Here is a 199,955-nt window from a genome sequence, read left to right as displayed (position 1 = left end):
CGGAGGCCAACCACCCATCACCCGACTGACCAACCTCCCCGAACACCACAACTAAAACTGGGAATTCCCGGGCCGCGCGCACCAGAACCACCCGTGCTCGGGGCGGGTGCTCCGGGGCCGGGATGAACGTGAGACACAATCACGACCATGACCAGCGCAACCGTGGCACTCCGCCGGACGCCCACGTTGGACATCGCGATGCTCGTGCTCGCGGTGTTCTCGCTCGCGCTCCTCTGCTACGCCACCTTCTTCGACACCTCGCACGAGACGGCGCACACCGTGTTCATCATCGACACGGTGATCTGCGGCGTCTTCTTCGTCGAGTTCCTGTGGCGGTGGCGGGAGACGGGCTGGACACGGCGGTTCCCGCTGCAGAGCTGGTACGAGATCCTCGGCATGATCCCGGTGGCCCACCCCGCACTGCGCGGGTTCCGGCTGCTGCGGGTCGTCGTGCTGCTGATGCGGCTCGCCCGCACCGCCGACCGGGCCTTCGGCGAACGCATCTCGCAGCGGATCATCGAGCGCTTCTCGCGGCCGATCGTGCTCGCCATCAAGAAGCCGATCACCGTGGCCGTCCTCGACGAGGTCGTCAAGGTCGTCGAAACCGGCCACTACCCGGAGAACGTCGCGCGCTCGCTCGGCGAGCACCGGGAGGTGCTGCGCGAGATCGTCACCGAGAAGCTCAAGAACGACCAGCAGGTGGGCCGGATCAAGCACCTGCCGTTCCACGACGAGATCGTCAAGTCCATCGTGGACACCACGATCCGGGTCATCCTCGACGTGCTCAACGACGAGCGCACCGACCGGTTCTTCACCGAGGTCGTGCGCGAGAACCGCGATCAGATCCGCCGCTCGGTGCAGATGGGGCTCCACGAGTCCGAGTCCGAGTACGAGCCCGAGCCGCCCGCCGAACCCAGCGCCTACAGAGCTGAATACCAGCGCAAATGAGCGTTGGACCAGCTGGCTCGTGCGGCCAAGACTGGGAGCATGACCAGCGGTCGTGAATACCTCGGAGAGGTGCGTCCCTCGCCGGTGCCCGACGTGACGCGTGTGCTGCGCGTGCTCGGCCTGCACGCCCTGGCCTTCGCGGGCGTCGCCGCGCTCATCGGCTGGTCCGCGCTCGCGATCTGCCTGGCGCTGGCCGGTTTCGCGCTGGTGCTCGCACCGAGCCGCTGGTGAGGCGTTCGCTGGTGAGATGCTCCAGCAGCGCCCGGGCTGCCGGGTTGGACAGGTCGGGGCCGCGTCCGGCCAGGTAGAGCGTCCGCTCGAAGTCGGCCTTCTGAATCTGCGCGAAGGGCAGTCCCGCCCGTTCGGCCACCGACCGCGGCACGATCGTCACCCCCAGCCCGGCCGACACCAGGTCGAGCAGCAGCGGCAGGTGCGTGGCCTCGCAGACCGGGGTGTGCCGCAGGCCGGCATCGGCGAAGCGGTTGCCGACCAGGTCCCGGATGGAACTCCCGGCGAAGTCCACGAACGGCTCGCCCGCGACGTCGTCGAGCCGGACCCGCTGCCGACCGGCGAGCCGGTGCCCGGGGTAGGTGACCAGCACGAGCCGCTGCGTCCACCGCGCGTAGCAGGTCAGGTCCTTGGGCGGGTTCCCGTTGGTCGCCAGGTAGGCGAGGTCGAGTTCGCCCGCATCGATGGCCGCCAGCAGGTCGGGCGCCTTGCCGTCGCGCACGTGGATCCGCACGCCCGGGTGCTGAGCCTGGAACGCACCCAGCTCCCGAGGCAGGTCCACCACCGAGAGCGCCTGGATGGTGCCGATCGACACCCGTCCCCGGTCCATCCCGGCGACCGCGGCGACCTCACCTCGGGCCGCCGCGACGTCGTCCACCAGCCGGTTCGCGACCGGGAGCAGCGCGCGTCCGGCCTCGGTCAGCACCACCCGCCGGGTGGTCCGCTCGAACAGCGCGGCCCCGAGCTCGTCCTCCAGCCGGCGAACCGAGGCGCTCAGCGCCGACTGCACGATGTGCACCTGCTGCGCCGCCGCCGTGAAGCTCCCGCTCCGCGCCACCGCCAGGAAGTGCTCGACCTGCCTCAACTCCACTCATCGACGGTATCGCTGAATCACCGCCGCGGGATCGCCCGGATGAGTTGAGGTCAGGGGTGACGCGGACCGTACTCGGGGTCGTCGCGCTCGGGGAAGTCGAGCTCGCCCGACAGCCGCGCCGACAGCGATGACGAGAGCTCGGAATCCTCTTGCGACTGCTGCTGCTTCTGCTGCGGGGCGAAGGGGCCCATGCCGAAACCGCCTGCGCCCGAGGGCGCTCCCCCACCGATTCCCGCGCTCGCTCCGGCCGACTGGGTCGCGCCCGGTATCGGCCCGACGGAGGCCACGCCGCCGGCGCTCGGAATCCCCGGCGCACCTCCCGTCGCGGACACCGATGCCGCGCTGGTCAGGCCCGGGGACGTCGAGGGCCCGCCCGCCGAGAGCGCGGGACCCGCTGCGGACACCGCGGAAGCAGCGCCGGGACCGCCCGGTGCCGTCGAACCGGCGGTGACCTGCTCGGCCTGATCGGCGATCTTCGAGACCACTCCGCCGACCGCGCTGAGCACCTTCGTGATCTCGTCCACGTGCCCGAGCAGACCCTGAGCGCTGGCGAGCAGGTTGCCCATGTGCCCCGAGATCCGGGCGCCGTACTCGGCGGCGACCTGCACCACCTGCGGGATCGCAGCGGCGATGCTCGCGCCGAACGTCGCCTGCGCAGCGGCCAGCGCCTGGTTCATGATGAGCACGATCCGGCCGACGGCCTCGTTGACCAGGATCGTCACCTCGTTCGCCGTCTTCGCCAGCGCCTCCCCCATACCCGCCAGCGCTTCGCCCAGCCCGGTGCTGGCCTCACCGATCCCCCGGAGCCCGCCGACGAGCTCCGCCGCGGTCTTGAGGTACTCGGTGGCCGCCGACCCGGACCAGCCGCTGGTCTCCGGACCGGCCGCCTGGCCGTAGGAGTCGGAGATCGAGGCGACCCCGCTGCCGACGTCCTGCAGGCTCTGCGCGCTGGAGGTGATCGAACCCGGGTCGCCCGCGAGCTGCTGCAGCGGTTCGCCCAGGAACGGCACGAGATCGGCGAGGAACCCGAAACCCGAGCCCACCAGCGCCGACAGCGGATACCCGGTCGCACCACCGGACGCGTCGGCGGAGCCGTAGCTCCCGGAGTCCCACCCGCCGCCGCGGACCGCGTCGTTGGTGGACCGCACGTCGGCGACCAGGCTCATGGTCCCGGCCGAACCCAGCGGGATGCTCATCTCGGCGCTCACCGGCTCTCCCCCTCGCGCAGCAGCGCGACGCCGTCGTCGTCGGCGCGCTGGTAGTCCTCGGCGCTGCCGGTGAGCCCGCGGCTCACGCTGTCCAGCACGCCCGATGCGCCCGAGACCGACTGCGCCGCTTGGGAAATGGCGTCACCGAGCCCCGCTGTGGCGAACTCCAGGAAGGTGCCCAGCGCGTTGGCCCCGGGCCCGCCGGTCATCGCACCGGCCGTAGCCGACAGCACGTCGGACAGGCCCGCCACGGTTCCCGCGTGGGTGCGGATCTGCTCGTGGTCGACGCGGAAGTCTCCGGATGGTGCGCTCATCAGACGATCACCCTCGGGTTGTCGAAGAAGTCGTCGTCGTCCTGCGGGCCCGGCTCATCGGTGTCGACGGGCATGTTCTCCCGGACGAACTCCAGCGCGGGCCCATCACCGAGATAATCGGTCATGATCTCCACGACCTGCGTGCCGACCATCCGCTGCGCCTGCTGGGTCGTGGCGAGGATGAGCTGGGCGAGCTTCTCGGCCTCCAGAGCGCGGGCGGCCGGGGTCAACCGGATGTCCACCAGCGCACCGCTGGGCCCGACCTGCACGGAGATCTCACCGCGCGGCGACGACGCCGTGCCGTTGACGTGCTTGAGCCCCTCGCCGGCCGCCTTCGCGTCGGCGGCCGCGCGCGCGAGCGTCGCGTCGTAGTCCGCGAGCCACTGCTGTGCAGAGTTCACCTCAGGTCCTTTCGGGGAGTTCGGGTCAGCGCTGCTCGCGCGCGATCGCGACCAGGTCCGCCAGAGCCGCCCGCACGACGGCAGGCCGGAGCGGGTTGATGCTCACCCAGCCGGCTTCGGTCCTGCTCACCCGGAGCCGCCCGTGCGGTCCGTCCAACCAGGACAGTTCCATCCCCTGGCGCCGATCGCCGGCGCAGGTGTGCCGGGTAGCACCGAGCTGGCCGCGACCGAGGAGCGTGGGAAGCGCGCTCACCAGCCGGTCCAGCGCCCCCGGATCGCCGCCGGAGTCCCGGACGAGCTCGCGGAAGCGCCGCTGCTTGGTGCGGTCGTCGGCGATCGCGTTGAGCTCGGCGACGTCGTCCACGACGCGACGCGGGAGGTTGATCGGCATCGATTTCACCGGAGCGCGCTCCGGGACCAGCGCCACCATCTCGTCGACCAGCGCGTTCGAGGCGATCCGGCGAATCCGCACCGTTCCGGCGGGATCGCCGTCGAGCGGCTGCTCGAAGATCAGCGCCGAGGACCGGTAGATCATCGCCAGGAGACCGGTCGTCCCGGACTCGTCGACGAGCACCAGGTCGAGCGTCCCGCGGTACTGCCGGAGCGCGGCGACCAGCTCGGCCGCGGCACCGGCCGGACCGTCCTCGTCGGCGAGACCGCGCATCCGCAAGGTCTGCCCGGCGGCCGCGAACAGCACGTCCCGTTCCCCGTCGATGCGCCCGAAGGACGGGATGCTCAGCGGGAAGGGCCACGGCACTCCCGCGTGGGTGGCCAGCAGGTCGAGCTCGACCTGTCCGAAGTGGATTCCCTCGCCCTGCGGGCGGGCGATCGCGGTCGTCATGTGACCCGCCCGTCCGCGTCGCGCAGCGCGTCGGCGGCTGCGGTGTCGCTGTGCTCGTAGCCGTCGGCGGTATCGCGCAGAGCGGTGTGGAAGTGGGAGATCTCGGCGTGCGCGGCGGTGATCTCCCGCGTCAGCCCGGACTCACCCGCGCTCTCCCGCAGCCGCATCGCCAGGTGCAGCGCGGGTGGCGCGGTGCCCAGCATCGGCATCCGCTCGGCCAGCTGCCGCGCGGAGGTCACCAGCCCGTCGGCCTGCTCGCCGACCTTGGAGAGCTCCTTGACCTGCGCGGCCAGATCGTCGGTCGTGACGCGGTATCCACTGCTCAACGGTCCGCTCCCCTCTCAGCCGATGACCGGCGCGCTCGCCGGTCGGTCGTCGTCGAACAGTCCCTGGTCGATGGTGGGCAGCTTGTTCTCGTGCACCTGCTCGTCGTCGTCACCACCTGCCGACGCGCCCCGTCCCGGGGCCATGCCGTTCGACCCGGCGGCGCCACCCGCGCCGAACAGCCCACGAGCAGCGCCGAGAGCCCCCAGTCCGGCACCGACGCGTCCCGCTCCTCCCAGCGGATCGGGACCACCGACCAACTTCCCCCACGGCGCACCGCCGGTGGGCGCTCCGACCGACGTCCCGGACCCGGAGAACCCGGCCGCGCTGGTCGCGGCGGGCGCCGACCCCCAGGCGGCGCCCGCCGCGTCCGGAGCGATCGCGGTGCTGCTGCGGCGCAGGGTCGCCTCGTACTGCGACATGACGTGCACCGCCTCCGCCTTCTTCTCAGCGGCGTTGGCGGAGGCCAGGAACATGCTGGTGCCCCCGGCCGCGGCCGCTCCCACAGCGGCGCCGATCATCGCGCCGGGAACGGCTCCCACACCGCCCGCGGCAGCCCCGACGACGCCGCCGATCACCGCACCCGCGCCCGCTCCGGCGACACCGGTACCGGCCACAGCGCCGGTCGCGTCCCCGGGTGGCGGTGGCATCGCGTTGCGCGCGGAGGACAGGGCGTCGCCCGCGTTCTGAGCGGCGTGCGAGACCGTGCTCGCACGCTGCCCCACCCCGGACGTCCGGTCACCGATCAGCCCCAGCCTGCCGCCCGCCGCCTCGGCGGACTCGCTGTTCCAGTGGCCCTGCATCGCAGAACGGTTGCGCTGCAAGGAATCGGCGTGCCCGGCGAGCTCGGTGCTGTGCCTGCCCCACTCGTCGGCGACACCGGTGACGTCGGCGACGTCGGCGTTCTCCCACACCATCGCGTACAGCTGCTCGTGGGTGTAGGCGTTCCAGTTGGTGCCCTCCGGCGGGATCGGGGCGCCGAAGTAGCCCTCCCAGACGTTCGTCAGGGTGTGCACGACGGGCGCGCCCACCTCGCCCACCGGTCCGGCGCCTTCGAGCACGGAGGTGGTCGCCCTCACCAGGTCGTGCACGCCGGCCGACGCCACGGCGACGACGTCCGCCTGTCCGGATTCGGTCATGTCCGGTCTGCCTTCCTCTGATCGGCCGGTGCGACGGCCGAAATGTGCAGGGCACGGGGTCCGAACGTGCTACGGCCCCCGTGCCGACCGCGCCCCCCAGCGCAACACCTACAGATCATCAGAAGGCCGGTGCCGAAACATCAGCAATGTTGCTGATCTTTGCGCGGGCGGGCGCCGGCGAGGCGCACATCGGCCCAGTGCAAGGACCTGCTGGTGTTCGCGGAACGGGGGGAAGTTTTCATGAAAACTTCCCCCACCCACACACCTACGCCCTGTCGCGGAACTTGACGGCCAGCTCCAGCCGGGTCGAGCAGTCCAGCTTCCGCAGGACGCGCGAAACGTGCGAGTCGACGGTGCGCACCGAGAGGATCAGCCGCTCGGCGACCTCCCGGTTCGTCAGTCCCCGCGCGACCAGTTCCACCACCCGCAGTTCGGCGCCGGTGAGGCTCTCCCAGCCGTGCTTGGGCCGTCCGCGCGGGCCGGAGGCACCGAACTGCACGCCGTAGGAGCGGAGGTTGGCGGCGGTCCGGTCGATCTCCCGGTGGGCGGCCATCGCCGCGTACTTGTCGATCGCGCTCTGGTAGGCGGCTTTCGCAGCCGCCGACCTGCCGGAGGCGGCCAGCGCCACCGCCGCGTCCTGCGCGGCCTGCGCGGCGACGAGCGGCGTGCTGTTCTCCGTGAAGTCCTGCGCGGCGGCGAGCAGCCGGTCCACGTCCCCGTCGACCAGGCTCACGCAGTAGTTCACCTTGGCGTCGTCCTCGTCGCTCCACTCCCGCATCCGGTCGATCAGCCGGAGCGCGAGCTCCTTCTCCCCGCCCGCGACGGCGATGCGCACCAGCGGAACGCACACCGGCGCGATCGAGCGGTCGTGCCGCATGCCGACGTTGCGCTCGACGACGTCGCGCACGATCTCCATCGCGCGCCCGAGGTCTCCGTCCACACCGGCCAGCACCGCGCGGGTCACCATCATCAGCGACTCGTAGAACATCGCGACCCCGTAGATCGGGGCCTGATCGGCGAGCTCGGCGTGGGCGCGGGCCGCCGGGAGGTCCCCGCGGTTGAGCAGGATCGTGGCCGCCACCGCGTGCAGCGGTCCCGCCATGCCGTGCTGGTGCGGGAGCGCGAGCGCGTCCTCGACCTCGGTGAGCGCCCGGTCCCACTCGCCGAAGTTCAGCGCGGCCACGGCGGCGATCGTGTGCAGCCACGGCAGGAAGCCCAGTCCCAGGTCGCGGGCGGTCGGCCTCGCCTGCTCGATGGTCTCCAGCACGTCCGGATCGTGCTCCAGGTTCTGCAGCAACGCCCGCAGCATCCGGGAGATCAGCCACTGGGCCCGATCGTAGGCCGAGATCTCCAGCAGCACCGCGCCCCGGTCCAGCTGTTCGCGCGCGCCGGTGTAGTCGCGCAGCAGGCACAGCCCGATGGTCCGGACGTTGCACAGGTAGACCTCGACGAGGGGATCGTCGGCCGCCGCGGGGCTGGCCGCCGCGACCGCGCGCTGCGTGGCCTCCATGTCCCCGGACAGCAGTTGGGCGTAGGCGTCGAGGACCGCGAGCCGGGGCGGCAGATCCCCTTCTCCCCGAACGGTTTCCAGCACCTGGAGGACGGGTTCTGGCGTGAACTCGCCGCTGGCGATGATGCCCAGCACGGCGAGGAGCCGGTACCGGATCGACTGGTCCGGCTGCGCCAGCAGACCTTCGGTGGCGGCGCGCCGGGCCCGGTCCGTCCGCCCGCTCCACAGCAGCGCCTCCACCCACGCCGCGCGCAGCGGAGGCAGTCTCGGGTCGCCGGGTTGCAGCGCGGCCACTCCCCGTTCCAGCAGCAACACCACCGACGGCGTGGCCCGCGCGGTCAGCGCCTCGGCGCGTTGGGTGAGCCAGTCGACGGTCCAGGAATCGGCGGTGCCGTGCACGAGGTGCTCGGCGACGCGCTCGACGCGGGCACCGCGCCCGGCGAGCACCTTGGCCACCGATCCCCGCAGACCGGTGGAGGTCGAGACGATGTCCTTGCGCAGCAACGGATATCGCAACCGCACCTCGCCGGCCGATTCCTCGGCCAGCCCCTGCGCGGTCAGCCTCGCGACCCCGGAGAGCACCTCGCTCGGCGTCGCACCGGTCACCGCCGCGAGCTCGTCGACGGAAGCGGCCTCGCCCAGCAGCGCGGCGCAGCGCAGCAGGTGGGTGTCGGTCCCGGCGAGGTCCGCGGCCCACGCCGTCACCTGCGCGGGCCGGTCGGCGGCGTGGATCCGGCTCAGCAGCCACGGGTTGCCGCAGGCGTCCGCGGCGCGCGGCGAGGGTTCGCCGAGCATCGCGTTGACGGCGTCGGTGTCGAGCGGTTCGAGGTCGTGCACGATGGCGAACCTGTCGAGCGCGGCGAACCGCTGGGCCGCGACGCGGCGATGCCTGCCCGCCACGATCAGCAGCGGCCTGCTGTAGACGTCTTCGGCGAGGGCGTGCAGCGCGAGCAGCGTCCCGTCATCGGCCTGGTGCAGCTCGTCGATCACGACCATCGCGGGCTCGTCCAGCTCGGGCACCCGCTCCGACAGCGACGTGCGACCACCCGGCCGCAGCACCGGGATCCGGTAGAGGCGCAAGCCTGAATCGCGCATGGCCGACATGTGCGCTTCGAGCAGGCTCGTGACACCGAGCCCGGGATCGGCTCGCACCATGACCAGTGCGCCCTGCCCGACCTTCGCGGCCGAGGCGGCCTCCGCGAGGACGCGCAACGAATCGTGCCGCCCCACGAACGTCACGCCACCCCCAGCTGTTCAGCGACAATCCGGCCCGCTCGTCACCCTACGGACGAACACCCCTGCCACACGCCGGTTTTGCCAGAACGACCGTCGTTCAGCGCAGCCGGCGAGCAACTATCTACTCACGAGTAGGTAGTGCTGACCTTACCCGCGCCGCACCTCCGCGCGAGCACCGAACGAGTGAGATCACACCGGGCGCGAGCCGAAGTCCCGTCCGAGGGACGGTCGTGACCTCGCGAACGACGGGTCAGGCCAGATCGTCCAGAAGAGGCGGGGGCGCATGGCGGTCGACGGCGCGGAAGAGCACCGCGTGCTCCACGCCGAGCAGTTTTCCGTTGATGGCCAACATCTTCGGGATGAAATCCGCCGGAGCGGGGTGGTCCGGGAGCGCCGCCAGGTACGCGGCGTGGGATTCCAGCGAGGCGACCCCGAGCTGGACCGGCCTGCCGGTGACGTCCACCCCGTGCGTCGCGTCCCCCGCCCCGGGCATCCCCGGGATGAGCAACCACCGAGGGCTCCAGGTCTCCAGGCCCTCGTCGTCGATCTGCTCGGGGAAGATCCACCGGGTGCCCGCGTCGTTGATCGCGTCGACGGTCGCCAGCCCGGCGGCGCGGTGATCGGGCTGGTTGAACCCCATCGGCGTCTCGATCTCGAAGGGCATGCCGATCACGGCGTCCGGCTTGAACCGGCGGATCTCCCGGCAGATGTCCCGCCGCAGCTCCGGGCCGTGGACCAGCACGCCGTCGGGATGCTGGAGGACGGCGAGGTGCTCGACGCCGACCGTCCCGCACGCGGTCCGCTGCTCCTGCAGCCGCAACCGCGCGGTCTCCTCCGGAGGATTCGGCATCCCCGCCTCACCCCGCGTGAGCAGCAGGTATCCGACGTCCACACCCCGCGCCGTCCACCGCGCGACAGCAGCGGACGTGCCGTACTCCATGTCGTCCGGGTGAGCGACCACGCAGAGCACGCGCTGGAAGGTCTCCTCGGGCAGAGCGGGCAGCAACTCGGTCATCGCGCACGAGCCCCCTTCCTCGGCGATGCCTCGATTCTGCACCCGCGCCCGCCGCTCCGCTGCAGGCCAGAAGTACTTCGAACAGCAGTTTTCCGGCCTGGTGTCACTGGACTCCGGCGATCACGGCGACGCTGACGGCGGCGCTCGACGCCGCGATGGCCGCGGCCGTCCGGGTGACGGCCGCGTTCACGGCCGAGGCTCCCCAGCTGCCCTGCTCGATCTCCTTCGCGCGGGTGGCGACTCGGCTCGACCACTTCGGGGTGGGGTGCAGCGTCGGCAGCGCGCCGCTGGACGACAGCAGTGCGATCACCGCCGCCGTGCGGGGATCGGGCTCCGCGCCGTCTTCCAGGACCGAGCGCACGTTCTCCAGCAGGTCGGCTTCGTGCTGGGAGTCCTCGGCGGGCCACCGGGTGCTGCGGAAGATCCCCAGCACGCGCTTCTCCTCGCGCCGCACCAGACCCCGCTCAACGAGCCGGTCGGTCACCGCCTCCCGCAGGCCACTGCCGATCTGGAGCAGGAGCGGCTGCATGCGCTGGGTCTTCTCCGCGACGACGTCGTAAGCGGACCGGAGCAACGGGTCCTCGATCGGCACGTCCCCGACCGCACGAACCTCGGGGCCGTTCAGGCTCGCCCGGCCTTCGTCGGCGTCGGCAGCCCCGCCCAACGCGAGCTCCACGAGCATCGCCCCGCCGAGGGTGTGGTGGAGGGTGCCCTCCCCGGCGATGGTCCCGTGCTCGTCGTGGAGCAGCAGCAGCATCAGGTCTTCGACGATCAACGTGTCGTGGTGCATGGTCTCCCTCTCGGAATCGTGCCGCGAGGGAGACCATGCACCATGCCGCAGCGGCATGCTCAAGCCGCGGACCAGTCCGCCGCGTGGATGCGGGCGAACTCCTCGAGCGTGCGCGGCGGGCGGCCGGTCAGGTCGAGGACCGCGGTGCTGACCTGGTCGTCCCGTCCCGCCCTGATGCCGTCCTCCACGGCGGCGAGGCTGGCGGCGAACTCGTCGGACACCCCGCTCGCCCGGTAGTGGGCCGCTTGCTCGTCCGTGCTGATCGGGACCACCCGGACGGGACGCCCGGTGCTCGCGGCGATGATCTCCGCGGCGTCCCCGTAGCTCAGGGCCTTCGGGCCGGTGAGCAGGTAGTCGCGCTGATCGCCTGCCTCCGTCCCGGGGCGCAGCAGGGCGAAGGCCGCAGCGGCGATGTCGTGCGCGTCGATCCAGCCGACCCGCCCGTCCCCCGCTGCGGTCCGGATCTCCCCGTGCCGCCGGATCCGCTCGCCCACCGGGTGCGGACTCAGCAGGTTCTGCATGAACGCCGACGGGCGCAGCACGACCCATCCCGGCTGAGCCTTCACCTCGTCGGCCATCTCCAGCGCGCTGGGGGCGTGGGGCAGCACGATCGCGGAGCCGAGCAGGACCACGCGGCGGATCCCGAGACGCCGCGACTCGGCCAGGAACGGACCGACCAGCGGCATCGGGTCCACCGTGTTCACCGGGGCCACGAGGAACACGGCGTCCACGCCGCGCAGCGCCGCCGCGTGGGTGGCGGGGTCGTGCCAGTCGAACCGGACCGAATCGGGATCACCGATCACCGGGTTGCGGCTGGCGACCCTGACCGGCACGCCGTCGCGGCGCAGCAGCTCCACCAGCGCGCTCCCGGTCTTGCCGGTACCTCCGGTCACCAGGACCCGGGTCATCGGAGTGCCTCCGGGCTCAGCGAGTCGATCAGCTCGGGCAGCGTTCCCGAGGCCGTGGCCGCGGCGAGCGGGCTCCAGTAGTCGCGGAACCGGGTGATCAGCCCGTCCTGGACGGTGATGACCACGACGTAGTCCATCCGGTAGGACTTCCCGGTGCGCAGCGAGAGCCCGGTCGCGTGGTACTCGACGATCGCGGTGTCCGGCCGCTGGGTCTGGTGCACGGTGATCGCCGGGACCTCGCGCATGTCGTAGACCTGCGGGAAATCGGCGAGGTAGCGGCGGACTTCGTCCCGGCCCACCAGCTCGCGCGGCGAATCCCCGGCGGCGAAGGGGAATTCGGCGGTGCCGTCCTCCGCCCACAACTCGGCCACGGCGTCGGTGTCCCCGGCCAACATCAGGTCCAGCAGTGTGCGCATCACTTCTTCAGGAGTGCGCGGCATTGTTCCCTCCAGTGCTCGACAGGTGGTGACATCGAGCGTGGACGCCGCGCTGCTGCCCGGGAACTGCCTGCTAAGCCCCGGACTGCCGGTCCGTGCCCAGGAGAGCGGAGCCGTGCCATCCTGATCGGGTGAGCAGAGCCGATCTGGCCGATTTCCTGCGCAGGCGACGGGAGGCGCTGCGCCCGGACCGGATGCCGCCGAGCGCCGTCAACCCGCCGGGGCGCCGTGCCCGGCGCACTCCCGGGCTGCGCCGCGAAGAGGTCGCCGCGCGAGCGGGCGTCTCGGTCAGCGGAGCCGGCCGAGCCTGCGCAAGCACCTGCACCACCCGCGGCTGGGCAAGCTGGAGCTGACCCTCCAGACCTTGCTGCTGCCCGGCAGCAACCTCCAGCTGATCCTGTACACGGCCGACCCCGGAACCTCCAGCGCCGAAGCCCTCACCCGGCTCTGAACCGGGCCGGCCGCGCAGCGGGGCCGCGGGCGCGGTGCCCGCGGCCCCGTCGCGTCAGGGCTGTTCCGGCAGGGTGTCGCAGTTGCTGGACGCCGGGGCTCCGGAGAGCCGGTCGGTGATCCAGGAGATCGCGTTGCCCTGGTCGGCGAGCAGCGGCGTGACGTGGTTGGTGATCAGCCCCTTGCCGAGGTCCGGGAGCTCGACCGGGGTGTAGGTCACGTCACCGCCTGCCGAGCACCAGTCCACCGCCAGCTGGCGGGCCTGGTCGTGCGGCACGATGTCGTCCTTCACGCCGGTGGTGACGCGGACGGGCGTGGCCGGCTTCGTCGTTCCGAGGAGCTGGCGGTCGAGGATCTCGCGGACCGCCGGTTCGGCCTCCACGACCTCGCCGAGGCTCTCGCCGTCGTTGGTCCAGGCGGAGGTCTTGCCGAAGGCGTAGCGCGCGATGCCGTCGCCGATGCACCGCGAGGACAGGTCTTCCAGCGCGGCCTTGCCGTCGTCGTTGATGTGCTCGTCGGCGATGGGCTTCAACTCGGGGTTGGCCTGGATGAACCCGTTGAGCGACCACCCGATGGCACCGACCAGCGCACTGCCGTCGATGCCTTCGATGACCTCGGTCAGGTTCGCCGGGGGCGCGCCGACGTAGGCACCCGCGAGCTCCACGTCCGGGGCGTAGGTGGGCTGCAGCTCGGAAGCGGAGGCCGTCGCCCCACCGCCCTGGCTGTAGCCGTAGAGCGCGACGCGCGACTCGTCGGTGATCGAAGTCTCGGGCAGCGAGCGGGCCGCCCGCACGGCGTCGAGCACCGCGTGACCACCGTCGATCCGGTTCACGTAGGTGTGCAGGCGGTCGGTGGTGCCCAGGCCCACGTAGTCGGTGACCACCACCGCGTTGCCCTCGGCCAGCAGCCGGTAGATCGCGATGTCCTCGTAGCCCACCGACACGTGGTCGCCGTTGAAGGCGATCGGGCGCTCCAAGCCCTGGGAGGCCGAGCAGGAGTCGCCCTGACCCATGGTTCCCGGCGCGACGGCCACGACCGGGCGCGGACCCTCACCCTTCCACGGCGCCGACGGTTCGATGTAGGCGCCCGTCACCGCCGCGGGCTTCCCGTTGGAGTCGGTGGTCTTGTACATCAGGCGGGTCGCCGTGCCGGGCAGCTGCTTCCCGCCGACGCTCGGCAGGCTCAGCGCCAGCGGCAGCGGTTCGGTGCGCACCAGGGCCCCGTCCGCCTCGGGAAGCTCGGCCGGCGGGTCGTAGAAGCCCGCGCTGACCATGCCCGGCGTGGCCGGCGTGTCGTCGGCCGCGGTGGCCGGTGCGGCATGCACGCCACCGACCGCCAGCGACAACGCGGTCACGGTGATCAGTCCGCGCGCGCGTCTGCGCGCTGCGGAAGGCGAGCGGTGAACGGAACGGGACATGCGGTCGCTCCCTGCGTCATCGGATGGTGCGAACTGCGCAAGTCGATCGGTTCGCGGTCCGAGCAGGTGAGGTCACCCGCCCCGGCACGGCGTACCGGGGCGCGCGGTGTCGAGCCGCACCCCCGGCTTGTCGTCGACTCCGAAGTGAACAACGACACAACACTCGCGAAGTTGCGCGGCGCAACGATGCGGGCGTCGCCAGTGGACCGCGGCAGCGCTGTTCGAGCAGATCAGCGGAAGGCCGCACTGTTGACCGGGAAGTCGAAGTACTCGTCCGGGAACGGTTCCTGCGGCAGGTTGAAGTGCCACCACTCGTTCGCGTAGCCCTCCAGGCCGGCCGAGGTGAGCACGTCGCGCAGCAGATCCCGGTTGGCGCGGGCCTCTCCGGTCACGCCCGGGGCATCGGTGTGCGCCCGGTCGTCGAAGCAGTCGAAGCCGGTCCCCATGTCGACGCTGTTGTCCGGGAACCGCTGTCCGACCGGGGCGGTGCAGGAGGCCAGCGGTTCCCCCGGCGTGTAAGGCCGCTGGGGCGGCGCGGGCAGCCGCACCAGGGTCAGGTCCACCGAGCTCCCCCGGCTGTGCCCGGAGTCCTCGGCGATGTAGCCGCCGGAGTACAGCTGCGACTTGTCCATGCCCGGGTAGAACTCGTCCTTCATCCGCTGGTCGGGGACGTCCTTCGCCCACTCGACGAAGCGATCGTCGGCCTGCTGCGGCCGGTAGCAGTCGTAGACCTTGAGCGTGTAGCCCTGGGCCGTGACCTGCTGCTGCGCCCTGCGCAAGGCCTCGGCGAGCGGGCGGGTCACCACGCACATCGGCTCGTCGTAGCCGGGCACGGGATCACCGGTGAAGTTGTGCGGGGTCGCGTAGCGGATCTCCTCGACGATCGACGGGTCGACGTCGTGCAACCGCACGAACCCCTCCGGAGCCTGCTTCACCTGCACCGCAGGAGCCGGCGGAGGGCCGGGGCTCGGGGCGGGAGCACTGGGCGCGGGCGGCGCCGGAGCAGGCCCGGGCGGCGCTCCTCCACCGCACGCCGCCACCGCCAACACGACCGGCACCACGAGTGCGAACAACCGAAAACCCCAGCTCATGCAGGTCACGATAACCCGGTCCGAGGATTCGCGAAGTGCGGCGACAACCCCATCGCGGCGACCGGCCCGGTCCCGTCAGCCGTGCCCGCCGAACATCAAAACCAACGCGAGGCCCACCAGCACCAGCACCAGCACTGCGCGCAGGTACGACGTTCCGCCGACGATCCGGTTGCGGCTCGTCCGGCCGAAGAAGACCGGGATCTCAACGCCCGACCAGATCACCTGGTTGCTCCGGAAGACCGGGTACAGGGCGTGCATCAGCCGATTCCGCATGCGCCGGAAACTCAGCCGGACCGCGACCCGCCCGAGGTGCAGCTGCAGCATCGCGTGGGGGCGGAACGGGACGAAGTGCGGCGTCCAGTCGCGGTCGAAGTGGACCAACCCGTAGACGGGCTCCTTCCCCCAGGTCGAGCTCTTGCGCGGGTCCGCGGGAAGCCCGGCCGGGAAGTACGCCTCGGTGAGCTCCCGGAACCGCGCGTACTGAGCGCGGTTGAGCGGGACGAAGACGACCAGCCGCTCCGGCAGCACGTTCGCCGTCGCCTGCGCGAACTCCCACCTCAGCCCGTCGCTGTAACCCGCCGAGATCAGCACCAGCGCGGAACCTCGCAGGAGGCCGAGCACTTCGGCCTGCCACCGCTGGAGATCCTGGCCGGGACGCGTGGAATCCGGCTCGACGTAGATCTGCGCAGGGCCCAAGCCGGGCAACCGCGACCCCGGATCTCCGATCGCCACGAGAGTCCCGAAGTTGCGGACGGCCCGGGCGATCTCCTCGATGTAGGAGGACCGCGAGCCCAGCGCGGTCATCAGCGACCGGAACGGCGAGGTCCCTTCGAGCAGCGCGTCGTGGGCGAACGAGCGGAGGTAGAGCACCGGCGGCCGTTGACCGCTCCGCAGCGCCTCCCGCCCCTCGACCGCGAGGTGCTTCCGCCCGCGCGTCGCCAAGCCGGCGCCGACCAGGCAGCAACCGACGAACAGCGCGATCGCGCCCCAGCCGAATTCCACGACCCAGAACACCAGCAGCGCCGCCACGGCGCAGAGCGCGCCGAGCGCTCGGAGAAGCCACCCGACGCGGCGGTCGGGGCCGGTTTTCCGCGCGGGGAGCAGGGAACCGAGCGGGCGGCGCGATGCGGAATCCCAGTGCTCGGCTCGTTCGGCCAGGTATCCCATCCACCCCATGAAGGGCACGATCCCCGGCGCGGAGCCGATCCATCCGGGAGACAGGTTCCACTCCCCGGCGCGCTCGGAGACCGCCTCCCGCAGCTGCTGGACCTTCTTCCGATCCGGGACCTTCTCGCTCCTCATCTGCTTTTCCCCGGTCTGATGCTTGCGCACCAGCGATCCGATCTCCCGCTTCGTCCGCTGGCCCGAGCGGGTGCGCGTCAAGGTCAACGAGTGCTCGCACCACAACCAGACGATCGCGGACACCAGGACCTCGATGTTGAGGAGCATGATGGTCGCGTTCGTCCCGACCCCGCCCCCGAGCTGCACGAGAACCATCGTGAGCAGGACGAGCGGGATGAGCATCCGGCCCATCAGCCTGAGCCGCAGGTGGTTCGGGAAGTCGAGGAGGTATCCCCCGGATTCCAGCCGTCGCCGCAGGTGCGCACCGGTGTCGGTGCGGGCGAACTTCCGGGCGAGGCTCTGGGCCGTCGTCTCCTTGGTCAGCAGGTCCAGCACCTGCCGCTGCACGCCGTCGACCACCGGCTGATCCGCGCGGGGACCTCTTGCGTAGGTCGAGAACTGGCTGTGGCTCACGAGGACCGCGCCCGCATCCGCCAAGCACGCGAGCGCCGTCTCGACAACGCGGGTCGCACGACCGGTCAGCAGCGCAACCTCGTAGGGGCCGAGCGAGATCGGTTCTCGTACAACCGATTTGGACTGAGCCCAGAAGTACGCCCCTGCTCTGGCGACCACCGCGAGGAGCAGAAGCGCTCCGAAGGCGATCAGGTACGGCCCGGCCACGTTCATGTTCACGTTCATGTTCGTCTCGGACGTGAAACTCATGAGACCTCCGAGGCCTACTCGCCGTGGGAGGAGCGCCAGGTGCTGTGCTCGCGGCTGATGGCCGCTTCCGCGTCCGCGACCGCCGCGGCCCACCCGGCTTCGTCCGAGTGGTGGCGGAGGTGTTCCCGGACGAGCCCGAGGTCGTGGGTCGCCACGACGTAGGCGTGCGCGGTGGTCGAGTGCTGCCGGGCGCTGGTCCAGGCGGCCAGGCCGGACACGGTCGCGGCGACGATCCCGGCGAGGTCGAAGTCGACCACGCCGAAGGCCCTCGCGAGCGCGGCGGCGATGCCGACGAGCTCGCACACGAGCATGAGCCGCTGGTAGATGTCCGCTTGCCGCTGGTGGAACTTGGCCTTGTCGGCGTACCAGGTCTGCTGGTCATCGATGCGGTCGGACAGGTAGGCCTGCTGGCGTTCGGCCAAGCCCGCGTCGCGCAGGGACCGCATGCGGCCGCTGATCGCGCTCGCGCGGCTCGGCAGGAGCGGGACCGAGCCGAAATCCGTGCGCAGCTTGGCGAGCCGGTCCACGAACACGCGGTCGGCATCGGCCTCCGGCAGACCGGTCTGGAACGGTGCCCCGCCGACGGCGTAGCGCCAGGCGAGGGTCTTGGTCGATTCGGCGAGCGCCCTGCCCTGGTACCAGGCCTGGTTGGAGTGGCTGCGCAGCACGAGGATGTCGACGCTGAGCGCCCCGACGAAGAACAGCGCGGTACCGATCGCAGCGACGTCGGCGGACCCGGCGGGGATCGTGAACGCAGCGGAGATCGCGGCGAGGACCGAGAGCAGCAAACGCCCCCGCACGGCCCGCAAGTACCGGCGCTGACCGACGACGGAGACCTCGTCAGCGGCCTGGAAGAGCCCGGGTAAGTCACCGTGGTCGAGAACCGGCGCCGCCTTCTCGCTGGTCGTCATACCGGCCGCTCTCCCTCTCGCCGTCGCACAATCTCACCGGCGAAACCACCGACCTTCCGCTCCACCACGCGAAGTCCCGATGATCACGCCAGGCACGCATGGTAGCGACACGAGCCCCCAGAGCGACCGCAAAACCCCAACCAGAACCACTTCGGCCCAACGACAGCCCGCCCACCCCAGCGACACCGCACGTGCTAGGCAGGTCCCAGTTTTAGTCCAAACTGAGCCGACATTTCGGGCACGAATGCCCCTCGGTTTGGACTAAAACTGGGACCTGGTGAGGCGATGGACGCCGAGCGAACCGGGTGAAGGTCGGGTCAGCCTCGGGCTGTGCCTCCTGGGGCGTCTCCTTCGGGTTCTTGGGGGACGGCGTCGAGGACCTGGTCCTTGTTGGCGTACTGGCCCGCGGGCAGCGACCGGAGTGCGGCGAGGGTTTCGGCGTCGGCTTCGCGGTCGGTGGCGAAATCGACCATCCGTTCGCGGTCGACCGGGAACTCGAGGCCCTGCAGCGCCTTGTCCACCCGCATTTCGTCGCGCTTGGTCATGGTCCCTCCATTCGTGTGGCGCTCGATGACAGCGCACCGACCGCAGGAGTACCCACTCAGCCCGATCCTTATCACCGCGCCGGCCGCACATCACCGGAGTCGGTGACGGGCCGCGGAGTGGACCAGCTATCGCTTGACTTCGAGCTAACTGGAACTCCTAGCGTCGTCCGCAGGAACGACGAACAGGAGGACACGATGAAGCAGATCCGGCCCGACCTCTGGGAGACCGAAGCCGAGCACCCGTTCCCCGGCCTGAACACGCACGCCTACCTCTGGACGGCACCCGGCGGGAACGTGCTGTTCTACAACACCACGCTGGAGTCGGAGTTCGACGAGATCGCCGAGCTCGGCGGTGTCGCGCGCCAGTACCTCAGCCACCAGGACGAGATCGCGCCGTCACTGAGCACCGTCAAGCAGCGGTTCGGCTCGACGCTTCACAGCACCGCCGTCGAGGCGCCGATCGTGGCCGAGACCTGCGCCGTGGACGGCACTTTCGACCGCCGCAGCACCGAACCACCCGGTTTCGAGGTGATTCCCACTCCCGGCCACACCCCGGGCAGCGCCTGCTTCCTGGTGCCGGGCGCGAACGGCGAGAGCTACCTGTTCACCGGCGACACCCTCGTCCGCGGCGAGGACGGCGCCTGGTTCGCCGGCTACATCCCAGGTCACAGCGACCGCGACTCGCTGGCGGACACCCTCCGGGCGCTTGCCGACCTCAACCCCACCACGGTGATCTCCAGCGCCTTCGTCGGCGATTCCGGCGTCACCGACCTCGGCGATCGCCGCTGGGCCGACTGCGTCGACGAAGCGCTGCGAGGCCTCACCCAGCCGGCGACCTGAAACACCACTCCATCAGCCGATCCTCACGCAGGTCAGGATCTCGTGGCCTGGGCGAAGGATCGGGTGATCCAGGACGGATCGGTGATGGCGGTCCCGACGACGACCGCCATCGCACCGCCTTCCAGGGCCTCGGCGACCGACGACGGCGAGTGGTAGCGCCCCTCGGCCACGATCGCGTGGTCGGGGAGCGCACCGCGCAGGCCCGCCACGAGCGCGAGATCGGGACCCGGCCCGGTGCGGCCCGCGGTGTCCTCGGTGTAGCCGGACAGCGTGCTGGCCACGACGTCGGCACCGGCGGCCGCCGCGAGCTCGCCGTCGGGCAGCGTCGCGACATCCGCCATGACCAGCGCTCCCTCGTCGTGCACGGCCTTGATCACCGTCGCCAGGTCGACGCCGTCGGGGCGCGGACGGCTGGTCCCGTCCAGCGCGACGATCTCGGCACCGAGGCGGGCGACGGCGACCGCATCCTCGACCGTGGGAGTGATGAAAACACCGGTTCGATCGTGCTTCGTCAGACCGATCACCGGCACGTCGACGGCCTCGCGCACGGCGGCGACGTCGTCGAGACCACCGACTCCGCCGCAGCGGATCGCGCGGGCGCCGCCGTCGACCGCGGCACGCGCCATCCGCGCGATCGTGGCGGAATCGCGCAGCGCGTGCCCTTCCCCGGCCTGGCAGGACACGATCAGACCGCCGTCGAGCTGCTGGATCACGCGGTCACGACTCATGGACGACCTCCGGGCTGTGGTGTGCGGCGACCAGTGCTGCGCCGAGCACGGGCGTGTCGGGCGTAGCGGGACGCAGGACGGGTGTCGTCCTCGCGGGTGGCCGTGATTCGGCGTCGAGCGCCTCAGCGAGCGGGCCGAGCAGCGGGTCGCCGAGGCCGGTCGCTCCGCCCGCGACCACGACGGCGTCGAGGTCGAGCGCGGTGACCAGGCCGGACAAGGTCCTGCCGAGGAGACGTCCGGCGCGATCGACGACGGCCGCGGCGCGCTGGTCACCGTCGCGGAGCCGGAAGGCGACCTCGGGCAACGTGAGCGCGGGAGCGTCGTCCCTCGCGGCGGTGTAGGCGGCGGCGATCGCCGGTCCCGCCGCGATGGCTTCGAGGTGGTCGTGACGCCCGCAGCCGCAGGGCAGGTGGCCGGGCTCGGGCGTGATCAGGTGGGCGATCTCCCCGTGGGTGCCGAACCGCCCCCGCAGCACCTGTCCGTCGACGATCAACGCCCCACCGACGCCGGTTCCCAAAGACACGTACAGGACTCGGCCGAACCCGCGGACCTGCTCGTCGAGCGCCACGGCGGCCGCGGCGGCCCGGACGTCGTTGTCGACCGCGACCGGCAACCCGGACCGCTCCGACAGCGGACCGGCGATCTCGGTGCCCAGCCAGCCCGGCACGGTGTCGGTGCAGGAGGTCACGCGCCCGCTGACCGGGTCGATCGTGCCCGGAGCACCGACCCCTACGGCGCGAACCGGCTCCGGACTCTCCCGCAGCAGGCCGCTGACCAGCTCGTTCGCCCGCTCGACGATGTCGCGGCCCCCGGTGCGCGGTGTGGGGCGGCTGCGGCGGGCGCTGACCCGGCCGCCGTCGTGGACGAGTCCGGCGACGATCTCGGTGCCGCCGATGTCCACGCCGATGAGGACGTCGCTCACAGCAGTCCCGCCTGGTCGAGCAGGATCCGGATGGTGGCGACCTCCTGCTCGGTGAGCGGGAGCTGAGGCGGCATGGCGGCCGGGCAGTCGATGATGCCGCGCAGGTGCAGGGCGGCCTTGAACGAGCCGAGTCCTGCGGAGCTGGGGCCGATCCGCGCGGGGTCTCCGGCCTCGACCATGCGGAACAGCTCCGCGAGGCGGTCCTGCTCGGCGGCCGCGGCCTTCAGATCACCGTCGCGCACGTGCCGGGCGAGCGCGAGGTAGCCGTGCGGGTCGACGTTGCCCAGACCGGGCACGACTCCGTCGGCGCCGTTGACCAGCGCGTTGTCGACGGTCAGCTCCGATCCGGTGAGCACGACGGGCCTGCGCTCACCGCGCATCTGCAGCAGCCTCCGCAGTCCGGCGTCGTCACCGCTGGAGTCCTTGACGCCGGTGATGACGCCATCCTCGGCGAGCCGCAGCAGGAGCTGCGCGGAGAGCTTGGTGTGCACCGACACGGGCAGGTCGTAGGCGTAGAGGGGGACGTCGACGCCCGCGGCCACGGTCCGGAAGTGGTGCTCGACCTCGGCCGGGTGCGTGCGCGTGTAGAACGGCGCGGTCGCCACCACCGCGTCGACCCCGGCGCGCGCGGCCGCGCGGGCGTGGGCGAGCACTCGCGGCGCCGTCATGTCGATGGCTCCGGCGATGACCGGGACCTGTCCGGCGGCGACCGAGGTGGCGACGTCGATGACGGTCGCGCGCTGCTGGTCGTCGAGGTAGGCGGTCTCACCGCTGGATCCGAGCACGAACAGCCCGTCCACCCCGGCCTCGATGAGGAAGTTCAGCAACCTTTCGAGCGAGGTGGTGTCGACGTCGAGCTCGGGGGTAAGCGGGGTGCAGACGGGCGGGACGACGCCCGTGATCGCGGCGGTGGTCATCTGATGTCCTCGTGGATCTCGTTGTGGGGTCAGGACGTTCGGGCTGAGGCGCCGTCGAGGGCGTCGGCGGCGTCGGGCCTCAGGAGTCGTTGCAGGCGAGCGGGAGCGTCGATCCCGATCAGCACCAGCACGACGGTGGTCAGGGAGAAGGAGAGCACGGCCAGCGCGGTGCCGAGGCTCATCGACGCCCCGAGGGTCGCGCCCAGGGTCGGGGCCACCGCTCCGCCGAGCGCGCCCACGTTGTAGAGAAATCCGAGGGCGGCGACTCGCTGCTTGATGGAGAAGTAGCCGCCGATCCACTTCGGGAGCAGGCCGGAGATGCCCTGCCCGAAGACCTGCTGCACGAACAGCAGCACGCCCAGGAGCACGAGGCTCGATCCGCCCACGGCGAAGACCGGGAAGATCACGATCTGCGAGATCAGCAGGCTGCCCCAGTAGGCGCGGCGCGTGCCGAAGCGGTCACCGGTGAACCCGGCGACGATGCAGCCCACGGCGGCACCGAGCCCGGAGAAGGACAGGACCTGGCTGGCCTCGGCCGGGGAGTAGCCCAGGTCGGTCTTGAGGTAGGTCGGCAGCAGCGACTGGATCGGCCACGAGTAGAGGAACGCGCAGAACACGATGACCATGACGGCCAGGCCGGTGGGCCAGCGCGGGCCGGAGAACTGGACGACGTAGGACACGAAGACAGCGGCCACGAGCAGCCCGAGTACCGCGACGAGCCAGGTGGGGACGCCGCCGGCGGTGAAGATCACGACGAGCGCGACGGTCGCGAGGACACCGGTGGTGATGTTCACCGGTGTGCGCCGACCGCCGAAGAGCGTGTCGGTGACCGGCGGGGCGTCGGTGTCCTTGCCCTGCTGCTCCTTCCAGTCCCGCGACTCGGGGAGGCTGCGGCGCAGCCACACGGCGACGGCGATCGGCAGGAGCCCGATGATGAACAGCGCCCGCCACCCGAAGGCCGGGACGACCAGGCTGTAGACGCCGGCCGCGAGCACGGTGCCGATCGAGTAGCCGGAGATGAGGAAGCCGCTGGCCTTGTTCCGCATCCGGGTGGGCCAGGACTCGATGACGTAGGTCGAGCTGGCCCCGTACTCACCGGCCATGCCCAGTCCGATGACGAGCCGTGCCGCGAACAGGACCCCGTAGCTGGGTGCGAACCCGCAGGCCAGGGTGCCGAGCGAGAACAGCGCGATGCTGAGCACCATCCCCGACCGCCGTCCGAAGCGGTCGGAGTAGGCGCCGATCGCGAGGCCACCGATCCAGCGCGAGATGAACGCGGCGGACACCAGGGTGGCAGCCTGCACGTCGGTGAGGCCGAACTCGGCGCTGATCTCGGTCAGGACCAGGGTGATGAGGACGAAGTCGAAGCCGTCGAGCAGGTACCCGATCCACGCCGCGACGAACGCCTTCCACTGACTCCGTTCGAGCTGCCGGTACCAGGGCAGGGAAACGTCCCCTGCGGCCTCCGCCTTCTCACCGTCCATGTGCTGCACCTCTGCTCCCTTGCAGGCCATGCTCCGCGACGTAGGATGTCTGATGTCTAACGTCTGCAGCACGGTAGATCCCGGAACGGGGTGCTGTAAAGCCTGATCGGACGAAAGGTCTGATGTCCTACGTCGGGTAGGGTCCGGACGCGGAGGACTAGGAGTGGATCAGATGCGCACTGCGAACCGCCGGTCGAGCGGACGCCCCGCCGGCGCGAAGACGGGCGGGCGGTCCGCCGCGCGCCAGGAGACGACGGCCGACCGGATCAAGGACTACATCCTCGCGGAAGGCCTGCGGCCGGGAGACCTGCTGCCCACCGAGGCCGAGCTGTGCGACCACCTCGGGGTCTCGCGCTCCAACGTCCGCGAAGCGGTCCGCCAGCTGTCCACGTTGGACATCGTCGAGGTGCGGCACGGCCACGGCACGTTCGTGGGCAACATGTCGCTCGACGCGCTGGTCGAATCACTGGTCTTCCGAGGCGTTCTCGTCCCCGGCGACGACCTCCGCGCCCTGCGCGAGGTGATCGACCTGCGCCTGACCCTGGACCTCGCCATGTCCGAGCGCATCGTGGACGCCTTCCGCGGCACCACCAACCCGGAGCTGCACGCACTGGTCACGGAGATGGTCACCAAGGCCACCGGCGGTTCGCCGTTCCCGAACGAGGACCGCGCCTTCCACACCGGCCTCCTGGCCCGCCTCGACAACTCCCTGGTCGGACAACTCGTCGGCGCGTTCTGGGACGTGCACACAGCGGTGGTCCCCAAGCTCGGCGTCTCCGTCGCGATGGACCTCGAACGAACCGCACGAGCCCACGGCGAGATGCTGGAAGCCGCGGAAGCAGGGGACGCCGAACGCTTCCGCCATGCGGTGACCACCCACTACGAACCCATCAAGCGCTCCCTGGACCAACGATCCGACTGAACCGGCGCGGGGAGAGGCGCAGTTGCCCTGAGCCCCCGGCAGTCCGCGTTGCGAGCCGACCGGGGAGCTGCTGATTCATCGCCGGTCCGTCTCGCCGAATGCCACGCTCTGGGAACCGTCCCTGGAATCCGCCCGACAGAGGTGAAACCGCGCCTGGCGCCAATTCGCCGCGCTAGACGAGCAGATAGACAGGCACACACGAACCAGGGCCGATGCTCGGGAGCATCGGCCCTGGTCAATGGGGTGGAGCTGAGGGGATTCGAACCCCTGACCCCTTGACTGCCAGTTCGTACGGGAAAGCTGACCTGCGAAAACAGCGAACTGCGCGAGCCTCTTTGGCTGCTGGCGTCCTCCTACTTCGCATCCTCTTCTGCGCCCTCGGTCCACGGATGGTCCACAAGCAGGGGGGGCTGGAACAGAGGGGGGCTCGCCCCCGAGCGGGCAGTGTCACCCTCCTGTCACCGAGTCTGTCACCTTCGTTTTTGCTGCTCAAAGCAATTTGGTGACAGAAGTGACAGTGGTGACAGCTTCGTGCGTCTCGAATGAGCCCTATATGGGCCTACGAAGTGGGCCGAGCGTCCGTCAGTGGCGGCCTCAAGGCCCGATGACAGCGGCGCTCTGCCGACGACCGGGCGCGGGCAATCCCGGCCAACGGCCCACCCGAGGACGGCCCAGCAGGGATCTCAGCGCCCCCTCTGTTCCAGCAATCAAGGTCGACCCAATGCCGATAGGGCGGCATGATCGTGAGGCGACTATTCACGCAACGAGGAGGGACTTGAGCCTGTGACGGCGCAGAAGGGCATGGACAGTCACCTGAAGGCCGGGGGCTGGGAGCCAACGGACATCCTTGCGGACTGTCCTGATGGAGCCGACGTCGCCGAGTTCATGAGTTCCCGAGGGTGGGAGGAGTTCCTATCGCTCGGCGAGGAGGCTGGCGAGTTGAGCCTGCAGTCGTGGCGGCGGAAGTTCGAGGGCAGGTGGCAGTACCTTCTTCAGGTGCACGATGCCAGTGTCTTGTCCCCATACGTGCTGGTAGACAGCTTCCCCGAGCTGATGGACCTAATCTCCCGGTGGGCACCTGCTGTCCAGGCTGCGAACATCGCAGCCACAGCCTCCGAACTATTCGGCCAGCACATCGACGACCACGGGATTGTGGAGCGCGTCGCCGCTCGCGCCGCTTACGGAGCAAGGGACCTACCAGATCGCTTGGAGGAAGAGAAGCGGCGTATGGAGCGCGAACGACGAGCTCATCGACAGCGGCAAGCGGGCCAAAAGTCCTGATCTAGGATCTCCGCTTCGCTGACCGCGTCGGCACCCGGATCTCGCCTCGCGGGTGGAAGACTGGCGGCACGGACGTGCAGCGCGATGAGGTCGAGGGAGAGGGCCGTACCAGTGAGCGAGGAAGAGTCCAAGTGGCAGGTCTACGGCGAACGCACCGTCTACGAGAGCAAATGGGTCCGCGTCGGGTTGGCGGACATCTCGCAGCCGTCCGGGGAGCGGTTCGAGCACCACACGGTGTGGTTCCCAGCTCCGGCCATGACGGTGTTGGTCGACGATGAGCGTCAGAACGTACTCATGTCCTGGCGGCACCGGTTCGCGCCTGACATCTGGAACTGGGAGCTGCCGGGCGGAATCATCGACGCTGGCGAGGAGCCTCGTGACACTGCGCTGCGAGAGCTGGTCGAGGAAACCGGCTACCGCCCTCGCAGCCTCGAACCCATCATCAAGTTCGAACCCGCGGTTGGGATGCTGCGCAACCCGAACCATGTCTTTCTCGGTCTCGGTGCCGAACGGATTGCCGACGCCACGGAGTTGAATGAGGGAAAGTTCGAGTGGGTTCCGCTTGCGAAACTGCCTGAAATCATCCAGAAAGGACAGGTACAAAACTCCGGAGCACTGGTAGGACTCCTGCACATCCTCGCTTTTCCACCGAAACTCGGCTAGTCCGTCAGCAGTTCGGTGATCCGGGTCCGTTGGCGAACGGACCCGGTTTTTCCTGCCAGGTCCAGTGCCCGCTGTGCGTGCTCCTTCGCTTCGGCAACATCGCCGCGTTGCCGAAGAGCCAGCGCCAGGTCTGTGCGCAGGCTCGTTTCAGCGCGTTGCGAGTTGAGTGCCTGATCTCCGTCGAGGGCTGACGTGAGGTCGTCGACAGCCTCAGACGCGCCGAGACGAGCGAGGCAATGCCCACGCCACCGAGCGAGATGCGTCTGGTTGAGCATCAGATATGGCAGCTCCGGGTCGACGTCGCCGTTTGGCAGGATCTCGGCAGCGTCGTCGAGAAGGCGTCTCGACCGGTCCCCCTCCCCCGCCGCCGCAAGGAACTCCGCTTCGACGGCGGTGAGCCAAGCCCTCAGTCTCGGCGGAACCTTGCCGAGCGAACCTGGCGTGTTGATGTACTGCACGAGCTCAACGGCGTCGCTCGCTCTGCCCGCATCGAGCAGCGCGTACGCCTGCTGCGCAGTCACGTGCGCAAGCGAGGCCGGATCATCACCCTGCCTAGCGGCTGTACGCGCAATGTCGTGCAGGTTCCACGCCTCCGTAACCTTGCCAGCATCGAGCGATTGCCAGCCCGCGAGTGCTGCACCTTCGGCCAGAGCGACCGCTGCTGAGGAGAAATGCCTTCCTGGCAAGGCATTCCGCAACATCTGCTGCATGTATTCGACGTGGGCAACGGTCTGCGGAATGATCGCCGCGCCGACCTTCCGGTCCATGAGTCGAAAGTGGTCGGTCTGCGCTTCCAGCATCCCGATGAGATCCGGATCAATTCGCGAGACTTCGAGCGTCGGCCCAGTGTCGAGGGACATCGGCGGAGGCTCGACCTCGACCAACCCGAGGGCCGAGACGGGCAGCTGGAACACCTCGGCAAGCTCGTCCCGCCACTCGACAGGATCGACGCGTCCCCGCTCCCAATCGACGTACATCCGCTTCAGGCTGCTGTCCTTCGGCGGCATCTGGCCGCGCCGCTTGCGGATCGCTCGGAGTTTCGCGACGACCTCGGTCTGACTCATGCCGGCAGTCGCCCGCGCCCGCGCTAGCGGCGTCGTATCGGTGTCACTCACTCGCAAGCCCCTCAGCGTTTCCCCAGTTCAGGGCCTGGTGAGTCGGGTCGCCTCACCCCTGACTCACCAGCGACTCATCTACTCAACGCGCTGTTTCGCCCCGATTCTTGAAGCAAGACAGCGAAACAAGCAAACACCACGAACTGGGAGGTTGTCATGGGAAAGAGCTCGATGCCGATGATGAAGACCGGCGGCGGAGCCGGGAAGAAACTGCTCGGAGCGGCGGTCACGCTGGCATTGCTCGTGATGGTGGTCCAGCACCCGACCGAAGCCGCCCAGTGGGCGAAGAACGGTGCGGCCTTCGTCGGCCACCTGGCGGACGCACTCGGCTTGTTCTTCGGAGAGGTGCTGGGGTGACCCCGGCCTCACTCGCGAGCCACCCGCCGCTCAAGCGCTTCGAGCCGTTCGGTGACGTTCGCCAGTTGGGTCCGGAGGTCCTCGATCGCCGCCTCGGAATCGGCAGGCTGGTCGCTCACCGACGGCGTTCGTCCCTTGAGGACAGCACCGAGGTGGCCGCGCGGCAGTTCGAGGGCGACGGACATCGCTTCGAGCGTCCTGGCCGTGCGGTTGCGCTGGATGAGGTTGTGCTGAAGTTCGCGGACGGTCTGCAGTGCCACGCCAGCTCGGTTGGCGACCTCCTGCTGCGTCAGCTCCAGCTCGTCCATTCGGGCGTTAATCGCCCCGGCTACGGCGTCCCAGTCCTTCGCCATCGGCACCCCTCGTGAGCTGCGGATATCACCGCCAACACTAGCCCTAATCCTGAACGATCTTCCAGCCCTTGGGCACGATCGTGCTTGACATGACTAGTTTTAGTTGTTGTATTAGTACTCGCATTGGTTGTCAGGTTTCGCAGAGATCGCAGACAACCGGGGCAACGAAGTAAAGACCCGCCACCAGGCGGGGCACAGATCGAGAGCAGGGAGCACTAAAGATGCAGTTCAACGGCACTTCCACGCAGATGTTCCGGGTGAAGGCAGTCGCTGAGGTTCTGGACGTGCACATCTCGACCGTCTACCGGCTGATCGAGTCCAACCACCTCGGGTCTGTGCGGATCGGCTTCGGCAAGGGCGCGATCCGCATTCCGGCACAAGCGCTGAACGAGTACCTCACGAGCCTGGGAATGGCCCCGCTGCCCGAGCACAACGTCGCCGAGGAGGCGGTCGCATGAGCACGCAGGCGGGGACCGACGCCCGGGGAGCCCTGTACCGGGTACTGACCAACCTGCCGGGCGCTGAGTTCGGTTCGGCTCCGGAGTGTGCGGAGACCGACCCGGAGGTCTTTTTCCCGGAAACGGGCCGGGTGGACCTGGCCCGGCAAGCGATCGAGATCTGCGATCGCTGCCCGGTGCGGGACGCCTGCCTGGAGCTGGCGGTGCGCGACGGCGAGTGGGGCATCTGGGGCGGCACGACCGAGAAGCGGCGCCGCAAGATCCGCGCCGAGCGTCGCCGACCCCAGCAGGGCGGGGAGGTGGCGGCGTGATGGCACAGCACGCCACCGACCTGACCGAGGGCTAATCGCTCTCGCTGCACAGCTGACCAGACAACGAACGGAGAAACCGCAATGAGCAAGCGCGACCAGCAGCCCTGGCACCGGATCGTCAAAAAGTCCTGGTGGGACGGATCGATGTTCACCCTGTGCGGCATGAAGATCCCGGGAAACAGGGCCGTGAGCGACACCTGGTTCCTGCCCCGCACCGGCCCCGACTGCCCGGCCTGCGAAGCCCTGAACAAGCAGGGCAGGTAGCCCCGCCCCGGCCCAGCAGTCACTCCGCCAAGAACGCCTGCTGGGCCGGGTTCCCCACCCGATTCGAAGCAACCCGGAAGGGAACTTCTGATGCTAGAGAACCTGCTCAACCTCGGTGCGCGTGGCGTGCTGCTGCTGGCCGCTGCGGCCGGTGTGCTCGCCGTCGCTGCCCTGGTTGTCACCTGGCGGGCCGTGTTGCCCGCCCTGCTGATCGGCCTGCTGGCCATCGGGAGCGGCCTGGTCCGCACGGTGGCGCTGGCCGGATTCCTGCTGATCGTCGTGCTGCGCGGACTGATGCTCGCCCTGGACTCGGCTGGGGCGTCGGTGCCTGCGCCTCGGATCCGGAAGGGGGTGCCGGCATGAGCACCGAGGTCGCCCAGATCGAGGACTACCGGCCACACCGCTCGGGCATCTACCTGCCCGCCACCGCCGCCGAGCAGGGCGCGGTGACCGAGCCGATTCCGGCCATCACCCCCGAGAACACCACCGACCAGATGGAGGCGGACGTGCCCGCCACGAACGCCGACGAACTGGGCCGCACCCAGCGCGTGCAGGCCCTCGAGGAGGAGGTTGCCGAGCGGGAGCACCTGGCGGCGTTGCAGGCCCAGCACGCCGAGACGCACGTTGAATCGGAGACGACCCGCAAGCTGCGGCAGGACTCCCGCGACGCGGAGGACAAGCGCCGCGAGCTGGCCAACCCCGCCCGCATCGCCCTGCGCGATGCCCGCGCCCAGCGGTGGGCCAACATCGTGGGCTTCCTCGCCGCCTTGATCGCCCTGGGCTGGTCGACGGCCAACGTCCAGCACACCGCCGCCCTCGGAGTCCCGCACGGCACCGCGGGTTGGTGGCTGGCGTGGGGTGTGGAGCCGCTGATCTCCGCCGCATTGCTGACGGTCATGGGTTCCAAGGCCTACCTGGCCACCCGCGGCGCGGCCATCGAGGGCCGGTGGGTCACCGCCGCGCAGGTCGTGCCGCTGGCCTACACCGTCACCCTCAACTGCTGGACCAGCCTCCCCGCCGGGTTCGTCGGCCACCCGTTCATGGAGTTCGTGCGCGGCCTGCTCGTGCACTCGGTCGGCCCGGCGATGGTCGTGCTGCTGGTCCACACCCTGCCGGTGATCTGGGCGGCCTACATCGGCCTGCACCACACCGAGACCGACAACCAGGCCGGGTTTCAGAACCGCTCTGAACAGCCCGAATCGACTTTGTCCACTGTTGACCTCGACCGCGCCCGCCAGCTGCTGCCCGCCGTGCGCGAGGCCTACGAGGCCGGGCAGATCACCAGCGGCGTGAAGTCGATCCGCCAGTACCTCAGGAACCACGGTCACCGCGTCGGTGCCCCGATCGGCATGTGGCTGCGCGACGCCCTCAAGCACGAGCAGGAGGTGAGTGCGTGATGAGCACCCCCAACGAACAGCACCTCGACCACTCCGCTGAGATCATCACCTTCCCCGGCACCACCGAGCAGCCCGAGTCCGAAGCCGTGCACGCGACCGCGGAACGCCTCACCGACGACTCGGTTTCCGCTGGCGGAACCGTGTTGGAGGGCGAAGTCCTCGACTCCGAGGGCGCTCCGGCTGGTGAGTTGGTGCGACGTGGCCCGGTCATCCCTCCGGCCCTGGCGGGCAAGGCCAAGCAGGCCGCTGCGACCGCTGGTCAGGAGGCGCTGCGTCACGGTCTCTACGCCGTGGGCGGGGCGTGGGTGCTGAGCGGCCGGGCGGTGGGGCGGTTGATGCACCGCGACATCACCGCCGCGATCCGCCAGGCCCGCGCGGCCGGTGACTACGGCACCGTCGCCACTCTTGAACAGCAGAAACGCGAGTCCAGCAACGCCCGCTGGCAGCGCATCTTGCTCCAGCTCAAGGTCGCCGGAATCACCGCCGTCGCCCTGCCGGGCGCGGTGCTGGCAATCAGCCTGGCGGTGCTGGTGTTCGCGATCGGCGCGTGGATGGTGCCCGGCGGCGGGGACTTCAACAGCGTGTGGACCGATGGCTGGTGGGCGTTCTTGCAGGACGCGGCCTCGGTGTTCGTCTGGGCCGCGACCTGGGCACCGGCCGCCCTCGGGCTTGGTGGCCTGGCGCTGGGCTACACGGCGTGGAAGACCGGCCGCGAGGCCGAAACGCTGCCCCAGTGGATGGGCCCCACTGAGGGCGAGGCCCGCGACGTGGTGCCGGATGAGGGCGCGATCCTCTCGGCTCTGCGCAACCTCGGGATTCCTGCTCTGAACAGGGCTTTCAAGGAGGGGTGGGTGCCGCGCTGGGTGCAGGGCACCGCCCTGGACGGCCGCGGCTACCGCACCCAGGTCGAGCTGCCGCAGGGCGTGACGGTGGAGATGATCGCCGACAAGAAGAACGTCCTCGCCCACAACCTCGTGCGGTTGCCGGTGGAGGTGTGGCCGACCGAGCCGAAGAACAAGCCCGGCGTGCTGGACCTGTGGGTGGCTCACCAGGGCATCCTGCACGGGCCGGTCGATCCCTGGCCGCTGCTGGACGACGGGACCACCGACTACTTCAAGGGCGTGCCGGTCGGCATCGACCAGCGCGGCGACGTCATCGCGGGCAAGTTGATGGCCGCCAACTACGGCATCGCCGGAATCATGGGCTCGGGCAAGACCTCCATCGTCGTCAACATGCTGCTGGGCGCGATGCTCGATCCGCTGGTCGAGCTGGACGTGTTCGTGATGGCGTTCAACGCCGACTACGACCCGATGGAGCCCCGTCTGAACAGGCTCGTGAAGGGTGACGAGGACGAGCAGATCGGCAAGGCGATGGAGGCCCTGCGGGCGCTGCGTTCCGAGGTCACCGAGCGCGGCAAGATCCTCTCCGAGCTCGGGGGCGATGAGGTCAAGCTGACCCGCGACATCGCCGAGCGCGACCCGCGCATGCGGCCGCGTGTGGTGGTCTTCGACGAGTGCCAGGAGCTGTTCCGCCACGAGAAGTACGGGGAAGAGGCCAAGCAGCTGGCTATCAAGGTCATGTCCAAGGCCCGTAAGTGCGGCATCACGCTGGTGTTCGTGACCCCGGCTCCGTCGGCGGAGTCGCTGCCGCGTGATCTGGCCAAGACCACCAGCCACCGGGTGTGCTTCGCGATCGGTGACCACCAGGCCAACGACGCGATCCTGGGCACCGGCTCGCACAAGCAGGGGATCACCGCCACCAGCCTCGTGCCTGGCGAGGACGTCGGCACCGCCATGGCCAGTGGCTTTGCCTCTCGGCCCGGCCTGCTGCGCGCGTTCTACGTCAAGCGGGAAAAGGGCGTCGACCAGGTCACACCGGTCGTTGAGCGTGCCCTGGCCCTGCGCGAGGGGCAGCAGCCCGCCGACACCGCCGCCCAGCCCACCGACGACGGCGAGCAGCTGGACCCGCTGGCCGACATCGCCACGGTGATCGGTGACAAGGCCCGGATGCGCACCCAGGAGGTCCTGCAGCGGCTGGCCGAGCTCAACCCGCACGCCTACCGGGACTGGACCTTCACGGCCCTGCGTGAAGTCCTCGCCGACGCCGACGCCGAGCCCTACAAGTCCGGTGGCGTCATGCAGGTCTCCGCCGACGCCGTCCGGCAAGCCATCACCGAGCGTCACGAAACCAGCGACGGCGACGAAACCGCGAACTAGAGGGAGGCACCGGGGATCCGGGGAGTTCTCCCCATCCGACTCCCCGGCCCATCCTCCCCGTCACCACCAGCAATGAACCTCCGCAGGGAGGCCGGGGACCCGTGCGCCCAAAACAGGCCCAGAAACCACGAAAACAGGGTCACCGGCCCGGCCACACCCCCCTCCCTCCCCGACCCGACCGCCCACCAGAGAAGACACCCACAGTAATCAACCAACTAGCAGGAGGACGTCGCCATGAACGAGTCGGCTCTGACGGAAGCTGCTCTGTGGGCTGCCAAGCGCGGCTGGCCGGTGTTCCCGGTTGTTCCGGGTGGGCGTTGGCCCGCGCTTCACGGTGCAGCGAACTGCCCGAGCGCCGGGCCGTGCACTTCGGGGCACCGAACGCCAGAGCAGCGGGCGACCGTCGACTCTGACCGGATCCGGCGGTGCTGGGCGTACTCGGACTACAACGTCGGCATTGCCACCGGTCCGGCTGGCCTCGTGGTGATCGACCTCGATGTGCCCAAGCCGGGCAAGCCAGTGCCGCCGCATTGGGCGGATCAGGGCGCGGAGACCGGCATGGACATCTTCCTCATCGTCTGCGCCGACGCCCAGCAGCAGCCACCGCTCGAAACGTTCACTGCCGAGACCCACTCCGGTGGAACGCACCTGTACTTCACCGCGCCCGAGGGCATTGAGCTGCGCAACACCCAGGGCGAGCGCGGCAGCGGCCTCGGATGGGGAATCGACACCCGAGCGCACGGCGGCTACGTCATCGGCCCGGGCTCGATTCGGGCCGGTGGCCGGTACCGCGTGACCTCTGACGTCCCGCCCGCGCCGTTGCCTGCCTGGCTGGTCGCTCGGCTCACTCCGCCCCCGATGCCTGAACAGCGGCCGGTGGTCGTCGCAGCAGACCCGAATCGACACGGCCAGTACGTCGCCGCAGCGATCAGGGGCGAGCTGGACCGGATCGCCAACGCGACGGCTGGGGAACGCAACTTCGCGCTCTACTGCGCCGCCGCCGCGCTTGGTCAGCTCGTAGCCGGTGGCGCGCTGACCGACCACGAGGTGACCGCGGTCCTCACCGGCGCCGCCCGGCTGCACGTCGATGCGCGTGCCTACGGCTGGCAGCAAGCACACCGCACCATCGCCTCAGGCTTGCGGGCCGGGGCCAAACGCCCCCGAAAGGTCGCCGCATGAGCACTCAGCCCGACAATGTGCGGCCGCTGCAACGGCACCCGGCCGAGGCCCTCGCCGGGGCCTGGACCGCCGACAGCCTTATGGCGGCCGAGTTTCCCGAACCGCGCTGGGCCGTTCCCGGCATCGTCGCCGAAGGCCTGAACGTGCTGGCCGGGCCGCCCAAGGTCGGCAAGTCCTGGATGTCACTCGGGCTCGCCCTCGCAGTCGCCTCGGGTGGCCGAGCGTTCGACATGCTTGACGTCGAACCCGGCCCGGTGCTCTATCTCGCTCTAGAGGACACCCCTCGCCGGTTGCAGACCCGCATGGGCAAGCTGTTGGGCGGCGAACCGGCCCCTGCTGGGCTCACCCTCGCGACGACGTGCCCGACACTGCCGGCAGGGGGAGATCAGGCCATCGCCGCATGGCTCGACCAGCATCCCGATGCCCGCATGGTCGTGCTGGACGTGTTCGCCAAGATGCGAGGACCAACGCCCCAAGGAATGGCCGCCTACGACGCGGACTACGCCGCCGTGTCGCGCGCCAAACGGATTGCCGACGACTACGGCGTCGCCCTGGTTCTTGTTCACCACGTTCGCAAGATGGCCTCAGAAGACTTCCTAGCCGAGGTCTCGGGAACGAACGGCATTGCCGGTGCTGCAGACGCAGTGCTCGTGCTCAAGCGCGGGCGGAACCAGGCTGACGGCGTTCTCAACGTCACCGGCCGCGATGTCGACGAGTCCGAATACGGGCTGGCTTTCCACTCCGGGTCCGGTGCGTGGCAATTGCTGGAAGGCCCTGCGAGCGACCACACGCTGCACGACACGCGCGCCACGATCCTGCGCTGCCTCCGCGAAAGTCCCGGCATGGGACCAACTGCGATCTCGACAAGCACCGGGATCGACCTCGCTTCAGTGAAGCAGACCTGCCGACGAATGGCGGCCGACGGTCAGCTGCACAGCGCCAACGGGAAATACCGACCGACCGATGTCGGTGACGCCCGCTCCGCGTCCGACCTGTCACCCCTGTCACCACCGTCACCGAACGCCTCTGACCAGTGCGAATAGCGGTGACACCCGACCGCGCACCTGTCACCAAATCCGACCGAAGGGAACCCCCGTGGCCAGCTTGAAGCGCGCACCGATCGGCATCGACCTCAAAGGCGACATTGAGCACCTGGCGAATCGGCGTTCGCCATACCGCGCCCGAGTTCGGTGGACCGATCCGGCGACGGGCAAGCGCACTTCAATGTCCGAGTCGTGCCAAACCGTTGACCAAGCAGAGGAATGGATCGACGGAATGCGGCAGGCAGCCGCCGCTGGAATCGACCCAAGGGCAGCGACCCAGAGCCTCGCAGAATACGGGGAGGCCAACATGGAACTCGCTCTGCGCGGCCTTGAAGCCAAGACCCGAGACCCATATCTGGCCGGGTGGCGAAAGCGTGTGGTGCCGACGCTCGGGCACATCCCCGTTCGGATGGTCACCAATGGCGCGGTAGATCGCGCGCTTCACAGCTGGATTGCGGACGGGCAGAGCATGTCCACCATCAAGAACAGTTCGGCCGTTCTGGTCCGCATCATGGAGCAGGCCATGCGGGACGGGCTGATCGACCGCAACCCCGCGCGGGTGACCGGATGGCAACACGAGTTCAAGCAGGCCGAGGACGAACTCGATGACCCGCGCTCGCTCGCGCTCCCGAACTGGGACATTCTGACGCGCCTCGCCGCCGCCCTCGTAGAGCGCTCGCACCGCGAGTACCGCGGATGGGGCGACGTAGTGGTCTTCGCGGCCTGCACTGCAGCCCGCATCGGCGAGGTGTCCGGGTGCCGGGTCCGCGACATCGACACCACGACATGGGAATGGACGATCCGCCGCCAGACCACCACCGCACCCGGCGGCCTCGTGGACAAGCGCACCAAGGGCAAGCGGGCACGCGTCGTACCGATCATCGAGGAGGTTCGTGAGCTCGTCGCCCGGCGCATCGCCGAGACCGATGGCGACCCGGATGCCCGGCTGTTCACCGGACCGCGCGGCGGGCGGATCGTCACGGCCGTCCTGCGCGAGGCGACGCATTGGGACGAGGTCGTGCCGCGGTTCGGCTACGAGCACCTGCGTCGGCACGACCTCCGCCACACAGGGCTCACATGGATGGCCGACGCCGGGGTGCCCGTGCACCATCTGCGGAAGATCGCGGGGCACGCCTCGCTGACCACGACCCAGCGCTACATCCACCCGGACCGCCGCTCGGTCACGGACGCGGGCAATCTGCTCTCGCTTCACTTGCGTCGCACGGACCACGGTCCGCAGGCCGAGGCCAGCTGATCTAGGGCTGTTTGGTCCACGGATGGTCCACAAACAGGCAGGGCATGATCGAGGCGGACTGACCACAATGGAACAACAAGAAGGCCGGTTACCTGGGATTTCTCCGCAGTAACCGGCCTTCTTAGTGGGTGGAGCTGAGGGGATTCGAACCCCTGACCCCTTGACTGCCAGTCAAGTGCGCTACCAGCTGCGCCACAGCCCCTTGTTCTTTTGTCCCGAGGTGTTCGGTTTGTTTCCGCCCCGCTCATCTCGTGTGCCAATACAGTACAACAGCCGTTCGGGGATGATTTCAGGGGGGTCCCCGGAACGCGCGTGGCGCCGACGGATGCGCCTTGACCTGCGGATAAGGGGTCTCGCTTCGTCGTTGACGGTACCCGTCCTCACGGAGGCGTCCGGGCTCCGTGAGGACGGTCACTTCGATCAGCCTGCTGCTGTCGTACCCCTGGGTTTGGGCAGGCCTCGGGTGTTGGCGGCCTTGACGAACTCCGCTCTCGGGTCGTGGAGTTCGCCCAGGGCCACGACCTGGCGGCGGAACGGGAGTTCCAGCAGCCAGTCGCCGAGGATCCTGGCCTTGCGGGACGTCGTGGGCATCTTCATCAGGTGGTAGGCGCGGTGCAGCAGCCAGGCCGGGAGGCCCTTGAGCTTGATGCCGTAGACCTCCGCCGCACCCCGGAACAGACCCAGGCCGGCGACCGAGCCCGCGTGCTTGTGGCGGTACTCCTGCAGCGGTTCGCCGCGCAGCTGGGCGACGATGTTGTCCGCCAGCAGCTTCGCCTGGCGGACCGCGTGCTGGGCCGACGGGCTGGTCAGCGCCTCCGGATCACTGCTGGTCAGGTCCTGGACCGCGGCGCAGTCGCCTGCCGAGAACACGTTGTCGGCGCCCTTGACCTGCAGCCTCGTCGTGCACTCCAGGCGCCCCTTGGAATCCCTGGGCAGGTCGCTGTCCTCCAGCATCGGGTGCGGTTTGACGCCGGCGGTCCAAACGATCGTGTCGGCGTCGAAGGTCTCACCGTCACCCAGTTCCACATGTCCGTCCACAAGGGACTTCGCCGTGGTGTTCAGCAGGACCTCGATACCCAGGTTCTCCAGCTGCTGCTTGGTGTACTCGCCCATGTGCGGGCTGACCTCGGGCATGATCCGGCCCATCGCCTCCACCAGCACCCAGCGCATGTCGTGCTCGGAGAGCTGGGGATAGCTGCGGATCGCGTAGCGGGCCATGCTCTGCAACTCCGCCAGCGCCTCGATCCCCGCGTAACCACCACCGATGAACAGGAACGTCAGCAGCCTGCGGCGCAAGTGCTCGTCCTCCGTGCTCGCCGCGATGTCCAACCTGGACAGAACGTGGTTGCGCAGGAAGATCGCCTCGCCGATCGTCTTGAAACCGACGCCCTCCTCCGCCAAGCCGGGGATCGGGAGCGCCCGCGAGATCGAACCCGGAACGGGAACGAGGATGTCGAAGTCGATCGTCTCCGCCTGCCCGTCGCCCAACGTCGCGGTCAAGCACCCGTTGGCGTGGTCGATGCGGTTGACCTGCGCGGTCAGCACCTCGCACCGGCGCAACGCCTCCCGCAGCGGCACCACCACGTGACGCGGTTCCAGCGAGCCTGCGGCGGCCTCCGGCAGGAACGGCTGGTAGGTCATGTGCGGCTGGGTGTCGATGACGGTCACCCTGGCCTCGCCGTCGTCCAGCTTCTTCTGCAGGCGGAGGGCGAGCGTGAGCCCGACGTGCCCGCCACCGATGATCACCACGCGAGGTTCACGCATGCTGCGACTCCCCCCGTGCCCCGGAGCGCGTGCGACGCGGGTCGACCGCTCGCTCGGGGTGTCGGCGCAAGTACTCCTGCTCCAGTTCGAACGTGCGCGCGGTGTGCTCGCGCAACGCGTCGGGCGAGCCGTGCAGGAACGTCTCGTTGCGCGTCTGGTGCAGGTTCCCGAGCTCCTGCAGCAGCACGTCCTCCGTCAGTTCATGCCCCGGAATACCGGTGATGTTCATGTCGTCCTCCCACATCGGGCAGGGCCAACCGCAACGCCGGTGGCGTTGCCCCACGGGTACCCGCAACGAGGACGATCGACACCTCAGGCCGCCGCGCGCACCTGCGCCTCACCCGAACCCGGCAGCGGACGCGTCTCCGGAGCGCGCACCCACGCGAGCAGCCCGAGCGCCGCCGTGGCACCGGTGACCAGGAACGCGGCCTGGTAGGAGACGGTGTCGGCCAGGGCTCCGGCGATCAGCGGGCCCAGGATGGCGCCGAGGTCGGCGGCCTGCTGGAACGTCGCGAGCACCGTCCCGCCCCGCCGGTTGCCGCCGATGATGTCGGCGACCGCCGCGTTCTGCGCCGGGTTGAGCACGCCCGCGCCCATCCCCGCGATCAGCGACGCCGCCAGGAACATCGGAACCGATGTGGTGAAGCCCAGCGACGCCGTGGCCACGCCCGACACGGCCAGGCCGATCAGCACCATCGGCTTGCGGCCGTGCCGGTCGGTCATCCGGCCCGACAGCAGCAGCACACCCGCGTTGCCGACGGCGAACACCGACAGGGCGATTCCGGACATCGACTGCGGCGCCTTCAACGCCTCCACCACGAACAGCGGGACCAGCGCGATCCGGACGCCGAAGACCGCCCAGCCGTTGCCGAAGTTCGACAGCAGCGCCGCCACGTAGGAGCGGGTGCGCATCGCCTCGCCGAGCGGCATCGACGGTGTCGCGTCATCGCCCAGCGGAGCGGCGAGGGTGGACTTGCGCAGCAGGAACCAGCCGAGGAAGGCCGCGACGAACAGCGCGAGGCCGTAGGTGACGAACGGCAGCCGCAGCGAGTAGCCGACCATCACGCCGCCCACGATCGGGCCCGAGACGTTGCCCAGCAGGAAGCTGGTCGCCCACACGCCGGAGGCGCGTCCGCGCAGGTGCGGTGGGGAGAGCCGGATCAGCAGGCCCACGCCGGCGACGGTGAACATCGTCGACCCGATGCCGCCGAGCGCGCGGAAGACCAGCAGCTGCCAGTAGGAGTCGGCGAACGCGCACGCGGTGCTGCTGATGCCGACGATCGTGATGCCGATGACGTAGATCGTGCGTTCGCCCGCCGCCGAGACCAGGCGACCGCTCAGCGGTGCGAACAGCAGCCGCATCATCGCGAACGCGCTGACGATGAACCCGGCCGCGGTCACCCCGACGTCGAAACTCGTGGCGAACGCGGGTAACGCGGGAGCGACGATGCCCATGCCGACGGCGACGATGAAACTGCCCGCGCCGAGGATCCAGATCTCACGGGGAAGCGAGGTGACGCCCGGGCTCTTGGTGGTCTTCTCTGACGCTGAGCCGCTGGACACAGGCTTCCTCCCGGAATTTTCGACAGTGCGAGCCACGAACACCAACGCCGCCCCGCACCGCCGAAATTCCTCCTGCGCGCTTTCGTGGCGCGCACCTCACCCGACCGGCCGCTGTCCGGATCGTGGGACGGGGAAGTTTTCATGAAAACTTCCCCACCACCCACGCGCGACAGGCACGCGAAGCTCCCGCAGAGCGCGTGGGACGCGGATCAGAGCAAGTCGTCGATCCTGCGCGCGTAGGCCGTGACGCCGTAGGCGACGTCGAAGCCGACCGCTTCGGCGAAGCGCTGAGCGGTGCCGCCCTCCTCCGCGTGGCCCGCCACCAGCATCGCGCCCATGCGCCGCAGCTCCTCCGACGCCTCGGTGACCAGCTCGTGGCCATACCCCCGGCGACGGCGACCCGGCCGCACGACGACCTGTTCGACCAGCCCGACGCCCCGTTCGACGAATCCCTGGACGAAACCCGCGATCCGGTCGACACCCGGATCGTCGACGACGAGCAGCACGCCGCGTCCTTCGTCCGCGCGGTGCCCCAGGTGCCGGGCCAGCCGCTGCTCGCCCTCCTCGGACAGGCCGGTCTCGTCGGCGTAGAGCTCGGCGATCCCCTCGATGTCGCGGTCCTCGGCAGGCCGCGTGAGGCCGCGGCTGAACCCCCGGCTGCGGTGCAGCAGCACCACCTGCTCCTCGACCGCGCGCCACGCCGCGTCGTCGGCGATGCCCTCGATCTCGCCGACCGTGGTCGGCGAGGCGTACACGACGGCCTCGGAGCGCCCTGCCTCGGCGAACACCTGCTCCAACTCCATCAGGGTGCCCGCGACCTGGGCGCCGGTCCCCCACAGGGCGCACGCGTGGTTGGCCACCGGCAGCGGGTTGTCCTGGTTGAGCACCACCGACGCGACGCCGACCCGGGTGCGCACGCCGTAGCGGACCACGGCCGAGGCCAGACGTGCGGTTTCGATCAGCCCGGCGAGGTCGCGGGCCTGCCTGGGGTCGAGGAGGGTTTCGTCGTCCGGATCGTGCAGCGGGTCCACTGCTCCATTGTCCCCTCGCCCGGGCTCCGAACGCGCCACCCTGCCGGATGTCGGTCCGAAGGGGCACGATTGTCGCGTGACGACGCCGGACCAGCTCGCCGAAGAGCTCCTGGACCTCGAACTGGATTCCGACCCGATCGGGGCCTCGCTCTACGGTCTGCCCGGCCGCGACCACCTGCTGCCGGACATCTCGTCCGCGGCGGAGTTCGCCCAGCGGGAGCACGCCGAGGACATCCGGGTGCGGACGATGGCCGTCGACACCACCCACGCCGACCTGGAGACGCGGCTGACCGTCGCGGTCGTGGTGCAGCACGCGCAGGCCACGGTCGACCGGCTCGACGCCCGCTCGCCGGAGTACACCGTGATCGGCAACCTGTTCGCACCGGTGGCCGGTCTGCTGTTCAACCTCGGGCAGGTTCCGGTGAGCGGAGATCAGCAGGCCGAGGACTACCTGCGGCGCATCGCCCGCATCCCAGATTTCACCGCCGCTGCCGCGCAACGCCACCGCGACGGGGTCCGCGCCGGTCGGGTGCCGGTGCGGCCGCTGCTGGACGACGCGATCGCGCACCTCGACGGCCACCTGGCCCGCCCCGAGCTGGATCCGCTGCTGACCCAGCACCTTCCGGACACCCACGCCGACCAGCGCGAGCGCCTGATCCGCGACGTCGTGAACCCCGCCCTGGCCGAGTACCGGGAGGCGCTGGCGGGCGAGATCGCACCGCACGCGCGCCCGGCCGACCGCCCGGGCCTGTGCTGGATGCCCGAGGGCCACGAGATCTACCAGCGACTCATCCACGCCCACACCACCACCGAGCACACCCCTGGCGAGCTGCACGAGATCGGCAGCGCACAGCTGGCGTCGCTGCGGGCGGAGATCTCCGAACTCGGCGAACGGCTCTGGGGCGAGGGCGATCCCGAGGCGGTGCTGCGGCGGATGCAGACCGACCGGTCGCTGTGCTGGAACGACGGGGAGGAGATGCTGGCCGCCGCGCGCGAGGCAGTCGAGCGGGCGACGGCGGCCTCGCCCGGCTGGTTCGGGAGACTGCCGCAGCAGCCGTGCGAGGTGCGACCGGTTCCCGGAACCCCGTCGGAGAGCACGCCGATGGGCTTCTACATGTCCCCGGCGCTGGACGGTTCGCGTCCCGGCGTGTACTTCGCGAACACGGTGCGCGCCGACCAGCGGCCCCGGTTCGCCTCCGAGGTGATCGCCTTCCACGAGGTCGTTCCCGGGCACCACCTGCAGATCAGCCTCGCCCAGGAGCTCACCGACCTGCCGCTGCTGCGCAGGCTCACCGGGTTCAACGCCTACACCGAGGGCTGGGGGCTCTACACCGAGCGGCTGGCCGACGAGATGGGGTTGTACTCCGGAGATCTGATGCGGCTGGGCATGGTCGTGCAGGACCTGCTGCGGGCGGCGCGGCTGGTGGTGGACACGGGTCTGCACGAGTTCGGCTGGAGCAGGCAGCGCGCCCTGGAGACGATGATCTCCAGCACCACGTTGTCGGACCTGGAGGCCGCCTCCGAGGTCGACCGCTACATCGTCTACCCCGGCCAGGCCTTGTCGTACCTGGTGGGGCGGTTGGAGATCGAGCGGATCCGGGACGCCGCGCGCCGCCGGCTGGGCGCGGACTTCGACATCAGCCGGTTCCACGACACCGTCCTCGGGCACGGTGCGCTGCCGATCTCCACATTGGAGTTCCTGGTCGAGGATCAGCCGCCTGCTACATCCAGGTGACGCGACCTCAACACGCTCGAATTCGCCACGCAACGCATTAATCTCGATACCGAGCGTGTCCACTTCTGCGCGCGATCAGGCTTGGAGGAACTGGTCAGGAGGCACCGTGACCGGGAGTTTCCACCACCGCCAGGAGTTGCTCCGGCGCGAAGCGGAGATGCAGCTGCGGGACCGGCCGCTGCCGTCGTGGCAGAAGCGGGTGCTGCAGCGCTTCGCGGTCGAACGGGACAACGGCTGGTACCCGCTGCTCAACCAGTTCGCCCCGCACACCCCGCGGCAGCGCCCGGATCTGGTGCTGGTCGGCAGGATCGGCGTGCTGGTGGTGCTGCTGCGCGAGACCGAACCGGATTGGGAGGACTCGCGCGCGGCGTTCGTGTGGACCGCGGAGCTGCTGGCGGGCGCGTCGATCGGTTCCGGGATGCTCAGCGAGTCGGTGCTGCGCACCGTCGTGGTGCACCCCGTCGAGCACACCGGCCGCAAGGGCCGCAGCACGGACCACCTGGCGATCACCGAGGACGAGCTGGACCGGCTGCTCCACCGCGGCGAGCGGATCCTGACCCCGGACGAGGCGCTGGCGCTGGCCAAGCACCTCGACAGCCGCACCTTCGACCTGACGCCGATCATGTGGAACTCCCAGCGCATCCCCAAGCAGCGCGGCACCGTTCCACAGGTGTTGCAGGAGCAGGTCGCGGCATCGGCCCGGCAACCCTTCCGGGATTGGCGGTACTTCCTCGACGACGCCCAGCTGGGTGCCGTGCGGCGCAGCTTCTCCGGTCCGGCGCAGATCAGCGGCCCTGCCGGGACCGGCAAGACCACGCTCGCGCTGCACCGGCTGGCGTTCCTGGCCCGGCGCGGCCACGGCAAGCTCCTCTACACCGCGCCGCTGGCGCAGGTTCCGGAGCGGGCGGCCGGCCGGTTCGGGCAGATGGCTCCGGAGCTGTCCGGGCAGATCGAGTTCTGCTCGCTGCACTCGTGGGCTCGCGACTTCCTGGCCGGGCGCGGACGTCCGGCGGAGGTCGACGAGAAGGAAGTGCGGCGGGCCTTCGACGCGGTGTGGTCGCGCGAGGAGGTGCTGCCCGGCATCCGGAACTCGCCGGAGTACTGGAAGGACGAGATCGACCGGGTCATCAAGGGTCGCGGCGTCTCGTCCTTCGACGCCTACCGGACCGCGTCCCGCAAGGGCCGAGGTGGTTCGCTGCCAACGGATTTCCGCTCCCACGCCTGGCGCTTCTACTGCGATTACGAGCGGGAGCTCTCCGAGCGCGGCGTGTTCGACCACAGCGACGTGCTCAGACGCGCTCTGGCTGAGCTGGAACGACGCCCGCTGCCCCGGCAGTACACCGCGGTGGTGGTCGACGAGGCGCAGGAGCTGACGCTGGTCGGGCTTCGGCTGGCGCACGCGATCAGCGGCGACGAACCGGACCAGCTGCTGCTGGTCGGGGACGGGCAGCAGCAGGCGTCGACGGGCGGATGGCGCTTGTCGGAGGCCGGGATCTCGCTGCACGGCCGGGGCGAGGTCCTGCGCCACGACTACCGCAACCGGGGTTCGGTGCTGGAGCGGGCCGGCCAGGTGGAGGCGGTCAACCGCTACGACGACGGGCCGTCGCTGCCGTTGAGCGGCGCGCTCGCGGTCCGCAGCGGCGGCCGGGTCGTCGAATGGCACGGCCACGACCAGGAACGGGCGCTGCTGGGCGCACTCCTCACGCTCGACGACGAGTCGTCGGCGGCGATCATCACCGAGACCGAGGCCGCGACGGAGCACTGGCTCGACGTGCTGCGCGAGGCGGGTGTCAAGGCGTTACCCCTGGCGGGCTGGGACGGTCGCGACACCTCCGACACCCTCGTCGGAACCGTCCTGCAAGCCAAGGGAACCGAGTTCCGCACGGTGTTCCTCCCCGCGGAACCCGCTCCGCCGGAGGGCACCCGGGAGGACCGGGAGGCGCACGAGCGACGTCGGCTCGTGGCGATGACCCGGGCCCAGGACCACCTCTGGCTCTCCCACCTGACCCGCACGAGCTGACGTTCCACGCGTCACGGCCCGCGCGTCCCCGGCAAGGTCCCAGTTTTAGGGGTCGTTGCAGAATCACCTTGCTTGGCGGTGCGGGTAGCGGAACCTCACACGCCGCCTGGACTCCGTGCGCCACTCCTGATGTATGCCAATACACGGCGTCGCGGCGTACTCGCCAGACGACGTGTGAGAACCCGCGGCGGTGCCAGCTGAGTCCCACACCTGAAACAACGGCTCCGCCGCATCCTGAAACGACCCCTTAGTCCAAACTGAGCCGACATTTCGGACATGATCATGGCTCGGTTTGGACTCGTCAGGGCGCCGGGCGGAACTCGGGTTGGTCGAGGAGCCGGAGCCAGCTGCCGTCGGGCTGCCTTCGGGCCACCTGGGCTCGCGCGCCGGTCCCGTCCGAGGGCGGGGTCGAGGTGAGCGCGATGTCCCCGCTGATCAACGTCGGCAACGGCGGTTCCGGTTCGAACCGGGGGCGGTGGGCGAGGACCTCCGCCCAGAGCTCGCGGATGGCCTCGCGGCCGACCGTCGTCTTCCCGGGCGGGTAGGCCATGACGGCGTCCTCCTCGTAGAGCTCGGCGACCCCCTCGGCATCACCCGCGTTGCTGCGCTCGACGAACAGCCTGGTCAGGTCTTCCGGTTCGCGGGCCTTCTCACGCATCTGCGCTCTCCTCTCGGTCTGCGACCAGCCTGCGGCTACCGCCGCTAGAAGTCCAACAGCTGGTTCTGCTGGAAGCTAGAATCTGGGGTCATGGACTTGCGGCAGCTGGAGTACTTCGTGGCCGTGGCGGAGGAGCGCAACTTCACCCGCGCCGCGCAGCGCGTGCACATCAGCCAGTCCGGGGTGAGCGCGCAGATCAGGCGGCTGGAGAAGGAGCTCGGCGCGGAGCTCTTCGACCGCTCGGCGAGGTCGGCGGAGCTGACCGTCGCGGGCGAGGCGGCGCTGGCGCACGCGCGCACCGCCCTGGCCGCCGCCGCGTCCGTGGGGCAGGCGGTCGGCGAGATCACCGGGCTGCTGCGCGGGAACCTGAGCATCGGGATGGTCATCGGCTGCACGGTCACGCCGCTGTTCGACGCGCTCGCCGCGTTCCACCGCGCCCACCCGGGGGTGAAGCTCTCGCTGCGGGAGGACAACTCCGACCGGCTCGTCGACGACGTCCGGAGCGGAACGCTGGACCTCGCGCTGATCGGCACCGGGACCGAGCCCGACGACCTCGAATTCCTCACCGTCATCAGCGAACCGCTGGTCGCGGCCGTGCCGTCCGGTCACGAGCTCACCGGCCCGGTGACGCTGCACGACCTGGCGGCGCACCCCGTGATCTGCATGCCGCCCGGCACGGGGTTGCGCGCGGTGTTCGACCGGGCCTGCGCCGCGCGGGGTGTGGAACCGGTGATCGCGTTGCAGGCCAGCGCGGCTGAGGCGATCGCCGATCTGTCCCTGCGCGGGCTGGGAATCGCGATCCTCAGCGAGTCGATGGTCGCCGAACATCCCGGACTCACCGCGCTGCCCCTCGCCGACGCGACCGGGCCGGCGCTGCTGGCGCTCGCCTGGCGGCCGGGCACCAACTCAGCGGCCCGGGAGCTGATCACCTACTGCCGCACGGCTTTCCGGATCTCCGCCGACCACTCCTCCAGCACCGAGCCGACAACGCGGTGAGCCTGAGCGACGTCGGGGAACCGGGTGCGCAGGTGGATTCCGTCCTCGGTGCGGGACAGCCACAGCTGCACGTCATCGGCCGGACTCGTGCCCGAAACGTGTTGAGCCGAACCGCTTCCCGGAAGTCGCCGGTAGTCGACGTAGGAGACCATGAACACGTCGCGCCTGGCCGATTCCAGCGGTCTCGGCAGCGCCGCCAGCACCTGGTCCAGCGGCAGTCCCGCGCGCTCGCGGGCGTCACCCAGGTGCTCGCCCATGCGGGCGAGGTCGGGGTCGGCCCAGACGGGAACGGTCGTGGTGAACCACCCGACGGCGGCGGCGTCCTCGGGCCGGCGGGTCTGCACGGGCGCCAGCACGGGGAGCGTTCCGTCACCCAGCGCTGAGGCCAGCGTGGACAGCAGCGCGCCGTAGGTCGAGGTCCCGGCGCGTTCGGCGGCCTCGCTCAGCTCCGCCGCCGTCCGGGCGTCGGCGAGGCATCGGCGATCGGTGGCCTGATCAGCGGTTTCGCCCGGAGGGAGCCCGACGTCCAGCGGGAACACCGGCAGCCGGTAGTCGATGGCGTCGAGGAAACCGCGCCAGCTCACCATCGCCGGGTCCTGCTCCACCGGATCGCCCGACCACTCCGCGACCCTGGCGACGAAGCTGGTCGCGATCGGCAGCTCCTGCCCGGTGTAGAGCGCGTGGAGGTCCCGCGCCACCAGGGCGATCGAGTAGGCGTCGACGTGGGCGTGGTCGAACCCGCACACCACCGTCGACCGTCCCGGCCGGGACACCGAGGCCAGCGCGAACGCCGGGTAGGGGAACGGCGTGCACTCGCGGTCCAGCAGCGATCGCAACCGGGCGGACGTGGTGCCCCCACCGACCGGCCGCTCGCGGAAGACCAGCCGCTCCGGGTCGTGCCGGACCGCCCCGGTCCCGCACGGCAGGAACTCGCACTGCAACGCGGTGTGCCGCGCCAGCAGCGCGCGGAACGCCGGGAGCAGCGCGTCGGCGTCGATCAGACCGTCGACCTCGAAGCACGCCGCCAGCCACACGGTCCGCTCCCCCGCTGCCGCGCCGGCGAGGTGGTTTCGCTGGTTGACCGACAGGCCGACGGGCTCGGGCGTCGCGGCGGCGTCCTGGACCGCGGTCCAGGCCATCACCTCACCGGGCTCGACCTCCCAGAGGTCGGCAGACGTGACCTGCACTAGCTCGCTGCGTCCTGGAGGACCTTCCGCAGGTTGCGGTGGTAGTCGTCGACGGTGTCGCGGGCCTTCTCGGTGTCCGGGACCTGGGCGAGCAGGTAGAGCCGGTCGGCGTCGCGGTTGATCCAGGTCGAGGCGTTGGACGTCCGCCCGGTGCCGGTGAAGTGCACGCCCCGCGCGTCCGCGGCGCGACCTGCGCCCGGGAACCACCGCAGGTCCAAGTAGGAAAGCAGCTGCGGGCTCCCGAGGTCGGCCGGAGTGCACGTCCCGCTGCGCAGCAGGGTGTCGACGACCAGGCTGATCGGTGCCGCCGAGAGCTCCTTGGCCCTGCGCAGCGCCTGCTGGGCGCGTTCCGCGAGCTCGCCGAAACCGGCGTCGCCGACGTCGAACTCGACCGGGGCGAACGTGCAGAACCACCCCTGCGACCGCGCGTAGGGACCGCGGTCGCGGGTGCTGAGCACCGTCATGCCGAAGTAGCGGTCCCGCCCTGCCAGCAACCGCTCGGTGGCGGCGACCGCAGCGAACACCCCGCCGCTCATGCGCGCGCCCGCGGCCTTGCACGCCTTGTCGAAGGCGGCCAACTCCTCGCCTTCGAGGCAGGTCAGGGTCCGGATGTGCACCGGCGCCTTCTCGCCGTCGGCGAGGCCGAGCGGCAGCGGGAAGCGCGGCAGCTGGTTCCCGTTCGCCGACACCATCCGCACCCACTCGCGGACCTCCGGCGATTCCGGAGTGAAATGGGCTGCGGCACTGCGCTGTTCGGCCACGTAGTCGCGGAAGTCACCGCGCTCGTCCGGTTCGGGCAGCGCGCCGGAGTCGACCTCCGGTCCGCCCGGCTCGGCGAGCTCGGCGGCGTAGAGGTCGGCGATCTCCGATCCGAGTAGGATCTGCGAGGCACCGTCGGTGAAGGCGTGGTCGCAGCCCCAGAACACGCCGAAACCACCGGGGCGTTCGACGACGCCGAGCGCGAAACCGGGCCAGGCGTCGGGCGTGCACTCCTCGTCGAACCGGCTCGCCAGGTGCTCTTGCAGGGCGGTGTCCCAGTCCTCCTGCGGCACCGGGACCTCATCGACCTCGAAGTCGACGTCCTCGGCGGGCACCAGGTGGCGGACGGGTTCGGGGTCGGAGAGGTCGAACCAGGTGCGGAAACCGCCGTGCGTGCGCACCAGGCGCCGCAGCGCGCGGGTCATCGCCGCGCGGTCGAGGTCGCCGTCGACGTCGGTGGCCACGCCCGTCCAGGCGCGGTTGCGGCCCCGCGCCCGGAACGCGGCGAGGTGATCGGCCTGCAGGTCCGACGGCGGGCCGGGATCCACGGGCGCGGCCTCCGCCGCCGCGCGGGCGGCCGCGGTCGGCACCCAGCGCAGGACCCGGCCGGGCGGGGTGCGCCAGTCGGCCATGTCGGCGAGGATCACGCGCCCACCTCCAGCGCCTCGGGGGCGCTCAGCACGTCGGTGAACTTCTCCCGGAAACCGGCGATCAGCCCCTCGACCGCCTCCAGCGCGCCGTCCGAACGCCCGCAGCGGGCCGAGACGCTGATGCCCTCGTCGGACTGGATCACCCACAGGTAGGCCTCGTCGCGGCTGGCCTCCGGGCTGCGCAGCGCCCGCGCACCCCAGTCCGGCCAGTGCTCTGCACCCGGCACCTTGCGAACGTCCACGTAGGACATGACGAAGCGCGGTTCGGCGTCGAGCTCCAGGATGTCGGCGACGCGGGCGAACGAGGTCTTCACGCAGCCGCGACCGGCGGAGACACCGGCGCGGGTGTGCGCGACGACTTCGCGGAAGTCGGTGGCACCTCGCAGGTCGATGTCCACCGGGCACAACCCGACGTACCAGCCGACGGCTCCGGCGTGCCGCCGGTCGTGCCGGGTGTGCATGGGGAGCACGAACCGCAGCTGCTCCGAACCGGTCCGCTCGCGCATCGCGAGCGCGACCGCGGCGAAGACACCGGACTGCGCGCCGGTGCCCAGGTTCGCGCACACCCGCTCCATGCTCTCGGCGTCGCCGGACGGGATCACCCATCGCGACAGCGAGTGCTGCACAGCCCCTTCCGGAGCCGGGTCCTGCGACGAAACACCGCCCATGGCGGGGAATTCGCCGTCCTTCAGGAACTCGGCCCAGTGCCGCACGACCGGGTGCTCGGCGTCGACGACCTCCGACAGCGAGCGGGCCGCCGCGCTGTGGTCGACGTGGCTGCCGACGTCCAGGGTGCCCAGCTCCTCGTCCGGGACGCCGCTCAGGGCGCGCTCGTAGAGCTCGACGATCTCGCCGAAGAACAGCAACTGCGAGTAGGCGTCCATGACGCTGTGGTCGGCGCCGAAGGCGAGCACGAAGCCCTCGGGCAGCGCGATCGTCGCGAACAGGCAGTGCGGCCAGCGATCCGGCGTCACGCCCGCGAAGTGCTCGGAGATCGTGTCGTGGGCATCGGAGCCGCTCAGCTCGCCGTGCGAGTGCTCGGTGACGTCGACGGCGTCCGCGGCGATCAGGTGCCGGCGCCAGCCGGTCTCGCCTGGGCTGACGGTGGTGCGGAGCGCTTCGTGCCGGGCGATCCAGGCGCGCAGGGCGCGGCGCAGCACCTCGGCGTCGTAGCGCATCGGCACCCGCAGCACCGAGCCGATCCAGGAGCCCGGCAGGGCCGAAGCCAGGTGCGCCTCGTGGTCGTGGGTGAGCTTGCGGTCGTCGTCGGACCAGGAATCGGGTTCGCACACCGGCGCCCACGTGCTGACCGCGCCGTCCGGCAGCGGGTAGTCGGCTAATTCGGTGTATTCCACTTAGCGAATCTCCCGGAATTTCGTGGTGGGAAAGGCAATCGGCGTTGACCGCGGAGCAAGCAGGGTATCGCTCGCGCACACGCCTAATCGAGTGTGTCGATGGTCACCGCAATGTCGGCTTCAAGCTTCCGGCGGATGGTGGCCACAATCGGTACCACCTCGTAGCGCGATGTTTCAAGCTGGTAAAACGCTTGTGCAACCGTCCTTTTCCACCCACTGGAGGCGTCATTTCCGGCACAGCACGACTCGAATTCGCCGATGACCTGTTCATGCGGCGTCATCGCGGTCTGGGAACGCCCGCGATAAACCAGTTCGGCTGGCTATTCCACACGGCGCCCGATGTGTCCAGAGTGCGAAATCTTCATGAAGGAATAGCCGCCGGAGCGCTTTCTCGCAGGGTGGAACGCGCGTGGTTTCCCACTGCGCGGGACAGGTGGTCGCGCTCGGCGGACGCCGCGCCGCTGCACGTCGAACCGGAACCGGTCGCCGACGTGCTCGGCTGGCTCGACGGCCGGGTGTCGGCGGACTTCGACCCGGCGACCGGACGCGCGTGGCAGCTGTCGTTCGCCCGCACCACCGATGGTGGCGCCGTGCTGTCCCTGGTCGCGGCGCACGCGATCGCCGACGGCGCGGCCCTGATCGACGCCGTGGTCCGCGCCGACGCCGGTGAGCCCGCGCCGGTCCCGGAGCGCGCCCCGCTGCTGTCCGCAGTATTCGACGACATCGGCGACGGCCTCGACCAGATCAGGTCCGTGGCGCGCTGGGCGATCACGCGCGAGCGCAGCAAGGGCGGAGCCGCCCCCGCGAAGGCGAAGCCCGAAGCCCCCGAGGACTGGCGGACGCCGCACGTGGTCGTGGAGTGCGACAGCGCCGCGCTCGCCGAAACCGCAGCGGCGCACGGCGGTTCGGTCAACTCGCTGTTCGTGGCGGCGCTCGCCCGGATCGCGGCCGCCGCCGGCTGCGCGGACGAGGTGGTGCCCACCGCGCTGCCGGTCAGCGGCAGGCAACCCGGTGATGTGCGGGCGAATTCGACGCGCATCGCGGTGGCGGCGCTGGACCGGGCCGTGCTCGACGCCCGGGACCTGTCCGAGGTGAAGGCGGAGTGCAAACGCGCCTACCAGCGGCTCGCGGCGAACTCCTCGACGGCGCAGCCGCTCGCGCTGGTGCAGATGCTGCCGGACGCGGTGGTGCGGCGACTCCCGCCGCCGCCCGCGGCGACCGTGCTGGCCTCCAACCTCGGTGAGATCCCACGCGAGCTGTGCGGTGTTCCGATCCGCAGCACCTCCGCCACCGCCCACTACCCCGGTGCAGGCCCGGCCGAGGTCGCCACCATCGGCGACGGCGTCACCGGATGGCTCAGCGACAGCGGCACCCGCACCACCTTCTCGGTGTGCGGACTCGCGCCGGGGCGGATCGACGGTGTCGCGGCCTTGCGCGAGCTGGTGACCTCGGAGCTGTCCGGGTGGGGGATCGAGGTGCGGGAGTGGTGAACCGGCTGACCACCGACGACGACCTGTTCCTGCGCGCCGAGCGCGTGCTGGGCATCCCGGTCACCAACCAGAGCGTCTGGCACTTCGATCGCGAGATCCCGGTGTCCGAACTCGACGAGCTCGCGCGACGGCTGAGCCAGGGGCGCCTCGGCAGGCTCGTGGTGCGCAGCGCCGTTCCGGGGGCCCGGGCGCGCTGGGTGCGATCGGCCTCGATCGAGCCGGTCGCGGTGCACCCGGTCGCGCTCGCGCCGGACGAGGTGCTGAGCTGGGCCGACGACGAGTCCGCGAAACCGCTCGATCCCGTGCGCGGGCCCGGCTGGCGGCTGGCCTGCGCGCCCACCCGCGCGGGTGGATCCGTGCTCTCCCTGGCGGTCTCGCACGTCGTCGGCGACGGCGGGGCGCACGTGAGGGCGGTGATCGAGGCGGTGCGCGGCGTCGAGGCCGGGCGACCTGCCTCCACCCGGACCGGTCTGCGGGACGAGGTCGGCGACGCGGCGGGCCAGCTGATCCGGGCGGGACTCGGCGTTCTCCGCGCGCTGCGCGTTCCGAAAAGCGTTGCGCTGCCGCCGAATACCCAGGTGTCTCAGACCCGTCCGCGCGAGGGCGACAACACGCCCACGCGTCCCCCGCAGGTGGTCTTCGACTGCGACGCGGCGGCTTGGGACGAGGCCGCCGCTGCCCGAGGCGGTTCGGCGAACGCCCTGTTCATCGCGATCCTCACCGAGGTCCTGCTGGCATCCGGGCGGGTCGGTCCGGACGCGCCGGTCAAGGTCTCGCTGCCGGTGAGCCTCCGAGAGGAGGACGACGACCGCGCCAACGCCACCACCGGCGTCTCGATCGCCGTCACGCCCACCGGGGGCAGGGTCGACGACCTCGCCCCGATCCGCGCCGCGAGCAAGCGTGCCTTCGCCGCAGTCGGATCACCGACCCCGGCCAAGCTCCTGGAACCGCTCGTCCAGCTGCTGCCGGACGCGTTGGTGGCCAGAACCGCCGAGAAATCCCCGGTTCCGCTGTGCCTGTGCTCCAACCTCGGCGAGATGCCACCGGATTTCGCCGCACCGACGGGCTTTCCGGCCACCTCCATCGTGATGCGCTCGATCACCGGTGGCACCAGCCCAGCGCTGCTTCGCTCGCGCGGTGGTGGTCTCACGGCATGGCTCACCCGCACGGGCGCAACGCTCAACCTGACGGTGCTGGCCCTCGACCCGGACCACTTCCCGGACACCGCCACCCTGCACGCCCACACCGCGAAAGCGCTCGCGACCCGGGCCGTGCCCGCCACGCCCTGGCACTCGGACCTCCCCCAGGACCGCGCCTGAGACCCGTTCAGGACGCGGCGGAGTCGCCGTTCGGCGCCTTCACACCGCGGCTGAAGACGAAGTGCAGGTACCAGGCCCGGAACCGCGGATCGACGAACAGCTCGGCGACCCGGTCGAGGTCGCTCCGGGGACATCCCCGCTCGGCGAGCGCGGGCGAGAGCTGCTGGAAGAGGTTGCCGACGTACCTGCCCAGCGTCGAACCACCGACCAGCGGTTCTCCGAACAGTTCGCTGCGCACCTCCTGAAGACCGGCCGCGGCCAGGTGCCCGTCCACCTCCAGACCCCAGTCCAGAGCCATCCCGTTCGGACCGGTGAAGGCCTCCCTCGCCATGCCCAGCACTCGGTGGAAGAGCTCGGCGTCACCCGGCTCCGGGATCGCCAGCAGGCGCAAGGGATCGTGCAGGCACACCTCGCCGAGCGCCAGCATCCCGCCGGGTGCCAGCGCTGCGACCAGCTCGGCGAGGACCTGCTCCCGCCGCTGGAGGTGCATCAGCACGGTGCGGGCGTGGATGAGGTCGAACGGACCACCCGGCGGGACGCCCTCGTTGATGTCGTGCCGCAGGACCGCCACATCGCGCAGGTCGGTGAGCTGCTCGGTGTCGAGGTCCACGGCGACCACGGACGCTCCCCGCCCGGCCAGCCAGCGGGCGACCGAACCGCTGCCGGCACCGATCTCCAGGCAGCGGGCACCGGGCCGCACGGCCGGCTCGATGAGCTTCCTGGTCCGCTCGTCGAGCATTTCCTGCAGCAGTTCCGTCTGCTCCCGACCCAGGTCAGTGGTGGTGCGGAAGTGGTATTCGCGTGTCATCGAGCCAGCGTGAGCAGCCGGTCTTTCACCGCGCTTGCAGCCAGGCGAGTACGCCGTCTTCTAATACCACCACCGGCTGCGGGCGTGCGCCGGCCCGTGGCGACGTGCCCTGACGCCCGCCGGGCTGAACGCACCACGCCACGGCGTTCGGCCTCGTCATCGAGGAGACCGGAAGGACCCGATGAGTTCGCGGCTCGCGGCCGGTCAAAGCTCGTGACACCTGAGGAAAGGGAATCGCCATGTCAGAGCTTCTCGTCGACTTCATCACCTCCCTCGACGGCAACGCATCGGGAGAGGGCTGGCCCGGCTGGTGGGGGCTGGAGGGCCCGGAATACCTCGCTTGGGACGGCAAACGGCCCGAGGTCACCTACCTCATGGGAGCGAACACCTACCGCCAGATGTCAGGCTTCGCCGCCGGCGAGGTCCCGGAGGGCCTGGACGAGTTCAGGGCCGAAGAAGAGGCGTCCGTCGACGAGCTCACGCAAGCGTCGAAGGTGGTGTTCTCCTCCTCGCTGGAGGAGCCGCTGACGTGGGCCAACACCACGCTCGTCCGCGACGACGCCGTCGAGACGGTCCGCGCCATGAAGGAGAACGGCTCGGGGCTCCTCAGCACGATCGGCAGTCTCAGCCTGTGCCGGTCCCTGCTGCGGGCCGGGCTCGTCGACCGCTTCCGAGTCGTGATGTTCCCGGTGATCACCGGGGCCACGGGCGCAGAACGCATCTACGACGGCTACCCGGACGTCGCCCTCGAGATGATCGAGCACCGGACCTTCGACAACCGCATCCAGCTGGTCGAGTACAAGCCACGCGTGCTCGACAACCCGCCGCTCGGCGCCCCTGCGTGACGACGCCGCGTCCAGGACGTGCTCGCGAGCGTTGGCGGGTTCAGCAGTCCTCGGGCACCGCTCCGGTGGCCAGGGCCTTGAGGCGGTCGGCGTCGTCGAGGTAGCGGCTCTCCCCCGACAGGTATCCGTGCAGCATCTGGAACAGGGTGGTGACCAGGTCGCTCATCCCCGAGCTGGCGGCGGCCTCGGCCGCGCACATGAGGTTGGGGCGTTCGGTCTCCAGCCACTTCACCGCCGACTCCTGGTTCGACAGGTTCGGCATCACCACCGGAGCGGGCAGCCCTCCCGCGTCCGGGTCGCGGCCGGGCTGCAGGATCCGCATCGCCTGGTCGGCGGTGTGCAGGTAGAACCCGAGCAGCCGGGCCACGATCGCCGGCTTGTCCTGCTCCAGCACGGCGAGCTCCGCCGCGTAGTCGCCGAGCAGCGCGTGCATCTCGTACCGGCCGTAGGTGACCTCGGTGAGCAGGTGGGCGCGGACCAGCACGTCGAGCAGCCGCCGCGTCGTCTGCACGTCCTCGGCGCCCAGCAGCGCGGTGAGCGCGAAGACGCCGATGCGGTGACCGGCGTGCCTGCAGGTGAAGCCGTAGAGGCGGAACAGGCGGGCCGCGTCCTCCGGCAGGTTGCGGTAGGACCAGGAGAACACCGCGCGCACGGAGGTGTGCTCGTCGCCGGTGTCCAGCGCGTCCAGGCCGCGCTGCTCGTCGGTGAGGGCTTCCAGCAGCTCGCCCGCGTCGCGGCTGGTGCTCTGGTGGATGCGCTCGGCCGCGACCCGCAGGGCCAGCGGCAACCGGGCGCACCGCTCGATCAGCGGCCGGGCCGCCTCGGCGCTCATCACCTGCTCGCCGAGCCGGTCGGTGAGCAGCGCGTGCGCCTCGTCGGCGTGCATCCGGTCCAGCACCAGCCGGTAGGCGCCGTCGCGGGCGCTGAGGCCGGACAGCGAGTCACGGCTGGTGACCACCACGAAGCTCGTGGGGGTGCCGGGAAGCAGCGGCCGGACCTGCCCCGGGTCGGCGGCGTTGTCCAGCACGATCAGCATCCGGCGCTGGTCGACCACGGTGCGGAAGCGGGCGGCGCGCTCGGTGGCGTCGGCGGGGATCGCGTCGCCGGGGATGCCGAGGGAGCGCAGGAAACCGGCCAGCACCTCGGTGGTGCTCAACGGCTGGTCCGGGCCGTAGCCGCGCAGGTCGACGTAGAGCTGGCCGTCCGGGAAGCGTTCGCGCGCCGCGTGGGCCCAGTGCGTCACCAGCGCGGACTTGCCCACGCCCGCAGTGCCCGCGATCACGGCGATGGGCACCTCGGGCTTCTCGCCGAGCCTGTCGAGCTCGGCCAGAGCGGCGTCGCGGCCGACGAAACCCGGGACGTCGTGCGGGAGTTGTGCCGGTCGCGTCGGCGGGCGGGCGGTCGGCGGCTCGAACTCGATGTGCTCCCCGGCGAGGATGCGCTGCTCCAGCTCCCGCAGCGCCTGGCCCGGTTCCAGTCCCAGCTCCTCGACGACGGTGCGGCGGGCGCGGCGGTACACCGCGAGCGCGTCCGCCTGCCTTCCGGAGCGGTACAGGGCCGTCATGAGCAGGGCGTGGAGGCGTTCCCGCAGCGGGTTCTCGCGCACCAGCTCGGTGAGCTCGGCGATGATGAAAGCGTGCCTGCCGCAGTCGAGTTCGGCGGCGTGCAGCTGTTCCAGCGCGACCAGGCGGCGTTCTTCGATGCGCTGCGCCTCGCCTGCCAGCTCGGTGAGGTCGAGGTCCTGGTACGGGCAGCCGCGCCACAACCGCAGCGCTTGGCGCAGCATGTCGACCCGGCGCTGCGGGTCGAAGTTGCGTTCGGCGAGGTTCAGGAGGGTTTCGAAGCGCTCGACGTCGAGCTCGTCGGGTTCGACCTGCAGCCAGTAACCGCCCGCGTCCGAGACCAGGCGCTCAGGTTCTCCGAGGGTCTTGCGCAATCGGTGAACCAGCAGGTGCAACTTGCTGCCGCCGCGCCGTTCCGGCTCGCCTCCCCACAGCGCCACCGAAAGCCACTCCGCCGAGACGGGCGTGTTGGCGTGCGCGAGGAGCAACGCGAGCAGGCGTTGCCGCAACAAACCTGGAACCGGTACGTCCACGGTGCCGTGCCGCACCCGAACCGGCCCCAGCACGTCGAACCGCACCGGATTCCACCCCCATTAACAAGGTCAAACGGATGGACCGAGTTTCCTAGTGTTCGGGGTTTGCGCGCAAGAAATTCGAGCGGCATTTCTCGGTAATCGACCCGAAAATCCCGCCGGGTTATTCCAAAAGCGTGAATTCCACACTAGTCGAGGGCGCGCTGCGGCAGTCCCGCCAACCGCGACAGGGCCGCGAACCCCTCGTCGGTACCGGGCCAGTGCCGGTGCACGGCCTCGGCCCCCGCCCGGCGGACCACCGAGCGCAGCACCGCGACGACCACGATCGCGTCGTCGGCGTAGCCCAGGACCGGCACGAAGTCCGGGACGAGGTCGAAGGGCAGCGCCAGGTAGGCCAGCAGGCCGCCGAGCCGGATCCGCACGCCGCGCGGCATCCCGGGATCGGCGGCGAGCCTGTGCAGCAGCCGCAGGGTGTCCGGCAGCAGCCGCAGCGCTTCGCTGAGCATCCCCTTGCGCGGGCACATCACCAGCAGGACCACCACGAGCGCCAGCCAGATCAGCAGCAGACCCGCGGCAACGCCCAGCAGGGTGGTCACGATCGTCATGCTGCAAGTGTAACGGCGGTTAGACTCCGCAGGTAGTGCTCGTGAGCGACACCATCCTTCAGCGTGCCGCTCAGGTGTTCGCCTCCGCTGCGTAGACGCGCTCGGCGAAGGCGTCGAGAGCGCGGGCGCACTTGTCCACGGCGTCGACGGTCTCCTCGCCCAGCGGGGCGCCGAGGGTGTCGCGGGCGCGGATCTTGTCCAGCCAGCGGCGGAGCTTGGCCAGGTCCTCCTCGTTCTCCTCCAGCTCGGCGTAGGTGAACTTGCCCGCGCTGGTCTCCTTGTCGATCTCGGCCTGGAAGTCCGAGCACCGCGACAGAACCTCCTGGTACTCGGCGTCACGAGCACCGTTGAACGCGGCGACGACCTCGTCCTGACCCGCCAGCGCCTCGGCCCGCAGCAGCTGCCCGGTTCCGCCCATGCCCTCGATCTCCGCGCGCAGCTTGCGCAGGGCTCGCTCCGCCGCGGCCGACTCCGGGAGCACCGCCACCGAGTTCGCCAGGTACACCGCCCCGGCCGCCTTCAACCTGCGCCACACCGTCGCCCGCAGCCGCGTAGGCTCGCCCGGAACCCGGTACACCAGCATCAACCACGCTCCACCAGTCACGCCCACAGTCTCCCGCACCGCCGCAACGCCCGACCGCCGGTTGCGTTCGCGCACCCGTTCGTTGCGGAAGAGATCGCGCCCGTCGAGCAACGGGTTGCCACTCGACGGCGGCGACGCGATGGTGTTTCGAACAGCGAGCGATACCAGCGCCCGCCCGACACTTCGAGGCGCCATGGAGTCAATTCTGATCTTCGCCGCCGGAGCGGCATTGTTGATCTACAGTGCCGAGAAGCTCGTCGGCTATCTGGTCGGAATGGCTGCCGGGCTGAGAATTTCGCTATTCCTCCTCGCGATCATCTTCACCGGCATCGAGTTCGACGACATCTTCCTCGGCGTCGCGCTGAACATGGAAGACCTCGACGGCGTCGCGCTGGGCATCGTGTTCGGGACCGCGCTCTCGCTACCCGGCGTCGTGCTCGCGCTCGCGGCGATCCTCACCCCCACGAAGGTGAACATCCCGCGCGACTACCTCGTGCTGTTCGCCGCCGCTCCCCTGGTGCTGGTCGGTTTCGTCGCGCTGGCGCCGATGAACGTGCTCACCGGTGTCGTGCTGCTGGCGCTGTTCGCGGGATTCCTCGGTTACGTCGTGTACCGCGAATCCCGCGGCTCGCGCCCGGTGTTCCGCGACGCCGAGCTCTACGAGGCGTTCGCGACCACCCGCGAGGGCGGCGGGACGACCGCAGTGGCCGAACTCCCGCCCCAGGGACCGGAAACGCCGGGGAACCAGAACTTCGCCGAGCGGATGCCGTTCGCCAAGATGCGCGAGATGCCCGGCTGGGCCGGCGCCGCGCTCGCGCTGCTGGCGCTGGTCGGGCTGATCGCGGGCGCGTGGGCCACCGGCGTGGGCACCGAGGGGATCCTGGAGGAGTTCGGACTCGAAGGAACGCTGTTCGGCGCCACCATCGCCACCCTCGTGCTGACCATCGAGGACATCTTCCTCACCGTCGAGCCCACCCGGCGCGGCGCTCCGGAGATCGGCGTCGGCAACGTCATCGGTAGCGTCGTGTTCTCGGTGACCGGCAAGCTCGGCATCATCCTGCTCGCCGGTGGTCTCGTGGTGGACTCCACCGTGCTCAGCTGGCACCTGCCCGCGCTCGTGGTGCTCACGGCCCTGGCCGCCTACTTCCTGTCGACCGGGCGACTGCGCCGCTGGCACGGCTACGTCCTGCTCGCGGGCTACGTCCTGTACTGGGCGGTGAGCTACGGGGTGCTGGGCATCGCGCCCATCGAACTCGACTGACGGAAGTCGCTGTCCACCAGGCGAAGTGATCGCGGACGTCCTCTTCGAACAGAAGAACTGCGCGCCCGGTTGCAACCTGCGATGTTCCCCGGACGTCTGCAGGATGACGGACGTGACGACTCACTGGGGAGTGGACATGCGACGAGCACTGGGGATCGCAGGAGCGCTGGCGGCAGCGCTGACCGTCGGGGGAACGGGCCTCGCGAGCGCGCAAGAAGCGCCCGTGCCGATCGGACCCGACTGCTACAAGACGTTGTGCCTGGGTCAGTCGGAGCAGGACGCGCTCGCGACCGGCCTGGTCGTCGACCAGACGCCGGGGGAGCCCAACGAGCACTGCAACGTCCTGGACTTCCGGCCCGAGGAGGGGCAGGGCCACCCGGGCAACGGGGTGTTCGTCCACCCCACCCAGGGCGTGGTCGAGATCCAGGGAACCGACGCGATGCAGACGCCCGAGGGCGTCGGGTTCGGGCAGACCCTCGACCAGGTCAAGGCGACCTACCCGGACCTGTACCAGTACCCGCCGATGGACTTCACCTACGCGCACGACATCCCGGACCGCCCGGGGCAGCGCTACATCTTCGCGTTCAAGGACGACGGGTACCTCGCCGACTTCGGGCTGGAGAACGTGGAGGGCATGAACGCCTGCTCACCCTGATCTTTCCTCGCGAAACCGCAGTTCAGGGCCATCGGGGTCGGATCTCGGGGTTGGGCTCGCCCAGGGGTGTCGCTAGCGTTCGGGCAACGTCCGCACGCACCCCTGGGGAGACCCGACCGATGACCCGGCCAACCCGCGAAGAGCAGGCCCGCGACCTCGCCGCCGAGACCGGCCGCAGCTACGACGACGCGCTGCGCCTCGTCGAGATCGAGCACAAGACCCGGCTCACCGTCGACGATGCCGCGTTCGCGCTCGGCCATCCGCTCGCGGTGCTGGCCGACGAGCCGACCGCGCCCGAGGTCGTGGGCACCTCCGGGCTCGGTCCGCTGCTGCGGGACGTGCGCGTGGCCTACGGCTCCGGGCACTTCCCGGACTTCGTGGTGATCACCAGCGTTCCGATGCGCGGCGAGGAGGTCGAGGAGGGGTTGCTGACCGAGGTGCTGCACAACTTCCTGCGGTTCCGGGACAAGTCCCACGAGGAGCTGCGGAGGACCAGCCCGAGGGAGAGCTGGGAGCGGGCCCGCGCCGCCGTCGCCGAACCGGTCGAGGTCACCTTCGGAGGGATCCGCACGACCGGCACCCGCATCACCGTGGACGGACTCAGCGCGGTGCGCGTGCCCTACCTGCACGGCCAGGTCGTGGTGGGCACCAGCAGCACCGAAATCCCAGACCTCGTCCTGACCGACTGAGGATCACCGGGCCGCGCGCACTTCACTGCCGGGAGCAGCCCAGTTTTAGTCCAAACTGAGCCGACATTTCGGGCACGAAGGGTCCTCGGTTTGGACTAAAACTGGGACCTGGTGACGCTTTCACGCGAACGGGGCCCCGACCGCTGTGGTCCGGGCCCCGTTGGTGGGGTTCGTCAGAGGGCTCGCCAGTCGAGGTAGTCGTCCGCGAGAGCCGTGATCGTGGCCAGCAGTCCGAGGCGGGCCTCGCGGAGAGCGGGGTCCTCGGCCATGACCATGACCTCGTCGAAGAACCTGTTCACCGGCGCCACCAGCGGCGCGGCGATCGAGGTGAACTCCGCGAGGGTCGCGGTCCCCGACAACCGGCCCGAGACCGCCTCGACCTCGGAGTGCAGATCGCGTTCGGCCTGGTCGGTGAGCACGTCCGCGGCGTAGGCGGGCGCAGTGCCCTCCGGGACGATGCGGCGGGCGCGCTGGATCACCGCGACCAGCGCGGCGAAGTCCTCGTCGTCGATCCGCTTCTCCAGCTCGGCCAGCGTCGCGTCGGCGACGGCCGGAGCATCGGCCAGCGGCAGGACGGCCTGCACGAGCCGGTGCTCGTGGCCGGCGTCGAGCAGCTGCTGCTCGTAGCGGCGGATGACGAAGTCGTACGCCTCCGCCAGGGCCTCGTCGCTGAGCGTCGAGCCCTGCACGGCGACCTCGGCACTGGCGGCCTTCAGCCCGGCCCGCAGGGTGACGGCACCCGCGGCCGGGGTGGCGCGCAGGATCGTCACCACACCGCCGGCGGCGCGGCGGAGGCCGAACGGGTCGGAGCTGCCGGTCGGGTTGGCGCCGATCGCGAACAGGCTCGCGAGCAGGTCGAAGCGGTCGGCGAGCGCCAGAACCGCGCCCGGCGTGCTCTCCGGGAGCGCGTCACCGGCTCCGCGCGGCTGCTCCATCTCGACCAGAGCCGTTGCCACGGCGGGAGTTTCACCCGAGCGCAGCGCGTACTCGCGGGCCATCGTCCCGGCGAGACCGGAGAGCTCCACGACCATCTGCGAGGCGAGGTCGAACTTGGCGAGCTCACCGGCGCGGGCGACCGTCTTCTGGTCCTCCCCGGACAGGCCGGTGGTGGCGCCGAGGGAGACCGCGACCCGGGCGATGCGGTCGGCGCGGTCGGCCATCGAGCCCAGCCGCTCCTCGAAGGTCAGCTTGTGCAGGCCCTCGCGCAGCTCCTCGGGCTTGCGCTTGAGGTCGGCGCGCCAGAAGAACGCGGCGTCCTCGTAGCGGGCCCGCAGCACCGACTCGTTGCCCTCCCGGACCAGATCGGTGTCGCAGTCGCCGTTGGCCACGGCCACGAAGTGCGGCAGCAGCCCGTTCTCGCCGCGCACCGGCAGGTACCGCTGGTGCTTGCGCATCACGGTGGTGAGGATCTGCTCGGGCAGCTCCAGGTAGCGCTCGGCGAAACCGCCGAGGATGGCGTTGGGCTGCTCGACCAGGTTGGTGACCTCGTCGACGAGACCCGCTTCCCCGGCGAGGTCGACGGTGCCGCCGATTCCGGCAGCGAGCTCGGTGGCGGCGCCGACGATCGTGCGGCGGCGGTCGGCCGCGTCGGCGACGATGCCGTGCCCGGCCAGGAACGCCAGGTAGCCGTCAGCGGAGGGCACCTGCACCTCCGGCTCGGCAGCGGTGCGGTGGACGCGGGTGGTGGTGCCGCTGCGCAGCGAGGACACCGCGACCGGCAGCGGGGTGTCGCCGAGCAGCGCCAGCAGCCAGCGGACCGGGCGGCTGAACGACAGCTTCGGGTCGCGCCAGCGCATGTTCTTGTCGGCGCGCAGTTCGCCCACCAGCTGGGCCAGCAGTTCGGCCAGCACGACCGGGGCCGTGCGGCCCTGCTCGGTGCGCACGACGGCGACGTGCTCGGTGCCGTCGACCTCGACGCGGCTCAGCTCCTCCGGCGAGACGCCGTGCTTGCCCGCGAAGCCCTGGGCGGCCTTGGTGGGCGTGCCGTCCTCGCCGAAGGCGGCCGCGGTCTTCGGTCCGCGGACGGTCCGCTCGGCGTCCGGCTCGGCCGGGGCGACGTTCGCGACCTGCACGATGATCCGGCGCGGCGTGGCGCAGGCGTTGATCTCGCCGTGCTCCAGGCGGGTTCCGGCGAGCTTGGACTCCAGCGAGTCGCGCACGGAATCGGCCATCGTGGACACGTCCGCGTGCGGGAGCTCTTCGAGCCCGATCTCGAACAGCAGCGTCGCCGGTTCGCTCACCGCCGGGAAGTCGACGACGTCGTCGGCGGGCGCGGCGGCCTCGACGACGCCGAGCGGGTGGCCGAGCTCCTCGCGGCGCTCCGCCCACAGCTGGGCGACGCGGCGGGTGAGACCGCGCATCTGCCCGAACGCCTTGGCCCGCTCGGTGGTGCTGATGGCGCCCCGCGCGTCGAGCACGTTGAACATGTGGCTGCACTTGAGCACGTGCACGTAGGCCGGCGAGGGCAGGCGCAGGTCCAGCAGCCGGTCCGCTTCGGCGGCGCTGGTGTCGAACATGCGGTGGGTGGCCTCGATGTCGGCGTCGTCGAGGTAGTAGCGGCTCATCTCGTACTCGGACTGGCCGAAGATCTCGCCGTAGGTGACGCCGTCGGAGTACTGGATGTCCTTGAAGTGCTCGACGCCCTGCAACGCCATGATGATGCGCTCGATGCCGTAGGTGATCTCCACCGACACCGGGTCGAGCACCAGGCCGCCTGCCTGCTGGAAGTAGGTGAACTGCGAGATCTCCAGCCCGTCGAGCCAGACCTCCCAGCCCAGACCCCAGGCGCCGAGCGCCGGGGAGGCCCAGTTGTCCTCCACGAAGCGGATGTCGTGGGCATCGGTGTCGACGCCGAGCGCTTCCAGACTGCCCAGGTAGAGCTCCTGCGGGTTGCCCGGGTCGGGCTTGAGGATGACCTGGAACTGGGTGTGGGTCTGCAGCCGGTTCGGGTTCTCGCCGTAGCGGGCGTCATCGGGCCGGACGCTGGGTTCGACGTACCCGACGTGCCACGGCTCCGGACCCAGCACCCGCAGCATGGTGGCGGGGTTGGCGGTACCGGCTCCGACCTCGGTGTTGAACGGCTGCATGATCATGCAACCTCGTTCGGTCCAGTAGCGTTGCAGCGCCAGCAGCGCGTCCTGCATCGTCGGTGTGCTGCTCTCGGTCACCGGATTCCGAACCCTTCATCGCCCGTGGTGGTGTGGATACTCTGGGTTTTTCGAACACGCGCATTCTGCCACGCACGATTTTCGCAGCTGTTCGCCGTCATCCCCCGAGCGCGTCCAGCACCTGCCGGGCGGTCTCCGCGGCGCTCCGCTCCTCGACGTCGTCGGTGGCCGGACTGGTGCGGGCGCGGACCCGGTGGTCGGCCTCGGCGGCCGCGCGGACCCAGCTCGTCACGTCCCGACCGCCCCAGCCGATCGCGTCGAGCCGCTCCCGCAGCACCGCCAGCAGCGAGTGGAGGTTGCCGGAACGGCCGCGGGCGCGCGGGCGCAGGCCCTCGGCGAGCAGCGGCAACGCCGAGCCGAGGGCGTCGAGCGCCATCAGGTCCGGTGGTCGCGGCGCGGCGGCGGCCGCGGGCGAGGCGTCCAGGACGTGCGGCAGGTCGTGGACGCGGGCGAGCACGGTGTTGACGCCGAAGGCGCTCTCCACGGCCAGCGGGGTGCCGTCGTCGCGCTCGATGCAGATGATGTTGCAGATGTCGGCGAGCCCGTCGCGGGTGCGCAGCGCGAGGTTGAGGTTGCGCCCGCGCACCCCCTCGACGCCGAACACGTGCCGGTAGCGGTGCTGCGGGCATCCGTCGATCTCCCGCTGCCCTGCCGCGTCCGCCGCGGCGGCGAGCAGGTCGTCGTCGGCGCTGGAGACCCGCGCGACGATGCGGGACTCGGCGACACCGGCCGTCTCGGTGAACCAGGTCAGCACGGACTTGTGGATACGGTGCAGCGATCCCGGCGGGCTCAGGGTGCCCAGGGCGACGAAGTAGCACCCGAACCCGGACACCTCGCCGGTGCGCCGCCAGTGCGCGAGGTTGCGCAGCCGCAGCGCGGGCTGAACCAGCATCAGGTCCTCGGTGCAGCCGTCGAGCAGGTCGGCCTTGAGGACGCTGATGGTGGAGTTGGTGAACCGGATGCTCGGGTCGTGCCGCGACACCAGGGCCCGGCGCCGGCGCTCGACGTGACCGAAACCGGTGAAGTGGCGCCGGAAACCGTCGATGAGCTCGGTCGAGGAGGTGGCGGGGTCGAACATCAGGAGTCCTCGCGCATCACCGCGAGCACGGCGTCCGAGAAGCTGCCGTCGCGGTTCTCCAGGTGGTCGGACAGCATCCGGACCGGTGTGAAGCCGATGCGCTTGGCGAGCCTCAGCGAGGTCGGCCGCTTCAACGCCGCCTCGCTCTAGCCCCCAGGGAGTCACCATGCGCACCAGACGTGCGTTCATCGCCACTGCTCTCGCCCTCTCCGCTGCGGCCTGCGGCACGACCGAGGCACCGTCCGGTCCGGCGCCGGAGGCGAGCGGCCCGCCGGTGAGCGTCGTGGACTCGCGCGGCAAGGAGGTCCGGCTCGACCACCCGGCGGCGCGGGTCGCCGCGACCGAGTGGAACGCCGCCGAGTACCTGGTCTCGCTCGGCGTCATGCCCGCCGCGATCTCGGACGTGCGGGGCTACGGCGAGTACTCGAGCGCCGCCCCGCTGGACGCGTCGGTCGCCGACATCGGGACGCGCGGCGAGCCGAGCATCGACGCGCTCGGTTCGCTCGACCTGGACCTCGTGGTGGTCACCGGCACTCTCCCGGAGGGCGCGCTCGAGCAGATCGAGGCGAAGGTGCCGGTCGTCGTCATCCCCGGTGGCAACGCCCAGGACCCGATCGGCTCGATGTTCGGCAACGTCGACCTGATCGCCCGGGCCACCGGCACGCAGGACGCGGCAGCGCGGTTGAAGTCCGAGTTCGACGCCAAGATCGAGGCGGGCAGGGCGGCGGTCGAGCAGGCGGGCATGTCGGGCAGGCCGGTGGCCTTCGCCGACGGCTACGCCACCGCGGGCGCGGTCACCATCCGCCCCTACACGCGGGGTTCCCTGGTGGGCGCGGTGTTCGACCGGATCGGCCTGCCGACGGCCTGGGACATGCCGGGCGACCCCGCCTACGGTCTCGCCCAGACCGACGTCGAAGGCCTGACGAAGCTGGGCGACGTCCCGTTCTGGTACAACGCCACGTCCGGCGATCCGTTCGCCGAGCACCTCGCCGGGAACCCGATCTGGACCAGCCTCCCGTTCGTGCAGAAGGGCGAGGTCCGGCACTTGCCCGGTCCGCTGTGGACGTTCGGCGGGCCGAAGTCGATGGAGCGGTTCGTCGACGCGGCCATCGCCGCGGTCCAGGCGTGAAGACCAGGCTGCTGCTGGTCGTCGTCGCGCTCGGCGCGCTCATCGCCGTCGGCTCGCTGGTCCACCTGACGCAGGGGACGGCCGATGTCGACGTCCTGGCACCGGACGCCCACGCGGCGGTGATTCTCCAGTCCCGCGTGCCCCGGTTGCTGGCCGCGGTGCTGGTGGGTACGGCACTGGGCGTGGCGGGCGCGGTGCTGCAGTCGGTGTCGCGCAACATCATGGCCGCCCCCGACACGCTGGCGGTGTCGGCGGGCGCGCACCTGGCGATCGTCGCCGTCGCGGCCTTCGGCGTCTCCGTCCCGCTGCTGGGCACGGCAGGTGTCGCGTTCGCGGGCGGGTTGTGCGCAGCTCTGGTCGTTCTGGGCCTCTCGGGCAAGGGCGGTACCGGGATCGTGCGGTTGGTGCTGGCGGGGACGGCGCTCGCGCTGGCGATGAGCTCGGTGACGCAGATGTTGCTGCTGCTGTTCTCGGAGGAGACCGAGGGCTTGTTCGCCTGGGGCGCGGGGTCGCTGAGCCAGAACGGCGTGGACGGGGTCCGCACGCTCGCGCCGGTGGTGCTGATCGCCCTGGTCTGGCTCCTGCTGCTGGCGCGCAAGCTCGACCTGATCCACCTCGGCGACGACCACGCGCGCGCACTCGGCGTCCACGTCGGACGGATCCGCCTGGGGGCGATCGCGCTGGCCGTGCTGATGGCCGCCTCGGCGGTCACCCTCGCCGGGCCGATCGGATTCGTGGGCCTGGCCGCCCCGGCGCTGGTGCGGTTGGGCGCGAACGTCGTGCCCGGACTGCACCGGCACGCGGCGCTGATCCCGGTCTCGGCGGCGATGAGCGTGGTGCTGCTGCTCGGCGCGGACGTCCTGCTGCGCGCGGTGATCGGCGCTCAAGGCGCCCTGGAAGTGCCTGCGGGCGTGGTGACGACGCTGCTCGGCGTGCTGTTCCTGATCGTGCTCGCGCGCGGGGTCCGGGTGTCGGGCGCGGTGTCCGAGTCGCCGGCGGCGGGCGTGCGCGGGTCGGTGAGCGCGCTGCGGTTCCGGCTGGTGCTGGCGGGTCTGCTGGTCCTGACCGCGCTGGTCGTGGTGGTGTCGGTGCTGCTCGGCGACCGGATGCTGCTGCTGGGCGACGTCGGCAACTGGGTGACCGGGCAGGCGGGACCGATCGTGTCGAACGTGATGGGCAACCGCTTCCCGCGCGTCCTGGCGGCTCTGCTGGCCGGTGCCGCGCTCGCCCTTGCGGGCGCGGCGATCCAGGCGGTGGCCCGAAACCCCTTGGCGGAACCAGGAATCCTCGGAACGTCCGGTGGTGCGGGGATCGGCGCGATCGCGGTGATCACCTTCGCACCCGGGGTCGGTTTGTGGGCGCAGGCGAGCGCGGCGGGCCTCGCCGCGGCTCTGGCCGCGGCGGTGGTGTTCGCGGTGGCGGCACGCGGCGGGTTCTCCAGCGAACGCCTGGTGCTCATCGGGTTCGGCATGCAGGCGGGCACCCAGGCGCTGATCACGCTGCTGATCACCCTGACCGATCCGTGGAACGAGACCAAGGCGCTGACCTGGCTGGGCGGCTCGACCTACGGGCGGCTGCCGGAGCACCTGGTTCCGGTCGCCCTGGCCATCGCCCTCGCGATCCCGCTGCTCGTCGGGGCACGGGCCGAGCTGGACCTGCTCTCGCTCGACGACGAGACGCCCCGCGTCCTGGGCGTTGCGGTGCCCCGGGCACGGCTGGTGCTGCTGCTGTGCGCGGTGGTTCTGACCGGAGCGGCGGTCGCGGCGATCGGCGTCATCGCCTTCGTCGGCCTCGTCGCGCCCCACGCGGCGCGGGCGCTCGTGGGACGCAAGCACGCCCGGTCCCTGCCGGTCGCGGCCTTGCTGGGCGCGATCCTCGTCTGCGCGGCGGATGCCTTGGGGCGCACCGCGATCGCACCGGATCAGCTCCCGGCAGGGCTGATCACGGCGCTCATCGGCACGCCGTACTTCCTGCACCTGCTGCACCGCACGAGCAACGCCCCGAGACCCGCGTGATCACTCCAGCCCGAGGTGCGCTCCGGGGATGGTCAGCGTGCCGCCGACGAGGTCGGTGTTGCGGACGATCGCGTCGGTGAAGGTCAGCTCGGGCAGCTGCAGGAATCCCAGGTCGAGGTCCGGCATCAGGAGCGAGTCGGCCGTGAGCGTGGTGCGGGCGATGGCCAGCGTCCCGGTCAGCTCCTGGGTGTAGAGCTCGATCGGGCCGTTGACCACGGTCGACACGCTTCCCTGGCGCGCGGCGGTGCGCAGGGTCATGCCGTTGCCCAGAGCCCCGCGTTGCACGAGGTCGGTGATCTCCAGGCGGTCGACGGTGAAGTGCAGCGTCCGCACCCCGTCGCGTTCCTCGACGCCCCGGTACCGGGAGCCCACGAGCTTCAGCGTGCTGGCCGTCAGCGTCCAGGACCGGCCGGGGCCGGGCTGGACGTCGCCGGACGACGAAGCCGGCGGCAGCGCACCCGGTTTCGGGGCGGGAGCGGGCAGGGGCGCCGGGAGCGGAGCGGAGGTGGGAGCCGGAACCGGCGCGGTCGGCGCCGGTTCCGGAGCTGAACTCGACTCGGGCACCGGAGTCGACGTCGGAGCCGGGGTCGGTGTCGGAGCAGGAGCCGGCGCTTCGGTAGTCGTCGGAGCGGCGTCCGGCGACAGACCGAGCAGGTCCGAGATCGGACCGCCGCCGGATTCCTGGGCCGCCGCGGCGGGGCCGAGCATCCCCAGCGCCAGCGTCGAACCGAGCACGCCCGCCACCAGGCGAAGCCTCGATGACCTCACGCACGTCCTCCGGCAAGACCGGTCGGAACCTCGACGGGTTGCGTTGCGGGTTCCGCGGCGGGCTTGCGCTGACGCGCCTTGGGCGTCCACGCGATGCCCAGTGCCGCTCCCACCACTCCGAACAGGGTCCCGAGCAGGAACGATCCGAGGTTGGCGGTCACGATCGCGGCCACCGACAGCAGCAGCGCCACGATCCCGGCGGGCATCCGGAACTCCTGGCGGGTCCAGAACGACAGCCCGCAGCACACCAGCAGGACCCCGATGACCATCGCCGAGATCCCGGTCATCGTGTTCAGCGAGACGATGATGTCGCCGAACTTCAGCGAGGCGTAGGGCGGGAACAGGATCAGCAGCCCGGACACCAGGGTGCAGAACCCGGCCCAGAACGGCCGAGTACGTCGCCACTGGCGGAACTTGGTCCGAGTCTCGTTCTTCGCAGCCATGCGATCACCCCCGGTCAGAAGCACTCGTTGCGGCCGGCGCTGGCCTTGATCTGCACCTGGTTGAGCTTCAGCGTCGATGCGGTGGTCGACCAGGCGACCTGGCGCAGACCCTCGATCTGCGTGCTGTCGGCTTGGATGCCGAAGTTGCCCGTCCCGCCGGTCACGCCGTTGGGCCCCTTGTCGAAGGTTCCGGCGTCGCGGCCGATCTCGACGTTGTTCAGGGTGAGGTCACCGGTGACCTCCTCGACACCGAGCACCAGGTTGTCCGCGTTCATCCCGCCGGGCGCCGCGATCTTCACGGTGATGTCACCGATCCCCGGCAGCTCCGGGACGACGATGGACTGGCAGAAGTTGTCCAGCTTCGCCTTCCGGAATCCGTTGACCAGCACGGGGTGAGCCTGATCGGCGCTGCGATCGACCGATCCGTACTGCACGACGCCCTGCGCGTCGAGCTTGTCGGCCGAAGCCTTGTAGCTGGTGCCCGCCACCGCGAACGATGCCGCGATCGCACCTTGGGACAGACCGGTGAACATCAGCCCGACCCCGAAGATCCCGACCAGCAGCACCAGCCCGAACACGCGCCAGCGGGTCCGGCCTCCCGTTTTCTCGCCCACATCGGCTCCCATCACTCGGCGTGTCCGTAGCGTGATCCGCGCTACTCCGAATGGGGGTAAACGTAAGCCAAACAACACACATCGCGCTGTGACTGCAGTCACTATTCGTGAATAAATGATAGTTGATCTTTCGTTTAATTATCGCGCGCCCCACTCGCCACAGCGAGCACGCCGGCCACCCCCGGCCGAGCAGCCTCCCGGTGGCAGGCGAGCCCGCCGTCAGCGTTCGACGTGCAAGCTCTTGATCACATGCGCGAGGACTACCGCGACCAGGGTCCGGGCGGGAACCGTCGCGCGTCACCGGCGCACCGGCGCGCGTACTGCCGTCCACCTCACCGTCGCGAGCGGATCACATGGACGGCGGCGGCAGCGGTTCGGACCTCGGCGTGACCGACCGATGGGACGGATCGCCCGTGACGCCGGCACCCACCGCGACAGCGAGGATGTTGCGGAACTGGGCGTTGATGTCGCGGCGGCTCGCCTCGAACGCCGGGTCCGTGATCTCGGTGGTGTTACCGGGACCGAATTCCAGGATCGGCGTGTGCACGTGCCCGCCGGGGATCTCGGCGCCCACCGCGTCGCGCAGCAGCGTCGTCCGATAAGCGACCTCGTTGGACAGGTAGCTGCCGCCACCGCCCTGCCGGGCCTGCGAACCTGGTGTCGGCCCGTCCGGCCGGACCACCGGCTCGGTCTCGCCGCTCGGGATCTCGGTCACCTGGGTGTTGTCGAAGACCGGGAAGCGGCCGGTGTCAGCGGCGACGATCTCGGCGTAGGGCTGGGTCGTGGGCACGAACTCGGGCTGGGGGTCGATCGTCGGCAGATCCGGCGGCACGGTGATCACACCGCCGGCGCGCACCTCGCGGTCGTTGTCGGCGCCTTGGTGCCAGCGACCGTTCCAGCGCTCGACGTCGAATCGCTCCGGCCGGCCCTGGCTGATCGTGGCGAACAGGTCGACCTGTTCCGGACCTGGCCGCACGTGCGGCAGGAAGGCCCGTTCGACGATGCCCTGCTCGAACGGCTCCCACAGCACGGGGAACATCACCGCCTCGACGCGGGCCGGGCCCGAAGGCGTGTCGAGCACGGTGCCGTCGAGCGCGAGGGCCACCGCGCCGGAGGGGTTGCTGCGGCGGATGTCGTCGTCGAGCTGGAACGGGTCGAAGCCGCTGACCAGCACTCGCTTGAAACCTGCCTGCGCTTCGACGCTGCTGTGGCCGCGCGATTCGCGCTCGAAGGACCCCACCAGCTCCGCCCGCTCGGCTGGGCCGAGTTCGAACCCCGGCTGCCAGCGGGCCAGCGACCTGGTCATGTGCAGCCGCGCCCAGTAGAGGGGGCGGTCGTCTTCCGCGGGAAGATCACCCGCTGCGGGTTCGCGGCCCTGCGCGCGGGCGACGGCGGCCTCCCACAACCGTCCGCCCTCGGACCGCACGAACCGCTTCGCGTCCTCGATCGTGTCGACGCCGCACAGCTCCTGCTCGAATTCCCCAGCGCGCCGGTCGAAACCGCTTCGCCGCAGGATCTCGACCGCTACGTCGTCATCCAGCCGCCCCTGTTCGACGGTCGTCGGCGCGCCCGAATCGAAGCACGGGCCGACGGCACCGGCGGTAGCCGGGAACCCGCTGGCGAACAGGGTGAACACCGCAGCGGCGCACACGCCGCGCACACCGACGTGCAAGTCGAACCTCCAGGAACGGCGGACCCAGGAGGACTCTATGCCGTGTCGGGCGCGCGCGGAGTGCTCAGCAGTGGCGAGTTCACGACACCCGGGCAGTCAGACGCTCCGCGGCTTCGTCCGTGCTCGGGCGCACGAGGAGTCGGGCGCTCACCTCCTCGACAGAGGACGACCGGAATGTCACCCGAGGACCGCTTCGACGGCGCGGGACGCCGGCGGAACTCAGTCGATCGTCTTGATCACCCGCGCAGGATTTCCGGCGACCAGGGTGCGGGCAGGGACGTCGCGCGACACCACCGCACCGGCGGCCACCACGGCACCGGCCCCGATGGTCACGCCCTGCAGGATCGTGGCCGCCGCACCGATCCAGACGTCGTCTTCGACGGAAATCGGGGCGAAGGCGATGTATTCGCGACGCTCGGCCAGGGGCAGCGGATGTCCGCCGGTGATCAGGTTGACCTTCGGGGCGATCATGACGCCGTTGCCGATGCGGATGCCGCCCTTGTCCATGAAGGTGCATCCCTGGTTGACGAAGACGTTCTCGCCGAAGGTCGTGTGCAGCCCGCATTCCGTGAAGAACGGCGGGTAGATCGTCACCGACTCCGGGAGCGGGCCGCCGAACACAACGGACAGTAGTTCGGCACGGCCTTCGTCGTCGCTGAACGGCAGCACGTTCAACCGGGACGTCGCATCGGTCACCTCCGCGATCCGCTCCGCGTGGCGCGCGAATTCTGGGGTCCGAACGTGGAGGACGTGGTCTGCGCTGATCGGGGGTGGGGAAGTTTTCATGAAAACTTCCCCCCGGGCTTCGGAATCATCATGAGGCGATACCACCACCCCGGAGAACGCGCGATCAAACAACCGTGCAGCTCATCAGCCACAACTGCTCGTTGTGGCCCTAGCCTGGGGCTGTGGATGTGGAAGCGCTGCGGACGTTCGTGGCCGTCGCCCGGTCCGGCCAGTTCCAGGCGGCGGCGGACGATCTCGGGATCAGCCAGCAAGCGGTCTCCAAGCGGATCGCGGCTCTGGAGAGACACCTCCAAGTCGCCCTCCTGGTGCGCACCCCACGCGGGTCCCGGCCGAGCCTGGACGGGCAGGCCTTTCTGCCGCACGCCAAGGAAGTCCTGGCAGCCGTCGAGCGGAGCGAGCAGGCCGTGCGCCCCGGCAGCCGCCCGCTGCGCGTCGACGTCCTCAACCGGCGGATCGCTCCGGCCCAGGCCGTGTACCGGTTCTACCGCTCGCATCCCGAGATGGACTTGGACGCGGTCGCGCTCGCCGACGAGAACGCGGCCGGAGCAGCCCAGGCCGTGCGCGACGGCACCGTCGACGCGTCATTCCGCGCCCTGGCGCCGGACCAGGTGCCGGACGGGATCAGGGCGGAACGTCTCCTGGACACTCCCCTGGAACTCCTGGTCGGGCCTGGACATCCCTTGGCGGACGCACCGCGCGCCAGGCCCGCGGATCTGGTCGGCCACCGGATCTGGGTCCCCGGGATCCAGCCGGGAACCGAGTGGTCGGCGTTCTACCGGGCGGTGTCCGAGGCCTTCGGCCTGAGCATCGACGCGCTCGGCCCCCACTTCGGCGACGAGGCCCTGATGGACGAGCTGGCCGACTCGCCTTCGCTGTCCACCCTCGTCGGCCGAGGAGATCGGTACCTGTGGCCCCAAACCCATGACCTGCGGCGCATCCCGCTGCACGACCCGACCCCGGTCTACCCCCACGTGCTGCTGTCCCGCGTGGGAGATCGACACCCCGTGCTGACCGCGCTCCGCGACCACCTGCGCACCTCGACGCCGCGCATCCCCGACGACGCGTGGGCGCCGAGTTGGGCGCCCGGTGATCAACCCATGTGAGCAGCCATCGCGCGTCGTGCGTGCGTCTTCGGTCGGTGGACGGCGTGCGGTCGCTGGGTGCGCCGGTGTCGCCGGGCTCAGGCGATCGCGTCCTCGTCCGGGACGACCAGTGCGTACATGACCAGGATCGCCAGTGCGATCGAGGCGAGCTCCCAGAGCGGGAAGGCCGCCAAGAAGGCGAGATGGCCGATCGCCGACAGGCCGGCGAGCCCGATCCCGGTGATCCGCGCCCACCGCTGCCCGGAGAGGCAGCCCGCACCGGCGAGGACCTGCAGCGCTCCGAAGGCCAGCCAGATGATCCCCCACGCCCCGAAGCCGAACACCAGCAGCTCACCGCCACCCACCACGAAGTAGTCGGGGCGCAGCAGCGCCGTCAGCCCGGCGATGATGTTGAAGGCGCCGGCCAGCACCAGCATCCAGCCGCCGAAGGCGAGCCACCTCGACCTGCCAGCAGCCGGGCGAGCGCTGGACATCGCCCATTCCTGCCGCTGCTCCGGAGCCTGCCGCTGCTCGGGCGCTTGCGTCTGCTCGGCGCGCTGCTCGCGACTCGTCTGCTGCCCCGTGTCCGGATTGGACATCTCAACCGCCTCCCCCTCGTAGAGGACGTGTCCGGACAGCATCGCGCCGACGACGCAAAAATGCAGCCTGACCAGGACTTTCGTCCCGGTTCGCGAGATTATCGCACTGACCGCGCGGCGAACGTCCGATGAGGATCGCCTGGAAACGAGAAAGGCGAGTGCACTCCACGAGGACGAAATGCTGGTCCGAGAGCAGGCCCGGGAGAAAACACGGAGCGGGGAGCACGCAAGAACGTGCTCCCCGCTCCGTGGGGGTCTACGGGGGCTCGGCCCCCGTACGGACATCACGATCCCGGGAAGATGCCCGAAGGGCATCGACCAGGATCATCGTGGAGGTGCCGGGAATCGAACCCGGGTCCTCCGTCGCTTCACCAAGGCTTCTCCGTGCGCAGTCCGCTATGCCTCTACTCGGCTCCACCGGTCTCGCGAACTAGCCGGTGTGACGAGCCCAGTCGCTGTTTGATGTCCCACGAGGTCCCGCGACCGAACCTCGTGGTCGAGCCTCCTAGCTGATGCCGGATTCCGGGACGGAGGCGTTCCCGGTCCGACAGAGTCGCTCCTCGCTCAGGCGGCGAGGGCGAACTCGCGCTGACTCTTGTCGGCGCTTATTTGTTTGCGGCGACGCTCACGGTGGTCTCCCGCCTGCACCGGCACGCTTCCCAAGGATCAACGTACGGAGTCGAAACCGTTCACCCCCATGTCTTCACTCCACTGCTCCCGGCTTTCGAACCGGTGTCCAACAGGATAACGCGTCCCGTCCCGGCGATCATTCCCATATCCCTCAAACGCTCAAGCCCAGCAGCGCAGCCGGTGTGTCGTGCAGCACCGCGCGCAGGAAATCCGGGCCGAGGCGCTGGTCGCGGTGGGCCCAGTCCGCGATGACCGCGAGCTGGTCCGCGTACCGGTACGGGATGTTCGGGTAGTCCGTGCCCAGCACGATCCGGTCGGAGTGGACCGCGATCCGGGCGGACCAGTCCTTGGGCAGCGGGGCGAACTTCTCGCTGAACGCCACGCCGACCATCGTCGTGTCCAGGTGGACCCGCTGGTAGCGCTCCACGAGGGCCAACGCGGCGAGGTAGTCGGGCATTCCCGCGTGCGCCAGCACGGCCGTCAGGCCGGGATGCCTGCGCAGCACGCCTTCGAACACGTCCAGCCCGGTGTAGGAACCGGGGATCGGACCGTGCCCGCAGTGCACGACGACCGGCACGCCGGTCTCGCTGAGCAGGCCCCACGCCTGGTCCAGCAGCGGGTCGCGCGGATCGAACCCACCCACCTGGACGTGCATCTTCACGCAGCGGGCGCCCCCGTCCAGCGCGCGGGCGAGGTACTCGCCGACGCCGGGCTCCGGGTAGATCGTGGCGGTGGGCACGGCGTCCGGCGTGCGCTCGGCGAAGTCGCGGACCCAGTCGTTGAGCCACTCGGCCATCGCCGGTTTGTGCGCGTAGACAAGCGGGGCGTACGCGCGCAGACCGAACTCGCGCAGCAGCCGCACCCGGGTGGCCTCGTCGTGCCGGTAGAAGATGTCCCACCGCATCCCGTAGTGCTCGGAGGCGTTGTCGAAGTACTCCCACACCTTGTCCAGCACGTTGGGCGGCAGGAAGTGGGTGTGGATGTCGACCAGACCCGGCAAGCCGAGCTCGTCCAGCCAAGCGGGGATTCGGTTGTCGTCGAGCGGTGCCGTCAAATCAGCGCTTGCCCTTTCGCGCACGCCCGATGGCGCGCTGGATCTCACGTTCCATGTCGCGCTTGGCGATGTCCTGGCGCTTGTCGTGCGCCTTCTTGCCGCGTGCCAGAGCGAGCTCGACCTTGGCCTTGCCGTCGCTGAAGTACAGCGACATCGGCACCAGGCTCAGCCCGGTCTCCTTGATCTTGCCGACCAGCCGCTCGATCTCGTGCCGGTGCAGCAGGAGCTTGCGCGAACGACGCGGCTCGTGGTTGGTCCAGGTCCCCTCGGTGTACTCGGGGATGTGCACGTTGCGCAGCCAGACCTCGCCGTCGTCCACAGTGGCGAAGCCGTCGACCAGCTGCGCCTTGCCCTGGCGCAGGCTCTTGACCTCGGTACCGGTCAGCGCGATGCCGGCCTCGTAGACGTCGAGCACCGACCAGTCATGCCGCGCCTTGCGGTTCTGCGAGATGACCTTGCGGCCGCGTTCCTTCACCATGCGAACAACTCTAGTCCTCGTGTCACCCGGATAAGCCGAACTCGGCGGCCCCCCTCCAGCGGGGACCGCCGAGCATCAGGCTACAGCCGCACGTACAGGCGGAGCGTGACGTAACCGGTGATCGAGGAGATCGCTGCCGCGACCAGCAGCAGGATCGGCGAGATCAGCGCGATGTCGCCCCATTCGACCGCGGGGATGATGCCGGTGCCCAGCACCGGTCCCATGACCCTGTCGATGAAAGCCGCCTTCGCGACGAGCAGGCCGAGGATCGCCAGCACCGCACCGATCAGACCGGACACCATCGCTTCCAGCAAGAACGGGAGCTGGGTGTACCACCGCGTCGCGCCCACCAGGCGCATGATGCCCGTCTCCGTGCGGCGGGTGAACGCCGAGAGCTGAATGGTGTTGGAGATCAGCAGCAGCGCTGCCAGCGCCTGCACCAGCGCGATCGAGAACACCGCGTTGCGCACGCCGTTGAGGATGTCGAACAGCCGGTCCAGGTACTCGGCCTGGTCGACGACGCTGTCCACACCCGGCTTGCTGGCGAACTCGGCCTGGATCTGCGGGAAGCGCTCCGGGTCGTCGAGCTTCACCCGCAGCGAGGCAGGCATCGCCTCGGCGCGGGCGACGTCCTTGAGCTCCGGCTGCGACTCGAAGACCTTGTTGAAGCTGGCGAACGCCTCTTCCCGGTTCTCGTACTTGACCGAGTTGACTCCGTCGGTGCCGCTGAGCGCCGACTTAACCGAGGCGCAGGGCTGCTGGCTGCAGTCGGAGTCATTGGCGCTGACGTCGTCGGTCATGAACACCACGACCTCGACGCGGTCCTGGTAGGTCTCCTGCATCTTGTCGATGAGCCGGACCACCAGCAGACCACCGCCGAGCAGACCCACCGAGATGGCGGTCGTCAGGATCATCGCGATGGTCATCGTCACGTTGCGCCGAAGGCCGTTGACGACCTCGCTGAATACGAAGCTCGCACGCATCTTGGGTCAGCTTTCCTGCCGTTCGGGGGTGTGTGTCCTCGGGTGCCCGGCGATCGGGTCGCGCCGCTTCAGCGACCGACGCCGTACACGCCGCGGGCGTCGTCTCGGATGACCCGGCCGAGGCTGAGCTCCACGACGCGACGGCGCATCGAGTCGACGATGCCGTGGTCGTGCGTGGCCATCACGACGGTGGTGCCGGTGCGGTTGATCCGCTCCAGCAGCAGCATGATGTCCTGGCTCGTGTCGGGGTCCAGGTTTCCGGTCGGCTCATCGCACAGCAGCACCAGCGGCCGGTTGACGAAGGCGCGCGCGATGGCGACGCGCTGCTGCTCACCACCGGAGAGCTCGTTCGGCATCCGGTCGGCCTTGCCGTCGAGGCCCACCAGCTGCAGCACCTGCGGGACGACGCGCTGGATGTCCTGCCGGGGCTTGCCGATGACCTCCAGCGCGAACGCGACGTTCTCCGCGACGGTCTTGTTGTTCAGCAGCCGGAAGTCCTGGAAGACGCAGCCGATGCGCTGGCGCAGCCGGGGAACCCGACGGCGCGGCAACTTCGCGACGTTCCAGTCGGCGACGAACGCCCGGCCGCGGCTGGGCACATCCTCGCGCAGGAGGAGTCGCATGAACGTCGACTTCCCGGAGCCCGATGGCCCGATGAGGAACACGAACTCGCCCTTGTCGATGCTCACCGAGACATCGTCGAGAGCGGGCCGGGTCGACGTCTTGTACGTCTTGGACACGTGCTCAAGGCGGATCACGGGCGGGAGTTTACCCCCGCCCGATAGGGCGATCCGCACTCACCCACAGAGGTGGTCGCACTAGCCGTGACCAGCACTTTCGATGGGAGCGCTGGGGGTCGATCAGGCCACGCTCTGCTGCTGCCGGCGCCAGCGGATGCCGGCTTCCAGGAAACCGTCGATCTCGCCGTCGAGCACGGCCTCGGGATTGCCGACCTCGTGCTCGGTCCGCAGGTCCTTGACCATCTGGTACGGGTGCAGCACGTAGGAGCGCATCTGGTTGCCCCAGCTGGAACCGCTCTCCTTGAGGGCGTCCAGCTCGGCGCGCTCCTCCTCCTTCTTGCGGGCCAGCAGCTTGGACTGCAGCACGCGCATCGCGGCGGCCTTGTTCTGCAGCTGCGACTTCTCGTTCTGGCAGGAGACGACCACGCCGGTCGGGATGTGGGTGATGCGCACCGCGGAGTCGGTGGTGTTCACGCTCTGCCCACCGGGGCCGGAGGAGCGGAAGACGTCGACCCGGATGTCCTTCTCCGGGATCTCGACGTGGTCGGTCTCCTCGACGACCGGCAGCACCTCGACACCGGCGAAGGACGTCTGCCGACGGCCCTGGTTGTCGAACGGCGAGATGCGCACGAGGCGGTGCGTGCCCTGCTCGACGGAGAGGGTGCCGTAGGCGTAGGGCGCGTTGACGCGGAAGGTCGCGGACTTCAGCCCGGCCTCCTCGGCGTAGGAGGTGTCGTAGACCTCGGTCGTGTAGGAGTGCCGCTCGGCCCAGCGCAGGTACATCCGCATCAGCGTCTCGGCGAAGTCCGCGGCGTCGACGCCACCGGCCTCGGCGCGGATCGTGACCATCGCTTCGCGCTGGTCGTACTCGCCGGAGAGCAGGGTGCGGACCTCGAGGGTCTCGAGGTCCTTGGCGAGGCGCTGGCGCTCCTCGTCGGCCTCGGCGAGACCCGAGTCATCGCCCTCGTCCTCGCTGAGCTCGTAGAGGACTTCGAGGTCTTCGACGCGCTGGCGGAGCTCGGTGACGCGACGCAGGTCGGCCTGCCGGTACACCAGGCGACTGCTGACCCGCTGCGCGTTCTCGACGTCGTCCCAGAGATCGGGCTTGGCCGCCTCTTCCTCCAGCTCCGCGATCTCCGCGCGGAGCGCGTCGAGATCCATCACGCTCTCGATGCCTTCGAGCGTGTTGGACAGTTCCTTGAGGGAGGCTGCGACGTCGGCATTCACAGAGCTCAGGGTACTTCACCGATAACGGGTCGCCCACGAGGACGGCACGTTGCCGCCAGATCGGCTTCCCCAGCCCCCGCGCACGAACAACGGCTGCGCCGATCGAGCGGCGCAGCCGTTGTTCGCGAGCGGACCCCGGGTCAGTCGGGGATCGAGTCGAGCAGCTTGATGATCGCCCGGTTGTAGGCGACGGTGAAGTCGGCGGCGGCCTTCTCGTAGGGGTCGCCCGCCGTCTTGGCGGCGTTGCGGGCTTCATCCATCTTCACCGCGGTCTGCGCGCGAGCGGACTCGACGAGGCCGGCGCGCTGGCGCGGGGTGAGGGTGCCGGAGTAGACCAGCCGGAGGATCAGCGGGCTGCGGACGTTGTCCGGACCGGGCGCGGTGTTCAGCCACGACTTGAACGCCTTCTTGCCGGCGGCCGTGATCGCGTACTGCTGGCTGGAGCGCGGCCCCTGCTTGCCGAGGCGCAGCAGGCCGTCCTCGGTCAGCGCGGGCAGCTCCCGGTAGACCTGGCTGCGGGTGACGCTGAAGAACCCGGCGAAGCGCTCGGTGGCCGCGGCGACCAGCTGGCCACCGGTCTTCGGCCCTTCGTGCAGTAGTCCCAACAGGGCAGCGGATGTCGCATTCAGCTCGCTCACGACACCAACGGTGCCACGTCCCGCCGGAGCTGTCCACAGTGGTCGGCGCTTCTGTCCACAGTGGTTGCACCCGACTGGTCCAAGTGGACGAACCGTTCCGCCATTGGTTCCAGGTCGGGATTACCGGTTTTTCGACGCTGGGGACCAAGACGATCACAGATCCCACCCGAATGCAGCCCTGGTAGATGCACGCATTGCAACCAAGCTCCCGATCGTTCGCCTGGATGGGGGTTCTTGGGCGCGCAATGAGGTGCTATCACGTTCTGAAACTGCACAACTACGTGTGGTTACCCTCACGCTGCTGGTGACCGCCGGGCCTCCGGCGGGGGCACGGCATGGGAAGCAGGAGGTTCGGGCGTGCATCGCAGTTGGTTGCGTACCAAGGTCAACGAGAGCAAGGAGAAGGTGACCCAGCGGGTCACTGAACGAGCCAAGTCCATGGTCCCGGCGCAGCGCGGCGCCGAGACGGACTCCTGCATGGTCTGCGGCCGCACCATGCGTCAAACGGCCGTGGTTCGAGGCGAGGGCAGGGTGTGCTCCCCCGGCTGCGCTCGCAAGTGGGCCGAAGGCCTGAAGGACTGAACGTGAAAGAAGAAAAGTGCCTCCGGATCACCGGAGGCACTTTCTCTAGTAGCGGGGACAGGATTTGAACCTGCGACCTCTGGGTTATGAGCCCAGCGAGCTACCGAACTGCTCCACCCCGCGCCATCGGCCGAATTTCCGGCCGCGTCGTTCTGTTGTGAATAGAACTCTACACGGCCCGGAAAGCGACCGAACACCGGGGTGGCGAAAGCGGAAATCCCAGCTCACAGGCTCCACTGGTACCGACTCGTCGGAACCACGTCGAGCCCGTCACCGCCGCCGAACTCGGCGACGCTGGCCATCAACTCCGTGAAACGACGCTTCAGCTCGGCCTCATCCCCGCCGCTTCCGTGGAACGCGTGCGGATCGGTCATCCCCTCCATCGGGAAATGCTCCTCGACGATGGCGGCGACATCCGGGGAATTCGGCGTCAGCACCTCTTCCACGACGTTCTGGACGTACCCCGACGTGTTCTGGGTCCGAATCGCGATCGGCGTGTGGTGCACCAGCCAGTAGCCCAGGTAGTCCTCCCGCGACATGCTCTCGGGCCGCCGCAGCAAGGCCACCTGCGCGTAGACGTCCGCGCGCTGCCCGTCCGCCACCGGCAGCGGATCCAGCCGGACCTTCTCGGTCACCCGGTACGCGTGCACCCCCGGGTCCCCTGCCGCCTCGGCGACCGCCGCGACCAGCGGGTCCGCGTCCCCGTCGGTCCACACCGACACCAGCCCGGTCACCGGCTCCCCCGGCCCGAACCGCATCGCGGGCGCCACGTCGGCGTCATCGACGTTCACCTGGAGCGCGACGGCTCCCGCGGCCCGCAACCGCTCGCGGAGCTCAGCTCCCCGGAGCACCGCGCCGAGATCACCACCGCGCACGCACAGCACCAGCTTCATCACACCGCGAGCAGACCACACCGCACCCCCGGCCTGAAGCCCCGTTCAGCCCATCCCCGCGAGCCGGCCTCACAGCCCTCGCTTCCAGCAGATCTCCTCCTGCAGGAAACGGCTTCGCCAGCCGTCCGGGGTTCGGGTGAAGGTGTGGTGGTAGATGCCGCCGAACTCCACCAGCAGTTCCGGCTCGCCGTCGCCCCGGGGCAGGATCATCGGGTTGTGGAAGTAGGCGGCGACCTGGGCGCGGTCGGGGCCCTCGTGGTCGATGGCGATCTGGTGCAGGGAGTGCATGCGCCGCGTGAAGATCGGCAGGTTCTCGGCCAGCCACGGCTTGATGGTGGCGAAGTCGCCCTCGATGCCACCCGAGGCCGTGTAGTCGATCCGGGCGTCCGGGGTGAACACGGTGTCGAGCCGGTCCCAGTCACCGGAGTCGATCGCGCGGGTGTAGCGGATGAGGGCTTCTTCGATGTCGAAGCGATCCAGGATCTGCTGAGTCATCACGACATCACCAACGACGAAGGCGCCTCCCGGATGTCTCCGGAAGGCGCCTGTCGATCAGTAGCGGGGACAGGATTTGAACCTGCGACCTCTGGGTTATGAGCCCAGCGAGCTACCGAACTGCTCCACCCCGCGCCGTCGGCCGAATCGGCCGCTCTGTTGTGGACCCAAGTCTACGGGGCGGGTAACGGCCGTTCAAACCGGGGGTGACCAAAGCCCGCCCACCACCTGTGACCTGGTCCGGAAATGCGTCGGCGGGGTGGGGACCGCGCCGGTCCCCACCCCGCCGACTTCCACACGGACGGCTCAGCCTCCGGTGCCCTGGGTCTGCTCGAAGCGCTTGATGGCTTCGTCGAGCTGCTGGTAGGCCTGACCCATCTCGGCGAAGTTCCCGGACTGCTGGGCCTTGCGAACGCGCTCGAGCGCGTCGCGGATGGCGCTGACGGACTGGTCGGTCTGCGGCGTGCCCGGAGTGGGCGGCTGCTCCGGCTGCCCCGGTTGCTGGTCGGGCGTCCCCGGCTGGGTCGCCGAACCCGCTCCGGATCCGAAGACCTGGTCGAGGGCGCCCTGCAACGTCTCGGAGAACCCGACCTTCCCGCCGAAGGACACCAGCACCCTGGCGAGCTGCGGGTACGACTCCTGCTCGTTGCGCTGGATGTAGATGGGCTCGACGTAGAGCAGCCCACCGGCCACCGGGAGCGTGAGCAGGTTGCCGAAGATCGCCGTGACGTTGGGGTTGTTGAACAGCGTCCGGTTCTCAGTGACCTCGGGAGTCGACTCCATCTGGTTCTGGACCTGGTTCGGCCCCGGGGTCAGCGTGTTGGTGGGCAGCCGCAGCACGGTCATCTGCCCGTAGTTCTTCGGGTCCGAGGACACCGACACCCACGCGGACAGGTTCTGCCTGCGCAGCGCGGTCAGAGCGCTGGTCAGCTGGAAGTTCGGCTGCTGCTGGCCCTCGACCTGGGCGAGCACGTAGTAGGGCGGCTGCTGGCCTTCGCTGCTACCGACGGTGCCCCGAGCCGTCGGGTCGTTGGGCACCTCCCAGAACGTCTGGGTGGAGAAGAAGTCACCCGGGTTGTCCACGTGGTACTCGGTGAGCAGCTTGCGCTGCACCTTGAACATGTCCTCCGGGTAGCGGAAGTGCTCGCGCAGCTGCGGGCTGATCTCGCTGGCCGGCTTGACGACGCCGGGGAACACGCCTTCCCAGGTCTTGAGGACCGGGTCGTTCTGGTCGGTGGCGTAGAGGTCGACGGTGCCGTCGTAGGCGTCGACCGTGGCCTTGACCGAGTTGCGGATGTAGTTGATCTGCTGGTTCGGCTGGCGCTCGACGCCGGTGAGGGTGTCGTTGGTGGCCTCGCCCAGCTCGGTCAGCTTGGAGTACGGGTAGTTGTTGAGCGTGGTGTAACCGTCGACGATCCACTTGATGCGGCCGTCGACCACCGCGGGGTACGGGTCGCCGTCGAGCTTGAGCCACGGGGCGACCTTCTGGACGCGGTCGCGCGGGTTGCGCTCGTAGATGAGCTTGGAGTTGTCCCCGATCACGCCGCTGAACAGGAAGTTCCGCTCGCCGTAGTAGGCGGCGAACGCCAGTCGCTTGAACGGGTTGGCGATCGGCACGCCGCCGCGGCCGTCGTAGGTGAACTGCTGGGTGTCGGTGTCGTACTCGCGCGGAGCATCACCGGGGTTGCCGCCGACGATGGCGTAGTCGTCGGGACCGACCAGCTCGCCGTAGTAGACCCGCGGCTGCTCGACCGGGATGCCGCCCTGGCCCTTGTTGGCGACGTCGCTGATCTGGAAGACCGGGTAGCCGCCCTGGGTGGCGCCCTCGTTGAAGGTCGAGTCGACGCGGTCGGCGGGGGCGGCGATGAAGCCGTTGCCGTGGGTGTAGACGGTGTGCCGGTTGATCCAGTTCTGCTGGTTGACCGCCAGGCCGTCGGTGTTGATCTCGCGCAGCGCGACGAGGTAGTCCTGCAGCTGCCCGTTGGCGTCCCTGTAGCGGTCGACGTCGAGCTTGTCGGGGAAGCCGTAGAAGTTGTACTGCTGCGTGAGCTGCGTGAACGTCGCCGACAGCACGTTGGGGTCGAGCAGCCGGATGTTGGGGATGGTGCCGGCGTCGTCGGCGACCTCGCTGGGCTGCAGCTGGGTCTTGCCCGGGTAGTCGACGAACTTGACCTTGTCGTCCCCGATGCCGAACGCGGACTTGGTGGCCGCGAGGTTGCGCTCGATGGAGACGGCTTCGCGCTGGTTGGCGTTCGGGCGGACCGAGAACTGCTCCAGCAGGGCCGGCCACACCGCGCCGACCACGACGCTCGACAGCAGCAGCAGCACGGTGGCCAGCGCCGGGATCTGCAGGTTCTTCAGGAAGATCACCGAGAAGAACGCCAGGGCGCAGAACACCGCGATGCACATCAGGATCAGCTTCGCCGGCATCACCGCGTTGAGGTCGGTGTAGCTGGCGCCGGTGAACAGGTTGTTGCGCTGGGACAACAGCAGGTCGTACCGGTCGAGGAAGTAGTCGACGGCCTTGAGCAGCACGAACAGGCCCGCCAGCACGCCGAGCTGGACCCGCGCGGGCATCGACAGCTGGCCGCTGCGGCCGGTCAGCCGGATGCCGCCGAAGATGTAGTGGGTGACCAGCGCGCCGAGGAACGACACGGTCACGGCGATGAACGCCCAGGACAGCAGCATCCGCCAGAACGGCAGCTGGAAGACGTAGAAGCTGATGTCCTTGCCGAACTCGGGGTCGGTCTGGCCGAACGGGACGCTGTGCAGGAACAGCTGCAAGGTCTGCCAGTCGGCCTGCGCCGCCAGCCCGGCGATCACCGCGATCACGATCGGCACGCCCAGGCCGAACAGCCTGGAGCGCTCGGTGATGACCGTGCGGTAGCGGGTCAGCGGGTCATCAGGACCGCTGACCGGCACGAACACCGGGCGGTTGCGGTAGGCCATCCAGAGGTTGAGCAGCAGCACGCCGCCCAAGAAGGCCGCGGCCACCACCCCGAGGCCGAGCCGCGAGGTGACCTGGGTGGTGAAGACCTGCCGGTATCCGACCTCGCCGAACCACAACCAGTCGACATAAGCGCCCAGCAGACGCGACCCGAGGATCAGGGCGAGCAGGACGACCCCGCCCAGAATCAGCAGGATTCTGCTTCGCCGGGATAGTTTCGGCATTCCTACCGGGGGCCGCATGGCCACAGCGCACGCTCCTGGGGACGATCAGCTGAACTTGGCAATCGCGCTTTCTCGGGAACACGATTCCCTCGTGATGTTCAACTCTACGACCCTGGTGTGAAGTTCCTGGAAGGCCCCGCGCGAACGGTATTTTTCGGACACAGATCGGTATCGATCGCCGCCGCTCGGCGCGCCTCGTCGAGCGGATCCCCGCTCTGGGACGATGGCGACCATGCCTTCCGTTGAGGAATTGGGGTTCGCCCTGCCCGCCACGACCCGCGAGGTCGAGGAGTTCGTCGCGTCCGGCGGCTGGGACCAGCCGACCCAGATCTTCGCCCTGGTCTCGACCGAGACCATGCTCGCCGCGGCCCCCGACATGGCCGACCAGCTCGACCCCGCGGCCTCTCCCCTGACCCCGCTCGCGCAGGAGTCGCTGCCGGCCCAGGACCTGGGAGAGGCGCTGGCCCGCATCGAGTGGCCGGAGCAGGTCATCGGCTGCGCCCTGGTCCAGGAGATCATCGTGCTCCCGCCGGAAGCCGAAGCCGAGCTGCCGGACGACGAGGACGGCGCGGGCAAGATGGCCGCCGAACACCCCGACCGCCGCGAAGCGCGGCTGGTGGCGGCGGTGCTGCGCGACGACGTCGCTCACTCCTGCGTGATGCGGCTCCGCGGCGAGGAAGAGGACGAGGTCTTCAACGACCCGTCGCTGGCCCCCAACCTCCTGAAGGCCCTGCAGGCCACCTTCGCCTGACCGGCCTCAGCAGGGAGCCGGGGCCTGGTTGCCGCGCACCGCTTCCAACGCCTTGGTGGCGTCGAGGAGGGTGCCGACGCGGGCGAGCTGCAGGCCCTCCGGGGCCTGCGACTTGGCCTCGGCGCAGTTCTCCGCCGGGACCAGGAACGTCGTGGCGCCCGCTTCCCTCGCCTTGATCATCTTGAACGGGATGCCGCCGATCGGGCCGACCTTGCCCGCAGGGTCGATCTCACCGGTTCCCGCGACGAACTTGCCGCCGTTGAGCTCGCCCGGCGTCAGCTTGTCGATGATCGCGAGCGTGAACATCAGACCGGCCGAAGGACCGCCGACGTCGGCGAGGCTGATCTTGATCTCGAACGGCACGTCCGGGCGCTCGGTCGCGGCCACGCCGAGAAAGCCCTGCGACTGGTCTCCGCCCGGCTGGTCGTTGCGGCCCAGCTGCACGTTGGCGACCTGCTCGGGCTGGTCACCCCGCTGGTAGCGGATCTCCACCCGGTCTCCGGGCTTGGTGCCGCCCAGCGCGGTCTTCAGCGACGCCGCGTCGGTGACCGGCTTGCCGTGGGCGCTGAGCAGCCGGTCGCCGGGCTCCAGCGAGCCGTCGGCCGGGCTGCCCTTGACGATCTGGCCGATCAGCACCTTGTTCGGATACCCGAGGAAGCCCAGCGCCGCGGACTCCGCGGTCGTCTGCGAGTCGTTGAACGCCTCGGTGTTCTCCTGCTCGATCTGCTGCTCGCTCTTGTCCGGCGGGAAGTAGACGTCGCGCGGAGCCAGCGCGTAGCGACCGGAGACCCACAGGCCCAGCGCACCGAACAGCGACAACTGGTCGGTCACCGATACCGTGGTCATGTTGAGGTGACCGGCTGTCGGGTACGTTTCGTGCCCCTCGACGCTGATCACCGGGTGGTCGCCATCCAAGCCGAGCGTGTCGTACGTCGGACCGGGGCCCAGCGCCACGAACGGCACCCGCGCGAACGCGCCGAGCAGACCGAAGGCGACAACCAGCACGACACTCGTCAGCAGCGTCCAGGTACGGCGGTTCACGAGGCGACAGCGTACGTGTTCGCTGTTGGCGATGTGCCCGGTGTTCGCACCGACCAGACAGACGACTTCTTCTTAGGGGCGGCCCAGGCCGCGTACGGTGGAACTATGACCAACATGCCGTTCGGGTTCAGCTCGCAGGACCCCGACGACCCTGACAAGGGCGACTCGTCGCAAGGCCGCTCTGAGGGCGGGTCCGGCAACCCGGGGGACAATCCCTTCGGTTTCGCCGGCATGCCCGGACCGGGCGGCAACTTCGACATCGGGCAGCTCGGCCAGATGCTGACCCAGCTCGGCCAGGCGCTGAGCCACTCCGGTGGTGGCGGCGGCCAGTCCGGGCCGGTCAACTACGACCTCGCCAAGCAACTCGCCGTGCAGCAGCTGCACAACAACCAGCGCACCGAGCGACCCAGCCAGGAGCAGGTCAAGGCGATCGAGGACGCGGTCCGCCTCGCCGAGCTCTGGCTGGACGCCAGCACCTCGCTGCCCGCGGGCGTGCGCTCGGTGCAGACCTGGTCCTCGGTCGACTGGGTCGAGAAGACGCTGCCGGTGTGGCAGCGGCTGTGCGACCCGATCGCGCAGCGCATGTCCGCGGCGTGGCTGGAAGCCCTGCCGGAGGAGGCCAAGCAGGCCGCCGGACCGCTGCTGAACATGCTCGGCCAGATGGGCGGGATGACCTTCGGTTCGCAGCTCGGCAGCGGACTCGCCCAGCTCGGCGGCGACGTGCTGACCTCCACCGAGGTCGGGCTTCCGCTCGGTCCCTCGGGGACCGCGGCGCTGCTGCCCGCCAACATCGACCGGTTCGTCGAAGGACTGGACCGGCCGACGAGCGAGGCCACCCTGTTCCTGGCCGCGCGGGAAGCCGCGCACCACCGGCTGTTCGGGCACGTCCCGTGGTTGGCGCAGCGGTTGCTGGCCACCGTCGAGGAGTACGCGCGCGGCATCCACATCGACACCTCCGCGCTGGAGGACCTGGCCGGCAAGGTCGATCCGTCCAACCCGGCGGCGATGCAGGAGATGATGAGCTCGGGAATGCTCGAGCCGAAGACCACCCCGGAGCAGCAGGCCGCGCTGACCCGGCTCGAAACGCTGCTGGCGCTGGTCGAGGGTTGGGTCGACGTGGTCGTCGCCGATGCGCTGGGCGAGCGGTTGCCCTCCGCCGAGGCGCTGGGCGAGCTGATCCGCAGGCGTCGTGCCAGCGGCGGACCCGCCGAGCAGACCTTCGCGACGCTGATCGGGCTGGAGCTGCGCCCGCGCCGGATGCGCGACGCGGCCAACCTCTGGCGGCTGATGGCCGAACGCCACGGCACCGAGGCCCGCGATCAGGTCTGGGACCACCCCGACCTGCTGCCCGACAGCACCGACCTCGACGAGCCGCTCGACTTCGCCGACCGCTGGGGCTCGGGCTCCGACCTCGACGACCCGATCGCGGCCATCCGCCGGGCCGAAGAAGCCGAGAAGTCCGACGACACCACCGAGTCCCAGAGCTCCGACAGCACCGAGGGCGAAAACCCCGACGGCTCGGACGACGAAGGACCGGAAGGCCCCAAGAACACCGAAGGCCCCAACGGAGACACCAAGTCCTGACCTGCTCAGGACCGCTGCACCACATCAGCCCATCGCGACCTCGCGGTGGGCTGATGCGCGTCCAATCCCAGTTTTAGTCCAAACCGAGCCATGATCATGTCCGAAATGTCGGCTCAGTTTGGACTAAAACTGGGAACTGCCGCGCGCGGAATCCAGACGGCACCCCCAGGAACGGTTGCCGGGGTGGTGTCAGGAGGCTTCGGGTTCTTCGGTCTCGTCGTCGGTGAGGCCGATCTCGAGCTGGGCCGCCGCGACCAGGCCCTCCAGGTATCCGATGGCCCGCTCCGTCTTCGGGTACCGCTGGACCCACTTCCAGAAGTCGGCGCCGTGACCGGGCACCAGCAGGTGCGCGAGCTCGTGGACGAGCACGTAATCGAGCACCCATCCGGGTACATCTCGCAGTCGTTGACTCACCCGAATGGTGCCCTCGCTAGGCGTGCACGAGGCCCAGCGGGTCCGCATCGGCGGCACCCATCGAACACTGCTCGGATCGGTCCGGCCGTCCAGGTATTTCACGGACAGCTCACGGCAGCGCTGCACCAGCGCCTCGTCCGAGTTGCGCGCGGGGGATCGGCGTCGCGTCTCGCTGCGCTGAAGACGGCTCAGCATGTCCGCCACCCAGCGTTTTTCCTCCGCACGGCTCATCCGAGCCGGGAGCAGCACCACGATCTTGTCGCCGTCGCGATAAGCGCTCACCGTCTGCCGGCGGCGCTTGCTGCGGCGGACCTCGACCTGCGGTTCAGCCACGGAAGTGGACCCTAGCGATTGGCTCCGACAAACGGGTCCCCCTGTGAGCTGCACCTCAACTCCGGGAGGGCATCAATGGCCGAATGATTACTCCATCGAGTCGAACATGCCCTACGCGTAATGCATGCATCTCAATTACTCCGCCTGTACGGTTCCCCCAGCCGCCCGCAGGGGGGCGACGGCGATCCAGCTGTGGCGCTGGATCAATGACCAGAAGGAGGGGAGCCGTGGCCGAGACGTACAACGGCTACTGCGTGAAGTGCCGGGAGAAGCGCGACTTTTCCGGTGAGGTCTCGGAGACCAACGGACGCCGGATGGCCAAGGGCACATGCCCCGTGTGCGGAACGAAGATGACCCGCATCCTCGGCAAGGCGTGACAGGGCACGGGTGGGCCCTCAGCGGCCCACCCTGCGCCAGTCCTCGGGCGCATCGCGAAGCGCCGAATCCGTTCCCGCCGACCTGTCCGGTTAGGCCGGGGGAACGAACCTCACTCCTCCAGAATGCCGATCACAGCCCACGACGTGCTCTTGAACGACTAGCATGTTGATGGGCTTCTCGGTTTCCGAATGACGAACTCACGGCTTTCGGTCTTCGAGAGGGTTTTCCTGCGCGCACCTAGGAGAATTCGTGGCCGACATTCCCCGCCAAGCCGCACATCGCACCGCCAAGCTCGCCAGCCTCCCCTTGGGCGTCGCCGGACGAGTCGCCGCGGGCTGGGGTCGTCGCCTGACCGGTCAGGACGCGGCCGAGATCAACGCCGATGTGGCCGCCAAGACCGCTGAGCAGCTGTTCGCGGTGCTCGGGCAGCTCAAGGGCGGGGCCATGAAGTTCGGTCAGGCGTTGAGCGTCTTCGAAGCCGCCGTCCCCGACGCGATGGCAGGCCCCTACCGCGAGGCGCTGACCAAGCTGCAGTCGGCGGCGCCACCGATGCCGATCAGCAGCGTGCACCGCGTGCTCAGCGAGCAGTTGGGTGCCTCGTGGCGCCAGCGGTTCGAGTCCTTCGACGACGAGCCCGCCGCCTCGGCGAGCATCGGCCAGGTGCACCGGGCGGTGTGGCACGACGGCCGCGAGGTGGCGGTCAAGGTCCAGTACCCGGGCGCCGACGAGGCGTTGCGCTCCGACCTGCGGCAGCTGATGCGTTTCTCCCGGCTGTTCCAGTCGCTGGCCCCGGGCGCCGAGGTCAAACCGCTCCTGGAGGAGCTGCAGGAGCGCATGGTCGAGGAGCTCGACTACCGCATCGAGGCCGAGAACCAGCGCACCTTCGCCAAGGTCTTCTCCGATGACGAGCGCGTCGTGGTGCCTGCGGTGATCGCGAGCGCGCCGAAGGTCGTGGTCACGGAGTGGGTCACGGGCAAGCCGTTCTCCAAGATCATCACCGACGGCGACCAGGCCGAGCGCAACCGGGCCGGTCGGCTGCTGGCCGAGTTCCACTTCTCCACACCGGCGAAGGTCGGGTTGCTGCACGCCGACCCGCATCCGGGCAACTTCATGCTGCTGCCGGACGACAAGCTGTGCGTGATCGACTTCGGCGCGGTCTCCCGGGTGCCGGACGGACTCCCGCCGACCTTCGGCAAGATGATCCGGCTGGCGCTGGAGGACCGCTCGACCGAGCTGCTGGAGCTGCTGCGCTCGGAGCGGTTCGTGCAGCCGGACCAGGAGCTGCCCGCGGAGGACGTGCTCGCCTACCTGGCGCCGTTCGTCGACCCGGCCCGCGAGGAGACGTTCCACTTCAGCCGCAGCTGGTTGCAGCAGCAGGCCGAACGCGTCTCCGACCTGCGCGGACCGGACTTCCGGACCGGCAGGTCGCTGAACCTGCCGCCGGACTACCTGCTGATCCACCGGGTCACGCTCGGCGCCACGGGCATCCTGTGCCAGCTGGACGCCGAGGTCGCCACCCGCGACATCATCGCCGAGTGGCAACCCGGCTTCGCGGAAGCCGAGGCCTGAGCCCGGATTCCGCGTCGCTCGACGCGTCAGGTCCCGCCGACCTGGGTGCTGCTGACGAACGCGGCAGAGCCGCTGCGCTTTCCCCTCGCGGTTCCTGCTGCTGGCACCGCCACCCCTCACCAAGCTCCTAAGCGGGCTTGGTGCCGATGTGCACTGTGTTGGCGCTGAGGTAGTGCAGGTCGTCCCGGTTACCGGCGAAGTGCTCGCCTTCGGGGTCCAGGAGCTGGTCGAGCGCGGTGACGTCCTCGGGGTCGAGGAGTTCGTCGGCATCGCGGCGGAGCATGTGGAGCTGCCGCAGCGCAGCGGCGCGGCCCGATGCGTCCAGCGGTGCGGCCCGGTCGACGAGGTAGCTGAACGAGGTCGCCCCCGTCAGTCCCGCCTCTGCCATCGCCTTCGGCCAGCCGACCGGGAGCCGGACAGCGCCGTCCATCTCGGCGCGCATCCGCTGGAACCACTGCTCGCTCGCCCCCAGCAGCCTGGCTTCCAGGCCCGGTGCGCCGACCCCGACGTCGGCGGGCAGCACCCGGGTCTGCAGGCCGAACTCCACGACCGCCAACCGCCCACCGGGTTTCGCCAGGCCCGCGAGCCTGCGCAGGCCCGCCAGCTGGTCGGGCAGGTGGTGCACCACGAACGCCGCGTAGACCAGGTCGGCCTGCGCCGGAGCGCCCGCCTGGTGGACCTCATCGGCGAGCGTGTCGGCAGCGGCGTCCGCTCGAACGGTCCGGACGGTGACGCCCTCGGCGGCATCCGACGCCCGCTCCCCCGCCGCCGCGAGCAGCTGCTCGGCGGTGTCGACGATGGTCAGCTGCGGTTGTCCACCGTTGCCGGCGAGGGACTTCGCGAAGATCGCGGCCGTTCCGCCTGCCCCGGCGCCGATCTCGATCACCGATCGATCCTCCGGCAGCAGCAGCCGCCCGACGACCTCGACGAGGTCCTGCTCGATGAAGTCGTCAGCTGCGCGCAACCGCTGCAGGTGCGCGTCCCAGTCGATGTTGTCGTGCGAATGCGTATGTGCTCCCACGAGCCGAAACCCTAGACCGGGCAACGCGAATCACGCACGCCGATTTGCCATGTCGGCAAGAGTGCGTCGGCCGTCGCGGGAAAGCGACGGCCGACGCGGCACCCGCGAGCGCGCGATCACAGGGTTCAGCGCCGCTCAGCGGCTTCGGCTCTTCTCATCGCGTAGCGGGCGATCGCCCGCCATCTCCTGCCTGCCGAGTGCGCGCGCACCGCGCGTTGTCGCTCGGCTTCGGCCAATCTCTCCTTCCGATGTATCCGGATCAGATCCTCGGTCGGCTGCATGCGCAGCTCCGCGGTGTTCGGGTGGATCAGAGTGGTCGCGTTGTCGTTGCTCATGCTGCTCGCTCCTGCTTGCGTGGTTCGGCTTCTTCCGGACGTGGGTGCTTGCGCGGACGACCGCGCCTGCGCTTGCGGGCGACGACCTCGCCGCGCTCGAAGATCTCGCCTCCCCAGACCCCCCAGGGTTCGCAGCGGTCCATCGCGCCGGCCAGGCACGCGGTCTTGATCGGGCAGTCGCTGCACAGGACCTTCGCCTGCTCCAGGTCGGACGGGTTCTCGGCGAACCACAGGTCCGGGTCGCGTCGGCAGGGCAAGCGGCGTTGCAGCGAGGAGCCCGGGGGTTGCTCGGGCTCGAACTGCGAGTCCACGGCCGACTCGGGTATCGGCACACTCGCGGTGAACATACGACTTCCTCCAGTAGTCGATGGCAGACAACGTGTGGTTGTGGATGGATGTGGTTGTGGGTGTGGATCAACCCAGCACAAAAAAGGCCGCGGACCCGTGTGCAGGTCCGCGGCCTTCTGAGAAGCCTGGGGCTTTCCTAGATCAGCGGATCCAGGAAGTGCCAACGGACCGACGTGCTCGGGCGCTGCGCAGTCGCCGGGACAAAGCCATAGACGCGCGGCTTGGCGACGCGCAGATCAGCAATGGCGGCGAAGGACACGGAGGTGCCCGCGAGCAGCGAAACGACCCCGGCCATGAGGGAGCGCGGGGCATTCGTGATCGTCTCGAAGATCTTCACTGCTGCCCACCTCCTCATCGGTCTCGTCCGGCGAATGCGCGCCGAATCGGCGCGCGCGTGTTTACGAGGTTATGGGTTGCGGGGTACAGCCCGCAACATATTTTTGACCTGCGATTTCTCTAGTTCACCCGGTTGATCAAGGCGAGCACGTCGGTGCCGAACTTCTGGATCTTGCTGGCGCCGATACCGGAGATCCCCACCAACGCGGATTCGTCCTCCGGCCGCTGCTCCGCGATCGCCGTCAGCGTCGCATCGGTGAACACCACGTAGGCCGGGACCTTGAGCTGCTTGGCCCGCACGCTGCGCCACGCCTTGAGCTGTTCGAGGAGGTTCTCGTCGACATCGGACGGGCAGTCCGAGCACCGCCCCAGCTTGATGTCGATCGTGCTGACCAGCGTGCACGAGCACACCCGGCACTTCGGCTTGATCGTCGCGGCCTGCCGCGCGGGCGGCTGCGGCTGCTTGACCTTGCTCGGCAACGCGGCCGGGTGCCCGTCGGGCACGAGGCTGTAGACGAACCGGCTGCGACGCCGGAAGCGACGCCCACCGGCACGGGCCAGCGCCCAGGACAGGTGCAGGTGCTCACGCGCTCGGGTGACACCGACGTAGAACAGGCGCCGCTCCTCCTCCACCGCCGCGTCGGTGTCGGCGTGCTGGATCGGCAAGGTCCCGTCGACCAGTCCCGCCAGGAACACCGCGTCCCACTCCAGGCCCTTGGCCGCGTGCAGCGACGCGAGCGTGACGCCCTCGACGGTCGGCGGGTGCTGGGCCTCGGCGCGGGCGTCGAGCTCGGCGACGTAGCGGGGCAGGTCGGCGTCGGGGTTGGTGGCGACCAGCCCCTCGGCGAGTTCGACCAGCGCGATCAGCGATTCCCAGCGCTCGCGGGCCGAGCCACCGGCCGGCGGCTCATCGGTCAGACCGACCTCGACGAGCAGCTCGCGCACCGTTGCGGGCAGGTCCTCGGCGTCGGTGTCGCGGGCGATCGCGGTGCGCAGGGTGGCCATCGCCTGGCGGATCTCGGCGCGCGCGAAGAACCGCTCGCCACCCCGCACCTGGTACGGGATCTCGGCGTCGGAAAGCGCCTTCTCGTAGACCTCGGACTGGGCGTTGACGCGGAACAGGATCGCGATCTCCGAGAGCGCGACGCCGCGCTTGGCCAGCTGGGCGACCTTGCGCGCGATCGCATCGGCCTCGTCGGTCTCGTCGTCGTACTCGGCGAAGTCCGGCCGCGGCCCGTCCGGGCGCTGCCCGACCAGCTTCAGCCGCGTGCCCGCGGGACGTTCGCGCGCGGCACCGATGACCTGGTTGGCCAGGTCCACGACCTGCGGGGTCGACCGGTAGTCGCGTTCGAGCCGCACCACGGTCGCTTCCGGGTACTTGCGCGGGAAGTTGATCAACCACTTCGGGGAGGCGCCCGCGAAGGAGTAGATGGTCTGGTTGGCGTCCCCGACCACGGTGAGGTCGTCGCGGTTGCCGACCCAGGCGTCGAGCACGCGGGCCTGCAGCGGGTTGACGTCCTGGTACTCGTCGACCACGAAGGACCGGTACTGGCTCCGGAACTCCTCCGCGACGTCGTCGCGGTCCTCCAGGATCGCCGCGATGTGCAGCAGCAGGTCGTCGAAGTCGAGCAGCTGCGCGCCGCTCTTGAGCTTCTCGTAACCGGCGAAGGCCTTCGCGATCAATTCCGGCAGGATCGGCGTCTCGCGCCCAGCCTGCTGCGCGGCCGCCGGGTACTGCTCCGGGCTGATCAGCGAGGACTTCGACCACTCGATCTCGCTGGCGAGGTCGCGCACGTCCTCCCGCTCGGTGGACAGCCCCAGCCGGTTCGCGGCCTGCATGACCAGGCGGAACTTGTTGTCGGTGAGCTGCCACATGTGGGTGTCGTGCACCCGCGGCCAGAAGTACCGGAGCTGCCGGAAAGCGGCCGCGTGGAAGGTCTGCGCCTGCACCCCCGCGGCCCCGAGCTCCCGCAGCCGGGTGCGCATCTCGCCCGCCGCCCGCGCCGTGAAGGTCACGGCCAGGACCTGCCGCGGCGTGACGAGACCGCGCTGGACGAGGTGGGCGATGCGGTGGGTGATGGTCCGGGTCTTGCCCGTTCCCGCACCCGCCAGGACGCACACCGGCCCGCGCGGTGCGATGACGGCCTGCCGCTGCTCCGGATCCAAACCTTCCAGGAGACGCGGTTGATCGGCCATGCAGGCATCCTCGCAGACCCCCGACACCGATCAGGCGATACCCACCACCGTGTGTCGCCCAGATCGCGTCCCCACGATCTTGACCAGCGCGGACACGCCCACGCGAGGGATCAGGATTCGAATCTCGCGCGAAGTTCGAGCCGGAAGGCCCGGGCTCAAATTTCGCGCGAGGTTCGAATCCCCCTGGGTGTGGCGGGGTGTCAGGACCGGGAAGTGGCCCAGCCCTTGATCATTCGGTAGGCGATCGAGACGTTCGGCGGCATGCGGATCCCGTCCACCGGTTCGCCCTCGGCTTCCAGGGCCGCGAGGATCGTGTCGCGGTGCACCCATCGGGCTTCCTCGATCTCACCGTCCGCCGGGACCAACGGGGCGTTGCGGTCGGCGATGGCGGCGAAACCGAGCATCAGCGAACGCGGGAACGGCCACGGCTGGCTGCCGAGGTAGCGGACGTCGGTGACCTTGACCCCGACCTCCTCCTCGATCTCGCGGGCGGCGCAGGCCTCCAGCGACTCCCCGACCTCGACGAACCCGGCGAGCACCGAGAAGCGGTACTGCGGCCAGATCGGCTGCCGGGCCAGCAGCACGTGGTCCTCGCCGTCGCTGACCAGGCAGATCACCGCCGGATCGGTGCGCGGGTACTCCTCGCGGTCGCACCCCGAGCAACGACGGGCCCACCCGGCGCGGACGCGGGTGGTCGCCGCACCGCAGACCGCGCAGTAGCGGGCGTTGTCGTGCCAGCTCAGCAGGCCGACGGCGGTGGTGAGCAGCCCGGCATCGGTGTCGTTGAGCAGCGCACCACCGGAGCGCAGGTCCCGCCAGCCATCCTGGGTGCCGTCGTGATCCGTGCGCAACGCCCAGTAGCTGACGTCGTCCTCGACGCCGAGCAGCACCGCGTTCGGCGACGGCCGGTCACCGAAGTCGACGGCCGGTTGCACCACCAGCCGCGAGTCCTCGCCGATCTGCGAGCGGCCCTTGGCGTCGACGAGCACGACCTTGCCGGTGTGCCACAGCTTCGCGCCGCCGTCGAGGGATTCCCGCCACTCCTCCCGGCGGTCCACAGTGGACCGCGAGAGGAGCGGAGCGGAATCCAGCTGGAAACCCCCGCCGACGAACACTTCGCGGGTCATTCTCGCGCTCCATCCGGTAACCGGCTCATGGCAGCTCCACGCCGCCGAGCAGTTGCAGCTGGTCGGCCAGCTTGTCGGCGTCACCGACGACGATGCCGGTGAACGAACCGGGCGCGAACAGCTTCGCCGCGTCCGCGACCTGCTCGACCGTGACAGCGCGCAGCCTCTCGGGGTGCGCGCTCAGCCAGTCCTGGTCCAGGCCCGCCGCGGCCAGCCCCGACAGCGTCGATGCCAGGCCGGACTGCGAGGCCGTCGAGGTCAGCAGCCCGCCGATCGCGTACTGCCGAGCCGACTCGACCTCGGACTCCGACGGCGGCACCAAAGCCATCTTCGCCAGCTCGTAGCGGGTCTCCAGCAGCGCGGCCGCCGTGACCTCGCTGGCGGTGTCGGCGTCGACCAGCAGCGTGCCGTTGCCCTTGGTGAACTCGAACGACGAGTGCGCGCCGTAGGTGTAGCCCTTGTCCTCGCGGATGTTCTCCACCAGGCGCGAGGAGAAGTAGCCGCCGAAGACCAGGTTCGCGATCTGCAGCGCCGGGTAGCGCTCGTCGGTGCGGGCCAGCGCCTGCGCGGAGAACCGCAGCTGCGACTGGACGGCACCCGGCCGGTGCACCAGCCGCACGTCGCCGCCGGTGACCGGTGGCAGTGCGGGCAGTTCGCGGGCCGAGGCCTCGGACTTCCAGCCGGCCAGGGCCTTCTCGACCTCGCCGACCACGGTGTTCGGGTCGATGTCGCCGACCAGCACCAGGACCGCGCCGCGCGGCAGGACGGCCGCGCTGTGCAGCGCCCGGACCTGCTCGGCGGTCACCTCGGCCACGTCCTCGGCCTGCGGGACCTCGCGGACGTAGGGGTGGTCGCCGTAGCGGTGGCGCTGCAGCTCCTCGCGGGCGATCACCCGGGGCTGCGAACGGGCCACGCTGATCCGCTCGACCAGCCGAGCGCGTTCGGCGTTGATCTCGTCCTCGGCGTAGGTGGCTCCGGTCAGCGCGTCGGCGAGCACGTCCAGCAGCGTGTCCAGGCCGCTGGCCAGCGCGTCACCGGCGATGCTCAGCCGCTCGGGATCGACCACCGCGTGCAGGTCTCCGCCGACGGCGGCCAGGTCGGTGTCCATCTTGACCCGGTCGCGGCGGGCGGTGCCGGTCAGCAGCGTTTCGGCCAGGACCTCGGCCTGCGCCGGGTGTTCCCGGGCGTCGCCGGCGAACGGGATGCGCAGGCGCATCTCGACCATCGGCACCTGGCCGTGGCGGACGGCGATGACGCGAAGTCCGTTGGGCAGCACGGTGTCCACGCCCACCGGCTGAACCCCGGTGCGGGGTTCGGCCAGCGGCGGCAGCGGACGCGGACCTGCCTCGGTGCGGCCGATCTCCTCGGCGCTGCGGTGCGTTGCGCGGGTCATGCCGCACCTCCGTTCTCGTCACCAGCGGGTTCGATCTCCAGCACGGCGCGGGCGTCGGAGCGCAGGGCCTTGGCGGCCGCGGCGACGTCCTGGGACCGGACCTGGCCGATGCGGGAGGGCAGTTCCGAGATCAGCTCGGCGCGGCCGTGCAGCAGCTCGGTGCTGCCCAGGTCGAGGGTCCGCGAGATGACCCTGTCATGCTCCCGGTAGAGGCTCGCCGCCCACCGCGCGGTGACGCGGTGCAGCTCCTCCTCGCTCGGGCCCTCGGAGGCGATCTTGTCGAGCTCCTCGTCGATCGCGCCGATCACGCGGTCCACCCCGACGTCGGGCGTGTGGATCGCGGTGAAGGTGAAGGTGTCCGGGTCGCGCGCGTCCAGGGGAGCGCCCATCAGGCCGGTTCCGGCGCTCACGTCGACGACCAGCGCCTCGGAGTGCACGAGCCGCTGCTGAAGCCGGGACGCGTCGCCGTCGGAGAGGATCGCCGAGAGGACCACGTTGGCCAGGTAGGCGTCGAGCTCGCCGACCGGGTCAGGCAGCCGGTAGCCCAGCGCGACGGCGGGCAGCGGTGCGTGCGGGTCGGTGTGCTTGCCGCGCACCTCGCTGGTCGGGAACGGCTCGCCGAACGACGGCCGCTGCGGGACCTCGCGGGCCGGGACGTCGCCGAAGTGCTTCTCGATCAGCTTGATCGTCCGGTCCACGTCGAGGTCACCGGCCACGGTGAGCACGGCGTTGCCCGGCGAGTAGAAGGTGTCGAAGAAGGCCGCGCAGTCGTCGACCGTGGCCTGCTCCAGGTCGGTGAAGTCGCCGTACCCGTTGTGCGCGTTGGCGAACGTCGAGTACAGCACCGGCGGCAGCAGGATCCAGGGGAAACCGCCGTAGGGGCGGTTGAGGACGTTGAGCCGGATCTCCTCCTTGACCACGTCCACCTGGTTGCGCAGGTTCTCCTCGGTGATCTTCGGGGCGCGCATCCGGTCGGCTTCCAGGAACAGCGCGCGCTCCAGGGCGGCCGAGGGCAGCACCTGGTAGTAGTCGGTGTAGTCCTGGTGCGTCGAACCGTTGAAGACGCCGCCGGATCCCTGGACGTGGCGGAAGTGCGCGAGCTTCTCGAGGCTTTCGCTGCCCTGGAACATCAAGTGCTCGAACAGGTGCGCGAATCCGGTGCGCCCTTCCGGTTCGGAGCGGAAGCCCACGTCGTAGTGCACGCTGACACCGACCACAGGGGCCTGCCCTGATGACGCTTGGCCCGCTGCCGAGTCCGGTGCCAACACCACGCGCAGCCCATTGGGCAGAGTGACGCGATGCAGCTGGGGTTCGACCATGCCACGCAGCCTACGTGCGAGCTGTCAACCCGCGCGTGCCCCCTTCTAGATCTTTCGGCGTGTCGGCACGCCGAGGCCAAGTCCCGCCAGGGCATTCGGAGCAGCCCCACGCAGGGCGCTGACCTGCTCCGATTCGGCATGCCGACCGGCCGGAAGGCGATCAAGCCTGGCGGATCTGGTTGATCAACGAGTTGATCTCGTTCCCGATCAACCGGGCGTCCGCGGGCAACAGCCCGTAGACCGGTTCGCCGGTGCCGCCGCGTTCCACGCTTTCGAGGTAGCGCCCGTCGGGCTCGACGTTGTCGAACCACGACAGGACCTGGGTCCGGCGACGCCTGCCGTGCTGGTCGCGCTTGTTCGCCGCGATCTGCCCGAGCCGCGCGTGCGGTGCCTTGCCGATCTTCTCGTAGAGCTCGACCTGCTGGTCACCGCTGCTGCCGCGCTGCCGCGTGGCGGTCTGCATCATGCTGGAGGTGTCGTAGTCCTCGACCTTCTCGCCCTGCAGCGAGCTGTGCGGAACGCGGATCGGACCGCTCGTGCCCGGCTTGGCGGGCGGCAGCGTGCCGAGAACGACGCTGGGAAGCGGGACGTTCTGGTGCACCTCGACCGTCAGCAGTCCGCCGCGCTGAGGATCTTCACTGGGCGCTTGCACGCCGAGCACGACCCGGTTGCCCTCGGTGAACACCGCCAGCGCCCGCCAGCAGTGATCGCTGCCCGGCTCCGGGAACCACATCGAGTCGACCCAGAGGTACGGCGTGGACAGGGTTTTCAGCGCATCGATCAGCGGCGGCACGACTTCGTCGTCCGCGACGAGACCGTTCGCCTCCATCGCGGGCAGTTCCGCTTTGCCGATGGCGGAGAACTGATCGGCCGTGCGACCGAAGGACCGGGTGCTGATCGGGAGCGTGAGCCCGTCGATCCGCAGGTACTTGAGAACGATGTCCAGGTGCACCGGCGGCAGCTGCCACCGCCCCAACACACTCACTTGAGCTTTCTCCCACTCGTGGAAGCAAAAGGATTTCTGGTTTGGGGAAGTTCTCATGAAAACTTCCCTCGGACCCGGGGGTGAGGGAAGAGTCAGTTGACACGTTCCTCGGTTTTCGTGGGTGGGGAAGTTTTCATGAAAACTTCCCCACCCACGACCGGGTCAGGTGAAGAGCCCGCTCACTCGCCGAGAACCGGCGGTGCCGTCTTGGGCATGTCGTTCATCCACACGTCGTCCTGCTCTTCGAGCCAGGACGGACGCTCGTGCTCGTCGTCCTCGGAACCTTCGCCGCGTCGGCCGGCTCCAGCACCCATGCCGCCCATACCGGCACGACCCGCGGCACCACGACCACCGGCTCCGGCTCCAGCTCCACCGGCACCCGCGCCACCGCCGAGAGCACCTGTCCCGGCCCGGCCACCAGCGCCCATCCCGGCACCCTTGGCTCCGGCACCCATGCCGCCGCCCACGCCACCGGCACGGCCTCCGGCACCAGCACCCGCTGCGCCGCCCGCGCCCATGCCCATGCCGGCCGCGAGACCCATTCCGCCTGCGCCACCACCGGCTCCGCCCGCTCCCGGGCCACCGGGCATGCCACCGCCGGGAATGCCGCCCCCGCCAGGCGGATTCGCCCATGCGGTGCCGGTTCCCGCCGGGTTGGTCCCGCCCGGGTAGGCGCCACCGGAGTAACCGCCGCCGGGGATCCCGCCACCGCCGACACCGGAACCGGAACCACCGATCCCGCCGCCACCAGCGCCGGAGCCCGCACCCGAGCCGCCGGGGACGTTGCCCCCGTCGCCCATGCCGCCACCCCAGTCGGTACCGCCCGGAGGCGCGACCGGCGGAGGATTCGCGGTGGAACCGTCAGGAGCGGTGTACTGCGGCATCTTCGCGTCGACCTGCGTCAACGTCGGGCTGTAGACGCGACCCATCGTCTCCTGAGCAGCCTTCTCAGCCTGCTCCTGCTCCTCCATCTGGGAAAGAGCGTTGACGCCGCCACCCGCGAGGCCGAACGGAACGGCACTCGCAGCAGCCTCACCCCAGCTGAAGCCCTCGGGCTCGGGAACGAGCTTTTTCGACTGACCGGCAGCATCTCCAGCTCCTTGGAGGTTGTTGCCGGTCATCTCGAAAGCATCAGCACTGGCCTTCATCCAGTCAGAAGCGGGCTTTCCGACTTGAGATGCGGCATCTGCAGCCTCGCCCTGCCAACCGCCTTGGACGATGTTGGCGAGATCGGTGTGGTAGTTCTCGCCGCGTTCACGAAGAGCCTTCGCGAACTTGATCCAAGCGTCCGCGGACTCACCTACGGAGTCAGGCTTGATCGACTCCTGGTTCGTTTTGTAGATGTCGGCGTGGCTGAAACCGCCCCAGTTCACGCACTGGCTGATGCCAGGCGAGTCATATGAGCCAACCTGGAGACCAGAGTTCTCACTCGCGAGCCTGCTCTGCTGCTGCTGGGCGATCCGCTGTGCTTCAGCGGTGTGCTCCTTGCGGTTCTCCTCAGCCTCGGTCTCCCAACCGAAGACACGACCGCCAGCATTGTCCAGCGCACTGAATAGCCCCATCACTCCCCCTGAATCATTGAGGCAGTCTCGGCGAGATCTGCTCAGCCACCCTGCGCGATTCGCCACAAGGTTCAACGGGCTCGGTAGTACCTGCGGTCACAGTGACGATGATCGTGCCGCCAGCGGAATCCAAGAACGACGAGCAAACGCCCTGCCCTTCGGAACCCGCGGTGACACCGATCGCGGCCTTGCGACCTCCGGCGTCGAAAGGCTGAACATTTCCGAAATTGCCACCGGACATGTACTTGTCGAAGGACGTTCCCGGAACCTTGTAAAGCGCCAAATCCATCGTATCGCCGGTGAAGTTGCAGCCCGGCTCTGCAGAAAGGTCGCTGTCCGGCTCGCCGGGTCCCGCAACACCCGAAGCAGCGAGCTCTTCAGGCGTGTAGAAGTTGCACGGGTCGAAGCTCTCCAGTGCAGAAGGCTCCGGAGCATTCGATTCCCCGCTTCCGCCCGTCGTGCCGCCGGTCGGCCCACCGGCACAAGCGGTAAGCCCGAGAAGGGCTGAGCCTGCCACAGCAGCGATCACGACTCGGGAGAAAGAGCTCACTGAATACCTCGCCTCAGGTCGTCGGCGTTCTGTTCGTCGGTGGCACGGTAGTCCTTGGCAGCCGCCCGGAAAGCGTCAGCCTGCTTCTGCAGCTCCTCCATCAACTGACGGATCAGGGCTACAGCTCCTGCACTGCTATCCCCTGCCTTGTCCGAGAAACGTTGCGCGAGCTGCTGGCCATCCGGATAGTTGCCAAGCCCTTGGACACGAACCATCCGGTCCGTCCTACGCTGCAGGGACCGAAGCTCTCGGATCTCTTCCTCGCAGCGCTTGGCAGCCTTCTCGGCCGCCTCCGGGTTCAACGCAAGCTTGCCCGCGCCAACCTGCGAGCTGATCCACTGTGTCTGACCGCCGATCGCCTTCAGGCCCTCTTTCGCTGCGGCGAACCCGCCCTCTGCGCCTGCCATCTCAGATCCTCCGGACCCTGTGATCCCCCATGAACCTTGATTACTTTAGCTTGACGCGCCCGCGCGCGTAACGGTTCCGGGGAATCTGGACAAACTTGACCTGCAACACACCCCGCCCCAGGTCACGGGATCACGATCACCTACTTGGCCGAGCGGAAGCGCCCGTCCTTGAGGCCGTTCAGGAAGGTTCCCCACTCGGATGGCCCGACCCGAAGCTGGCCACCGTCCGGATTCTTGGAGTCACGCACCGCGATCTCGTCGGCGACGTGCGCGACCTCCACGCAGTTGGTCGAAGAACCGCTCCTGCTGCTCTTCCGCCAGACAAGGTCAGTCATCGATCAGCCCTTCCGCCAGCGCGTCGATCAGCTCGACCGACTCTTCTTCTCCAAGCGCTGCTTCCCACAGCACGTCGCGAGATTCAACATACTGTTGCGTCGCGTTGCCGTCAGTAACGAAGATCCCGCCCTTCCTGTTCTCCAGGTAGACGTAGGTCTCCAGGGCGGCGAACTCGTAGATGGCGAAGGTCCCGTCCAAGCCAGGATGGGCTCCGGCTGACGCTGGAATCACGCGCACGCGAACATTCGGCCATTCGGACTCGTCCGCGATCTTTCGAAGCTGACTGCGCATGGCCTTCCTGCCGCCGATCAGACGTCGAAGCACGAACTCGTCGAGCAGGAATCTCAGTTCTGGACCATTCGGGCGTGAGAGCACGGCCTGACGTCCGATCCTCGTGGCAACCCGGCGCTCGATCTCGACCTGAGCCCGATCAATGGTCGAAATCATCTGTCGCGCATACTCCGCTGTCTGCAACAAGCCCGGCACCAACGCGATTTCACAGGTCGTCACGCGCCTCGCTTCGGTTTCGAGCAGCATGATGTTCGCCAGCTGATCGGTGTACTTGTCCCCCGATGGCAGGTGCAGCACTGTGCCGTCGTTGGACTCCGCCTTGGCCGTCAGGAGGTCGCACATCTCGCTGGTGGCGCCGTAGAGGTGGCAGAGCGCGCCGACTTCCTCCGGGGTCGGGTAGCGGGCTCCGGTTTCGGTTCTGCTCACCCATGCCGGGCTGGTGCCCAGGCGGGCGGCCACCGTTCGGGTGGACATCTTGGTGCGCTCGCGGAGGGTTCGGAGCTCGGCTCCCAGGTTGACGCGAAACAGGCGGGATCTCGCCGGCACCCTGACCTCCGGGTAGTTCGTGACGGGCTCCCCTGCTTCGAATTCCGCTTCACTGCTTCGGTTCTCGGGGAAACGTTTCACTGGTGGATGAACTGCTGAAGCGAACTTAACTTCCCATCCCATTCCGGTTCCACGGCATTTCGAGTAAAGGACTCAATGGGATGGTTTTCGACGTGTTCCGGCGCGACCGCGCTGATGTGTTCTGGATCGTCGGCTCAGGTTTCAAGATTCGTCATGCCATGACGACGCTCCCCGGTTCGGTATATACCGGCGCTTGGGTTCCCGCCCTCTGCGAAACATGGCTCCTCATCCCCACGGCCACCCCCTGGCCGCAAGAACCCCCGAGCCGAACCATCACCGAACGCTGCTCCGAATGCACCACCATCGCCAACCACCACACCCACCACGAACACACGTGGGACTACTGAGATAGGGCCGCGAGGCTGATAAGCCACAACCCCTACGTCCGGCCAGCAGGCCCCGCCAAGATGTCCGAATCCTCACAAGATCCCCTGATCCGCCGATGTGCGCGCTCAGAGATTGCGAGAATCTCTGGCCGCGACGGACGCACTGGGGAGGGAGTCGCATTCATGACCGGGTTCAACCTGACGCCCGACGAGGTCCGGAACGCCTCGCGCGAGATCAGCACGCTGGCGACGGACCTGCGCTCGATCCGCTCCGCGTGGGACGGCGCCTCGTCCGAAGGCGGTCGGGTCTTCGCCACGACGACCTGCGGGGAAGCGTTCAGCGCTTTTCAGCAATTGCTCTTCGACAACCTCACGAAACGGCTGGAGGCTTACGACCGGACCGCGCAGGACGTCCACGACAGCGCCACCACGTACGGCGCCGCGGACGAGTCCGGCATGGGACAGATCGGCGGCGTCCTGTGAACCAGACGACCACGGACGACCTTGCACGTCGAGCCGCGGATCTTGAGCGGATCGCGAGTTCTCTGCGCCCGGAGAACCTCGCCGCGGCGATCACCGATGCCCGGCACGCGCTGGGGGAACCGCTGGGAGAACCGGGTGGAATCGACGATCTGCTCCACGCGTTCACACGAGCAGGTCAGGGCCTGGACGGAGCGCAGCAGGATTCCGCCGCCATGGCAGTCGAACGGCTCCCGGCCATCTGGTCCGGCCAGGCCGCCGACGCGGCGAGCGGAGCGCTGATGTCCGCGACGAAGGAGTTGGAGACCGACAGCACCTTCTTCGTCGCAGCGAGCAAGCTGCTGACCTCGGTCGCCGACTCCCTCCGATCCGCGCACCAGGAGCACACCGCCCTCCAGCAATACCTTCTCGACCTCCAGCACAGGGCCGATGCGCTCCCATCCGGCGCGGCGACCTCACCTGCTGCCACCGATCTCGCGGACCAAGCGCGAACGGCCGTTGCCGACGCGGCGAGGCTCGTGACCAAGCTTCGCACCGAAGACGAAGAGACGGCGAAGACCTTCGCGTCCGCCTCCGGTCCGCTCGGCCCGATCGTTTTCCTCGCCGCCGCGTCCGGTGACCAGCGGAAACCGATCGAGGAGATCCTGCGCGAATACCAAGTCACACCCGACCCGGAGGGCATGGTCACGTTCCCGGACGGAGCGATGGGCTGGATCGCAGAACAGTTCGGGTTCGAACCGAAGCCGATGACAGCCGGTGAAGCTTCTCTGCTCACTGATCTCGGTGCAGCCGGCATCAAAGACGCTTACGACATCTACGAGCGCGCTCAGGCATCCGGTTTCGAAGCGTTCGGAGGTCAGGGCAGCACCGATGGCCACGGGGATGCTTTCCGGCACACCTACTGGAACGCCCTTCTCGCGCAACGCTTCGGTGCGGAATGGACCGAGAGCTACACCACCGCGCACGAACGGCTCCCCCAAGATCAGGCGAACGCGTCCACGGTCGAAGCGATGGACCTGTACAACAACGAGGTCGGCAGGGGCATCGCCGAGGCACACCCCGACGCGAGCCCGGAGGAACTGGCTCGACACGTCGAAGAGGCTGTGCGCAACGGCGACGTGCTCGTGCACGACAGACAAGGAAACCTCAACTACAGCGATCGGGTTGAGATCGGTCAATCCGGCAATGCCCAAGCCGCGCCAGATCCTGGCGGGCACGCTCCGAAGGAGCCCGACCGGCATTGGTCTGGCGGTTACAACCCCGGCGACGATGCGGACAGCTATGGAACGACGGATGGGAACTACTGACGTGCTGAAGCGTTTCGCGGCGAGTTCGCTGCTCGTGCTGTCACTGGCCGGGTGCGCTACCGGAGGTGCTGAACCCGAACGCGACCAGGCTCTCTACGACCAGGTCAACAGTCTCACCCAGCCTGGTCGGGAACGGGCGATGCGAGAGATGCAGCCCGGCTTGTGGGACACCGTGCACGTCTTCGAGGAGTACACCAGCAAAAAAGAGGTGCAAGCCAAGGTTCACAGCGAGGTCGATATCGAGGACTACTACGCCGGACCCGGCCAACTGCTCTTCTTCATGCACAACGGCGAGATCTTCCGGGCCGTTGAGCTCAACGCCTCCCGAATTCCCGGCGGAACGTACAGCTCGAACCTCGTCCTTCGAGGCAGCTCAACACCAGGAGGAGTCCGCCTCGAAGCCGTCGATTCTTGAGACATTTCGACCTGGTCGAGCGTCGTCTAGGGGCCCAGCAGGTCAGATATCGACGGCCCCTCGTCTCCCCTGCTGCGACCTCGGCACGAGCGGCTCAAGCCTGAAATGGCCGGAATGCGCGTGAAGAGTTCTCGCCCGTGAACGTGAGTGGCGCTCGGCAAAGCCCAGTTTTAGCCCAAACTGAGCCGACATTTCGGGCACGAGGCCTCCTCGGTTTGGACTAAAACTGGGAGATGGCGAGGTCACGTCCACGACGGGGGCCACTGCTGGACCTCGTGCACCTGGGAGTTGGTTCGGGCGTTCTCGGGTTGAGGCCGGGTTCGTGGGGTTAGGGTTTGGCGTTGGTCTTGTTGTTGGGTGGGAAGTCGGTGGGATGAGGGCTTTGTCGTCGGGCGGGGTGGCTGCGGCCTGCTGCGGGCGGAGGACGGGGTTCTGCGGATGACCCAGCCTCCGATGCCTCCGCAGTGGCAACCTCCGCAGTGGCAGCCCCAGCAGTGGCAGCAGCCTCCGCCGCCTGGGCAGGTGCCGGCTTCGTGGATTCCGTTCGAGGAGCGGCCGACCGGACCGATCCCCCGGATCCCGCAGCACGCACCGCCGCCTCCGCAGCGGAGCAACACCGGGCTCGTCGTCGCCCTCGTGCTGGCAGCGGTGGCCCTGTTCGGGTTCGGGACCGTCGGAGCGGTCGCCCTCTCCGAGTCGTCCCACCAGGCCGAGGAGCCGGTCGCGCCCAGCGGACCGCCGATCTCGACGAGCACGAGCGCGAGCGAAACCACCTCCGAGACCTCCACTTCAGCGCCCACCTCGACCTCCAGCTCCACCTCGGAGGCGTCCACGAACGCGGTGCCGGTGCTCAAGCTCGGGGACAACCCGCTCAACGTCGACGGGAACGGGGCCGTCACCACCTCCTGCTCGCTCCCGGCGTTCTCCACCGACGTGGCCTCGCAGGACGCCTTCTACCAAGCCGTGCTGCCGTGCCTGGTGCGAGCGTGGGAACCGGCGCTGCAGGAGGCCGGGCTGCCCACCGACACGCCGCGCGTCGTCACCACCGGCGACGACATCAACACGCCCTGCGGGTTGCGGACCTGGGACCAGACCGCGCTGTACTGCCCGCAGGACAACACCATCTACATGACCGCGCGCTACTACTCCGAAGTCGAGGGCCGATCCGACGCCGGGGTGTTCCTCGGGCAGCTCGCGCACGAGTTCGGCCATGCGCTGCAACGGCTCTCGGGCATCAACGGCGCCTACGGCAACGCCTCCGCGAGCGTCGGCGGCACGTCCCCGGCCGGGCTCGAACTCACCCGCCGCTCCGAGCTCCAGGCGACCTGCTTCGAGGGCATGTCGCTGGCCGCCTTCCAGAACGGCGGGGTGAGCAACGACCTCATCTTCCCCGCGCTCCGGGACTCGGCCGGTCGCGGTGACGAGAACAGCAACACCCAGGACCACGGCAGCATCGAGACCAACTCGCGCTGGGTCGAGCAGGGGTTCACGAAGAACCGGATCACCGAGTGCAACACCTGGCTCTCGTCCCCGAGCGACGTGGACTAGGAGCTGTTGATGAATTGCTTTGCGTGGCGGTGCGGGTAGCGGAACCTGAGCGCCTTCGTGGACTCCGTGCGCCGCTCCTGATGTATGCCAATACAGGGCGTCGGCGGCGTACTCGCCACGAAGGCGCTGGCGAACCCGCGGCGGTGCAGGCTGAGTCCCACACCTGAAACAGCGGCTCCGCCGCATACCTCAACAGTTCCTAGCGGCGGCCGAGCAGGATTCCGAAGCCTCCGCCGGCCACTGCGGCGAGCGTCATCAGGACGATGTTGGTGCGCCAGGCGAGGGCGTCGAGCTCGGACACCTCGCTCTTGGCCGGGGTGACGCGCAGGTCCTCCGCCGCGCGGGCGGGAACCATGACTTCGAGGCGCTGGCCGCGGGTGTGCCCGCAGCCGTCGAAGGTGGCGCGCCGGGTCTGCCCGTCGATCGTCACCTCCACGACGTCACCTGCCGCGCGGGGACCGCACGGGCGCGGCTCGACGACGACGGCCGTCGCCCGGCGCTCGGCGACCTGCGACTGCCCGGACGCCGTGACCAGCGGCCACACCGTCAAGCCGGCCACCAGGACGCCGAGAACGCCCAGGACGAGCAGGATCGACGCCACCGAGGCCGAACCGCGCGCGCTTCCCACAACACCGATAGTCCCAGAAACCCGTAACTGGATCGGGTGATACCCGGGGTCGGAAGATCACGTTTGCGGCGGACTCACCTTGCGCACGTAGAGAAGCCGGTCACCGGCCTCGATCGCGTCCGCTTGCGGAGCGTCCACCCGGTAGAGCTCGCCGTCGCGGACCACGCCCAGAACTATGTCCGTCAGGTGCCGCGGCGAGCCGCCGACCTCCTGGCGTTCCACCTCGCGCTCGGCGATCGCCAGACCCACCTCGGGGCTGAGCAGGTCCTCGAACATCTCCACCACCGAGGGCGTCGACGTGGCCATGCCGAGCAGGCGGCCCGCCGTCTCGCTGGAGACCACCACCGAATCCGCGCCCGACTGGCGCAGCAGGTGCACGTTCTCCGCTTCCCGGACGGCGGCGACGATCTGCGCCTTCGGGGCGAGTTCCCGGGCGGTCAGGGTCACCAGCACGGCGGTGTCGTCGCGGGCGGGGGCGATCACGATCGCGCGGGCGCGCGGCAGGCCCGCCACGCGCAGCACGTCCGAGCGGGTACCGGAACCGTTGACCGTCACCAGGCCCTGCGCGGACGCCGACTCCAGCGACGCGCGGTCGGTGTCGACCACGACGATGCGGCCCGGATCGGCGCCTTCGCCGAGCAGTGCGGTGACCGCGGAACGTCCCTTGGTTCCGTATCCGATGACGACCACGTGGTCGCGCACCTTGGACCTCCAGCGTTGGATCTTGAAAGCTTGCCGCGAACGCTCGGTGAGCACTTCCAGTGTCGTACCGACCAGCACGATCAGGAACAGCACGCGAAGCGGAGTGATGACCAGCACGTTCACCAGTCGTGCCTTGTCGGAGACCGGGGTGATGTCGCCGTAGCCGGTCGTCGACAGCGACACCGTCGCGTAGTACACGACGTCGAGCACGCTGAGCTCGCCGCCCGCCGAGTCCCTGTAGCCGTCGCGGCCGATGTAGACGATGGCGACGGTGGCGGCCAGCGCGACCAGCGCGCCGAGGATGCGCCGGACGATCGAGCGCACCGGACTCGTCGCGGTCCCCGGCATCCGGATGACACCGGTGAGCGCGTGATCGGGCCTGGTGCTCAGCTCTTCTTCGGCTTGGTGCCTGCCGAACAACTGGCTGGGACCTCGATTCATGAGTCGTGCTCCCCGACGTTGTGACCACTCACGGCGTTGAACACTAACCGCTCCGCACAACCGGAAGATGACCGCCCGGAATTGTGGCGAATCAATGGGGAAACACCATCCCGGATTCAGCGTCCGGGCGTTTACCATGCGATCGTGCAGCAGCTTCAGCACGCGGCCCGCGCTCTCGGCTGGGACGGGAAACTAGTACCGGATGTCGACGTGCTCGGCACGCGGTTCACGGCGGTGGCCAGCATTCGCCAGGACGTCCATCAATGGCGCGTGCACAACGGGTGGGGGCCCGAGCTCAACCCGGCGTGGTTCAAGGCGTGGTCGGAGCCCGAGCACCACGACCAGCTGCCGGTGGCGGCCGTCGACCTCATCGGGATCCTCGTGCCGGTGTCCAAGCCGTCCCGAGCGCTGCGCGCCTGCGGGATGCTGCTGACGCTCGCGCCGTGCGCGGTCGTCCTCCCCGGGGACCACCGCTACGACGCCCTGTCCATGCTGGAGCTGGACTACTACGGAGCCGGCGCCGTCACCACCGGGCCCGGGGACGCCGCCCAGCTGGTGATCGCCCCGGAGAACCGCGCCGCCGAGTTCGGCTCGTCGATGTTCGGCCGCTGGCTCCTCGAAGTCCTCTACTCCAAACTCCTCGAACACCCCCAGCTGACCGAGAACGCCTGAACCGCTCTCGGCCGAGAAGTGTTCCAGCGCGGAACTCGAAAAACGGCGATAGCCGTCGTCTCAGGTGTGGGAATCAACTGGCACCGCCGCGGGTTCTCAGCGGTTTTCTGGGGAGGACGCCACGACGCCGATGTCCACCCCCGGGGTAAGCGGAAAACATCAGGAGTGGCGCCCGGCCCCAGACGGTTGCTGAGGTTCCGCTACCCGCACCGCTGAGCAATGCGAGAAACCGGCGAGATCAGGCCAGGGCGTATTCGTGCCAGTTGAGCCCTTCTTGGTTCCAGCGCATCCCCCGGCCTTCCTGGAGGACTCGCATGGCCTGGACGGTGTGCGGCCAGCGGCGGATGACGTTGGCCAGCGCCACCGGGGTCATCATGTCGACGGTGCGCCGGTGGTCGCCCGGGCCGAGCATCGCGATGCCGCCCGGGGTGTTGATGATGTCGGCGAGCGGGCGCTGCCCGGACAGCGCGGTCTGCTCAACGCTGATGATCGTGTGCGGCTGCAGTTCCGCGGGCCAGCTCTGGCGGTCGATGTCGCCTGCGACGGGCTGCTCGCAGCTGCCGCACTCGCACACGAACTCGCTCGCCCAGCCGTGCTGCCGCCAGGACCAGATGACCGCGCTGCCCGCGTCGAGGTCGGACAGCGCTGCGACGTGCGGCCAGGCGCCCACGACGGCGTGCAGCTTGGTCTGCTTGGACTCCCGACCCGTGGCAGCCGGGCCTTCGAAGGTCCAGGTGCCCTCATCGTCGCGGTGGACCCGCACCAGAGGGGCGCGCATGGCGAGAACTTCGGTGTCCACGCGCACTGCGGATTCCGGCGGAGTGGTGAGCTTCCAGTCGGTGTTCATCGCGGGCATAGTCGGTCGCCGCGCACTCCGAACTCAAGCTCCACCACCCGAACGTGTAAATCTTCAGCTGTTCTTCGGGACCGCGGTGATGAGCTCCCGCAAGCCTTCCGCATCGCGGAGATCAGCTGGTCGGAGCGTGTGGTCGTGGCGGACGTAGTGGAAGGCCGCGCGGACCTTCTCCAGCGGCGTCTTCGACAGTTCCGCCCAGGCCAACCGGTAGGAGGCGAGCTGGACCGACAGCGACGGGATCTGGTCCCCGTTGGGGACTCCGCCGGTCTTCCAGTCGACGACGGTCCAGCCGCCGTCGGGATCGGCGAAGACGGCGTCCATCCGGCCGCGCAGCACGATCCCCTCGACCTGCGTCTCGAAGGGCACCTCGACCCGGTGCGGCGTCCGATCGGCCCAGGTGCCGCGCAGGAACGCTTCCTGCAGCTCGGCGAGGTCCTCGTGCATCGGGGCCGAATCGTCGGCCGCGCCGGGCAGCTCATCGACGTCGAGCAGCGCCGAGGAGGTGAAGCGGTGCTCCAGCCAAGCGTGGAACGCGGTTCCCCTGCGGGTCATCGGGTTCGGCGGGTACGGCAGCGGACGGCGCAGCCTGCGGGCCAGCGCGTCGGTGTCGCCCGCGAGCTCCACGAGCTGGCTCACCGACAGGTGGTTCGGCAGCGCGACCTGTTCCCGGCGTTGCGCGGCGGCGGCTCGTTCGGCGAGCAGGACGTCGACGTCGCGCGCCCAGCCGTCGGGGTCGTCCTCGGCCTCGGGCGGTTGCGCGTTGTTCATGGCTGAGCGCACGAGGTCCGCCCCTTCGGCGACGGCGGCGCGGCGCGGGCCGAGCGGATCGACGGGCCACTCCGCGGAGCGGACCTCGTCGGCCAGCGGGTTCTCGGCGTCCTCGTCGGGCGCCGGGCACCACTCGTCGATGACGCCGACGCGGTCGTCGTGCACGACCTGCGCGGTCTCGGTCAGGAAGTCCGAGGGCCCCTTCGGGCGGTCGCCGTTCTCGCCCCACCAGTGCCCGGACAGCAGCAGGGTGCGCTCGGAGCGCGTCACGGCCACGTAGAACAGGCGGCGCTCTTCGGCGAGTCGGCGCTCCTCGAACTCCTCGTCGTGGATGCTCAGCGCTTCGCCCAGCTCCTTGCGGTCCAACCCGTGGAGCCGATCGACGTCGAGCTTCGGCAGGTCGGGAGCGTCGCCGCGCAGCTCCGCAGGCAGCGAGGTGACCGACCGCAGCCACGACGAGGACTTCCGCTTGCCCGGGAAGACGTCGTTGACCAGGTGCGGAACGGCCACGACCTGCCACTCCAAGCCCTTGGCCGCGTGCACGGTGAGGATCTGGACGCGGTCGTCGGCGACCTCGACCTCACCCGGTTCCAGACCGTCCTCGGCGCGTTCGGCGGCGGCGAAGTAGTCCAGCAGCGACGGCAGCGTCGCCGACGGGCTGGCGGTAGTGAACGAGGTGACGACATCGGCGAAGGCGTCCAGGTGGATGCGGCCGACACCGCCTGGGCGGGCGAGGCTTTCGATGTCCAGCAGCAGCGTCCGCTCGGCGTCGGCGACGAGCTCGGGCAGCGGCTGGTCGAGTCGCCGCCGCAGCGCGGCCAGCTCGCCGCCGAGCCTGCGGATGCGGTCGTAGCCGTGCTCGGAGTAGCGCTCGGGTGATCCGGGGTCGTCCAGCGCGTCTGCCAGCCCGGCCTGCTCGGCGTTCTCGCCGGGCATCGCCGCCTGGACCACGGCCGAGGGGTCGTCGGACTCCGGTTCGCCGAAGAACTGGGCGCCCAGTTCCCGCGCCCGCTCCCACAGCGCTGCGAGGTCGGCGGCGCCGATCCGCCAGCGCGAGCCGGTCAGCAGCCGGGCGGCCGCGGTGCCGGCGAGCGGGTCGACGAGCAGCCGCAGCGCGCTGACCAGGTCGCGCACCTCCGGCTCGTCCAGCAGACCGCCGAGCCCGACGACCTCCACCGGTAGCCCGCGTTCCCGCAGCGCCACCGCGATGTCGGCCATGTCGGCGCGGCGGCGGACCAGCACCGCCGCGGTCGGCGGGCGGCCCGTCTCGTCCAGCGAGGCCTGCCAGTGGGCGTGGATCCGGTCGGCCACCCACTCGCGCTCGGCTCGGACGTGCTCGGCCAGCAGCACCCGGATGTCGCCGTCCTCGGCGCCCTCGCGCGCGCGCAGCTCCTCGACCTCCAGGCCGATCTTGCGCAGCGGCTCGGAGACGACGTTGGCGACCCGCAGCACTTCCTCGGGATTGCGGAAGCTGGTCAGCAGTCCGTAGCGGTGCGCGGGCGCGAGGTGGTCGACCTCGGTGCGCGGGAAATCCGTGGTGAAGCGGGGCAGGTTCGCCGCGCTCGCGCCGCGCCAACCGTAGATCGCCTGGGCGGGGTCGCCCACCGAGGTCACCGGCAGGGAAGCGGAATCCCCGCCGAACAGCGAGCGCAGCAGGACGCGCTGGGCGTGCCCGGTGTCCTGGTACTCGTCGAGCAGCACCGCGCCGTAGCGGGCGCGCTCACCTTCGACGACCTCCGGGTGACCGGCGGCGAGGTGGGCCGCCAGAGACATCTGGTCGGCGAAGTCCATCGCGCCCTCGCGCCGCTTGCGCTGCGCGTACTCCTCGACCAGCGGCAGCATGGCGACCCGGAGCCGTTGCGCGGCAACGACCTTCACCAGGTCTTGCGGGAGGTTGGCGCGCTGCCCCTTGGCGCGCGGGGCGTTCTCCAGCGCCTCGCACAGCTTTTCGGCGTGCACCCGCAGATCGTCCGGGCTCACCAGGTGTTCGGCGATCTCGCCTGCCAGCGACAGCAGGTAACCGGTGACGGTCGCGGGCACCTTGTCGGTGTCGAGGTCCTCGGTCCAGGTCGCCACCACGCGGTGCGCGAGCTGCCAGGAGGCGGTCGCGGTGAGCAGCCGCGCGCCGGGCTCGACCGGGACGCGCAGTCCGTGCTCACCGACGATGCGCCCGGCGTAGGCGTGGTAGGTCAGCACGGTCGGTTCTTCGGTGAGCACCGCCGAGCGCAGCTGCCCGCTCGGATCGACCTCGTCGAGCAGCCCCGACCCGGCGAGCCTGCGCAGCCGGGCGCGGACCCGATCGGCGAGCTGGCGAGCGGCCTTGCGGGTGAAGGTCAGACCCAGCACCCGCTCGGGCGTGACCAGCTGGTTCGCCACGAGCCACACGACCCGCGCGGCCATCGTCTCGGTCTTGCCCGCGCCGGCACCGGCCACGACCAGCGCCGGTTCCGGCGGTGCCGCGATCACCTCGGCCTGCTCGGGCGTGGGCTGGTGCAGGCCCAAAGCCTGGGCGACGCGCTGCGGACTGATCACTGCGAGACCTGCCTGCCTGCGGGGTGCACCGGGCAGCTGGTCCGCGCCGGGCAGCGCGGGCAGTCGGTGTTCTCACTGGCCACGTACGCGGGCCCGAGGCTGGACTCCGCCGCGCTGTGCACGACGTCGAGCCACACCTTGATCTTCTCCTGGTCGAGCGGTTCCTGCGCGCGTTCGGTCGCGGATCCCTTGCGGTCGGACTTCGCGACGTAGAGCAGCCGGGCGCCACCGGGCTCGTCCTCGTCGCCGAAAGCGCCGAGCGCGGCCGCCAGCTGGTACACCGCCAGCTGCGGGTGCTCTTCGGCATCGCCCTTGCTGACCGGCGCTTTCGCGGTCTTGACGTCGATCACGACCGGACGGCCGTCCGCGTCGGTTTCGAGCCGGTCGACGCGGCCGCGCAGCCGCAGCCACGGGCCGCCCTCGCGTCCCTGCACGGTGACGTCGAGGTCGCGCTCCACGCCGACCTGGGTGAGTTCGGCGCGGGACTGGACGAGCCAGACCACGAAGGCGTTGAGCATGCCCTCGACGCGCTTCCGCTCCTTGCGGGAGAACCACGGCGCCCCGGCGTCGATGGTCTGCCACGCCTCGTCCAGCGCTTGGTGCAGCTGCGTGGTGTCGGCGCCGTCAGCGGCCGCCTGCACCAGGGCGTGCACGAGAGTTCCTGTGACGACGGCGAGTTCGGCCGTGTCCTGCCCGCCGTTGCGCTCCACGAGCCAGCGCAGCGGGCACTTCGCCAGGATGTCCACCGTGGAGGGCGAGACCTTGACCGGGTCGTCACCGGTGATCAGCGGTGCGTCGGTGGACGGCTCGGGCAGGCCGTACCAGGTTCCGGGGTCCGCCCCCGGGACGCCGTCGGCCGCGAGGCGGGCCAGCTGCGCGGCAGCGCGGCGCTTGCGCTCCTCGGGCTCGTCGGCGTCGCACACCACCCGGCGCAGTTCGCCGACGAGGTCGGCCAGCGTGAGACCCCGCTCGGGACGGGCGATCGGGCGCTCGGCCGAATCCGGGTCGCTCTCCACGCCGTCGAGCTCGTCGAGGAACCGGGACGGCTGCTCGTCCTCGCCGCGCACCGCGCTGACCAGCAGACTCCGCCGGGCTCGGCTCGCGGCGACCAGCAGCAGCCGGCGTTCCTCGGCCAGCAGGGGCGCCGTCGCCGACACCCGTTCCGCGGTCATCCCGGACAGCACGTCCACCAGGTGCTCCACGCCCAGCAGCGACCCGCGCAGCCGCAGGTCCGGCCAACTCCCCTCCTGCACACCGGGAACCGCCACGACGTCCCACTCCTGCCCGGTCGCCGCGTGGGCGGTGAGGATCTGCACCGCGTTGTCGCGGGGAGCGGTCGGGGCCAGCGAGGAACCGGCGATCTGCTGGTCGGTGAGGTAATCGGCGAAACCGGCCGCGTCGTTGCCCGGTGATCGGTCGACGAACTGGGCGGCGGCGTCGAACAGCGCCACGATCGCGTCCAGGTCGCGGTCGGCCTGCGCACCGGAGATGCCGTGGCGCTCGGACTGGGCGACCCAGCGCTTCTCCAGACCGGAGGCCTTCCACACCCGCCACAGGGTTTCCTCGACGGACTGGCCCTTGTCCGCCGACTCCCGCGCGGTGCGCAGCAGGGAAGCGACCCGGCGAGCCGGTTCGGCCGCGGAGTCCTCCAGCGCCGCGAGCCGGTCGCCCTCGGTCAGCACCTCGACCAGCAGCTCACCGCTGGGACGACTTGCCCCGGACGCCGATTCGAGCCGGAGCAGACCGCGCCGCAACCGGCGCAGCGCGAGCGGGTCCGCCCCACCGAGCTGGGACGACAGCAGCAGCGCCGCGGCATCGGAATCGAGCTCGTGCGGGCGCACCGCGCAGCGCAGCAAGGTCAGCAGCGGGCGGACGGCGGCGCGCTGGGGCAGCGGCACGTCGTCCACGGGCAGCGCGATCGGCACTCCGGCGGCCAGCAGCGCGCGGCGCAGCACCGGCAGCGACCGGCCAGTCGAGCGGACCACCACGCCCATCCGCGACCAGGGGATCTCGTCGAGCAGGTGCGCCCGGCGGAGCTGGTCGGCGACCCACGCCGCCTCCTGCGCCTCGGTCGCCAGCAGCCGCACCTGCACCGAACCGCCCGCCGTCTCGTCCTCCTCGGACTGCGGCCCGGGCTCGACGAGGCGTCGCTGCGGACCGTGCCCCGGCAGTCGGGACGCCAAGCGCTGCACCGCTTCTCGGACCGACTTCGACATGCGGTGGTCGATCGTGAGCGCCGTGGTGCTGGTGCCGTCGGGGTCCGCGTCGAGCAGGCAGCGCGGGTCCGCGCCGCGGAAGGTGTAGACGGCCTGGTCGGGGTCGCCGGCCAGGACGAACTCGGTGGCCGTGTCGCCGAGGGTGCGGATCAGCTGGAACTGCTGCGGGTCCAGGTGCTGCGCGTCGTCGACCAGCACGTGCCGGACCCGGTCCTGCTCGGCCATGAGCAGGCTCGAATCGGTGGCGAACGCGAGCCGCGCCGAGCCGACCAGCTCCGCGGCATCCAGCGCGGCGGCCTGCGAACCTCCCGCTCCGCGCAGCAGCGTGACCTGCTCGTACTGCCTGCCGAAGCGACCGGCCGCGACCCACTCGGGACGGCCGTGCTCGCGCCCCAGCGCGATCAGCCGGTCCGGGTCGACGCCGCGTTCGGCCGCGCGCAGCAGCAGGTCCCGGAGCTCCTCGGCGAAACCGGGGACGGTCAGCGCGGGCTGCAGCGGCTCCGGCCAGTCCCGGGAACCCTGCTCGACGTCGCCTTCGAGGAGTTCGCGGACCAGCGCGTCCTGGTCCGGGCCGTTGAGCAGCTGCGGCGGCGGGAGCTCGTCGCGCACGGCCTGCAGGCGCAGCACGGCGAACGCGTAGGAGTGCACGGTGCGCACCAGCGGCTCCGCGGCGGTGCGCACGTCCTCGCCGGATCCGGTAAGCAACCGCGTGATCTCGGTGCGCATCCACGAGGCCGCGCGACGGCTGGAGGTCAGCACGAGGACGTTCTCCGGTGACACGCCCCGGTTTCGGATCCGGTCGGCGGCGATCTCGGCGATCAGCGTCGACTTGCCCGTTCCCGGACCGCCCAGCACGCGCAGGAAACCGAAGGAGTGCTCCAGCGCCCGGCGACCCGCTTCGTCCCAGGTCGTGGCGCGGCGCGCGGTTCCGGCGCGGCGCACGAGCACGGGCGAAGTCGCAGGAGGCACGCACCGAATGGAACCACGTCTACCGGACAAGATCGGCTCTGGGCACGCCGGGATGTGCCCGAGTTCTCCGTGATTCCCAACTGTGAATGTGGGATCGCGCTCCGGCGTTTGGTGGTACAAACCAATTTTGCGCTCTGGCAGATTTCCTTCCATCGCAGGCCTCCCCCGCCTGTGACCTGCGAATTCGCGCAGTCCCCCGATCGCGCGACGCACACCCCGAAGGAGGAAGCGTGAGCAAGATCCGCAAGAGCCTGCTCGCCGGCGCCGCCGTCCTCGGCACGTTGGCCATCGGAGCCGCCCCCGCGCTCAGCGCCGAAGAGCCCAGCGCGGCCACGAGCCCGGTCGCCGCCTCGCCCTACCTGTACAACGGCTGGGGCAGCCCGCCCGCGCCCGCCGACGTCATGAACGCGACCGGCATCAAGGACTTCACCCTCGCCTTCATCAATTCAGACGGCGGCTGCAACCCCGCGTGGGACGGCCAGCGCCCGCTCGACGGCCAGGACAAGGCCACCATCGACGCGATCCGCGGCGCCGGCGGCGACGTGATCCCGTCCATCGGCGGCTACTCCGGCACCAAGCTCGGCGAGGTGTGCGGCGACGCCCAGCAGCTGGCCGCGGCCTACCAGAAGCTGATCGACGCCTACGGCCTCAAGGCCATCGACGTCGACATCGAGGCCACCGAGTTCGAGAACCAGGCCTCGCGCGACAAGGTCGTCGAGGCGCTGAAGATCACCAAGGAGGCCAACGAGGGCCTGCTGACCGTGGTCACCTTCCCGACCACGACCACCGGCCCGAACGAGAACGGCAAGGCGATGTTCGCGAAGGCCGCCGAGATCGGCGCGAACATCGACGTCTGGACGCAGATGCCGTTCGACTTCAACGGTTCCGACATGGCCGCCGACACCATCGCCGCGACCGAAGGGCTCAAGGAAGCCCTGAAGTCGAGCTTCGGCTACGAGGACGCCGACGCCTACGCGCACTCCGGCATCTCGTCGATGAACGGCAAGACCGACGTCGAGGGCGAGATCGTCGACCAGGCCGCGTTCCAGAAGATGGCGGACTACGCCAAGGAGAAGAGCCTCGGCCGCTTCACCTTCTGGTCGGTCAACCGCGACCGCCCGTGCAGCGGCGGTGCCGCCGACTCCTGCAGCGGCATCGAGCAGCAGGACTGGGACTTCTCCAAGATCGTCGCCGGCTTCCAGGGCTGACACCCCGCTCGACGACGGCCCGCTCTCCCCCGGAGGGCGGGGCGTCTCGTGCTTCGGGGCAGTTTTGGTCCGAACTGTCCGGACAAATGGGATTTTGATCATGGACGGTTCGGACCAAAACTGCCCCAGGCCCCGTCCCCGGAAGACACCCCCGCCTCCCCAGCGCTCGACGCGGTAACTTCGGGGTGTGGATGAGGAGACGTTCGAGCGGGTGCGGGCCGTGGTCGCGTCGATCCCGCCCGGGCGGGTGCTGTCCTACGGCGATGTCGCCGAGCTCGCCGGGCTCCGGTCCGCGCGTCTCGTCGGCAAGATCATGTCCGAGGACACCGCCGACCTGCCCTGGTACCGCGTCTTGCGCTCCAACGGGACCGTCGCCGACCACCTCCGCCACCACCAGCTCGAACTCCTCCGCGCTGAAGGCGTCCAGGCCCAGGACGGACGGGTGAACATGCGCCACTACCGCTGGAGCAGGTGACCCGCGGACCCGCGCAGTGCCAGGTCGAGGCCGCTTCGCGGGGTGCGCCCTCCAGTTCGCGCGAAGTTTTCATGCAAACTTCGAAGGACTCAGGCCCCCGAGGTGCGGCTGGGCAACTCCTGCTCGACCAGGCGGACCAGGGCGGCTGTGCGGGCTCGGTCCGGGATTTCGTGGGGCAGGCCGGCTTTGGCGATGGGGGCTGCGGTGACCGGGCCGACGCAGGCGATGAAGACGCCGTCGCGCAGGGCTTCTCGAAGCGCGTCACCCCGGTCCGTGGCATCGGCCCTGGCCAGGAAGTTGGTAGCCGCGGGCGCGCTGGTGAACGGCAGCGCGTCGACCTCACCGGCGATGACGGCGTCGATCAGGCGATCCAGCGGGTCCAGGTCGACCGGATCCGTCCAGCGGTAGACCGCGACCGGCACCACCTCGGCCCCGGCCTCGGTGAGTTCGCGGCGGAAATCGAGCATCGGGTCGCCGTGGACCTGCAGCACGACGCGCTTGCCCGCCACACCCCGTTCCAGCAGGTAGGTGAGGATCTCGGCGGATTCCTCCGACGGCGAGGTCCACTCCTCGCGGAGCCCCGCCCCGCGCACCGCTCCCTTGGCCTTGGCTCCTCGCGCGACCACCCGCGCACCGCTGAGGTGCTCCACCAAGGCGTCGCCGGCGGCCTCCACCCAGCCGCGGAAACCCACGCCGGTGATCGCCACGGCGAAGTCCACCGGAGCGGAGAGCACGCGTTCGGTGGCGGTGGCGAGCTCGCCGTCCTCGGGCAGGGGAACCGTGTGCATCGCGGCACCGAACAGCACGCGTGCGCCCCTGCGGGACAGCAGGCTCCCGATCTCCTCGGCCTTGCGCTCCGCAGTGACACCGACCGTGAACCCGCTCAGAACGTCCTGCACGCGCCCATCGTCACACAGCGAGCGAGCGCCGACCGAGGCCGACCAGGTCAGAGAACTTCGAGCACCATCTGCGAGGCGCGTTCCAAACCGGTCAGCGTCTTGGCGTTGGAGCGCGGGTGCAGCGCGTGCACCGAGAGCCGGAACAGCAAGGCGCGCAACAGGGCCTGCGGCCAGTCGGTCAGGTGCGACCAGCGCTCCACGATGGCCGGATCCGCTCCGCCCCAGGCCAGCGAATCCACGACCACCACGGCCGCGGCCCACTCGGCGGGCCGCCAGTAGGCGTTGAAGTCGATCACGCCGGGCGAGGCGTCGCCGGCGAAGAGCACGTTGCCGAACAGGTCGCCGTGCACCACCTGCGGTTGCAGCTGCACCTGGCGCCGCGAACCGGCCAGCACGTCGTAGAGACGACCGCCCTTCTCCTGCGGCAGCACGTAGTCCTCTTCGCCCCAGGCCATCCGGTCGGCCAGCGCGTAGATGTCCTGGCGCAGCTGGAGGAACCTCGGGCGGGCCACGTACCTGCTCGCGGCGTGCAGCCGCAGCGACATGGCCACGACCTCGTCGTGGCGCGGTTCGGGACGGCCCATGACATCGCGGCTCGCCGACCAGCCGGACACCACCCAGCGCCCGTCCGTCGAGCGCACCGGGCGCGAGATCCGGACGTCGTCGGGTTCCAGCACGTCGAGGGTCTGCGCGACCCACGCGGCCTCCGCGGTGTTGGCCGCGGGCTTGAGCACGATCTCGCCGCAACGCCAGGCGACCGCGCCGTCCAGGGCCTCGGGCTCTTCGACTCGCGCCCCGAACGCCGCGCACACGTGCGGCGGTGGCGGCTCCGGCGTAGCACTCACGCGGCAGACGCTACCTCGAAGATCGGCGATTGGGCAGCAGGCACTCCGCATCTACGCAAAAGCGGTGCGCCGGTCGGAAAACCGGCGCACCGCCCTCGATGACTGCGATCAGTAGGTCGGCAGGCTCTTGTCGACCTGGTTGGCCCAGCCCAGGACACCGCCGCCGACGTGCACGGCGTCGGCGAAACCGGCCTTGTGCAGCGCCGCCAGCGCCTCCGCGGAACGGCCGCCGGACTTGCAGTGCAGGACGATCTGGCGGTCCTGCGGCAGTTCGGACAGCGCGTCACCGGAGAGGATGCGGTCCTTCGGGATGAGCTTCGAGCCGTCGATCTTGACGATCTCGTACTCGTGCGGCTCGCGGACGTCGATCAGCTCGAACTTGTCGCCGCGATCGAACTTCTCCTTGAGCTCCTGCGGGGTGATCGTCGAGTTCACCGCCGCCTGCTGCGCGTCGTCGGAGACCGCACCGCAGAACGCCTCGTAGTCGATCAGCCCCTCGATCGGCTCGCCGTTCGGGTCCTTGCGGATCTTGACGGTGCGGTAGCTCATCTCCAGCGCGTCGTAGATCATCAGCCGGCCCAGCAGGGTCTCACCGATACCGGTGATCAGCTTGATGGCCTCGTTGACCATGATCGAACCGATGGAGGCGCACAGCACGCCCAGCACACCGCCCTCGGCGCAGGACGGCACCATGCCGGGCGGCGGCGGCTCGGGGTAGAGGTCGCGGTACTGCGGCCCGTGCTCGGCCCAGAACACGCTGGCCTGGCCCTCGAAGCGGAAGATCGAGCCCCACACGTACGGCTTGCCCGACAGCACCGCGGCGTCGTTGACCAGGTACCGGGTGGCGAAGTTGTCCGTGCCGTCCAGGATCAGGTCGTAGTCGCGGAAGATGTCGAGGGCGTTGTCCGAGGTCAGGTGCGTCTTGTGCAGGTTGACCTGGACGTAGGGGTTGACCTCGGCGATCGAGTCCTTCGCCGAGTCCGCCTTGGAGCGGCCCAGGTCGGACTGACCGTGGATGATCTGGCGGTGCAGGTTCGACTCGTCGACCTCGTCGAACTCGACGATGCCGAGCGTGCCGACGCCCGCGGCGGCCAAGTACAGAAGCGCCGGGCTACCGAGCCCGCCGGCGCCGACCACCAGGACCTTGGCGTTCTTCAGCCGCTTCTGCCCGTCCATCCCGACGTCCGGGATGATCAGGTGGCGGCTGTAGCGCGCGACCTCTTCCTTGGTCAGCTCCGACGCCGGCTCGACCAGCGGCGGTAGCGACGTTGCGCCGGACATTCCCAGCTCCTCCTCTGGTGGCGGCACCGCTCGCTGCGAGAGCGGCCGGTGCCTCAAAAGCGTCCTCGTGTTCCCAACGGGTAACACGGAATCTGCAACGCAAGCCTGAACGATCCGATTCCCCAACCCAAACTACTCCCAGCATCCGGGACGGGCGGGAGGCCGCTGTTGGGTTGGTGGGGGTGGGGAAGTTTTCATGAAAACTTCCCCACCCCACCCACCCAACCCCAGCTACGGGCACGGGTCAGAAGCCGGGCGCGACCGGGAAGGGCCAGGCGTTCGGGCGGCAGACGAACCCGTCGGAGTCGATCGAGGTGCCCTGGTCGGCGACCTGGTTGAGGTCGTGCAGCTCGTTGTTGGCGACGCTGAACGTCTGCTGCATCATCACCGGCGCCAGCGCTCCCTGACCGGGGCAGCCGACGTGCTTGTTGCCGAAGACGTGGCCGACCTCGTGGTTGATGGCGTAGCGGCGGTAGTTGCCGATGTCACCTTCGAACGAGACAGCGCCGCGCACCCAGCGAGCCGCGTTGAGGTAGACCATGTCGCCCTTGCGGCACGAGCTGTCGTAGGGCACGCCGTCGGTGTAGTCGCAGGCTTCTCGGGCCGTCTGCTGGCTGACCAGGATCACCCGGAAGTCCGGCTGACCGGTGTTCGCGTCGACGCGCTGCAGCGAGATGCCGCCCGCCTGCGGATTCGTCCAGCTGCGCGGATCCGACAGCGTCGACTGCACGAGGTTGCCGAACTCGGCGTTCGGGTCCGGCAGGTTCACGCCGACCTCGACCTCCACGCTGTAGCGGTAGAGCTGTCCCGCGCCCACGACCGGCGAGGAGCCGGGCAGCACCTGGAAGGTGCGGGCACCGGTCTCCGGGACCGGTCCGCCCGGCGGCAGGTCGGCGGAGAACATGTTGACCGGGTAGGTCTGGCTCGGCGGCGCCTCGCGCACGACCGGCTCGCCGGGTCCCTGCTCGGCGATCGGCGGCGGTCCGGTCAACGCCGCGTTGACGTCGCCCGGTCGCACGGTCTGCAGGACGGCGAGAGCCGTGATGGCCACCAGCAGGGGCAGCGCGTAGACCCGCCAGCCGTACCGCCCCAGAACGCTCTTGCGGTGCCGGGCCCGGTACTGGCCCTCCGGCTTCTCCGGGGTCCAGGACGCGGCGAGCGGCTCGTCGCCGGGGGCCTCGCCGCGCTTGCGGGGGCGGTCCGCGAGCCCACGGGACTCACGCGCGGAATGATCCGCCGGATGGCGGTCTTCCGCGGGGTCGCGGGAGGGCTGCGGCGGGCGGGTCACCCCACTAGCCTGCCACAGCCCGACCAGCCAACTCCGTCACACCGACCACTCGGGGTGAGCGGCGCGGAAAAGATCACCCTTGTTGCGTAAGCAGTCGTTTCGGCCCGCCGGCTCCGGTGCGGGTGGCGTCCGATCACCAGGTGCTGGAGAGGGCCAGTCCCAGGACCGCGCGGGCCACCATCGCGGGCCTCTCCATCTGGGCGACGTGGCCGGTGCGCGGCAGCACGAGCAGCCGTCCGCGCGGGAGCAGAGTCGCCGTGCGTGGTGCCTTGCGGACCGAAACCACCCGATCGTTGTCACCCCAAATCACCAGAGCAGGGGTGTCGACCCGGGGCAGCAGCCGCCACAGCGACCGCGAGGGCGCGACCACCCACGAACGCATCAGCTCGACCGTGGTCGTGGCCAGCGCGGCAGTCGCCCACGGCAGCGCCGCCCGCTCGGCGAACTCCTCGGCCGCCTCGTCCAGGCGGTGCGGCGGGACGCGGTCCGGCTCGGCGAAGCACACCCGGAGCAGCTGCTCGGCGCGCTCCCTGGGGGTGACGTCGGCGAGCCGTCGGCGGGTGGGCGGCCCGATCACCGGCAGCAACGCCAGCGCCAGGCGCGGGTCGGAGATCCGCTTCGGGCTCGGCCGCAGGTCCGGCATCGCCGGGGAGATCAGCGTGAGCGTGTTGACCAGGTCGGGCCGGCGCGCGGCGACCTCGACGGCCACGGCCGCGCCGAAGGAGTTGCCGGTCAGGTGCACCGCACCGGCACCCAGTTCGGCCAGCAGCCGGATGATCAGGTCGGCGTTCTCCTGACGCGTGTAGCCGAAACCGGCCGGAGGCCGGGAGCGGCCGAACCCGGGCAGATCGACGGCGACGCTGCGCAGGGTGCCCGAGAGCTGCGCCGAGAGGTCCGTCCAGTTCGTCGACGACCCGGCGAGCCCGTGCAGGTGAACAGCGGTCTCCGCGCCGGGCGGCCCGGCCGTCTCGCGCACGTGCACCCGAGCGGCAGCGCACCCCGGCCCCGCGGGCAGCTCGACCTGCCTGCCTTCCGGCGGACGCAGGTGGAGGTCCAGCTCCGCCAGGCCGTCGACCAGCGGCACCCGGGTCAGGGCGTCGCGATCCAGCCGGTTCCGCCGGGCCGCCCGGAGCAGGTTCAGGTCGGTCGCACGCGTCGTCATCGGTACAGGATGCAGCCCGAACCGGGCGGATTGCGGTAGGCGCCTTTACTGGCGAGTAGAGTCGGGGAAGTTTGGGGGCTGCATGGCCACCGATCGCGGCGGAAGGAAGAGGCGAGGATGACCGGGACCGCGCAGCCGAACAAGGGAATCCGGTTGCCCCGCGACGCGCGACGAGCGCAGCTGCTCGAAGCGGCGCAGTACGTGTTCGTGCACAACGGCTACCACGCTGCGGCGATGGACGACATCGCCGAGCGCGCCGGAGTCAGCAAACCGGTCCTCTACCAGCACTTCCCCGGCAAGCTCGAGCTCTACCTGGCCCTGCTGGAGACCCACGGCAACGAGCTGGTCCGCCGGGTCCGCAAGGCGATCGAGTCGACCACGGACAACAAGCTCCGGGTCCGCGCCGCGATCGGCGCCTTCTACGAGTTCGTGGCCAGCGAGGACCAGGCCTTCCGGTTGGTGTTCGAGTCCGACCTGCGCGGTGAGCCCGCGGTCGAGAAGGCCGTCGAGAGCTCCAACTCGGGCTGCATCGACGCGATCACCGACGCCGTCACGGCCGACGCCGGCCTCGACGCCGACCGCGCCCGCCTGCTGGCGGTGGGCCTCGTCGGCCTCGCCCAGGTCACCGCCCGGGACTGGCTCGACGAGACGCAGAAGATCCCCCGCGACGATGCCATCAACCTGATTTCGACCCTCGCCTGGAAGGGGCTCGCGGGCTTCCCGCTCCAGAACCCCTGACGCGCCCTACAGGAGGGTGGCGATCCGGGTCGTGATCTCGGCGGTGCGCTCCAGCGGCAGCATGTGGCCTGCGCCCGGGTAGAGGTAGAACCGGGCGTTCGGCAGGGCCCGGGCGATCTTGTCCGCGTGCTCCTTGGGCGTCAGCCGGTCCGAGAGGCCGGCGAGGATCAGCGTGGGGACCTCGTCGAGCCTGGCCAGCGCCTCGGCCCTCTCGTGCACCGCGAGCGATTCCCGGTAGGCGGCCATGTTCTTCGGGTGGCAGGTGGCCAGCCAGGACGCCGTCGCGGCGACGTCCTCGCTAGCGGGCTGATCGCCGAACAGCAGCCACCGGACGCCGGGGCGCAGCCAGGCCGAAGCGCCGCTGACCCGCTCGGCCCCGGATTTCGCCAGGTAGCGGCGCAGCACCCGCTCGCCGGCGTTGAACACGTCCGAACCCCGCTGGGGCAGGCCGAAGCTGGGAGCGGCCAGGTCCCCCGACGAGGTCGCCACGAGCGCCACACCGCGAACGCGGTCGAACACCTGCGGGTGCTGCTCGGCGAGCGCCATGATCGTCATGCCGCCCATCGAGTGCCCCGCGAGCACGATCGGCCCGTCCGGAACCCGGTCTGCGATGATCTCCGCGAGATCGTCCGCGCACCGCGCGATGGTGGCCTCGCCCGGCTCGGCCGGTCGGCTGGCTCCGTGGCCGCGCAGGTCGAAGCGCAGGGTGCGCACGTTGTGCCCGGCCGCCGCGGGCAACCCGGCGGCGATGCGGTCCCAGCTGTGCTTGCTCAGCGTCCAGCCGTGCACGAACAGCACGGTGACCGGGGCGTCCGCCGGCCCCTCGTCGACCAGCCGCAGCTGCGCGCCGTCGCTGGTGATGAACTCGGGGCGAGTGACCGTCTGCAAATGGAGCTCCAGGAATTTGCCTGTTACCTGCAGTAACAGTAACCTCAGGTAGCGTGAGTCACGGTTCCCGACATGTCAAGGCCGCCCGGCACGACGAGCACAAGGGCGACGCCCGCAAGGAGCGATGGCGGGAGCACCGCCTGGCCCGGCGCGCCGAACTCGTCCAGGCGGCTGTCCGCGCCATCGGCGAGCACGGCGCCGAGGTCGGCATGGACGACATCGCGGCCGAGGCCGGCGTCAGCAAGCCCGTGCTCTACCGGCACTTCAGCGACAAGAGCGACCTCTACGTGGCCGTCGGCGAGTGGGGCACCAACCTGCTGATGGAGCGGCTCGCACCGCTGTTCCGGATCAACGGCTCCGCCAACGAGCTCATCCGCCGGCTGCTGGGGGCCTACCTGAGCGTCATCGAGGAGTACCCGGACCTCTACCGGTTCGTCGTGCAGCGCAACTTCACCGACCGGCCGGTCGCCAGCGACCCGGTGTCCAACGAGAAGACCGTCATCGCCAACTCGCTGGCCCGGCTGCTCGGCCGCTACATGCGCGCGCTGGGGCTGGACTCCGGCGGTATCGAGGTGTGGAGCCACGGCCTGGTCGGGCTGGTGCAGGCCAGCGGCGACTGGTGGCTGGACCGCCAGACGATGAGCCGCGACGACCTCATCACCTACCTGACGCAGGTCATCTGGTCGGCCATCGACGGCGTGCTGCGCTCGGCAGGTCTGGTCCTCGATCCCGACGAGAACCTCGACCTCATCGACGACACGCACCTGGAGGCCGACGCGGACCAGGAACGGGCCTGAACGCATCGAGGGGCACCCCGGATCGCTCCGGGATGCCCCTCGCACAGCTCGAATCCGGGTGTCAGCCGACTCCGAAGCCCACCCGCGGCACGTCGCCCGGTCCGATCTCGACGTAGGCGATCTTGCTCGACGGAACGATGATGCGCCGCCCCTTGCTGTCGTCCAGCGCCAGCACGCTCGCGTCGTTCTTCAGCGCGTCGGAGACCAGCGACTCGATCTCCTGCGGGGACTGTCCGCTGTCGACCGTCAGCTCGCGCGGACTGTCCACGACGCCGATCTTGACCTCCACGCCGAACCTCCGTAGGGCACTAGAAACGATGTGACGGGCCAAGGCTATCCCAGCCACCCCACGAGGCACGGGATCTGCCCATTCGCTCAGAGCGAATGGGCACCGCCCGGGATTTCGAGGCGCACCGGGAGCCCCGTCGCCGGGTCACCGCCGCAGCACCGCACCCGGTCCCAGTTTTAGTCCAAACTGAGCGGACATTTCGGGCACGAAGGGCCCTCGGTTTGGACTAAAACTGGGACCTGCCGCGGAGAGGTGTCCGGGTGGGGTCAGCCCAGGCCGAGTTGGCCCATGCGCTTGGTGTGGTTGCTCTGGAGGCGGCGGAACATGGCGCCGATGCCGGTGAGGTCCCCGGAGCCGGTGATGATCAGCTCGGAGAGCGCGTCGCGCTCGGCGACCACGTACTGGGCCTGGGTGATCGCCTCGCCGAGCAGCCGCCGCCCCCACAGCGTGAGCTTGTCGCGCAGCGAGCGGTCGTCCGCGCAGGCCGCCTGGACCTCGCGCTCGGCGAACGCGGAGTGCCCGGTGTCGGCCAGCACCGTGAGGACCAGCTCGCGGGTGCCCGGGTCCAGCCACTCGGCGACCTCGCGGTAGAAGTCCGCGGCGAGGCCGTCACCCACGTAGGCCTTGACCAGTGATTCCAGCCACGAGTGCGGCGCGGTGGAGGAGTTGAACGCCTCGAAGGGGTCGGCGAAGGGCTCCATCGCCTGGTCGACCTTGACCCCGCGAGCGGCCAGCGCCTGCTCCAGCATCCGGTAGTGGCCGATCTCCGCCGCCGCCATGCTCGACAGCGCGGCCCGGCCGGTCAGCGTCGGAGCGGTGCGCGCGTCCTCGGCCAGCCGGTCGAACGCAGACAGCTCGCCGTAGGCCAGGGCCGCGAGCAGGTCGACGACCCCTTCTTGGTAACGCTCGTCACTTTCACCCGGCATCGTGGCGCGCTGGTCAGCCTCGTTCATGGCTGCGAGCGTAACCGTCGGCACGCCCGAGTTATACGCGCCACGTCAGTTTTGGCTTCAGAACAGGTATCCTGGCGCTCGGAGGAGCAATCGGCGTCCTGACGGCGCGGTGGAACACCGTGGGGTCGGCTCCCCGAACGTCACGATCCGGGCGACGGGCGCCCGAGCGGGACGGCCCCGGACAAGCCGGCGCGACGCGGCTCGAGCGAACGGCTCGACGACCTTGGCGCGCATGCGATGCCGATGACACACAACGACCCAGCCAGCGGGTATTCGCCGCTGTAGCGAAACGAAGGCGCGCACCATTACGTCGGTGACCACGAGCACTCCGAGCAGCCGCGACCACGCGGCCGCCGTGTGCCGGGAGGACGTCGCCACGGGATCGGCCCGAACCGGGAGGAACGCGCGCAGGTACCGAGAGAGGCGATCATTCTGACGTTCACCAACAGCCAGGCCCCCGACGGCCTCGAAGATCAGACCGGGGGCGGCACCCCCGACATCTCCACCAGCGACGCCCCCGAGGCCGCTCAGGAGCACCTCCCGCCGACGTTCGCGGAGCTCGACGTCCACCCGGACATCGTCAAGGCGCTCAACGACGGCGGCATCGAGCGGACCTTCGCCATCCAGGAGCTGACGCTCCCGCTGGCGATGCGCGGCGAAGACCTCATCGGCCAGGCCCGCACGGGTACCGGCAAGACCCTCGGCTTCGGCGTCCCGATCCTGCACCGCGTGGGCGGTGCCGGCGACGGCACCCCGCAGGCCCTGATCGTGGTCCCGACCCGGGAGCTGTGCCTGCAGGTCACCCGCGACCTCACCGACGCGAGCAAGCACCTGGGCGTGCGCACCCTCGCCGTCTACGGCGGTCGCCCCTACGAGGAGCAGATCTCCGCGCTGCGCAACGGCGTCGACGTGGTCATCGGCACCCCGGGACGCCTGCTGGACCTGGCCGAACAGCGCCACCTGGTGCTCGGCAAGGTCTCCGCCCTGGTGCTCGACGAGGCCGACGAGATGCTCGACCTGGGCTTCCTCCCCGACATCGAGCGGATCTTGCGGATGGTCCCCGAGCAGCGCCAGACGATGCTGTTCTCGGCGACCATGCCCGGCCCGATCCTGACCCTCGCCCGCACCTTCATGACCCGCCCGACGCACATCCGCGCCGAGCAGGCCGATGAGGGCGCGGTGCACGAGCGCACCCGCCAGTTCATCTACCGGGCGCACTCGATGGACAAGTCCGAGCTGATCGCCAAGGCGCTGCAGGCCGAGGGCCGCGGCCTGGCGATGATCTTCAGCCGGACCAAGCGGCAGGCGCAGAAGCTGGCCGACGAGCTCACCGAGCGAGGCTTCGCCGCCGGTGCCGTGCACGGCGACCTGGGCCAGGGCGCCCGGGAGAAGGCGCTGCGCGCGTTCCGCTCCGGCAAGGTCGACATCCTCGTCGCCACCGACGTCGCGGCGCGCGGCATCGACGTGGCCGGCGTGTCGCACGTGATCAACCTGCAGTGCCCGGACGACGAGAAGACCTACGTCCACCGCATCGGCCGCACCGGCCGCGCGGGTCGCGAGGGCGTGGCGATCACGCTGGTCGACTGGGACGAGGAACCGCGCTGGAAGATGATCAGCGACACCCTCGGGCTGGACAAGCCGGAGCCGGTCGAGACCTACTCCACCTCGGCGCACCTGTTCGCCGACCTGGGCATCCCGACCGACGTGACCGGACGGCTGCCGCTGGCCAAGCGCACCCGCGAGGGCCTCGACGCCGAGCCGGAGGGCGAGTCGGGCGAGGCCAAGCGCCCGCGCCGCAACCGCCGCCGCACCCGCGGGGGCAAGGACGCGGCCGGTGGCGAGGCCGGCAACGGCGCCCGCCACGACTCCGACGCCGAAACCCGCCCGACCCGGCGCCGCAACCGCCGCCGCACGCGCGGGGGCGACGAGGTCAACGCCGAGGTCGGCGCCCAGCAGTCGGAGAACCCGGCCGCCGCCGAGTCCGGCTCGGCCGACGCCGGTGACCGTCCGCGCCGCCGTCGTCGCCGCCGCGGCGGCCGCGGTGGTGGTGGCGGGGAGGGCTCCTCGGAGTCCACCGACAACGGCTGACCTGCGAACACCCTGAGATCTCGACCTCCCCGGAGGTCGAGATCTCTTCGTGTCGGGCCCGTTTTCGCGCCGGGTAAGCTCCGGCGTGGAGCAGTCGATTGCTTGGGGAGTTGGTTTGGTCCGGCCGGAGCGGCGCACGCGAGGCGACCTGGCCGCGGTCGCGGTGATCGTGGCCGCCGCCCTCATCGGCTCGGTCGTGCTGTGGCTCAACAGCGACGCGCGAGCGACCGTCTCGGAAACCGCCGCCGAGCCGCTGCCTAAGCCACCGGCCGCCACCTCGGTGCCCGCGACCTTGCACGAGGTCTGGCGGGCTCCGAGCACGGCGACCCAGGTCCCGGTGATCGCGCCGCCCGCGGTGGTCACCGGCGCAGGCCAGGAGGTCGTCGGCCACGACCCCATGACCGGGCGGATCGCCTGGCGCTACGCGCGCGACCTCCCGCTGTGCACGATCGGCACCGAGTGGGACCGGGCCATCGCGGTCTTCGGCAAGTCGCACAACTGCAGCGAGGTGACCTCGCTGCAGGGCACGACCGGGGAGCGAGGCCCGCAGCGCAACACCGACGCGGAGTTCGGCACCCGGCTGCTCGGCGACGGCACCTACCTGACCGCCACGGGCACCCGCTCCTTCGAGACCTGGCGCTCGGATCTGGTGCGCACCCAGCAGTTCGGCATCCCGCCGCAGCTGAAGAACCCCGAGAACAACATGGAGCGCCCCCGCTGCACCTACTCCTCGATCGCGGTCGGGGACGGGCGGATCGGCGCCGTCGAGAACTGCCCCGGCGAGACCGGCCGGATCACCGCGATCAAGGCCCACCCGAAGGACGACGAGAAGCCCGACCAGGTCTTCAGCGTCTCCCTCGGCAGCCGGGACGCGTCGGTCGTGGCGGTGACCGACGAGCGGGTCGCCGTGATCATGCGTGACAGCGGGCAGCTGATGCTGTTCGACAACTCGGGACGGGTGGTGGCCACCTACCCGGTCCGCACCGGCCCGGACGCGGGCACCGACAACGTGCGCGTCGAGAGCACCGCCATCGGCAGCCGCGTCTACTGGCACACCGGCGTGGACACGATCGCGCTGGACGAGAAGAACCTCACGCCGCTGTGGACCAGCCCCGACACGCTCGGAGCCGGGACCTCGCTGGCCGACCGGCTGGTCGTGCCGGTACGAGAGGGCCTGGCCGTCCTCGACCCGGCGACCGGAGCACGGGAGCGCACGATCCCGGTGGATCGCGGGGGCCACACCGGCCCGGTGCGGCTGAACTCGACAGGCCTGGTCGTCCTGGAGCAGCGCGGCGACACCCTGGTGGCACTCCGCTGATCGCGGGGCCGCGAGGCCCGATCAGCGCTCCCCGCGAACGGTCACCACCACCAGAACCAGAGCGACCCGAGCACCACGACCAGCACGCCGACGACGGCCCAGCCGCCGTTGCGGTCGCGGTTGCGGTCCGCGTAGGTCTGCAGCGCGAGCGCGACGAGACCTGCGACGAGCTGCGAGATCACCGAGCCGATCCCCGGGCCCTGCTGACCGTGGCTTGTGGCCCAGAACTGGACGCCGATGAGAGCCAGCCCGAGCAGCAGCGAACCCATCGCCAGCGCACCGGTGACGCTGCGCAGCGTGGTTCCCGCCGCGCTCACCCGCCGAGGCCGGGCGAGCTCGTGGCGGGAGCGCGGACGCCTGGCCTCCGGAGCCGTTCGGCGCGGACGGGGTGGCGGCGGCATGCGGCGCGCCGCATCACCCGGCGGCATGTGTCGCGTGCGGGGCGGCGGAGTTCGGCGTTGCGGGGCTGGTGCGTGCATCGGCCCGTCCTCTGGTTGAAAGCTCATTCGTCCCCCAGCAACGACCAGGGGCGCAGATCAGGTGCGGCCTGCTGTCCCTCGGCGCAGTGTGCCCGGAAATCGCACCAGGAGCAGTGCGGTCCGGTCCTGACCGGAAATTCGGCCTCCGCAACGCTGTCGGAGTCCGGGGACGCGGATTCCAGTGCGTCGGTTGCTCCCTGGAGCTCACCCGCCAGCCGTTCAGCGCGCTCCCGCAGCCCGTCGAGGGACTCGGCGGTGTGATCCCAGGCCGCGACCGTACCGGTCGGCAGGTGATGCAGCTCAACCCGGTTGCACGGCCGACGCAGGGTTTTGCGCACCGCGAGCGCGTACAACCCGAGTGCCAGCGAGTTCTTCGCGTCGTCGATGCGCAGCCCGTGCCTGCCGGTCTTGTAGTCGACCACCACGAGCTCGCCGTCGCGCTCGTCGACCCGGTCCACCCGGCCCTCGGCGATGATCTCGCCGACCGGCGCCGACACCCAGCGCTCGATCGCGACCGGCGTGAAGTCCGAGGGAAGTCCGGCCACGTACTCGTGGACCCAGCGCTGCGCGCGTCGCCGGTGCTCGGCGGCCTGGTCGGCGTCGGCGAACCCGTCGGACTTCCAGCACCGGTGCACCAGCACCTCGGCGCGCTGCGGGGTCCGCTTCTCGGGCCGCAGCTCGAAGTAGGCCTTCAGCGCGTTGTGCACGACGGCGCCGAGGGTGGCGTTCGCCCACGCCCCACCGCGTTTCGGCGCCGGTCTGTCGAGGTACGTCATCCGGTACCGGCGCGGGCATCCGGCCCACGTCGACAGGCGGGCCGGCGTGACCCGCACGAGCTTCCCGGGGATGCCTTCCAGGCCGAGCTGCTGCTGCACGTCGCCCACACTACGCAGAACGGCCGACTCCCAGATCAGCTGATGACCTTGCTCCCGGTGCTGCGCGCGATGATTCGCTCCAAAGAGTCCGGAGCCGTGGTCTCCTGGCCGATCCGGATCGTCTTGTTCGTCCCGTGGTAGTCGCTGCTGCCGGTCGGGATGAGGTCCAGCTCGGCCGCGAGCTCGCGCAGCTTCGCCCTGGTGGGCTCGTCGTGGTCCGGGTGGTCGATCTCCACCCCGGCCAGCCCGTGATCGGCCAGCTCCGCCACGACCTCCGCGTTGACCACCGGTCCCCGCTTGTGCGCGAAGGGGTGCGCGAGCACCGTCGCGCCACCCGCTTCGGCGATCATCTCGATGGCGCGGTGCACGGGTGTGTCGGAGCGCGGCATGTAGTAGCTGCCGCGGCTGCTGAGGTACTTCGTGAAGGCCTCGTCGACGCTGGCGACCGTTCCCGCCTCGACCAGCGCGCGGGCCAGGTGCGGGCGTCCGCCCGGGGAGTCCGGCGGCAGACCCGCCATGATCGCTTCCGGGTCGATCGGGAAGCCGTCCTCCGCCATCCGGTGCGCCATCTGGTGCAGCCGCTCGCGGCGCTCGGCGCGCAGCCGCGACTGCTCGCGGACCAGCGCGGGCGAGGAGGGGTTGAACAGGTAGGCCAGCAGGTGAACGGTGACCCTGCCGCCTCGCCCATCGGGGCTGGAGCACGACAGCTCCGCGCCGGGCACCAACCGGAAGGTTCCGGGACGGCCGAGCTCCCGCACGGCGCGCTCGGCTTCCGCCCAGCCCGCGGTGGTGTCGTGATCGGTGATCGCGACCGCGTCCAGGCCGGCGGCGACGGCGGTCGCCACGAGCTCGGCAGGCGTGTCGGTCCCGTCGGACTCGGTGGAATGCGCGTGCAGGTCGATGAGCACACCTCAGTGTGACCCATGCCCGGCCGCAGCGGACCTCCGCTCCGGTGATCCCGGCCACCCGGCGCCGCGCGAGCGGTCCGGTTCGCGCATCTCCGGCGCAGCCGCCGAAGGTGTCCGACACGTCGTCCGGGTGCGACGCCACGACTCCGCGCGGGAGTCGTGGCGTCCCGAGCCCGGACGACGCACCGGATTCCGCCGCCGCACCGCCGAGCGGTGCGACCGCGGGAACAGGTCCTTACAACTTCGCTGCTTTCCGCTTGCCCACCGCTGCGCGGCGAGCCTTCAGCATGGAGAAGCGGTCCTGCTGCTGGCCCTTCTTGTCACCGAACACCAGGCCCGAGATCGCGTCCTCGACCTCGGTCGGGTTGGGGACGTACTCGATCCTGTTGAGGGCCTGGATCTGTCCTGCCGATTCGACGATCAGCGTGCCGTACCCGAACATCCGGCCCATCAGCGAGCGGTGGAAGGTCAGGTCGGTGACCTTGGTGACCGGCATCATCGCCACGTTGGTGGTGAAGATGCCGGTCGTGATCAAGAACCTCTTGTCGGTCACCACGATGCGCTCCACGTACCAGTCGAGGACCTGGTAGGTGAAGCGGATCAGCACGACCAGACCGGCGTACCAGAGGATGTTCTGGAACAACCAGGAACTGCTCGGTGGCAGCAGGTAGGACACCAGCACGAGGCCGACGAGCAGTCCCGCCGCCTCGAACAGGTCCCACACCAAGCTGGCCCAGTGACGCCGAACCCGGATCACCCGGCGTTCGGAGTCCAGCAGGTACTCGTCGGGATCCCTAGGAGCGAACAAGGCACCCGCCTTCCCGCGATTCTCGCTTTATGCCTGGAAGAGGTTCTGCATGAAGGTGATGACGGCTTCTGCAGCACCACGAAGACTGGCCAGGATGCCGTTCACGACATTGCTGGCTTGGTCCGGCGCGGAAAACAAGAAGAACAGGAGGAAAGCAACCACTGCCCAGGTGAGGATTTTCTTCATGTTCACTGTGACGCACCCCGTCCGAAAAAGCCCTTGAGTAGCACAGGCGCCTGCTGATCCGTTGTACCGCACTCCGCCCCTTTACGGCAGCTTTGTACCGCACTTGGGTCAGTCGTTTCCGGGCAGGCCCGGACCAACTACCCTCCGTGTTGATGATCGTATCTGAGAATCCCGTGATCCGCTGCGTCGGAGCTCTCATTTTTGACCCTCAAGGCCGGTTGTGCCTGGTCAAACGTGCCAACGACCCCGGCAGGGGCAAGTGGTCGATCCCCGGGGGCCGGGTGGAGCACGGAGAAACCGATCATTCGGCGGTACGGCGCGAGGTTTTCGAGGAAACCGGACTCGTCGTCACGGTCGGTGATCTCGTCGGCCGGGTCGAGCGACCCGCGCCGCGCGGAACGTTCGAGATCCTCGACTACTCCTGCCGGAGTAATGAATGGGCGCTTTCCGCTGGTGACGACGCCGCCGACGCAATGTGGGCGGACGGTGCGACATTCGCCACACTCGATCGAAATGGAGAGCTGACCGCCGGATTGGCCGAGGCGCTGAGGGCTTGGGATTGTTCACCCCGCAACGAGTGAGCGGGAATGCCACCGGGTTACCGGGGGCCCGCGGTGTTCGTGACGATCGGTGGAACGTCACGCGCTGGACGCATTTCCCGGGTGCCCGAATCAGTCGACTGGTCCGCTTTCGCGTTCAGTTCTCGCTGCCAGCTGTGACGTGCGCTTGACGCGGTTGTCACCAGCCCCCTCGGACGGAGTATGGTTCCCGGTTGGCTGATGCAGTGCCCACCCCGTGTGGTGGATGACCTTCGGGAGGTGAGGGATCGTGAGCAGTAGTACCGACAGCGCTCTTCCGTGCAGTACCAACCGCATCCCCGCCGAGAAGGCCCGTCGCTGAATCAGCGAGTTGGTTCTCCGGCCCGTCAAGGGCCAGGCCGGGATGTGAGACCCCGCAAGCGAGAGTGATCTCCGCCCGAGGGAACACCGCTGCAGTGCAGTCCCCGGACCGCCGTCCGGATGACCACCGACCGGAGCACCGGTCTCGCGCCGCGCACACCCCTGGGCCTCGGACCCCCTGGAGGCCGTCGTGCCGAACCTTCCTTCGCTCGGCCTGCGCAACCGCAACGGTCGCGCGGCCCAGCCCGTCGCGCGCAAGCCCGCACCCGTGTCCGCCTACGTCGTGGACTGCGGGGTGTACGTCGACGGCCACCGGCTCGAAGGCGCCTGGAACCACGTCGACGCGATGGAGGAGGTCCGCAGGCGCGGCACCGGGTTCGTCTGGATCGGCCTGCACGAGCCGACCGAGGAGCAGATCAACGGCATCGCCGAGACCTTCGGGCTGCACGAGCTGGCCGTCGAGGACGCAGTGCACGCGCACCAGCGGCCCAAGCTGGAGCGCTACGACAACACGCTGTTCATGGTGCTCAAGACGGTCCGCTACGCCGACACCGAGCACCGCACCGCCACCAGCGAGATCGTCAACACCGGCGAGCTCATGGTCTTCCTCGGCCGCGACTTCGTGATCACCGTCCGGCACGGCAAGCACGCGGAGCTCGGCGACCTCCGCTGCCGGCTGGAGGAGGACCCGGAGCAACTGGCGCTGGGGCCCTCGGCGGTGCTGCACGGGGTGGCCGACACCGTGGTGGACAACTACCTCGACGTCACCGAGGCCATCCAGGACGACATCGACGAGATCGAGGCCGAGGTCTTCGAGCCCCGGACCAAGATCGACGCCGAGCAGATCTACTTGATGAAGCGCGAGGTCATGGAGCTGCGGCGGGCGGTGCAGCCGCTGTCGAAGCCGATGCAGCGGCTGGCCGAGGGCTACACGCCGATGATCGCCGAAGAGGTCCGCTCCTACTTCCGCAACGTCGAGGACCACCTGGCGCGGGTCTCGGAGATGGTCGGCTCCTTCGACGAGCTGCTGACCACCCTGGTGGACGCGACGCTGGCCAAGATCACGCTCCAGCAGAACACCGACATGCGCAAGATCTCGGCATGGGTCGCGATCATCTCGACGCCGACGATGATCGCCGGGATATACGGCATGAACTTCGACTTCATGCCCGAAACCACTTGGAAGTTCGGCTATCCGACGGTGATGGTCGTGATGCTCATCGCCTGCATGGTGCTGTTCAAGATCTTCCGGAAGAACAAGTGGCTGTAACGATTCCGGTGCCCGAGGCGATGTCATCGATGAACGTGAGGAGGTCCGACATGCCAGCGCTGAACGCCCGCGCGCACCAGCAGCGGCTCCTCTCCGGTCTCCCGGGGCTCAGTCCCGTGTCCCGGCGGGAGACCGCCGAGAAGTTGTTCCAGCACTCCGCTTGGGTGCAGCGAAAACCCGGCGCGATGTGGGACGTGGTCCCCGCGCCGAGCGCTTTCCCGCGCTGACGGCACACGCCCGGGTAGACCGCGGGCCACATCGTGAAAACGGATCTGCAGCAACCAGAATCTCGTTTCCACGTTCGGAGGCACCGCTATGACTCGCCTGCTCTCCAGCAAGCTCACCGTCCTCGTCGCGCTGATCGCGGGCTGGATCGCGATGGAGTTCGTGCTCATCGCGAACCAGCTCTGAGGACTCCTCGGGGAAGTTTTCATGAAAACTTCCCCCACTTCCCACCCGACGGAAGTTTCAAGGGAAACGTCCTCCACTCGGTACCGGTGGTGAAGTGCCAACTGAAACCTCGTTTTCGTGGTGGGGGTGGGGAAGTTTTCATGAAAACTTCCCCACCCCCACCACGTCACCGGGGACGTCACCGAATGGTCTGCCCCGTTCCGGGGTTGAACAGGTGGATCTTGTCGGTGTCGAACCAGACCGAGAGCTGCTCGTTCTCTCGGGCCCGCGACTCCACCGACAGGCGGGTGACGACCTGGCCGTCGTCGGTGGGCACCTCGGAGCTGCCGCTGTCGGCGGCGAGCTCGTCGAGCTCCGCGCTGCTGGCCTTGGCTCCCGGCAGGGTGAAGTAGACGTACTTGTCCGAGCCCATCTCCTCGACCACGTCCACCTCGCCGGTGAACGTCGCTCCCCTGGCCTTGACCGCGTCGTCGACCAGCGCCGCGTCCTCGAAGTGCTCCGGCCGGATGCCCAGCACCAGGTCGCGGGGCGCGTCGGCGGACTCCACGGCCCTGCGCAGCCGCTCCGGCAGCGGAACGGTTCCCAGGGCGCTGCGCAGCTCACCCTCCGCGAGCTCCACCGGCACGAAGTTCATGGCCGGTGACCCGATGAACCCGGCGACGAACAGGTTCGCCGGGTTCTCGTAGAGGTGCTGCGGCGCGCCCACCTGCTGCACCACTCCTCCGCGCAGCACCACGACCCGGTCGCCGAGGGTCATCGCCTCGGTCTGGTCGTGGGTGACGTAGACGGTGGTGGTGTTCAGCTGCTTCTGCAGCTTGGACACCGAGGTGCGCATCTGCACCCGCAGCTTCGCGTCCAAGTTGGACAGCGGCTCGTCCATCAGGAAGGCCTTCGGGCTGCGCACGATCGCCCGGCCCATCGCCACCCGCTGCCGCTGACCACCGGAGAGGTTGGCCGGCTTGCGGTCGAGGTGGTCGCTTAGGTCGAGGATCCTGGCGGCCTCGGCGACCTTCTCCGCTACCGTCGTCTTGTCCACTTTGGCCAGTCGCAGCGGGAACGCCATGTTCTCGAACACCGTCATGTGCGGGTACAGCGCGTAGGACTGGAACACCATCGCGATGTCCCGGTCCTTGGGCGCGCTCTCGTTCACCCGCTCGCCGCCGATGCGCAGCTCGCCGCCGCTGATGTCCTCCAGCCCGGCGATCATGTTGAGCGTGGTCGACTTCCCGCAGCCCGAGGGGCCGACCAGGATCACGAACTCCCCGTCGGCGATCTCCAGGTCGACCTCGTCGACCGCCAACGCCCCGTCGGGGTAGCGCTTGGTCACCTTGTCCAGCACGATGTCGGCCACTTGCTTACCCCTTCACTGCGCCGGAGGTCAGTCCGGACACGATGCGTCGCTGGAAGAACAGCACGAACAGGATGATCGGAATGGTGATCACCACGGCGGCGGCCGAGATCGTCCCCGTCGGGTCCTCGAACTGCGAGTCGCCGGTGAAGAACTGCAACGCCACCGGAACGGTCCGCGAGTTCTCCGTCGAGGTCAGCGAGATGGCGAACAGGAAGTCGTTCCAGCAGAAGATGAAGACCAGGATCGCGGTGGTGAACACGCCCGGCGCGGCCAGCGGCGCGATCACCCGGCGGAACGCCTGCGCCGGCGTGGCGCCGTCCATCTTCGCCGCCTTCTCCAGCTCCCACGGGATCTCCCGGAAGAACGCCGACAACGTGTAGATCGCCAGCGGCAGCGAGAAGGTGATGTAGGGCAGGATCAGTCCGGGCCAGGTGTCGAACAGGCCCACGGTCCGCTCGATGTCGAACAGCGGCGAGACCAGCGAGACCTGCGGGAACATCGCGATCAGCAGGGATGCCCCGACCAGCGCGCGCTTGCCGGGGAAGTCGAGCCGGGCGATGGCGTAGGCGGCCATGGTGCCCAGGACGACGGCGATGGCCGTGGCGATCAGCGCGATGCCGATGGAGTTCAGCAGCGCGCGGGTGAACTCGCTGGTGGAGAAGATCGCCGCGTAGTTCTCCAGCGTCCACTCGCGCGGGATGAGGTTCCCGTCGGAGAGGGTGCCGGAGGTCTTGAACGACAGCGACAGGATCCACAGCACCGGCAGCAGCGCGTAGGCCACCACGATGACGTTGAGCGCGGCCCACTTGGCTTTGCGCGCGGGTGTCGGTGTCCCGCCGAGGCCGGCCATCAGCCACTCCCCTTCTCGTCGCTACCCGGGGCGGCGGTGCCGAAGAGCCGCACGAAGATCCACGCGATGAGCGCGACCGCGACGAAGATCAGCACCGACATCGTCGAGCCGATGCCCAGGTTGAGGCCCTTGATCAGGTTGTTGTAGGCGAGCACCGACACCGACGAGGTGTCCTGGGCTCCCCCGGTGAGCACCACGATGTGGTCGAAGACGCGGAACGCGTCGAGCGTGCGGAACAGCAGCGCGACGAGGATCGCCGGCTTCATCACCGGCAGCATCACCTTGACGAACCGCTGCCAGGCGCCCGCGCCGTCCATCGCGGCCGCCTTGAGCAGGTCGTCGGGCACCAGCGCGAGCCCGGACATCAGCAGCAGCGCCATGAACGGCGTGGTCTTCCAGATCTCGGCCACGATCACGATCGCCAGCGCGCTGCCGTACTCGGTCAGCGGCGCCCCGCTGGGCGCGATGGCGTTCGCGAGGTAACCGGTGTCCGGGGTCCAGGCGTAGCGCCAGCTGAACGCCGCGACGACGGTGACGATGCCGTACGGGATGAGGCTGACCGTGCGCACCAGTCCCCTGCCGATCAGCGCCCGGTGCATGATCAGCGCCAGCGACATGCCCAGCACGAACTCGACCAGCACCGACACGGCGGTGACGAGCAGGGTCACGCAGAAGGCGCTCCACCAGTAGGTGTTGGTGAGCACGGTGATGTAGTTGTCGAACCAGATGAACTCGCGCTGGTCCGGGTACTTCAGGTCGAAGCGCTGGAACGACAGCCAGAACGCGTAGAGGATCGGCCAGCCGGTGACGGCGATCATCACCAGCGCGGACGGCGCGGCCAGCAGCACGCCCAGTCGGCGTTCGGCCCGCTTCCCCTCGCTGATCGGTTCCTTGACCGCCATCAGGGCATCACTCCCTTGGACTCCAAGGCGTTCTGCACTTCGCGGCGCATCCGCTCGGCGGTCTCCCGCGGGTCGATCTCGCCGATGGGGCTGAGCAGGTTGGACAGCACCGTCGACACGTTCTGCGCCGCCGGGGTCACCGGCCGCATGCCCGGGTCCTTGAGCGCCTGCAGGATCGTGTCGTGCATCGGGTACTCGGCCTGCAGCTCCGGATCGTCGTAGAGCGACTCCATCGTGGGCGGCACGCCGTCGTTGATGGCGGAGAACTTCTGGCTCTCCGCGTCCCGCAAGCACTTCGCGGCCTCGAACGACTGCTCGGGCTTGGTGGAGAAGCGGCTCACCGCGTAGTTCGCGCCGCCGATCGTGGACTTGCTCGGGACGTTCGGATCCAGGCTCGGCACGCGGGCCCAGCCGACCTTCTTCGCCAGCTCGGGCTTCTCCTCCTGCATCGAGGCGTAGACGAACGGCCAGTTGAGCTCGAACGCGGATTGCCCGGTCTCGAACTCCTGCCGCGCGTCGTCCTCCTCGGCGTTGTTCATCCCCGGGCTGGTGACTCCGGCGTTGCCGAGGTCGCGGAGGGCTTCCAGGCCGCGCACGGCGCCCTCGTCGACGACGGCGGTCTTGCCGTCCTCGCTGAGCACGTGCCCGCCCGCCGACTCCAGCAGGGTGTTGTAGTGCACGTACAGGCCCTCGAACTGCGCGCCGGTGAGGCTGATCCAGTGCGGCTGCCCGGCCTGCTTGAGGCGCTGGGCGGTCTCGATCATCCCGCCCCAGCTCGCGGGCGGCTCCGGCACGAGGTCCTTGCGGTACCAGAGCAGCTGCACGTTGGTGTTCTTCGGCGCCGCGTAGAGCTTGCCCTGCCAGGTCGCGGTTTCCAGCGGTCCGGACAGGGTGTCCTGCTCGACCTCGGCCTTGTGCGCGCCCGTCCACTCGCGAACCCAGTCGGCCTCGGCGAACTCGCCGGTCCAGGTGACGTCGAGGTAGAGCAGGTCCATGCCGGTGTCCCCGGCGGCGAGCCGGCGCACCATCTGCTCGCGCTGACCGTCCGCGTCGCGGGGCAGCTTGTGGTAGACGATGTCGTACCTGCTGGCGGCTTCGGCGTTGCAGCGGTCGACGTTGTGCTGCAGGTTCTCCTCAGGCGCGCTGTAGAGGTTGATCGTGTTGGCACTTGCGGCTTGCCCGCACGCGGTCAACGCCGATGCGCACACCAGCGATGCGCCCAGCAGTGCCGCCGTGCGGGTGCGGCGAACTCTCACCATCGGTCCTTCCGGTGCACTGGTCGCGAACACGACCCGAGCTCCGCAAGAACTCGTCAACGCTCCGTCGCGCCGCAACCACCGGCGGTCAGCCGGTAGGCAGAAAAGCTAGGCCCCGGCGATCAAGGAGGGCAAGAAGTCCCGCACCTTGTTGCCAACCCGTGAAGAAAAGCGGAACGAGAAGCACCGACGCTCCCCCATTAGCCCCGAACCACTTAGCCGTTTCGGCCGCCACAACAACACTTTCGTTCAAAGCAGCGACGTTCAAGAACAGGGGCGAAAAGGGGTTGCCAACAATCGTCAGGCAACCGGCACCGCCGCGGGTTCTCGGACGCAAGACGGAAGTTTTCATGAAAACTTCCCCACGTCAGGCAACCGGCGAAGCCTTACGCAGGCGGGCGCATGGCCAGCTTGGCCAGCAGATCCCGCCCCTGCTCAGCATGCTTGGGCTGGGCGAGCACGTCATACCGTCCGGCGACCAGCTGACTGGCGGAGGAGAAGTCCCTCCGCCCACGCGTGGAGGCGTACCCGACGGCAGCGAAGACGAGGCCGAACACGATGCCCGCGCCGAGTCCGGCGAGCACCGGGGCGATCCAGCTTCCCTGCGGGGTGAACATGCCCATGATGAGGCCGACGAACAGACCGAACCAGGCGCCCGAGGCGGCGCCGCCGCCCAGCACCCGTCCCCAGGTCAGCCGTCCGGTCACGCGTTCGACCAGCATCAGGTCGACGCCGACGATGGTGACCTCCTGGACCGGGAAGTCGCTGTCGGCGAGGTGGTCGACGGCGCGCTGCGCTTCCTCGTACTTGCCGTAGGAGCCGATGGGCCATCCGGTCGGCGGTGTGGGCAAGTTGGGTGTGCCCGGCGCCGGCCGGCTCGAGCCGGTGAAGGGGTTGGACACCGCTGACACCTCCGTTGAGCTTCTCGCGGGGGACACGCTGCCGGGCGGCGGGCCGAGGTGGCCCGATTCCGGCGCAATGTCCGCTCACCCCAGGCTACCCCGCAGTACCTCCTCGGGATCATGAACGCCCTCACCGATGCGCAGCCGCAACCCGGACGGGGGGCTTCTCGGTGCGGGGCGCGGGCGTGGCCCTGGGCCGGGGTGCGAGGACGTCGACGCTGCTCAGGTACGCCGCGTGGGCGGCGAGCAGGACGAGGCCGGTGAGCAGGAGCCAGCTGCCGACGGCCGGTTCGCCCTCAGCGCACAGCGCGAGCGCGGCGAGTCCGGTCAGCAGCGTCACGAGCACCGCGCCGATCCGCGCCGCCACCCGGTAGGCGACGGCCGCAGGCCACGTGAGCGCGGTCGCGATGAGCACGACGCCGAGCGGGCCGAACCGCAGCCCGGTCTGGTGCAGAGCGACCACCGCGGCCAGCAGCAGCGCGGCGACCGCGAGCGCCGGGGCCCAGCGGGCGAGTCCGGTGCCGAGGCGAGCGGACACGCGCCGACCGGCCCACACGGCGAAGACGATCGCGAGCAGCGATGCCCACGGGGTCCAGCTCGTGGTGTCGGCGGCCGAGAGGTCGCCGGGCGACCACCAGCCCGTCGCGGGGATCTGCGATCCGGCGACCGCGCACATCGCACCCGGTGGGCAGTCGCCCGCCAGGAGACCGGAGCCCGAGCCCGCTCCGGTCTTGGTCAGGGTCGCGGTGGTGGCGCCGGCGAGGCCGAGCAGCGCTGCGCGCCCAGGTGCCGCCACGGCGTAGGCCACGAGCAGCAGCAGCGGCTTGACCAGCGTCATCGCTCCTCGGGCGAGCCAGCGGAACACGCCGGAGCCCTGCGGCCGGATCGCGCGCTGGGCGAGCAGGCCGAAACGGGTCGTCATCGAGAGCAGCCGGGGTTCGCCGAGGTCGCGGATGCGCTGGCGGCCGACGTCGAAGTGCTCCACCGAGCGCGAGAGCTCGGCGGGGCCGGGTGCGGCCGGTTCCTCGCCCACGTCCGGTTCGGCTCCGAGCGAAACCGATTCGACGTGCGGAACTTCGGCCGCGGCGATCGTCCACTGCAGACGTTCGGTGAGCAGCGCGCGGGTCTCCGTCAGCGGGTGCGGTTCGTCGGGTGCGGAGAACAGCGCGTCGAGCTCGGCGCGCACCTCACCGGCGTGGTGGGTCCACACCTCCGCGAGGAACGCTCGCCACTGCGCCGCCTGGGAGTCGTCGAGCGCGCCGAGCTCGGCCTCGGTGGGTCGGCCGACGACGGCTCGCAGCGCCTCGCTCAGCTGTTCCGCGTCACCGTGGCGCGCGAGGCGCTCCGGGTCGGCGAGCATGCCGACGAGCGTGGCGGCGGCGTCCATCCGGCCCCACATCCAGTCGTTGGCGCGCCACTTCGCCGACAGGAAGGCGCCGAAGCTGCCGAGGTCGAGCCCCCGGATCTTGTCCTCGATCCGCAGCTCGCCGTCCCGGCGCAGCGAGTGGAACGGCAGCGGTGTGCGTTCGTCGCTGACCACGCGGAGCAGGTCGATGCGGGTGGCCGGGACGCGCCCGACGTCCAGCGGCGCGGTGAGCACGACGAGCCTGCGCAGCACCTCGGGCCGCCGGGGTCCAGCGCCCTCCAGCAGCGCGTAGCCGATCCGTTCCGCCGCAACGGGTTCCGGTCGCGTCGGGGCCGATTCGGCCAGGCGGTCCGCGATGCCGTGGAGCACTTCGCGGGCGCGGGCGACCGCGTCCAGCCCGTCGGCGTCCGGCGCGGCGTCGGCGCCTGAGGACTCGACCATCGACTGGAGCTCGGCGGCGAACTCGGCCAGCGCCTGCTGGAACCCGTCGCCGTCGGAGACCGCGCGCAGCACCGCCCCCAGCAGCGGCTCGATCGGCGACGGCAACCGGTGCTGCAGCCGCTCGCGGCGGGAGCGCACCCGCCGGATCCAGTCGTCGAGCTCGGCGGTCTCCACGATCGGTTCCAGCCGGGCACCGTTGATCCAGTACCGGTCGGCGTGCCCGGCCAGCACGGCGGCGAAGGCGCGCAGCCGGTACAGCTGCGCCTTGCAGGTGCCGACCTGCGCGGTGGCCTCGACGTCCCACGCCCATCCGAGGCACTCCTGCACCGCGGCGCGCAGGCCGTGCACGTCGTCGAAGATCTCGGGCCCGGCTTCCTCCGCCAGCGCCGAGAGCCGTTCGGGCAGCCGCTCGCGGGTGAACGCCGACCACTCGGCGAGCGGATCGCCGATGACCGGGGGCAGCAGCGTGCCGTCCTCGGAACCGGCCGGGGCGGTCAGCAGCGCGTGCACGGCCTGCGCGTCCAGCTCCGCGCGCACGACGGCGTGGTCGGCGGCCACGGCGGCGCTGTGCTCGGCCAGCCGCTCCGGTGCTTCGCGCACAGGAGCGAACAACGCCTTGCGGCGCAACGCGTTCCGCTCCACGATCCGGTTGTGCTCGGACAGCTCGTCGAGGTCCGACAGCAGGGATTCCTGGGTGAATCGGCCGCGCAGCGCGGCGAGGGTCACCGGCACGGCACGTCCCGAACCGCGCCGCTGCCCGTGCGAGACGACCGGGTCGGGGTTGAGGTAGAGCAGGAAGCGCTTGGTGGGCCGGTCCGCCGGGGCGTGCGCGATGGCCTGGATGGCCGCGGCGACCGGGATGTTGTCCAGCACTCCCCCGTCGATCACCCGGAACGGCGCGGTGCCGGTGCTGGTCTCGGAGAACAGGCCCAGCATGTTCGGCTCCCCGGCGGGCGGTTCGCCCGGCCCGGAACGCACCTTCGCGGGTTCGAAGGCGAACGGGAACGACGAGGTGGCGCGGGCGGCGTGCGCGAGACGCAGTGCGGTGGCGTCGATCTCGCCGAAGTCCGACAGCGGATCGCCCGCCCGGCCTTCGTGGTGGAAGGTCAGCCGCGCCGCCCGCCGCTCCAGCGGCATCGGCCCGACGCGGGCGTCGTGGTGCGGCTCCACCAGCGGGTCCAGCAGGGTCGCGGTGAGCAGCATGTCCGCGCGGCGACCGGGTTGTTCGTCCTCGGGCGGCGCGTTCTCGCGGATGACGCGCGCGAGCTCGGTGCGGAAGTAGTCGTCGCCTTCCAGCAGCGATGCCGGGCCGGGCTGCCAGAACTTCGGCACCGGGCGGGCCATCGCTTCCAGATCGGCCAGCTGGATCCAGGTCCGCCGCATCCGCTCGAACGGCATCCCGTAGACGAGCGTCGCCGACATCAGCGCGGCGTTGAGACCGCCGGCCGACGCGCCTGCCAGCACGTCGACGCTCACCGACCGGTAGCCCGCCAACCGCGCCAGGGCCGCCCACGGGTGTTCGGATTCCCCGTCGCCGCCGAGTGATTCGCGCAGCCGGTCGATCTCGGCGACGGCGCCGCCGATCCACACCGCCATGCTCGCTCCGCCGCGCATGGCGAGCGCCAGGCGCAGCTCGTCCCCGTCGTCCACGATCACGAACGTACCGGGTGCGAGTGGTCGTCCGGGGCCACTTCGCCCAGAGCCACCCCGGTGGCGGAAACCCCGGGAATCGGCTGTGCCGTCGAACAGGCCGTGGTGATGACCGCGGCGGGAGCCGCTGTTTCAGGTGTGGGACTCAGCCCGCACCGCCGCTGGTTCTGAGATGGTCCTCCTGCGCGGACGCGTCGACGTGCGAAGCGATCCCTGAACAGGAGTTCAGTTCTCCGGCGGGGTCCAGCGGTCCGTTCGGGGCATTCCCGCCGCTCGACCCTTTCCCGCGATCACCAGGGCCATCTTCCGCGAGGCCTCGTCGATCATCTCGTCACCGAGCATCGCCGCGCCGCGCTTGCCGCCCGCGGCGGAGGTGTGCCACTCGTAGGCGTCGAGGATGTTCTCGGCGTGGTCGTAGTCCTCCTGGCGCGGCGAGAAGAGCTCGTTGATCGCGTCGACCTGCGCCGGGTGCAGCACCCACTTGCCGTCGAAACCGAGCGCGGCGGACCGACCGCCGACCTCGCGGAGCCCGTCGACGTCCTTGATCTGCAGGTACGGGCCGTCGATGGCCTGCACGCCGGCCGCGCGCGCCGCGGTGAGGATGCGGAACAGGGTGTAGTGGTAGGCGTCGCCCACGTCGTACCCGGGCGGCTGGTGGCCGACGACCAGCGAACGCATGTTGACCGAGGCCATGAAGTCCGCGGGCCCGTAGATCAGCGCCTCCACCCGGGGCGACGCGGTGGCGATGGCGTCGATCTCGACGAGCCCGCGCGCGTCCTCGATCTGGGGCTCGATGCCGATCCGGCCGGGTTCCAGCCCCATCGCGCGCTCGATCTGGGACAGCGTCAGGTCCAGCCAGCGCACGTGGTCGGCGGTGGAGACCTTCGGCAGGATGATCGTGTCCAGCTCGGCGCCCGCGCCTTCGACGACGGTCACCACGTCGCGGTAGGTCCACTCGGTGTCGAGCGCGTTGACCCGCACCGACCGGGTCTTGCCGCCCCAGCCGCCCTCGTTGAGCGCGCCGACGATCCGGTCCCGGGCCTCGGCCTTCGCCAGCGGCGCGACCGCGTCCTCCAGGTCGAGGAAGAACTGGTCGACGGCCAGCCCTCGGGCCTTGTCGATCATCTTCGCGCTCGACCCCGGAACCGCCAGGCAACTGCGCCGGGCACGACGACCCTCCACGGGTGACCTCCACATCCACGACCTGAAATCAGGCTGTGTCTATCACGCCGGGTCCAGGTCGGCGTAGAGGTCGAGGATCGCCGGGGCGGTGACGTGGTGTTCGGCGTACTCGGCGCGGGTGAACCAGCCGAGCTCGGCGATCTCGGCCGACGCGACCGGTTCGCCGTCGACAGTGCCCGTGTAGCAGGCGAGATCGACCTTCACGCCGTCGCCGCGGCCCACCGCGTCGTTGTGGTAGCGGGCGAAGAACTCGGGTTCGCGCAGCACGACCCCGAGCTCTTCGGCGACCTCGCGGTGCAGCGCCTGCTGCTCGGTCTCGCCGACTTCGATCGTGCCGCCGGGGAGGTAGAAGGCCTCCTGGTCCGCCGAGCGCACCAGCAGCAACCGCCGGTTCGCGAACCGCACCAGGCCGACCGCCTTGATCAGGGAGTTCACCCGCTCATGCTTGCGCACGCTGACCAGGAGGCGAGGGCACACCCCCGTCCGCCAACCGTTCGCAGGCGCGCACCAGGGTTTCCAGCTCGCCGTCGGCGGCGTCGAGGAAGTAGCGCGCGACACCGTGCCGGTGGGTCGCCGCCGCCATCTGCAGCCGGCCCTCACCGCGTTCGGTGATGACCGCCTGCACGCCGCGTCCGTCGGAGTCGACCCGCACGCGCCGCACCAGCCCGAGGCGTTCGAGCCGGTCCACGAGCCGGGTCACCCCGGATCGGGACAGCAGCACCACGTCGGCGAGCTCGGTCATCCGGAGTCGTTGCTCCGGTGCTTCGGTCAGCGCTTCGAGCACGTCGTAAGCCGCCAGCGTCAATCTCTGCTCGGCGATCAGGTCGCCTTCCAGGCAGCGCGTGACTCGGGCGTGCGCGCGCAGAAAACTGCGGTACGCCAACAATTCGTTTCGAGTCGGTAATCGGTCCAGAGCCGTCTCGGCCACGTGACGGATATTACTGCTGATCCACCCTTGACTCCGCAGCGCCCCCGGGCAAGCACACCGGGTGACGGCCCTACCGGGGGTGATGACGCTGTCCCGCCTGGCTACCGGTCCGTAACATGGGAAGTGCCGGAACCGGGTGTGAGACCCTTTTCAGGCTCGGCGGGACACGTCCCGTCCCCACCACGTTCACCAAACGCTTGTCGAGGTAACCGTGACCAGTACGCAGTCCGCACCGACCGAGGAAGCCGTCCGCCAGGCGCTCACCAAGGTCGAGGACCCGGAGATCCGCAAGCCGATCACCGACCTGGGCATGGTCAAGAGCGTGTCCGTCGGCGACGGCGGCGCGGTGACGGTCGAGGTCTACCTGACGGTCTCCGGCTGCCCGATGCGCGAGACGATCACGCAGCGGGTCAGCGACGCCGTCTCCGCCGTCGACGGCGTCACCGGCGTTCAGGTCGAGCTCGACGTGATGAGCGACGAGCAGCGCACCGAGCTGCGCCGCAGCCTGCGCGGCGACGCCGAAGAACCGCGCATCCCCTTCGCCGAGCCCGGCTCGATGACCCGCGTGTACTGCGTGGCCTCCGGCAAGGGCGGCGTCGGCAAGTCCAGCGTGACGGTCAACCTGGCCGCTTCGATGGCAGCCCGCGGCCTGTCCGTGGGAGTCGTCGACGCCGACATCTACGGCCACTCGGTGCCGCGGATGCTGGGTGCGGGCGGCAAGCCCACCCAGGTCGAGAAGATGATCATGCCGCCGCAGTCGCACGGCGTGAAGGTGATCTCGATCGGCATGTTCACCCCGGGCAACACCCCGGTGGTCTGGCGCGGGCCGATGCTGCACCGCGCGCTGCAGCAGTTCCTCGCCGACGTCTTCTGGGGCGACCTGGACGTGCTGCTGCTCGACCTCCCGCCGGGCACCGGCGACGTCGCGCTGTCCACCGCCCAGCTGATCCCCAACGCCGAGATCCTGGTGGTCACCACCCCGCAGCAAGCCGCCGCCGAGGTGGCCGAGCGCGCCGGTGCGATCGCCCTGCAGACCCGTCAGCGGCTGGCGGGCGTCGTGGAGAACATGTCCTGGATGGAGATGCCCGACGGCCAGCGGATGGACGTCTTCGGCTCCGGCGGCGGCCAGATCGTGGCCGACTCGCTGAGCCGGTCGCTGGGCGCCGAGGTGCCGCTGCTGGGCCAGATCCCGCTCGACCCGAGGCTGCGCGAGTGCGGCGACGCGGGCGAGCCGCTGGTCCTGCAGGACCCGGACTCCCCGGCCGGCTCCGTCCTCAACGACATCGCCCAGCGCCTCGGCACCCGAGCCCGAGGACTCGCCGGCAAGCTCCTCTCGGTCTCACCCGCCTGAGCATCCGAGCCCCTTGGTTCTCGTGGGGTGGGGAAGTTTTCATGAAAACTTCCCCACCCCACGAAACGGCAGAACCCCACGAAGCAGCAGAACAACCCAGGAAGCAGGTCTCAGGTCAGCGCTTGGCGACCGCGAGGAGTCCCGGGCCGGTCGGCAGCGTCACCGGGACCAGGTCCTCGTCGTCCTGCACGGCCTTGACCAGGGATCGGATCGCCGTTGCCAGCGCGCCCCGGGGGTCGTGCTCCTCGCCGAGCTGCACGCCGGCGAACACGATGACCCCACCGGGCCGCAGCAGCCGCGTTCCCAGCTCCAGGTAGAGCGGGTAGTCGGTGCTGGCCACGCCCACGGAGACCAGGTCGTAGCCGCCCTCGGTGAACCGGGGCAGCATCTCCAGCGCGCGACCCGCGATAAGCCGGGTGCGCGAAGGCGCGATGCCCTCCTCGCGCAGCGCAGCGCCGGCGGTCCGCTGGACGGCCGGGTCGGCGTCGATCGAGGTCAGGACACCTTCGGGCACCATCCCGCGGAGCAGCCAGCGGGCGCTCTCACCGGAACCGGTGCCGATCTCGACGACGGCCTTGGCCCGCAGGGCTGCGGCGAGGAACCGCAGCACGTGCAGCGACGACGCACCGACCGGCGAGTCCTGCGGACCGTCGCCGATCGGGCGGACACGTGTCTGCTCGCCCACCGCATAGCCGCCCATCGAGTAGCGGGCCACCGACCTCTCGGGTATCACAACGCGGAAGGTTATCGGCGTTGTGCCCACAAATGATGTTTCCGGGCGACATCGTTAGACGGCCGTTTCCATGCGCGACATGCCGTCACGCTGAGTGATCAGCGGCGCGGGGCCGAGCGGGTGAGAGCAGCCTCACGCATACTCTCAGCCCCTTCTCAGGCCGCTTTCATGCCGGTTTCACCAGGACCGACGACAGTGAGCGTCACAAACCGACCCCCATCGGCGTCTCACCCGTGAACGGGCGCCGGGAACAACCTTCCCGCCCCGGTCGTTCTGGTAGATGCAAGCCCACAGGAGGTGGCTTTTCGCCCGATGGCAACACAGCCGATGAGCGTGGCCCCCGGCACCGACCGGACCCACCAGAACAGCGTGACGCCGAGCACCGTGTCGCCCGGCGCAGAAGAAGCCGCCTGGACGCCGCCGAGCTGGGACGAAGTCGTCCGGCAGCACGCGGACCGGGTCTACCGGCTCGCCTACCGCCTGTCCGGCAACAAGCACGACGCCGAGGACCTCACCCAGGAGACCTTCATCCGGGTGTTCCGCTCGCTGGCGTCCTACAAGCCGGGCACGTTCGAGGGCTGGCTGCACAGGATCACCACGAACCTGTTCCTGGACATGGCCCGCCGCAGGTCCCGCCTGCGCATGGAGGGCCTGCCGGAGGACACCGACCGCCTTCCGGGCGGCGGACCCACGCCGGAGCAGATCTTCCACGACACGCACCTGGACCCCGATCTGCAGGCGGCGCTGGACCAGCTCCCGCCGGAGTTCCGGGCGGCCATCGTGCTCTGCGACGTCGAGGGGCTCTCGTACGAGGAGATCGGTACCACCCTGGGCGTGAAGCTGGGTACCGTGCGCAGCAGGATTCACCGCGGGCGCCAGATGCTGAAGTCCACGCTCGAAGCGCGCCGAGAACAAGCCGGGAGGATTGACGGATGACGGTTTTGCGGGGGTGGGGACTGCCCGAGCAGCACCTCGCGCTGGACGCTCTCGTCGCCTTCGTCGACGGAGAACTCAGCCCGAGCGCCCACGACCGCGCGGTGGCCCACCTGGCCGGATGCCCCGCGTGCGCGGCGGACGCCGCCTCGCAGCGGCAGGCTCGCGCGGCGATCCGCGCGGCCGACGCTCCGTCGGTCTCGCCGCAGCTCCTGCAGGCGCTGCAGGCGATCCCCTCCAGTGCTGAACTTCCCGCACAGCCCGAGAACCTCGCGCTGACCGACGACGGTCAGCTCGTCACCGTCTCCCGCCCGGAGCGCGTGAAGCGCTTCGGCAGCGGGCCGGCGCTCGGTTCTTCCACGCCGCTCGGCGGCTCGCAGCAGCCGCTGGGCACCAGCGTTTCCTCCTACGACGACGCGCCGGGGGACTCGCCGGACCGCCGCGCCTCGCGACGCACCAAGCAGGGCGCGAGCGTGGTGTTCTCCGGGCTGGTGCTCGGTGCCCTGGCGTTCATGAACCTGCCCGTCACCGACGAGGACGGCGAACCGCTGCCCGGCGCGCCCATGCCGCTGCCAGGCGGCGCGTTCACCAACTCCGTCATCCCCGCCTCGGGCAACACCGCGCTACCGCCGTCGCCGGTCCCGGTCAGCGACACCGCACCGCGCGATCCGCACCTGGCAGCGGTTCCGCCGGTCTCCTCCTCAGCACCCGTTCCCCCCGCTGCGGCGACGAGCGCACCACCGTCGAGGTAAGCGGGCTGGCGACTTCGCGCCCACACCACACGGACTTCACCGCGCTGCGGGCAAGATGGGTTCGTCGGCACCATGCCGGTGAGGCGGGCTGCGCGCCCGTGTGATCCACTCGAAGCGACGAGCCCGATCGGACAGCCCGGGGAACGATGAGCGACCAGCGAGGAACGCCCGAGCAGGGTCCCGGCGAGCGCCGGGACGACACTGCGCGGGGTCAGCAGGGCGCCGAACCGGTGCACCCGTGGCAAGGCGGCCCCATGACGGGCCGCGGCGTCCCGGCCGACCGCTTCTCCTCAGCACCCGCCCAGCCCCCCGAGGCCAACGGGCGCACTCCTGAGCGGCTCCGGCCGCGCCCGCTGGACCGCCCGGACGTCGACCCCTCGCAGCGCAACGCCTTCGCCCGCCCGAAGGGCGTGTCCGGCAGCTTCGACCCGGACGAGCACGGCCTGCGGGCGCGCGGGATCGAGCAGGCCCCTCCCCCGCCGGACGCGCTGGTGCAGGCGTTCGGCCGCCCGCCCCACAGCGACGACCGGCTGCAGCGCGCGCCGGGCGAGAAGCCGATGACCCCGGGGGCCGAGGCCGACTCGCCGCTGTGGAACTCCGGCGACCGGGACCCGTGGCGCGATCCGGCCGCGGGAGCGATCCTCGGCCCGCCTGCGGTGCCCGAGGACAAGTCCGACGACGACGGCGATCGGGAGCCGGGTCCGCTGCTCAGCGCCCGCGAGGTGTTGCTCGGCCGTCGCGTGCACCCGCGCGCGCTGGCGATCCTCGGTGTGGTCGCGCTGCTGGTCGGTCTCGCAGGCGGTTTCCTCGGCCGGATCACAGCCGAGGAGGGGAACCCGCTGGTCAACCCCGACGTCACGCTCGCCGAGGTCGATCAGAGCGCGGGTGACCGGCCGAGCGGACCGGTGTCCAAGGTGGCGCAGCGCGTCGTGCCCACGGTCGTGTCCATCGAGGTCCGCATCGGCGGGCAGGGTGGTTCCGGATCGGGTGTGGTCATCGACGGCAACGGCTACGTGGTGACCAACAACCACGTGGTCTCGATGGCCGCCGACACGCCCAACGCGCAGGTCTCGACGGTCTTCCACGACGGCACCCGGGCTCCGGCACGGGTCGTGGGCCGGGATGTCAAGACCGACCTCGCGGTGCTCAAGGTCGAGGTCGCCAACCCGACGATCGCCCAGCTCGGCGACTCGGACAAGCTGCGGGTCGGCGACGACGTGATCGCCATCGGTTCGCCGCTGGGCCTGGCGGGCACCGTCACCACGGGCATCGTCAGCTCGGTGCACCGGCCCGTGAGGCTGGCCGGCGAGGGCACCGACACCAACGCGGTCATCGACGCCATCCAGACCGACGCCGCCATCAACCCGGGCAACTCCGGTGGTGCGCTGGTCGACGGGTCCGGCGCGGTGGTCGGCATCAACAGCGCCATCCGCACGCTCGGTTCGGGCGGCGAGGGCGGCTCGATCGGTCTCGGGTTCGCGATCCCGATCGACGACGTCCGGCGGATCGCGCAGGAGCTCATCCGCACCGGCACCGTCCGGCACGCCGACCTCGGCGTGAACGTCAAGTCCGTCAGCGACGGCCTGGCCGACGGCGCGCAGGTGCAGAACGTGCAGGACGGCAGTTCCGCCGCAGGTGGCGGGATGGCCGAAGGAGACGTGGTCATCAAGGTCGGCGACCGCAAGGTCGGCAGCGCCGACGAACTCATCGTGGCAGTGGACCGGCACCAGGTCGGCGAGCGCGTCCCCGTGACCGTGGTCCGGCAGGGCCGTGAACTGGTCCTCGACGTGACGCTGAAATGACCGATCACATCGGTGTGAACAGTGCGACACCGTTCGCGCACAGGTTGAGGTTGGGCCAGTTCCCCTCTTCGACCTGCGTCACCCGATCGGTAGGCTTGTGGTGTCGGCAGCTCGGCGTCGGTCCCCGAGCCGCGAGGATCCCAGAGGAGTCGAGAGGTGTTCGATAGCGTCGGCTGGCCCGAGCTCCTGATTCTCGCCATGGTCGGGTTGTTCGTGCTCGGCCCCGAGCGGCTGCCGCAGGGCGCCGCGTGGCTGGGCAAGACGGTCCGCCAGGTCAGGGAGTACGCGACCGGTGCCCGCGAGCAGATCAAGTCGGAGATCGGCCCGGAGTTCGACGAGCTGAAGAAGCCGCTCGACGAGCTCCGCAGCGTCCGCAACTTCAACCCCAAGACCGCGGTGACCAAGCACCTGCTGGACGGGGAGAACCCGTTCGAGGAGTTCACCAAGAACTCCTCCCCGCTCAGCGGCTCCACGCCCAGCACCAACGGTCACTCGCCGTCGGCCGCCCCGGCCCCCAAACCGGCCGAACGCCCGCTGGCCCCGGGCGAGCGCCCGCCGTACGACACGGACGCCACCTGACGCTCAGCTGCGCGCGTGTGCGGTGAACCGGGAGAGCACGACGACGAGTCCCGCTGCGGCGAGCCACGCGGTGAGCAGGGCCGACATGCCCGACCAGCCCCAGGCGCCGTAGGCGATCCCGCCGAGGACACCGCCGACGCTGCTGCCGCCGTAGTAGGCGAGCTGGTAGAGCGCTGAGGCCTGGCCGCGGGCCTCCTTCGACGCCCGGGCCCCCACCCAGCCGTTGGCCACCGAATGCGCGCCGAAGAAGCCCCCGGTGAAGATCACCAGCCCCAGCAGGATCACCGGGATCGAGTCGGGCAGCATCAGCAGCAGGCCGACGACCGTGACCGCGAGGCTCAGCAGCAGCACCCGCACCCGGCCCCAGCGGTCCGCCGCCCGCCCGGCCAGCGCCGAGGTGACGGTTCCCGCCGCGTAGGCGAGGAACGCCAGCGCCGCCAGCGCCGGAGGCAGCAGCAGCGGCGGCGCGGTGATGCGGAAGCCGAGCACGTTGTAGACCGTCACGAAGCTGCCCATGCCCAGCGCGGCGACCAGGTACGGCGGGTAGAGCCCGGGATCGCGCAGCGCAGCGCCGAGACCCCCGATCAGCGGTCTCCAGCGCAGCGGTTTCCGCTCGTGGTAGCGCTCCGGGGGCAGCAGCAGGACGAAGGCGATCGTGCAGACCCCGGCGAGCGCGGCGACCGCGAGGACACCGCCGGACCAACCCCAGAAGTCGCCGACGACGCCGCCGAGCAACCGGCCGGTCATCCCGCCGATGGTGGTGCCCGCGACGTAGAGCCCGACGGACGTGCCCAGCCGGACGCCGCCGGTCTCGTCGACGAGGTAGGCCGTCGCGACGGCCGCGAGACCGGCGATCGCCGCGCCCTGCACCAGCCGGATCCCCACCATCAGCGGGAACGAGTGCACCCACGGCAGCACCAGGCCGAGGAGCTGGGCGATCACCAGGGTCGTGATCATGGTTCGGCGGCGGCCGACGGCTTCCGACAGCGTGCCCAGCGGGATTGCCGAGATCGCCAACCCGAGCGTCGCGGCCGACACCAGCAGCGCCGCCGCGCCCGGGTTCAGCCCGTACTCGGCGGCCATCTGCGGCAGGACCGGCTGCGGCGCGTAGAGCAGGGCGAACAGCGCCAGCGCTCCGAGCAGCAGCGCGAACCGGATCCTCCGCACACGTCCGCCCGACACCATGCTTTAGACGTTAAACACCACCCGATCGCCGGCGCTCGCGAGCGTGCGGGTCATCACGGGTGGCACGTGCCTCACGCCGAGTGCGTCGGTCCTGCGACGTGGTGGTGGGGAAGTTTTCATGAAAACTTCCCCACCACCCACCCGGCCGGGAACCGCAGAGACCGTCTTCAGGTCAGAGAACGTCTTCAGGTCAGCGAGGCTGCGAGCTCGGCGAGGGTGCGGGCGGCGAAGCCGGTGCCGCCCACGGTCACCTCGGAGTAGTCCTTGTCCGCCCGCGCCGGGCCGGCGATGTCCAGGTGCGCCCAGCGGACGCCACCGGTGAACTCGCGGAGGAACAGCGCGGCGGTGACGCCGCCGGGACCCACCGGGGTCTGCTTGACGTCGGAGAGCGAGCCCTCGACCGCGTCGGCGTGGTCCTCCAGCAGCGGCATCCGCCACCAGGCCTCGCCGACCCGAGCACCGGCGTCGGTGACCTGCTCGGCCAGCTCGTCGTCGTTGGCCAGCAGGCCGCCGGTGCGCAGCCCGAGCGCGACCTTCATCGCGCCGGTCAGCGTCGCGACGTCCACCAGCAGATCGGGCTGAAGCTTGTCGACCGCGTAGGCCATCGCGTCGGCCAGCACCATCCGGCCTTCGGCGTCGGTGTTGCCGACCTCGGTCGTCTTGCCGCCGTAGTGCCGCACGACGTCGCCGGGCCGGTAGGCGGTGCCGGAGACGTGGTTCTCGGCGGCGGGCACCAGGCCCGTCACCTTGATCGGCAGGCCGAGCCGGGCGATCGTCAGCATCGCGCCGATGACCGCCGCGCCGCCCGACATGTCGGTGCGCATCAGGTGCATGCCGTCGGCGGGCTTGAGCGAGATGCCGCCGGTGTCGAAGGTGATGCCCTTGCCCACCAGCACCAGGTGGGGGCCCGTCGCGTCCTGCGGCCGGTGGTCGAGCTGCAGCAGTCGCGGAGGCCGGGACGAACCGCCGCCGACCGCGAGGATGCCGCCGAAACCGTTGTCGGCCAGCCACTTCTCGTCCCGCACGGTCGCGGTGAGGTTCGGGACCGGTCCGGCGAGCTCGGCGGCCAGCCCGGTCAACCAGGCCGGGTGCTTGACGTTGGAGGGAGCGTTGGCCAGGTCGCGGGCCAGCGCGGTGGCCGTCGCCAGCTCGCGGCTGCGGCGAACGGACTCGCGCAGCGCGGTCACGTCGACGCCCTCCGGGGCGACCAGCAGGACCTTGCGCAGTCGCGGCGGGGCCGGCTCGTCGGTCACCTTGAACCGGTAGCCGCCGAGCGCGAGGCCCAGGGTGAGCTCGCCGACGAGCTCGTCATCGGCGTCCTCGGGCAACCGGATCTGCAGGTAGTCGGCGTCGGACGCGTCGCCGAGGTCGCCGGGTTCGGATTCGCCGTCGACGGCCGCGGAGAGCCGGTCGCGCACCGAGCGCGCCAGCGCCGCACCGGCGGTGCGCCACTTCTCCGGCTCGCCGGACCCCACGCCCACGGCCCAGCCGAGGGCGCCGGAGCGCAGCGGGAACGCCTTGGCGTCCCCGGCCGACGCGGAAGCACCGATCGCGGTGAGCACGTCGGCGTCCACAGAGAACTGCTCGGCCGCAGCGGCCAGGTCCGGGCCGTCCTCGCCCTCGAAGACCGCCGTCGCGCCCGGCACTCCGTCCCGCCACCGCTGCACGACGTCCACTTCGACCAGTGCGGTCGGGATCACGGGCAGTTCTGGCTCCACCCCGCGGGCGGGCTGGGCGGAACGGAACACGGAGGAACCGGACACGAGAAGACCTTCCTGCACGGACCGGCCGTGCGAGCTCGAGCTGGCGTCGACGAGAGGCCCCGGCACCGCGCTGAGCACCGGGGCCCGACAGCGGCGAGTTCTCGCCACTCCACGTCGACCTGATTGTTGGAGTTGTCGCCTGGGCCGGAGGCGCCGTGACCGGGGTCGGCCGGCAGCGCGTCCCGGGCCGCTCGGCGGCCTCAGCCGGTGGCCGACTCCAGGGCGTCGCCCAGGTTCTTGGCCTCCTCGACCGACATCTCGACGACGAGCCGCCCACCACCCTCGAGCGGAACGCGCATCACGATGCCGCGTCCCTCCTTAGTCACCTCGAGGGGACCGTCACCGGTCCGGGGCTTCATGGCCGCCATAGCGTGCTCCCTCCGTGAAATCTTCCCCCGCTGGTCGCCACAACCAGTCCGGGTCCGCCCCATTCTCCCCTATCCCGAGGCGTGGACGAAACCGAACCGATCAACTCGTGTCGCCCGTGCGCTGGTCGAATATCGCCGACGACTGGCAGACTCACCGTTCGTGTGGGGTGTTTCGGCGCCATTCGGCACGTCGCGGGAGCTCCTCGCGATCACCGTGAGGAGTCGTTTCGCTCCGGCGTGTCACCGGTCTCGCGGCTGCCATCCCGGCGACCAGCGGGGACACCGTCTACTCGGGACGGCGCGCCGGCCGCGCGGTCCACAGTGGAAGTGCTCGCGCGACCCGCCACAACGGACGTCAAGGCAAGGAGCTTGGAGTGACCGACGTACTGCTGACCGAGGACACCGCGGGTGTGCGGCTGCTCACGTTGAACCGCCCTGAGTCGTTCAACTCGCTCAACATCGAGCTCAAGCAGGCGCTGCTGGCGGCCCTGCGCGAGGCAGCGGCGGACGACTCGGTGCGCGCCCTGGTGATCACCGGCGCGGGCAAGGCGTTCTGCGCGGGACAGGACCTCAAGGAGCACATCGAGCTCCTCGCCAGCGGCGATCCGAGCCCGCTGCGGACAGTCGAGGAGCACTACAACCCGATCACGAAGGCGCTGGCGACCATGCCCAAGCCGGTGATCGCCGCGGTGAACGGCACCGCCGCCGGGGCGGGCGCCTCGCTGGCCTACGCCAGCGACCTGCGGATCTCCGCGACGGGATCGAAGTTCCTGATGGCCTTCGCCAACGTGGGGCTGTCGACCGATTCCGGCGCGTCCTGGACGCTGCCGCGGCTGATCGGCTACGGCCGGGCGATGGAGATGCTGCTGCTGGCGCAGCCGGTGCAGGCCGAGGAGGCGCTGCGCATCGGCATGGTCAACCAGGTCGTGGACGACGCGCTGACCGTCGCGATGGAGCTGGCGACCCGGATGGCCGCGGGCCCGACCTTCGCCTACGCGCGCATCAAGGAGGCCGTCCAGGCCGCCTCGGCGGAAGCCCTCGACGAAGCGCTCGCGGTCGAGGCGGGCGCCCAGAACGAAGCCGGTCTCACCACCGACCACAAGGAGGCCGTGGCCGCCTTCGTCGAGAAGCGGACGCCGAACTTCACCGGCCGCTGATCTCCCGGCCGAGGTGCCGGCGGATCGCGCTGAGATCCGCCGGCACCGGGCCGATCAGGCCCGCCAGCAGTCCTTGAGGTGGTCGTCGACCATGCCGGTGGCCTGCATGAGCGCGTAGCAGGTGGTGGGGCCGACGAAGACGAAGCCGAGGCGCTTGAGCTCCTTGGCCATGGCCTTGGACTCGTCGGTGATCGCCGGGACGTCGCCGAGCCCGACCGGGCGCTCGGACTCCGCGCGCTCCGGCGGGGCGAAGGACCAGAGGAGGTCGTCGAGCGGGCGGTCGAGCTCCAGGACCGCCCTGGCGTTGGTGATCGCGGCGTCGATCTTGGCCCGGTTGCGGACGATGGAGGCATCGCCGAGTAGCCGCTGCCGGTCGTCCTCGCCGAAGGCGGCCACCGATTCCGGGTCGAAACCGGCGAAGGCCTCCCGGAACGCCGGGCGCTTGCGCAGGATCGTCAGCCACGACAGGCCCGACTGGAACGACTCCAGGGTGATCCGCTCGTAGAGCTCGGGGACTCCGCGCAGCGGCACGCCCCACTCCTGGTCGTGGTAGGCGACGTAGTCCGGCTGACCTGCGCCCCACGGGCAGCGCGACCGGCCGTCCTCGCCGATCACGGCGGCACTCTCACTCATCCTCGGCACCGCCCTCGGTCGTCGCGCTGCGCGCCTTGTCGAGCTCCTGCCCGGCGGCGTCGAGCTGGCGCTCCAGGACCGCGATCCTGCCGTGCAGGTCGTCGAGCTCCCCCGCCAGCCGGTCCAGCACCCAGTCGACCTCGGTGACCTTGTAGCCGCGCAGGACCTGCTGGAACCGGAGCGCGCGCACGTCGGAACCCTCGACGTCGAGGGAGGGCAGCCGGGTGGGCGTGGAGCCCGGTGGCAGCGGCGCGAGCTGCTCGCCGCGCCCGAAGACCAGCGAAGCCAGCAGGTACACCGCGGCCGCGACCGCAAGCACCACGAACAGGTAGATGAGCGCACTAGCCACGGGACAATCGTGGCACGCCCCACCGACCACCCGTCGAAGTACCGGCGTTGTTCCAGCGGTCGGTTAGCGCAGCGGAACCTGACTAGTCTTCAGGACCTGCGGCCGTCCGGGGTGACGGGGGAAGTTCTCATGAAAACTTCCCCCACCTCCCACCCGTCTACGCACCGGCAGCCGGGCGGCCCGAAACCGCTCCTAGGTCTTGGCGGGTGCTGTCAGGACGCCTTCGATGGCGTGGGTGAATTCGCGCCAGGCGCGGCGTTCCGCCTGGAGGGTGTGGGAGCCCGCCTGGGTGAGCCGGTACGTGCGTCGCTGGCGTCCGCCAACGGTGCTCCAGGAACTCTGCACGAATCCGGCTCGCTCGAGTCTGCGCAGCGCCGGGTAGACCGTGCCGGTGGGCAGGTCCAGGGCGCCACCACTGCGTTCCTGCAAGGCCTCGATGATGGCGTAACCGTGCAACGCCTTGCCGTCGAGGGTGGCCAGGAGCAGGGCGTCCAAGTGGCCGCGGAGCGCGTCAGCCTTCACAGGTAGTGACTCTACGGGTATTTGCGGGCACTGTCACCGCCTCCGCACAAGAGGACCAAGGTCCTTTCCCGATCCGGACCCGCATGAGTTGAATCACAGCAACTTGAGTCGGCCGTTCGGGTGGTACGACCCCGAACGGACGCTCCCGATCGGCTGATCCGAGCACACTCGGAGAACGAGACCGGAGACTCGTTCTCCACCGGCAGACCCGATCAGGAGCCGATATCGTGCCCGACCGCGAAGCCGACCCGACCAACGGCGCCGACCTGCTCGACAGGACGGCGCCGAAGCCCACGGACAACTCCGAGAGCGACACCAGGCTCGCCGCGCTCGACCAGGTCCGCGTCTACCTGAACTCGATGGTCGAAGTCCTCGACCAGCACCCCGAACCGAGCCTCGACCTGGACGAGGCGAAGTGGCGGCTCGACGAGCTGGTCGACGAGCTCGCGGCCGAACGGCCCAGCGCACCGCGGGTGCAGTCGTTCTGGATCCGGCTCGCCCCGATCCTGCGCGAGGTCCGCTCGGACATCCCGATCCCCGCGCTCACCCACCTGATCCGCACGGCCGTCGGCGTCGCCTGAGGCCCTCGTCCGGAGACGCCGCGGCGCTCAGCCGACCAGCGCGTCCAGCGCCTCGTCGACGTCCGAGGTCACCGTGAGCAGGTCCAGCGAGCGCTGCGAGGCGAACCCGCTCTCCACCAAGCCGGTGAGCCAGTCCAGCAGGCCCGTGAAGTGCCCGTCCGGGTCCAGCAGCACCACCGGCTTGCTGTGCATGCCCAGGTAGCGGGCGGTCCAGATCTCGAAGAGCTCTTCGCAGGTGCCGATGCCGCCGGGCAGCGTCAGGAACGCGTTCGCGTGGGCGTCCATCAGCCCCTTGCGCTCGCGCATGGTGTCCACGACCAGCAGCTCGTCCGAGTCGGTGTCACCGACTTCGAGGTCGACCAGGGCGCGTGGGATGACGCCGATGGTGCGGCCGCCGTCGGAGCGGGCCGCGCGGGCGATCTCGCCCATCATCGAGACCTTGCCGCCGCCGGAGACCAGCGTCCAGCCGCGCTTGGCGATCTTGCGACCCACCTCGGCGGCCAGGTCCAGGTAGTCCTGCGACACCGGTCCGGACGCGCAGTAGACGCAGACCGAGACGTCCGCCGACGGGGTGCTCAATGCGCTGCCTCCCAAGCCTCGTAGGCCTCCTGCACGATCGACACCGCGTCGTCGACGTCGTCGGTGACGTGCAGCAGCGCCATGTCCTTCTCGCCGATCTTGCCGCCTTCGAGCATGTGGTCCCTGATCCAGTCGTAGAGACCCTGCCAGTAGTCCGTGCCGAAGAGCACCACCGGGAACTTGGTGACCTTCTTGGTCTGCACCAGGGTCAGCGCCTCGAAGAGCTCGTCCATGGTGCCGAAACCGCCCGGCAGGCAGATGAACGCCTGCGCGTACTTCATGAACATCGTCTTGCGGACGAAGAAGTAGCGGAAGTTGACGCCCAGGTCGACCCACGGGTTCAGGCCCTGCTCGAAGGGCAGCTCGATGCCCAGGCCGATCGACAGCCCGCCGGCTTCGGAGGCACCGCGGTTGACCGCCTCCATCGTTCCGGGGCCGCCACCGGTGATCGCGGCGCACCCGATCCCCGCGAGCTCCTTGCCGAGCTCCACGCCGGTGGCGTACTCGGGGTGATCGCGCGGGGTGCGCGCGGATCCGAAGACGGTGACCGCGCGCGGGACCTCTGCCAGTGCGCCGAAGCCCTCGACGAACTCGGCCTGGATGCGCAGCACCCGCCACGGGTCGGTGTGCACCCAGTCCGACGGTCCTCTGGAGTCCAGCAGGCGCTGGTCGGTGGTCGTCGGTTCGCTCAGGCGCGAGCGGCGCAGCACCACCGGGCCGCGTTGCTTCTCGTGCGGACGCTCCGCACCGTTGGGTTCACCCCACTGGCCATCGACTGTCATGGGACGAGCCTACGCACGCGCCGATCGTTCCCCGAGCCGCCCCGCCGCTGCGCAGACGGGGTGAAATGCCTGTTCACGGGGGATTCACAGGGCTGTCGCACGGCGTACGATCGAAAGAAAAGATCTAGCGGCGCCGGCGACGCGAGCCGGGCGCGACACGCAGATCTGCTCCGCGATCTACGCAGGCGCTCAGCGCCGTCGGACCGTTCCCAGCGAGCCCGGGAGCCGGTCATGCTCATCGAACTCCTCATCGCCATCCTCGTGGTCGCCGTCATCGGCGCCGCATCGAGCATCAAGATCGTCAAGCAGTACGAGCGAGGCGTTGTGCTTCGCTTCGGCCGGCTGCAGGAGCGCACCCGCGGCCCCGGCATCACCGCGATCGTTCCGGCGGTGGACCGGCTGCAGAAGGTCAACATGCAGATCGTGACGATGCCGGTGCCCGCGCAGGAGGGCATCACCCGCGACAACGTCACGGTCCGGGTCGACGCGGTGGTGTACTTCCGGGTCGAGGACGCGGCCAGGGCCGTGGTCAACGTCGAGGACTACCTGTTCGCGATCGGTCAGGTCGCGCAGACCTCGCTGCGCTCGATCATCGGCAAGAGCGATCTCGACGACCTGCTGTCCAACCGCGAGCAGCTCAACCAGGGCCTGGAGCTGATGATCGACAGCCCGGCGCTGGGCTGGGGCGTGCACATCGACCGGGTGGAGATCAAGGACGTCTCGTTGCCGGAGTCGATGAAGCGCTCGATCGCCCGCCAGGCCGAAGCCGAACGCGAACGCCGGTCGCGGGTGATCTCGGCGGACGGCGAGTTCCAAGCGTCCCGCAGGCTTTCGGACGCCGCGCGGGTCATGTCCGACACCCCGACCGCGCTGCAGCTGCGCCTGTTGGAGACCGTCGTGGAGGTCGCCGCCGAGAAGAACTCGACCCTGGTGCTGCCGTTCCCGGTGGAACTCCTGCGGTTCGTCGACGCCGTGCAGCAGCAGGGCGAGAACCCGGCAGCGGAACAACCGGAAGAACCCGAACCCGAGGAGGCCCCGGAGCTCACCGACACCGAGCGCAGAGCCGCCGAGCTCACCGACACCGCCCCCGCGGCAGCCCTGCCCCAGCAGCGGGACGCGGAGGAACCCCAGGACACCGAACCCCTCGGCACCGCCTGATCCTCGGGGGTGGGGAAGTTTTCATGAAAACTTCCCCACCCCCGAGGGAAATGACCTCGCGCGAAATTCGAATGCGCCTACGCGGCGGAGGGGTACCTCCGAGTCAGGACAGGAAGCGGTGGAGGGTGGCCGCGCACTGCCGGATCTCGGTGGTGCGCACGTGTTCCTGCTGGGTGTGGGCGAGGGTGGGGTTGCCCGGGCCGAAGTTGACCGCCGGGAGCCCTCGGGCCGCGAAGCGGGCGACGTCGGTCCACCCGAGCTTCGCCACCGGCTCCGCGTCCGATGCCTCGACCAGCTCGGCGGCGGCCGGGGAGGTCAGACCGGGCAGGGCACCGGCCGACAGGTCGGTGACCACGACCTCGTAACCGGCGAACAGCTCCCGCAGCTCCGCTTCCGCCTGCTCGGCGGACTTGTCCGGGGCGAAGCGGTGGTTGACGGTGACCACGCACGAGTCCGGGACGACGTTGCCCGCGACACCGCCGGTGATCTTCACGGCCTGCAGGCCCTCGCGGTACTGGAGCCCGTCGATCACCGGGTTGCGCGGGGTGTGCTCCACCAGCCGCTGCAGGATCAGCTGCGCGGCGTGGATGGCGTTCTCCCCCATCCACGCCCGGGCGGTGTGCGCGCGGGTGCCGGTAGTGCTGACCTCGACGCGGATCGTGCCCTGGCACCCGGCCTCGATCGACGCGTTCGACGGCTCGCACACCACCGCCAGGTCGCCGTCGAGCCATTCCGGCAGCTCGCGCTCGATGCGGCCGAGACCGTTGCGCTCGGCCTCGATCTCCTCGCAGTCGTAGAACACGAAGGTCAGGTCGTGGCGCGGCTCGGTGAGCGTCGCCGCCAGGTTCAGCATCACGGCGTCGCCGCTCTTCATGTCGGTGGTGCCGCAGCCGTGCAGCAGCTCGTCCTCGCCGGAACCGGTTCGCCGCGACGGCAGGTTGTCGTTGATCGGCACGGTGTCGAGGTGCCCGGCGAGCACGACCCGGGCGTCCCTGCCGAGGCGGGTCCGCGCCAGCACGGCCTCGCCGTTGCGGATCACCTCCAGGTGCGGGGCCTGCTCGCGCAGCGCCTGCTCCACCGCGTCAGCGATGGTCTTCTCCGACCCGGAGACGCTGGGGATGTCCACCAGCGCGGCGGTCAGCTCGACGGGGTCCGACGTGAGGTCCAACGAAGCGGTCACGCCCGGCAGGCTACTCCGCTGACCAGCGCGAGCAGCACAGGCGGGAACCAGATCGCGGGATCCGACATCACACCCCGGGACAGCGGGCTAGGCTCCCGCATCGAACTGGTGGGCTCCCGGAGGCTGGCATGGGTTACAGGGCGGAACCGGAGGCGCTGCACCACGCAGAGCGCAGCGCGCAATCCGCTGGTGAGCAGGCTGGCCGGGTGCGCATCGCCGACCCGGTGCAGGACATCGCCGAGGCTCTGCCCGGAGGCAAGAGCGAGGGAGCGTCGGCGAAGGTCGCGCAGAGCTGGCAGCGCGCGCTCGCGAAGTGGAGCGAGGACGCGACCGCGCACGGCAAGTCCCTCGCCGACGCCGGCAAGACCTACGAGCGCACCGATTCCGGCAGCGCCGAGAGCATCAGCGCGACGGGGCGGTGAGCGCGGTGGTCGACTACGCCGACGTGCGCCGCTGGAACGGCGAGCGCCTCGACGCGGTGCACGGCGAGCTCGGCAAGCGGAGGGACCGGCTGGTCGCCCTGCAGGACGAGCTCGACGGCGCCCGCAACCCGGACGGCTGGACCGGCGAGGCCGCCCAGCGCGCGGCCGACCAGCACCGACGCCTGATCGACGGGATGCGCTCGCTGGTCGCCGAGGTGGCGACCGTGCGGGTGGCGGTGGCCGCGGCGGCCGACGACGTCACCGCGCTCGCGCGCCGCGTCGACGCGGCCGACCACGAGGCCCGCGCGCACGGCTTCCAGATCACCGAGGCGGGCGGCGTCCGCGACGTCGCCCCGCCCCAGGACGTCCCCGCCGATCAGGTGGAGCAGGTCAAGGCCGAGCGGCTCAAGGTTCGCGACGGACTGGTCGACGAGATCGAGAAGATCCTCGACCGGGCAGAAGCCATCGACGCCGCGCTGGCCAAGACCCTCACCGCGGCGGAGGAGGACGAGATCGAGCCGGGCCAGGGCACGTCCCTGTCCGACGCGGCCAGGACCGACGAGGTGATGGCGCTCGCCGACTCCGCCGGAAAACCGCCGCACAACACCGCGCAGGCGAACGCGGACTGGTGGAAGTCGCTGTCCGACGAGCAGCGCACGGCGCTGCGGGACAGCGCGCCCGCGTGGCTGGGCAACCGCGACGGCATCCCGGCGGTCGTGCGCGACACGGCGAACCGCGCCAACCTCGCCGACACCCGGGCGCAGCTGCGCGGTGAGCGGAACCGCTTGGCGCAGGGCGGGATCAGCGAGGACGAGCAGGAGAAGGCCGACCAGATCGACGCGAAGCTCAAGGGCCTCGACGCGGTCGAGGACACCATCGCCCGCGACAACCGGCAGCTGCTGGTCCTGGACGCGAGCGGCGAGCGGCTGAAGACCGCCGTGGGCGTGGGCAACGTGGACACCGCCGACCACGTCTCGGTGTTCACCCCCGGCTACACGACCACCGCCGAGGGCAGCCTCAAGGGCGCCGACGCCGAAACCCAGGAGCTGGTCGCCGAATCCCAGCGGGAGATGCTGCGCTCCGGCGAGGACGGCGAGGTCGCGGGCGTGTTCTGGCTGGGCTACGAGGCTCCGCAGGAGTCCGAGAACACCGACGTGCTGGGCGATTCCGTGGTCAGCTCGAACTCCGCCGAGGAGGGCGGGGCGAAGCTCAACGAGTTCTACAAGGGCATCAACAGCTCTCGCGACGACGATCCGCACCTGACCGCGATCGGCCACTCCTACGGCTCGACCACCACCGGCTACGCGCTGCAGGGCGGCGGGCACGGCGTGGACGACGCGATCATCTACGGCTCCCCCGGCGTCGGCACCAACGACATCGAGGACGTGCACGTCCCGGAGGGCCACACCTACCGGCTGGAGGCGAAGGACGACCCGGTCGCCGACTTCGGCCGGTTCGGCGGCGACCCGTCGCACATGGACGGGTTCACCGACCTGTCCACCGAGTCCTCCGGCGAGGGCGGGCAGGTCACCGGTCACAGCGACTACCTGCAGCCGGACACCACGAGCCAGCACAACATCGCCTCGGTGGTGGGTGGCGTCCCGGAGAACGCGGTGCAGGGCAAGACCGACGGCGTGGGCGACGCGCTGTCCTACGTCCCGCACCAGGCCCAGGAGGGCGCTTCGGCCCTCCACGACTGGGGCAGCGACCGGATTTCCGACATCAAGGACCTGTTCTGATGAGGCGATTCGCCACACTGGTCATGGGCGCCGCGCTCCTCGCCGGATGCGCGGCGGGCGACCCCGACGGGAGAGACATGCGAGACGGGCTCGACGCGCTGCGGCAACGCCCCAGCCTGGAAGAGGTCACCGCCGACTACGACCGGATGCAGCAGGAGCTGCGCGACCGGCTGGTGACCGAGCTCGGGCTGCCGGAGTTCGTGGACAAGGGCAACACCGGGGAATCGGCGTGCCCGGAGTTCGCCGACGTGCCCGGCGCCGAGCAGCGCACCCTGGCCACCTGGATGCAGTCCGGCGGGGTGCCCGAGGAGAAGTGGGCTTCAGCGCTGCGGATCGCCACCGAGGTGGGTTCTTCTCGCGGGTTCACCGAGCTGCACGTGGTCACCGACCGGCCCGGTGATCACAAGGTCGAGCTGCACAACTCCTACGGCGCCCGGCTCCAGCTCGGCGCTGCGGCCAACACCGTGCTGAGCGTGCGCACCGGCTGCCACCTGCTCCAGTCGGCGAAGGGGTGAGCTCGGTGAGCGCACCGGACACCAGCGGTCGCCCGGCTGCGGTGATCTTCGCCGTGCTGGCCACCCTCACGGCGCTGCCGATCGCCGCCTTCACCGCCTTCGTCGGTATCTGGGGAGCTTCGGTCCCCTGCCAGCCGGGCGGCGAGGGCGGTTGCACGCCGAGGGGGATCGCGACCGGGCTAGCCGTGCTGGTGCTGCTCGCCGGACCGGTGTACCTGTGGTTCCGGGTCCGGCGGCCGGACTCGACGCTCACCGCGGTGGTCGTCGGGCTGATCGGACTGGTGGCCGGGCCCGTGGTCGCGCTGGTCCTGATGAGCATGGCGCTGAACCTGTTCGCCTGAGTGTCGAGCCTCACAGGGTCGCTTGGGGGAGGTCGGGTGAGGCGGTCTCGGGCGGTCCGGCATCATTTCTCAACGTCCGGATCTACGTCCGACCGTGACGGGGGTACCCGCGTTGGACCCGCGAAGTGCGCTGCAGCAGCGCCCCAGCATCGAGCAGATCACCGCGCACTACGAGCAGATGCAGAAGCGGCTGCTCGAACTGCTGGATCGACTGGTCGGGCCGTTGGAGTGGGCGGTGTCGGCACCGCAGAGCAGAGCGAGCTGCGCGGAGTTCGCCGATTCCGACGCGGAGAGCCGGGTGCTGGAGTCCTGGCGGGCGGCCGAGCCCGTCGCCGACGTGGACTGGCCGAGCGCGGTGTCCATCGTCCGGTCGATCACCGCGGAGTACGGCTTCGTCGAGCCGGAGATCATCGTCAACCGCACGGGTGATCACGAGATCACCGGCAACGACTCCTACGGCGCGGTCTACACCTTCGGCACCTCGCGCAGCACGATCCTGACGCTCACGACCGGGTGCCACCTCCCGGGTGCGGCGAAGGGCTGATCAGCCCACCCCGTGCAGGCCGGGCGCGGCGTTGCCGATTACCGTTTTGGGCATGAGCGCGAACATCCCCGACCCGCAGACCACGGGCGCCCACGGCGTGGGCCTCGCGACCGTGACCGACGACGGCACGGTCCTCGACACCTGGTTCCCGACCGTCAAGCTGAGCGAGTCGGGCCAGTCCGGCACGACCAAGCTGACCGCGGAGCAGGCCGCCGAATCCCTCGGCGAAGCCGGTGTCGCGCTGCTCGGGCGGGATGACGCCCGGGGCGTCGACATCATCGCGGTCCGCGTGGACATCGCCAAGCTCGCCGACGCTCCCGCCGACGCGCACGACGCCTACCTGCGCTTGCACCTGCTGTCGCACCGCCTGGTGCGCCCGCACGGCGTGAGCCTGGACGGCCAGTTCGGCCTGCTCGCCAACGTCGTGTGGACCAACCACGGGCCGTGCCCGGTGGAGGGCTTCGAGGCGACCCGGCTGCGGCTGCGGGCGCGCGGCCCGGTGACGGTCCACAGCATCGACAAGTTCCCGCGCATGGTCGACTACGTGTCGCCCTCCGGCGTCCGCATCGGCGACGCCGACCGGGTCCGCCTGGGCGCTCACCTGGCCAGCGGCACGACCGTCATGCACGAGGGCTTCGTGAACTTCAACGCCGGGACGCTGGGCGCCTCCATGGTGGAGGGCCGCATCTCGGCCGGTGTCGTGGTCGGCGACGGCTCGGACGTCGGCGGCGGCGCGTCGATCATGGGCACCCTCTCCGGTGGCGGCAAGGAGGTCATCTCCATCGGTGAGCGCTGCCTGATCGGCGCCAACGGCGGCATCGGCATCTCGCTGGGCGACGACTGCGTCGTCGAGGCGGGCCTGTACATCACGGCGGGCACCAAGATCACGCTGCCGGACGGCACGATCACCAAGGCCTCCGAGGTCTCCGGCAACGGCGGGCTGCTGTTCCGCCGCAACTCCACCAGCGGAGCGGTCGAGGTCGTGGCCAAGAGCGGCGGCAAGGTCGAGCTCAACGCCGCCCTGCACGCCAACGACTGAGCGTTCCCGATGAAGGGCGCCTCCCCGCGGGGAGGCGCCCTTCATGCTTCGATCGGAGTAGCGATTCGCACGAGTTGTCCGTTCTAGCATGGGGAATGGTCTCTTCGCCGCTGCTCGAAGACCTGCTCGGCGCCGAACCCGCCACCGCCGGGCGGAAGGCGCCGGTCGCCGAGCACGTCCGCGCCGGCCTGGACGCGAGGCTGCGGGCGCTGTGCGCGCACGAGTCCGGGACGCGCAGCGGCGAAGATCCCGAGGAGCTGCACCAGATGCGGGTGTCGGTCCGGCGGATGCGCGCGATGCTGCGGTCTGCCCGGCCGTTCCTGGACCAGGACCGGTCCGAACCGCTGCGCGCCGAACTCGGCTGGCTGGGCAGGGCGCTGGGCCCGGTCCGGGACCTGGACGTGCTGCTGGAGCGGCTCCGCGCGGAATCGGCCGACCTGCGCGGTCCCGAACGCTCCGCCGCCGCGCGGCTGATCTCCGGGCTCGACGGCGAGCACCGGCGAGCCAGGGACGAGATGCTGGTCGCGCTGGACAGCGACCGCTACCAGCGGCTGCTGGAGGCGCTGGCGCGCGCTGCGCGGGAACTCCCGGGCGAGGGCTCCGATTCCGCCGCCGCGTCGCAGCTGCGGGATCTCGTGCGCAAGCAGTTCCGCAAGCTGCGCAAGGCGGTTCGCGCGCTGCCCGCCGAGCCGGACGACTCCGAGCTGCACGCGCTGCGCATCGACGGCAAGAAGGTCCGCTACACCGCCGAGCTCGCCGAACCGCTGCTCGGCGCCCCGGTGAAGCGGCTGATCAAGGCGGCCAAGGGGTTCCAGGACGTCCTCGGCGAGCACCAGGACGCGTGCGTGGCGGAGGAGCGGATCCGGGCGTTGCTCGACGAGCGCGGACCACGTCCGGAAGCCGACATCGCCTTGGTCGCAGGACGTCTCGTGGAACGCGAGGAGGTCCGCAAGGCGGACCGCCGCGCCCGGTGGCCGGAGTCCTGGGAGGCGCTCAGCGCCGCGGCGGCGGAGGTGTGAGGCACCCCGGCGGTTTTGGTCCGAACCGACCGGGTAAAACGGTCATGATCATGGGACGGTTCGGACCGAAACCACTCGATCAGGCACCCAACCGCTTCGCCGCAGCCGAGATCCGCTCATCGGTCGCCGTCAGGGCGATGCGGACGTGGTGGGAACCGCCAGGTCCGTAGAACGTGCCCGGGGCGACCAGGATCCCCCGCTGCGCGAGCCATTCCACCGTCGCCCAGGCGTCCTCGCCCCGGGTCGACCACAGGTACAGCCCGGCCTGCGAGTGCTCGATGGTGAACCCGGCCGACTCCAGCGCGGGACGCAGCACGGCGCGGCGGGCCGCGTAGAGATCGCGCTGCGCCGTCACGTGCTCGTCGTCGCGCAGCGCGGCGGTGACGGCCTCCTGAACCGGCCGCGGAACGATCATCCCCGAGTGCTTGCGCAGTTCGAGCAGCCGCGCGACCAGCACCGGGTCACCGGTGACGAACCCGGCGCGGTACCCGGCCAGGTTCGAGGACTTCGACAGCGAGTGCACGGCCAGCAGCCCGTCACGGGCGGCACCGACCGAGGGGTGCAGGACCGAGACCGGCTCGGCGTCCCAGCCCAGCGCCAGGTAGCACTCGTCGGAGGCCACCACGGCGCCCGCGTCCTGCGCGGCGCGCACCGTCCTGCCGAGCTCGTCGGCGTCGAGCACGCGGCCGGTGGGGTTGGACGGCGAGTTCAGCCAGACCAGCTTGGTCCCGGCGGGCGGCAGCTCACCCGGGGCCAGCCGCACGACCTCGGCACCGGCGATCTTCGCGCCGACCTCGTAGGTCGGGTACGCCAGGTCCGGGATCGCGACCACGTCGCCGGGCCGCACGCCGAGCAGCGTCGGGAGCCAGGCGACCAGCTCTTTGGAACCGATGGTCGGCAGCACCGCGTCCGGTTCGAGACCGGTGATGCCGTACCGCCTGCGCAGCGACTCGACGGCCGCTTCGCGCAGGGCCGGCGTGCCGTGCGTCGTCGGGTATCCCGGGACATCGGCCACCGCCGAGAGGGCTTCCTGCAGCTTCGCCGGAACGGGGTCGACCGGGGTCCCCACGGACAGGTCGACGATGCCTTCCGGGTGCTCGCCGGCGGTCGCCTTGTGCGACGCCAGCGAGTCCCACGGGAAGTCGGGAAGCCGGGGCCCGGGCGCTGCTGCGCCCGGGCCGATTTCGGAGCTCATTCGCCCTGAGGCGGCAGGCTCGTGACGGGCTCGACGTCCTTGCTGACCTTGCCCACCTTCGCAGCGCCACCCGGCGAGCCGAGGTCGTCGAAGAAGTCCACGTTGGCCTTCGTGTAGGCGGCCCACTCGTCCGGCACGTCGTCTTCGTAGTAGATGGCCTCGACCGGGCACACCGGTTCGCAGGCACCGCAGTCGACGCACTCATCGGGGTGGATGTAGAGCATCCGCCCGCCCTCGTAGATGCAGTCGACAGGGCACTCCTCGATGCATGCCTTGTCGAGCACGTCCACGCACGGCTCGGCGATCACGTAGGTCACGGTTGCACTCCTGGTCGAAGCGTTGTCCAACGCGCGCTCAGGAATCTCCTGGCGCGACTGCTGACAGTATCTCTCGCACCCCCCTGAACGCGTAACTGGTCCCACGGCTCGGGAGGCCGTTCGACTCTACGTCGCGGGAGTTAACGGGGTAAACCATTCAGGCGCAACCACTCCGCGCCCTTCCGGCCGATCCGCTTGAGGGCCGAACGTTCTCCCAGGTAACCACCGACGACCCCGACCACGGGCAGGTTCCCGATGAGCTGGTGGTGCGCCCTGCCCTGAGGCCTCCCGTCGAGCTCCGAATCGATCTCCCAGAGAGCACGTGCCATCCGCCACACCGTGCGCACCACTGCCTTCACGGTCGCTTTACCGTGCTTGCGCTTCGAGGCGTCGATGTCCTCGGTGAGCTCCTGCGTGCGCGCGTCGTCCTCGGCGCCGCCCGCGGCCAGCTCGGCGCTGATCTCGCGCCCCAGCAGCACCTCGGCGATCAGCTGGACCTTCACGGCCGGGTCGGTGACCTCGTGCTCCCCGGCGATCGCGCACAGCACCAGGCTCTGCCCGGTGATGCCCAGCGCGTTGCGCAGCGGCAGCCGGGACGTGATCGCACCGCCGAACCGGGGCAGCCCGGCCGCCAGCGCGAGGAACCGCCCGACCCGCTGCGTCCACCAGTCGCAGCGCTCGTCAACGCTCATCGCGTCCCAGGTGGAGCTGCCGGGTACCTGCATCGAGTCGAGCTGCCGCAGCAGCTTGTGCACCGCCCCGTCGCCCAGCGCCTCGATCTCCCGTCCGCGCAGCCGGACCGGGTCGGCCTCCCGCAACGCGGACAGAACCGGAGTCGCGGCCCGCACGAACGGCCGCAGCACGGTGGCGATCCGCTCGTCGGTCAGCACTTCAGCCATCAAGACCTCCCGGCGCACATTCTGCCGAACCCGCACGAGAACCGCGGCGAGCGCGGCGAGGATTCGCCCGCGCGATGCCGGAGGTTCGCGTCGCGGCTGATCGTCAGCGCGGGGGCTTGGCGAGGACGATGCCGAGCATCATCGCGCTGGGCAGGGTGCCTCCGGCGATGAGCAGCAGGGTTCGCCAGTCGCTGCCGAGCAGGACGACGTCCCCGCCGGGCCCGAGGACCCCGAACACCAGCACCACGACGAACCACAGGACCAGCGGTGCGCCCGCCACGCGCCGGCTCCGGGAGATCCGGCCGGCCTCGGCGACCAGCAGCGGAGTCGTCACCACCGCGACCGCCGCGGTGATCGGGAACTGCACGGACCCGATGTAGAGCGGGAGGTACATCAGCTCCAGGATCGCCAGCAGGACCGTGTCGAGCAGCAGGAAGCCGAACAGGGTCGCGTCCCTGCGCGTCACCGGTCGCCCACCGGCTCGGTGCCGCTCACCCCGAGCCCGCCGAACAGGTCGGTCTCGCAGCCCTCGGACGAGCCGTCGGCCAGCACGTAGTGCTCGGTGGCCACCACCGGGTGCGCCACCCCGTTGGACAGCGCGTAGGAGGCGACGCCATCGCCGTTGCGCCACTGCTCGACCCAGACCTTGACCTGCGTGCCGTGCGCCCGCAGCGCGCTGATCTTGGCGGGCAGGTGCTCGGCGATGTCGATGACGGTGGTGATGGACTCGTCTGCGACGCTGGCCAGCTCGTGCGGTTCGGGCAGGTCGAACGGCAGGTCGTCGGAGCGGGCGAGATCGGCCAGCCCGGAGGCCAGCGCGTCCCGCGAGGGAACCGCGTAGAACAGCCGGTCCACGCCCTGGACCCGCTGCACGGCGGCCCGGGTGATCTCGTGGGCGCGGATGTGGTCCGGGTGCCCGTAGCCGCCATCCTCGGCGTAGGTCACGACCACCTGCGGCTTCACCTCGTCGAGGACGTCCACCAGGGCCGCGATCTGCGGTTCGGGGTCGCCGACGGCGAAAGCGCGCGGGTGCGGATCGGGACGGGAGGTCGCCTGACCGGGCTGCTCCCAGAGCATCCCGGAGTCGCGCCACCTCCCGACGCCTCCCAGGAACCGCTGCTCGGCGACCCGCAGCGCGGCGCAGGCCGAGCGGAGCTCACCGACGCGGTACCCGCCGAGCTGATCGGCCTGATCGGAGACCAAGCCCTGCAAGCTCGCCGGGATGACCTCGCCTTCCTCGCCGAGGGTGCAGGTCACCAGGTGCACCTGCACCCCGCGTGCCGCGTAGCGGGCGATCGTCCCGCCAGTCCACAAGGTCTCGTCATCAGGATGAGCATGGACCAGCAACAACCGCGGCGGAGCAGTCAACGTCACCGTTCCAGCCTAATCCCAGCCGGGTGCCACACCGGCAACGCCCACCACCGTCAGGCAAGCGCCGATGGCGCCTTTCTCCGTGCCCCACCCGAGCAACCGGCACCGCCGCGGGTTCTGACACGTCTTCTGGTGAGGACAGCCGCAGCGCCGCGTATCTCCTAATACTCAAGTCGCGGATCCCGGAGCCAGAAGGCGTGTCAGGTTCCGCTACCCGCACCGCCCAGCAAAGTAACCACGGAAGTATTAATAGCCGTCGTTCTCAGCTGGTGTTCCCAGCCATTGGGCTGCTGTTGAGAACGGGCCTGCGAAGCCGTTGCCCGCTTGTACGCCCTTGGCGTCCTTGCTGAGCGCCAGCACCTGCGCCTGCTGGTAGAGGGGCAGGGCGATGGCGTCGCGCCACAGCGCCGACTCGACGTTGGCCGAGGCCTGCTGGAACGACGTGCGGCCGGAGAGGGCCGCGTCGATCGTCGGTTGCAGGAGCTCGTCGCAGAAGCCCGCCGCGTTGTAGGGCAGCGGCTGTTCGCTGTCCCCGTCGACGCCGGGGCAGCCGTAGGACGACGCCATGGTGGCGGCGGGGTCTCCGCCTGCCGGGCGCGGCGCCACCGCCATGTCGACGGTTCCGGAGGTACCGCTCTCCGCGGAGTGCGGGTCGGTCGCGAGCATGTCGCCGAAGAGCTGGTCGCCGGTGGGCGTCACGACGGTGGCCTGAATGCCCTGGTCGCGGAGCTGCTGGGCGGCTGCCTCGGCGATGCTGATGTAGCCCTCGTGCTCGAAGGGCGCGGCGATCACCAGGTTGAGAGGGCGTCCGTCGCGGAGCCACGAGGTGCCGCTGCGCTGGTACCCGGCTTCGGTCAGCAGCCGCTCGACCTGCGCCGGGTCCGGCCGCTTGGGCAGCGTTCCCGCGGGTTCGGTCGGCGTGTAGCCGTGCTCGGACGGTGCCAGGACCTGCGCGTGCGCCTGCAGCTGATCGCCGGGCCCGCCTCCGGTCCCCGCCTGGATCAGCGCCGGGCGGTCGAGGGCGGCCAGCACCGCCTGCCGGACCTTGACGTCGGCGAGCGCGCGGCTGTCCTGCCGCAGCAGCACCTCCATGGTGGCCGGTCGCGGCACGGTCATCAGCTGCACCTGGTCGCCGAGGTCGCGCAGCGACTGCACGGTCCCGGCGTCGGCGCTGAACAGGGCCAGGTGGCTGTCACCGCTGCGCAGCGCTTCGACCTGACGGGCCTTGTCGACGGCGCGCAGCACGATGCGGTCGGACTGCGCGGGGGGTCCCCAGTAGCGGTCGTTGCGCTCCAGGATGATCTCGCCGCGGTCCAGGTCGACCTGGCGGATCGCGAACGGTCCGCCCGAGGCCGGGTAGCCGTCGTCGAGGACGGTCGCCCAGCCGCGCGGGGCGGCGCGCAGCAGGTGCGCGGGAAGCAGGTTGGTGAACAGCGTCTGCCAGCCCGCGAAGGGCTTGCTGAAGGTGACGTCGACGGTCTTGCCGCCCTGCCGGGAGGCCACGTCCTCGATCATCCGGTAGCCGGCCGGTTCGGCCACCCCCGGTTGCGACCGCAGCTGCTCCCACAGGTAGACGAAGTCCTCGGCGGCGATCGGGGCGCCGTCGGACCAGCTGGCCTGCCGCTTGATCCGGTACCGCACGGTGAACTTCTCGGTGTCCGGGACGACCTCCGCGGACTCCATCAGGTTGGTGTCCAGCTGCAACGCGCCTTCGGGACCCGGCCGGAAGACCGAGGGCAGCATCAGACCCGCGAGTGCGGAGCTGGTCGGTGAGAGGTCGGCCAGCGTGTGCGGGTTGAACCCGCCTTCGAGCTCGTCGACGCCGACGACGACCTCGATCGGCATCGGCTGGGCGGGCGTGCTCGTGCTGGGTGCGCTGGTGGTCGGGTCCGGCGCCACCAGGTGCGGCGGCGGCGCGTCCGTGCAGCCCGCAACCAGGCTGACGACGGTCACCAGCAGGGGAACCGCGCCCCTAGCGCGGCGTCGACCCTGGGACACGCCGAACCTCCCCTCACATCGGCCGCCGGAGGTTCCGGGGCCACGCACCCCGCGTCCGGACGACAACATCCGACCGCAGGACGCGCGAGAGCCCCCCATGGTTCCGCAAGCACCCAGAAGATCGTCACCGGGGTCACCGACCGTAACCCCGGCCCACCGTGAGACCCGCACGGTCAGGCACGTACCGACCCACCACTCGGTGCCGGAGGGGTGGTTGGGGTGGGGAAGTTCTCATGAAAACTTCCCCACCCCACCGACAAGATCAGCCGTTGTCGCGGGCCTTCTGGCGGGAGCGCTCGCGTCCGCGAGTGGTGCTGTCCAGGGTGATCTTGCGGACACGGATGGCCTCCGGTCCGATCTCGACGCACTCGTCGCCGGAGCAGAACTCCAGCGCCTCCTCCAGCGAGAGGGTGCGCGGCTTGGCCAGCTTCTCCAGCTCGTCGGCGGTCGAGGACCGCATGTTGGTGAGCTTCTTCTCCTTGGTGATGTTCACGTCGAGGTCCTCGGCGCGCGGGTTCTCGCCCACGACCATGCCCTCGTAGACCTCGTTGGTCGGCTGCACGAAGAACGACCCGCGGTCGGCCAGCTGCAGCAGCGCGTAGTTGGTGGCCGGGCCGGAGCGGTCGGCGACCAAGGAGCCGCTGTGCCGGGTGCGCAGTTCGCCCACCCACTGGTCGTAGCCCTCGAAGACGTGGTTGGCGATGCCGGTGCCCCGGGTCTCGGTGAGGAACTCGGTGCGGAACCCGATGAGGCCGCGCGCCGGGATCACGTAGACGAGCTTGATGCGGCCCGTGCCGTGCCCGTCCATGGTCTCCATGCGGCCCTTGCGGCTGGCCAGCAGCTGCGTGACGGCGCCGAGGTGCTCCTCGGGAGCGTCGATGGTCAGCCGCTCGAACGGCTCGCACAGCTTGCCGTCGATGGTCTTGGTGACCACCTGCGGCTTGCCGACGGTCAGCTCGAAGCCCTCGCGGCGCATGTTCTCGACCAGGATCGCCAGCGCCAGCTCACCACGGCCCTGGACCTCCCAGGCGTCGGGCTTCTCGGTCGGCAGCACCTTCATGCTGACGTTGCCGATCAGCTCGGAGTCCAGGCGGGACTTGACCTGCCGGGCGGTGATCTTGGTGCCGCCGTTGCGGCCGGTCAGCGGCGAGGTGTTGACACCGATGGTCATCGAGATCGCCGGGTCGTCCACGGTGATGCGCGGCAGCGGCTTCGGGTCGTCGGGGTCGGTGAGGGTGTCACCGATGGTGATGTCCGGAACGCCCGCGATGGCCACCAGGTCGCCCGCGGACGCCTGCTCGGCGGGAACGCGGGTGAGGTTCTCGGTGATCAGCAGCTCGGTGAGGCGGACCTTCTCGACGGAGCCGTCCTCGCGGCACCAGCCGACGGTCTGACCCTTGCGGATGGTGCCGGAGTGGATCCGGCACAGGCCGATGCGACCCAGGAACGACGAGGCGTCGAGGTTGGTGACCAGCGCGCTCAGCGGCGAGTCGAAGTCGGCGATCGGCGCGGGCACGTGTTCGAGCAGGACCTTGAACAGCGAGTCCAGGTTCTCCTCGGCGGGCAGCTCGCCGTCGACCGGCTGCTCCAGGGAGGCGCGGCCGGCGCGGGCGGAGGCGTAGACGACCGGCAGGTCGAGGATCGACTCCATGTCGAGGTCGACCTCGCCGTCGAGCTCGCTGGCGAGCTCCAGCAGCAGGTCGTGGGCCTCTTCGACGACCTCGGCGCAGCGGGCGTCGGGGCGGTCGACCTTGTTGACGACCAGGATGACCGGCAGCTTCGCGGCCAGCGCCTTGCGCAGCACGAAGCGGGTCTGCGGCAGCGGGCCTTCACTGGCGTCGACGAGCAGGGTCACGCCGTCGACCATGGACAGCGCGCGCTCCACCTCGCCGCCGAAGTCGGCGTGGCCGGGCGTGTCGACGACGTTGATGGTGACCGGGCCGTCGTCGGTCTCCCGGCGGATGGCGGTGTTCTTCGCCAGGATCGTGATGCCCTTCTCACGCTCCAGGTCGTTGGAGTCCATGACGCGGTCGACGAGCTCGGCGCGCTCGGAGAAGGCACCGGACTGGCGCAGCATCGCGTCAACCAAGGTGGTCTTGCCGTGGTCGACGTGCGCGACAATGGCTACGTTGCGCAGATCACTGCGCGTGGGGGCGGCGACGCTGGTGGCGGACACGCGGGTACTCCATGGATCGGCGCGGAAATGGCTCTGCGGTTCGTCGATGTGATGCACCGCTGGGCGATGGCACCGGGTGCGGTTCTCCCGCACGGCACCTGACTCGCCAGGCACCGGCCGCGGCTCCACTGCCCGCTGCTGCGGAGCTCATTTCGGGCGGCACCCCACAGGTTGTGGGGGCGCTACATCGACACGCGGCCCCCTTCAGGGTAGTGCAAGCATCCCGGGGACCGGCGCGCACGTGCGCAGCGCAACAGCGAACAGCGCGCGAACATCAAGTTCGCCAGCTCGGGTTAGGTTCACCTACGCTCGGCCGCGACGACCGACTCCGCGCCGGAAAGAAGCACCGTGGGCAAAGGCACCATCAAGGTCAAGAAGAAATGTTGCCACTCGCAACCACCGTGCAAGAGCTGCCCCATCGTGGCTCTGCGCACAATGCTCAAGGAGCAGAAAGCGGCCGAGGCCAAAAAGGCGCAGAAGAAGGCCAAGAAGCAGGGCAAGAAAAAGGACGCGAAGTGACCTGGCCGCGGCCTCGGGGCCGCAGCTCGCAGGACGTGGACCGCTAGCGCTGGGCAGCGGCCTTCAACGGGTCGGCGTAGGCCGCCAGCTCGGGGATCGTGCGCAGGGCCTGGAACTCGATCACCTCGTACCGGACCAGTTTGTGCAGGGCGAACGGGTCGGTCGCCAGGATGGCGTCCAGCCTGCCGCGGGACATCGCCCGAGCGATGATCACCGCCCCGTTGCGGGGGTGCCGGTGACCGGCGGCGATGAAGTCGCCTGCGTCGTAATGCTGGGCGACCCATTCGTAGTGATCTACCAGTTGGGCGTCGATATCCGATTCTGGCGCGGTGTATTGCAGCAGCACTACAAACATTCTTTCAATGTAACTCCGCGAACCCCCTCTTGCCGATCATATTCATCCATTGGCCCTGATCGACAATTCCCAAAAGCAGACTTCTCGGCACACTCCCCCGCACACCGCCCGAACCGACTCACTCGCTCAGACCAATCGACTGGGCTCCCGTCCGGCGACGCCGGCAGGTCGCCTCACGGCTCCGGGCTGACCGCGTTCGCGTCGTCGAGGAATCGCTTCAGCGAGTGGACCAGGACGCGGTCGGTTTCCAGCCAGTCGAGGCACGCGAGCTCGCCGGGCGCCACCCAGCGGACGTCCCGGTGCTCGACGGCGCGAGGCTGCTGGGACGGGTCGGCGAGCTCGGCGGTGTGGATGCGCAGGAGCATCCCGTTATCCAGCGGGACGTCGGTGCCCAGCCTGCCGGTGGGCCGCACGTCCACACCGAGCTCCTCGCGGCATTCGCGGATCACCGCCTCCGGCTCGGTCTCGCCCGGTTCGACCCGCCCTCCCGGGAGCTCCCAGCGACCGGCGTGCGCCGGCGGATAACCGCGCTGCTGGGCGAGCAGCCGGCCTCCGCACACGATCGCGGTCCCGACGACGACCTGCCGGTTCGCCCAGGACTCGGCGAGCGCGCGGACCGCCCGGATGCGGGCCGCCAGCACGTCGAGCACCAGGCGACGGCCGAGTGCCACGTCGCCGAGCCTGCCCAGCGCGCCGAGCGGGCTGGTCCAGCGCACCGAATCGGTGAGCAGCGTCCGCGGGCCGACCTGGGCCAGGACCATCTCGTGCTGCAGGACGCGCAGCGGCCCGGAGACCAGCACCGATCCCACCCCGTCGGCGTCCGCGCGCGTGATCCGGGTGGTGAGGGTGAACGCCGCGAGGCGGAACGCGAGTTCATCACCGGGCACGAGCAGCGAATCCGGTCCGGTCAGCGCCCGGCCGTGAACGCCCAGACCGGCGAGCCCCGTCTCGGCCGTGCGGGTGTGCCGCAGCGCGGCTCCCACGGTGGCCAGTGGTGCCTCGATCAACCCGGTACTCCGCAGAACCGCCACGCCGGTGAATCTTGCCGGATGTCAGGGAGCGGAAGGCCAGCGGACCTCGATGCGGGCGCCGCCCTCCGGCGACTCCCCCGCCCGCACCGACCCGCCGCGCCTGCGCACGGCCTCGGCAGCCAGGGCGAGCCCCAACCCGGCGCCGCCCGTGCTGCGAGCCCTGTCCGGCTCGACCCGGTAGAAGCGGTCGAAGACGCGGGCTCGGTGCTCGGGCGGGATGCCGGGCCCGTCGTCGTCGACCAGCAGCCGCACGCCCATCCCGGGCTCGGCCTGCACCGACGCGCGCACCAGCGTCCGGCCGTAGCGCAGCGCGTTGCCGATGATGTTCTCCACCGCGGTCGAGACCTCGGCGGGCGCGGCGAGCACGAGCACCGGTCCCTCCGGCAGGTCCGCGTCGATGTCCGTGCCGAGCCGTTCCGCCGCGGTGCGCACGGCCGAGGCCAGGTCCACGGGTCCGGCCGGTTCCACCTCGCGTTCCGCTCTGGCCAGCGCCAACAGGCTCTCGACCAGGGTGGACAGCCGCTGCGCTTCGCCTGCGATGTCCTGCAGCGTCTCGTGGGCGATCTCCGGATCCGGGTGCATCACGGCGACCTCGGCCTGGGCCCGGATGGAGGCGACCGGGTTGCGCAGCTCGTGGGCGGCGTCACCGGTGAAGCGCCGCAACCGCTCGGTGTCGGCGTCCCGCCTCGCCAGCATCGCGTTGAGCTCCTCGGCCAGCGCGCGGATCTCATCGGCGGCTTCGGGCACCGGCAGCCGCTCGCCCTCGGGAAGGCCTGCCGCGGCGCTGCGGATCCGATCCACCGGGCGCAGCGACCGGTGCACGACCAACCAGGTCGCGAAACCGACGAGCGCCGCCGCGATCACCGATCCGAAACCGAGCAGCTTCCCGGTGCGACCGGCGGTGTCGGCGAAGCCGACCAGGCGGGACTCGGCGGCCACCAGCAGGTGGCGCCCGCCGGAATCGGTGACCGCCACGCCGCGCCAGCGGTGCAGCTCCGCGGGCGCCACGAAGTCGAGGACTCCGCTGCCGGCCCGCAGCTCCGCGATCTGCGATTCGCCCAGGTTGGTGCTGGGCAGGCCGTCCACCGGCTCCCCGTCGGCGCCCAGCACCCGCACGTCGGGACGCGGCAGGTGCGGGCGGCCCGAGGCGACCTGGCTCGCCGTGCCGCCCGCGATGCGCTTGAGGTCGGCGTCCACGGAGTCGATCAGCAGCCAGCTGACGATGCCGGCCCCGGCGTGCGCGACGACGCTCAGACCGATCAGCGCGACGACGGCGGCCACGACGCTGGTGCGGAACTGGATGGTGCGGCGCTGCCACCACACGCGCAGCGTCCGGATCATGCGTCGGCGCTGACCCGGTAGCCCTGCCCGCGCACGGTCTGCACGAGCTCGCCCGCTCCCACGGCGGTGAGTTTGCGCCGCAGGTAACCGACGTAGACCTCGACGACGTTGCGGGTGACGAACTGCTCCTCGCCCCAGACCATCCGCAGCAGGTCGTCCTTGGGCACCACCGACTCCGGGTGGCTGGCCAGCGCGACCAGCAGGCCGAACTCGCGCGGGGAGAGCGTCACCGGCCGCCCGTCCCAGTGCACCTCGCGGTTGCTGCGGTCGATCTCCAGCGCTCCCACGCGCAGGCACGCCTGCTGACCGGCGTTGTCGCGGCGCCGCAGCAGCGCCCGCACCTGGGCGACCAGCACCAGGAAGGAGAAGGGTTTGACCAGGTAGCCGTCGGCACCGAGATCGAGCCCGTCGGCCTGGTCGACCTCGCCGCTCTTGGCCGAGATCAGCAGGACCGGCGTGGCCACGTCCTGCTCGCGCATCCGCTCCAGCACCCGATAACCGGACATGCCGGGCAGCATGACGTCGAGCAGCACCACGTCGAAGGCGCCGGTCGTGGCCAGGCGCAGCGCTTCGGTCCCGTCGGCGGCGACGCTGACCTCCATGCCTTCCGCGGTCAGTCCGCGGCGCAGGGCGGTCCGCACTCCCGGCTCGTCGTCGACCACCAGAACCCGAGGCAACATGGTGACCAGCATGCCGATCGGGACCCGCCCGGAGCACCCGTCTCAGGGCCTTCTCACGGTGATCCGTCCGATTCTCAGCTCGATCTCAGACTGGGCACGCCGCGAGCGGTCGGAACGTGCTCGCTCAGGCACCATGAGGGCATGACCGAACTCCTCACCGACGCGCAGATCTCCGAGGCGCTGGAGCACCTGCCGAAGTGGCACCGGGACGGCGACACGATCGTCCGCGAGGTCGACTTCCCCGGGTTCCCGCAGGCCATCCAGGCAGTCACGCGCATCGCCGAGATCGCCGAGTCCGAGAACCACCACCCCGACATCGACATCCGCTACAAGACGGTCACCTTCTACCTCTCCACCCACTACAAGGGCGGCCTCACCGGCAACGACACCTCCCTCGCCCAGGAGATCGACACCGTCGTCGAGCAGTTCGGCTAACCCTCGACGAGGTCTGCGACCTCGTAGGCGCATCCCCAGGAGAGCCCGACGCCGCTGCCGGCGTGGCCGTAGTCGTGGATGATCCGGGCGCCTTCGTAGCGCTCGACCTCGACGCGGACGGACTCCCGGCCCGGCCGCAGCCCGACGGTCTCCTCCAGGACTTCGGCATCCGCCAGCCGGGGTTCGAGCGCGGCGACGCGGCGCCGGATCCCGGCGCTGAGGTCGGCTCGCGGTGTCCGCCGCCAGTCGTGCTCCAGGGAGACGCCGCCGAGCACGACCCGGTCGCCGTGCGGCATCCAGGACGTGAACTCGCCTCCCTCGCTGAGCTCGATGAAGTACTCGTCGATGCCCGGGTTGCGCACCACGACGTGCTGGCCGAGGACCGGGTGCACGCCGGGGTCGCCGACCAGCTCGTGAGCGCCGACGCCGGTGCAGTTGACGACCGTGGCGGATTCGGCGGCGGCGTCGGCCAGCGACTGCACCGGCCCCAGCCGGATCTCGCCGCCCGCCGCCTGGAACCTGGCGAGCAGGTGGTCGAGGTAGCGCGGCATGTCGATCAGCGGGACGGTGGCGCTGCAGCCCCAGACGAACCCGTCGGGAAGCTCGTGCTCATCGCATCGGCGCAGGTCCGGGACGAGCTTGGTCTCGGGAGGGACGACGTCGCCGAGATCGAACCGCGCGGCCATCCGGCCCGGGGCCAGGTGCACGCCGGAGTTCTCGTCGCGCGCCAGCGCGGTGAACTCGGCGTGCGAGAGGGTCGCCCAGTAGAGTACTCGGTCCGCAGGCTTGAGCCGGGCCGGGCCCCACATCGCCCCGGCCACCGCCGAGGTGGTCTCGCGGGGGCGCTCAGCGGTGCGGATCAACACCTGCCGACCCGCTTCGGCGAGAACGACGCCGCAGGTCAGGCCGTGCACACCCGCACCGATCACGAGTACCGGACTCACGCGTCCGACGCTAGCAGCCCCGCTGCCGGGTGGGACCCTCTTCAGGCCCGGTTTCACCCGGCGGCCGGTCATCCCTCGTAGTCCCTGAGCACCTCGGCCAGTTCGGCCAAGGCGTCGGCGAGCCTGTGCCTCTCACTCCGGGAGACCTCGCCCCTGGGCAGCCGGAAGGCCACCCGGTCGAGCTCCCACTGCGCTTCTCTCAGCACCACGGCGAAGTTCGCCGAACGGCACATCGGCCTCCCGATCCTCCGGTTCTCCTCGATCATCACCTTCACCCCGCCCCAACCTCGGTCGTACTGCAATAGTGCAGGTCAGGTGGGTTGTCAGGGCAGCGTTGAAGAACGTTCTCGCGGTGAGTAGATGTACGCCGACGGCTCAGGAGAATCCGCCGAGGCCGGACGGACCACCCCGGCACCGCCCCCCGGACCACCGGACCGGCGCCTTCAGATCAGCGCGGTGACGTCGGGTTCCTCGCCGGTGGCGATGGTCGCGGTGACCGTGAACGACCTGAGGTCGAGGACCGCGACCTCGTTGACGTCCAGCAGGGTGACGAACGCCGTCGGTTCCGCGGGGTGGAACGAGATGCCCGCCGGGGTGCCGCGGAAGGCGATCGACCGCACTTCGCCGAGGTCGGGCCGGCAGCGGGTGACGGTCCGGTTCTCGATATCGGTCGTCAGCACGTCGCCGTCGCCGGGAATCACGTAGACCCGCAGCGGATCTCCCGGCACCGGAACCCGCTGCGTCTCCAGCAGAGTCCGGGCGTCGAGCACGACGAGCGCCCGGTCCTCGCGCGCACCCACGTACAGGACGCGCTCGTCCTCGCTCAGGGCACAGCTCTCGGGCAGCCGCCCGGGAGAGGCGACGATCGGCGGAACCGAGGCGTCGCGCGGGTCGACGAGGCTGACCGTGTGCGACAGCAGGCCGGTGACGTAGGCGCGCGATCCCGCCCGGTTCACCACGACCATGTGCGTCTTGATGCCTCCGGTGTCCACCGCGCCGGTCGGCCCTTCGGCGTTCGCCGGGTCGTCGATCCGCAGCAGAACGCCCTTCTCCTCGCTGAGCACGTGGAGGCGGTCCTGGTCGTCGATCGCGATGCCGTGCAGGCGGTTGAACGGGCTGAGGTCGATCGTCCGCACCAGTGCGCGGGCGGCGAGGTCGATGACGAACACGCTCGTGCCGCCCACGCCCGGGTCGCCGGACATCCGCACCCCGTAGTGCCCGATGTAGGCGTACCGGCGGGCGCTGTCGACCACCATCTCGTGCGGGTACCGCTCCAGCGGGATCCGGTGCAGCAGGTCCCCGGTCGCGACGTCGTGGAACGCCACCGCGTGACCGCTCTTCTCCACGACCAGGAGCGTCCCCGCGACCTCCCGGCGAGCTCCGCCCGCTGCGGCCGCGCCGGGTGCGCTCAGCGTCGCGGCGACCCCCGCGGCCAGCAGTCCGCCACCCATCGCCCGCAGCACGGTCCGCCTGCTCTCCACGCCATCCACCTCTCGCCACCCCGAGCGCGCCCTCGTCCCCCGGGTTCACCCTCGACCCGACGTTCGCGCCGAGCCCGGATTCGCGCCGAGTCCGGCAGGGACGCTAGATCAGCGGAGGCGCGGGGGTGCGGTGATGGGCAGTTTTGGTCCGAATTGACCGGGCACAACGGACATGATCATGGGTCGGTTCGGACCAAAACTGCCCACGGGACCCCAGGACTCACCCGAGTGGGTGTGCGCGGCGCACGTCCCGCCGGGGAGCGCCCCGATTGCGGCGCCAGGACGCACGCGCTGAGCAGAAGTGTCGTGAGCTCGGGGTTCTCGCATACTCGACCCGTGGATCTGCGACGGCGAGGACGGTTCTCCCTGCTGCGGCGCGTCTACGTGCTCGTCGGAGCCCTCCTCGTGGTGAGCGTGGTGATCACCGGCGCCACGTTCGCCCTGCGGCAGCGGGTCGAGGCCTCGACGGACAACCTGATCAACAGGATCGTGCCTGCGCAGACCGAGACCGCCCAGCTCATCACCGCCTACTCCGACCAGGAGAACCGGGTGCGGGCGTTCCTGCTGACCGACGACGCCTCGTTCCTCACCGACTACGCGCTCGGCCAGGCCAACGCCGCCCACCTGCAGGACTCCTTGGGCCGCCACCTCGCGGGCGATCCCGTGGTGCACAAGCTGGTGCGCGACGTCGCCTCCGCCGCGCGGAGGTGGCACGAGCAGTCCGTCGAGCCGCTGATCTCGCGCAACCGCACCCCGGGCCCGTCGAAGCTCACCCCCCAGGAGCGGGAGTCCGAGGAGGAGCGCGCGGACGAGCTGCGCGCCGAGCTGTTCGAGCTGCGCACCCGGGTCAACGAGATCGCGGAGGTGGAGGCGAAGCGGGCCGGCGCTGCGCGGATCGCGGCGAACTGGCTCACCGCTGCGCTCGCCGTGGCCGGCCTCATCGTGTGGGCCGCGGTCATCCTCCTGCTCCGCAAGTCCCTCGCCCGCCCCTTGCGCACGCTCGTGTCGCAGGTCAACCAGGTGTCGGAGGGCGACCTCGACCGAACCGTCCACGAGTCGGGCCCGCTGGAGCTGACCGCGGTCGCACGCGCGGTGGAGGCGATGCGCACCCGCATCCTCAGCGACACGCGGCACGTCGCGCAGATGCAGGAGGAGCTGGCCCGTCACGAGAAGGCGGAGCGCCGCCGCGCGGAGCAGGACTTCGAGATCGTGGTCGACGCGCTCGACGAGGGTGTCATCGTGCTCGACTCGCACGCGGTCATCGAATCCGCCAACCCCGCTGCCCAACGGATCTTCGCGGAGTCCGGGATCATCGGTTCCTCGCTCGACGCCTGGCCCGTGTTCGACGAGTCCGGGACCGCCCTACAACCCGGGGACTGGTCCCAATGGCCGGGCGACGGGGTGAACTCCCAGGTCGTCCGTCTCGCCCGGGCGGACGGCAGCAGCGCGTGGCTGGCGGTGACCTCGCGGGCGCTCAACACGGCGGAGGGCGTGCCGTACAAGGTCGTCATGTCGTTCGTCGACATCACCGAGAGCCGCGCCGCCCAGAGCCGCCTGGAGCACGAGGCGACGCACGACCCGCTGACCGGTCTGGCCAACCGCACGCTGGTGCTGCGCCACATCGAGCACGCGAAGCAGCAGGGCCGTTCGATCTCCGTGCTGTTCCTCGACCTGGACAACTTCAAGATCATCAACGATTCGCTCGGGCACGGCGTCGGGGACGAGGTGGTGCGCGACGTCAGCCAGCGGCTCGTCCACGCGACGCCCCTGGAGGACCTGGTGGGCCGGCTCGGCGGGGACGAGTTCGTGGTCCTCGCCCACGACGAGACCGACCACGACACGCTCGGGCATCGCTGCGGGCGTCTGCTCGCAGCGATGACCGAACCGATTCGGGCGCAGGGCAGGCAGCTGCACCTCAACGGCAGCATCGGGATCGTGGTGTCCGAACCCGGCGACGACCGGTCCGGCCAGGACCTCCTGCGCGATGCCGACGTGGCGATGTACCAGGCCAAGACGCGAGGCGGCGGGTGCTACGCCTACTTCGACGTCGAGCTCCGCAAGGGCGTGCAGCGGCGCATGGACCTGGAGCAGGACCTGCGCCACGCGGTGCGGCGGGACCAGCTCTGGGTCGCCTACCAGCCCGTCGTCGATCTGCGCTCGGATCGCACCGTGTCGGTGGAGGGACTGCTGCGGTGGCAGCACCCGGTCCACGGGCCGGTTCCGCCGAGCGAGTTCATCCCGGTCGCCGAGGGCAGCGGGCTGATCAACCCGATCAGCGCCCACATGCTGCGCACGGCCACCGCCCAGCTCGCCGCCGAACGCGAGCGCCACCAGGTCGACGTGGGCCTCAACGCGAACCTCTCACCGCGCCAGCTCGACGATCCCCACCTGCAGGCGCTCGTGCAGCACGCCCTGGAGGACTCGGGCCTGCCCGCTCACGCCCTGTGCCTCGAAGTCACCGAGGAGACGATCATGCACGACCCGACGGCGGCGGCACGGGTACTCAACGCGCTGCGCGAGCTGGGGGTGTTGCTGGCGATCGACGACTTCGGCACCGGCTACTCCTCGTTGGCGCAGCTCCGGCGGCTCCCGCTGGACACCCTCAAGATCGACCGCTCCTTCATCACGGACCTCGGCGACTCGGAGGAACTGCGGATCATCGTCACCAGCATCGTGAGCATGGCCCACGCGATCGGCCTCGACGTCGTGGCCGAAGGCGTCGAAACGGGCGAGCAGTTCGACATCCTCAAGGACCTCGGCTGCGACCACGCCCAGGGCTTCTACCTGAGCAAACCCACCTCCCTCGACCAACTCCTCGCCCCTCCCCTCGGCACCCCGGCGGAGTGACCCCTTCGGGAGCACAAGTCCCAGTTCTAGCCATAATTGAGCCGACATTTCGGGCATGATCATGGCTCGGTTTGGACTAAAACTGGGACATGCCCAGGTCAGACCCCAGGCGCGCGGCTTCGGAGGTGGATGCGGGACGTCCCGCTCGTTGCACGACCCGGAATGCGGCGAGGACGTGCGGGTGCGCGATCTCGACATGGAAGGTCAGCGCGGGTCCTCTCGGGGAAGGGCACATTCGTCGCCCCGAAGAAGCCGTAGCGTGGCCCGTCTTTGAACAACTCGATCACAGCGGATGCTCCGTGCCAATACTCTTTGTGGCCATGACACGAGCGCCGTTCGAATCGCTGCGTCCGAAGGGCTTCCGACCAGTTCAGGAGCACACCAACGCGTGGGTGCCGGGCAGGATCATCGGTGGTACGACGATGATCATCGGCCCGTTGGTGTGGTTCGCCGGCCTGCTGGTGCGCTACCTCGCCATCGAGGTCTCCGGCCTCACCCCCGAGCAACGCGCGCACTTCGATGCGCAGAACTTCTCCGCCCCGCGCGAGTTGGCCGCCTACGCCCAGGATCCCGCGCTGGTGACGGCGGGCTACGCCTTGTTCGCGGGTGGAACGATCCTCCTGTTCCCCGCGGTTCTGACCTTCGCCCGGATCGTGGCCGCCCGCTGTCCGCGACTGGGGTGGTGGGGCGGCACCATCTTCGTCAGCTCGCTATTCGCCCGGCTCTACTACTACGGCGTCGAACTGACGGCGTTCCAGCTGGTCGACACACTCGGCCTGCACCAGGCCAGCCAGGTCGTGCTGCACTCGTACGGGGAGCTGTCCTACGGGCCGTGGAGGATCCCGGTCACCGCCGCGCTGGGCGCGATCGTCGGCATCGTGCTGCTGGTGATCGGCGCCTTCCGGGCGGGCACCATCGGCCTCGGACGGGGCGCCCTGCTGCTGTCATTCGGCTGGGTCTTCATGGGCGTGCTCAAGCGGAGCGACCTCGTCTTCGGCGTCCTCGGCGGCGGCGTCGCGGTCTGCGTGGTCTTCATCCCGCTGGGCATCGCCGTGCTCCGCGATCGGGTTCCCCCGCTCCAGGCCACCATCAAGCCGCTGACCGAGACCACGCGTACGCGGCCCGCACCGCTGATCTGGTAACCGCACACCCGACCCCGGTACGCCGGCTGTTCGTCACCCAGATCGGCTTCCGCCTACTGACGAACGAGCCGGACGCATAACGTGCTGAACAGCGAGAACAGGGGTGGTTCAGACGTTGAACCTGAATTCCACGACGTCGCCGTCGGCCATCGTGTAGTCCTTGCCCTCCATGCGGACCTTGCCCGCGGACTTGGCGTCGGCCATGGAGCCCGCCGCCATGAGGTCGTCGTAGGAGACGATCTCGGCCTTGATGAAGCCGCGCTCGAAGTCGGTGTGGATGACGCCCGCGGCCTGCGGGGCGCTCGCGCCCTGCGGGATCGTCCAGGCGCGGGCCTCCTTCGGGCCTGCCGTGAGGTAGGTCTGCAGGCCGAGGGTGTGGAAGCCGGCGCGGGCCAGGGCGTTGAGGCCCGGCTCCTCCTGACCGATGGACTCCAGCAGCTCGCGCTGCGACTCCTCGTCGAGCTCCATGAGCTCCGCCTCGACCTTGGCGTCCAGGAACACCGCGTCGGCCGGGGCGATCAGCTCGCGCAGCTCCTTCTGCTTGGCCTCGTCGGCCAGCACGCCCTCGTCCGCGTTGAACACGTACAGGAACGGCTTGGTGGTCAGCAGGTTGAGCTCGCGCAGATCCGGGTCGTCCTTGCCGATGCCTGCGGAGAACAGCGTCTTGCCGTCCTCCAGGATCGTCTGGGCCTTCTTGACGGCCTCCAGCCCGGGACGCTTGTCCTTGTTCGTGCGAGCTTCCTTCTCCAGCCTGGGCAGCGCCTTCTCCAGCGTCTGCATGTCGGCGAGGATCAGCTCGGTGTTGATCGTCTCGATGTCGCTGGACGGGTCGATCCGCCCGTCGACGTGCACCACGTCCGGGTCGTCGAAGACGCGGATGACCTGGCAGATCGCGTCGGCCTCGCGGATGTTGGCGAGGAACTTGTTGCCCAGGCCCTGCCCCTCGGACGCACCCTTGACCAGGCCTGCGATGTCGACGAACGACACCGAGGCGGGCACCGTCTTGGCGGAACCGAACACCTCGGCCAGCTTGTCCAGCCGGACGTCCGGAAGCGGCACCACGCCGACGTTCGGCTCGATGGTGGCGAACGGGTAGTTCGCCGCGAGCGCGTCGTTGCTGGTCAGCGCGTTGAACAGGGTGGACTTGCCGACGTTGGGCAGACCGACGATTCCGAGGGTGAGACTCACGCCGGGGATTTTAGGCGTTCCGCTCCCGGAGCATCGGGCCCGGTCGTCCCCACCGTGTCCGATTCCCGCTAGGAACGGCCGCTTCGCGCTGGCAGCATCGATGACGTGCTGGTGGGAACAGAGGATGCGTTCAGGGCCGTGGCCGCGCGCGACGCGCGGTTCGACGGCTGCTTCATCCACGCCGTGCGGTCGACCGGCATCTACTGCCGACCGTCCTGCCCGGCGCGCACGCCCAAGCGCGCGAACAGCGAGTTCTACCCGACGGCCGCCGCCGCGCAGTCCGCCGGGTACCGGGCGTGCCGCCGCTGCTTGCCCGACGCCGTGCCGGGGTCTCCCGAGTGGGACCTGCGGGCCGACCTCGCCGGGCGGGCGATGCGGCTGATCAGCGATGGCGTCGTCGACCGCTGCGGGGTGCAGGGCCTGGCCGACCAGCTCGGATACTCGGAGCGGCACCTCACCCGCGTGCTCACCTCGGAGCTCGGCGCCGGTCCGCTGGGGCTGGCGCGGGCCAACAGGGCGCACTCGGCGCGGGTGCTGATCGAGACGACCGACATCTCCTTCAGCGACGTCGCGTTCGCCGCGGGCTTCGCGAGCCTGCGGCAGTTCAACGACACCACGCGCGAGATCTTCGGCCGGACGCCCACCGAACTGCGCGGGCAGAAGCGCGGAGCGCCCAGCGGCGCCGGAACGATCCACCTGCGGCTGCCGTTCCGGACCCCGTGCGACATCGCGGGCGTGCTGCGCTTCCTGGCGCGACGGGCGCTGGCCGGGATGGAGGAGTTCGGCGAAGGGACGTACTCGCGGTCGCTGCGCCTCCCGCACGGCACCGGCACCACCGCGCTGCGCCCCGCGGACAAGCACGTCGCCTGCACCGTGCGACTCTCCGACCTGCGAGACCTCGGCAGCGCGGTGGCCAGGCTGCGCCGGCTGCTGGACCTCGACGCCGACCCCGTCGCGATCGGTGAGGTGCTCGGCTCCGATCCGCTGCTGCGCGGCTCGGTCGAGCGCTCCCCCGGCGTCCGCGTACCGGGCTCGGTGGACGGGCTGGAGATCGTGGTCCGCGCGGTGATCGGGCAGCAGATCTCGGTCGCCGCCGCACGCGCGACGACCGAACGGCTGGTCACCGAGCTCGGCGAACGGCTGCCGCACCCCGAAGGTGGGGTGACCAGGTTGTTCCCGACCGCCGATGCGCTCGCCGAGCACGCGGCCGCAACGCTGCCGGGCCCCCGGCGACGTGCGGAAACGGTGCGGGACGTGGCGGTGGCGGTCGCGGACGGACGTCTCGCCCTGCACGCCGGGCGCGACGAGGCGGAGCTGCGCGAGGACCTGGAGCGCATCCGGGGCGTCGGACCGTGGACGTCGAGCTACGTCGCGATGCGCGTGCTGGGAGCACCCGATGTGCTGCTTTCCGGTGATCTCGCGTTGAGGAGGGGCGCTGGGCTGCTAGGAATCCCCGAGAACCCCACCGCCCTCGCGGCGCACGCCAACCGCTGGAGCCCGTGGCGCTCCTACGCCGGCGTGCTGCTGTGGGAGAACGCGAGCACCGGGCCGCCCGCGTCGCCCGAACCCGGGACGCGGCAAGAACCCTTCGAAGACTGGGAGTCATCGTGATCAAGTGGTCCACTGTGGAAACTCCGGCGGGACCGTTCTGCGCGGTGGTGGACGCCGACGGCGTCGTGCTCGCCTCCGGCTGGACGGCCTTCACCGACGACCTGCTGCCGCAGGTCGCCCCGTCCCTGATGTTCGAGGAACTGGTGCGGGTCGACGACCTCGGCCCGGTGACCAAGGCGGTCATCGCCTACCACGAGGGCGATCTCGAAGCCGTCGACGACATCCCGGTGCATCAGGTGTCCGGCCCCTACCTGCAGCACGCGTGGAAGGTGCTGCGCACCGTTCCTGCCGGAAAGCCCTTCAGCTACTCCGAGTTCGCCGGTCTCACCGGCAAACCGCGCGCGGTGCGCGCAGCCGCGACGGCGTGCTCGCGCAACGCCGCGGCGCTGTTCGTGCCCTGCCACCGGATCGTGCGCAGCGACGGCTCCGTCGGCGAGTTCCGCTGGGGCTCCGACAAGAAGCGCTGGCTGCTGGCCCACGAGCGCCAGAACTCCTAGGAGTTCCTTCATCCGTCGGGTCGTCCTGTTCCGACCCACACCCCCACGCACGAGAGGGTGCTGCGCACTCCGACGGAGACCTAGGAGGTCGAGAGTTCGAGAGTGGATCCCTGCCGGGACTTGCGGACTCGGAGCCGGACGGCGATGCGCTGGCGCATCTCCTCCACGTGCGAGACCAGGCCCACGACCCGGCCACCCGCGCGCAGCTCGTCGAGGGTGTCCATGACCAGGTCGAGCGTGTCGGCGTCGAGCGTGCCGAAGCCCTCGTCGATGAACAGCGTGTCCAGCAGCGCGCCCCCGGTCTCGGCGGCGACGACGTCGGCCAGGCCCAGCGCCAGCGACAGCGAGGCCAGGAACGACTCGCCGCCGGACAGTGTCTTGGCCGGGCGGACCTTGCCCGAGTAGTCGTCGAGCACGTCCAGGCCGAGGCCCCCTCGGGTGCCCCTGGCACCGGCCGCGTCGGTGTGCACGAACGAGTAGCGCCCGTCGCTCATCCGCTGCAGGCGGCGGGTGGCCGCGACCGCGACCTCCTCCAACCGAGCGGCCAGGACGTAGGCGCGCAGCGACATCTTGCGCGCGTTCTGACCTCGCCCGTTGACCACGTCGGCCAGGGCCTCCAGCTCGGCGTGCTCGGCCATCGCCGGGCCCAGCTGCGCCCACGAAGCGCGCAGCCGCTCGCCCAGGTCCGCGAGCTCGGCGTGCCGCTGCTCCGAGCGGTGCGCCAGCGCGGCCGCGCGCTCGGCGGCTTCGCCCGCGGTGGTCGCGGCCTCGGACGCCCGCTCCCACCCGGCGTCGGTCTCCGGGTCCACGCCGAACAGGTCGGCGCTGGCGAGCGCTTCGCGCGCACCGGCGGCGCGGCGGTCGACCTCGGCCAGCGACTCGTCCAGCTCGGCGATGCGCTGCTCGTCCCGCTCGGCCGCGAGCGCCTCGTCGACGTTCGCGAAATCCGCTGCGGTGGCGGCTTCGGCCAGCGCGGACCGGGACTCGGTGAGCCGCTGTTCGGCGTCGTCACGCGCCGTTCTGGCGGCGATGAGCCGTTCCACCTTGTCGGCGACGTCGAGCAGGTGCGCACGGCGGTCGGCGATCGTGTCGAAATCGCCTCTCCCGTCCCGCAATCGCGCTTCCCGCTCCTCGATCGCCTTGGCCAGCGCCGCACTCTGGCTCCTGGACGCGGCGATCCTGCTGCGCAGCGCGGAGATCTGCTCGGCGAGCTCGTCGGTCGCCGACTCCAGCTTGCCGAGCTCCGCTTCGCGAGCGGCGAGGCCGGCGGCGGTCTCGCTCAGCCGGTTCTGCTCGGCGCGCAGCTGCTCCAGCTCTTCGGTCAGCTCCGACTCGTCGTGCTCGCCGAGACGTTCGCGCAGGTTCGCCACCTGCTGCTCGGCCTGCTGCGCGGAGGTGGTGAGGCGTTCCCGCTCGGCCTGAGCGCGCTGCTCGGCCTGCTGCGCGGCTTCCTCGTCCTCGGCGCGCACCTGGTCGTCGACGGGCTGTCCCGGCGACGGGTGTTCGGCCGAACCGCAGACCGGGCACGGATCGCCGTCGGTGAGCCGGGCGGCGAGCTCGGCGGCCATGCCGGCCAGGCGGCGGGATCGCAGTTCCTGCAACCGATCCCGGGCTCGCTGGTGGGCGTCGACGGCCTGCTGCGCGCGGTTCTTGGCCGACTCCAGCTCCCGCTGCGCACCGGGGATCTCGCGCGCCGTGGTCTGCAGCGCGGCGACCTCGGTGCCCCGGGTGCGCACGGTGTCCAGGCGCAGTTCGGCGTGCTTGGCCTCCTCGACTCGCTTCCGGGCCTCGGCGATCCGCTCCGGCAGCCCGTCTCGCTGCGCGACGAGCTCGGTCTCCCGCTCCTCGTCGGCCGCGGTCTTCTCGGCGAGCTCGGCGAGCGAGCGCTGGTCCGATTCCTGCTGCTGAGACTCGGGAATCAGCTGCGCCAGCGCGCCGGCCTGCTCGCGCTCGGCTCCCGCGCGCGTGCGCAGCTCGTCCAGCGGAGCCGCAGGATCGACCTCGCAGCGGGACGCCCAAGTGGTGACCTCAGCTTGCGCCCGGTCCCGGTCCTGCTCGGCGCGGTCGGCCGCACGACGGGCCGAGATCACCGGCACGGCCCGCGAAGCCGCAGCGCGTTCGGCTCGCCACTGATCGTGCTCGACGCGCTTGCCGTCGATCTCCGCGAGCGTCGCGTTGGCCTGGCGGACCCGGCGGACCTTCTCCGCGAGCGCGTAGCTCTCATCCCGCGCCTTCAGCGCCTGGTCGCGTTCCCTGCGCAGCCGGGTGTGCTCGACGCGCGTGCTCTCCAGATCACGCAGCGCCTGCTTCTCGATGTCCTCCAGCCAGTTCTCGTCGCCCACCTCGGAGGTCTGCTCGACACCGGACACCTGCGAGATGCGGGCGTTGAGCTCGTGGACCTGCTGCGACTGGGCTTCCAGTGACCGGCGGCGCTCGCGGCGGCGCTCGACGAACCAGCTCTCGACCTCGCCGAACCGCTCCGTGCCGAACAGCCGCTCCAGCAGCTTCTCCCGCTCCCCGGTGTCGGCGCGAAGGAACTTCGCGAACTCGCCCTGCGGCAGCATCACGACCTGGAAGAACTGCTCGACGCTCATGCCCAGCAACCGCTGCACCGTGCGGCCGACCTCGTCGATCCGGGTCAGGCCCTCCGGCGGCTGCGCCGTGGGCGCGCCTCCGACCCAGGTCAGCGACGCCTTGGCCTGCTGGGTGGTGAAGCCCTCGCCGCGCTTCTTGGGCCGCTGGTACTCGGGGCTGCGCTCCAGCCGCAACCGCTGGCCCTGGATCGTCAGCTCCAGCACGACGCTCGTGTTGACCTCGTCGTCCGCGGTGTCGCAGCGCAGCCGCTTGGCGTCGTTGCGTGCGCCGGGAACCGCGCCGTAGAGCGCGAAAGCGATGGCGTCGAGCAACGTGGTCTTGCCCGCGCCGGTATCGCCGTGCAGCAGGAACAACCCGTCGGTCCCGAGTGCGTCGAAGTCCACGACCTGGTGGTCGCGGTACGGGCCGAAAGCGGTGACTTCCAGGCTGTGCAGCCTCATTCCTGCCCCTCCGCGGTGACCGCGTGCAGCGCCTCGTCGAGCAGGGCGCGCTCGGAATCGGTGGGTTCGGCACCCCGGCAGTCCTCGACGAACCGGGCTGCGAGCGAGTTGTCGTCGCGACCGCGGACGATCTCGGCGTAGCGCAGCGGTGCGGTGGCCTTCCCGGTCGCCGGCCGCCATTCGAGGTGCACCGCGTGCGGGAAGCGTTCCTGCAGGCGGCGCATGGCCTCCAGCGGCCGGACCTCGTCGGTCAGCGTCGCCGAGACGTAGCAGTCCTCGGCGTCGGCGTGCTCGGGGTCCTCCAGCAGATCGTCGAGCTCGCCCTCGATGGTGGTCAGCCGGCGCGGCACGGGCAGTTCGCGGCGTCGCACCTCGGCGAGCCCGTCGGCTCCGAGGTCGACCAGCCACACCGATTTGCGCTGCCGGGCCTCGGAGAACGAGTAGGCGAGCGGGCTGCCCGAGTAGCGCACGTGCTCGGCGAGCGTCTGCTGACCGTGCAAGTGGCCCAACGCGACGTAGTCGGCGCCGTCGAAGACCGAGCCCGGCACCTGCTCGACTCCCCCGACTGCGATGGTGCGCTCGGACTCGCTGCTCTCACCGCCGGTGACGAAGGCGTGCGCGAGCACCACCGAACGAGTCCCTTGTGGACGGTCGGCGAAATCGGCGCGAATGCGGTTCATCGCCTCGGTGAGAACGACCGCGTGGCCACGGCTTTCGATATCGCCACTCGATCCCGGCACGTCGGCACTGGCTTTCAGGGAGTGCTTCGCGGGATCCGGCTCCAGGTAGGGGATGCCGTAGAAGGCGACCGCGCCGTGCTCGTCGTCGATCAGCACCGGCTCGTGCAGCCGGTCGATGCGGGTGCGCAGGTGCAGGCCGCCCGCGGCTGCGAACTCGGCGAACGCGCCGACGCGCGGTGCGGAGTCGTGGTTGCCGGAGGTGATGACCAGCTGCGCGCCCGCCTCGCGAATCCGGGCGAGCACGCGCACGCACACCTGCACCGCCTCGCCGGAGGGCACCGCGCGGTCGTAGAGATCACCGGCGACGACCACGACGTCGACCTGCTCCTCGGTGACCAGGTCGGCGAGCCCGCTCAGCACGGCTTCTTGATCTCCGAGCAGGTCACGGCCGTGGAACGTCCGCCCCACGTGCCAGTCCGAGGTGTGCAGTACCCGCATGACCACCAAGCTAGCGGCGTCCCGATCAACGCCGCTCGGCCCCCCAGGCCACCTCGGCGTGTCGCACCCCACCGTGCCCTCCCACTCACCACCCGCAACCACCCTCACCTGTCCGAGTGGGTGGTTGCCAATTTCTTAAGTATTTGAACGTCACCCGGGTGAGCCTCAAATACCTAGGAATTTGGGACCGCCCTCGGAAGGCGTTGTCGGGGGTGTGCTGGATGATGCGGGCAGCTTTGTGCGAGGAGGTCGTGTGGGGACTGGGGTTCTGGCCGGGTTCGTCGTCGTGCTGATCCTGCTGGTCGCGGCAGCGCTGATGCTGCTCTGGCGGCTGTACGGCGACAGCGCGCGCCGAGCCGACGAGGCGCTGCGGATGGTGGAGGCCGAACGGGCCCGCAGCACCGCGCAGCAGGCCGCGCTGCGGCGCTACGAGGTCGCGTTCGCCTCCATCACCGGGCGCGGTGAGCTGGGCGAGCAGGTGCTGGTGGAGACCGCGCGGTCGCTGGGCCTGCGGGAAGGCATCCACTTCACGCTGCAGACCGACCTGGCCGGGGGCGGCGCGGCACGTCCGGACATGGTGCTGGAGGTCGGCGGCGGCCGGCAGGTTCCGGTGGACTCCAAGGCCAGCCTCGCGGTGTGGGCCGAAGCGATGGAGACCGACAACGCCGAGGAGCGCGCCGACGCGCTGCGGGTTCACGTGCGCAACATCCGCTCCCGCGCGACGGAGCTGGCGAGCAAGGGCTACCAGCGCTGGGCCGACGCGATCTACGGCTCGATCATGTTCGTGCCCTCCGATGCAGCCGTGGTCGCGGCCCTGGACACCGACCCCCAGCTGCTCTCGTGGCTGCTGAGCAAACGGGTGTTCCTGTGCGGCCCAACGGGTTTCGCGGTTCTGGCGTCGGCGGCGATGTTCGCCTCGACCGAGCGCACCCTCGCCGAGGACATCGAGCAGGTCCGCAGCCAGGCGGTTCGCTCGCAGCGCGCGGCGACCAACGCGGTCGACGCGGTCAACCTCTCCAGCACGCACCTGCAGCGCTTCGTCTCGGCCCGGCGCCGCGAGCTCGACGCCCTGGAGACCTTCCGGAACTCCGTCCAGCCCCTAGCCGAGACGGCGGGATCGGGCGACATCTCCGAGGTCCGCAGGGAAGACGACGCTTCCCTCAACGGGGCGGACCCCACCCATAACTGAGTTCCCCGCACCTCAGCACCGCGTTGCCCGGCGTCGGGCAGTTTTGGTCCGAACCGTCCATGATCAATGTCCGATTCGCCCGGTCAATTCGGACCAAAACTGCCACGTGGGCCGCCGCCACCATCCCGACCCCCAGCACGGTCGCGAGGGCCCACCTGGGCATCTCCCAGTTTTAGTCCAAACCGAGGACGCTTCGCGCCCGAAATGTCCGCTCAGTTTGGACTAAAACTGGGCCATGACTCCCCGCGCCGCACAGCAGCCGGGGTCCCGAGGCGACCAGGGGCACCGGGGTCAGACGTGGGTGCGGATGAAGGCGTCTAGGGCGTCGACGATGAGGGTGGTCTGCGGGCCCTTCCCGAAGCCGTGGTCGAGGCCCTGGTACGGGTGCATCTGCGCCGTCACGCCGAGACTGCGCAGTTGCGCGGCGAAGTCGAGGCTCTGGTCCAGCGGGACCAGCGAGTCCGCGGTGCCCTGCTGGATCAGGAACGGCGGTTCGTCACCCGAGACGTTGCGCGCGGGGCTCGCCGCGTCCGCTACGTCGGGGCAGTCGACCGGCATGCAGCCGAGCAACCCGGTGACCGCGCGGCGCGCGTAGTCCTGCAGCTGCGGATGTTCGTGCTGGGCCTCGGCGCTGAGGTCGCTGGGCCCGAACCAGTCGACGACCGCGCGGATCCCGGTGAGTCCACCACCGGGCTTGGCCGGATCACCGGCGACCGCGCCGAGCTGCGCGACCAGGTGCCCGCCCGCCGAAGCGCCCCAGAGCCCGACCCGGTCGGAATCCAGGCCCCAGCGCGCGGAGTTCTGCTGCAACCAGCGCACCGAATCGGCGACGTCGACGAACTGCGCGGGCGACTGCGCGACCCCGGTCAACCGGTAGTCCACGGTGGCCACGGCGTAGCCGCGTTCCAGCAGTCGTTGCGCCGCCTGGGCTTCCGGTGCGGTCGGATCGGCGTCGAGGCTGCGCACTCCCGCGTCCCAGCCACCGCCGTGCACGTAGACGACCAGCGGTGTCTCGGCGGCACGGCGCTGCGGCAGGTACAGGTCCAGGCGGAGCGCACCGGTCGCCCGCTGGGCGTAGACCTGGTGCCGGAAGACCTGCTGCGCCCCCAGGTCCCGGGGTTCGGCGGCGGGGGCGACGTCGGCTTCGGAACGGGAGCAGCCCGCGGCCACCACCGCGAGCAGGGCGAACCCGGCCGCGAGAACACGCCGTGCCACCGCGACCTCCCACGACCTCGTACGTCACCCGAAAGCGTGAGCTTAACAAGGTCGTGGGAGCGGGACCGGTGAATCAGTTCCGTTCGTCGGCCGCGTGCTGCTCAGCGGCCAGGAAGTGCGCGATGCGGGTCGTCGACTCGTACAGGTCGCGGTAGTGCCGGTAGTAGTCGTCGTAGCGCTCGGTGTTCTCGGTGTTCGGCCGGACGACGTCCACGATCGGGTTCCAGTCGTCCGGATCCTGCGCGACACCGGTGCCCACCCCGGCCAGCAGGGCGTTGCCGTAGGCGGCACCGACCGTCTCCGCCGGGATCTGCTGCTCCTTGCCGGTGATGTCCGAGACGATCTGCGTCCACAGCCCGCCCTGCGTCCCGCCGCCGACCGCGACCAGCCTGCGCGCGGAACCACCGGCCTGACCCATCGCCTCCAGGTTGTGCCGGACGCCGAAGGAGATGCCCTCCAGCGCAGCCCGGTACAGCTCGGCACGACCGTGCTCCAAGGTCAGCCCGGCGAACACGCCGCGGGCCGACGGATCGGAGATCGGCGTGCGCTCCCCCGCGAAGTACGGGAGCAGCAGGAGCCCGCGCGAACCGGCCGGCACGTCACCGGCTTCCGCGATGAGCTCGGCGAAGTCGCCGTCGACGAGCTCGCGCAGCCACGCGGTGACCGCGCCCGAGGTCGCCATGCCCGCGGCCAGCGTGTAGGTGTCCGGGAAGGCCCCGGCCGTGCCCCACAGCACCGGGTGCGGCGTGACCTCGTCGAGGACCTCGACGAAGAACATCGTCGTCCCGTACATCAGCATCACGTCGCCGGGAGCGCGCACGCCGACGCTGGTCGCCTCGGCCCACGCGTCCACCGTGCCCGCCGTGACCGGAAGGCCTTCCGGCAGACCGGTTTCCGCCGCCGCCTCGGCTCCGACGCGACCGACGACCTCGGTCGGCCAGGCCAGGTCCGGCAGCGGGAGACCCGGCGCGACCCGCTCGGCCCACTCCGAGGACCAGTCGCGGGCCCGCAGGTCGTAGATCGGATCGCACTGGCTCGCCGAGTGGTGGTCGAGCACGTA

The 199,955-nt window shown here is 70.1% G+C and carries 199 protein-coding genes, 3 tRNA genes and 1 other RNA gene (1 of these 203 only partly in view); 72 read left to right on the top strand and 131 right to left on the bottom strand.

The annotated features are described in order from the left end of the window. Positions 1-147: 147 nt before the first annotated feature. Entirely contained in the window at positions 148-948 is an 801-nt protein-coding gene (locus ACYVF3_RS02160; protein WP_461152603.1) for an ion transporter, read from the top strand. Positions 949-987: 39 nt separating this feature from the next. Beyond that, complete coding sequence (locus ACYVF3_RS02155; RefSeq protein ID WP_461152602.1) at positions 988-1,179, top strand: hypothetical protein; 192 nt, start codon at positions 988-990, stop codon at positions 1,177-1,179. On the opposite strand, the gene ACYVF3_RS02150 is transcribed toward ACYVF3_RS02155, so the two are convergent. From ACYVF3_RS02150 to ACYVF3_RS02095, 12 genes are all read right to left on the bottom strand, one after another. Then, positions 1,103-2,047 carry a LysR family transcriptional regulator gene (locus tag ACYVF3_RS02150; protein WP_461152601.1) on the bottom strand — a complete coding sequence of 315 codons (945 nt, stop codon included), beginning with the start codon at positions 2,045-2,047 and terminating at the stop codon, positions 1,103-1,105. The two genes, ACYVF3_RS02155 and ACYVF3_RS02150, sit on opposite strands and share 77 nt — an antisense overlap. 53 nt (positions 2,048-2,100) lie before the next feature. Then, on the bottom strand, positions 2,101-3,258 hold the full coding sequence (locus ACYVF3_RS02145; RefSeq protein ID WP_461152600.1) for a WXG100 family type VII secretion target: 1,158 nt from the start codon (positions 3,256-3,258) through the stop codon (positions 2,101-2,103). After that, entirely contained in the window at positions 3,255-3,572 is a 318-nt protein-coding gene (locus ACYVF3_RS02140; protein WP_461152599.1) for an ESX-1 secretion-associated protein, read from the bottom strand. The genes ACYVF3_RS02145 and ACYVF3_RS02140 overlap by 4 nt, the downstream gene beginning before the upstream one ends. Beyond that, positions 3,572-3,973: a YbaB/EbfC family nucleoid-associated protein gene (locus ACYVF3_RS02135; RefSeq protein WP_461152598.1), complete on the bottom strand. Its 402-nt coding sequence runs from the start codon at positions 3,971-3,973 to the stop codon at positions 3,572-3,574. The genes ACYVF3_RS02140 and ACYVF3_RS02135 overlap by 1 nt, the downstream gene beginning before the upstream one ends. A gap of 25 nt (positions 3,974-3,998) precedes the next feature. Beyond that, complete coding sequence (locus ACYVF3_RS02130) at positions 3,999-4,814, bottom strand: ESX secretion-associated protein EspG (protein WP_461152597.1); 816 nt, start codon at positions 4,812-4,814, stop codon at positions 3,999-4,001. Continuing rightward, complete coding sequence (locus ACYVF3_RS02125) at positions 4,811-5,140, bottom strand: hypothetical protein (protein ID WP_461152596.1); 330 nt, start codon at positions 5,138-5,140, stop codon at positions 4,811-4,813. The genes ACYVF3_RS02130 and ACYVF3_RS02125 overlap by 4 nt, the downstream gene beginning before the upstream one ends. Positions 5,141-5,155: 15 nt before the next feature. Continuing rightward, positions 5,156-6,277 carry a WXG100 family type VII secretion target gene (locus tag ACYVF3_RS02120; protein WP_461152595.1) on the bottom strand — a complete coding sequence of 374 codons (1,122 nt, stop codon included), beginning with the start codon at positions 6,275-6,277 and terminating at the stop codon, positions 5,156-5,158. A 265-nt stretch (positions 6,278-6,542) separates the two neighbouring features. Then, complete coding sequence (locus ACYVF3_RS02115; protein WP_461152594.1) at positions 6,543-9,017, bottom strand: LuxR C-terminal-related transcriptional regulator; 2,475 nt, start codon at positions 9,015-9,017, stop codon at positions 6,543-6,545. A gap of 256 nt (positions 9,018-9,273) precedes the next feature. Beyond that, a complete protein-coding gene (locus tag ACYVF3_RS02110) occupies positions 9,274-10,038 on the bottom strand; it encodes a PIG-L deacetylase family protein (RefSeq protein WP_461152593.1) in 765 nt (254 codons plus the stop codon). A 103-nt stretch (positions 10,039-10,141) separates the two neighbouring features. After that, positions 10,142-10,828 carry a GOLPH3/VPS74 family protein gene (locus tag ACYVF3_RS02105; RefSeq protein ID WP_461152592.1) on the bottom strand — a complete coding sequence of 229 codons (687 nt, stop codon included), beginning with the start codon at positions 10,826-10,828 and terminating at the stop codon, positions 10,142-10,144. 59 nt (positions 10,829-10,887) lie between these two features. Beyond that, positions 10,888-11,736: an NAD(P)H-binding protein gene (locus ACYVF3_RS02100; protein ID WP_461152591.1), complete on the bottom strand. Its 849-nt coding sequence runs from the start codon at positions 11,734-11,736 to the stop codon at positions 10,888-10,890. Then, a complete protein-coding gene (locus ACYVF3_RS02095) occupies positions 11,733-12,152 on the bottom strand; it encodes a nuclear transport factor 2 family protein (RefSeq protein ID WP_461152590.1) in 420 nt (139 codons plus the stop codon). Before ACYVF3_RS02095 ends, ACYVF3_RS02100 begins: the two co-directional genes overlap by 4 nt. A 152-nt stretch (positions 12,153-12,304) precedes the next feature. On the opposite strand from ACYVF3_RS02095, the gene ACYVF3_RS02090 reads away from it, so the two are divergent. Together ACYVF3_RS02090 and ACYVF3_RS02085 are read left to right on the top strand one after the other, a co-directional pair. After that, positions 12,305-12,526 (top strand): helix-turn-helix domain-containing protein, encoded by a 222-nt coding sequence (locus ACYVF3_RS02090; protein ID WP_461152589.1) that lies wholly within the window; start codon positions 12,305-12,307, stop codon positions 12,524-12,526. Further along, entirely contained in the window at positions 12,481-12,624 is a 144-nt protein-coding gene (locus ACYVF3_RS02085; protein ID WP_461152621.1) for an MmyB family transcriptional regulator, read from the top strand. The genes ACYVF3_RS02090 and ACYVF3_RS02085 overlap by 46 nt, the downstream gene beginning before the upstream one ends. A gap of 54 nt (positions 12,625-12,678) precedes the next feature. On the opposite strand, the gene ACYVF3_RS02080 is transcribed toward ACYVF3_RS02085, so the two are convergent. The 5 genes from ACYVF3_RS02080 to ACYVF3_RS02060 all read right to left on the bottom strand — a co-directional run bounded on the left by ACYVF3_RS02080 (position 12,679) and on the right by ACYVF3_RS02060 (position 18,591). Beyond that, positions 12,679-14,040 carry a lipase family protein gene (locus ACYVF3_RS02080; protein WP_461152588.1) on the bottom strand — a complete coding sequence of 454 codons (1,362 nt, stop codon included), beginning with the start codon at positions 14,038-14,040 and terminating at the stop codon, positions 12,679-12,681. A gap of 230 nt (positions 14,041-14,270) precedes the next feature. Continuing rightward, the gene (locus ACYVF3_RS02075; protein WP_461152587.1) at positions 14,271-15,131 is read right to left on the bottom strand and encodes a M15 family metallopeptidase; all 861 of its coding nucleotides are present in this window, start codon (positions 15,129-15,131) and stop codon (positions 14,271-14,273) included. Positions 15,132-15,206: 75 nt separating this feature from the next. Further along, positions 15,207-17,135 (bottom strand): TIGR04222 domain-containing membrane protein, encoded by a 1,929-nt coding sequence (locus tag ACYVF3_RS02070; protein WP_461152586.1) that lies wholly within the window; start codon positions 17,133-17,135, stop codon positions 15,207-15,209. A 14-nt stretch (positions 17,136-17,149) separates the two neighbouring features. Next, entirely contained in the window at positions 17,150-18,046 is an 897-nt protein-coding gene (locus ACYVF3_RS02065) for a DUF4231 domain-containing protein (protein WP_461152585.1), read from the bottom strand. A 317-nt stretch (positions 18,047-18,363) separates the two neighbouring features. Next, complete coding sequence (locus ACYVF3_RS02060) at positions 18,364-18,591, bottom strand: DUF2795 domain-containing protein (protein WP_461152584.1); 228 nt, start codon at positions 18,589-18,591, stop codon at positions 18,364-18,366. A 195-nt stretch (positions 18,592-18,786) separates the two neighbouring features. Between ACYVF3_RS02060 and ACYVF3_RS02055 the strand changes: the two genes are divergently transcribed. Continuing rightward, the gene (locus ACYVF3_RS02055; protein WP_461152583.1) at positions 18,787-19,431 is read left to right on the top strand and encodes an MBL fold metallo-hydrolase; all 645 of its coding nucleotides are present in this window, start codon (positions 18,787-18,789) and stop codon (positions 19,429-19,431) included. 32 nt (positions 19,432-19,463) lie between these two features. Here ACYVF3_RS02055 and ACYVF3_RS02050 read toward each other — a convergent pair whose 3' ends face one another. Genes ACYVF3_RS02050 through ACYVF3_RS02035 form a run of 4 tightly spaced genes read right to left on the bottom strand, consistent with a single transcriptional unit; the run spans position 19,464 to position 23,482 of the window. Then, the gene (locus ACYVF3_RS02050) at positions 19,464-20,159 is read right to left on the bottom strand and encodes an N-acetylmannosamine-6-phosphate 2-epimerase (protein ID WP_461152582.1); all 696 of its coding nucleotides are present in this window, start codon (positions 20,157-20,159) and stop codon (positions 19,464-19,466) included. Further along, a complete protein-coding gene (locus ACYVF3_RS02045) occupies positions 20,149-21,081 on the bottom strand; it encodes an ROK family protein (protein ID WP_461152581.1) in 933 nt (310 codons plus the stop codon). Before ACYVF3_RS02045 ends, ACYVF3_RS02050 begins: the two co-directional genes overlap by 11 nt. Continuing rightward, complete coding sequence (locus ACYVF3_RS02040) at positions 21,078-21,998, bottom strand: dihydrodipicolinate synthase family protein (RefSeq protein ID WP_461152580.1); 921 nt, start codon at positions 21,996-21,998, stop codon at positions 21,078-21,080. Before ACYVF3_RS02040 ends, ACYVF3_RS02045 begins: the two co-directional genes overlap by 4 nt. Before the next feature lie 29 nt (positions 21,999-22,027). Continuing rightward, positions 22,028-23,482, bottom strand: coding sequence for a sialate:H+ symport family MFS transporter (locus ACYVF3_RS02035; RefSeq protein ID WP_461152579.1), 1,455 nt, complete (start codon positions 23,480-23,482; stop codon positions 22,028-22,030). Between the two features lie 172 nt (positions 23,483-23,654). Here ACYVF3_RS02035 and ACYVF3_RS02030 point away from each other — a divergent pair, with 172 nt between their 5' ends. The 3 genes from ACYVF3_RS02030 to ACYVF3_RS02020 all read left to right on the top strand — a co-directional run bounded on the left by ACYVF3_RS02030 (position 23,655) and on the right by ACYVF3_RS02020 (position 26,348). Continuing rightward, positions 23,655-24,404, top strand: a complete 750-nt coding sequence (locus tag ACYVF3_RS02030) for a FadR/GntR family transcriptional regulator (protein WP_461152578.1) — start codon at positions 23,655-23,657, stop codon at positions 24,402-24,404. A gap of 783 nt (positions 24,405-25,187) precedes the next feature. Then, positions 25,188-25,685, top strand: a complete 498-nt coding sequence (locus tag ACYVF3_RS02025; protein WP_461152577.1) for a hypothetical protein — start codon at positions 25,188-25,190, stop codon at positions 25,683-25,685. Between the two features lie 111 nt (positions 25,686-25,796). Next, complete coding sequence (locus tag ACYVF3_RS02020) at positions 25,797-26,348, top strand: NUDIX hydrolase (RefSeq protein WP_461152576.1); 552 nt, start codon at positions 25,797-25,799, stop codon at positions 26,346-26,348. Here ACYVF3_RS02020 and ACYVF3_RS02015 read toward each other — a convergent pair. Then, complete coding sequence (locus ACYVF3_RS02015; RefSeq protein ID WP_461152575.1) at positions 26,345-27,463, bottom strand: hypothetical protein; 1,119 nt, start codon at positions 27,461-27,463, stop codon at positions 26,345-26,347. The genes ACYVF3_RS02020 and ACYVF3_RS02015 overlap by 4 nt on opposite strands. A 156-nt stretch (positions 27,464-27,619) precedes the next feature. Here ACYVF3_RS02015 and ACYVF3_RS02010 point away from each other — a divergent pair, with 156 nt between their 5' ends. Next, positions 27,620-27,820: a hypothetical protein gene (locus tag ACYVF3_RS02010; RefSeq protein WP_461152574.1), complete on the top strand. Its 201-nt coding sequence runs from the start codon at positions 27,620-27,622 to the stop codon at positions 27,818-27,820. Positions 27,821-27,828: 8 nt separating this feature from the next. Here the strand turns inward: ACYVF3_RS02010 and ACYVF3_RS02005 are convergent, their stop codons facing one another. Then, entirely contained in the window at positions 27,829-28,173 is a 345-nt protein-coding gene (locus ACYVF3_RS02005) for an XRE family transcriptional regulator (RefSeq protein ID WP_461152573.1), read from the bottom strand. Positions 28,174-28,394: 221 nt separating this feature from the next. Here ACYVF3_RS02005 and ACYVF3_RS02000 point away from each other — a divergent pair, with 221 nt between their 5' ends. The 9 genes from ACYVF3_RS02000 to ACYVF3_RS01960 all read left to right on the top strand — a co-directional run bounded on the left by ACYVF3_RS02000 (position 28,395) and on the right by ACYVF3_RS01960 (position 36,296). Further along, entirely contained in the window at positions 28,395-28,631 is a 237-nt protein-coding gene (locus ACYVF3_RS02000; RefSeq protein ID WP_461152572.1) for a helix-turn-helix domain-containing protein, read from the top strand. After that, the gene (locus ACYVF3_RS01995) at positions 28,628-28,942 is read left to right on the top strand and encodes a WhiB family transcriptional regulator (protein WP_461152571.1); all 315 of its coding nucleotides are present in this window, start codon (positions 28,628-28,630) and stop codon (positions 28,940-28,942) included. Before ACYVF3_RS02000 ends, ACYVF3_RS01995 begins: the two co-directional genes overlap by 4 nt. Before the next feature lie 81 nt (positions 28,943-29,023). Next, positions 29,024-29,206 carry a hypothetical protein gene (locus ACYVF3_RS01990; protein ID WP_461152570.1) on the top strand — a complete coding sequence of 61 codons (183 nt, stop codon included), beginning with the start codon at positions 29,024-29,026 and terminating at the stop codon, positions 29,204-29,206. 90 nt (positions 29,207-29,296) lie between these two features. Then, complete coding sequence (locus ACYVF3_RS01985; protein WP_461152569.1) at positions 29,297-29,569, top strand: hypothetical protein; 273 nt, start codon at positions 29,297-29,299, stop codon at positions 29,567-29,569. Further along, positions 29,566-30,603, top strand: a complete 1,038-nt coding sequence (locus tag ACYVF3_RS01980) for a hypothetical protein (RefSeq protein ID WP_461152568.1) — start codon at positions 29,566-29,568, stop codon at positions 30,601-30,603. The genes ACYVF3_RS01985 and ACYVF3_RS01980 overlap by 4 nt, the downstream gene beginning before the upstream one ends. Then, complete coding sequence (locus tag ACYVF3_RS01975; protein ID WP_461152567.1) at positions 30,603-32,819, top strand: FtsK/SpoIIIE domain-containing protein; 2,217 nt, start codon at positions 30,603-30,605, stop codon at positions 32,817-32,819. The genes ACYVF3_RS01980 and ACYVF3_RS01975 overlap by 1 nt, the downstream gene beginning before the upstream one ends. Before the next feature lie 234 nt (positions 32,820-33,053). Then, on the top strand, positions 33,054-33,998 hold the full coding sequence (locus tag ACYVF3_RS01970; RefSeq protein WP_461152566.1) for a bifunctional DNA primase/polymerase: 945 nt from the start codon (positions 33,054-33,056) through the stop codon (positions 33,996-33,998). Then, positions 33,995-35,041, top strand: coding sequence for an AAA family ATPase (locus ACYVF3_RS01965; RefSeq protein WP_461152565.1), 1,047 nt, complete (start codon positions 33,995-33,997; stop codon positions 35,039-35,041). The genes ACYVF3_RS01970 and ACYVF3_RS01965 overlap by 4 nt, the downstream gene beginning before the upstream one ends. A 52-nt stretch (positions 35,042-35,093) precedes the next feature. Continuing rightward, positions 35,094-36,296: a tyrosine-type recombinase/integrase gene (locus tag ACYVF3_RS01960; RefSeq protein ID WP_461152564.1), complete on the top strand. Its 1,203-nt coding sequence runs from the start codon at positions 35,094-35,096 to the stop codon at positions 36,294-36,296. Positions 36,297-36,425: 129 nt separating this feature from the next. Here the strand turns inward: ACYVF3_RS01960 and ACYVF3_RS01955 are convergent. The 5 genes from ACYVF3_RS01955 to ACYVF3_RS01935 all read right to left on the bottom strand — a co-directional run bounded on the left by ACYVF3_RS01955 (position 36,426) and on the right by ACYVF3_RS01935 (position 40,654). Further along, positions 36,426-36,498 (bottom strand) — tRNA-Ala (locus ACYVF3_RS01955). Positions 36,499-36,716: 218 nt separating this feature from the next. Then, complete coding sequence (locus tag ACYVF3_RS01950) at positions 36,717-38,060, bottom strand: NAD(P)/FAD-dependent oxidoreductase (RefSeq protein WP_461152563.1); 1,344 nt, start codon at positions 38,058-38,060, stop codon at positions 36,717-36,719. Further along, positions 38,053-38,289 carry a DUF6158 family protein gene (locus ACYVF3_RS01945; RefSeq protein WP_461152562.1) on the bottom strand — a complete coding sequence of 79 codons (237 nt, stop codon included), beginning with the start codon at positions 38,287-38,289 and terminating at the stop codon, positions 38,053-38,055. The genes ACYVF3_RS01950 and ACYVF3_RS01945 overlap by 8 nt, the downstream gene beginning before the upstream one ends. An 83-nt stretch (positions 38,290-38,372) precedes the next feature. Then, positions 38,373-39,623, bottom strand: coding sequence for an MFS transporter (locus tag ACYVF3_RS01940; protein WP_461152561.1), 1,251 nt, complete (start codon positions 39,621-39,623; stop codon positions 38,373-38,375). A gap of 209 nt (positions 39,624-39,832) precedes the next feature. Next, positions 39,833-40,654 (bottom strand): GNAT family N-acetyltransferase, encoded by an 822-nt coding sequence (locus ACYVF3_RS01935; RefSeq protein ID WP_461152560.1) that lies wholly within the window; start codon positions 40,652-40,654, stop codon positions 39,833-39,835. A 76-nt stretch (positions 40,655-40,730) separates the two neighbouring features. Here ACYVF3_RS01935 and ACYVF3_RS01930 point away from each other — a divergent pair, with 76 nt between their 5' ends. Both ACYVF3_RS01930 and ACYVF3_RS01925 read left to right on the top strand, forming a co-directional pair. Then, on the top strand, positions 40,731-42,389 hold the full coding sequence (locus tag ACYVF3_RS01930; RefSeq protein ID WP_461152559.1) for a DUF885 domain-containing protein: 1,659 nt from the start codon (positions 40,731-40,733) through the stop codon (positions 42,387-42,389). 106 nt (positions 42,390-42,495) lie between these two features. Beyond that, positions 42,496-44,409, top strand: coding sequence for a UvrD-helicase domain-containing protein (locus ACYVF3_RS01925; RefSeq protein WP_461152558.1), 1,914 nt, complete (start codon positions 42,496-42,498; stop codon positions 44,407-44,409). A 301-nt stretch (positions 44,410-44,710) separates the two neighbouring features. Here ACYVF3_RS01925 and ACYVF3_RS01920 read toward each other — a convergent pair whose 3' ends face one another. Next, positions 44,711-45,067 carry a YybH family protein gene (locus ACYVF3_RS01920; protein WP_461152557.1) on the bottom strand — a complete coding sequence of 119 codons (357 nt, stop codon included), beginning with the start codon at positions 45,065-45,067 and terminating at the stop codon, positions 44,711-44,713. Positions 45,068-45,157: 90 nt separating this feature from the next. Here ACYVF3_RS01920 and ACYVF3_RS01915 point away from each other — a divergent pair, with 90 nt between their 5' ends. Further along, positions 45,158-46,063 (top strand): LysR family transcriptional regulator, encoded by a 906-nt coding sequence (locus ACYVF3_RS01915; protein WP_461152556.1) that lies wholly within the window; start codon positions 45,158-45,160, stop codon positions 46,061-46,063. Here ACYVF3_RS01915 and ACYVF3_RS01910 read toward each other — a convergent pair. From ACYVF3_RS01910 to ACYVF3_RS01895, 4 genes are all read right to left on the bottom strand, one after another. Then, on the bottom strand, positions 45,997-47,250 hold the full coding sequence (locus ACYVF3_RS01910; RefSeq protein WP_461152555.1) for a condensation domain-containing protein: 1,254 nt from the start codon (positions 47,248-47,250) through the stop codon (positions 45,997-45,999). The genes ACYVF3_RS01915 and ACYVF3_RS01910 overlap by 67 nt on opposite strands. Beyond that, positions 47,250-48,656 carry a condensation domain-containing protein gene (locus tag ACYVF3_RS01905; protein ID WP_461152554.1) on the bottom strand — a complete coding sequence of 469 codons (1,407 nt, stop codon included), beginning with the start codon at positions 48,654-48,656 and terminating at the stop codon, positions 47,250-47,252. Before ACYVF3_RS01905 ends, ACYVF3_RS01910 begins: the two co-directional genes overlap by 1 nt. Continuing rightward, positions 48,653-50,014 carry a condensation domain-containing protein gene (locus ACYVF3_RS01900; RefSeq protein WP_461152553.1) on the bottom strand — a complete coding sequence of 454 codons (1,362 nt, stop codon included), beginning with the start codon at positions 50,012-50,014 and terminating at the stop codon, positions 48,653-48,655. The genes ACYVF3_RS01905 and ACYVF3_RS01900 overlap by 4 nt, the downstream gene beginning before the upstream one ends. Before the next feature lie 83 nt (positions 50,015-50,097). After that, positions 50,098-50,295: a hypothetical protein gene (locus ACYVF3_RS01895; protein ID WP_461152552.1), complete on the bottom strand. Its 198-nt coding sequence runs from the start codon at positions 50,293-50,295 to the stop codon at positions 50,098-50,100. 117 nt (positions 50,296-50,412) lie between these two features. Between ACYVF3_RS01895 and ACYVF3_RS01890 the strand changes: the two genes are divergently transcribed. Both ACYVF3_RS01890 and ACYVF3_RS01885 read left to right on the top strand, forming a co-directional pair. Continuing rightward, positions 50,413-51,504: a hypothetical protein gene (locus tag ACYVF3_RS01890; RefSeq protein ID WP_461152551.1), complete on the top strand. Its 1,092-nt coding sequence runs from the start codon at positions 50,413-50,415 to the stop codon at positions 51,502-51,504. Further along, positions 51,501-52,823 (top strand): hypothetical protein, encoded by a 1,323-nt coding sequence (locus tag ACYVF3_RS01885; RefSeq protein ID WP_461152550.1) that lies wholly within the window; start codon positions 51,501-51,503, stop codon positions 52,821-52,823. Before ACYVF3_RS01890 ends, ACYVF3_RS01885 begins: the two co-directional genes overlap by 4 nt. 7 nt (positions 52,824-52,830) lie before the next feature. Here the strand turns inward: ACYVF3_RS01885 and ACYVF3_RS01880 are convergent, their stop codons facing one another. Then, a complete protein-coding gene (locus tag ACYVF3_RS01880) occupies positions 52,831-53,631 on the bottom strand; it encodes a class I SAM-dependent methyltransferase (protein ID WP_461152549.1) in 801 nt (266 codons plus the stop codon). Between the two features lie 239 nt (positions 53,632-53,870). On the opposite strand from ACYVF3_RS01880, the gene ACYVF3_RS01875 reads away from it, so the two are divergent. Beyond that, on the top strand, positions 53,871-54,476 hold the full coding sequence (locus tag ACYVF3_RS01875; RefSeq protein ID WP_461152548.1) for a dihydrofolate reductase family protein: 606 nt from the start codon (positions 53,871-53,873) through the stop codon (positions 54,474-54,476). Between the two features lie 40 nt (positions 54,477-54,516). Here ACYVF3_RS01875 and ACYVF3_RS01870 read toward each other — a convergent pair whose 3' ends face one another. The 3 genes from ACYVF3_RS01870 to ACYVF3_RS01860 form a co-directional block, all read right to left on the bottom strand. Next, complete coding sequence (locus tag ACYVF3_RS01870) at positions 54,517-56,616, bottom strand: AfsR/SARP family transcriptional regulator (protein WP_461152547.1); 2,100 nt, start codon at positions 56,614-56,616, stop codon at positions 54,517-54,519. A gap of 143 nt (positions 56,617-56,759) precedes the next feature. Beyond that, positions 56,760-57,176 carry a YkvA family protein gene (locus ACYVF3_RS01865; RefSeq protein ID WP_461152546.1) on the bottom strand — a complete coding sequence of 139 codons (417 nt, stop codon included), beginning with the start codon at positions 57,174-57,176 and terminating at the stop codon, positions 56,760-56,762. A gap of 70 nt (positions 57,177-57,246) precedes the next feature. Next, entirely contained in the window at positions 57,247-57,780 is a 534-nt protein-coding gene (locus ACYVF3_RS01860) for a Chromate resistance protein ChrB (RefSeq protein ID WP_461152545.1), read from the bottom strand. A 172-nt stretch (positions 57,781-57,952) separates the two neighbouring features. Here ACYVF3_RS01860 and ACYVF3_RS01855 point away from each other — a divergent pair, with 172 nt between their 5' ends. From ACYVF3_RS01855 to ACYVF3_RS01845, 3 genes are all read left to right on the top strand, one after another. Continuing rightward, the gene (locus ACYVF3_RS01855) at positions 57,953-59,020 is read left to right on the top strand and encodes a sodium:calcium antiporter (RefSeq protein WP_461152544.1); all 1,068 of its coding nucleotides are present in this window, start codon (positions 57,953-57,955) and stop codon (positions 59,018-59,020) included. Positions 59,021-59,156: 136 nt separating this feature from the next. After that, complete coding sequence (locus ACYVF3_RS01850) at positions 59,157-59,675, top strand: hypothetical protein (RefSeq protein ID WP_461152543.1); 519 nt, start codon at positions 59,157-59,159, stop codon at positions 59,673-59,675. 119 nt (positions 59,676-59,794) lie between these two features. Then, a complete protein-coding gene (locus ACYVF3_RS01845) occupies positions 59,795-60,364 on the top strand; it encodes a hypothetical protein (protein WP_461152542.1) in 570 nt (189 codons plus the stop codon). Positions 60,365-60,537: 173 nt separating this feature from the next. Here ACYVF3_RS01845 and ACYVF3_RS01840 read toward each other — a convergent pair whose 3' ends face one another. From ACYVF3_RS01840 to ACYVF3_RS01830, 3 genes are all read right to left on the bottom strand, one after another. Further along, a complete protein-coding gene (locus ACYVF3_RS01840) occupies positions 60,538-63,531 on the bottom strand; it encodes a glycine--tRNA ligase (RefSeq protein ID WP_461152541.1) in 2,994 nt (997 codons plus the stop codon). Between the two features lie 97 nt (positions 63,532-63,628). Beyond that, on the bottom strand, positions 63,629-64,609 hold the full coding sequence (locus ACYVF3_RS01835) for a hypothetical protein (RefSeq protein WP_461152540.1): 981 nt from the start codon (positions 64,607-64,609) through the stop codon (positions 63,629-63,631). Continuing rightward, a complete protein-coding gene (locus ACYVF3_RS01830) occupies positions 64,609-64,743 on the bottom strand; it encodes a hypothetical protein (protein WP_461152539.1) in 135 nt (44 codons plus the stop codon). Before ACYVF3_RS01830 ends, ACYVF3_RS01835 begins: the two co-directional genes overlap by 1 nt. Positions 64,744-64,775: 32 nt before the next feature. Between ACYVF3_RS01830 and ACYVF3_RS01825 the strand changes: the two genes are divergently transcribed. Further along, positions 64,776-65,738, top strand: a complete 963-nt coding sequence (locus tag ACYVF3_RS01825; RefSeq protein ID WP_461152538.1) for an ABC transporter substrate-binding protein — start codon at positions 64,776-64,778, stop codon at positions 65,736-65,738. After that, positions 65,735-67,753 (top strand): iron ABC transporter permease, encoded by a 2,019-nt coding sequence (locus ACYVF3_RS01820; protein WP_461152537.1) that lies wholly within the window; start codon positions 65,735-65,737, stop codon positions 67,751-67,753. Before ACYVF3_RS01825 ends, ACYVF3_RS01820 begins: the two co-directional genes overlap by 4 nt. Here the strand turns inward: ACYVF3_RS01820 and ACYVF3_RS01815 are convergent, their stop codons facing one another. The 5 genes from ACYVF3_RS01815 to ACYVF3_RS01795 form a co-directional block, all read right to left on the bottom strand. Further along, a complete protein-coding gene (locus ACYVF3_RS01815; RefSeq protein ID WP_461152536.1) occupies positions 67,754-68,521 on the bottom strand; it encodes a hypothetical protein in 768 nt (255 codons plus the stop codon). Continuing rightward, positions 68,518-68,964: a DUF6114 domain-containing protein gene (locus ACYVF3_RS01810; protein WP_461152535.1), complete on the bottom strand. Its 447-nt coding sequence runs from the start codon at positions 68,962-68,964 to the stop codon at positions 68,518-68,520. The genes ACYVF3_RS01815 and ACYVF3_RS01810 overlap by 4 nt, the downstream gene beginning before the upstream one ends. Positions 68,965-68,978: 14 nt before the next feature. Continuing rightward, positions 68,979-69,578: a DUF6230 family protein gene (locus ACYVF3_RS01805; protein ID WP_461152534.1), complete on the bottom strand. Its 600-nt coding sequence runs from the start codon at positions 69,576-69,578 to the stop codon at positions 68,979-68,981. 349 nt (positions 69,579-69,927) lie between these two features. After that, complete coding sequence (locus tag ACYVF3_RS01800) at positions 69,928-71,250, bottom strand: pyroglutamyl peptidase (RefSeq protein ID WP_461152533.1); 1,323 nt, start codon at positions 71,248-71,250, stop codon at positions 69,928-69,930. 219 nt (positions 71,251-71,469) lie between these two features. Then, complete coding sequence (locus ACYVF3_RS01795; protein WP_461152532.1) at positions 71,470-71,946, bottom strand: DapH/DapD/GlmU-related protein; 477 nt, start codon at positions 71,944-71,946, stop codon at positions 71,470-71,472. A 212-nt stretch (positions 71,947-72,158) separates the two neighbouring features. On the opposite strand from ACYVF3_RS01795, the gene ACYVF3_RS01790 reads away from it, so the two are divergent. Beyond that, a complete protein-coding gene (locus ACYVF3_RS01790) occupies positions 72,159-73,100 on the top strand; it encodes a LysR family transcriptional regulator (RefSeq protein ID WP_461152531.1) in 942 nt (313 codons plus the stop codon). Between the two features lie 77 nt (positions 73,101-73,177). Here ACYVF3_RS01790 and ACYVF3_RS01785 read toward each other — a convergent pair whose 3' ends face one another. The 8 genes from ACYVF3_RS01785 to ACYVF3_RS01750 all read right to left on the bottom strand — a co-directional run bounded on the left by ACYVF3_RS01785 (position 73,178) and on the right by ACYVF3_RS01750 (position 79,428). Next, entirely contained in the window at positions 73,178-73,678 is a 501-nt protein-coding gene (locus ACYVF3_RS01785; protein WP_461152530.1) for a DUF7144 family membrane protein, read from the bottom strand. A gap of 327 nt (positions 73,679-74,005) precedes the next feature. Continuing rightward, positions 74,006-74,375: a transfer-messenger RNA gene (ssrA, locus tag ACYVF3_RS01780) on the bottom strand. Positions 74,376-74,459: 84 nt separating this feature from the next. Then, positions 74,460-75,362 (bottom strand): amidohydrolase family protein, encoded by a 903-nt coding sequence (locus ACYVF3_RS01775; RefSeq protein WP_461152529.1) that lies wholly within the window; start codon positions 75,360-75,362, stop codon positions 74,460-74,462. Position 75,363: 1 nt separating this feature from the next. Then, on the bottom strand, positions 75,364-75,840 hold the full coding sequence (gene smpB, locus ACYVF3_RS01770; RefSeq protein WP_461152528.1) for an SsrA-binding protein SmpB: 477 nt from the start codon (positions 75,838-75,840) through the stop codon (positions 75,364-75,366). Between the two features lie 80 nt (positions 75,841-75,920). After that, positions 75,921-76,823: a permease-like cell division protein FtsX gene (ftsX, locus tag ACYVF3_RS01765; RefSeq protein WP_461152527.1), complete on the bottom strand. Its 903-nt coding sequence runs from the start codon at positions 76,821-76,823 to the stop codon at positions 75,921-75,923. 68 nt (positions 76,824-76,891) lie between these two features. Continuing rightward, on the bottom strand, positions 76,892-77,581 hold the full coding sequence (gene ftsE, locus ACYVF3_RS01760; protein ID WP_145743010.1) for a cell division ATP-binding protein FtsE: 690 nt from the start codon (positions 77,579-77,581) through the stop codon (positions 76,892-76,894). A gap of 102 nt (positions 77,582-77,683) precedes the next feature. Continuing rightward, positions 77,684-78,790 (bottom strand): peptide chain release factor 2, encoded by a 1,107-nt coding sequence (gene prfB / locus ACYVF3_RS01755; protein ID WP_461152526.1) that lies wholly within the window; start codon positions 78,788-78,790, stop codon positions 77,684-77,686. A 140-nt stretch (positions 78,791-78,930) separates the two neighbouring features. Then, a complete protein-coding gene (locus ACYVF3_RS01750; RefSeq protein WP_461152525.1) occupies positions 78,931-79,428 on the bottom strand; it encodes a PadR family transcriptional regulator in 498 nt (165 codons plus the stop codon). A gap of 357 nt (positions 79,429-79,785) precedes the next feature. Between ACYVF3_RS01750 and ACYVF3_RS01745 the strand changes: the two genes are divergently transcribed. After that, positions 79,786-80,010: a hypothetical protein gene (locus ACYVF3_RS01745; RefSeq protein ID WP_461152524.1), complete on the top strand. Its 225-nt coding sequence runs from the start codon at positions 79,786-79,788 to the stop codon at positions 80,008-80,010. A 49-nt stretch (positions 80,011-80,059) separates the two neighbouring features. Here ACYVF3_RS01745 and ACYVF3_RS01740 read toward each other — a convergent pair. The 5 genes from ACYVF3_RS01740 to ACYVF3_RS01720 all read right to left on the bottom strand — a co-directional run bounded on the left by ACYVF3_RS01740 (position 80,060) and on the right by ACYVF3_RS01720 (position 84,587). Then, a tRNA-Met gene (locus ACYVF3_RS01740) sits at positions 80,060-80,133 on the bottom strand. A 101-nt stretch (positions 80,134-80,234) separates the two neighbouring features. Next, positions 80,235-80,903, bottom strand: a complete 669-nt coding sequence (locus tag ACYVF3_RS01735; RefSeq protein WP_461152523.1) for a hypothetical protein — start codon at positions 80,901-80,903, stop codon at positions 80,235-80,237. A gap of 69 nt (positions 80,904-80,972) precedes the next feature. Further along, a complete protein-coding gene (locus ACYVF3_RS01730; RefSeq protein WP_461152522.1) occupies positions 80,973-81,398 on the bottom strand; it encodes a nuclear transport factor 2 family protein in 426 nt (141 codons plus the stop codon). Positions 81,399-81,459: 61 nt separating this feature from the next. Further along, positions 81,460-81,533 (bottom strand) — tRNA-Met (locus tag ACYVF3_RS01725). A 171-nt stretch (positions 81,534-81,704) separates the two neighbouring features. Beyond that, the gene (locus ACYVF3_RS01720; RefSeq protein ID WP_461152620.1) at positions 81,705-84,587 is read right to left on the bottom strand and encodes a UPF0182 family protein; all 2,883 of its coding nucleotides are present in this window, start codon (positions 84,585-84,587) and stop codon (positions 81,705-81,707) included. A gap of 214 nt (positions 84,588-84,801) precedes the next feature. Here ACYVF3_RS01720 and ACYVF3_RS01715 point away from each other — a divergent pair, with 214 nt between their 5' ends. After that, entirely contained in the window at positions 84,802-85,320 is a 519-nt protein-coding gene (locus ACYVF3_RS01715; RefSeq protein WP_461152521.1) for a PPA1309 family protein, read from the top strand. Between the two features lie 6 nt (positions 85,321-85,326). Here ACYVF3_RS01715 and ACYVF3_RS01710 read toward each other — a convergent pair whose 3' ends face one another. Further along, entirely contained in the window at positions 85,327-86,361 is a 1,035-nt protein-coding gene (locus tag ACYVF3_RS01710) for a YlbL family protein (RefSeq protein ID WP_461152520.1), read from the bottom strand. Positions 86,362-86,466: 105 nt separating this feature from the next. Between ACYVF3_RS01710 and ACYVF3_RS01705 the strand changes: the two genes are divergently transcribed. Then, positions 86,467-87,945: a zinc-dependent metalloprotease gene (locus ACYVF3_RS01705; protein WP_461152519.1), complete on the top strand. Its 1,479-nt coding sequence runs from the start codon at positions 86,467-86,469 to the stop codon at positions 87,943-87,945. 189 nt (positions 87,946-88,134) lie between these two features. Here ACYVF3_RS01705 and ACYVF3_RS01700 read toward each other — a convergent pair whose 3' ends face one another. Beyond that, on the bottom strand, positions 88,135-88,692 hold the full coding sequence (locus ACYVF3_RS01700) for a YgjP-like metallopeptidase domain-containing protein (protein ID WP_461152518.1): 558 nt from the start codon (positions 88,690-88,692) through the stop codon (positions 88,135-88,137). Positions 88,693-88,919: 227 nt separating this feature from the next. Here ACYVF3_RS01700 and ACYVF3_RS01695 point away from each other — a divergent pair, with 227 nt between their 5' ends. Next, the gene (locus ACYVF3_RS01695; RefSeq protein WP_010693945.1) at positions 88,920-89,069 is read left to right on the top strand and encodes a DUF5679 domain-containing protein; all 150 of its coding nucleotides are present in this window, start codon (positions 88,920-88,922) and stop codon (positions 89,067-89,069) included. A gap of 250 nt (positions 89,070-89,319) precedes the next feature. Then, entirely contained in the window at positions 89,320-90,639 is a 1,320-nt protein-coding gene (locus tag ACYVF3_RS01690; protein ID WP_461152517.1) for an ABC1 kinase family protein, read from the top strand. 127 nt (positions 90,640-90,766) lie between these two features. On the opposite strand, the gene ACYVF3_RS01685 is transcribed toward ACYVF3_RS01690, so the two are convergent. The 14 genes from ACYVF3_RS01685 to ACYVF3_RS01620 form a co-directional block, all read right to left on the bottom strand. Next, a complete protein-coding gene (locus tag ACYVF3_RS01685) occupies positions 90,767-91,660 on the bottom strand; it encodes a class I SAM-dependent methyltransferase (RefSeq protein WP_461152516.1) in 894 nt (297 codons plus the stop codon). A gap of 125 nt (positions 91,661-91,785) precedes the next feature. Continuing rightward, the gene (locus ACYVF3_RS01680; protein ID WP_461152515.1) at positions 91,786-91,995 is read right to left on the bottom strand and encodes a hypothetical protein; all 210 of its coding nucleotides are present in this window, start codon (positions 91,993-91,995) and stop codon (positions 91,786-91,788) included. Next, complete coding sequence (locus ACYVF3_RS01675) at positions 91,992-92,342, bottom strand: WhiB family transcriptional regulator (RefSeq protein WP_461152514.1); 351 nt, start codon at positions 92,340-92,342, stop codon at positions 91,992-91,994. Before ACYVF3_RS01675 ends, ACYVF3_RS01680 begins: the two co-directional genes overlap by 4 nt. Positions 92,343-92,479: 137 nt before the next feature. Further along, entirely contained in the window at positions 92,480-92,680 is a 201-nt protein-coding gene (locus ACYVF3_RS01670) for a hypothetical protein (protein WP_461152513.1), read from the bottom strand. Positions 92,681-92,799: 119 nt separating this feature from the next. Further along, on the bottom strand, positions 92,800-94,875 hold the full coding sequence (locus ACYVF3_RS01665; RefSeq protein ID WP_461152512.1) for an ATP-dependent DNA helicase UvrD2: 2,076 nt from the start codon (positions 94,873-94,875) through the stop codon (positions 92,800-92,802). Positions 94,876-95,075: 200 nt separating this feature from the next. Beyond that, positions 95,076-96,002 (bottom strand): NAD(+) diphosphatase, encoded by a 927-nt coding sequence (gene nudC / locus ACYVF3_RS01660; protein WP_461152511.1) that lies wholly within the window; start codon positions 96,000-96,002, stop codon positions 95,076-95,078. Between the two features lie 25 nt (positions 96,003-96,027). Continuing rightward, positions 96,028-97,395: a M16 family metallopeptidase gene (locus tag ACYVF3_RS01655; RefSeq protein WP_461152510.1), complete on the bottom strand. Its 1,368-nt coding sequence runs from the start codon at positions 97,393-97,395 to the stop codon at positions 96,028-96,030. Further along, positions 97,392-98,714: a M16 family metallopeptidase gene (locus ACYVF3_RS01650; RefSeq protein ID WP_461152509.1), complete on the bottom strand. Its 1,323-nt coding sequence runs from the start codon at positions 98,712-98,714 to the stop codon at positions 97,392-97,394. The genes ACYVF3_RS01655 and ACYVF3_RS01650 overlap by 4 nt, the downstream gene beginning before the upstream one ends. Before the next feature lie 160 nt (positions 98,715-98,874). Further along, positions 98,875-99,699: an ESX secretion-associated protein EspG gene (locus tag ACYVF3_RS01645; protein ID WP_461152508.1), complete on the bottom strand. Its 825-nt coding sequence runs from the start codon at positions 99,697-99,699 to the stop codon at positions 98,875-98,877. Between the two features lie 179 nt (positions 99,700-99,878). Then, positions 99,879-101,261 (bottom strand): PPE domain-containing protein, encoded by a 1,383-nt coding sequence (locus ACYVF3_RS01640; RefSeq protein ID WP_461152507.1) that lies wholly within the window; start codon positions 101,259-101,261, stop codon positions 99,879-99,881. Between the two features lie 13 nt (positions 101,262-101,274). After that, a complete protein-coding gene (locus tag ACYVF3_RS01635; RefSeq protein ID WP_461152506.1) occupies positions 101,275-101,790 on the bottom strand; it encodes a DUF3558 family protein in 516 nt (171 codons plus the stop codon). A 17-nt stretch (positions 101,791-101,807) separates the two neighbouring features. After that, positions 101,808-102,218, bottom strand: a complete 411-nt coding sequence (locus tag ACYVF3_RS01630) for a hypothetical protein (protein ID WP_461152505.1) — start codon at positions 102,216-102,218, stop codon at positions 101,808-101,810. A 140-nt stretch (positions 102,219-102,358) separates the two neighbouring features. Beyond that, positions 102,359-102,553, bottom strand: a complete 195-nt coding sequence (locus tag ACYVF3_RS01625; protein ID WP_461152504.1) for a DUF397 domain-containing protein — start codon at positions 102,551-102,553, stop codon at positions 102,359-102,361. Further along, positions 102,546-103,514, bottom strand: a complete 969-nt coding sequence (locus tag ACYVF3_RS01620) for a helix-turn-helix domain-containing protein (RefSeq protein ID WP_461152503.1) — start codon at positions 103,512-103,514, stop codon at positions 102,546-102,548. The genes ACYVF3_RS01625 and ACYVF3_RS01620 overlap by 8 nt, the downstream gene beginning before the upstream one ends. Before the next feature lie 38 nt (positions 103,515-103,552). On the opposite strand from ACYVF3_RS01620, the gene ACYVF3_RS01615 reads away from it, so the two are divergent. The 5 genes from ACYVF3_RS01615 to ACYVF3_RS01595 all read left to right on the top strand — a co-directional run bounded on the left by ACYVF3_RS01615 (position 103,553) and on the right by ACYVF3_RS01595 (position 107,548). After that, positions 103,553-103,819: a hypothetical protein gene (locus ACYVF3_RS01615; protein WP_461152502.1), complete on the top strand. Its 267-nt coding sequence runs from the start codon at positions 103,553-103,555 to the stop codon at positions 103,817-103,819. Between the two features lie 162 nt (positions 103,820-103,981). Beyond that, on the top strand, positions 103,982-104,281 hold the full coding sequence (locus ACYVF3_RS01610; protein WP_461152501.1) for a WXG100 family type VII secretion target: 300 nt from the start codon (positions 103,982-103,984) through the stop codon (positions 104,279-104,281). 212 nt (positions 104,282-104,493) lie between these two features. Continuing rightward, complete coding sequence (locus ACYVF3_RS01605) at positions 104,494-105,585, top strand: DUF6973 domain-containing protein (RefSeq protein ID WP_461152500.1); 1,092 nt, start codon at positions 104,494-104,496, stop codon at positions 105,583-105,585. Continuing rightward, the gene (locus ACYVF3_RS01600) at positions 105,572-106,000 is read left to right on the top strand and encodes a hypothetical protein (RefSeq protein ID WP_461152499.1); all 429 of its coding nucleotides are present in this window, start codon (positions 105,572-105,574) and stop codon (positions 105,998-106,000) included. The genes ACYVF3_RS01605 and ACYVF3_RS01600 overlap by 14 nt, the downstream gene beginning before the upstream one ends. A 438-nt stretch (positions 106,001-106,438) precedes the next feature. Further along, positions 106,439-107,548, top strand: a complete 1,110-nt coding sequence (locus tag ACYVF3_RS01595) for a neutral zinc metallopeptidase (protein WP_461152498.1) — start codon at positions 106,439-106,441, stop codon at positions 107,546-107,548. Between the two features lie 199 nt (positions 107,549-107,747). On the opposite strand, the gene ACYVF3_RS01590 is transcribed toward ACYVF3_RS01595, so the two are convergent. Both ACYVF3_RS01590 and ACYVF3_RS01585 read right to left on the bottom strand, forming a co-directional pair. Continuing rightward, positions 107,748-108,176 carry a hypothetical protein gene (locus tag ACYVF3_RS01590; RefSeq protein WP_461152497.1) on the bottom strand — a complete coding sequence of 143 codons (429 nt, stop codon included), beginning with the start codon at positions 108,174-108,176 and terminating at the stop codon, positions 107,748-107,750. 57 nt (positions 108,177-108,233) lie between these two features. Beyond that, positions 108,234-109,319 carry a potassium channel family protein gene (locus ACYVF3_RS01585; protein WP_461152496.1) on the bottom strand — a complete coding sequence of 362 codons (1,086 nt, stop codon included), beginning with the start codon at positions 109,317-109,319 and terminating at the stop codon, positions 108,234-108,236. A 144-nt stretch (positions 109,320-109,463) separates the two neighbouring features. On the opposite strand from ACYVF3_RS01585, the gene ACYVF3_RS01580 reads away from it, so the two are divergent. Further along, on the top strand, positions 109,464-109,991 hold the full coding sequence (locus ACYVF3_RS01580; RefSeq protein ID WP_461152495.1) for a hypothetical protein: 528 nt from the start codon (positions 109,464-109,466) through the stop codon (positions 109,989-109,991). A 238-nt stretch (positions 109,992-110,229) separates the two neighbouring features. Here ACYVF3_RS01580 and ACYVF3_RS01575 read toward each other — a convergent pair whose 3' ends face one another. The 3 genes from ACYVF3_RS01575 to ACYVF3_RS01565 all read right to left on the bottom strand — a co-directional run bounded on the left by ACYVF3_RS01575 (position 110,230) and on the right by ACYVF3_RS01565 (position 117,332). Beyond that, complete coding sequence (locus ACYVF3_RS01575) at positions 110,230-110,838, bottom strand: hypothetical protein (protein ID WP_461152494.1); 609 nt, start codon at positions 110,836-110,838, stop codon at positions 110,230-110,232. Positions 110,839-110,901: 63 nt separating this feature from the next. Continuing rightward, the gene (locus ACYVF3_RS01570) at positions 110,902-114,147 is read right to left on the bottom strand and encodes an ATP-dependent helicase (protein ID WP_461152493.1); all 3,246 of its coding nucleotides are present in this window, start codon (positions 114,145-114,147) and stop codon (positions 110,902-110,904) included. After that, a complete protein-coding gene (locus ACYVF3_RS01565; protein ID WP_461152492.1) occupies positions 114,144-117,332 on the bottom strand; it encodes an ATP-dependent helicase in 3,189 nt (1,062 codons plus the stop codon). The genes ACYVF3_RS01570 and ACYVF3_RS01565 overlap by 4 nt, the downstream gene beginning before the upstream one ends. 230 nt (positions 117,333-117,562) lie before the next feature. Between ACYVF3_RS01565 and ACYVF3_RS01560 the strand changes: the two genes are divergently transcribed. Beyond that, positions 117,563-118,540, top strand: a complete 978-nt coding sequence (locus ACYVF3_RS01560) for a chitinase (RefSeq protein ID WP_461152491.1) — start codon at positions 117,563-117,565, stop codon at positions 118,538-118,540. Between the two features lie 187 nt (positions 118,541-118,727). After that, positions 118,728-119,015, top strand: a complete 288-nt coding sequence (locus ACYVF3_RS01555) for an MGMT family protein (protein ID WP_461152490.1) — start codon at positions 118,728-118,730, stop codon at positions 119,013-119,015. A gap of 89 nt (positions 119,016-119,104) precedes the next feature. Here the strand turns inward: ACYVF3_RS01555 and ACYVF3_RS01550 are convergent, their stop codons facing one another. From ACYVF3_RS01550 to ACYVF3_RS01530, 5 genes are all read right to left on the bottom strand, one after another. After that, positions 119,105-119,914 (bottom strand): uroporphyrinogen-III synthase, encoded by an 810-nt coding sequence (locus tag ACYVF3_RS01550; RefSeq protein ID WP_461152489.1) that lies wholly within the window; start codon positions 119,912-119,914, stop codon positions 119,105-119,107. 47 nt (positions 119,915-119,961) lie between these two features. Beyond that, positions 119,962-120,759, bottom strand: a complete 798-nt coding sequence (locus tag ACYVF3_RS01545) for a TIGR02569 family protein (RefSeq protein WP_246110498.1) — start codon at positions 120,757-120,759, stop codon at positions 119,962-119,964. 108 nt (positions 120,760-120,867) lie between these two features. Further along, positions 120,868-122,040, bottom strand: a complete 1,173-nt coding sequence (gene moeZ, locus ACYVF3_RS01540; RefSeq protein ID WP_145742926.1) for an adenylyltransferase/sulfurtransferase MoeZ — start codon at positions 122,038-122,040, stop codon at positions 120,868-120,870. Between the two features lie 244 nt (positions 122,041-122,284). Then, entirely contained in the window at positions 122,285-123,328 is a 1,044-nt protein-coding gene (locus ACYVF3_RS01535) for a DUF3152 domain-containing protein (protein ID WP_461152488.1), read from the bottom strand. Positions 123,329-123,461: 133 nt separating this feature from the next. Then, complete coding sequence (locus ACYVF3_RS01530; protein ID WP_461152487.1) at positions 123,462-124,490, bottom strand: alpha/beta fold hydrolase; 1,029 nt, start codon at positions 124,488-124,490, stop codon at positions 123,462-123,464. Between the two features lie 117 nt (positions 124,491-124,607). Here ACYVF3_RS01530 and ACYVF3_RS01525 point away from each other — a divergent pair, with 117 nt between their 5' ends. Further along, entirely contained in the window at positions 124,608-125,228 is a 621-nt protein-coding gene (locus ACYVF3_RS01525; RefSeq protein ID WP_461152486.1) for a TetR/AcrR family transcriptional regulator, read from the top strand. Positions 125,229-125,234: 6 nt separating this feature from the next. Here ACYVF3_RS01525 and ACYVF3_RS01520 read toward each other — a convergent pair whose 3' ends face one another. Next, positions 125,235-126,116, bottom strand: coding sequence for an alpha/beta fold hydrolase (locus tag ACYVF3_RS01520; protein ID WP_461152485.1), 882 nt, complete (start codon positions 126,114-126,116; stop codon positions 125,235-125,237). A 53-nt stretch (positions 126,117-126,169) separates the two neighbouring features. Between ACYVF3_RS01520 and ACYVF3_RS01515 the strand changes: the two genes are divergently transcribed. Further along, complete coding sequence (locus ACYVF3_RS01515) at positions 126,170-126,913, top strand: TetR/AcrR family transcriptional regulator (protein ID WP_461152484.1); 744 nt, start codon at positions 126,170-126,172, stop codon at positions 126,911-126,913. Positions 126,914-126,974: 61 nt separating this feature from the next. Here the strand turns inward: ACYVF3_RS01515 and ACYVF3_RS01510 are convergent, their stop codons facing one another. Continuing rightward, the gene (locus ACYVF3_RS01510) at positions 126,975-127,202 is read right to left on the bottom strand and encodes a DUF3107 domain-containing protein (RefSeq protein ID WP_461152483.1); all 228 of its coding nucleotides are present in this window, start codon (positions 127,200-127,202) and stop codon (positions 126,975-126,977) included. Positions 127,203-127,468: 266 nt separating this feature from the next. Then, positions 127,469-128,155 (bottom strand): ferritin-like fold-containing protein, encoded by a 687-nt coding sequence (locus ACYVF3_RS01505; RefSeq protein ID WP_461152482.1) that lies wholly within the window; start codon positions 128,153-128,155, stop codon positions 127,469-127,471. Between the two features lie 498 nt (positions 128,156-128,653). Here ACYVF3_RS01505 and ACYVF3_RS01500 point away from each other — a divergent pair, with 498 nt between their 5' ends. Next, positions 128,654-130,243 (top strand): DEAD/DEAH box helicase, encoded by a 1,590-nt coding sequence (locus ACYVF3_RS01500; protein WP_461152619.1) that lies wholly within the window; start codon positions 128,654-128,656, stop codon positions 130,241-130,243. Between the two features lie 115 nt (positions 130,244-130,358). Continuing rightward, positions 130,359-131,561 carry an Rv3212 family protein gene (locus ACYVF3_RS01495; protein WP_461152481.1) on the top strand — a complete coding sequence of 401 codons (1,203 nt, stop codon included), beginning with the start codon at positions 130,359-130,361 and terminating at the stop codon, positions 131,559-131,561. A 41-nt stretch (positions 131,562-131,602) separates the two neighbouring features. Here ACYVF3_RS01495 and ACYVF3_RS01490 read toward each other — a convergent pair whose 3' ends face one another. The 5 genes from ACYVF3_RS01490 to ACYVF3_RS01470 form a co-directional block, all read right to left on the bottom strand. After that, a complete protein-coding gene (locus ACYVF3_RS01490; RefSeq protein WP_461152480.1) occupies positions 131,603-132,040 on the bottom strand; it encodes a hypothetical protein in 438 nt (145 codons plus the stop codon). A 23-nt stretch (positions 132,041-132,063) separates the two neighbouring features. Further along, entirely contained in the window at positions 132,064-132,915 is an 852-nt protein-coding gene (locus tag ACYVF3_RS01485) for a RecB family exonuclease (protein WP_461152479.1), read from the bottom strand. A gap of 35 nt (positions 132,916-132,950) precedes the next feature. Beyond that, positions 132,951-133,823: a PHP domain-containing protein gene (locus tag ACYVF3_RS01480; RefSeq protein WP_461152478.1), complete on the bottom strand. Its 873-nt coding sequence runs from the start codon at positions 133,821-133,823 to the stop codon at positions 132,951-132,953. Positions 133,824-134,058: 235 nt separating this feature from the next. Then, positions 134,059-134,631, bottom strand: a complete 573-nt coding sequence (locus tag ACYVF3_RS01475; protein ID WP_461152477.1) for a PH domain-containing protein — start codon at positions 134,629-134,631, stop codon at positions 134,059-134,061. 27 nt (positions 134,632-134,658) lie between these two features. Beyond that, positions 134,659-134,823: a cytochrome c family protein gene (locus tag ACYVF3_RS01470; protein ID WP_175547979.1), complete on the bottom strand. Its 165-nt coding sequence runs from the start codon at positions 134,821-134,823 to the stop codon at positions 134,659-134,661. A 146-nt stretch (positions 134,824-134,969) separates the two neighbouring features. On the opposite strand from ACYVF3_RS01470, the gene ACYVF3_RS01465 reads away from it, so the two are divergent. The 3 genes from ACYVF3_RS01465 to ACYVF3_RS01455 all read left to right on the top strand — a co-directional run bounded on the left by ACYVF3_RS01465 (position 134,970) and on the right by ACYVF3_RS01455 (position 137,213). Then, the gene (locus ACYVF3_RS01465; protein WP_461152476.1) at positions 134,970-135,398 is read left to right on the top strand and encodes an NUDIX domain-containing protein; all 429 of its coding nucleotides are present in this window, start codon (positions 134,970-134,972) and stop codon (positions 135,396-135,398) included. Between the two features lie 508 nt (positions 135,399-135,906). Beyond that, positions 135,907-136,986, top strand: a complete 1,080-nt coding sequence (gene corA / locus ACYVF3_RS01460) for a magnesium/cobalt transporter CorA (RefSeq protein WP_461152475.1) — start codon at positions 135,907-135,909, stop codon at positions 136,984-136,986. A 50-nt stretch (positions 136,987-137,036) separates the two neighbouring features. After that, the gene (locus ACYVF3_RS01455) at positions 137,037-137,213 is read left to right on the top strand and encodes a hypothetical protein (RefSeq protein ID WP_461152474.1); all 177 of its coding nucleotides are present in this window, start codon (positions 137,037-137,039) and stop codon (positions 137,211-137,213) included. A gap of 362 nt (positions 137,214-137,575) precedes the next feature. Here ACYVF3_RS01455 and ACYVF3_RS01450 read toward each other — a convergent pair whose 3' ends face one another. From ACYVF3_RS01450 to ACYVF3_RS01405, 10 genes are all read right to left on the bottom strand, one after another. Beyond that, positions 137,576-138,748 (bottom strand): ABC transporter ATP-binding protein, encoded by a 1,173-nt coding sequence (locus tag ACYVF3_RS01450; RefSeq protein ID WP_461152473.1) that lies wholly within the window; start codon positions 138,746-138,748, stop codon positions 137,576-137,578. Between the two features lie 4 nt (positions 138,749-138,752). Then, positions 138,753-139,598: a carbohydrate ABC transporter permease gene (locus ACYVF3_RS01445; RefSeq protein ID WP_461152472.1), complete on the bottom strand. Its 846-nt coding sequence runs from the start codon at positions 139,596-139,598 to the stop codon at positions 138,753-138,755. After that, positions 139,598-140,500, bottom strand: a complete 903-nt coding sequence (locus ACYVF3_RS01440) for a carbohydrate ABC transporter permease (RefSeq protein ID WP_461152471.1) — start codon at positions 140,498-140,500, stop codon at positions 139,598-139,600. The genes ACYVF3_RS01445 and ACYVF3_RS01440 overlap by 1 nt, the downstream gene beginning before the upstream one ends. Continuing rightward, positions 140,500-141,759, bottom strand: a complete 1,260-nt coding sequence (locus ACYVF3_RS01435) for an ABC transporter substrate-binding protein (protein ID WP_461152470.1) — start codon at positions 141,757-141,759, stop codon at positions 140,500-140,502. The genes ACYVF3_RS01440 and ACYVF3_RS01435 overlap by 1 nt, the downstream gene beginning before the upstream one ends. An 85-nt stretch (positions 141,760-141,844) precedes the next feature. Further along, complete coding sequence (locus ACYVF3_RS01430) at positions 141,845-142,108, bottom strand: hypothetical protein (RefSeq protein ID WP_461152469.1); 264 nt, start codon at positions 142,106-142,108, stop codon at positions 141,845-141,847. Between the two features lie 34 nt (positions 142,109-142,142). Then, positions 142,143-142,658, bottom strand: a complete 516-nt coding sequence (locus ACYVF3_RS01425) for a YflT domain-containing protein (protein ID WP_145742888.1) — start codon at positions 142,656-142,658, stop codon at positions 142,143-142,145. Between the two features lie 130 nt (positions 142,659-142,788). After that, the gene (locus tag ACYVF3_RS01420) at positions 142,789-146,115 is read right to left on the bottom strand and encodes a patatin-like protein (RefSeq protein WP_461152468.1); all 3,327 of its coding nucleotides are present in this window, start codon (positions 146,113-146,115) and stop codon (positions 142,789-142,791) included. A 225-nt stretch (positions 146,116-146,340) separates the two neighbouring features. Beyond that, positions 146,341-147,297, bottom strand: coding sequence for an HpcH/HpaI aldolase/citrate lyase family protein (locus ACYVF3_RS01415; RefSeq protein ID WP_461152467.1), 957 nt, complete (start codon positions 147,295-147,297; stop codon positions 146,341-146,343). Positions 147,298-147,339: 42 nt separating this feature from the next. After that, positions 147,340-147,750 carry an NUDIX hydrolase gene (locus tag ACYVF3_RS01410; protein WP_461152466.1) on the bottom strand — a complete coding sequence of 137 codons (411 nt, stop codon included), beginning with the start codon at positions 147,748-147,750 and terminating at the stop codon, positions 147,340-147,342. Further along, on the bottom strand, positions 147,737-148,225 hold the full coding sequence (locus ACYVF3_RS01405) for a MarR family winged helix-turn-helix transcriptional regulator (RefSeq protein ID WP_461152465.1): 489 nt from the start codon (positions 148,223-148,225) through the stop codon (positions 147,737-147,739). The genes ACYVF3_RS01410 and ACYVF3_RS01405 overlap by 14 nt, the downstream gene beginning before the upstream one ends. 211 nt (positions 148,226-148,436) lie before the next feature. Between ACYVF3_RS01405 and ACYVF3_RS01400 the strand changes: the two genes are divergently transcribed. Next, positions 148,437-149,576: an Mrp/NBP35 family ATP-binding protein gene (locus ACYVF3_RS01400; RefSeq protein WP_461152464.1), complete on the top strand. Its 1,140-nt coding sequence runs from the start codon at positions 148,437-148,439 to the stop codon at positions 149,574-149,576. A 115-nt stretch (positions 149,577-149,691) separates the two neighbouring features. On the opposite strand, the gene ACYVF3_RS01395 is transcribed toward ACYVF3_RS01400, so the two are convergent. Next, on the bottom strand, positions 149,692-150,309 hold the full coding sequence (locus ACYVF3_RS01395; protein WP_461152463.1) for an O-methyltransferase: 618 nt from the start codon (positions 150,307-150,309) through the stop codon (positions 149,692-149,694). Positions 150,310-150,621: 312 nt separating this feature from the next. On the opposite strand from ACYVF3_RS01395, the gene sigE reads away from it, so the two are divergent. The 4 genes from sigE (at position 150,622) to tatB (ending at position 154,375) form a co-directional block, all read left to right on the top strand. Continuing rightward, positions 150,622-151,245, top strand: coding sequence for an RNA polymerase sigma factor SigE (sigE, locus tag ACYVF3_RS01390; protein WP_461152462.1), 624 nt, complete (start codon positions 150,622-150,624; stop codon positions 151,243-151,245). Beyond that, positions 151,242-151,994: a zf-HC2 domain-containing protein gene (locus ACYVF3_RS01385; protein ID WP_461152461.1), complete on the top strand. Its 753-nt coding sequence runs from the start codon at positions 151,242-151,244 to the stop codon at positions 151,992-151,994. The genes sigE and ACYVF3_RS01385 overlap by 4 nt, the downstream gene beginning before the upstream one ends. A 146-nt stretch (positions 151,995-152,140) precedes the next feature. Continuing rightward, positions 152,141-153,796, top strand: a complete 1,656-nt coding sequence (locus ACYVF3_RS01380; RefSeq protein WP_461152460.1) for a S1C family serine protease — start codon at positions 152,141-152,143, stop codon at positions 153,794-153,796. 156 nt (positions 153,797-153,952) lie between these two features. Next, positions 153,953-154,375, top strand: a complete 423-nt coding sequence (gene tatB, locus ACYVF3_RS01375; protein ID WP_461152459.1) for a Sec-independent protein translocase protein TatB — start codon at positions 153,953-153,955, stop codon at positions 154,373-154,375. Positions 154,376-154,378: 3 nt separating this feature from the next. On the opposite strand, the gene ACYVF3_RS01370 is transcribed toward tatB, so the two are convergent. The 3 genes from ACYVF3_RS01370 to ACYVF3_RS01360 all read right to left on the bottom strand — a co-directional run bounded on the left by ACYVF3_RS01370 (position 154,379) and on the right by ACYVF3_RS01360 (position 157,691). Then, the gene (locus ACYVF3_RS01370) at positions 154,379-155,560 is read right to left on the bottom strand and encodes an MFS transporter (protein WP_461152458.1); all 1,182 of its coding nucleotides are present in this window, start codon (positions 155,558-155,560) and stop codon (positions 154,379-154,381) included. 185 nt (positions 155,561-155,745) lie between these two features. Next, entirely contained in the window at positions 155,746-157,278 is a 1,533-nt protein-coding gene (locus tag ACYVF3_RS01365) for a leucyl aminopeptidase family protein (protein ID WP_461152618.1), read from the bottom strand. A gap of 245 nt (positions 157,279-157,523) precedes the next feature. Next, the gene (locus ACYVF3_RS01360; RefSeq protein WP_009949794.1) at positions 157,524-157,691 is read right to left on the bottom strand and encodes a DUF3117 domain-containing protein; all 168 of its coding nucleotides are present in this window, start codon (positions 157,689-157,691) and stop codon (positions 157,524-157,526) included. A 374-nt stretch (positions 157,692-158,065) separates the two neighbouring features. Here ACYVF3_RS01360 and ACYVF3_RS01355 point away from each other — a divergent pair, with 374 nt between their 5' ends. Beyond that, the gene (locus ACYVF3_RS01355; protein ID WP_461152457.1) at positions 158,066-158,848 is read left to right on the top strand and encodes an enoyl-CoA hydratase-related protein; all 783 of its coding nucleotides are present in this window, start codon (positions 158,066-158,068) and stop codon (positions 158,846-158,848) included. Positions 158,849-158,902: 54 nt separating this feature from the next. Here the strand turns inward: ACYVF3_RS01355 and ACYVF3_RS01350 are convergent, their stop codons facing one another. From ACYVF3_RS01350 to ACYVF3_RS01340, 3 genes are all read right to left on the bottom strand, one after another. Next, positions 158,903-159,481 (bottom strand): DNA-3-methyladenine glycosylase I, encoded by a 579-nt coding sequence (locus ACYVF3_RS01350; protein ID WP_461152456.1) that lies wholly within the window; start codon positions 159,479-159,481, stop codon positions 158,903-158,905. Then, positions 159,474-159,830 (bottom strand): DivIVA domain-containing protein, encoded by a 357-nt coding sequence (locus ACYVF3_RS01345; RefSeq protein ID WP_461152455.1) that lies wholly within the window; start codon positions 159,828-159,830, stop codon positions 159,474-159,476. The genes ACYVF3_RS01350 and ACYVF3_RS01345 overlap by 8 nt, the downstream gene beginning before the upstream one ends. 192 nt (positions 159,831-160,022) lie before the next feature. Further along, entirely contained in the window at positions 160,023-160,352 is a 330-nt protein-coding gene (locus tag ACYVF3_RS01340; RefSeq protein ID WP_461152454.1) for a PadR family transcriptional regulator, read from the bottom strand. A 227-nt stretch (positions 160,353-160,579) separates the two neighbouring features. Between ACYVF3_RS01340 and ACYVF3_RS01335 the strand changes: the two genes are divergently transcribed. Further along, the gene (locus tag ACYVF3_RS01335) at positions 160,580-160,933 is read left to right on the top strand and encodes a hypothetical protein (RefSeq protein WP_461152453.1); all 354 of its coding nucleotides are present in this window, start codon (positions 160,580-160,582) and stop codon (positions 160,931-160,933) included. Between the two features lie 27 nt (positions 160,934-160,960). Here the strand turns inward: ACYVF3_RS01335 and ACYVF3_RS01330 are convergent, their stop codons facing one another. Then, positions 160,961-161,512 carry an LOG family protein gene (locus ACYVF3_RS01330; RefSeq protein ID WP_461152452.1) on the bottom strand — a complete coding sequence of 184 codons (552 nt, stop codon included), beginning with the start codon at positions 161,510-161,512 and terminating at the stop codon, positions 160,961-160,963. Beyond that, the gene (locus ACYVF3_RS01325; protein WP_461152451.1) at positions 161,509-162,294 is read right to left on the bottom strand and encodes an LOG family protein; all 786 of its coding nucleotides are present in this window, start codon (positions 162,292-162,294) and stop codon (positions 161,509-161,511) included. The genes ACYVF3_RS01330 and ACYVF3_RS01325 overlap by 4 nt, the downstream gene beginning before the upstream one ends. 231 nt (positions 162,295-162,525) lie before the next feature. Between ACYVF3_RS01325 and ACYVF3_RS01320 the strand changes: the two genes are divergently transcribed. After that, positions 162,526-163,452 carry a slipin family protein gene (locus tag ACYVF3_RS01320; protein WP_461152450.1) on the top strand — a complete coding sequence of 309 codons (927 nt, stop codon included), beginning with the start codon at positions 162,526-162,528 and terminating at the stop codon, positions 163,450-163,452. A 103-nt stretch (positions 163,453-163,555) separates the two neighbouring features. Here the strand turns inward: ACYVF3_RS01320 and dapE are convergent, their stop codons facing one another. After that, on the bottom strand, positions 163,556-164,632 hold the full coding sequence (dapE, locus tag ACYVF3_RS01315; RefSeq protein WP_461152449.1) for a succinyl-diaminopimelate desuccinylase: 1,077 nt from the start codon (positions 164,630-164,632) through the stop codon (positions 163,556-163,558). Positions 164,633-164,760: 128 nt separating this feature from the next. On the opposite strand from dapE, the gene ACYVF3_RS01310 reads away from it, so the two are divergent. The 7 genes from ACYVF3_RS01310 (at position 164,761) to ACYVF3_RS01280 (ending at position 170,251) form a co-directional block, all read left to right on the top strand. Then, entirely contained in the window at positions 164,761-165,054 is a 294-nt protein-coding gene (locus ACYVF3_RS01310; RefSeq protein ID WP_461152448.1) for a hypothetical protein, read from the top strand. Beyond that, on the top strand, positions 165,051-166,793 hold the full coding sequence (locus ACYVF3_RS01305) for an alpha/beta hydrolase (RefSeq protein ID WP_461152447.1): 1,743 nt from the start codon (positions 165,051-165,053) through the stop codon (positions 166,791-166,793). Before ACYVF3_RS01310 ends, ACYVF3_RS01305 begins: the two co-directional genes overlap by 4 nt. Next, complete coding sequence (locus ACYVF3_RS01300; protein WP_461152446.1) at positions 166,793-167,308, top strand: LppA family lipoprotein; 516 nt, start codon at positions 166,793-166,795, stop codon at positions 167,306-167,308. The genes ACYVF3_RS01305 and ACYVF3_RS01300 overlap by 1 nt, the downstream gene beginning before the upstream one ends. 5 nt (positions 167,309-167,313) lie before the next feature. After that, positions 167,314-167,649 (top strand): hypothetical protein, encoded by a 336-nt coding sequence (locus ACYVF3_RS01295; RefSeq protein ID WP_461152445.1) that lies wholly within the window; start codon positions 167,314-167,316, stop codon positions 167,647-167,649. Between the two features lie 112 nt (positions 167,650-167,761). Continuing rightward, entirely contained in the window at positions 167,762-168,193 is a 432-nt protein-coding gene (locus ACYVF3_RS01290) for an LppA family lipoprotein (protein ID WP_461152444.1), read from the top strand. 52 nt (positions 168,194-168,245) lie between these two features. Next, the gene (dapD, locus tag ACYVF3_RS01285) at positions 168,246-169,232 is read left to right on the top strand and encodes a 2,3,4,5-tetrahydropyridine-2,6-dicarboxylate N-succinyltransferase (RefSeq protein ID WP_461152443.1); all 987 of its coding nucleotides are present in this window, start codon (positions 168,246-168,248) and stop codon (positions 169,230-169,232) included. A gap of 95 nt (positions 169,233-169,327) precedes the next feature. Then, positions 169,328-170,251: a CHAD domain-containing protein gene (locus ACYVF3_RS01280; RefSeq protein WP_461152442.1), complete on the top strand. Its 924-nt coding sequence runs from the start codon at positions 169,328-169,330 to the stop codon at positions 170,249-170,251. Between the two features lie 79 nt (positions 170,252-170,330). Here ACYVF3_RS01280 and dapC read toward each other — a convergent pair whose 3' ends face one another. The 7 genes from dapC to typA form a co-directional block, all read right to left on the bottom strand. Beyond that, complete coding sequence (gene dapC, locus ACYVF3_RS01275) at positions 170,331-171,446, bottom strand: succinyldiaminopimelate transaminase (protein ID WP_461152441.1); 1,116 nt, start codon at positions 171,444-171,446, stop codon at positions 170,331-170,333. After that, positions 171,443-171,763 carry a ferredoxin gene (fdxA, locus tag ACYVF3_RS01270; RefSeq protein WP_145742841.1) on the bottom strand — a complete coding sequence of 107 codons (321 nt, stop codon included), beginning with the start codon at positions 171,761-171,763 and terminating at the stop codon, positions 171,443-171,445. The genes dapC and fdxA overlap by 4 nt, the downstream gene beginning before the upstream one ends. Positions 171,764-171,903: 140 nt before the next feature. Further along, positions 171,904-172,662, bottom strand: a complete 759-nt coding sequence (locus ACYVF3_RS01265; protein ID WP_461152440.1) for a hypothetical protein — start codon at positions 172,660-172,662, stop codon at positions 171,904-171,906. Positions 172,663-172,765: 103 nt separating this feature from the next. After that, entirely contained in the window at positions 172,766-173,128 is a 363-nt protein-coding gene (locus ACYVF3_RS01260; protein ID WP_461152439.1) for a hypothetical protein, read from the bottom strand. Beyond that, positions 173,125-174,036, bottom strand: a complete 912-nt coding sequence (gene mshB / locus ACYVF3_RS01255; RefSeq protein WP_461152438.1) for an N-acetyl-1-D-myo-inositol-2-amino-2-deoxy-alpha-D-glucopyranoside deacetylase — start codon at positions 174,034-174,036, stop codon at positions 173,125-173,127. The genes ACYVF3_RS01260 and mshB overlap by 4 nt, the downstream gene beginning before the upstream one ends. 243 nt (positions 174,037-174,279) lie before the next feature. Beyond that, the gene (locus ACYVF3_RS01250) at positions 174,280-176,031 is read right to left on the bottom strand and encodes an ABC transporter family substrate-binding protein (protein ID WP_461152437.1); all 1,752 of its coding nucleotides are present in this window, start codon (positions 176,029-176,031) and stop codon (positions 174,280-174,282) included. A 262-nt stretch (positions 176,032-176,293) separates the two neighbouring features. Next, positions 176,294-178,207, bottom strand: coding sequence for a translational GTPase TypA (gene typA / locus ACYVF3_RS01245; protein WP_461152436.1), 1,914 nt, complete (start codon positions 178,205-178,207; stop codon positions 176,294-176,296). 348 nt (positions 178,208-178,555) lie between these two features. Here typA and ACYVF3_RS01240 point away from each other — a divergent pair, with 348 nt between their 5' ends. After that, positions 178,556-178,726, top strand: a complete 171-nt coding sequence (locus tag ACYVF3_RS01240) for a hypothetical protein (protein WP_461152435.1) — start codon at positions 178,556-178,558, stop codon at positions 178,724-178,726. Between the two features lie 43 nt (positions 178,727-178,769). Here the strand turns inward: ACYVF3_RS01240 and ACYVF3_RS01235 are convergent, their stop codons facing one another. The 4 genes from ACYVF3_RS01235 to ACYVF3_RS01220 form a co-directional block, all read right to left on the bottom strand. Further along, positions 178,770-179,081: a YciI family protein gene (locus ACYVF3_RS01235; protein ID WP_145742830.1), complete on the bottom strand. Its 312-nt coding sequence runs from the start codon at positions 179,079-179,081 to the stop codon at positions 178,770-178,772. Between the two features lie 173 nt (positions 179,082-179,254). Next, a complete protein-coding gene (locus ACYVF3_RS01230; RefSeq protein ID WP_461152434.1) occupies positions 179,255-180,088 on the bottom strand; it encodes an NUDIX domain-containing protein in 834 nt (277 codons plus the stop codon). 45 nt (positions 180,089-180,133) lie between these two features. Further along, positions 180,134-181,453, bottom strand: coding sequence for an ATP-binding protein (locus ACYVF3_RS01225; protein ID WP_461152433.1), 1,320 nt, complete (start codon positions 181,451-181,453; stop codon positions 180,134-180,136). After that, positions 181,450-182,133, bottom strand: coding sequence for a response regulator transcription factor (locus ACYVF3_RS01220; protein WP_461152432.1), 684 nt, complete (start codon positions 182,131-182,133; stop codon positions 181,450-181,452). Before ACYVF3_RS01220 ends, ACYVF3_RS01225 begins: the two co-directional genes overlap by 4 nt. Before the next feature lie 141 nt (positions 182,134-182,274). On the opposite strand from ACYVF3_RS01220, the gene ACYVF3_RS01215 reads away from it, so the two are divergent. Continuing rightward, entirely contained in the window at positions 182,275-182,568 is a 294-nt protein-coding gene (locus ACYVF3_RS01215) for a 4a-hydroxytetrahydrobiopterin dehydratase (protein WP_461152431.1), read from the top strand. Here the strand turns inward: ACYVF3_RS01215 and ACYVF3_RS01210 are convergent. The 3 genes from ACYVF3_RS01210 to ACYVF3_RS01200 all read right to left on the bottom strand — a co-directional run bounded on the left by ACYVF3_RS01210 (position 182,565) and on the right by ACYVF3_RS01200 (position 184,993). Beyond that, on the bottom strand, positions 182,565-183,512 hold the full coding sequence (locus ACYVF3_RS01210; protein ID WP_461152430.1) for an FAD-dependent oxidoreductase: 948 nt from the start codon (positions 183,510-183,512) through the stop codon (positions 182,565-182,567). The genes ACYVF3_RS01215 and ACYVF3_RS01210 overlap by 4 nt on opposite strands. 68 nt (positions 183,513-183,580) lie before the next feature. Next, the gene (locus tag ACYVF3_RS01205; protein WP_461152429.1) at positions 183,581-183,778 is read right to left on the bottom strand and encodes a hypothetical protein; all 198 of its coding nucleotides are present in this window, start codon (positions 183,776-183,778) and stop codon (positions 183,581-183,583) included. A 177-nt stretch (positions 183,779-183,955) separates the two neighbouring features. Then, positions 183,956-184,993, bottom strand: a complete 1,038-nt coding sequence (locus ACYVF3_RS01200) for a YncE family protein (RefSeq protein WP_461152428.1) — start codon at positions 184,991-184,993, stop codon at positions 183,956-183,958. A gap of 336 nt (positions 184,994-185,329) precedes the next feature. On the opposite strand from ACYVF3_RS01200, the gene ACYVF3_RS01195 reads away from it, so the two are divergent. After that, positions 185,330-187,840 (top strand): EAL domain-containing protein, encoded by a 2,511-nt coding sequence (locus tag ACYVF3_RS01195; RefSeq protein ID WP_461152427.1) that lies wholly within the window; start codon positions 185,330-185,332, stop codon positions 187,838-187,840. A 320-nt stretch (positions 187,841-188,160) separates the two neighbouring features. Further along, entirely contained in the window at positions 188,161-188,982 is an 822-nt protein-coding gene (locus ACYVF3_RS01190; protein WP_461152426.1) for a hypothetical protein, read from the top strand. Positions 188,983-189,090: 108 nt separating this feature from the next. Here ACYVF3_RS01190 and ychF read toward each other — a convergent pair whose 3' ends face one another. Then, complete coding sequence (gene ychF / locus ACYVF3_RS01185; RefSeq protein ID WP_461152425.1) at positions 189,091-190,170, bottom strand: redox-regulated ATPase YchF; 1,080 nt, start codon at positions 190,168-190,170, stop codon at positions 189,091-189,093. A 105-nt stretch (positions 190,171-190,275) separates the two neighbouring features. Here ychF and ACYVF3_RS01180 point away from each other — a divergent pair, with 105 nt between their 5' ends. Together ACYVF3_RS01180 and ACYVF3_RS01175 are read left to right on the top strand one after the other, a co-directional pair. Then, the gene (locus tag ACYVF3_RS01180; protein WP_461152424.1) at positions 190,276-191,781 is read left to right on the top strand and encodes an AlkA N-terminal domain-containing protein; all 1,506 of its coding nucleotides are present in this window, start codon (positions 190,276-190,278) and stop codon (positions 191,779-191,781) included. Next, the gene (locus ACYVF3_RS01175; RefSeq protein WP_461152617.1) at positions 191,775-192,278 is read left to right on the top strand and encodes a methylated-DNA--[protein]-cysteine S-methyltransferase; all 504 of its coding nucleotides are present in this window, start codon (positions 191,775-191,777) and stop codon (positions 192,276-192,278) included. The genes ACYVF3_RS01180 and ACYVF3_RS01175 overlap by 7 nt, the downstream gene beginning before the upstream one ends. A gap of 80 nt (positions 192,279-192,358) precedes the next feature. Here the strand turns inward: ACYVF3_RS01175 and ACYVF3_RS01170 are convergent, their stop codons facing one another. Both ACYVF3_RS01170 and ACYVF3_RS01165 read right to left on the bottom strand, forming a co-directional pair. Beyond that, positions 192,359-195,313 (bottom strand): AAA family ATPase, encoded by a 2,955-nt coding sequence (locus ACYVF3_RS01170; RefSeq protein ID WP_461152423.1) that lies wholly within the window; start codon positions 195,311-195,313, stop codon positions 192,359-192,361. Next, complete coding sequence (locus ACYVF3_RS01165; RefSeq protein WP_461152422.1) at positions 195,310-196,491, bottom strand: exonuclease SbcCD subunit D; 1,182 nt, start codon at positions 196,489-196,491, stop codon at positions 195,310-195,312. The genes ACYVF3_RS01170 and ACYVF3_RS01165 overlap by 4 nt, the downstream gene beginning before the upstream one ends. Positions 196,492-196,807: 316 nt before the next feature. Here ACYVF3_RS01165 and ACYVF3_RS01160 point away from each other — a divergent pair, with 316 nt between their 5' ends. Beyond that, positions 196,808-197,680 carry a DNA recombination protein RmuC gene (locus ACYVF3_RS01160; protein WP_461152616.1) on the top strand — a complete coding sequence of 291 codons (873 nt, stop codon included), beginning with the start codon at positions 196,808-196,810 and terminating at the stop codon, positions 197,678-197,680. A gap of 291 nt (positions 197,681-197,971) precedes the next feature. On the opposite strand, the gene ACYVF3_RS01155 is transcribed toward ACYVF3_RS01160, so the two are convergent. Further along, a complete protein-coding gene (locus ACYVF3_RS01155; RefSeq protein ID WP_461152421.1) occupies positions 197,972-198,895 on the bottom strand; it encodes an alpha/beta hydrolase fold domain-containing protein in 924 nt (307 codons plus the stop codon). A gap of 73 nt (positions 198,896-198,968) precedes the next feature. Continuing rightward, positions 198,969-199,955: the 3' portion of an FGGY-family carbohydrate kinase gene (locus ACYVF3_RS01150; RefSeq protein WP_461152420.1), read on the bottom strand. The gene runs 546 nt beyond the window's last position; 987 of the gene's 1,533 nt are visible here — the last part of the coding sequence; the start codon falls outside the window, past its right edge; it ends in the stop codon at positions 198,969-198,971.

The sequence above is a fragment of the Saccharopolyspora tripterygii genome (genome assembly GCF_054778355.1).
This window is presented reverse-complemented; position numbering and strand designations above follow the sequence as displayed.

What these genes read in the sequence shown, in the direction of transcription:
- ACYVF3_RS02160 (WP_461152603.1), top strand. Translation starts at nt 148, where the DNA reads ATGACCAGCGCAACCGTGGCACTCCGCCGGACGCCCACGTTGGACATC.
- ACYVF3_RS02155 (WP_461152602.1), top strand. Translation starts at nt 988, where the DNA reads ATGACCAGCGGTCGTGAATACCTCGGAGAGGTGCGTCCCTCGCCGGTG.
- ACYVF3_RS02140 (WP_461152599.1), bottom strand. Translation starts at nt 3,572, where the DNA reads ATGAGCGCACCATCCGGAGACTTCCGCGTCGACCACGAGCAGATCCGC.
- ACYVF3_RS02130 (WP_461152597.1), bottom strand. Translation starts at nt 4,814, where the DNA reads ATGACGACCGCGATCGCCCGCCCGCAGGGCGAGGGAATCCACTTCGGA.
- ACYVF3_RS02120 (WP_461152595.1), bottom strand. Translation starts at nt 6,277, where the DNA reads ATGACCGAATCCGGACAGGCGGACGTCGTCGCCGTGGCGTCGGCCGGC.
- ACYVF3_RS02110 (WP_461152593.1), bottom strand. Translation starts at nt 10,038, where the DNA reads ATGACCGAGTTGCTGCCCGCTCTGCCCGAGGAGACCTTCCAGCGCGTG.
- ACYVF3_RS02105 (WP_461152592.1), bottom strand. Translation starts at nt 10,828, where the DNA reads ATGCACCACGACACGTTGATCGTCGAAGACCTGATGCTGCTGCTGCTC.
- ACYVF3_RS02100 (WP_461152591.1), bottom strand. Translation starts at nt 11,736, where the DNA reads ATGACCCGGGTCCTGGTGACCGGAGGTACCGGCAAGACCGGGAGCGCG.
- ACYVF3_RS02095 (WP_461152590.1), bottom strand. Translation starts at nt 12,152, where the DNA reads ATGCGCACACTGCTGGACCTGATGTTGGCCGGGGACACCGACGCCGTG.
- ACYVF3_RS02080 (WP_461152588.1), bottom strand. Translation starts at nt 14,040, where the DNA reads ATGTCCCGTTCCGTTCACCGCTCGCCTTCCGCAGCGCGCAGACGCGCG.
- ACYVF3_RS02075 (WP_461152587.1), bottom strand. Translation starts at nt 15,131, where the DNA reads ATGAGCTGGGGTTTTCGGTTGTTCGCACTCGTGGTGCCGGTCGTGTTG.
- ACYVF3_RS02070 (WP_461152586.1), bottom strand. Translation starts at nt 17,135, where the DNA reads ATGAGTTTCACGTCCGAGACGAACATGAACGTGAACATGAACGTGGCC.
- ACYVF3_RS02065 (WP_461152585.1), bottom strand. Translation starts at nt 18,046, where the DNA reads ATGACGACCAGCGAGAAGGCGGCGCCGGTTCTCGACCACGGTGACTTA.
- ACYVF3_RS02060 (WP_461152584.1), bottom strand. Translation starts at nt 18,591, where the DNA reads ATGACCAAGCGCGACGAAATGCGGGTGGACAAGGCGCTGCAGGGCCTC.
- ACYVF3_RS02055 (WP_461152583.1), top strand. Translation starts at nt 18,787, where the DNA reads ATGAAGCAGATCCGGCCCGACCTCTGGGAGACCGAAGCCGAGCACCCG.
- ACYVF3_RS02050 (WP_461152582.1), bottom strand. Translation starts at nt 20,159, where the DNA reads ATGAGTCGTGACCGCGTGATCCAGCAGCTCGACGGCGGTCTGATCGTG.
- ACYVF3_RS02040 (WP_461152580.1), bottom strand. Translation starts at nt 21,998, where the DNA reads ATGACCACCGCCGCGATCACGGGCGTCGTCCCGCCCGTCTGCACCCCG.
- ACYVF3_RS02035 (WP_461152579.1), bottom strand. Translation starts at nt 23,482, where the DNA reads ATGGACGGTGAGAAGGCGGAGGCCGCAGGGGACGTTTCCCTGCCCTGG.
- ACYVF3_RS02030 (WP_461152578.1), top strand. Translation starts at nt 23,655, where the DNA reads ATGCGCACTGCGAACCGCCGGTCGAGCGGACGCCCCGCCGGCGCGAAG.
- ACYVF3_RS02010 (WP_461152574.1), top strand. Translation starts at nt 27,620, where the DNA reads ATGGGAAAGAGCTCGATGCCGATGATGAAGACCGGCGGCGGAGCCGGG.
- ACYVF3_RS02005 (WP_461152573.1), bottom strand. Translation starts at nt 28,173, where the DNA reads ATGGCGAAGGACTGGGACGCCGTAGCCGGGGCGATTAACGCCCGAATG.
- ACYVF3_RS02000 (WP_461152572.1), top strand. Translation starts at nt 28,395, where the DNA reads ATGCAGTTCAACGGCACTTCCACGCAGATGTTCCGGGTGAAGGCAGTC.
- ACYVF3_RS01995 (WP_461152571.1), top strand. Translation starts at nt 28,628, where the DNA reads ATGAGCACGCAGGCGGGGACCGACGCCCGGGGAGCCCTGTACCGGGTA.
- ACYVF3_RS01990 (WP_461152570.1), top strand. Translation starts at nt 29,024, where the DNA reads ATGAGCAAGCGCGACCAGCAGCCCTGGCACCGGATCGTCAAAAAGTCC.
- ACYVF3_RS01985 (WP_461152569.1), top strand. Translation starts at nt 29,297, where the DNA reads ATGCTAGAGAACCTGCTCAACCTCGGTGCGCGTGGCGTGCTGCTGCTG.
- ACYVF3_RS01980 (WP_461152568.1), top strand. Translation starts at nt 29,566, where the DNA reads ATGAGCACCGAGGTCGCCCAGATCGAGGACTACCGGCCACACCGCTCG.
- ACYVF3_RS01975 (WP_461152567.1), top strand. Translation starts at nt 30,603, where the DNA reads ATGAGCACCCCCAACGAACAGCACCTCGACCACTCCGCTGAGATCATC.
- ACYVF3_RS01970 (WP_461152566.1), top strand. Translation starts at nt 33,054, where the DNA reads ATGAACGAGTCGGCTCTGACGGAAGCTGCTCTGTGGGCTGCCAAGCGC.
- ACYVF3_RS01965 (WP_461152565.1), top strand. Translation starts at nt 33,995, where the DNA reads ATGAGCACTCAGCCCGACAATGTGCGGCCGCTGCAACGGCACCCGGCC.
- ACYVF3_RS01950 (WP_461152563.1), bottom strand. Translation starts at nt 38,060, where the DNA reads ATGCGTGAACCTCGCGTGGTGATCATCGGTGGCGGGCACGTCGGGCTC.
- ACYVF3_RS01945 (WP_461152562.1), bottom strand. Translation starts at nt 38,289, where the DNA reads ATGAACATCACCGGTATTCCGGGGCATGAACTGACGGAGGACGTGCTG.
- ACYVF3_RS01920 (WP_461152557.1), bottom strand. Translation starts at nt 45,067, where the DNA reads ATGCGTGAGAAGGCCCGCGAACCGGAAGACCTGACCAGGCTGTTCGTC.
- ACYVF3_RS01915 (WP_461152556.1), top strand. Translation starts at nt 45,158, where the DNA reads ATGGACTTGCGGCAGCTGGAGTACTTCGTGGCCGTGGCGGAGGAGCGC.
- ACYVF3_RS01895 (WP_461152552.1), bottom strand. Translation starts at nt 50,295, where the DNA reads ATGACGCCGCATGAACAGGTCATCGGCGAATTCGAGTCGTGCTGTGCC.
- ACYVF3_RS01880 (WP_461152549.1), bottom strand. Translation starts at nt 53,631, where the DNA reads ATGACACGCGAATACCACTTCCGCACCACCACTGACCTGGGTCGGGAG.
- ACYVF3_RS01875 (WP_461152548.1), top strand. Translation starts at nt 53,871, where the DNA reads ATGTCAGAGCTTCTCGTCGACTTCATCACCTCCCTCGACGGCAACGCA.
- ACYVF3_RS01865 (WP_461152546.1), bottom strand. Translation starts at nt 57,176, where the DNA reads ATGACGATCGTGACCACCCTGCTGGGCGTTGCCGCGGGTCTGCTGCTG.
- ACYVF3_RS01855 (WP_461152544.1), top strand. Translation starts at nt 57,953, where the DNA reads ATGGAGTCAATTCTGATCTTCGCCGCCGGAGCGGCATTGTTGATCTAC.
- ACYVF3_RS01850 (WP_461152543.1), top strand. Translation starts at nt 59,157, where the DNA reads ATGCGACGAGCACTGGGGATCGCAGGAGCGCTGGCGGCAGCGCTGACC.
- ACYVF3_RS01845 (WP_461152542.1), top strand. Translation starts at nt 59,795, where the DNA reads ATGACCCGGCCAACCCGCGAAGAGCAGGCCCGCGACCTCGCCGCCGAG.
- ACYVF3_RS01835 (WP_461152540.1), bottom strand. Translation starts at nt 64,609, where the DNA reads ATGTTCGACCCCGCCACCTCCTCGACCGAGCTCATCGACGGTTTCCGG.
- ACYVF3_RS01825 (WP_461152538.1), top strand. Translation starts at nt 64,776, where the DNA reads ATGCGCACCAGACGTGCGTTCATCGCCACTGCTCTCGCCCTCTCCGCT.
- ACYVF3_RS01810 (WP_461152535.1), bottom strand. Translation starts at nt 68,964, where the DNA reads ATGGCTGCGAAGAACGAGACTCGGACCAAGTTCCGCCAGTGGCGACGT.
- ACYVF3_RS01785 (WP_461152530.1), bottom strand. Translation starts at nt 73,678, where the DNA reads ATGTCCAATCCGGACACGGGGCAGCAGACGAGTCGCGAGCAGCGCGCC.
- smpB (WP_461152528.1), bottom strand. Translation starts at nt 75,840, where the DNA reads ATGGTGAAGGAACGCGGCCGCAAGGTCATCTCGCAGAACCGCAAGGCG.
- ftsX (WP_461152527.1), bottom strand. Translation starts at nt 76,823, where the DNA reads ATGCGTGCGAGCTTCGTATTCAGCGAGGTCGTCAACGGCCTTCGGCGC.
- ACYVF3_RS01735 (WP_461152523.1), bottom strand. Translation starts at nt 80,903, where the DNA reads ATGAAGCTGGTGCTGTGCGTGCGCGGTGGTGATCTCGGCGCGGTGCTC.
- ACYVF3_RS01730 (WP_461152522.1), bottom strand. Translation starts at nt 81,398, where the DNA reads ATGACTCAGCAGATCCTGGATCGCTTCGACATCGAAGAAGCCCTCATC.
- ACYVF3_RS01720 (WP_461152620.1), bottom strand. Translation starts at nt 84,587, where the DNA reads ATGCGGCCCCCGGTAGGAATGCCGAAACTATCCCGGCGAAGCAGAATC.
- ACYVF3_RS01715 (WP_461152521.1), top strand. Translation starts at nt 84,802, where the DNA reads ATGCCTTCCGTTGAGGAATTGGGGTTCGCCCTGCCCGCCACGACCCGC.
- ACYVF3_RS01705 (WP_461152519.1), top strand. Translation starts at nt 86,467, where the DNA reads ATGACCAACATGCCGTTCGGGTTCAGCTCGCAGGACCCCGACGACCCT.
- ACYVF3_RS01680 (WP_461152515.1), bottom strand. Translation starts at nt 91,995, where the DNA reads ATGAGCAACGACAACGCGACCACTCTGATCCACCCGAACACCGCGGAG.
- ACYVF3_RS01675 (WP_461152514.1), bottom strand. Translation starts at nt 92,342, where the DNA reads ATGTTCACCGCGAGTGTGCCGATACCCGAGTCGGCCGTGGACTCGCAG.
- ACYVF3_RS01665 (WP_461152512.1), bottom strand. Translation starts at nt 94,875, where the DNA reads ATGGCCGATCAACCGCGTCTCCTGGAAGGTTTGGATCCGGAGCAGCGG.
- nudC (WP_461152511.1), bottom strand. Translation starts at nt 96,002, where the DNA reads ATGACCCGCGAAGTGTTCGTCGGCGGGGGTTTCCAGCTGGATTCCGCT.
- ACYVF3_RS01655 (WP_461152510.1), bottom strand. Translation starts at nt 97,395, where the DNA reads ATGACCCGCGCAACGCACCGCAGCGCCGAGGAGATCGGCCGCACCGAG.
- ACYVF3_RS01650 (WP_461152509.1), bottom strand. Translation starts at nt 98,714, where the DNA reads ATGGTCGAACCCCAGCTGCATCGCGTCACTCTGCCCAATGGGCTGCGC.
- ACYVF3_RS01640 (WP_461152507.1), bottom strand. Translation starts at nt 101,261, where the DNA reads ATGGGGCTATTCAGTGCGCTGGACAATGCTGGCGGTCGTGTCTTCGGT.
- ACYVF3_RS01630 (WP_461152505.1), bottom strand. Translation starts at nt 102,218, where the DNA reads ATGGCAGGCGCAGAGGGCGGGTTCGCCGCAGCGAAAGAGGGCCTGAAG.
- ACYVF3_RS01625 (WP_461152504.1), bottom strand. Translation starts at nt 102,553, where the DNA reads ATGACTGACCTTGTCTGGCGGAAGAGCAGCAGGAGCGGTTCTTCGACC.
- ACYVF3_RS01620 (WP_461152503.1), bottom strand. Translation starts at nt 103,514, where the DNA reads ATGGGATGGGAAGTTAAGTTCGCTTCAGCAGTTCATCCACCAGTGAAA.
- ACYVF3_RS01615 (WP_461152502.1), top strand. Translation starts at nt 103,553, where the DNA reads ATGGTTTTCGACGTGTTCCGGCGCGACCGCGCTGATGTGTTCTGGATC.
- ACYVF3_RS01610 (WP_461152501.1), top strand. Translation starts at nt 103,982, where the DNA reads ATGACCGGGTTCAACCTGACGCCCGACGAGGTCCGGAACGCCTCGCGC.
- ACYVF3_RS01605 (WP_461152500.1), top strand. Translation starts at nt 104,494, where the DNA reads ATGGCAGTCGAACGGCTCCCGGCCATCTGGTCCGGCCAGGCCGCCGAC.
- ACYVF3_RS01600 (WP_461152499.1), top strand. Translation starts at nt 105,572, where the DNA reads ATGGGAACTACTGACGTGCTGAAGCGTTTCGCGGCGAGTTCGCTGCTC.
- ACYVF3_RS01595 (WP_461152498.1), top strand. Translation starts at nt 106,439, where the DNA reads ATGACCCAGCCTCCGATGCCTCCGCAGTGGCAACCTCCGCAGTGGCAG.
- ACYVF3_RS01585 (WP_461152496.1), bottom strand. Translation starts at nt 109,319, where the DNA reads ATGAATCGAGGTCCCAGCCAGTTGTTCGGCAGGCACCAAGCCGAAGAA.
- ACYVF3_RS01575 (WP_461152494.1), bottom strand. Translation starts at nt 110,838, where the DNA reads ATGAACACCGACTGGAAGCTCACCACTCCGCCGGAATCCGCAGTGCGC.
- moeZ (WP_145742926.1), bottom strand. Translation starts at nt 122,040, where the DNA reads ATGTCCGGCGCAACGTCGCTACCGCCGCTGGTCGAGCCGGCGTCGGAG.
- ACYVF3_RS01530 (WP_461152487.1), bottom strand. Translation starts at nt 124,490, where the DNA reads ATGACGACGCGTGCGACCGACCTGAACCTGCTCCGGGCGGCCCGGCGG.
- ACYVF3_RS01525 (WP_461152486.1), top strand. Translation starts at nt 124,608, where the DNA reads ATGACCGGGACCGCGCAGCCGAACAAGGGAATCCGGTTGCCCCGCGAC.
- ACYVF3_RS01505 (WP_461152482.1), bottom strand. Translation starts at nt 128,155, where the DNA reads ATGAACGAGGCTGACCAGCGCGCCACGATGCCGGGTGAAAGTGACGAG.
- ACYVF3_RS01490 (WP_461152480.1), bottom strand. Translation starts at nt 132,040, where the DNA reads ATGCACGCACCAGCCCCGCAACGCCGAACTCCGCCGCCCCGCACGCGA.
- ACYVF3_RS01465 (WP_461152476.1), top strand. Translation starts at nt 134,970, where the DNA reads ATGATCGTATCTGAGAATCCCGTGATCCGCTGCGTCGGAGCTCTCATT.
- ACYVF3_RS01455 (WP_461152474.1), top strand. Translation starts at nt 137,037, where the DNA reads ATGCCAGCGCTGAACGCCCGCGCGCACCAGCAGCGGCTCCTCTCCGGT.
- ACYVF3_RS01445 (WP_461152472.1), bottom strand. Translation starts at nt 139,598, where the DNA reads ATGGCCGGCCTCGGCGGGACACCGACACCCGCGCGCAAAGCCAAGTGG.
- ACYVF3_RS01440 (WP_461152471.1), bottom strand. Translation starts at nt 140,500, where the DNA reads ATGGCGGTCAAGGAACCGATCAGCGAGGGGAAGCGGGCCGAACGCCGA.
- ACYVF3_RS01435 (WP_461152470.1), bottom strand. Translation starts at nt 141,759, where the DNA reads ATGGTGAGAGTTCGCCGCACCCGCACGGCGGCACTGCTGGGCGCATCG.
- ACYVF3_RS01430 (WP_461152469.1), bottom strand. Translation starts at nt 142,108, where the DNA reads ATGAAAACTTCCGTCTTGCGTCCGAGAACCCGCGGCGGTGCCGGTTGC.
- sigE (WP_461152462.1), top strand. Translation starts at nt 150,622, where the DNA reads ATGGCAACACAGCCGATGAGCGTGGCCCCCGGCACCGACCGGACCCAC.
- ACYVF3_RS01385 (WP_461152461.1), top strand. Translation starts at nt 151,242, where the DNA reads ATGACGGTTTTGCGGGGGTGGGGACTGCCCGAGCAGCACCTCGCGCTG.
- ACYVF3_RS01380 (WP_461152460.1), top strand. Translation starts at nt 152,141, where the DNA reads ATGAGCGACCAGCGAGGAACGCCCGAGCAGGGTCCCGGCGAGCGCCGG.
- ACYVF3_RS01370 (WP_461152458.1), bottom strand. Translation starts at nt 155,560, where the DNA reads ATGGTGTCGGGCGGACGTGTGCGGAGGATCCGGTTCGCGCTGCTGCTC.
- ACYVF3_RS01360 (WP_009949794.1), bottom strand. Translation starts at nt 157,691, where the DNA reads ATGGCGGCCATGAAGCCCCGGACCGGTGACGGTCCCCTCGAGGTGACT.
- ACYVF3_RS01350 (WP_461152456.1), bottom strand. Translation starts at nt 159,481, where the DNA reads ATGAGTGAGAGTGCCGCCGTGATCGGCGAGGACGGCCGGTCGCGCTGC.
- ACYVF3_RS01325 (WP_461152451.1), bottom strand. Translation starts at nt 162,294, where the DNA reads ATGACAGTCGATGGCCAGTGGGGTGAACCCAACGGTGCGGAGCGTCCG.
- ACYVF3_RS01320 (WP_461152450.1), top strand. Translation starts at nt 162,526, where the DNA reads ATGCTCATCGAACTCCTCATCGCCATCCTCGTGGTCGCCGTCATCGGC.
- ACYVF3_RS01310 (WP_461152448.1), top strand. Translation starts at nt 164,761, where the DNA reads ATGGGTTACAGGGCGGAACCGGAGGCGCTGCACCACGCAGAGCGCAGC.
- ACYVF3_RS01300 (WP_461152446.1), top strand. Translation starts at nt 166,793, where the DNA reads ATGAGGCGATTCGCCACACTGGTCATGGGCGCCGCGCTCCTCGCCGGA.
- dapD (WP_461152443.1), top strand. Translation starts at nt 168,246, where the DNA reads ATGAGCGCGAACATCCCCGACCCGCAGACCACGGGCGCCCACGGCGTG.
- ACYVF3_RS01280 (WP_461152442.1), top strand. Translation starts at nt 169,328, where the DNA reads ATGGTCTCTTCGCCGCTGCTCGAAGACCTGCTCGGCGCCGAACCCGCC.
- dapC (WP_461152441.1), bottom strand. Translation starts at nt 171,446, where the DNA reads ATGAGCTCCGAAATCGGCCCGGGCGCAGCAGCGCCCGGGCCCCGGCTT.
- ACYVF3_RS01265 (WP_461152440.1), bottom strand. Translation starts at nt 172,662, where the DNA reads ATGGCTGAAGTGCTGACCGACGAGCGGATCGCCACCGTGCTGCGGCCG.
- ACYVF3_RS01235 (WP_145742830.1), bottom strand. Translation starts at nt 179,081, where the DNA reads ATGTTTGTAGTGCTGCTGCAATACACCGCGCCAGAATCGGATATCGAC.
- ACYVF3_RS01225 (WP_461152433.1), bottom strand. Translation starts at nt 181,453, where the DNA reads ATGATCCGGACGCTGCGCGTGTGGTGGCAGCGCCGCACCATCCAGTTC.
- ACYVF3_RS01220 (WP_461152432.1), bottom strand. Translation starts at nt 182,133, where the DNA reads ATGTTGCCTCGGGTTCTGGTGGTCGACGACGAGCCGGGAGTGCGGACC.
- ACYVF3_RS01215 (WP_461152431.1), top strand. Translation starts at nt 182,275, where the DNA reads ATGACCGAACTCCTCACCGACGCGCAGATCTCCGAGGCGCTGGAGCAC.
- ACYVF3_RS01205 (WP_461152429.1), bottom strand. Translation starts at nt 183,778, where the DNA reads ATGATCGAGGAGAACCGGAGGATCGGGAGGCCGATGTGCCGTTCGGCG.
- ACYVF3_RS01190 (WP_461152426.1), top strand. Translation starts at nt 188,161, where the DNA reads ATGACACGAGCGCCGTTCGAATCGCTGCGTCCGAAGGGCTTCCGACCA.
- ACYVF3_RS01170 (WP_461152423.1), bottom strand. Translation starts at nt 195,313, where the DNA reads ATGAGGCTGCACAGCCTGGAAGTCACCGCTTTCGGCCCGTACCGCGAC.
- ACYVF3_RS01165 (WP_461152422.1), bottom strand. Translation starts at nt 196,491, where the DNA reads ATGCGGGTACTGCACACCTCGGACTGGCACGTGGGGCGGACGTTCCAC.
- ACYVF3_RS01160 (WP_461152616.1), top strand. Translation starts at nt 196,808, where the DNA reads ATGCTGCTCTGGCGGCTGTACGGCGACAGCGCGCGCCGAGCCGACGAG.